This window comes from Variovorax sp. DAIF25 (assembly GCF_050711835.1).
GTDB lineage: Bacteria > Pseudomonadota > Gammaproteobacteria > Burkholderiales > Burkholderiaceae_C > Variovorax.
The window spans coordinates 1-222,569 of record NZ_CP136636.1; the positions used below are offsets into that span (position 1 = coordinate 1).

At 70.2% G+C, this 222,569-nt stretch carries 211 protein-coding genes (1 of these 211 running past the window's edge); 96 read left to right on the plus strand and 115 right to left on the minus strand.

Annotated features, from left to right (window positions below; genetic code table 11):
- The 6 genes from dnaA (at position 1) to R0232_RS00030 (ending at position 8,225) form a co-directional block, all read left to right on the plus strand.
- Positions 1–1,380, plus strand: a complete 1,380-nt coding sequence (gene dnaA / locus R0232_RS00005; protein WP_093343595.1) for a chromosomal replication initiator protein DnaA — start codon at positions 1–3, stop codon at positions 1,378–1,380.
- 121 nt (positions 1,381–1,501) lie between these two features.
- Positions 1,502–2,608 (plus strand): DNA polymerase III subunit beta, encoded by a 1,107-nt coding sequence (gene dnaN, locus R0232_RS00010; RefSeq protein ID WP_093343596.1) that lies wholly within the window; start codon positions 1,502–1,504, stop codon positions 2,606–2,608.
- A 141-nt stretch (positions 2,609–2,749) separates the two neighbouring features.
- Positions 2,750–5,371, plus strand: a complete 2,622-nt coding sequence (gene gyrB, locus R0232_RS00015; protein WP_093343598.1) for a DNA topoisomerase (ATP-hydrolyzing) subunit B — start codon at positions 2,750–2,752, stop codon at positions 5,369–5,371.
- A gap of 348 nt (positions 5,372–5,719) precedes the next feature.
- Positions 5,720–6,241, plus strand: a complete 522-nt coding sequence (locus tag R0232_RS00020) for a hypothetical protein (protein WP_093344147.1) — start codon at positions 5,720–5,722, stop codon at positions 6,239–6,241.
- A gap of 128 nt (positions 6,242–6,369) precedes the next feature.
- Positions 6,370–6,858 carry a hypothetical protein gene (locus R0232_RS00025; protein ID WP_093343599.1) on the plus strand — a complete coding sequence of 163 codons (489 nt, stop codon included), beginning with the start codon at positions 6,370–6,372 and terminating at the stop codon, positions 6,856–6,858.
- Between the two features lie 119 nt (positions 6,859–6,977).
- The gene (locus R0232_RS00030; RefSeq protein ID WP_431510869.1) at positions 6,978–8,225 is read left to right on the plus strand and encodes a metallophosphoesterase; all 1,248 of its coding nucleotides are present in this window, start codon (positions 6,978–6,980) and stop codon (positions 8,223–8,225) included.
- A gap of 7 nt (positions 8,226–8,232) precedes the next feature.
- On the opposite strand, the gene R0232_RS00035 is transcribed toward R0232_RS00030, so the two are convergent.
- The gene (locus R0232_RS00035; protein ID WP_208511716.1) at positions 8,233–8,754 is read right to left on the minus strand and encodes a polyhydroxyalkanoate granule-associated phasin; all 522 of its coding nucleotides are present in this window, start codon (positions 8,752–8,754) and stop codon (positions 8,233–8,235) included.
- A gap of 226 nt (positions 8,755–8,980) precedes the next feature.
- On the opposite strand from R0232_RS00035, the gene R0232_RS00040 reads away from it, so the two are divergent.
- Positions 8,981–9,556, plus strand: a complete 576-nt coding sequence (locus tag R0232_RS00040; RefSeq protein ID WP_431510870.1) for an acyloxyacyl hydrolase — start codon at positions 8,981–8,983, stop codon at positions 9,554–9,556.
- Here the strand turns inward: R0232_RS00040 and R0232_RS00045 are convergent.
- The 3 genes from R0232_RS00045 to R0232_RS00055 are packed head-to-tail and all read right to left on the minus strand — an operon-like array spanning position 9,547 to position 12,553.
- Entirely contained in the window at positions 9,547–10,542 is a 996-nt protein-coding gene (locus R0232_RS00045; RefSeq protein WP_431510871.1) for a lysylphosphatidylglycerol synthase domain-containing protein, read from the minus strand. The two genes, R0232_RS00040 and R0232_RS00045, sit on opposite strands and share 10 nt — an antisense overlap.
- Positions 10,539–11,810 (minus strand): cardiolipin synthase ClsB, encoded by a 1,272-nt coding sequence (gene clsB / locus R0232_RS00050; RefSeq protein WP_093343605.1) that lies wholly within the window; start codon positions 11,808–11,810, stop codon positions 10,539–10,541. The genes R0232_RS00045 and clsB overlap by 4 nt, the downstream gene beginning before the upstream one ends.
- A 14-nt stretch (positions 11,811–11,824) precedes the next feature.
- A complete protein-coding gene (locus tag R0232_RS00055) occupies positions 11,825–12,553 on the minus strand; it encodes an endonuclease/exonuclease/phosphatase family protein (protein ID WP_172705372.1) in 729 nt (242 codons plus the stop codon).
- A 377-nt stretch (positions 12,554–12,930) separates the two neighbouring features.
- Here R0232_RS00055 and R0232_RS00060 point away from each other — a divergent pair, with 377 nt between their 5' ends.
- Positions 12,931–13,368 (plus strand): serine/threonine protein kinase, encoded by a 438-nt coding sequence (locus tag R0232_RS00060; protein WP_296797906.1) that lies wholly within the window; start codon positions 12,931–12,933, stop codon positions 13,366–13,368.
- Positions 13,369–13,468: 100 nt separating this feature from the next.
- Here the strand turns inward: R0232_RS00060 and R0232_RS00065 are convergent, their stop codons facing one another.
- The 5 genes from R0232_RS00065 to R0232_RS00085 form a co-directional block, all read right to left on the minus strand.
- Positions 13,469–14,041, minus strand: coding sequence for a Spy/CpxP family protein refolding chaperone (locus R0232_RS00065; protein WP_431510872.1), 573 nt, complete (start codon positions 14,039–14,041; stop codon positions 13,469–13,471).
- 150 nt (positions 14,042–14,191) lie between these two features.
- Positions 14,192–15,265 (minus strand): flavodoxin family protein, encoded by a 1,074-nt coding sequence (locus R0232_RS00070; RefSeq protein ID WP_208511713.1) that lies wholly within the window; start codon positions 15,263–15,265, stop codon positions 14,192–14,194.
- A 92-nt stretch (positions 15,266–15,357) separates the two neighbouring features.
- Positions 15,358–16,257, minus strand: a complete 900-nt coding sequence (locus R0232_RS00075) for a pirin family protein (protein WP_057591842.1) — start codon at positions 16,255–16,257, stop codon at positions 15,358–15,360.
- A gap of 52 nt (positions 16,258–16,309) precedes the next feature.
- On the minus strand, positions 16,310–16,873 hold the full coding sequence (locus tag R0232_RS00080) for a hypothetical protein (protein WP_296788355.1): 564 nt from the start codon (positions 16,871–16,873) through the stop codon (positions 16,310–16,312).
- Complete coding sequence (locus R0232_RS00085; RefSeq protein ID WP_431510873.1) at positions 16,870–18,339, minus strand: carotenoid oxygenase family protein; 1,470 nt, start codon at positions 18,337–18,339, stop codon at positions 16,870–16,872. Before R0232_RS00085 ends, R0232_RS00080 begins: the two co-directional genes overlap by 4 nt.
- A gap of 131 nt (positions 18,340–18,470) precedes the next feature.
- Here R0232_RS00085 and R0232_RS00090 point away from each other — a divergent pair, with 131 nt between their 5' ends.
- The gene (locus R0232_RS00090; RefSeq protein ID WP_431510874.1) at positions 18,471–19,193 is read left to right on the plus strand and encodes a TetR/AcrR family transcriptional regulator; all 723 of its coding nucleotides are present in this window, start codon (positions 18,471–18,473) and stop codon (positions 19,191–19,193) included.
- Between the two features lie 11 nt (positions 19,194–19,204).
- Here the strand turns inward: R0232_RS00090 and R0232_RS00095 are convergent, their stop codons facing one another.
- From R0232_RS00095 to R0232_RS00115, 5 genes are read right to left on the minus strand one after another with little or no spacing between them, the layout of a single operon-like run.
- On the minus strand, positions 19,205–19,951 hold the full coding sequence (locus R0232_RS00095; protein WP_431510875.1) for a GNAT family N-acetyltransferase: 747 nt from the start codon (positions 19,949–19,951) through the stop codon (positions 19,205–19,207).
- Positions 19,948–21,237: a biosynthetic peptidoglycan transglycosylase gene (locus R0232_RS00100; protein WP_431510876.1), complete on the minus strand. Its 1,290-nt coding sequence runs from the start codon at positions 21,235–21,237 to the stop codon at positions 19,948–19,950. Before R0232_RS00100 ends, R0232_RS00095 begins: the two co-directional genes overlap by 4 nt.
- Positions 21,234–21,800: a hypothetical protein gene (locus tag R0232_RS00105; RefSeq protein WP_431512952.1), complete on the minus strand. Its 567-nt coding sequence runs from the start codon at positions 21,798–21,800 to the stop codon at positions 21,234–21,236. Before R0232_RS00105 ends, R0232_RS00100 begins: the two co-directional genes overlap by 4 nt.
- A gap of 4 nt (positions 21,801–21,804) precedes the next feature.
- The gene (xrtQ, locus tag R0232_RS00110; protein ID WP_208511707.1) at positions 21,805–22,740 is read right to left on the minus strand and encodes an exosortase Q; all 936 of its coding nucleotides are present in this window, start codon (positions 22,738–22,740) and stop codon (positions 21,805–21,807) included.
- Positions 22,741–22,757: 17 nt separating this feature from the next.
- A complete protein-coding gene (locus R0232_RS00115; protein ID WP_431510877.1) occupies positions 22,758–24,830 on the minus strand; it encodes a VIT and vWA domain-containing protein in 2,073 nt (690 codons plus the stop codon).
- Positions 24,831–25,017: 187 nt separating this feature from the next.
- On the opposite strand from R0232_RS00115, the gene creD reads away from it, so the two are divergent.
- From creD to R0232_RS00135, 4 genes are all read left to right on the plus strand, one after another.
- A complete protein-coding gene (gene creD / locus R0232_RS00120; RefSeq protein WP_431510878.1) occupies positions 25,018–26,466 on the plus strand; it encodes a cell envelope integrity protein CreD in 1,449 nt (482 codons plus the stop codon).
- The gene (locus R0232_RS00125; RefSeq protein WP_431510879.1) at positions 26,463–27,779 is read left to right on the plus strand and encodes a glycoside hydrolase family 3 N-terminal domain-containing protein; all 1,317 of its coding nucleotides are present in this window, start codon (positions 26,463–26,465) and stop codon (positions 27,777–27,779) included. The genes creD and R0232_RS00125 overlap by 4 nt, the downstream gene beginning before the upstream one ends.
- Positions 27,780–27,792: 13 nt before the next feature.
- A complete protein-coding gene (locus tag R0232_RS00130; protein ID WP_431510880.1) occupies positions 27,793–30,177 on the plus strand; it encodes a penicillin-binding protein 1A in 2,385 nt (794 codons plus the stop codon).
- Between the two features lie 80 nt (positions 30,178–30,257).
- Positions 30,258–30,869 (plus strand): hypothetical protein, encoded by a 612-nt coding sequence (locus R0232_RS00135; protein WP_398495205.1) that lies wholly within the window; start codon positions 30,258–30,260, stop codon positions 30,867–30,869.
- A 4-nt stretch (positions 30,870–30,873) separates the two neighbouring features.
- Here R0232_RS00135 and creC read toward each other — a convergent pair whose 3' ends face one another.
- Together creC and R0232_RS00145 are read right to left on the minus strand one after the other, a co-directional pair.
- Complete coding sequence (creC, locus tag R0232_RS00140) at positions 30,874–32,310, minus strand: two-component system sensor histidine kinase CreC (RefSeq protein ID WP_431510881.1); 1,437 nt, start codon at positions 32,308–32,310, stop codon at positions 30,874–30,876.
- Positions 32,307–33,119, minus strand: a complete 813-nt coding sequence (locus tag R0232_RS00145; RefSeq protein WP_431510882.1) for a response regulator — start codon at positions 33,117–33,119, stop codon at positions 32,307–32,309. The genes creC and R0232_RS00145 overlap by 4 nt, the downstream gene beginning before the upstream one ends.
- A 560-nt stretch (positions 33,120–33,679) precedes the next feature.
- Here R0232_RS00145 and R0232_RS00150 point away from each other — a divergent pair.
- Positions 33,680–34,654 (plus strand): YcjF family protein, encoded by a 975-nt coding sequence (locus R0232_RS00150; RefSeq protein ID WP_431510883.1) that lies wholly within the window; start codon positions 33,680–33,682, stop codon positions 34,652–34,654.
- A 4-nt stretch (positions 34,655–34,658) separates the two neighbouring features.
- Here R0232_RS00150 and cueR read toward each other — a convergent pair whose 3' ends face one another.
- Positions 34,659–35,078, minus strand: a complete 420-nt coding sequence (gene cueR / locus R0232_RS00155; protein WP_093343632.1) for a Cu(I)-responsive transcriptional regulator — start codon at positions 35,076–35,078, stop codon at positions 34,659–34,661.
- The gene (locus R0232_RS00160; RefSeq protein ID WP_057591827.1) at positions 35,075–35,269 is read right to left on the minus strand and encodes a heavy-metal-associated domain-containing protein; all 195 of its coding nucleotides are present in this window, start codon (positions 35,267–35,269) and stop codon (positions 35,075–35,077) included. Before R0232_RS00160 ends, cueR begins: the two co-directional genes overlap by 4 nt.
- 147 nt (positions 35,270–35,416) lie before the next feature.
- Here R0232_RS00160 and R0232_RS00165 point away from each other — a divergent pair, with 147 nt between their 5' ends.
- Positions 35,417–37,675 (plus strand): heavy metal translocating P-type ATPase, encoded by a 2,259-nt coding sequence (locus R0232_RS00165; RefSeq protein WP_431510884.1) that lies wholly within the window; start codon positions 35,417–35,419, stop codon positions 37,673–37,675.
- A gap of 7 nt (positions 37,676–37,682) precedes the next feature.
- On the opposite strand, the gene R0232_RS00170 is transcribed toward R0232_RS00165, so the two are convergent.
- The 5 genes from R0232_RS00170 to R0232_RS00190 all read right to left on the minus strand — a co-directional run bounded on the left by R0232_RS00170 (position 37,683) and on the right by R0232_RS00190 (position 42,039).
- Positions 37,683–38,165, minus strand: a complete 483-nt coding sequence (locus tag R0232_RS00170; RefSeq protein ID WP_431510885.1) for an N-acetyltransferase family protein — start codon at positions 38,163–38,165, stop codon at positions 37,683–37,685.
- A 59-nt stretch (positions 38,166–38,224) separates the two neighbouring features.
- On the minus strand, positions 38,225–39,361 hold the full coding sequence (locus R0232_RS00175; protein WP_431510886.1) for a sterol desaturase family protein: 1,137 nt from the start codon (positions 39,359–39,361) through the stop codon (positions 38,225–38,227).
- 47 nt (positions 39,362–39,408) lie between these two features.
- A complete protein-coding gene (locus tag R0232_RS00180) occupies positions 39,409–40,719 on the minus strand; it encodes a beta-ketoacyl-[acyl-carrier-protein] synthase family protein (protein WP_431510887.1) in 1,311 nt (436 codons plus the stop codon).
- The gene (locus R0232_RS00185; RefSeq protein ID WP_093343637.1) at positions 40,716–41,006 is read right to left on the minus strand and encodes a phosphopantetheine-binding protein; all 291 of its coding nucleotides are present in this window, start codon (positions 41,004–41,006) and stop codon (positions 40,716–40,718) included. Before R0232_RS00185 ends, R0232_RS00180 begins: the two co-directional genes overlap by 4 nt.
- Positions 41,007–41,166: 160 nt before the next feature.
- Positions 41,167–42,039, minus strand: coding sequence for an alpha/beta hydrolase (locus R0232_RS00190; RefSeq protein ID WP_208513819.1), 873 nt, complete (start codon positions 42,037–42,039; stop codon positions 41,167–41,169).
- 137 nt (positions 42,040–42,176) lie between these two features.
- Here R0232_RS00190 and R0232_RS00195 point away from each other — a divergent pair, with 137 nt between their 5' ends.
- The gene (locus tag R0232_RS00195; protein ID WP_093343640.1) at positions 42,177–42,866 is read left to right on the plus strand and encodes a response regulator transcription factor; all 690 of its coding nucleotides are present in this window, start codon (positions 42,177–42,179) and stop codon (positions 42,864–42,866) included.
- A 49-nt stretch (positions 42,867–42,915) separates the two neighbouring features.
- Entirely contained in the window at positions 42,916–44,292 is a 1,377-nt protein-coding gene (locus tag R0232_RS00200) for a sensor histidine kinase (protein WP_431512953.1), read from the plus strand.
- Here R0232_RS00200 and gloA2 read toward each other — a convergent pair.
- The 5 genes from gloA2 to gstA all read right to left on the minus strand — a co-directional run bounded on the left by gloA2 (position 44,276) and on the right by gstA (position 47,645).
- Positions 44,276–44,698 (minus strand): SMU1112c/YaeR family gloxylase I-like metalloprotein, encoded by a 423-nt coding sequence (gloA2, locus tag R0232_RS00205; RefSeq protein WP_431510888.1) that lies wholly within the window; start codon positions 44,696–44,698, stop codon positions 44,276–44,278. The two genes, R0232_RS00200 and gloA2, sit on opposite strands and share 17 nt — an antisense overlap.
- Positions 44,695–45,168, minus strand: coding sequence for a GNAT family N-acetyltransferase (locus tag R0232_RS00210; RefSeq protein ID WP_431510889.1), 474 nt, complete (start codon positions 45,166–45,168; stop codon positions 44,695–44,697). The genes gloA2 and R0232_RS00210 overlap by 4 nt, the downstream gene beginning before the upstream one ends.
- The gene (locus R0232_RS00215; RefSeq protein WP_093343645.1) at positions 45,165–45,650 is read right to left on the minus strand and encodes a RidA family protein; all 486 of its coding nucleotides are present in this window, start codon (positions 45,648–45,650) and stop codon (positions 45,165–45,167) included. The genes R0232_RS00210 and R0232_RS00215 overlap by 4 nt, the downstream gene beginning before the upstream one ends.
- Before the next feature lie 45 nt (positions 45,651–45,695).
- A complete protein-coding gene (locus R0232_RS00220) occupies positions 45,696–46,799 on the minus strand; it encodes an alkene reductase (protein WP_431510890.1) in 1,104 nt (367 codons plus the stop codon).
- A gap of 237 nt (positions 46,800–47,036) precedes the next feature.
- Positions 47,037–47,645 (minus strand): glutathione transferase GstA, encoded by a 609-nt coding sequence (gene gstA / locus R0232_RS00225; RefSeq protein WP_093343648.1) that lies wholly within the window; start codon positions 47,643–47,645, stop codon positions 47,037–47,039.
- 177 nt (positions 47,646–47,822) lie between these two features.
- Here gstA and R0232_RS00230 point away from each other — a divergent pair, with 177 nt between their 5' ends.
- The 10 genes from R0232_RS00230 (at position 47,823) to R0232_RS00275 (ending at position 56,082) form a co-directional block, all read left to right on the plus strand.
- Complete coding sequence (locus R0232_RS00230) at positions 47,823–48,008, plus strand: DUF1328 domain-containing protein (RefSeq protein ID WP_057591813.1); 186 nt, start codon at positions 47,823–47,825, stop codon at positions 48,006–48,008.
- Complete coding sequence (locus R0232_RS00235; protein ID WP_177239341.1) at positions 48,008–48,157, plus strand: hypothetical protein; 150 nt, start codon at positions 48,008–48,010, stop codon at positions 48,155–48,157. Before R0232_RS00230 ends, R0232_RS00235 begins: the two co-directional genes overlap by 1 nt.
- Positions 48,158–48,185: 28 nt before the next feature.
- Positions 48,186–49,070: a transglutaminase-like domain-containing protein gene (locus R0232_RS00240; RefSeq protein WP_431510891.1), complete on the plus strand. Its 885-nt coding sequence runs from the start codon at positions 48,186–48,188 to the stop codon at positions 49,068–49,070.
- A 170-nt stretch (positions 49,071–49,240) separates the two neighbouring features.
- Positions 49,241–51,193 (plus strand): tRNA uridine-5-carboxymethylaminomethyl(34) synthesis enzyme MnmG, encoded by a 1,953-nt coding sequence (mnmG, locus tag R0232_RS00245; protein ID WP_093343651.1) that lies wholly within the window; start codon positions 49,241–49,243, stop codon positions 51,191–51,193.
- Entirely contained in the window at positions 51,190–51,828 is a 639-nt protein-coding gene (gene rsmG, locus R0232_RS00250; protein WP_431510892.1) for a 16S rRNA (guanine(527)-N(7))-methyltransferase RsmG, read from the plus strand. The genes mnmG and rsmG overlap by 4 nt, the downstream gene beginning before the upstream one ends.
- Before the next feature lie 147 nt (positions 51,829–51,975).
- Positions 51,976–52,590 (plus strand): LysE family transporter, encoded by a 615-nt coding sequence (locus R0232_RS00255; protein WP_208513812.1) that lies wholly within the window; start codon positions 51,976–51,978, stop codon positions 52,588–52,590.
- 9 nt (positions 52,591–52,599) lie between these two features.
- Positions 52,600–53,517, plus strand: coding sequence for a ParA family protein (locus R0232_RS00260; protein WP_093343656.1), 918 nt, complete (start codon positions 52,600–52,602; stop codon positions 53,515–53,517).
- Between the two features lie 42 nt (positions 53,518–53,559).
- Entirely contained in the window at positions 53,560–54,108 is a 549-nt protein-coding gene (locus tag R0232_RS00265) for an RBBP9/YdeN family alpha/beta hydrolase (RefSeq protein ID WP_431510893.1), read from the plus strand.
- On the plus strand, positions 54,108–55,070 hold the full coding sequence (locus R0232_RS00270) for a ParB/RepB/Spo0J family partition protein (RefSeq protein ID WP_296793206.1): 963 nt from the start codon (positions 54,108–54,110) through the stop codon (positions 55,068–55,070). Before R0232_RS00265 ends, R0232_RS00270 begins: the two co-directional genes overlap by 1 nt.
- A gap of 106 nt (positions 55,071–55,176) precedes the next feature.
- Positions 55,177–56,082, plus strand: a complete 906-nt coding sequence (locus R0232_RS00275) for a CsgG/HfaB family protein (RefSeq protein WP_093343661.1) — start codon at positions 55,177–55,179, stop codon at positions 56,080–56,082.
- Positions 56,083–56,181: 99 nt separating this feature from the next.
- Here R0232_RS00275 and R0232_RS00280 read toward each other — a convergent pair whose 3' ends face one another.
- Positions 56,182–57,606: an FAD-binding oxidoreductase gene (locus R0232_RS00280; protein WP_093343662.1), complete on the minus strand. Its 1,425-nt coding sequence runs from the start codon at positions 57,604–57,606 to the stop codon at positions 56,182–56,184.
- Positions 57,607–57,818: 212 nt separating this feature from the next.
- Here R0232_RS00280 and R0232_RS00285 point away from each other — a divergent pair, with 212 nt between their 5' ends.
- Genes R0232_RS00285 through R0232_RS00295 form a run of 3 tightly spaced genes read left to right on the plus strand, consistent with a single transcriptional unit; the run spans position 57,819 to position 59,317 of the window.
- Complete coding sequence (locus tag R0232_RS00285; protein WP_296788655.1) at positions 57,819–58,328, plus strand: DinB family protein; 510 nt, start codon at positions 57,819–57,821, stop codon at positions 58,326–58,328.
- A gap of 13 nt (positions 58,329–58,341) precedes the next feature.
- Complete coding sequence (locus R0232_RS00290; RefSeq protein WP_208513809.1) at positions 58,342–58,923, plus strand: cob(I)yrinic acid a,c-diamide adenosyltransferase; 582 nt, start codon at positions 58,342–58,344, stop codon at positions 58,921–58,923.
- A 31-nt stretch (positions 58,924–58,954) separates the two neighbouring features.
- Positions 58,955–59,317 (plus strand): hypothetical protein, encoded by a 363-nt coding sequence (locus tag R0232_RS00295; protein WP_208513808.1) that lies wholly within the window; start codon positions 58,955–58,957, stop codon positions 59,315–59,317.
- 16 nt (positions 59,318–59,333) lie between these two features.
- On the opposite strand, the gene R0232_RS00300 is transcribed toward R0232_RS00295, so the two are convergent.
- The 3 genes from R0232_RS00300 to R0232_RS00310 form a co-directional block, all read right to left on the minus strand.
- A complete protein-coding gene (locus R0232_RS00300) occupies positions 59,334–59,972 on the minus strand; it encodes a GDSL-type esterase/lipase family protein (RefSeq protein ID WP_431510894.1) in 639 nt (212 codons plus the stop codon).
- A gap of 126 nt (positions 59,973–60,098) precedes the next feature.
- Positions 60,099–60,515 (minus strand): VOC family protein, encoded by a 417-nt coding sequence (locus tag R0232_RS00305; RefSeq protein WP_208513805.1) that lies wholly within the window; start codon positions 60,513–60,515, stop codon positions 60,099–60,101.
- Between the two features lie 106 nt (positions 60,516–60,621).
- A complete protein-coding gene (locus R0232_RS00310) occupies positions 60,622–61,050 on the minus strand; it encodes a winged helix-turn-helix transcriptional regulator (RefSeq protein WP_296788452.1) in 429 nt (142 codons plus the stop codon).
- Between the two features lie 148 nt (positions 61,051–61,198).
- On the opposite strand from R0232_RS00310, the gene R0232_RS00315 reads away from it, so the two are divergent.
- Both R0232_RS00315 and R0232_RS00320 read left to right on the plus strand, forming a co-directional pair.
- Entirely contained in the window at positions 61,199–61,795 is a 597-nt protein-coding gene (locus tag R0232_RS00315) for a dihydrofolate reductase family protein (RefSeq protein WP_431510895.1), read from the plus strand.
- 155 nt (positions 61,796–61,950) lie between these two features.
- A complete protein-coding gene (locus R0232_RS00320) occupies positions 61,951–62,361 on the plus strand; it encodes an RcnB family protein (protein WP_093343671.1) in 411 nt (136 codons plus the stop codon).
- A 92-nt stretch (positions 62,362–62,453) separates the two neighbouring features.
- Here the strand turns inward: R0232_RS00320 and R0232_RS00325 are convergent, their stop codons facing one another.
- A complete protein-coding gene (locus R0232_RS00325; RefSeq protein ID WP_093343673.1) occupies positions 62,454–62,717 on the minus strand; it encodes a hypothetical protein in 264 nt (87 codons plus the stop codon).
- A gap of 176 nt (positions 62,718–62,893) precedes the next feature.
- Positions 62,894–63,838 (minus strand): CysB family HTH-type transcriptional regulator, encoded by a 945-nt coding sequence (locus R0232_RS00330; protein WP_057591795.1) that lies wholly within the window; start codon positions 63,836–63,838, stop codon positions 62,894–62,896.
- 176 nt (positions 63,839–64,014) lie between these two features.
- Here R0232_RS00330 and R0232_RS00335 point away from each other — a divergent pair, with 176 nt between their 5' ends.
- Both R0232_RS00335 and R0232_RS00340 read left to right on the plus strand, forming a co-directional pair.
- Positions 64,015–64,617: a TetR/AcrR family transcriptional regulator gene (locus tag R0232_RS00335; RefSeq protein WP_093343675.1), complete on the plus strand. Its 603-nt coding sequence runs from the start codon at positions 64,015–64,017 to the stop codon at positions 64,615–64,617.
- 204 nt (positions 64,618–64,821) lie between these two features.
- On the plus strand, positions 64,822–65,739 hold the full coding sequence (locus tag R0232_RS00340) for an alpha/beta hydrolase (RefSeq protein WP_093343676.1): 918 nt from the start codon (positions 64,822–64,824) through the stop codon (positions 65,737–65,739).
- Between the two features lie 6 nt (positions 65,740–65,745).
- Here the strand turns inward: R0232_RS00340 and R0232_RS00345 are convergent, their stop codons facing one another.
- Positions 65,746–66,723, minus strand: a complete 978-nt coding sequence (locus tag R0232_RS00345) for a fatty acid desaturase (RefSeq protein WP_431510896.1) — start codon at positions 66,721–66,723, stop codon at positions 65,746–65,748.
- 136 nt (positions 66,724–66,859) lie between these two features.
- Here R0232_RS00345 and R0232_RS00350 point away from each other — a divergent pair, with 136 nt between their 5' ends.
- Complete coding sequence (locus R0232_RS00350; RefSeq protein ID WP_431510897.1) at positions 66,860–67,840, plus strand: Bug family tripartite tricarboxylate transporter substrate binding protein; 981 nt, start codon at positions 66,860–66,862, stop codon at positions 67,838–67,840.
- 1 nt (position 67,841) lies between these two features.
- Positions 67,842–69,449: a rhodanese-like domain-containing protein gene (locus R0232_RS00355; protein ID WP_431510898.1), complete on the plus strand. Its 1,608-nt coding sequence runs from the start codon at positions 67,842–67,844 to the stop codon at positions 69,447–69,449.
- A gap of 1 nt (position 69,450) precedes the next feature.
- Here the strand turns inward: R0232_RS00355 and minE are convergent, their stop codons facing one another.
- The 5 genes from minE to R0232_RS00380 all read right to left on the minus strand — a co-directional run bounded on the left by minE (position 69,451) and on the right by R0232_RS00380 (position 73,294).
- Positions 69,451–69,729: a cell division topological specificity factor MinE gene (gene minE / locus R0232_RS00360; RefSeq protein ID WP_093343682.1), complete on the minus strand. Its 279-nt coding sequence runs from the start codon at positions 69,727–69,729 to the stop codon at positions 69,451–69,453.
- A 3-nt stretch (positions 69,730–69,732) separates the two neighbouring features.
- Positions 69,733–70,548, minus strand: coding sequence for a septum site-determining protein MinD (minD, locus tag R0232_RS00365; RefSeq protein WP_093344160.1), 816 nt, complete (start codon positions 70,546–70,548; stop codon positions 69,733–69,735).
- A 64-nt stretch (positions 70,549–70,612) separates the two neighbouring features.
- Positions 70,613–71,380, minus strand: coding sequence for a septum site-determining protein MinC (gene minC / locus R0232_RS00370; protein ID WP_093343684.1), 768 nt, complete (start codon positions 71,378–71,380; stop codon positions 70,613–70,615).
- Positions 71,381–71,535: 155 nt separating this feature from the next.
- A complete protein-coding gene (locus R0232_RS00375; protein WP_431510899.1) occupies positions 71,536–72,819 on the minus strand; it encodes a solute carrier family 23 protein in 1,284 nt (427 codons plus the stop codon).
- 49 nt (positions 72,820–72,868) lie between these two features.
- Positions 72,869–73,294: a hotdog fold thioesterase gene (locus R0232_RS00380; RefSeq protein WP_093343687.1), complete on the minus strand. Its 426-nt coding sequence runs from the start codon at positions 73,292–73,294 to the stop codon at positions 72,869–72,871.
- Between the two features lie 102 nt (positions 73,295–73,396).
- On the opposite strand from R0232_RS00380, the gene R0232_RS00385 reads away from it, so the two are divergent.
- Positions 73,397–74,716 (plus strand): hypothetical protein, encoded by a 1,320-nt coding sequence (locus R0232_RS00385; RefSeq protein ID WP_431510900.1) that lies wholly within the window; start codon positions 73,397–73,399, stop codon positions 74,714–74,716.
- On the opposite strand, the gene R0232_RS00390 is transcribed toward R0232_RS00385, so the two are convergent.
- The 3 genes from R0232_RS00390 to R0232_RS00400 form a co-directional block, all read right to left on the minus strand.
- Positions 74,713–76,101 (minus strand): tripartite tricarboxylate transporter permease, encoded by a 1,389-nt coding sequence (locus R0232_RS00390; protein ID WP_177239342.1) that lies wholly within the window; start codon positions 76,099–76,101, stop codon positions 74,713–74,715. The genes R0232_RS00385 and R0232_RS00390 overlap by 4 nt on opposite strands.
- Positions 76,098–76,553, minus strand: coding sequence for a hypothetical protein (locus R0232_RS00395; protein ID WP_296788478.1), 456 nt, complete (start codon positions 76,551–76,553; stop codon positions 76,098–76,100). Before R0232_RS00395 ends, R0232_RS00390 begins: the two co-directional genes overlap by 4 nt.
- A gap of 101 nt (positions 76,554–76,654) precedes the next feature.
- Positions 76,655–77,944 carry a hydroxymethylglutaryl-CoA reductase, degradative gene (locus R0232_RS00400; RefSeq protein WP_431510901.1) on the minus strand — a complete coding sequence of 430 codons (1,290 nt, stop codon included), beginning with the start codon at positions 77,942–77,944 and terminating at the stop codon, positions 76,655–76,657.
- Between the two features lie 143 nt (positions 77,945–78,087).
- On the opposite strand from R0232_RS00400, the gene R0232_RS00405 reads away from it, so the two are divergent.
- Complete coding sequence (locus R0232_RS00405; RefSeq protein ID WP_431510902.1) at positions 78,088–79,512, plus strand: PLP-dependent aminotransferase family protein; 1,425 nt, start codon at positions 78,088–78,090, stop codon at positions 79,510–79,512.
- Here the strand turns inward: R0232_RS00405 and R0232_RS00410 are convergent, their stop codons facing one another.
- Together R0232_RS00410 and R0232_RS00415 are read right to left on the minus strand one after the other, a co-directional pair.
- Positions 79,513–81,039, minus strand: a complete 1,527-nt coding sequence (locus R0232_RS00410) for a class I adenylate-forming enzyme family protein (protein ID WP_431510903.1) — start codon at positions 81,037–81,039, stop codon at positions 79,513–79,515.
- 38 nt (positions 81,040–81,077) lie between these two features.
- A complete protein-coding gene (locus R0232_RS00415; protein WP_431510904.1) occupies positions 81,078–81,869 on the minus strand; it encodes a crotonase/enoyl-CoA hydratase family protein in 792 nt (263 codons plus the stop codon).
- A 79-nt stretch (positions 81,870–81,948) separates the two neighbouring features.
- Between R0232_RS00415 and R0232_RS00420 the strand changes: the two genes are divergently transcribed.
- Positions 81,949–82,755: a PaaX family transcriptional regulator gene (locus R0232_RS00420; RefSeq protein WP_431510905.1), complete on the plus strand. Its 807-nt coding sequence runs from the start codon at positions 81,949–81,951 to the stop codon at positions 82,753–82,755.
- Between the two features lie 138 nt (positions 82,756–82,893).
- Here R0232_RS00420 and R0232_RS00425 read toward each other — a convergent pair whose 3' ends face one another.
- From R0232_RS00425 to R0232_RS00440, 4 genes are read right to left on the minus strand one after another with little or no spacing between them, the layout of a single operon-like run.
- Positions 82,894–84,702 carry a feruloyl-CoA synthase gene (locus R0232_RS00425; RefSeq protein ID WP_431510906.1) on the minus strand — a complete coding sequence of 603 codons (1,809 nt, stop codon included), beginning with the start codon at positions 84,700–84,702 and terminating at the stop codon, positions 82,894–82,896.
- Between the two features lies 1 nt (position 84,703).
- Positions 84,704–85,651: a 3-hydroxyacyl-CoA dehydrogenase NAD-binding domain-containing protein gene (locus R0232_RS00430; protein WP_431510907.1), complete on the minus strand. Its 948-nt coding sequence runs from the start codon at positions 85,649–85,651 to the stop codon at positions 84,704–84,706.
- Positions 85,648–86,853: an ABC transporter substrate-binding protein gene (locus tag R0232_RS00435; RefSeq protein WP_431510908.1), complete on the minus strand. Its 1,206-nt coding sequence runs from the start codon at positions 86,851–86,853 to the stop codon at positions 85,648–85,650. Before R0232_RS00435 ends, R0232_RS00430 begins: the two co-directional genes overlap by 4 nt.
- Before the next feature lie 38 nt (positions 86,854–86,891).
- The gene (locus R0232_RS00440; RefSeq protein ID WP_431510909.1) at positions 86,892–87,812 is read right to left on the minus strand and encodes a 3-keto-5-aminohexanoate cleavage protein; all 921 of its coding nucleotides are present in this window, start codon (positions 87,810–87,812) and stop codon (positions 86,892–86,894) included.
- 156 nt (positions 87,813–87,968) lie between these two features.
- Between R0232_RS00440 and R0232_RS00445 the strand changes: the two genes are divergently transcribed.
- Both R0232_RS00445 and R0232_RS00450 read left to right on the plus strand, forming a co-directional pair.
- The gene (locus tag R0232_RS00445) at positions 87,969–88,349 is read left to right on the plus strand and encodes a DUF1090 domain-containing protein (protein ID WP_431510910.1); all 381 of its coding nucleotides are present in this window, start codon (positions 87,969–87,971) and stop codon (positions 88,347–88,349) included.
- Between the two features lie 13 nt (positions 88,350–88,362).
- Positions 88,363–89,073: a Crp/Fnr family transcriptional regulator gene (locus R0232_RS00450; RefSeq protein ID WP_395349509.1), complete on the plus strand. Its 711-nt coding sequence runs from the start codon at positions 88,363–88,365 to the stop codon at positions 89,071–89,073.
- Between the two features lie 12 nt (positions 89,074–89,085).
- Here R0232_RS00450 and R0232_RS00455 read toward each other — a convergent pair whose 3' ends face one another.
- Complete coding sequence (locus R0232_RS00455; protein WP_208507516.1) at positions 89,086–90,888, minus strand: NAD(P)/FAD-dependent oxidoreductase; 1,803 nt, start codon at positions 90,886–90,888, stop codon at positions 89,086–89,088.
- A 206-nt stretch (positions 90,889–91,094) separates the two neighbouring features.
- A complete protein-coding gene (locus R0232_RS00460) occupies positions 91,095–92,198 on the minus strand; it encodes a GlxA family transcriptional regulator (protein WP_431510911.1) in 1,104 nt (367 codons plus the stop codon).
- A gap of 103 nt (positions 92,199–92,301) precedes the next feature.
- Here R0232_RS00460 and R0232_RS00465 point away from each other — a divergent pair, with 103 nt between their 5' ends.
- From R0232_RS00465 to R0232_RS00475, 3 genes are read left to right on the plus strand one after another with little or no spacing between them, the layout of a single operon-like run.
- On the plus strand, positions 92,302–93,282 hold the full coding sequence (locus R0232_RS00465; protein WP_431510912.1) for a tripartite tricarboxylate transporter substrate binding protein: 981 nt from the start codon (positions 92,302–92,304) through the stop codon (positions 93,280–93,282).
- A 22-nt stretch (positions 93,283–93,304) separates the two neighbouring features.
- Positions 93,305–94,150 (plus strand): alpha/beta fold hydrolase, encoded by an 846-nt coding sequence (locus R0232_RS00470; RefSeq protein WP_431510913.1) that lies wholly within the window; start codon positions 93,305–93,307, stop codon positions 94,148–94,150.
- Position 94,151: 1 nt separating this feature from the next.
- Entirely contained in the window at positions 94,152–95,051 is a 900-nt protein-coding gene (locus tag R0232_RS00475; protein WP_431510914.1) for an aminotransferase class IV, read from the plus strand.
- Positions 95,052–95,061: 10 nt separating this feature from the next.
- Here the strand turns inward: R0232_RS00475 and R0232_RS00480 are convergent, their stop codons facing one another.
- Positions 95,062–96,999 (minus strand): sigma-54-dependent Fis family transcriptional regulator, encoded by a 1,938-nt coding sequence (locus R0232_RS00480; RefSeq protein WP_431510915.1) that lies wholly within the window; start codon positions 96,997–96,999, stop codon positions 95,062–95,064.
- A 162-nt stretch (positions 97,000–97,161) separates the two neighbouring features.
- On the opposite strand from R0232_RS00480, the gene R0232_RS00485 reads away from it, so the two are divergent.
- Positions 97,162–97,620, plus strand: a complete 459-nt coding sequence (locus tag R0232_RS00485) for a hypothetical protein (RefSeq protein ID WP_431510916.1) — start codon at positions 97,162–97,164, stop codon at positions 97,618–97,620.
- Positions 97,621–97,629: 9 nt separating this feature from the next.
- On the opposite strand, the gene R0232_RS00490 is transcribed toward R0232_RS00485, so the two are convergent.
- The 11 genes from R0232_RS00490 to R0232_RS00540 all read right to left on the minus strand — a co-directional run bounded on the left by R0232_RS00490 (position 97,630) and on the right by R0232_RS00540 (position 109,959).
- Positions 97,630–99,504, minus strand: coding sequence for a tannase/feruloyl esterase family alpha/beta hydrolase (locus tag R0232_RS00490; RefSeq protein WP_431510917.1), 1,875 nt, complete (start codon positions 99,502–99,504; stop codon positions 97,630–97,632).
- Positions 99,505–99,592: 88 nt separating this feature from the next.
- On the minus strand, positions 99,593–100,492 hold the full coding sequence (locus R0232_RS00495; protein WP_093343721.1) for a helix-turn-helix domain-containing protein: 900 nt from the start codon (positions 100,490–100,492) through the stop codon (positions 99,593–99,595).
- A gap of 12 nt (positions 100,493–100,504) precedes the next feature.
- Positions 100,505–101,206: an ABC transporter ATP-binding protein gene (locus R0232_RS00500; protein ID WP_431510918.1), complete on the minus strand. Its 702-nt coding sequence runs from the start codon at positions 101,204–101,206 to the stop codon at positions 100,505–100,507.
- An 85-nt stretch (positions 101,207–101,291) separates the two neighbouring features.
- Positions 101,292–102,044, minus strand: coding sequence for an ABC transporter ATP-binding protein (locus R0232_RS00505; RefSeq protein WP_093343723.1), 753 nt, complete (start codon positions 102,042–102,044; stop codon positions 101,292–101,294).
- Positions 102,045–102,052: 8 nt separating this feature from the next.
- Complete coding sequence (locus R0232_RS00510) at positions 102,053–103,045, minus strand: branched-chain amino acid ABC transporter permease (RefSeq protein WP_431512954.1); 993 nt, start codon at positions 103,043–103,045, stop codon at positions 102,053–102,055.
- Positions 103,046–103,071: 26 nt separating this feature from the next.
- Complete coding sequence (locus tag R0232_RS00515) at positions 103,072–103,944, minus strand: branched-chain amino acid ABC transporter permease (RefSeq protein ID WP_093343724.1); 873 nt, start codon at positions 103,942–103,944, stop codon at positions 103,072–103,074.
- 147 nt (positions 103,945–104,091) lie between these two features.
- On the minus strand, positions 104,092–105,267 hold the full coding sequence (locus tag R0232_RS00520; protein ID WP_093343725.1) for an ABC transporter substrate-binding protein: 1,176 nt from the start codon (positions 105,265–105,267) through the stop codon (positions 104,092–104,094).
- A complete protein-coding gene (locus tag R0232_RS00525) occupies positions 105,264–106,067 on the minus strand; it encodes an alpha/beta fold hydrolase (RefSeq protein WP_431510919.1) in 804 nt (267 codons plus the stop codon). Before R0232_RS00525 ends, R0232_RS00520 begins: the two co-directional genes overlap by 4 nt.
- A 136-nt stretch (positions 106,068–106,203) precedes the next feature.
- Complete coding sequence (locus R0232_RS00530; RefSeq protein WP_431510920.1) at positions 106,204–107,751, minus strand: benzoate-CoA ligase family protein; 1,548 nt, start codon at positions 107,749–107,751, stop codon at positions 106,204–106,206.
- Between the two features lie 59 nt (positions 107,752–107,810).
- Positions 107,811–109,361, minus strand: coding sequence for a 3,4-dehydroadipyl-CoA semialdehyde dehydrogenase (locus R0232_RS00535; protein ID WP_431510921.1), 1,551 nt, complete (start codon positions 109,359–109,361; stop codon positions 107,811–107,813).
- Positions 109,362–109,485: 124 nt separating this feature from the next.
- Positions 109,486–109,959 carry a DUF4863 family protein gene (locus R0232_RS00540; protein WP_431510922.1) on the minus strand — a complete coding sequence of 158 codons (474 nt, stop codon included), beginning with the start codon at positions 109,957–109,959 and terminating at the stop codon, positions 109,486–109,488.
- 199 nt (positions 109,960–110,158) lie between these two features.
- Here R0232_RS00540 and R0232_RS00545 point away from each other — a divergent pair, with 199 nt between their 5' ends.
- Positions 110,159–111,088 (plus strand): helix-turn-helix transcriptional regulator, encoded by a 930-nt coding sequence (locus R0232_RS00545; protein ID WP_093343733.1) that lies wholly within the window; start codon positions 110,159–110,161, stop codon positions 111,086–111,088.
- A gap of 31 nt (positions 111,089–111,119) precedes the next feature.
- Here R0232_RS00545 and R0232_RS00550 read toward each other — a convergent pair whose 3' ends face one another.
- The 3 genes from R0232_RS00550 to R0232_RS00560 all read right to left on the minus strand — a co-directional run bounded on the left by R0232_RS00550 (position 111,120) and on the right by R0232_RS00560 (position 115,209).
- A complete protein-coding gene (locus R0232_RS00550; RefSeq protein ID WP_431510923.1) occupies positions 111,120–113,600 on the minus strand; it encodes a TonB-dependent siderophore receptor in 2,481 nt (826 codons plus the stop codon).
- Between the two features lie 80 nt (positions 113,601–113,680).
- Positions 113,681–114,688 (minus strand): FecR family protein, encoded by a 1,008-nt coding sequence (locus R0232_RS00555; protein WP_431510924.1) that lies wholly within the window; start codon positions 114,686–114,688, stop codon positions 113,681–113,683.
- Entirely contained in the window at positions 114,685–115,209 is a 525-nt protein-coding gene (locus R0232_RS00560) for a sigma-70 family RNA polymerase sigma factor (protein ID WP_208513019.1), read from the minus strand. The genes R0232_RS00555 and R0232_RS00560 overlap by 4 nt, the downstream gene beginning before the upstream one ends.
- Before the next feature lie 236 nt (positions 115,210–115,445).
- Here R0232_RS00560 and boxC point away from each other — a divergent pair, with 236 nt between their 5' ends.
- The 5 genes from boxC (at position 115,446) to R0232_RS00585 (ending at position 122,145) form a co-directional block, all read left to right on the plus strand.
- The gene (gene boxC, locus R0232_RS00565; RefSeq protein WP_431510925.1) at positions 115,446–117,122 is read left to right on the plus strand and encodes a 2,3-epoxybenzoyl-CoA dihydrolase; all 1,677 of its coding nucleotides are present in this window, start codon (positions 115,446–115,448) and stop codon (positions 117,120–117,122) included.
- 32 nt (positions 117,123–117,154) lie between these two features.
- Positions 117,155–118,582 (plus strand): benzoyl-CoA 2,3-epoxidase subunit BoxB, encoded by a 1,428-nt coding sequence (gene boxB, locus R0232_RS00570; protein ID WP_093343739.1) that lies wholly within the window; start codon positions 117,155–117,157, stop codon positions 118,580–118,582.
- A 50-nt stretch (positions 118,583–118,632) separates the two neighbouring features.
- Positions 118,633–119,913 carry a benzoyl-CoA 2,3-epoxidase subunit BoxA gene (boxA, locus tag R0232_RS00575; RefSeq protein ID WP_208507567.1) on the plus strand — a complete coding sequence of 427 codons (1,281 nt, stop codon included), beginning with the start codon at positions 118,633–118,635 and terminating at the stop codon, positions 119,911–119,913.
- 31 nt (positions 119,914–119,944) lie between these two features.
- Entirely contained in the window at positions 119,945–120,418 is a 474-nt protein-coding gene (locus R0232_RS00580; RefSeq protein ID WP_296788547.1) for a MaoC family dehydratase, read from the plus strand.
- Positions 120,419–120,651: 233 nt separating this feature from the next.
- Complete coding sequence (locus R0232_RS00585) at positions 120,652–122,145, plus strand: hypothetical protein (protein WP_431510926.1); 1,494 nt, start codon at positions 120,652–120,654, stop codon at positions 122,143–122,145.
- A gap of 86 nt (positions 122,146–122,231) precedes the next feature.
- Here R0232_RS00585 and R0232_RS00590 read toward each other — a convergent pair whose 3' ends face one another.
- The 3 genes from R0232_RS00590 to R0232_RS00600 all read right to left on the minus strand — a co-directional run bounded on the left by R0232_RS00590 (position 122,232) and on the right by R0232_RS00600 (position 125,459).
- Positions 122,232–122,882, minus strand: a complete 651-nt coding sequence (locus R0232_RS00590; RefSeq protein ID WP_431510927.1) for an adhesin — start codon at positions 122,880–122,882, stop codon at positions 122,232–122,234.
- Between the two features lie 197 nt (positions 122,883–123,079).
- Entirely contained in the window at positions 123,080–124,093 is a 1,014-nt protein-coding gene (locus R0232_RS00595) for an alpha/beta hydrolase family protein (RefSeq protein ID WP_431510928.1), read from the minus strand.
- Positions 124,094–124,241: 148 nt separating this feature from the next.
- Entirely contained in the window at positions 124,242–125,459 is a 1,218-nt protein-coding gene (locus tag R0232_RS00600; RefSeq protein WP_431510929.1) for a helix-turn-helix domain-containing protein, read from the minus strand.
- 68 nt (positions 125,460–125,527) lie between these two features.
- Between R0232_RS00600 and R0232_RS00605 the strand changes: the two genes are divergently transcribed.
- The 3 genes from R0232_RS00605 to R0232_RS00615 all read left to right on the plus strand — a co-directional run bounded on the left by R0232_RS00605 (position 125,528) and on the right by R0232_RS00615 (position 127,689).
- A complete protein-coding gene (locus tag R0232_RS00605) occupies positions 125,528–126,202 on the plus strand; it encodes a 4'-phosphopantetheinyl transferase family protein (RefSeq protein ID WP_431510930.1) in 675 nt (224 codons plus the stop codon).
- A 91-nt stretch (positions 126,203–126,293) separates the two neighbouring features.
- Positions 126,294–126,752, plus strand: a complete 459-nt coding sequence (locus R0232_RS00610; RefSeq protein ID WP_431510931.1) for an Rrf2 family transcriptional regulator — start codon at positions 126,294–126,296, stop codon at positions 126,750–126,752.
- Positions 126,745–127,689, plus strand: coding sequence for an NAD(P)/FAD-dependent oxidoreductase (locus R0232_RS00615; RefSeq protein ID WP_431510932.1), 945 nt, complete (start codon positions 126,745–126,747; stop codon positions 127,687–127,689). Before R0232_RS00610 ends, R0232_RS00615 begins: the two co-directional genes overlap by 8 nt.
- A 24-nt stretch (positions 127,690–127,713) precedes the next feature.
- On the opposite strand, the gene fahA is transcribed toward R0232_RS00615, so the two are convergent.
- From fahA to R0232_RS00650, 7 genes are read right to left on the minus strand one after another with little or no spacing between them, the layout of a single operon-like run.
- On the minus strand, positions 127,714–129,048 hold the full coding sequence (gene fahA / locus R0232_RS00620) for a fumarylacetoacetase (RefSeq protein ID WP_431510933.1): 1,335 nt from the start codon (positions 129,046–129,048) through the stop codon (positions 127,714–127,716).
- A 13-nt stretch (positions 129,049–129,061) separates the two neighbouring features.
- Positions 129,062–129,868 carry a cyclase family protein gene (locus tag R0232_RS00625; protein WP_431510934.1) on the minus strand — a complete coding sequence of 269 codons (807 nt, stop codon included), beginning with the start codon at positions 129,866–129,868 and terminating at the stop codon, positions 129,062–129,064.
- A 56-nt stretch (positions 129,869–129,924) separates the two neighbouring features.
- Positions 129,925–130,710 carry an ABC transporter permease gene (locus R0232_RS00630; protein WP_431510935.1) on the minus strand — a complete coding sequence of 262 codons (786 nt, stop codon included), beginning with the start codon at positions 130,708–130,710 and terminating at the stop codon, positions 129,925–129,927.
- The gene (locus tag R0232_RS00635) at positions 130,707–131,477 is read right to left on the minus strand and encodes an ABC transporter permease (RefSeq protein WP_057592343.1); all 771 of its coding nucleotides are present in this window, start codon (positions 131,475–131,477) and stop codon (positions 130,707–130,709) included. The genes R0232_RS00630 and R0232_RS00635 overlap by 4 nt, the downstream gene beginning before the upstream one ends.
- Positions 131,470–132,327, minus strand: a complete 858-nt coding sequence (locus R0232_RS00640; RefSeq protein ID WP_431510936.1) for an ABC transporter ATP-binding protein — start codon at positions 132,325–132,327, stop codon at positions 131,470–131,472. The genes R0232_RS00635 and R0232_RS00640 overlap by 8 nt, the downstream gene beginning before the upstream one ends.
- Entirely contained in the window at positions 132,324–133,268 is a 945-nt protein-coding gene (locus R0232_RS00645; RefSeq protein WP_208507563.1) for an ABC transporter substrate-binding protein, read from the minus strand. Before R0232_RS00645 ends, R0232_RS00640 begins: the two co-directional genes overlap by 4 nt.
- A complete protein-coding gene (locus R0232_RS00650) occupies positions 133,265–134,017 on the minus strand; it encodes a TetR family transcriptional regulator (protein ID WP_422099545.1) in 753 nt (250 codons plus the stop codon). Before R0232_RS00650 ends, R0232_RS00645 begins: the two co-directional genes overlap by 4 nt.
- Positions 134,018–134,117: 100 nt before the next feature.
- On the opposite strand from R0232_RS00650, the gene R0232_RS00655 reads away from it, so the two are divergent.
- Together R0232_RS00655 and R0232_RS00660 are read left to right on the plus strand one after the other, a co-directional pair.
- Positions 134,118–136,112 carry an acetoacetate--CoA ligase gene (locus R0232_RS00655; RefSeq protein WP_431510937.1) on the plus strand — a complete coding sequence of 665 codons (1,995 nt, stop codon included), beginning with the start codon at positions 134,118–134,120 and terminating at the stop codon, positions 136,110–136,112.
- A gap of 7 nt (positions 136,113–136,119) precedes the next feature.
- Positions 136,120–136,581 (plus strand): YbaY family lipoprotein, encoded by a 462-nt coding sequence (locus tag R0232_RS00660; protein ID WP_431510938.1) that lies wholly within the window; start codon positions 136,120–136,122, stop codon positions 136,579–136,581.
- A gap of 3 nt (positions 136,582–136,584) precedes the next feature.
- Here R0232_RS00660 and R0232_RS00665 read toward each other — a convergent pair whose 3' ends face one another.
- From R0232_RS00665 to R0232_RS00680, 4 genes are all read right to left on the minus strand, one after another.
- A complete protein-coding gene (locus R0232_RS00665; RefSeq protein WP_431510939.1) occupies positions 136,585–138,552 on the minus strand; it encodes an adenylate/guanylate cyclase domain-containing protein in 1,968 nt (655 codons plus the stop codon).
- 180 nt (positions 138,553–138,732) lie between these two features.
- Positions 138,733–139,443, minus strand: a complete 711-nt coding sequence (locus R0232_RS00670; protein WP_431510940.1) for a 2OG-Fe(II) oxygenase — start codon at positions 139,441–139,443, stop codon at positions 138,733–138,735.
- A gap of 66 nt (positions 139,444–139,509) precedes the next feature.
- Positions 139,510–140,442, minus strand: a complete 933-nt coding sequence (locus tag R0232_RS00675) for an AraC family transcriptional regulator (RefSeq protein WP_431510941.1) — start codon at positions 140,440–140,442, stop codon at positions 139,510–139,512.
- Positions 140,443–140,447: 5 nt separating this feature from the next.
- Entirely contained in the window at positions 140,448–141,350 is a 903-nt protein-coding gene (locus R0232_RS00680) for a LysR substrate-binding domain-containing protein (RefSeq protein ID WP_431510942.1), read from the minus strand.
- A 176-nt stretch (positions 141,351–141,526) separates the two neighbouring features.
- On the opposite strand from R0232_RS00680, the gene R0232_RS00685 reads away from it, so the two are divergent.
- The 3 genes from R0232_RS00685 (at position 141,527) to R0232_RS00695 (ending at position 144,551) form a co-directional block, all read left to right on the plus strand.
- Entirely contained in the window at positions 141,527–142,726 is a 1,200-nt protein-coding gene (locus R0232_RS00685; protein WP_057592354.1) for an acyl-CoA dehydrogenase, read from the plus strand.
- Positions 142,727–142,864: 138 nt separating this feature from the next.
- The gene (locus R0232_RS00690) at positions 142,865–144,097 is read left to right on the plus strand and encodes a CaiB/BaiF CoA transferase family protein (protein WP_431510943.1); all 1,233 of its coding nucleotides are present in this window, start codon (positions 142,865–142,867) and stop codon (positions 144,095–144,097) included.
- 13 nt (positions 144,098–144,110) lie between these two features.
- Positions 144,111–144,551 carry a VOC family protein gene (locus R0232_RS00695; protein ID WP_431510944.1) on the plus strand — a complete coding sequence of 147 codons (441 nt, stop codon included), beginning with the start codon at positions 144,111–144,113 and terminating at the stop codon, positions 144,549–144,551.
- Here the strand turns inward: R0232_RS00695 and R0232_RS00700 are convergent.
- Positions 144,548–145,003: a CopD family protein gene (locus R0232_RS00700; protein WP_093343774.1), complete on the minus strand. Its 456-nt coding sequence runs from the start codon at positions 145,001–145,003 to the stop codon at positions 144,548–144,550. The genes R0232_RS00695 and R0232_RS00700 overlap by 4 nt on opposite strands.
- 56 nt (positions 145,004–145,059) lie before the next feature.
- The gene (locus R0232_RS00705) at positions 145,060–146,028 is read right to left on the minus strand and encodes a LysR family transcriptional regulator (RefSeq protein WP_431510945.1); all 969 of its coding nucleotides are present in this window, start codon (positions 146,026–146,028) and stop codon (positions 145,060–145,062) included.
- Between the two features lie 139 nt (positions 146,029–146,167).
- Between R0232_RS00705 and R0232_RS00710 the strand changes: the two genes are divergently transcribed.
- Genes R0232_RS00710 through R0232_RS00720 form a run of 3 tightly spaced genes read left to right on the plus strand, consistent with a single transcriptional unit; the run spans position 146,168 to position 150,079 of the window.
- Entirely contained in the window at positions 146,168–147,505 is a 1,338-nt protein-coding gene (locus tag R0232_RS00710; protein ID WP_431510946.1) for a DUF3100 domain-containing protein, read from the plus strand.
- A 20-nt stretch (positions 147,506–147,525) separates the two neighbouring features.
- A complete protein-coding gene (locus R0232_RS00715) occupies positions 147,526–148,695 on the plus strand; it encodes a M20 aminoacylase family protein (protein ID WP_203203598.1) in 1,170 nt (389 codons plus the stop codon).
- 4 nt (positions 148,696–148,699) lie between these two features.
- Entirely contained in the window at positions 148,700–150,079 is a 1,380-nt protein-coding gene (locus tag R0232_RS00720; protein WP_431512955.1) for an L-serine ammonia-lyase, read from the plus strand.
- Between the two features lie 17 nt (positions 150,080–150,096).
- On the opposite strand, the gene R0232_RS00725 is transcribed toward R0232_RS00720, so the two are convergent.
- Complete coding sequence (locus tag R0232_RS00725; protein WP_431510947.1) at positions 150,097–150,696, minus strand: VOC family protein; 600 nt, start codon at positions 150,694–150,696, stop codon at positions 150,097–150,099.
- Entirely contained in the window at positions 150,693–151,568 is an 876-nt protein-coding gene (locus R0232_RS00730; protein ID WP_431510948.1) for a fumarylacetoacetate hydrolase family protein, read from the minus strand. The genes R0232_RS00725 and R0232_RS00730 overlap by 4 nt, the downstream gene beginning before the upstream one ends.
- Positions 151,569–151,673: 105 nt before the next feature.
- Between R0232_RS00730 and R0232_RS00735 the strand changes: the two genes are divergently transcribed.
- The 4 genes from R0232_RS00735 to R0232_RS00750 all read left to right on the plus strand — a co-directional run bounded on the left by R0232_RS00735 (position 151,674) and on the right by R0232_RS00750 (position 154,571).
- Entirely contained in the window at positions 151,674–152,591 is a 918-nt protein-coding gene (locus R0232_RS00735; RefSeq protein WP_431510949.1) for a LysR substrate-binding domain-containing protein, read from the plus strand.
- A gap of 60 nt (positions 152,592–152,651) precedes the next feature.
- Entirely contained in the window at positions 152,652–153,491 is an 840-nt protein-coding gene (locus R0232_RS00740; protein WP_296788621.1) for an isocitrate lyase/PEP mutase family protein, read from the plus strand.
- Between the two features lie 5 nt (positions 153,492–153,496).
- Positions 153,497–154,084: a uracil-DNA glycosylase family protein gene (locus R0232_RS00745; protein ID WP_431510950.1), complete on the plus strand. Its 588-nt coding sequence runs from the start codon at positions 153,497–153,499 to the stop codon at positions 154,082–154,084.
- A gap of 85 nt (positions 154,085–154,169) precedes the next feature.
- On the plus strand, positions 154,170–154,571 hold the full coding sequence (locus R0232_RS00750; RefSeq protein ID WP_208511139.1) for a RidA family protein: 402 nt from the start codon (positions 154,170–154,172) through the stop codon (positions 154,569–154,571).
- 7 nt (positions 154,572–154,578) lie between these two features.
- Here R0232_RS00750 and R0232_RS00755 read toward each other — a convergent pair whose 3' ends face one another.
- Both R0232_RS00755 and R0232_RS00760 read right to left on the minus strand, forming a co-directional pair.
- On the minus strand, positions 154,579–156,288 hold the full coding sequence (locus R0232_RS00755; RefSeq protein WP_431510951.1) for a hypothetical protein: 1,710 nt from the start codon (positions 156,286–156,288) through the stop codon (positions 154,579–154,581).
- Between the two features lie 54 nt (positions 156,289–156,342).
- Complete coding sequence (locus R0232_RS00760; RefSeq protein ID WP_057598545.1) at positions 156,343–156,564, minus strand: DUF1127 domain-containing protein; 222 nt, start codon at positions 156,562–156,564, stop codon at positions 156,343–156,345.
- A gap of 110 nt (positions 156,565–156,674) precedes the next feature.
- On the opposite strand from R0232_RS00760, the gene R0232_RS00765 reads away from it, so the two are divergent.
- Positions 156,675–157,565 (plus strand): LysR family transcriptional regulator, encoded by an 891-nt coding sequence (locus R0232_RS00765; protein ID WP_431510952.1) that lies wholly within the window; start codon positions 156,675–156,677, stop codon positions 157,563–157,565.
- 6 nt (positions 157,566–157,571) lie between these two features.
- Here R0232_RS00765 and R0232_RS00770 read toward each other — a convergent pair whose 3' ends face one another.
- From R0232_RS00770 to R0232_RS00830, 13 genes are all read right to left on the minus strand, one after another.
- Positions 157,572–158,189, minus strand: a complete 618-nt coding sequence (locus R0232_RS00770) for an ANTAR domain-containing response regulator (protein ID WP_431512956.1) — start codon at positions 158,187–158,189, stop codon at positions 157,572–157,574.
- 335 nt (positions 158,190–158,524) lie between these two features.
- Entirely contained in the window at positions 158,525–159,679 is a 1,155-nt protein-coding gene (locus R0232_RS00775; protein ID WP_203203608.1) for an ABC transporter substrate-binding protein, read from the minus strand.
- Positions 159,680–159,775: 96 nt separating this feature from the next.
- Positions 159,776–161,428, minus strand: a complete 1,653-nt coding sequence (locus R0232_RS00780; protein WP_431510953.1) for a nitric oxide reductase activation protein NorD — start codon at positions 161,426–161,428, stop codon at positions 159,776–159,778.
- Complete coding sequence (locus R0232_RS00785; RefSeq protein WP_093343794.1) at positions 161,425–162,243, minus strand: CbbQ/NirQ/NorQ/GpvN family protein; 819 nt, start codon at positions 162,241–162,243, stop codon at positions 161,425–161,427. The genes R0232_RS00780 and R0232_RS00785 overlap by 4 nt, the downstream gene beginning before the upstream one ends.
- Positions 162,240–163,250, minus strand: a complete 1,011-nt coding sequence (locus R0232_RS00790) for an alpha/beta fold hydrolase (RefSeq protein ID WP_208511018.1) — start codon at positions 163,248–163,250, stop codon at positions 162,240–162,242. Before R0232_RS00790 ends, R0232_RS00785 begins: the two co-directional genes overlap by 4 nt.
- Before the next feature lie 11 nt (positions 163,251–163,261).
- The gene (locus tag R0232_RS00795) at positions 163,262–164,299 is read right to left on the minus strand and encodes an aliphatic amidase (RefSeq protein ID WP_208511019.1); all 1,038 of its coding nucleotides are present in this window, start codon (positions 164,297–164,299) and stop codon (positions 163,262–163,264) included.
- A 39-nt stretch (positions 164,300–164,338) separates the two neighbouring features.
- Positions 164,339–165,028, minus strand: coding sequence for an urea ABC transporter ATP-binding subunit UrtE (gene urtE / locus R0232_RS00800; protein ID WP_203203610.1), 690 nt, complete (start codon positions 165,026–165,028; stop codon positions 164,339–164,341).
- A 13-nt stretch (positions 165,029–165,041) separates the two neighbouring features.
- Positions 165,042–165,824: an urea ABC transporter ATP-binding protein UrtD gene (urtD, locus tag R0232_RS00805; protein WP_431512957.1), complete on the minus strand. Its 783-nt coding sequence runs from the start codon at positions 165,822–165,824 to the stop codon at positions 165,042–165,044.
- Positions 165,825–165,838: 14 nt separating this feature from the next.
- A complete protein-coding gene (gene urtC / locus R0232_RS00810) occupies positions 165,839–166,888 on the minus strand; it encodes an urea ABC transporter permease subunit UrtC (protein WP_203203612.1) in 1,050 nt (349 codons plus the stop codon).
- A gap of 10 nt (positions 166,889–166,898) precedes the next feature.
- Positions 166,899–167,801: an urea ABC transporter permease subunit UrtB gene (gene urtB / locus R0232_RS00815; RefSeq protein WP_093343802.1), complete on the minus strand. Its 903-nt coding sequence runs from the start codon at positions 167,799–167,801 to the stop codon at positions 166,899–166,901.
- 5 nt (positions 167,802–167,806) lie between these two features.
- Positions 167,807–169,000: an urea ABC transporter substrate-binding protein gene (urtA, locus tag R0232_RS00820; RefSeq protein WP_431510954.1), complete on the minus strand. Its 1,194-nt coding sequence runs from the start codon at positions 168,998–169,000 to the stop codon at positions 167,807–167,809.
- 411 nt (positions 169,001–169,411) lie between these two features.
- Positions 169,412–169,912 (minus strand): hypothetical protein, encoded by a 501-nt coding sequence (locus R0232_RS00825; protein WP_208511024.1) that lies wholly within the window; start codon positions 169,910–169,912, stop codon positions 169,412–169,414.
- Complete coding sequence (locus R0232_RS00830; protein WP_431510955.1) at positions 169,909–170,838, minus strand: LysR family transcriptional regulator; 930 nt, start codon at positions 170,836–170,838, stop codon at positions 169,909–169,911. The genes R0232_RS00825 and R0232_RS00830 overlap by 4 nt, the downstream gene beginning before the upstream one ends.
- Before the next feature lie 96 nt (positions 170,839–170,934).
- Between R0232_RS00830 and R0232_RS00835 the strand changes: the two genes are divergently transcribed.
- Positions 170,935–171,921 carry an NAD-dependent epimerase/dehydratase family protein gene (locus tag R0232_RS00835; protein ID WP_431510956.1) on the plus strand — a complete coding sequence of 329 codons (987 nt, stop codon included), beginning with the start codon at positions 170,935–170,937 and terminating at the stop codon, positions 171,919–171,921.
- A 95-nt stretch (positions 171,922–172,016) separates the two neighbouring features.
- Positions 172,017–173,216: an AGE family epimerase/isomerase gene (locus tag R0232_RS00840; protein WP_431510957.1), complete on the plus strand. Its 1,200-nt coding sequence runs from the start codon at positions 172,017–172,019 to the stop codon at positions 173,214–173,216.
- A gap of 6 nt (positions 173,217–173,222) precedes the next feature.
- On the opposite strand, the gene R0232_RS00845 is transcribed toward R0232_RS00840, so the two are convergent.
- Complete coding sequence (locus R0232_RS00845; RefSeq protein ID WP_208511028.1) at positions 173,223–174,164, minus strand: glutaminase; 942 nt, start codon at positions 174,162–174,164, stop codon at positions 173,223–173,225.
- Between the two features lie 13 nt (positions 174,165–174,177).
- Entirely contained in the window at positions 174,178–175,080 is a 903-nt protein-coding gene (locus tag R0232_RS00850; RefSeq protein ID WP_431510958.1) for a DMT family transporter, read from the minus strand.
- Positions 175,081–175,250: 170 nt separating this feature from the next.
- Between R0232_RS00850 and R0232_RS00855 the strand changes: the two genes are divergently transcribed.
- Positions 175,251–175,577: a DMT family transporter gene (locus R0232_RS00855; RefSeq protein ID WP_431510959.1), complete on the plus strand. Its 327-nt coding sequence runs from the start codon at positions 175,251–175,253 to the stop codon at positions 175,575–175,577.
- A 19-nt stretch (positions 175,578–175,596) separates the two neighbouring features.
- On the opposite strand, the gene R0232_RS00860 is transcribed toward R0232_RS00855, so the two are convergent.
- Genes R0232_RS00860 through R0232_RS00870 form a run of 3 tightly spaced genes read right to left on the minus strand, consistent with a single transcriptional unit; the run spans position 175,597 to position 177,563 of the window.
- The gene (locus R0232_RS00860) at positions 175,597–176,103 is read right to left on the minus strand and encodes a BON domain-containing protein (protein ID WP_208511031.1); all 507 of its coding nucleotides are present in this window, start codon (positions 176,101–176,103) and stop codon (positions 175,597–175,599) included.
- On the minus strand, positions 176,100–176,609 hold the full coding sequence (locus R0232_RS00865; protein ID WP_431510960.1) for a flavin reductase family protein: 510 nt from the start codon (positions 176,607–176,609) through the stop codon (positions 176,100–176,102). Before R0232_RS00865 ends, R0232_RS00860 begins: the two co-directional genes overlap by 4 nt.
- 30 nt (positions 176,610–176,639) lie before the next feature.
- Complete coding sequence (locus tag R0232_RS00870) at positions 176,640–177,563, minus strand: LysR family transcriptional regulator (protein ID WP_431510961.1); 924 nt, start codon at positions 177,561–177,563, stop codon at positions 176,640–176,642.
- A gap of 114 nt (positions 177,564–177,677) precedes the next feature.
- Here R0232_RS00870 and R0232_RS00875 point away from each other — a divergent pair, with 114 nt between their 5' ends.
- Entirely contained in the window at positions 177,678–179,669 is a 1,992-nt protein-coding gene (locus tag R0232_RS00875) for an alkyl/aryl-sulfatase (RefSeq protein ID WP_431510962.1), read from the plus strand.
- Between the two features lie 7 nt (positions 179,670–179,676).
- On the opposite strand, the gene R0232_RS00880 is transcribed toward R0232_RS00875, so the two are convergent.
- Positions 179,677–181,878, minus strand: a complete 2,202-nt coding sequence (locus R0232_RS00880) for a DUF6351 family protein (RefSeq protein WP_431510963.1) — start codon at positions 181,876–181,878, stop codon at positions 179,677–179,679.
- Positions 181,879–182,065: 187 nt separating this feature from the next.
- On the opposite strand from R0232_RS00880, the gene R0232_RS00885 reads away from it, so the two are divergent.
- Entirely contained in the window at positions 182,066–182,956 is an 891-nt protein-coding gene (locus R0232_RS00885; protein WP_177239346.1) for a helix-turn-helix domain-containing protein, read from the plus strand.
- A gap of 18 nt (positions 182,957–182,974) precedes the next feature.
- Here the strand turns inward: R0232_RS00885 and R0232_RS00890 are convergent, their stop codons facing one another.
- Complete coding sequence (locus R0232_RS00890; RefSeq protein WP_431510964.1) at positions 182,975–184,003, minus strand: SDR family oxidoreductase; 1,029 nt, start codon at positions 184,001–184,003, stop codon at positions 182,975–182,977.
- A 64-nt stretch (positions 184,004–184,067) separates the two neighbouring features.
- Between R0232_RS00890 and R0232_RS00895 the strand changes: the two genes are divergently transcribed.
- Entirely contained in the window at positions 184,068–185,081 is a 1,014-nt protein-coding gene (locus tag R0232_RS00895) for an AraC family transcriptional regulator (protein WP_208510995.1), read from the plus strand.
- On the opposite strand, the gene R0232_RS00900 is transcribed toward R0232_RS00895, so the two are convergent.
- Entirely contained in the window at positions 185,078–186,307 is a 1,230-nt protein-coding gene (locus R0232_RS00900) for a nucleoside recognition domain-containing protein (protein ID WP_431510965.1), read from the minus strand. The genes R0232_RS00895 and R0232_RS00900 overlap by 4 nt on opposite strands.
- A 108-nt stretch (positions 186,308–186,415) precedes the next feature.
- Between R0232_RS00900 and R0232_RS00905 the strand changes: the two genes are divergently transcribed.
- The 4 genes from R0232_RS00905 to R0232_RS00920 all read left to right on the plus strand — a co-directional run bounded on the left by R0232_RS00905 (position 186,416) and on the right by R0232_RS00920 (position 191,608).
- Positions 186,416–188,002 carry a phospholipase D family protein gene (locus R0232_RS00905; RefSeq protein ID WP_431510966.1) on the plus strand — a complete coding sequence of 529 codons (1,587 nt, stop codon included), beginning with the start codon at positions 186,416–186,418 and terminating at the stop codon, positions 188,000–188,002.
- A gap of 126 nt (positions 188,003–188,128) precedes the next feature.
- Positions 188,129–189,292, plus strand: a complete 1,164-nt coding sequence (locus tag R0232_RS00910) for an ABC transporter substrate-binding protein (RefSeq protein WP_431510967.1) — start codon at positions 188,129–188,131, stop codon at positions 189,290–189,292.
- Positions 189,293–189,426: 134 nt separating this feature from the next.
- Positions 189,427–190,911 carry a sensor domain-containing diguanylate cyclase gene (locus R0232_RS00915; protein WP_431510968.1) on the plus strand — a complete coding sequence of 495 codons (1,485 nt, stop codon included), beginning with the start codon at positions 189,427–189,429 and terminating at the stop codon, positions 190,909–190,911.
- A gap of 82 nt (positions 190,912–190,993) precedes the next feature.
- Positions 190,994–191,608, plus strand: coding sequence for a TetR/AcrR family transcriptional regulator (locus R0232_RS00920; RefSeq protein ID WP_431510969.1), 615 nt, complete (start codon positions 190,994–190,996; stop codon positions 191,606–191,608).
- Between the two features lie 13 nt (positions 191,609–191,621).
- Here the strand turns inward: R0232_RS00920 and R0232_RS00925 are convergent, their stop codons facing one another.
- A complete protein-coding gene (locus R0232_RS00925; protein WP_093343829.1) occupies positions 191,622–192,026 on the minus strand; it encodes a phage holin family protein in 405 nt (134 codons plus the stop codon).
- A gap of 83 nt (positions 192,027–192,109) precedes the next feature.
- Positions 192,110–192,916: a metallophosphoesterase gene (locus R0232_RS00930; RefSeq protein ID WP_431510970.1), complete on the minus strand. Its 807-nt coding sequence runs from the start codon at positions 192,914–192,916 to the stop codon at positions 192,110–192,112.
- Between the two features lie 126 nt (positions 192,917–193,042).
- On the opposite strand from R0232_RS00930, the gene R0232_RS00935 reads away from it, so the two are divergent.
- Positions 193,043–193,216, plus strand: a complete 174-nt coding sequence (locus R0232_RS00935) for a hypothetical protein (RefSeq protein WP_177239347.1) — start codon at positions 193,043–193,045, stop codon at positions 193,214–193,216.
- 28 nt (positions 193,217–193,244) lie between these two features.
- Here the strand turns inward: R0232_RS00935 and R0232_RS00940 are convergent, their stop codons facing one another.
- Positions 193,245–194,225 carry a LysR family transcriptional regulator gene (locus R0232_RS00940; RefSeq protein WP_093343834.1) on the minus strand — a complete coding sequence of 327 codons (981 nt, stop codon included), beginning with the start codon at positions 194,223–194,225 and terminating at the stop codon, positions 193,245–193,247.
- A gap of 102 nt (positions 194,226–194,327) precedes the next feature.
- Between R0232_RS00940 and R0232_RS00945 the strand changes: the two genes are divergently transcribed.
- Positions 194,328–194,873, plus strand: a complete 546-nt coding sequence (locus R0232_RS00945; protein ID WP_093344175.1) for a hypothetical protein — start codon at positions 194,328–194,330, stop codon at positions 194,871–194,873.
- An 85-nt stretch (positions 194,874–194,958) separates the two neighbouring features.
- Here R0232_RS00945 and R0232_RS00950 read toward each other — a convergent pair whose 3' ends face one another.
- The 3 genes from R0232_RS00950 to R0232_RS00960 all read right to left on the minus strand — a co-directional run bounded on the left by R0232_RS00950 (position 194,959) and on the right by R0232_RS00960 (position 198,442).
- Entirely contained in the window at positions 194,959–196,809 is a 1,851-nt protein-coding gene (locus R0232_RS00950; RefSeq protein ID WP_208511002.1) for a phosphoenolpyruvate carboxykinase (GTP), read from the minus strand.
- Between the two features lie 151 nt (positions 196,810–196,960).
- Positions 196,961–197,113, minus strand: a complete 153-nt coding sequence (locus tag R0232_RS00955; protein WP_177239348.1) for a hypothetical protein — start codon at positions 197,111–197,113, stop codon at positions 196,961–196,963.
- Between the two features lie 129 nt (positions 197,114–197,242).
- Positions 197,243–198,442 carry a threonine ammonia-lyase gene (locus R0232_RS00960; RefSeq protein ID WP_177239349.1) on the minus strand — a complete coding sequence of 400 codons (1,200 nt, stop codon included), beginning with the start codon at positions 198,440–198,442 and terminating at the stop codon, positions 197,243–197,245.
- A gap of 114 nt (positions 198,443–198,556) precedes the next feature.
- Between R0232_RS00960 and R0232_RS00965 the strand changes: the two genes are divergently transcribed.
- The 3 genes from R0232_RS00965 to R0232_RS00975 all read left to right on the plus strand — a co-directional run bounded on the left by R0232_RS00965 (position 198,557) and on the right by R0232_RS00975 (position 204,033).
- The gene (locus R0232_RS00965; protein WP_208511003.1) at positions 198,557–200,881 is read left to right on the plus strand and encodes an ATP-binding protein; all 2,325 of its coding nucleotides are present in this window, start codon (positions 198,557–198,559) and stop codon (positions 200,879–200,881) included.
- Positions 200,882–201,012: 131 nt separating this feature from the next.
- Positions 201,013–202,584, plus strand: coding sequence for a S41 family peptidase (locus R0232_RS00970; protein WP_431510971.1), 1,572 nt, complete (start codon positions 201,013–201,015; stop codon positions 202,582–202,584).
- A gap of 258 nt (positions 202,585–202,842) precedes the next feature.
- Complete coding sequence (locus tag R0232_RS00975; protein ID WP_431510972.1) at positions 202,843–204,033, plus strand: nucleoside hydrolase; 1,191 nt, start codon at positions 202,843–202,845, stop codon at positions 204,031–204,033.
- A 27-nt stretch (positions 204,034–204,060) separates the two neighbouring features.
- Here R0232_RS00975 and recQ read toward each other — a convergent pair whose 3' ends face one another.
- Positions 204,061–205,935, minus strand: a complete 1,875-nt coding sequence (recQ, locus tag R0232_RS00980) for a DNA helicase RecQ (protein ID WP_431510973.1) — start codon at positions 205,933–205,935, stop codon at positions 204,061–204,063.
- A 373-nt stretch (positions 205,936–206,308) separates the two neighbouring features.
- Between recQ and R0232_RS00985 the strand changes: the two genes are divergently transcribed.
- From R0232_RS00985 to R0232_RS01050, 14 genes are all read left to right on the plus strand, one after another.
- Positions 206,309–207,271 carry an ABC transporter substrate-binding protein gene (locus R0232_RS00985; protein WP_431510974.1) on the plus strand — a complete coding sequence of 321 codons (963 nt, stop codon included), beginning with the start codon at positions 206,309–206,311 and terminating at the stop codon, positions 207,269–207,271.
- Positions 207,272–207,314: 43 nt separating this feature from the next.
- Positions 207,315–208,190 carry an ABC transporter permease gene (locus R0232_RS00990; RefSeq protein ID WP_431510975.1) on the plus strand — a complete coding sequence of 292 codons (876 nt, stop codon included), beginning with the start codon at positions 207,315–207,317 and terminating at the stop codon, positions 208,188–208,190.
- A gap of 5 nt (positions 208,191–208,195) precedes the next feature.
- Positions 208,196–208,984, plus strand: coding sequence for an ABC transporter ATP-binding protein (locus tag R0232_RS00995; RefSeq protein WP_208511007.1), 789 nt, complete (start codon positions 208,196–208,198; stop codon positions 208,982–208,984).
- A 4-nt stretch (positions 208,985–208,988) separates the two neighbouring features.
- On the plus strand, positions 208,989–209,768 hold the full coding sequence (gene hutC / locus R0232_RS01000; protein WP_208511005.1) for a histidine utilization repressor: 780 nt from the start codon (positions 208,989–208,991) through the stop codon (positions 209,766–209,768).
- Between the two features lie 64 nt (positions 209,769–209,832).
- On the plus strand, positions 209,833–211,398 hold the full coding sequence (hutH, locus tag R0232_RS01005; RefSeq protein WP_413761855.1) for a histidine ammonia-lyase: 1,566 nt from the start codon (positions 209,833–209,835) through the stop codon (positions 211,396–211,398).
- A gap of 53 nt (positions 211,399–211,451) precedes the next feature.
- Positions 211,452–213,185 carry a urocanate hydratase gene (gene hutU, locus R0232_RS01010; RefSeq protein ID WP_431510976.1) on the plus strand — a complete coding sequence of 578 codons (1,734 nt, stop codon included), beginning with the start codon at positions 211,452–211,454 and terminating at the stop codon, positions 213,183–213,185.
- Positions 213,186–213,187: 2 nt separating this feature from the next.
- Entirely contained in the window at positions 213,188–213,769 is a 582-nt protein-coding gene (locus R0232_RS01015; RefSeq protein WP_431510977.1) for a HutD/Ves family protein, read from the plus strand.
- A 183-nt stretch (positions 213,770–213,952) separates the two neighbouring features.
- Positions 213,953–215,197: an imidazolonepropionase gene (gene hutI, locus R0232_RS01020; protein WP_431510978.1), complete on the plus strand. Its 1,245-nt coding sequence runs from the start codon at positions 213,953–213,955 to the stop codon at positions 215,195–215,197.
- Complete coding sequence (locus R0232_RS01025; RefSeq protein WP_431510979.1) at positions 215,194–216,576, plus strand: formimidoylglutamate deiminase; 1,383 nt, start codon at positions 215,194–215,196, stop codon at positions 216,574–216,576. The genes hutI and R0232_RS01025 overlap by 4 nt, the downstream gene beginning before the upstream one ends.
- 12 nt (positions 216,577–216,588) lie before the next feature.
- Positions 216,589–217,404, plus strand: a complete 816-nt coding sequence (hutG, locus tag R0232_RS01030; protein WP_431510980.1) for an N-formylglutamate deformylase — start codon at positions 216,589–216,591, stop codon at positions 217,402–217,404.
- Between the two features lie 7 nt (positions 217,405–217,411).
- Complete coding sequence (locus R0232_RS01035) at positions 217,412–218,800, plus strand: FAD-binding oxidoreductase (RefSeq protein ID WP_431510981.1); 1,389 nt, start codon at positions 217,412–217,414, stop codon at positions 218,798–218,800.
- The gene (locus R0232_RS01040; RefSeq protein ID WP_431510982.1) at positions 218,797–219,936 is read left to right on the plus strand and encodes a histidinol-phosphate transaminase; all 1,140 of its coding nucleotides are present in this window, start codon (positions 218,797–218,799) and stop codon (positions 219,934–219,936) included. The genes R0232_RS01035 and R0232_RS01040 overlap by 4 nt, the downstream gene beginning before the upstream one ends.
- A complete protein-coding gene (locus R0232_RS01045) occupies positions 219,933–221,138 on the plus strand; it encodes an MFS transporter (protein WP_431510983.1) in 1,206 nt (401 codons plus the stop codon). The genes R0232_RS01040 and R0232_RS01045 overlap by 4 nt, the downstream gene beginning before the upstream one ends.
- Positions 221,139–221,195: 57 nt before the next feature.
- On the plus strand, positions 221,196–222,245 hold the full coding sequence (locus R0232_RS01050) for a homocysteine S-methyltransferase family protein (RefSeq protein ID WP_057593432.1): 1,050 nt from the start codon (positions 221,196–221,198) through the stop codon (positions 222,243–222,245).
- Positions 222,246–222,268: 23 nt separating this feature from the next.
- On the opposite strand, the gene R0232_RS01055 is transcribed toward R0232_RS01050, so the two are convergent.
- Positions 222,269–222,569, minus strand: partial view of a LysR family transcriptional regulator gene (locus tag R0232_RS01055; RefSeq protein WP_398500058.1) — the end only. It continues 623 nt past the right edge of the window; only the last 301 of its 924 coding nucleotides appear in the window; its start codon lies beyond the right edge, outside the window; it ends in the stop codon at positions 222,269–222,271.

Here is a 222,569-nt window from a genome sequence, read left to right on the forward strand (position 1 = left end):
ATGTCGACTGACGGCGTCGGCGAAAGCCTCTGGCAGGCCTGCGTCGACCAGCTCGCGCAGGAGCTGTCCGAGCAACAGTTCAACACCTGGATCAAGCCCCTCACCGCCGAGGTCGCCGACGACCTCTCGCGCATGACGGTGTTCGTCGCCAACCGCTTCAAGCTCGACTGGATCCGGGCCCAGTACGCCGGCAAGATCGCCGGCATGGCCGAGAAGATCTATGGCCAGCCGGTGGTCGTCGAGTTAGCGCTTGCTCCTCGGGAAATCCCCGTACGTGCTGCACCTGTCGCGGTCATGACCGAAACCGACGTGCCGCGCGACGTGGCCGGCCCGGGCGAGGAACCGCCGGCCGCCGGCTTCAAGAACCGCCTCAATTCTGGCCTCACCTTCGACACCCTCGTCGAGGGCACGGCCAACCGCATGGCGCGCGCCGCGGCGATGCACGTGGCCGGCATGCCGGGCCATCTGTACAACCCGCTTTTCATCTACGGCGGCGTGGGGCTGGGCAAGACCCACCTGATGCACGCGGTGGGCAACCGGCTGCTGGCCGACCGGGTCGATTCCAAAGTTCTCTACATCCACGCCGAGCAGTTCGTCTCGGATGTGGTCAAGGCCTATCAGCGCAAGACCTTCGACGAGTTCAAGGAGCGCTACCACTCGCTCGATCTGCTGCTGATCGACGACGTGCAGTTCTTCGCCAACAAGGACCGCACGCAGGAAGAATTCTTCAACGCCTTCGAAGCCCTGCTGGCCAAGAAGTCGCACATCGTGATGACCAGCGACACCTATCCCAAGGGTCTCGCGGACATCCACGAGCGGCTGGTCTCGCGCTTCGATTCGGGCCTCACGGTGGCGATCGAGCCGCCCGAGCTCGAGATGCGCGTGGCGATCCTGATCAACAAGGCCCGCGTCGAGGGCGCCGAGATGCCCGAGGAAGTCGCCTTCTTCGTGGCCAAGAACGTGCGCTCCAACGTGCGCGAGCTCGAGGGCGCGCTGCGCAAGATCCTGGCCTATTCGCGCTTCAACCAGAAGGAGATCTCGATCGCCCTGGCGCGCGAGGCGCTGCGCGACCTGCTGTCGATCCAGAACCGGCAGATCTCGGTGGAAAACATCCAGAAGACGGTGGCCGACTACTACAAGATCAAGGTCGCCGACATGTACAGCAAGAAGCGCCCGGCCTCGATCGCGCGGCCGCGGCAGATCGCGATGTACCTGGCCAAGGAGCTGACGCAGAAGAGCCTGCCCGAGATCGGCGAGCTGTTCGGCGGACGCGACCACACGACCGTGCTGCACGCGGTGCGCAAGATTTCGGGCGAGCGCCAGCAGCTCACCGAGCTCAACCAGCAGCTTCACGTGCTCGAGCAGACGCTCAAGGGTTGAAACTGAAAACCAAAGTCAACCAGGCCGGACGCCGCGACAGCGGAGAATGGCGGTCTGTGCGGGGCGGTGGGGCCCTGATCGACCAAGCTGATTCAAAGAGATAAGAGAAGAGGTAGAAGACATGATCGTCCTGAAGGCAACACAAGACAAAGTCCTCGCCGCGCTGCAGTCGGTGGCGGGCATCGTGGAACGGCGACATACCCTGCCGATCCTCGCCAACGTGCTGATCCGCAAGACCGGTGGCCAGATCCAGCTGACCACCAGCGACCTCGAGATCCAGATCCGCACCACCGCCGAGCTCGGCGGCGACGAAGGCAACTTCACCACCACCATCGGCGCGCGCAAGCTGATCGACATCCTGCGCACCATGCCGTCCGACCAGACCGTGAGCCTCGAGTCGAGCGCGAGCAAGCTGGTGCTCAAGGGCGGCAAGAGCCGCTTCACGCTGCAGTCGCTGCCCGCGGAAGACTTCCCGCTGGTGCAGGAAGCCGCCAACTTCGGCCCGGTGTTCAGCGTGCCGCAGAAGACGCTGAAGGACCTGCTCTCGCAGGTCTCGTTCGCGATGGCCGTGCACGACATCCGCTACTACCTCAACGGCATCCTGTTCGTCGCCGAGGGCAAGCAGCTGAGCCTGGTCGCCACCGACGGCCACCGCCTCGCGTTCTCCTCCGCCACGCTCGACGTGGAAGTGCCGCGCCAGGAAGTGATCCTGCCGCGCAAGACCGTGCTCGAGATGCAGCGCCTGCTGTCCGACGCCGAAGGCGCGATCGAGATGCAGTTCGCCAACAACCAGGCCAAGTTCAGCTTCGGCGGCATGGAGTTCGTCACCAAGCTGGTCGAGGGCAAGTTCCCCGACTACAACCGCGTGATCCCGAAGAACCACAAGAACTCGGTCACGCTGGGCCGCGCGCCGCTCCTGGCCAGCCTGCAGCGCACCGCGATCCTGACCAGCGAGAAGTTCAAGGGCGTGCGCCTGAACATCGAGCCGGGCACCTTGCGCATCGCCTCGAACAACGCCGAACAGGAAGAAGCGCAGGACGAGCTCGACATCGACTACGGCGGCGACGCCATCGAGATCGGCTTCAACGTCACCTACCTGATCGACGCGCTGGCCAACATGGGCCAGGACATGGTGAAGCTGGACCTGGCCGATTCCAACAGCTCCGCGCTGTTGACCATCCCCGACAACGCGTCCTTCAAGTACGTCGTGATGCCGATGCGGATCTAGTCACCCCGCATCGTCGCAGCGCCCTGGCGCACACAGCCCGCGGTTCGCCCCCGCGGGTTTGCGCTTTCAAGAGGCCTGAAAAACCGGGTGCCCGCGAGTCCGTGGACCCCGTGAATCCGTGAGAGATAGAGGAATATCCGAATGAGCGCAGAAGAGAACAAGCCGGAAGTGCCGCACACCGAACCGGTCTACACACCCGAGATCGACAACGCGGTGCCGATCGAAGTCACGCCCGACACCTCCTATGGCGAAGGCTCGATCACGATCCTCGAAGGCCTCGAGGCCGTTCGCAAGCGCCCCGGCATGTACATCGGCGACACCTCCGACGGCACCGGCCTGCACCACCTGGTGTTCGAGGTCGTCGACAACTCCATCGACGAAGCGCTCGCCGGCCACTGCGACGACATCGTCGTCACCATCCATTCCGACAACTCGATCTCGGTGACCGACAACGGCCGCGGCATCCCGACCGGCGTGAAGATGGACGACAAGCACGAGCCCAAGCGCTCGGCCGCCGAGATCGCGCTGACCGAGCTGCACGCGGGCGGCAAGTTCAACCAGAACAGCTACAAGGTCTCGGGCGGCCTGCACGGCGTGGGCGTGAGTTGCGTGAACGCGCTGAGCGTGATGCTGCGCCTGGTGGTGCGGCGCGAAGGCAAGATCCACGAGCTCGAGTTCAGCCGCGGCTTCGTGCAGAACCGCCTGCTCGAAACCGTGAACGGCTTCGAGGTCTCGCCGATGAAGATCATCGGCGACACCGACAAGCGCGGCACCGAGGTCCACTTCCTGCCCGACACGGAAATCTTCAAGGAGAACAACGATTTCCACTACGAAATCCTCTCCAAGCGCCTGCGCGAGCTGAGCTTCCTGAACAACGGCGTGCGCATCCGCCTGAAGGACGAGCGCAGCGGCAAGGAAGACGACTTCTCGGGCGCCGGCGGCGTGCGCGGCTTCGTCGAGTTCATCAACAAGGGCAAGACCGTCCTGCACCCGAACTCGTTCTACGCCGAGGGCGAGAAGCCGGCCGACACCTACGGCGGCATCCCCGGCACGCACATCGGCGTCGAGGTCGCGATGCAGTGGAACAGCGGCTACAACGAGCAGGTGCTCTGCTTCACCAACAACATCCCGCAGCGCGACGGCGGCACCCACCTCACGGGCCTGCGCGCCGCGATGACCCGCGTCATCAACAAGTACATCGAAGAGAACGAGTTCGCCAAGAAGGCCAAGGTCGAGGTCACCGGCGACGACATGCGCGAAGGCCTGTGCTGCGTGCTGAGCGTGAAGGTGCCCGAGCCCAAGTTCTCGAGCCAGACCAAGGACAAGCTGGTGTCCAGCGAAGTGCGCGCGCCGGTGGAGGACATCGTCGGCCGCCTGCTGACCGACTACCTGCAGGAACGCCCGAACGACGCCAAGATCATCTGCGGCAAGATCGTCGAGGCCGCCCGAGCCCGCGAAGCCGCGCGCAAGGCGCGCGAGATGACGCGCCGCAAGGGCGTGCTCGACGGCATGGGCCTGCCGGGCAAGCTGGCCGACTGCCAGGAGAAGGACCCGGCGCTGTGCGAGGTCTACCTGGTGGAGGGCGACTCCGCCGGCGGTTCCGCCAAGCAGGGCCGCGACCGGAAGTTCCAGGCCATCCTGCCGCTGCGCGGCAAGATCCTGAACGTCGAGAAGGCGCGCTACGAGAAGTTGCTGACCAGCAACGAAATCCTCACGATGATCACCGCCCTGGGCACCGGCATCGGCCGTGCCGGCGCGACCACCGCGGGCGGCGGCGCCGACGACTTCAACGTCGCCAAGCTGCGCTACCACCGCATCATCATCATGACCGACGCCGACGTGGACGGCGCCCACATCCGCACGCTGCTGCTGACCTTCTTCTACCGCCAGATGCCCGAGCTGGTCGAGCGCGGCCACATCTACATCGCGCAGCCGCCGCTGTACAAGGTCAAGGTCGGCAAGGAAGAGCAGTACCTGAAGGACGGCAATGCGCTCGACGCCTTCCTGCTCAAGGTCGCGCTGAAGGACGCCAGCATCGAGACCGGCGGTGCCACCTCCCACACGCTCAGCGGCGACACGCTGGCCGAGCTGGCGCGCAAGCACCAGGTGGCCGAGGCCGTGATCCACCGGCTGCGCAACTTCATGGACGCCGAGGCCCTGCGCGCCATCGCCGACGGCGTGGCGCTCGACCTCGACACCACGCCCGCGGCCGAGGCCTCGGCCGTGGCGCTGCAGGCCAAGCTGCGCGAGCTCAACACCACCGGCGTGCCGGCCGAGGTCAGCAACGAGTTCGACGCCCGCACCGACAAGCCGCTGCTGCGCATCAGCCGCCGCCACCACGGCAACATCAAGAGCAGCGTGATCACGCAGGACTTCGTGCACGGCGCCGACTACGCCGCGCTGTCCGGCGCCGCCGACACCTTCCGCAACCTGCTGAGTCCCGAGGGCGCCGTGGTGCGCCGCGGCGAGGGCGAACGCGCCAAGGAAGAGAAGGTGTTCGATTTCCGCCAGGCCATGCTGTGGCTCATCGGCGAGGCCGAGCGCGCCACCGCGCGCCAGCGCTACAAGGGCCTGGGCGAGATGAACCCCGAGCAGCTGTGGGAAACCACCATGGACCCGACCGTGCGGCGCCTGCTGCGCGTGCAGATCGACGACGCGATCGAGGCCGACCGCGTGTTCACGATGCTGATGGGCGACGAGGTCGAGCCGCGCCGCGAGTTCATCGAGCAGAACGCGCTGCGGGCGGCGAACATCGACGTCTGAGTCGATTTCCGCCCTCACCGTCACGCCGCCGTGGTTCGCACCCGGCGGCGTTTTTCATGGGGGCGCCTGATCGCCGCGCCCGGCCCCTTCGCACCATTCCCATGCCGCCTCGCGGCGGAGTGCGCGCACGCAACGCAGGCCGCTCGCGGCGGGACCCAAGGGTTTGTCTGAGGGTAGATCGCCACACAGGCTGTAAACGCTTGTCACAAGCCCGTCACCAGCTATTAAAACAATAGCGTTCAAAGCCTCGGCGAGGATCGTTCCTCGTAAACGCTATATCTAGCCCGAGTCTTGCTAAGCAAAATCCTCGACGAATTCCGCGTCACCCTGATCGAGGACATCGAAGCAATGAAATCCATGCGTTTCCGCCGGTCCCTGGCCGTCCTTGCAACGTGCGGCACGGCCGCCATCCTCGGCGCGACCCTTCCGGCCCACGCTGCCCCGAATCCGCCCATCCAGACCGCCCAGGGCGTCGAATACATGTGCGGCGGCACCAACAAGGACGAAGCTGCATTCATGCAGATGGTCGCGCCGCGCTGGGCCGCCACGATCGAGCTGGGCATCAACGGCAGCCCCGCGCAGCGCGCGAGCTTCCCGGCCCGCGCCAAGGTCGAGGTGCGCGAGCGCTACACCGGCCGAGCGATCATGGAAGCGCTGTCGCAGGGCCCGTACATGCTCGCGCGGCTCGACCCGGGCGCCTACGACGTCAACGTCACGCTCGGCGGCCTCACGCTGACGCAGCCGCTGGTGGTGTTCGCGGGCATCCCGTCGAAGGCGACCTTCATGTGGCCGTCGAACTTCGACATGGCCTCGGTGCTGCCGCCGCAGCCCGAAACGCAGGCGATGGCGCAGACCAGCGCCGCGCGCTGAGGCGCCAAGCCGCTTCCACGGCGCAGCGGCCACCCGCCGCGCCGTTTCGTTAAGTCCTGTCTAAGCCGTGCGCCGCACAGTGGCGCCGTGGTTTTCCGCCACGAGAGCATGGAAAGAAAGGACTGATCATGACCCCCCGGATTTCACCGCGCGCGCGGCCGCTGGCCGCCGCCCTGCTGTGCGGCGCCCTCGCGTTCGGCGCGCTCGCCACCTCCGCGCAAGCCGCGTTCAACCCGCCGATCCGCATGTCGCACGGCATCGAATACATGAGCGGCGGCATCGGCAGCGACGAGGCGAAGCTGATGGAAACGGTCCTGCCGCGCTGGCCGGCGAGCTTCGAATTCGCGATCAAGGACCACCAGGGCGCGGACTTCGCGGCCGACGTGCACGTGACGGTGCGCGATGGCCGCGGCGTGGCGCTGCTCGACAACGTGGTGGCGGGCGGACCGTTCATGGTGGCGCGCCTCGAGCCCGGCAGCTACCAGGTCGAGGCCACGCTGCGCGGCCAGACGCTCAAGCAGCCGCTGCAGGTGGTGTTCGGCACGCCCACCAAGGCCACCTTCCTCTGGCCGGCGGGCACCGACATGGCCGCCGCCGGCACGCGCGCGGTGCAGTAAGCGCACGAAGGCACGGCGGCACGGACGCCGGGTGCAGGCGCTCACGTCGCCGCCCACACCCCGGCACCCGTCATCCCGGCATGCTGCGCTACTGAAAAAATAGCGTGGCGGCGACTTGAATGCACGGCATGCGCCTTGCAGATGACGTGTCCCGGGCAGTGCCCGAACCCATTGCCCCGATGCCGATCCGTCCCCTGAGCGTGTTGACCGCGCTCCTGCATGCCTACATCGCCCTGCGTCTGCTGCCCGCGGCCGCGGGGCTCACGCCGGCCTGGCCGATCGGCCTGCTGGCGCTGGTGGTGTCGGCGCTGACCATTCCGCTGCCCTTCCTGTCGCGGCATGCGCCGCGCAAGAAGCCGCTGCACGCCGTACTGCAATGGACCGGCCTGCTGAGCATGGGCTGGTTCTCGTCGCTGTTCGTGCTGACGCTGGTGCGCGACGCCGGCCTGCTGCTGACCTGGGTCGCGCAGCGCGTGGCCGGCCTCGCGGTGCCGTGGGACACGCTGCAGCCCTGGAGCGCGCTGGCCGTGTTCGGGCTGGCCACCCTGGTCTCGCTGATCGGCTTCGTCAATGCGCGCCGCACCGCGGACGTGAAGCATGTCGACGTGCCGATCCGCGGCTTGCCGGCCGCGCTCAAGGGCTTCACGATCGTGCAGCTCAGCGACATCCACGTCGGCCCGACCATCCGCAACAGCTACATCCAGCGCATCGTCGACGCGGTGAACCGGCTCGGCGCCGACGCGATCGCGATCACCGGCGACCTGGTCGACGGCACCGTGCCCGAGCTGCGCGAGCACATCGCGCCGCTGGCCGGGCTGCGCGCGCGCCATGGCACCTTCGTGGTGACCGGCAACCACGAGTACTACGCGGGCGCCCATGCCTGGATCGACGAACTGCGCCGCCTCGGCCTGCAGGTGCTGCTCAACGAGCACGTGGTGCTGCAGACGCGCAACGTGCGCGGCGCGCAGAACGACGAGGAAACCTTCGAGAGCCAGCTGGTGCTGGCCGGCGTGACCGACTACACGGCGGGCCACTTCGATGCCTCGCACGAGAGCGATCCGCAGCGTGCGCTCGACGACGCACCGCCGCTGGTGCACACGCGCGTGCTGCTCGCGCACCAGCCGCGCAGCGCACCGAAGGCGGCCGCGGCCGGCTTCCAACTGCAGCTCTCGGGCCACACGCACGGCGGCCAGTTCTTCCCGTGGAACCTGTTCGTGCCGATGCAGCAGCCCTTCACCGCGGGCCTGCACCGGCTGCAGGACATGTGGATCTACGTGAGCCGCGGCACCGGCTACTGGGGCCCGCCCAAGCGCTTCGGCGCCCCGTCCGAGATCACGCTGCTGACGCTGATGCCGGCGCGCGGCTGAGCGAGGCTCAGCTTGCGGCCTGCTGCGCGCCGAGCCGCCGCGCGTTGGCGGTGGCCACCGCGTGGATCGGCTTCAATCCCTCGCTCGCGATGCGCGCCGTGCTGTTCGGCCAGCGCTGGGCCGCGTTCGCGGCGCGCGAAGCCGCGCGGATCAGCGCATCGCCATGCTCGGCCACCTGTGCCGGCGTGACGCTGCCGGCCAGCGAAAGGAAGGCCGCGGCGCCATGCAGGCATTGCTGGCAGATCCGGCTCGCGAGGCCGATCTGGCTGCTGTGCCATTGCCGCGCCATCGCGAAACCCGAGGCATGCGCGGCCTCGAGCTTCTCGTCGCCCATGCGCCGGAATTCGACCAGGTCGTCGGCACTCGGCGCGAGCCCCGCCTGCGCGATGCGCTCGGTGCGCAGGCGGATCACGGTGCCTGACGACAGCAGCATCTCCTGCGTCTTGAGCGCGAGCTCGGTCCATTCGCGCAGCGGCCACAGCGGCCATGACGAAACGCTGAAGGAGGGAAGGGAAGAAGTGGACGACATCGTGAGAGCGGCGTAATGCCTGCGAGGGAGATCGGCCCACTATAGGCCTGCCGCGTGGCGAATGCTGCAGTGCAACAAGAACCTGAGCGCATTCCGTGGCGTTTCGCACGTGTTGTTGGCGAAGTCCTACCCCTCGACGTGGAAATCGCGTATCGGCACGACACGAAACTGAACGCAAAGTGAATATGACCTTCAGTTTTCATCATTCGCTTTGGCGATCCGGATCATGAGATTCAACGCTTCCACCCCGCTCCGTGCCGCCGCGCTGGCCGGACTGCTGGGCTTGCTGGGCAGCAGCGCCCACGCCTTCGAGGACAGCCAGCGCGGCTTCTACGTGGAAGGCGGACGCGCGCCCCACGGCCAGATGGGCAGCACCAATGCCTTCACCGTCGGGATGACGCTGCCGTGGTCACCGCGACGGCCGGTGCAGGAAGGCGCGCTCACCACCTATTGGGACGTCTTCCTCAGCGACTGGCACGCGCCCGCGCTCGACGACGGCCGGCGCGACTACGTGCAGATCGGCGCCATCTACACCTGGCGCTGGCGCTTCGCGCACGGCGACTCGCCCTGGTACGTCGAAGGCGGCGTGGGCGGCAGCGTGATGGACCATGTCTATCGGACCCCAGACCGCAGCTTCAGCACCGCGTTCCAGTTCACCGAGGTGCTCGGCGTGGGCCGCAGCTTCGGCGACCACGGGGAACACCACCTGTCGCTGCGCGTGCAGCACTTCTCCAACGGCGGCATCAAGAAGCCCAACCCCGGCGAGAACTTCGTGCGGGTGCGCTACACCTATCACTTCTGATGCGCGATGCGGGCCCGGCGCCCGCGCCGCGCGCGCAGCTCGGTCGCGAAGTAGGCCAGCGTGGCGACCACCAGCGGCAGCAGGTAGTAGAGGCCGCGGTAGGCGAGCAGCGCGGCCAGCAACTGCGCCTCTGCCACTTGGTGCGCGAGCAGCGCGACGAACACCGCTTCCAGCACGCCGAGCCCCGCCGGCACGTGCGTGATCACGCCGGCCACCGCGGCCACCAGCAGCACGGCCAGCACCTGCGGATAGGCGACCTGGCCCTGCAGCAGCAGCCAGATCACGCCGCCGATCAGCGACCAGTTGGCGCACGACAGCAGGAACTGCAGCAGCGCCATGCGCAGGGTCGGCGTGCGCAACTCGTGCCCGCGCACATGCCAGCGCTTCCCATGCGCGAAGGCGCAAACCAGCAGATAGACCGCGGCCAGCACCAGCAGCGCCGCGCCCAGCAGCCGCAACTCCTCGCCATCGACCTTCCACGCGGGCGGCAGGCCCAGCGGCCAGAAGAAGAACGCGGCGCCGGCCACCACCAGGTAGCCGATCCAGTTGGTGAGCATGCTGAAGCCCAGCACGCGCGTGATGGTGTCGTTGCGCAGCCCCAGCCGCGAATAGAGCCGGTAGCGGAAGGCCACGCCGCCGACCAGCGAGCCGAGGTTGAGGTTGAAGGCATAGCTGATGAAGGTCACGCCCATCACCGTGCCGGCGCGCAGCGGATGGCCCGTGAGGTGGCGACCCAGCAGGTCGTAGGTGCTGTAGAGCGCGAAGCTGCAGGCCGCGAGCAGGCCCGCGCCGAGCAGCGTGAGGGGTGGCAGCGCGGCGATCGCATCGCCGACCTCGTGCCAGTCGATGGACCGCGCCTGGTTCACGAGCAACCAGGCCACGAGCCCGAAGAAGCCCCACACCAGCGTTCGCCTGGCCCAGGGCCACGCGCGGCGCCAGCCGCTGGCGGGCAACGCATGCAGGCGGCCGCCAGCCGCCGTCGTCATGCGGCCTCCGTCGACGCGGGCGCGCCCTCGACGCCGTCGCCGTGATTCTTGCGTCGCCGGTCGCCGAGGTCGGTGACCTCCACCGGCTTCAGCCGCGGCACGTGACGCGGCAGCCAGCCCAGCAGCGAGGGATACCAGCGCATCAAGTGGAAGATGAAGAAGCTGCGCACCAGCCGCCAGCCGCTCCATTCGCTCGCGAGGTCGGCCGTGTCGATCTGCTTGCAGCTGTGCTGCATCAGGTGATCGAGGCGCTCGTGCAGCAGCGTGTTGAAGGCCGCGTCACGCACCACCACGTTGGCCTCGAGGTTGAGCGAGAGGCTCAGCGGATCGAGGTTGCTCGAGCCCACGGTGCTCCAGCGGTCGTCCATCAGCGCGACCTTGCCGTGCAGCGGCCGCTCGCAGTATTCGTAGATGCGCACGCCCGCATGCAGCAGGTGGTGGTAGAGCATGCTCGCGGCCGTCTTCACGATCGGCATGTCGGGCTCGCCCTGCAGGATCAGCCGCACGTCGACACCGCGCCGCGCCGCGCGCCGCAGTTCCTTGATGAGCCGGTAGCCCGGGAAGAAGTAGGCGTTGGCGATCACGATGCGCTCGCGCGCGCTGCGGATCGCGGCGCGGTAATGGCGCTCGATGTCGTTGGTGTGGTGGCGGTTGTCGCGCGTGACGAACATCACCTCGGCCTCGCCGGCCACCGTGTCGCCCACGGGCGGCGCCTGCCTGAGCCGGCGCCGGAACCAGCCCGGCCCCTTGCCGCCGACCGCGATCGCGCGCAACGCGAAGTGGTGGATCTGCGCCACGATCGGCCCGGCGAGTTCGACCGCGTAGTCCTGCTTGGCCTTCGGGCCGAAGTCCATCAGGTGGTCGGCCGAATAGTTGATGCCGCCGACGAAGGCGCGCTCGCCATCGATCACCACGATCTTGCGGTGCATGCGGCGGAACACGTTGAGCCGCTGGCCCAGGAAGCGATGGCCCGGGTCGAACACGCGCACCTTCACGCCGGCGCTGCTCAGCTCCTCGAGAAACTCGCGCGAGAGGTCGGGCGAACCGAAGCCGTCGATCATCAGGTCGACCTTCACGCCGCGCCGAGCGGCTTCGCACATGGCGGCGTGCAAGTCGAGGCCCACCTTGTCCTCGAACAGGATGAAGGTCTCGATGACCACTTCGCGCCGTGCCGCGCGGATCGCCTCGAACACGCGCGGGAAGAACTGCTCGCCGTTCTCGAGCAGTTCGATGCGGTTGCCCGCGACCCAGTGGTTGCCGTTGCTCATGGATGGATGCGCTTTCAGAGATCGATCTCGGCCACCAGCGGCGCGTGGTCGGACAGGTGCGACCAGGGCCGGCGCGGCAGCACCACCGGCGCGTGCACGCCGGCATTGCGCACGTAGATGCGATCCAGCGGCAGCACCGGGAAACGCGAAGGGAAGGTCTTGGCCGCGTGGCCGTGCGCATGCACGAACACCTCGCGCAGCGACGCGCCCTCGGCCAGGGTCGCATGCGCGCGGCCGCGCCAGTCGTTGAAGTCGCCAGCCACGATCAGCGGCGCGTCGGCCGGCACCTCGTCGCGCACGATGTGGCACAGCAGCTCGAGCTGCTGCTGCCGGTGCGCTTCGGCCAGGCCGAGGTGGGCGCAGATCGCATGCACGTCGACCGTGCGACCCGGCAGGCGCAGCACGCAGTGCAAGAGCCCGCGCTTCTCGGGCCCGGCCACCGACACGTCGTGGTTGCGGTGATGCACGATCGGAAACTTCGACAGCAGCGCATTGCCATGGTGGCCCTTGGGATAGACCGCGTTGCGCCCGTAGGCGAACTGCGGCCACATGGTGTCGGCCAGGAATTCGTAGTGCGGCGCCTCGGGCCAGTTGCTCACGCGGCGCGAATGGCGCGAGTGGGTGCCAAGCACCTCCTGCAGGAACACCACGTCGGCGCCCACGGTGCGCACCGCATCGCGCAGCTCGGGCAGGATGAACTTGCGGTTCAGCGCGGTGAAGCCCTTGTGGGTGTTCACCGTCATGACCTTCAGCGACACGGGCGCGGCCGCGAGTCCGGCCGCGGTGACGGGACCGGGCGGATTCGCGCCCACGGCGCGGGCGGTTTCCGCGTTTGCGACGGATTCGTTCGTGAAGATCGGTGTGGAGGACATCGGATTTCGGGTTGTACGTGCTCGATCCGTGCCCGCCTGTAGGAACGCGCCACCTTCTCGTGGCGCCTCCAGCCCTCCGACGCGAGAGGCTCGCGGCGCCTTCGCGCGCGGCCGGCCGGCTCCTACAGGCAGCCCTGACGCACCCCCACAAGGCCCGAACGGAGCGGCTCCTACGGTGAATTCAGGACGTCGGGAAAGGCGTCCGCGATTTCTTCACACCATCTATCGAGACGCAAAGGAAACCGATCATGAAACACGCACAGCAACGACTTCTTCGAGCGACCCTGCTGGCCGGCCTGATGGGCGCGGGCGGCTTCGCGATGGCGCAGACCTCCTCGATGCCCGCGGCACCCGATCCGGCGCTGGGCGGCCAGGCCAGCACGCAATCGCCGACCGGCGTGGCCAATCCCACGCAGCAGCCCGACGGCAATGCGCCGGTGTCGCTCGAGACCGTGCGCGCCGAGGCCCGTGCGCACAACCGCAACAACACCAACAACCTGGTGCCCAAGGGCGAGGCCAGTACCGTGATGAACGGCCAGCCGAACATGGTGACGGCACCGACCGGCGAGCAGTCGCGCTGGCAGGTGAGCCAGCAGGCGCGCAAGGTGAAGCCGCAATTCGGCCAGCCGGGCGAACGTCCGGAGGTGCCGACCAACCCGACCGAGAAGACCGGCACGCCGAAGTAATCGGATCGGTCGGATCGACCAGAACAAAGGCCCGCAACGCTTCGCGCGTTGCGGGCCTTCGTCATGGGCCACCCTCGGCGACAGCGCCGAGGGCCGGGGCTCAACCCTTGTCCGGTTGGGCGTCGGGGCCGCCATGGTGGCCGCCGCGATGGAAGCGGTGGCCGCCGAAGTGCAGGGTCTCGGCGTCGAAGGTCTTCTGCTGCTCGGGCGTCAGCGCGGCATAGAAGGACTTCGTGGCGTCGGCGCGCTTGGCGAACATCGCGCTGCGTTCGGCCTGGCGGGCCTGCATGCGTTCGATGCGCTGCGGCGTGGTCAGCTTGGCGAAGTCGGCGCGGGTCATGCGCTGGCCATCGGGACGCGGACCGGAGAACTGCGTCGCGCCGGTGTAGCTGGACCAGGCGCTTTCCTGCGAGGCATTGAGCTTCAGCTTGTCCTTGAGGGCCGCGAGACGCTTGGCGCGATGTTCCTGCATGCGTTCGAAACGCTTAGCCGGATCCATGCGCTTGTGGTCCGCGTGGGCCTTGCGCTGCGGGGCCGCGCCATCCGCCTGCGCCACGGCAGCGGCGGGTGCCGCGGTCGTGGGCGCCGGCGTCTGGGCGAAAGCGCCCGACGATGCGAGGGCGGCCGAGCCCAGCAGGCCGGCCCAGAGGATGCGTTGGCGGAGAGAGATCATGAGAGTGCTTCCTTTCGAAGAACCGCCGCCGATGGGCAGCTGGTGAGACGAAGTGTGGAAGCCTTCTGTAAGCCGTCCGTGAGCCCCGCGTGAGCCTGCGTAAAGAATGGTGAATGGCGGCGCGGGCCGCCGTGAATTTTTGCGCGCGAGCTACTTGGGACGCGGCCTCTTCAGGCCCCGGTCAGGCGATTTGAGCTTGCCGGTGCGCAGCTGCCGCACCGCCTGCGCCACCGCGCGCGCGACGTTTCGCACCTCTTCCTGCAGGTCGGCGTCGGCATCGAGCGTGTCGTGGCTGGTGGCATAGGGCTCGTAGTAGCCAATGTAGCGATCGAGCTGCGCCGCGCTCCCCGCGTCGATCAGCCCCATCCAGTCGAGCCAGTCGCAGAGGTTGCGCCGCACGCTCTCGATGCCGGCCACGTCGCCATGCACCACCACGCCATAGGCACGGCCATCGAGATGCTTGGGATAGCCCCAGCCCTCGAGCTCGAGCGCCTTGGCCTCCTCGGCCTTCTTGCCGTGCGTGCTGGTGGGATCGGGGTTGCCGCCGTCGGCGCACACCAGCCGGTCGATCATCAGCTTGAGCGGGCTCGTGGCCTGGTACCAGTGGGCGGGCGTGAGCACGATCACGCCATGCGCCGCGGTCCAGCGCTCGTAGATCTCGTTCATCCAGTCGCCGGTCTGGCGCAGCGAATGGTTGGGATAGCAGCTGCAGGGCCAATGGCACAGCGGCATCGCGGTCGAGACGCAGCCCTTGCACGGATGGATCTCGCGGCCGTAGTCGGAGGTCAGCAGGCTCAGGTCGAGCACATCGGTCTTCACGCCGCTGCCCTCGAGCACCTCGCGCGCGAGCTGCGTCAGCCGCCAGGTCTTGGAGATCTCGCCGGGGCAGGTGCCGTCGTTGCGCGGCGAACCATTGACCAGCAGCACGCGCGAATGGCTCTGCGGATCGGCCCACTTGGCGTGCGCCGCGTCGATGCGCGCCTTGGCCTCGAGCCAGTCGACCGAGAGTTCGTAGTCGGGATCGGCATAGCCGGGCCCGGCCTTGCGCGTGACGGGTGCCTTGCGGCCTTCGTGGTAGGCCTCCCAGGCGATCAGCTCGATGCGCCGCAGCGATTCGGACTCGGCCTGGAAGGCCGGGTCCTGGAAGTCCTGCATGAAGCGTTCATGGAACTCGGCGCGCTGCAGCGTGGCGGGCGCCTGTCCTTTTCGGATCGTGGGGGGCATGCAGGCAACGTAGAAGCCTCGCCCGGCCCCGTGCGCCGACCTCCATGCCGACACGCGGTAGGCGCAGGCCGCACCGCCGCGTCGGCGCAGGCTCAGCCGAAGCGGCCCTGGCGGAAGTCGTCGACCGCCTGCTTGATCTGCTCGGGCGTGTTCATCACGAACGGGCCGTACTGCACGATGGGTTCGTTCAACGGGTGGCCCGCGATCAGCAGCGCGCGCGCCGGGCTGTGGTTGGTCGAGCCGGCGCGCAGCAGCACGCCGTCGCTGCCGGCCTCGTTCGCGAGGATGGCCATGCGCCGCGTCGGCACCTCGCTGCCCGCGATCCACAGCGATTCGCGGAACACGTAGACCAGCGCGTTGTGCGACGGCGGCAGCGGCTGCGCGAACTCGGCGCCCGGCGGCAGCGTGATGTCGAGGTACAGCGGCTCGGTGCGCTCGCGCCGCACGGCGCCCTCGATGCCGTGGCTCGCGCCCGCGATCACGCGCACGTGCACGCCTTCGGCGGTGGTGAACTCGGGGATCTCGGCACTCTGGATGTCGCGGTACCAGGGCTCGCGCAGCTTCTCGTCGGCCGGCAGGTTGAGCCAGAGCTGGAAGCCTTCCATCAGGCCTTCCTGCTGCTCCGGCAGCTCGCTGTGCACCAGGCCGCGGCCCGCGGTCATCCATTGCACGCCGCCGTTCTCGAGCAGGCCCTCGTGGCCCGCGCTGTCGCGGTGCCGCATGCGGCCGGCGATCATGTAGGTGACCGTCTCGAAGCCGCGGTGCGGATGGTTCGGAAAGCCGCCGACGTAGTCGCCGGGGTTGTCGCTGCCGAAGGCATCGAGCATGAGGTAGGGATCGAGCCGCTTCTGCAGCGGCTGCCCGAGCACGCGCGTGAGCTTCACGCCGTCGCCATCGCTGGCCGACACACCGGCCACGATGTGGTCGATGCCGCGCGGCGCGGCCACGGGCTCGGTGGGATGGTGGAGATGATGGTGGTTCGTGTGGGTCATCCGGCCATGGTGGCACCAATGGCCCGACCGCGCCACCCGTGGGGGCGGGCGCTCAGCCCCCGGCCGCGGCCTCGAAGCGCGCGCGCATGTGCTCGGGGTACCACTGCGTGAAGCGGATCGCGCCGACGATGGCCGCGACCGTGACCGCGATGCCCACCCACAGCGGCAGCGAAGGCAGGTAGACCATCGCCACATCGGCCAGCACCATCAGCGCGAAGGCCACGGCCCAGGCGGCGGTGATGACCATGTTGACCAGCTTGAAGCCCGGCAGCACCCAGACCTCGGGCGGCGTCTGCTCCTTCGCATACTGCAGGGTGAAGGGCTGGCCGATGGCCATCGAGGCCAGCACCACCAGCAGCAGCCCCGCGTCGACGCGCAGCCGCACGCCGAGCAGCGACCACTCGGTGTGGGTGGCGAGCGCGAACACGGCGAGGCCACCGAACAGCAGCACGGTGCCGATCTCGAGCACCTTGACCGTGCGCTTCGGCGTGAGCCAGTCGCGCAACAGCAGCACGGCCGACAGCGCCGCCGCGGCCGAGAGCGCGGGCACCACGCCGAGCAGGCGGTCGAACAGCGCGAAGACGATGAAGGGCGCGAAGGCCAGCAGCATGCTCATGACGACGCTCCGAAGCGAACGGTGGGTTGCGCATCGGCCCGCGCGGCGGCGCCGGGCACGCTGCCCTCAGCATCGAACCAGTTGCCATGGAAGCCCACGGGCACGCGGTGCGGCAGCGCGGCGGTGCACAGCGGGCCGTTGGCCACGGCACGCGCATCGAAGACGGCGAGCTCGCTGGTGTTGGTGGCGCCACGCCAGATGGTGGCGAGCAGCCAGCCATCGCCTTCCTCGGCCTGCGCCGAGCGCGGCACGAACACGGCCTCCGACATCGTGTCGGGCGCCGGCAGCTTGTAGATGCCGCGCTCGCCGTTGGCATGGTCGACGTGCGCGAGGCCCGCGAAATTGCGCCGCGCCTCGGTGGAAGCCTCGTCGTCGCGCAGCACGTACCAGCCATGGCGGTAGGGCAGGCCGGCGAAGCGGTCATCGATGCGCGGGAATTCGCCGGGGCGCGGATCGAGCACGGTGCGCGTGAATTCGCGCGCCGGGTTCGCGAGCTCGAACTGCCAGCGCACCAGGCGCGCGGGCGGATCGCCCGCGCCGATCGGCGAGCCGTCGGGACGCGGGAACAGCGGCGGCGTGTCGAACTGCATCACGTCGGCGTACAGGCTGCCGTCGGCCTCCCAGGCATTCATCACGTGGAACACGTAGCAGGCCGGGCCGCGCCACCAGACGATGTCGGCGCTGCTGCCGCCGCGCGGCATCAGGCCGACGCGGGTGCCGAACTCGGGCTCCCAGGCATAGGGCGGGCGGCCCTGCTGCGCGCGCTCGAGGCTGGCGGTGATCGGCATGATCGGGAACATCACGTGGCCCTCGGTCACCATGAAGTCGTGGACCATGCTGGCATAGGGCGCCTCGAAGGTCTCGAAGCGCGTGACGCGGCCGTCGGCCGCGATGCTGCCGAAGCTCATGCCCGCCGACAGCGGCGCGGGCGTGCCGTAGCCGAAGAACAGCAGCTCGCCGGTGCGCGGATCGGTCTTGGGATGGGCCGTGAAGCTGCCGTGCAGGCGGCCGTCGAGGTCGGTGGCGCCGAGCGTGTCGAGCCCGGGCAGCGTCATCGCGATCGGCAGGTGCGCTTCCTCGAGCGCGAGCATGCGGCCGGCATGGCCGATCACGTTGGTGTTGCCGGTGCCGTCGTCCTCGCGCTTCGGTGCCTCGCCCTCGGTGCTCTGGAAGCCGACGCGGCGCCGTTCCTGCCCTTCGACCGTGGCCTGCCAGCGCTGGGTGCGCACCCAGCGGTTGCGGTAGTGCACCGCGCCGTCGGTGATGTGGAAGGCATGCAGCATGCCGTCGCCGGCGAACCAGTGGGCGCGCGGATCGGGCGCCACCGGGTTCGGGCCGTTGCGCACCAGCGTGCCGCGCAGGCCGGCGGGCAGCGTGCCCTTCAGCGGCAGCGGACCGACGTCGGTCTCGAAGTCGATCGGGCCCATGTTGGAAGGCGGGGCGCTGCGGGTGACGGCATCGTTCATCGGGGTTCCTTCGGATCGTCGGCCGGGGCCGGTGTATGGGTGGAAAAGCGGGGAGGGCTTATCTTTCCAGTGGAAATATCGTCGAGCCATCCGATGAAGTCAAGAGATTTTTCCAGTGGTAAGATTTTTGGATGCCTGTTGCCTCCCGTCCGCGCCGCCCCCGTTCCACGGAGCCGGCCACCGCCGAATCTTCGCCGGCCGCGTTGGCCGAGCCCGCCGCGCCGGCACGTCGCTATCACCACGGCGCCTTGCCCGATGCCTTGCTGGCCGCGGCCGAGACCGTGCTGCAGCGCGACGGCATCGCCGGGCTCGGCCTGCGCGCGATCGCGCGCGAAGCGGGCGTCTCGCACACCGCCCCCAAGCACCACTTCGGCGACACCACCGGCCTGTTGAGCTCGCTCGCCGCCGTGGGGTTCCATCGCCTGGCCGACGCGATGCGCACCTCGGCGCCCGAGGGTGCCGATGCCGGCGCGCGGCGCAACGCGATCGGCCGCGCCTACGTGCATTTCGCGCACGGGAACCCGGCGCTGTTCGGGCTGATGTTCCGCACCGAGAAGATCGACATGCTGCACCCCGTGCTGGGCGCCGCGGCCGCCGAGGCGATGCGCGTGATGGCCTCGATCATCGGCGGCGCGCCGCGGCTGCCCGACAGCCCGCCCACCTCGCTGAGCAATGCCGAAGCCATGCAGATGACCTCGGCCTGGGGCTATGTGCACGGGCTCGCGGTGCTGCTGATCGATCACCGACTGCACGGCATCCTCAAGCTCGCGCCGGGCTTCGACGATCCGCTGGCGCTGGTCGATGCGGCACTGGACGAGGTGCGCTTCGGGCTGGAGCTCGAGCCGCGAGGCTGAGTCCGCCGTTTTCAGGCCGAAGGCTGCCAGTACCGGTACTGCCAGCGCGTCTCGAAACCGGCGCGTCGGTACAGCGCCAGCGCGGGATCGTTCTGCGCCTCGACCTGCAGGAACACCTTTTCGAACCCCCGCTCGAGCGCCACCTGCGCCAGCCCCGCGAGCACGCGCCCGGCCAGGCCGCGGCCACGCTGGGCGGCGTCGGTGCGCATGCCGTGCACGCTGGCCCAGCCATGGCCGAAAGCCATCGCGCCCGCGGCGACGGTGCGGCCGCCTTCGCGCACGCTCGCATAGAGCGAGCCCTGGGCACGCGCCAGCACGCGCACGCGGTGGGCGCCATCGACTGGATCGAAACCCTCGCCGAGGAACAGCGCCGCCCAGGCCTCGTCGGGCGCGGTATCGACCTCTGCCGGCAGCGCGCCGGCCGGTGCCACGGCCTGCATCCGGCGCAAGGTGGCGGTCTGCACCAGCGTGGGCTTGGCGCCGCGATAGCGCCGGGCTTCGAGTTCGGCGCGCAGGCCGTCGAAGCATTCCAGATCGGCCAGCCGCAGCATGGGCGGGAGCCCCTGCGCGGCGTAGCCTTGCTCGATCCGCTCGAGCGTGCCCTGGGCCGCCGGCGCATGGCGCAGCGGCACGGCCGAGCGGGCACGCGAGACCGTGCCGTGGTCGAAGGGCAGCAGCCAGCCCTCGATGGCGCCGACGGCATCGGGCGACACGGCCGCGATTGTGGCGCGCTCGATCGCTTCGACCTCGGCGCTCATGGGTTCGGCTCCGGCGGCGCGAACTTCGCGCTGGCCACGCTCTTGAGCAGCGACTCGCGCTGGTTGCGGCTGATGCCGCGCACACCCTCGGCCACCCACTTCACGCGATCGGGATCGATGGCCCCGTCGCGCCGCCACTGCTCGAGCACCGCCTGCGGCTTGTGCAGCATGGCCGCGAGCCAGACCGCCTGCGCGGGTTCGAGACTGCGCGCGCTGCGCTTGAAATAGCGCTTGGCCGCGGCTTCCGCGCCGCAGAGGTTGCCGCCCCATGGCGCGTTGTCGAGGTAGAGCTGCAGGATGCGCGCCTTGCCCAGCGTCTGCTCCATCTCGACCGCGTAGAGCAGCTCGCGCAGCTTGCGTTCGGCCGTGCGCTCGCTGCCGGTCGCCAGCAGCTTCGCGAGCTGCTGCGTGAGCGTGCTGCCGCCGCGCTTCTGCGCGCCTTCCTTCTGGTTGTTGTCGATGGAGGCCAGGATCTCGGTCAGGTCGTAGCCGGTGTGGGTGAAGAAGCGCTGGTCCTCCGCCGCGATGACCGCGCGCGCGAGCCAGCTGTCGTTGGTCAGCCTGGCCGAGGGGCCGCAGCTGGTGCGCGCGCCCAGCATGGCCTCGGTGCCCAGGCCCTCGACCGTGAACTGGCTGACGCTGGGCAGCACCGAGAAGGTGGCTTCGGGCAGCACGACATGGCCGCGCAGCGCCAGCGTGCCGCCGATGCGCGCGCGCTGCAGCTCGGGCAGGCCGGGCACCAGCACCGCGTACCAGCGCGCGATCGGCGCGTCCTGGATGTCGACGCTGAGCTGCAGGTTCTTCGGCGCGAGGCGGCCTTCCCACTTGCCCTGCAGCGTGGCGGCGGGATCGCCCACGGGCGATCCCTGCGGCGTGGCGCCGAGCGTGCCGTTGAGCGTGTTGCCGTCGCGGCGCACCGTGGCCACCAGCCGCTGCACGCGGATCGGCTGCGCGCCCAGCGCCGGCAACTCTACGCTGCACGGCGCGCAGTGCAGTTCGAGCAGGCCGTCGGCCGCCTTCCAGGCGAAGCGCACGGTGCCGTGGCCGGTGTCGAGCGAGCGGCCGTCGAGCCATGGCGCGAACCAGGGCGAGGTGGCGATGCGCACCGCGGTCGGCACGCCGGTCTCGAAGGCGAGCGGACCGGCCTTCACCGTGGTGCGCCATTCGCCGGGCGCGGGGGCCAGCGCGAGCTTGACGATCAGGAAGATCGCCACGCCGGCCGTGATCACCAGGGCCAGCAGGCCGAAGAGGAGAAATCGCAGGGTCTTTTTCAGCAATGGGTTCACATCGGTCTCGCCACGGTGACGGCTTGCCACGGTCCGTTCGACCGGCCGCTGGCTGCCGCCCAGTACCAGGCTGAAGTGTCGGTGAAAGCGGCGCCATCGGCGTCGACGATGCGCTCGCAGACGCGGAACTTTTGCCCGCCGTGCCGTTGCGCAACAAAACAGCGCCACAAATGCGACTCGCCGGCCTGCACCTGGTGCTCCAGCCGCTCCTGCGCGATGCGGTAGCCGAGCGCGCGGTAGCAGTCGGCGGCCGGATGCAGCATGCGCGTGGGCTCGCGCACCTCGCGCATCACCAGGGTCTGGCGGCCGTCGGTCATGCGGCCGATGGCGCCCGGAAAGCGGTCGGCGAAGCGCTGCTCGACCTCGCTGAGCGCGAGCGGACGCAGCGCGGCACCGTCCCATTCGCGTGGCCACTCGATCGTGCTCGCCACCGGCGCGGCCACGACCGGCGTGCGCAGCGCGGCGGCGCCCGACCACAGGATGCACAGCAGCATCGCGATGGCGAACAGCGTCTTGTGACCCATGCGGTTGATGAAGTGATTGGCGAACAGACGCTCGAACATGTGCTCAATGGGCAGTGTCGACACGGCGGCCTCCCTGGGTGGTGATCAGGCCCGGAACGGGCCGCATGACGAAATCGAGGCCCGCGCCGCTTCGCTCGCGCGCCATCAGCCGCGCGATGGCGCCGCACACCAGCGCCAGCACGACCAGGCCCAGCGCGTTGTGCGCCCACGGCGCCAGCGGATGGCCGGCGCCTTCGCAAGCGATCAGCACGCTGTTGCGCACGATGTTGCCGGCCAGCACCGCGAGGCCGACCAGCGGCAGCCGGGCCAGGAAGCCGCGGTCGGCGCGCCGCGCCCACAGCGCGACGGCGCAGGCCGTGAAGTAGCCGAGCCAGACCATCTGCACGCCCGAACACGGCGCATCGACGATCACCATCCGGCCGTCGATCAGCAGGGTGCTGCCTTCGCGCGCCACCTCGAAGCCCGGTGCCAACAACCAGCGGCTGGCCTCGGCCGTCACCACGCGCAGCGGATAGCCGGCATAGAACTGCAGCGAGGACAGCAGCGGCAGCGCCAGCACTGCGAGCCCCGCGACCGGCACGGCCGCCACGCGGCGCGGCAGGAAGGCCATGAGGCCCGCCGCCAGCGACAGCACCGCCAACAGTCCGGCCGCGAGCGGCGGCAGCGCGGGCAGGCTGCCGAGGCCGGTGCGCAGCACGGTCGCCGCGAGCGTGCCGGCGCCGGCCAGCGCGAGCCAGCCCAGCCGCGGCGCGGCGCGCAGTTCGCCACGGCACTGCCAGGCCAGCGCCGCCAGCGCGACCAGCGCCAGCAGCCCGAGCGGATCGTCCGATCCGTCGACCATGCGCCGCAGCATCCAGCCCCAGGTCGGCGCCAGCGCGGCGAACTGCAGGGCCAGCCAGGCGGCGGCCGGGAATCGGTCGATGCGGATGCCCCAATCCACGATGCGTGGATGGCGGTGGGCAAGAGTTGCCAGGGACATGAGGTCGTGCTCCCGCATCAGGCCGTGAAACGGCGTGCATCGTGGCGGCGCGCGCGGCGGCGCAGCATCGCCAGCACCGACAGCACGACCGCGATGGCGCCCAGCGTCTCGGGCTCGGGCGTGCTCGGCACCTCGGCGCCGAGCGCGCCGCCGTCCACGGCGGTATCGCTGACGCCCTGCGGCATCGGCAACGGCTGGTTCACGCTGGCGCTGTCCTGCGGCGCGGCATTGCGCACCACCTTGTCGACCGCGATGAAGCTGGTGTATTGGGTCAGCAGGCTGTACTTGAGGCCGAGCTCGGTGATGCGGTCCTTGAAGGCCGCGCTGCCTTCGAGCGCTTCCTGGTCGCTCAGGCTCTGGATGCGATGGCGCGCCCACAGCGTGCGCAGCGCGGCCGTGTCCTGGCGCGTGCGCGCATCGATGCGCACTTCCTGGCGATACGGGCCTTCGGCGCCCTGGCCCTCGACGATCACGCGCCCGCGCGCCTCGCCGCGCCACTTGCCGAACACGATCACCGGCCGTTCGCCCAGCACGTCGGGCAGCGCCTGCGGCTCCACGTCGTAGACATCCAGTCCGCCGAAGGTGGCCTTCACGCTGGTCAGCACCGGCGACTCGACCATGCGGCGGAAGCGCGCGGCCTGCTCGGGCGCCTGCGCCGGGTCGGTGATGATGAAGGGCTCGCCCATGCCGGCGCGCGCGATGCCTTCCATCAGGCTGCGGTTGACCGAGGAGCCGATGCCGAAGGCGAACACGTTGGCCTTCGACAGGTTGTTGCGCACCAGCTCGAAGGCCTCGCGCTCGACCGTCACGTAGCCGTCGGTCACCACCACCACGGTGCGCGAGACCTTCTCGTCCTTCGGCTCGGCATACACGCGCTTGAGTGCCGGGATCAGCTCGGTGCTGCCGCCACCCTCGAAGTTCTTGATGGTGGCCAGTGCCTGTTCGATGTTGGCGCGGGTCGCGGGCACCGAGGCCGGCGACAGCATCTTGTTGCTGCCCGAGAACAGCAGCACGTTGAAGGTGTCGCTGGGGCGCAGGCCGCCGATCAGGCGTTCGAGCACCGTCTTCGCGGTGTCGAGCGGAAAGCCGTGCATCGAACCCGAGATGTCGACCACGAAGATGTAGTCGCGCGGCGAGATGGCGCTGGCGGCCACGGCCTTGGGCGGCTCAACCATCGCGAGGAAGAAGTTCTCGGCATTCTCGCCCTGGCCCTTGTAGAGCATCAGGCCCGATTCGATCTTCTCGCCCGCGAGGCGGTAGTCGAGCACGAAGTCGCGGTTGTCGGCCGGGCGGCCGTCGGCGGCCAGCTCGATCTCGGCATGGCGGTCCTCGTCGCTCTTCTTCACGGCGATGGCGTGCGTCATCGAGCGGATCTCCTTCAGGCCCATCGGCGTGTCGATGCTGGCCTTGAGCCGGAAGGTGGTGCCGGCCGGCACGCCCGCGCGCAGCGTCGGCTGGCCGACCCAGGGCGCCTGTGCGTTCGAGGACTGCGGGCTGTTGTAGCGCGGGCCCACCACGGTGGGGAACACGAACGCGTAGTTGCCCGACTGCGGCACCAGCAGCTCGCTGTAACGCAATTCCACCTTCACGTCGTCGCCCGGCAGGATGTTGGCGACGTTCATCTGGAACACGTTCGGCAGATGCTGCTCGAGCAGCGCGGCGGTCTTGCCTTCGCGCTTGGCGGTGTCGTATTCGATCTTCGCCTGCTGCTTCTCGCGGATCTGCGCGGTGATCAGGCGGTCGGCCAGGCGCACGTTGAGGCCGCTCACGGCCGCCTGGGTCGAACCCGGGAACACGTACTTGGCCTCGATGGGCCGCTGGCCCTCGTTGCGGTAGGTCTGGGTCACCGTCACGTCGGCGATCACGCCCGAGATCTTCACCGAGACCTCGGTGCCCTTGAGCGGCAGCCGGTCGATCGAGGGATCGTCGCTCTTCACGAAGAAATACGGGCTCTCGGTCTTCAGGCGCGGCGCGGTCGCTTCCTGCGCATGCACGGGATTCAGGCTCAGCGCGACGAAGCCCGCGACCGCGAGGCTCAGCGTCGCCAGCCAGAGCCAGCGGCCGGGTCGATGGGTGGAGGGGGTGTGCATGTCGGGTCCTCTTCTCTGTGTATCGGATGGCCTGCACTGTCGCCAGCCTGCGAGAAGGCATTGGGAAGGCTTCTTGAAGTCCGCCGCGCTGTGTGAAGTCCGCGTGAAGTCGCCGCGCCGCCACGCTTCACACGGGCTTCGGATCGCACGGCGAGCATCCGGTCCGTCGTCAACGAGGAGAGAAAACATGCTTCAACTGCTGAAGGATTCGATGCTGGCCAAGGTGGGCGGGCTGCTGCTGCTGGTGCTGCTGCTGTGCATTCCGCTGGCCGAGATCGACCGCATCAACAACGAGCGCGGCGACAGCCAGCGCGAGGCCGCCGCCGAACTGGCCGCCACCTACGCGGGCCCGCAGACCGTGGTGGGCCCGCTGCTGCTGGTGCCCTACGTCGAACGCTGGATGGAACCGCTGCGCGACGCGCAGGGCAAGGTGATCGGCCAGGAGGCGCGCAGCAAGGAGATGGCGCACGTGGTGTTCCCCGACAAGCTGCACATCGAGGGTTCGATGACGCCGCAGCAGCGCTACCGCGGCATCTTCAAGATCCCGTTCTACACGCTCGACGCCACGCTGTCGGGCGGCTTCGCGGCCTTCGACCCCGAGGCGGTCGCGCACAGCGAGCCCGATTCGAAGATCGAATTCAAGGCCCCGCTGGTGGCCTTCAACGTGAGCGACCTGCGCGGCCTCGACGGTTCGCCCGCGCTGACGGTGAACGGCGCCGAACTGCGGCTGCGCCAGCGCGTGCCCGGCCTGCCCGACGACTCCTGGTTCGCCAACGGCATCCACGCGCCGCTCGGCGGCGCGGCCCTGGCCGCCTGGCAGTCGCGCGCGGCGCTGCCCTTCGAGATGAAGCTCTCGCTGGTCGGCCAGGACACCCTGTCGATGGTGCCGATCGCGGAAGAAACCAGCGCGCACCTGAAGTCGCCCTGGGCCCATCCGAGCTTCGGCGGCCGCTTCCTCGCGGCCAAGCGCGAGGTCACGCCGCAGGGCTTCGATGCGCACTGGCGCGTGTCCTCGCTCGTGAGCTCGGCGCGCGAACAGGTGCGTGTCGACCTGGCGGGCCGCGCCGACGCGACGGCGGCCTCGGCCAACGGCAATGTGCGCGCCGGCCCGCAGCCCTTCAACCCGCAGAGCTTCGATGTCTCGCTCGCGCAGCCGATCAACGTCTATTCGATGAGCACCCGCGCGGGCAAGTACGGCGCGCTCTTCATCGGCCTGGTGCTGATGGCCGCCTTCATGTTCGAGCTGTTCCGCAAGCTGCGGCTGCACCCGGTGCAGTACGGCCTGGTGGGCCTGTCGATCGCGATCTTCTTCCTGCTGCTGCTGGCACTGTCGGAGAAGCTGGCCTTCTGGCTCGCCTATGCGGGCGCGGCCGGCGCGAGCGTGCTGCTGCTGGGCATCTACTTCGCCGCGGTGCTCGGCAGCTGGAAGCGCGGCGCCGGTTTCGCGGCCTTCGTCGCGGTGCTCTACGGTGCGCTCTACGGGCTGCTGGCCTCCGAGAGCAACGCGCTGCTGCTCGGCGCGCTGCTGATCTTCGGCATGCTCTCGGCGCTGATGCTGATGACGCGCAAGGTCGACTGGTATGCACTGTCGCGCCGGCCCGAAGCCGCGCCGGCGGCCCTCGTCGATCCGGCATGAAAGCGCTGCGCGTCGCGCTCGGTGCCCTGGGCTGGCTGGCACTGGCCGTCCTCTGCTGCTGGGCCTGGCACCTGAAGGATCCGCACCTGCGTTTCCTGCGCGCCTGGGAGGTGCCGCTGCTGCTCGCGCTCGCGGGCGGTGGCGTGGCGATCGTCTGGCGCTTCGCGCGCCGTTCGCTGCGCCCGATGCTGCTCGGGCTGCTGTGCGCGGTGATGCTCTGCAGCGGGGCCGACGAACTCTCGAGCCGCCAGCGCCGCGCGGAAGTACTCGCCGCATCGGACGCGCAGGCACGCAGGCTCGGCGCGCACTTCATCGTCGGCTACGAGAACGCCGAGATGCCGATGCTGCGCGAGCTCGCGCGCCACGGCGCGATCGGCGGCATCTTCGTGACCGGCCGCAACGTCAGGGGCCGCAGCGCGACGCAACTGCGCGAGGAGATCTCGAGCCTGCAGGACTTGCGCATGGCGGCCGGCCTGCCGCCGCTGATCGTCGCCACCGACCAGGAAGGCGGCACCGTGTCGCGGCTCTCGCCGCTGATCGAACGCCAGCCTTCGCTGGCCACCCTGATCGATGCCGACGTGCCCGAGAACGAACTCGCGCAGCGCGCCCGCGCCTATGGCGAGCAACAGGGCAGGGCGCTCGCCGCGCTGGGCATCACGCTCAACTTCAGTCCCGTGGTCGACCTGCGCACCGGCCGCGCGCCGGGCCGCTGGGACCTGCACACCCGCATCGACGAACGCGCGATCTCGGCCGACCCGGTCCTGGTCGCCGAAGTGGCGCGGGCCTACGAACAGGGCCTCGAAACAGTTGGCGTGCAAGGCACGCTCAAGCACTTTCCGGGACTGGCCGGCGTGGCCGAGGACACGCACCATGCGGCCGGCTTCCTGCGCACGCCCGCGGCCCGACTTGCAACACATGACTGGAAACCGTTTCAAGAGGTGTCGGCTTCGACACAAGCGGCTGTCATGCTCGCCCATGTGATCGTTCCAGAACTCGACCCCGACCATCCGGCATCGTTCTCGCGCAAAATCGTGCAGTCCGTGATTCGCGACGCGTGGGGCCACGACGGCCTGCTCGTCACCGACGATCTCACGATGGGTGCAGCCTACGACCGGGGCCTGTGCAACGCCACGGTGCGTGCGCTGAATGCCGGCGTGGACCTGCTGCTGGTCGCCTACGACCACGACAAGTACTTCGACGCGATGCACTGCGCGCGGCAGGCCGAGAGCCGCGGCGCCATCGACGCCGCCATGCTGGCCGCGAGCGCATCGCGGCTGGCCCGGAACCCGCGCCTGCGCGGACTCTCTCAATAGCAGGACCTCCCTCATGTTCAATCCCTTCAAGCCCCGCTCACCCGACGCCCCCGAACCACCGCGCTGGCAGCGCATCGCCGTCTGGAGCGCCATCGTCGCGGGCTCGGGCGTGCTGGTGCTCGCGGTCGCGGGCGCCGTCGCCATCGCCCTGATCTCGCCGCGCCTGCCCGACAGCTCCGAACTCGCCGATTACCGGCCCAAGCAACCGCTGCGCGTGTTTTCGTCCGACGGCGAGCTGCTCGGCGAATTCGGCGAGGAGCGCCGCAACCTCACGCCCTTCGCGGCGATCCCCAAGGTCATGAAGGACGCGGTGCTCGCCGTCGAAGACGCGCGCTTCTACGACCACGGCGGCGTCGACTACAAGGGCTTCCTGCGCGCGGCGGTGGCCAGCCTCAAGGGCGGACGCAAGCAGGGCGCCTCCACCATCACGATGCAGGTGGCGCGCAACGTCTACCTGAGCTCCGAGCGCACGCTGAGCCGCAAGGCCTACGAGATCCTGCTGTCGCTGCGGCTCGAGCAGCAGCTGACCAAGGACCAGATCCTCGAGATCTACATGAACCAGATCTACCTCGGCAACCGTGCCTACGGTTTCGCCGCGGCATCGGATGCCTACTTCGGCAAGCCGCTGGCCAACATCACGATCGCCGAGGCCGCGATGCTCGCGGGCCTGCCCAAGGCACCGGGCACCAACAACCCGGTGGCCAATCCGCGCCGTGCCCGCGCGCGCCAGCTCTACGTGATCGACCGCATGCAGGAGACCGGCTTCATCACCGCCGAGCAGGCGGCCGAGGCCAAGAAGGAGGAACTGCACCTGCGCGATGCCGCCGACCCGAACCGGCTGCACGCCGAGTTCGTGGCCGAGACAGTGCGCCAGATGATGCATTCGCAGTACGGCGACAGCATCTACACCAGCGGCATGAAGGTCTACACCTCGCTGGTGGCGGCCGACCAGTCGGCGGCCTACCGCTCGCTGCGCCGCGGCATCATGGACTACGAGCGCCGCCAGCCCTACCGCGGCCCCGAAAAGTTCGTCGACCTGCCCGACGATCCGAAGGAGGTCGACGAAGCGGTCGACGACGCGCTGGCCGAGCATCCCGACAACGGCGACGTGATCGCGGCCGTGGTGCTCGATGCCTCGCCCAAGCAGGTCAGCGCGGTGCGCGCGAACGGCGAGGCGATCGAGATCACGGGCGAAGGCCTGCGCCCCGCGCAGTCGGGCCTGGCGGCCAAGGCGCAGCCCAACATCAAGATCCGCCGCGGCGCGGTGATCCGCGTGGCGCGCACGGCCAAGAACAGCTGGGAGATCACGCAGCTGCCCGAGGTCGAGGGCGCCTTCATCGGCATGGACCCGCGCACCGGCGCGATCAAGGCGCTGGTCGGCGGCTTCGACTACAGCAAGAACAAGTTCAACCACGTGACGCAGGCCTGGCGCCAGCCCGGTTCGAGCTTCAAGCCCTTCATCTACTCGGCCGCGCTCGAGAAGGGCTTCACGCCCGCCACCGTGGTGAACGACGCGCCGCTGTACTTCGAGCCCGGTGCCAACGGCGGCCAGCCCTGGGAACCGAAGAACTTCGACGGCGGTTTCGAAGGCCCGATGCCTCTGCGCACCGCGCTGATGAAATCGAAGAACCTGGTGACGATCCGCGTGCTGCAGTCGATCGGCACCGACTATGCGCAGGACTGGATCACGCGCTTCGGCTTCGACAAGGACAAGCATCCGGCCAACCTGCCGATGGCGCTCGGCGCGGGCTCGGTCACGCCGCTGCAGATGGCCGCCGGCTATTCGGTGTTCGCCAACGGCGGCTACCGCGTCAACCCCTACCTCGTGACGCGCGTGACCGATGCCAAGGACAAGGTGCTGATGGAAACCGAGCCGCCGGCGCTCGACGAAAGCAACCGCGCGATCCCCGCGCGCAACGCCTACCTGATGGACTCGCTGCTGCAGAGCGTGGTGCGCAACGGCACCGGCTTCAAGGCCTACCAGGCGCTCAAGCGCGACGACCTGTTCGGCAAGACCGGCACCACCAACGACTCCTTCGACACCTGGTTCGCGGGCTTCCAGCCCACCATGGTCGGCGTGACCTGGATCGGCTACGACACGCCGCGCCAGCTCGGCGTGCGCGGCGAGACCGGCGGCAGCCTGAGCCTGCCGATCTGGACCGGCTACATGCAGACCGCGCTGCGCGGCGTGCCGGTGGCGCAGCTGCCCGAGCCGCCCGGCCTGGTGCACGTGGACGGCGAACTCTACTTCGACGATTACGCGCCGGGCCGCGGCGTCGCGAGCCTGGGCCTCGAGCCCGAGGCCGCGCCGCAGCCGGTCGAGGTGCTGACTGGCGTGCCGATCGGCGCGCCGCCACCGCCCGAGGAACGCAACCGCATCCTGGACTTCTTCCGCTAGGGCCGCGGGCGGCAGGGGCCGCGCCGGGGTCTCTACACTCGGCGCACTCCCTTTCTTCCCGTCCGCCCGTTCCCAAGTCCATGGAAATCCTCACCCTGGTGGCGCTGATCGCCATCGGCGCCTACCTCCTCAAGTCCCACGACCAGCGCCGGCGCATCGCGCTGCTGGCGCGCCACCTGGGCAACTACCAGATCGAGAAGCTGATGGAGAACCTCACCGAGGGCTACCTGCGCTGCCTCGGCGAGGACGATCCCGAGCGGCGCCAGCAGGTCTGGGGCGTGCTCGACGCGACCGAGGCGCGGCTCGCGGCCCAGTTCGCCAATTTCGCGGCCGAGTTCGCGCGCGTGGATGCTGCGCAGACGCGCGTGAGCACCTCGCCGCTGGCGACGCTGCCCTATGCGCACCTGCTGTTTCCGCGCGAGACCTTCGACCTGCGCGCGGCCTTCGCGATCCATGCGCGCGGCATCAACGAGGTGATGCACAACCGCGCCGGCCGCAGTCCCAAGGACAAGGCCTACACGCTGTCGGCCGAGCTGTTCCTGATGCAGCACACCTGCCACTGGTTCTGCAAATCGAAGATGGTGGCCTCGGCGCGCATGCTGGCGCGCCACAAGACCCCGTACGAGCAGCTGATCGCCTCGGTCAGCGAAGGCACGCGGCGCGACTACCTCGCGCTGATCGGGCGCCAGTAGCAGCTCAGGGCGACAGCAGCGGCAGCGTGAGCGTGGCCACCGCGCCGCCGCGCGTCGCATTGCCGAGCTCGATGCGGCCGTGGTGCAGCGCGGCGATCTCCTTGACGAAGGCCAGGCCCAGCCCGGTACTCTTCTTCTGGCTGTGCGGCCGCGCCAGCGAATAGAACTTCTGGAAGACCTTCTCCTGCGCGTAGTCGGGAATGCCCGGTCCGCGGTCGCGCACGCTCACGCGTGCCAGCCGCGAGGTGGTCTCGAGTGTCATGCGCACCTCGCTGCCGGTCGGCGAGAAATCGATCGCGTTGTCGAGCAGGTTGCTGACGGCGCGCCGCAGCAGGAAGGGATCGCCCTCGACCGAGGCCTCGGCCCGGATGTCCACGTGCACGCGGATGTTGCGTTGCGCCGCGGCGCTCCGGGCGCTGATCGCGATGTCGTCGATCAGCGAGGCCAGCGCCACCGGCTGCGTGCGCTCGAGCGCACGCCGGGTCTCGAGCGCGGTCAGCTCCATCATGCGGTCGACGATCTCCTGGATGCGCTGGGTCTCGCGCGCGATGTTGGCGAGGAAACGCTCGCGCTCCTCGTGCGGCATCGAGGGTTCCTGCAGCAGCTCGGCCGCACCGCGGATCGCCGACAGCGGGCTCTTCACCTCGTGGGTGAAGGTCTGCACGTAGTCGGCGACGTAGTTGCGGCCGGTCAGCGTGTCGCGCATCTCGCTGAAGCCGCTGCGCACCGCGTCGACCGCGCGCCGCGCCATGCGCCGCAGGCTGAGGCTGCGCTGCGCGCGCACCCAGCCCCAGTAGTCGCGGATCAGCCCGAAGGGCCGCACCAGCCAGACCGAGACGATCACCGCGAGCAGCAGCAGCGCCAGCGCCGAGCCCACGCCGACCCAGATCGTGCGCGCCCGCGCGTCCTCCACGAACTGGCCGAAGCTCTGCACCGGCTTGCCCACGCTGACCATGCCGACGATCTCGTTGTTCCAGCGGATCGGCGCGCCCACGTACATCACCGAGGTGCGCGGATCGACGTCGACGTCGCGCGAGGTGCGCGCGCCGTAGAGACCGGCCAGCGTGCGGCTCACGTCGCTCCATTTCGAATAGTCGGCGCCCAGGTGCCGGCCGAGCGAATCGAACATCACGCGGCCGCTGCGGTCGGTCACGTAGACGCGCAGCTCGACCCGGCTCTTGTGCAGGTTGTAGATCTGGGCCGAGAACTCGCGCGCATAGAGCGTGCGGAACAGCGGCTCGAGCCGCGCCGTGTTGATGGCCCCCGCGATCACGTCCTGCTCGACCAGGCTGGCCACCAGTTGCGAGGTCTCGACCAGCGATTCCTCGGCCGACTCGCGGTAGCGCGGATCGATGTCGGAGACGACGCGGTACAGCAGGAAGGCGATGCCGGCCGTGTAGATCAGCAGGATACCGATGAAGATGCGCGTGCGCCGGGTCACGAGATCCTGGCGGGCAGTTCTTCGTTGAGTGCGTAGCCGGTGCCGCGCAGCGTGCGGATCGGCTCGACCTCGGGCGCGATCGCCTTGAGCTTGGCGCGCAGGGTCTTGATGTGGGCATCGACGGTGCGGTCGAAACTTTCGCTCGCGTCGTCCCAGACGAGTTCGAGCAATTCGTCGCGCGTGAACACGCGCCCCGGGCGCTGCACCAGCAGGCGCAGCAGACCGTATTCGTAGCGCGAGAGTTCGAGCAGCCGGCCGTAGTAGCGGATCTGCATGCGCTCCTGGTCGAGCACGAAGGGCTGGCTGGGCGCTGGAGGGGTCTGAGGCGCCGCAGGCGCCGCCTGGGGCGCGCCGGCATGGGGGACCCCCTGTTCGGAGGTTCCGGGGCTTCCTGGCGTTCCTGAGGGCCCTGGCGCGCCCCGCGCGCTGCGCCGAAGAATGGTGCGCACGCGCGCCACCAGTTCGCGCGGCGAGAACGGCTTGGCGACGTAGTCGTCGGCGCCGAGCTCCAGCCCCACCACGCGGTCGATCTCGTCGCTGCGCGCCGTGAGGAACAGCATCGGCACCTCCGGTCCGCCCATGGCCTGGTTCAGCGTGCGCAGCCGCTTGAACAGCTCGAAGCCGTTCATGTCGGGCAATCCCACATCCAGTATCGCCAGCGCTGGCGCCTCCTGCGCGAACTGCGCCAGCGCGTCTTCCGCGGTGGCGCACCAGACCGGCGTGAAGCCGTCGCTCTTGAGCACGTACTGGAGGGTGTCGGCGATGCCCGATTCGTCCTCGGCGATCAGGATCCGCGGTTTGAAGCTCATCCAGCGATGGTAGCGAGCGCCACGGGGCGGGCGCCAGCCACGCCGACGGCGTTGCAACGAGGCGCGGCCTTCGGACTTTTTTTCGGGCGCGACCTTTGGTCTCTCTCTATTTCTTATTCTTCTTATTCAAATTAGTAGTAGTAGATAAGGGTCCACCCCTTCTGTGGACAGGCCGCTTTTTTCGTTATGTGACAAGCACTTGTCATACAGCGGTCACTGTGCGCAGCCGTGCTTTTGTGCTGTCGCGTCCAAAGGGACAACCTGGCGCATCCGTCCGGCGCTGTGGATAACCACCTGCTTGTGCCAGAACTCTCCCCAGAGTTGTCCTTTGACAGCCCTCCGGAAATCTGCGAAAGGCGTTTTTCGGGTGAGGAAATTCATTGCCTATTTTTTAAGCGGTCTGTAGATTCCCCATAAAAATCAATAACTTGCCGTGCCCCTACAAAGTAGTTCTGTGGTTATCCACAGAGTTGCACCCGCTTTGTGGGGAGAACGCGCGGCGGAACCTTCCCCCGGTCTTCCGACCGAACTTCGTCCTTCACCTTGTGGAAATTCCAGCCGTGACACCTTCCGAAACCCAGGCCATCGTGACCCTCAGCCTGCTGGCCGCCTTCGTCGACGGCGAAAAGCACGAACGCGAGCGCGCGGAGATCAAGCGCATCGCCGAAGGGCTGTCGCAGACCGACGGCCTGAACCTGCCGACGCTCTACCAGGACGTGCTGATGAAGCGCGTCTCGCTGCCGTCGGTGGCGGCGCAGCTGCAGAGCACCGAGGCGAAGCAGCTCGCCTACGAGATGGCGGTGTGCGTGTGCGATGCCGACGGCGCGCAGTCGCAGGCCGAGCGGATGTTCCTGACCGACGCGCGCACCTCGCTCGGGCTCGATGCCTCGGCGACGCAGTTCTCGAACCAGGCCGAGGAGATCGCGGCGGCCGGGGCGGTGGCCGGTGCCTCCGCGGGCGCCGTGGTGGCCGCGGCGCCGGTGCCGGCCGTCGCGGCGGGCGCGTCGCCGCTGTCGCCCGACAGCGCCGAGCTCGACAAGTCGATCCTCAATGCCGCTATCCTCAACGGCGCGCTCGAGCTGCTGCCCGAGACGCTGTCGACCATGGCGATCATTCCGCTGCAGATGAAGCTGGTCTACCGCATCGGCAAGGCGCACGGCTACGAGCTCGACAGCGGCCACGTCAAGGATTTCATCGCCACCGTGGGCGTGGGCCTGACCTCGCAGTACCTCGAGCAGGCCGGGCGCAAGCTGTTGGGCGGGCTGCTCGGCAAGGTGGGCGGGGGCCTGCTGCGCGGCGTCGGCAAGCAGGCCGTGAGTTCGGGCATGAGCTTTGCCACCACCTATGCGCTGGGCCATGTCGCCAAGCGCTACTACGCGGGCGGCCGCACGCTGTCGACGCAGATGCTCAAGGACGCCTTCTCGGGCGTGGTGCAGGAAGGCCAGGGCCTGCAGTCGCGCTACCTGCCGGCGATCCAGGAGAAGGCCCGCACGCTCGATGCGGGCAAGGTGCTGTCGCTGGTCCGGGGCGCCTGAACCGTCAGGCGGTCTTCGACAGGTCGTCGAGGATCGGGCACTCGGGCCGCGCATCCCCGTGGCAGCAGTGCACCAGGTGGGCCAGGGTGCTGCGCATCGATTGCATGTCGGCGATGCGCTGCTCCAGTTCCTCGAGGTGCTTCTGCGCGATGCGCTTCACGCTCGAACTCGTGCGCCGGCGGTTGTGCCACAGGCCCACGAGCTCGGCGATCTCTTCCATCGAGAAGCCGAGGTCGCGCGAGCGCTTGATGAAGCGCAGCGTGTGGATGTCGGCATCGCCGTACTGGCGGTAGCCGCTGTCGGTGCGCGCCACCGCGCTCAGCAGGCCCAGGCCCTCGTAGTGGCGCACCATGCGCGCGGACACGCCCGACAGCCGGGCGGCCTCGCCGATCGCCACGGGGCCGTGCGTGACCGGCACCGTCATTGAACCCGGTAGCCGGCGTTCTCGATCGCCGCCACCAGATCCTGGCGCGGCTGCTGGCTCAGCACGTCGACATGGCCGGTCTCGAGATCGACCGTGACCTGGGCCTCGGGGTCGACCGTCTGCACCGCGTTCTGCACGGCGTTCACGCAATGTCCGCAGCTCATGCCCGCGACCTGGAATTTCTGGCTCATCGTTTCTGCTCCTTCGTGGATGGAAAGGTGGGCGTTGGCCCGTTCGGAAACCGAAGTCTGAACCTTGCCACGATGTCAACGTCCAGTCCAGGGACTCTTTTTGCCGCGCTTGACCTTGCCATGGTGTGAAGCTTTAGCCTTCGCACCATGGAAAACGTACAAGAACGGCCGTTGCCGAATCTCACGCTGGACCTCTCGGTCGGCGGCATGACCTGCGCGTCCTGCGTGATGCGCGTGGAGCGCGCGCTCAAGGGCGTGCCCGGCGTCCAGGACGTCAGCGTGAACCTCGCGACCGAATCGGCGCGCGTGGTGGCGCAGGCGCAGGGTGGCGAGGACATCGATGCCCGGCTGCGCCGCGCGGTGCGCTCCGCCGGCTACGAGCCGCGCGCCGCGGCCGATGCGCAGGAGGAAGCCGCGGCGCTGTCGCCCTGGCACGGCTTCGGCCCGGTGGCGGTCGGCCTCGCGCTGTCGGCGCCGCTGATGCTGCCGATGGTCGGCGAGTTCTTCGGCCGCGACTGGATGCTCGACCCCTGGCTGCAGCTGCTGCTCGCGACGCCGGTGCAGTTCTGGCTCGGCGCGCGCTTCTACCGCGCGGGCTGGCATGCGGCGCGCGCGCTGACCGGCAACATGGACCTGCTGGTCGCGCTCGGCACCAGCGCGGCCTACGGGCTCTCGCTGTGGCTCTGGTGGCGCTCGGCCACCGGCGAGCACGCGGGCCACGGGATGATGCCGCACCTGTACTTCGAGGCCTCGTCGGTGGTCATCACGCTGGTGCTGCTGGGCAAGTGGCTCGAGGCGCGCGCCAAGCGCCAGGCGACCTCGGCGATCCGCGCGCTGCAGCAGTTGCGGCCCGAGGTGGCGCACCTGGTCGGCCAGCGCGGCGAGAGCGACGTGCCGCTGGCCGAGGTGATGGTGGGCGACCGCCTCGCGGTGCGCCCCGGCGAACGCGTGCCGGCCGATGCGCGCGTGGTGGAGGGCGAATCGGAGGTCAACGAGTCGATGCTGACCGGCGAGCCGCTGCCCGTGCCCAAGGGACCTGGCGACCTGCTGACCGGCGGTGCCGTCAACGGCGACGGCCGGCTGGTGGTCGAGGTGCGCGCGGTCGGTGCCGAGAGCGTGCTCGCGCGCATCATCCGGCTGGTCGAGGATGCGCAGGCCGCGAAGGCGCCGATCCAGCGGCTGGTCGACAAGGTGGCGGCCATCTTCGTGCCGGTGGTGCTGGTGATCGCGCTGCTCACCTTCGGCGGCTGGATGCTGCTCGGCGGCGCCGACATCGAGACCGCGCTGATCCACGCGGTGGCCGTGCTGGTCATCGCCTGCCCCTGCGCGCTGGGCCTGGCCACGCCGGTGGCGGTGATGGCGGGCACGGGCGTGGCGGCACGGCGCGGCATCCTCATCAAGGACGCGCGTTCGCTCGAACTCGCGCACCGCGTCGACACGGTGGCCTTCGACAAGACCGGCACGCTGACGCTGGGCCGGCCGGTGCTGACCGCGCTCGTGCCTGTCGCTCGGACCGTCGATGCCGATGCGCTGCTGGCCGTGGCCGCGAGCCTGCAGAGCGGCAGCGAACATCCGCTGGCGCGCGCCGTGCTCGTGGCCGCCGCCGACAAGAAACTGGCGGTGCCGGCGCTGCGTTCGATGCAGGCCATGCCGGGCCGCGGCGTGCGCGGCGAGGTCGAGGGCGAATTCGCCGGGGCCTGGGCGCTCGCGAGCCTGCGCTGGTGCCGCGAACTCGATGCCGATGTCGATGCCGCCGAGGTCGACCGGCTGCAGGCGCAGGGTGCCACGGTGTCGGCACTGCTGCGCTTCGATGCCGGCGGCGCGGCCGAGGCACTGGCCCTGCTGGCCTTTGCCGACGAGCCCAAGCCGCAGGCGGCCGAGACCGTCGCCGCGCTGCGTGCGCGCGGCCTGCGCGTGGTGATGATCTCGGGCGACAACCTGCGCGCCGCGCGCGCCATGGCAGCGCGGCTGGGTATCGCGCCCGAGGACGTGCGCGCCGAGGTGCTGCCGGCCGACAAGGCGCAGCAGGTGAGCGCGTTGCGCCGCGACGGCCACGTGGTCGCGATGGTGGGCGATGGCGCCAACGACGCGCCCGCGCTCGCGGCCGCCGACGTGGGCATCGCGATGGCGCCGGCCGATGGCGGCACCGACGTGGCGATGGAGGCCGCGGGCATCACGCTGATGCGCGGCGATCTCGCGCTGGTGGCGCAGGCGCTCGACCTCTCGGGACGCACCGTGGCGAAGATCCGGCAGAACCTGTTCTGGGCCTTCGCCTACAACGTGGCGGGGATTCCGTTGGCGGCCTTCGGACTGCTGAGCCCGGTGGTGGCCGGGGCGGCGATGGCGCTGTCGAGCGTGAGCGTGATGGCCAATGCCTTGCTGCTGCGGCGCTGGAAGGGTTCCTGAATTCGGCTCAATCGAGCAGCAGCGCCATCAGGTGATCGTCGATGTAGTCGGCTTCACCGGCGCGCTTGTAGAACTTGCGCAGCGTGCCCTCGCGCACGAAGCCCAGCTTCTCGTAGAAGCGCAGCGCGGGCGCGTTGTCGCTCTCGGCATAGAGCTCGATGCGCTTGACGCCGGCCGCGCGCAGTTGCTCGATGGCATCGCTCACCATGGCCAGCGCCACGCCGCGGCCATGGAAGGCCGGGTCCACCGCGAGCGTGCCGAGACAGGCGACGTGCGCCACGCGGCCCGGATAGCGCGTGGCGCGGTAGAAGCCGGCCATGCGGCCCTCGACCTCCCAGATATGGAAGCAGCCGCTGTGCACCAGTTCCTCGTGGATCGGCCGGAAGTCCGCGAGCGGCATCGGGTCGTAGCCGAGGAAGCGCACCACCTTCTCGTGCATGTAGAGGGCATGGACGGCAGCGAGGTCGCGGGAAGTGGCAAGTCGGCGCACGGTGGCTCCATGTTCGAGGTCGGTCAGGGGTCCGCAGGATAGCAATCCCGCGTGGCCGCTCAACCGGCCGCGAACAGGAGGGCACCGGCCAGCGCCAGCAGCAGCACCTGCGCGGGCCAGGCCCAGCGCAAGCGCAACCGCGCATCGAGCACCGCGCCCACGGCCCAGAAGCCCGCGATCGTCAGCGCCAGCAGTTCGAGCCCGGTGCGAAAAGCCATGTCGTCCGCGCGCCAGAGGAAGGCCAGCGTCATGCCGACCCAGCCCGCGAAATGCAGCGTGGCCGCGATCGCGCGTGCGCGGTCGACCGGTGGATCGTCGAGGGCGGCGGCCGCCTCGAGCGAGAAGTCGGGTTCGGGAAAGCGCGCCGCCACGTCGGCCGGCCGCCAGCCCGGCGATCGCCAGAACACGCCGAGCTTGTCGCGCCAGCGCCGCGTGTGCCAGGCATCGCGCGCGAGCGGCGCATAGGGGCCGAGCACGGCGCGCAGCGGATCGAAGCCCGCGAGCGGCTTGCGCGTGCCGTAGACGCAGCGCTCGCTCTCCTCGGCGAAGGTGCCGAACAGGCGGTCCCACACCACCAGCATGCCGCCGTAGTTGCGGTCGAGGTAGCCGTCGTTGACGGCATGGTGCACGCGATGGTTCGAGGGGGAGGAGAACACGCGGTCGAACCAGCCGAGCTTGCCGATGTGCTCGGTGTGGATCCAGAACTGGTAGACCAGCACGATCAGCCCCGCGAGGCCGAACTGTTCGGGCGGCACGCCCACCACGGCCATCGGCAGGTAGAAGGCCCAGCCGAGGAAGGCGACCATGCTCTCCTGTCGCAGCGCGGTCGAGAAATTGAAGCGCCGGCTCTGGTGGTGCACCGCATGCGCGGCCCAGAACAACGCCGACTCGTGGCCCGCGCGATGCAGCCAGTAGTCGCAGAAGTCGAACAGCAGGACCGCGGCGATCCAGCCGAACGCGCTGTCCCAGAAGCCCGCGTCGGTGCAGAGCGCGACGTGCGGATAGACCAGCGCGTAGAGGCCGATCTGGAACAGCTGCGTGCAGACCGCGAGCGCCTGGCTCAAGAGGCCCTGGCTCAGGCTCGCGACCGTGTCGGCGAAGCGGTAGGTGTTGCGCTGCTTGAGCCAGCCCCAGGCGAATTCGCAGGCCATCAGCAGCACGAACACCGGCACGACGAGAACCACCAGCCGATGCACTGCCTGCCTTGAGCCTTCCTGCGCGCGAAAAAAACTTCAGCGAAGTTTCAGCGAGATGGTGCGTCGATGCGTCCCGCGACCAGCACGGCATTGGTGCCGCCGAAGGCGAAGGAGTTCGACATCGCCCAGCGCATGCCGGGCACGGCGCGCGCCTCGCCGCGCACGAAGGCCAGGTCGAAGGCCGCGTCGGGCTCGCGCAGGTTGGCGATCGGCGGCACGGCCTCGTGCGCCAGTGCGCGCAAGGTCGCGATCAGTTCGATCGCACCGCCACCGCCGAGCACATGGCCGTGGATCGCCTTGGTGGCGCACACCGGCATCGCGCTGCCGAACAGCTCGCGCACCGAGGCGGCCTCGGCGGCATCGCCGGCCATGGTCGCGGTGCCGTGGGCATTCACGTGGCCGATCTGGGCGGCATCGATGCCCGCGTCGCGCAGTGCCGCGCGCATCGCGCGCACCTGGCCCGCGCTGTCGGGGTTGGTGATGTGCGTGCCATCGCAGTTGGTGGCGTAGCCGGCCAGCACGTAGGACGCACCGTCGCCCGTGTCGCCTGTGTCGGCCGTGCCGCGCGAACGCGCATGCGCTTCCGATTCGAGCACCAGCGCCGCGGCGCCTTCGCCGAGCGCGAAGCCCGCGCGGTCGCCCGAGAAGGGGCGGCAGGCGGTCTCGGGTGCATCGGCCGGTGGCGCGGCCATCACGCGCATCGCCTGCCAGCTCGCCATCACGCCGGGCGTGAGCATGGCGTCATGGCCGCCGACGATGGCGACGTCGATCCAGCCGCCGCGGATGGCGCGCATGGCTTCGCCGATCGCCACCGCCGACGAGGCGCAGGCGCAGGCATAGGCGATCGCCGCGCCGTGCGCGCCGAAGTGCAGCGCGAGCTCGGCCACCGCCGCATTGGGCATCACGGTGAGCACGGTCGTCGGCCGCATGCGGCGCTGCTCGCCATAGAGCGCCTGCGTGGTGTTGTCGAAGCTGCCCGCGCCCGCGAGGCCGCTGCCCCAGAAGATGCCGAGCCGTTCGGGGTCGACGCTGTCGCGCGCCAGTCCGGCCTGCGCCGCTGCATCCTGCGCGGCCGCGAGTGCCATCGCGGTGCCGCGGTCGAGCGGCAGGCGCGAGGTGCTGCGCACGCCGTTCGAATCGAAGTCGCAGGCGGCCACCGCGATCTCGACGCTGTCCATGCCGGGGATCGCGAGCGTGTGCGAACGCACGGCCGAGCGGCCATGGAACAGCGCATCGTCGAAGGCCTCGAGCGTGCGGCCGATCGGCGTGACGAAGCCGATGCCGCTGACGCGCACCGGCGGCGCCGCGATGCGCTGCGCCGAAGCCGCGATCACCGCGTGTTCTACACCGCTGCTCATGCGTGCGCCGCCTCAGGCGCGTTCGCGGTGTTCGCCGTCGCGGCGCTCTCCGCATCGATCACTTCGCACAGGCGCTGCAGCGTGATGCCTGCTTCGCGCGGATCGAGACGGTCCTCGGGAATGCGCAGATGGAAGGCGTCCTCGACCGCGAAGACGAACTCCATCAGCGCGAGCGAGTCGAGGCCCAGGTCGGTGAGCGCGGTCTGCGGTGCGACCAGGTTCGCTTCGACGTGGAAGTCGTTCTCGAGGATGCGCGCGATGCTGTTGAAGGTGGGCGAAGTGGACATGGGGCTTGTTCCTTTCAGGCGAAGCGTGATGCACGATCGTCGTGCGGAAGTGCCATCGGTCGGCGCTGCGAATGCAGGGAAGGCGCGCGTCGCCGCGTCACCTTGCGTTTTTCATTGTGGGGCGGGATCGATGGCATCGCGATGGCGAACGCATTCCTTTTCAGGAAGCCTTCAGAGAGGAAATGGGGGCATCGGCGCCCGTGCCATGCGCGACTTCGTCGGCGAACGCGACGGTCTCGCGCACCACCTGCTGGCGGTCGTTGTCGATGGTGATCATGTGGTAGCTGTTGCTCACCACGACGCTGCGGAACGACCGGCAGCGCAGGCCGCGCGCGAGGATCTCGAGGTTGGCCACGCTGGCCACCTCGTCCTGCTGCGCATGCAGCGCGAGCACGCGGTCGCACTGCACGCGATGCAGGTTGGCGCGCACGTGGCGGATCAGCCGATGGTGTTCGCGCAGGTGGCCCACGCCGATCACCGAGCTGCCGGCGCGCGAGATCTTGCGGTGCCGCAGCTCGCGCTCGATCCAGGCGCGCACGCGTTCGTTCTTCACGCCGTAGGGCGGGCGTTCGCGGTACTGCCAGAAGCGGCCCAGCGGCGTGTAGTAGGCCAGCGGCAGCAGCATCTGCGTGCGCGGAATGGCCCAGCCGTCGAAGCGCAGCGTGGTCGACATCAGCACCAGCGCATCGACCGCGTCGCCGCAGCGGATGGCGGCGCCGAGCGCGAGCGAGGAGCCGGCCGAGATGCCCACGAGCAGCACGCGCTCGTGCGTCTCGCGCAGGGCCGTGACCTGGGCCTCGATGCTGTCGAGCCACTGCTGGAAGGGCGCGGCCTGCTGCATCGGCGCATTGGCGTCGAAGGAGTAGCCGGGGATCGACATCGGGTGCACCGCATAGCCGCCGTCGCGCAGCGCGGACTGCACGGTCAGCAGTTCGTCAGGTGTGCTGCACAAACCATGCAGCAGCACGACCGCGGTGCGTTGCACGGCGGGGTGCACGAAGCTCAGCAGGCTGGAAGGTTCGCGTGCGCTCATGACGATGCGGCCCCGATGAAAAGGAACCGTGCGGCGATGGGCTGTCGTATGCTCATGCCGTGTTTATCGCGTGTCGTACTGACCGCCTGCTGACCCTCCCGCGAGCAAGAATAGGCACCTCAACCCACTCGAAAATCATGCGAATCCTGCTAGTCGAAGACGATGCCGTGCTGCGCGACGTGATGCTTCGCAGCCTCGCGGACGCCGGTCACCGCGTCGATGTTTCCACCAACGTCGAGGACGCCGACCACCTCTGGCGCGTGCAGCCCTTCGATGCGGTGCTGCTCGATCTGAACCTGCCCGCCACCGCGAGCGCGACCAGCGGTCTCGCGAGCGGACTCACCGCGTTGCGACAGGCGCGTGCGCGCGGCGATCGCACACCGGTGCTCGTGCTGACCGCGCGCGGCCGCACCGAGGAACGCATCGCGGGCCTCGATGCCGGTGCCGACGACTACCTCGGCAAGCCCTTCGACCTGGCCGAGGTCGAGGCGCGCTTGCGCGCGCTGGTGCGGCGCGCGAAGGGCACCGAAGACATCGTGCTGCTGGGCCAGTTGAAGCTCGACCGCAAGGCTCGGCGCTTCTCCACCGCGAGCGGTCCGCTCGACCTGCCGGCGCGCGAGTTCGAGGTGCTGTGGGAACTCATGAGCCCGCCGGGCCGCACGGTGAGCAAGCGTGCGCTGTCCGACAAGCTCTCGAGCTTCGACGAATCGCTGGGCGACAACGCGCTCGAGGCCTTCATCTCGCGGCTGCGCAAGAAGCTGGTCGGTTCGGGCGCGAGCATCCGCACGCTGCGCGGCATCGGCTACCTGCTCGAAGCCGAAGTCTGAGCGCGCCGCGACCGTGAGCGAAAGCGAGAGCGAAGCAGCGCACGCGCGCATCGCGCCCAGGCCGCCGCGCGCGGTGTCCACGCTCACGCGGCGCGTGCTGCGCAACGTGCTGGTGCCGCTCGCGCTGAGCTGGATGGTGGGCGCGGTGATCGCGCTGGTCATCGCCAACTACTTCTCCGAACAGGCCTTCGATCGCGGCATGCTCGACGACGCCTATGCGCTGTCGGCCAACGTGCAGGCGGGCGAGCGCGGCATCGAGCTGCTGCTCACGCCACGCGAGGTGGCGACGGTGCTGTTCGACCAGATCGACAAGGTCAATTTCTCGGTGCAGCGGCTCGACGGCACCTTGATCTCGGGTGCCGACGACCTGCAGGCGCCACTGCCCGTGGGCGGCGCGCGCTATCGCTTCTCCGACGTCACCTACCAGGGCAAGCCGATGCGCGCGGTGGTGCTCGAGCACGATGCCGAGCCCGGTGTCGCGATGCCCTATCGCGTGGTCATCGCGCAGACCACGCTGAGCCGCACGGCGCTCGTGCGGCAGCTGCTGGGCTATGCGCTGGCGCCGCAGGTGCTGTTGCTGATGTTGCTCGCCGTATGGCTCTGGCATGGGATCCGCAGCGATCTGCGGCCGCTCGGCGACCTGCAGCAGGCGCTCGATCGGCGCGACGTGCGCGACCTCTCGCCGGTGACGGTGGTGCAGACTTCGCGCGAGCTGCAGCGGCTCGGCGAAGCGGTCAATGCGCTGTTCGAGCGGCTGGGCCACAGCGTGCGCGGACAGCGCGAATTCGTGGGCAACGTGGCGCACGAGTTGCGCACGCCGCTCGCGGGCATCCGTGCACTGGCCGACTACGGTCTCGCGCAGCAGAAGCCCTCGGTGTGGCGCGAGCAGCTCGAGCAGGTGGCCAAGAGCCAGGAGCGCGCGAGCCACCTGATCGACCAGCTGCTCGCGCTCGCGCTGGCCGACGAGGCCAGCACCAGCCTCGAGACCGAACCGGTGCGGCTCGATGCGCTGGCCGAGCAGACGGTGCTGCGGCACCTCGCGCGCGCCGATGCGCGTGGCGTGGACCTGGGCGCGCGCGGCCTCGACGACAGCGTGACGGTGCAGGCCAACGAGGCGCTGGTCGAGGGCATCCTCGACAACCTGATCGACAACGCGTTGCGTTATGGCGGGCGCACCATCACGGTCGAGGTCAGCGGCGAAGTGCTCAGCGTGATCGACGACGGCCCCGGCATTCCGCTCGATGCGCAGCGCCTGTTGATGCAGCGTTGGGCACAGGGCCCGGCGGGGCAGAAGCTGGGGCAGGGCTCGGGGCTGGGCCTGTCGATCGTGGCGCGCTATGCCGAGCTGCTGGGGGCCGAGCTGCGGCTCGAGGCGGCCGAGCCGACGGGCTTGAAGGTCAGCGTCGATTTCACGCGCAAGGGCTAGGAGTCTGCGCGGCCTCGTAGAGCTCGAGCGGCAGCCCGTCGGGATCGGCGAAGAAGGTGAAGCGCCGGCCCGTGTATTCATCGACGCGGATCGGTTCGACGGCAATGCCCTGCGCCTCGAGCGCATCCGCCGCGGCGCGCACGTCGGGCACCTCGAAAGCCAGGTGGCGCAGCCCGCGCGCCTCGGGGCGCGAGACGCGCGGCGGCGGATCGGGAAAGGAGAACAGCTCGATCTGCGAGCCGTCGGGCAGCGCGAGATCGAGCTTGTACGAGTTGCGCTCGGCACGCAGGTGCTCGGCAACGATGCGCAGGCCCAGCACCTCGCTGTAGAAGCGCTTCGACACCGCGTAGTCGGAACAGATGATCGCGGCATGGTGGATGCGCGCGAGCTTGGGCGTGGCGTTCATCGCAGCGCCTTGCGCAGGAAGACGCGCGTGCGGTTCTCGAGCACCAGGCGCCGGTATTCGACATAGCCGATGCGTTCGTAGAGCGCGCGGTTCTCGCTCATCTTCTCGTTGGTGAACAGGTAGATCGAATCGAAGCCCTGGCGCAGCGCCTCGCGCTCGGCGAGCTCGAGCAGGGCGCGGCCCGCGCCACTGCCCTGGTGCCTCGGTTGCACCGCGATCACGTCGATCAGGAAGCCTTCGTCGGTGATGTCGAGCACGAGCGCGGCCGCGATCTCCGTGGCATCCACGACATCGGCGGCGACCCACACCTGTTGCAACTCGATGGCGCTTGCGTAGTCCTTGCTCATCGGCAGCGGCACGATCGGCAGGCGCGGCAGGTAGACGCTGAAGGCGGCGATCGCGCAGTCGCGGATCGCGTTCGCATCGGCCGCTTCGGCGCGGCGCAGGCTCCAGCGCGGCGCTTCGCTCATTCGGCGATCTCCACCTCGGCCTCGATCTCCACCGGGATGTTGAACGGCAGCTCGGCCATGCCGACCGCGCTGCGCGCATGCGCGCCGACCTCGGGCCCGAAGAGCTCGAGCACGAGGTCGGAGAAGCCGTTGATGACCGAGGGCTGGCGGTCGAAGCCCGGGGCCGAGGCGACCATGCCGAACACGCGCGTCCAGGCCGTGATGCGGTCGAGGTCGCCGAGCGCGCGCTGCAGGCTGCCGAGCATCGCGAGCGCGGTGAGGCGCGCGGCTGCGTAGCCCTGTTCCACGTCGAGCTCGCGCCCGAGCTTGCCCAGCGGCGCGGCGATGCTGCCGTCGGCATTCAGCGGGCCATGGCCCGAGACGAAGGCGCGCCGCCCGACGATGCGCACGAAGCGAAAGGGCAGCACCACGCCCGGTGGCGGCTGGACGGCGGGCGGAAGGACGAGGCCGCGCGCGGCCAGCTGGTTCTCGATCTGCGACATGGCGCAACGGTACCCGAAAGCACCGCGCGCCGGTCGTCCGCGGGCTCAGGCCAGCGCGGGGTAGTCGGTGTAGCCCTTGGCGCCGCCGCCGTACAGGGTGGCCTTGTCGAGCTCGTTGAGCGGCGCGTGCTCGCGCAGGCGGCGCACCAGGTCGGGGTTCGAGATGAAGGGCTTGCCGAAGGCGACGAGGTCGTCGCCTTCCTTCACGGCTTCCTCGGCGAGCGGGCGGTCGTAGCCGTTGTTGACCATCCAGGCGGCCTTGCCGCCGGCGTTGCGGTAGGCGGCCTTGAGCGCCTCGTAGTCGAAGGGCCGGTCGGCGATCTCGCGCGGGCCGCCGGTGGCGCCTTCGATGATGTGGACGTAGGCCAGGTCGAGCTTCGCCAGTTCCTTCACCACGTAGGTGAACAGTGGCTGCGGGTTGCTGTCGTGCACGTCGTTGGCCGGAGTGACCGGCGACAGGCGGATGCCGGTGCGGCGCGCGCCCACGGCATCGGCCACGGCGCGCGTGATCTCGAGCAGGAAGCGCGCGCGGTTCTCGATGCTGCCGCCGTAGTCGTCGCTGCGCTGGTTGCTGCCGTCCTTGAGGAACTGGTCGAGCAGGTAGCCGTTGGCGCCGTGGATCTCGACGCCGTCGAAGCCCGCGGTCTCGACCGCGTTGCGCGCGGCGGTGGCGAAGCCGTGGACGATGCCGGGGATCTCCGCGGCGTCGAGCGCGCGCGGTTCGGAGGTCTCGGTGAAGGTCGGCACGCCGTCATGGATCAGCACGGTCTTGGTCTTGGCGGTGATGGCCGAGGGCGCGACCGGTTGGCCGTTGTCGGGCTGCAGGCTGGTGTGCGAGACGCGGCCCACGTGCCACAGCTGCACCACGATCTTGCCGCCCTCGGCATGCACGGCGTCGGTCACCTTCTTCCAGCCGTCGAGCTGCTCGGTGCCGTAGAGGCCGGGCACGTCGGCGTAGCCCTGGCCCTGCTGGCTGATGGCGGTGGCCTCGGTGATCAGCAGGCCGGCGCTCGCGCGCTGCGCGTAGTAGGTGGGCGCGAGCGCCGTCGGGATGGCGTTGGGCGAGCGGTTGCGCGTGAGCGGCGCCATCACGATGCGGTTGGCGAGCTTCAGGTCGCCGGCTTGGACGGGGTCGAAAAGGGTGGACATGGCCGAGGCTCTTTGGGAAGTGGAATGGAAAAAGAAGGTGTGAACAGCGAACGCAAGCGCAAGGGTAGGGGCGGGGCCTCAACCCTGCTGCCACGGGGTTGTAGTCTTGGTGCTAGGCGATGCGGCGGTGCAAATGCAATCGGGTGGCATTGCTCGGGTGGCCCGCCAAAAGCAAACGGCCGGCGAGGTGCCGGCCGTTGATGGCGAAGCGCGATGGTGCGCCTCGGTGGTGCTGGATTACTTCAGCAGGCCTTCGGCCTTCATCGCTTCCTGCACCGCAGGACGCTCGCTCACGCGCGCGCGCCAGGCCTGGATGTTTGCGAAGCCCGCGAGGTCCACGCCGGTGGGCTTGGCCCAGTTGGTCACGGTGAACAGGTAGCCGTCGGCCACGCTGAACTGGTCGCCCATCAGGTACTGCTTGTTCGCGAGTTCGCCGTCGAGCCAGGTGAAGCGCGAAGTGAGCTTGTCGCGGCTGATGGTCTTGGCTTCCTCGGGCATGGCCGGGTTGAACAGCGGGCTGAAGCCCTTGTGGATCTCGGTGCCGATGAAGGTCAGCCACTCCTGCAGGCGGTAGCGCTGCAGGGTGCCGGCGGCGGGCGCGAGGTTCTTGGTGGGCACGAGGTCGGCGATGTATTGCAGGATCGCGGGGCCTTCGCGCAGGCGCGTGCCGTCGTCGAGTTCGAGCATCGGCACGTAACCCAGCGGGTTGATGCCGTAGTAGTCGGTGCCGTCCTGCAGCTTGTGGCTCTTGGTGCTGGCGAGCACCGGTTCGAAGGCGAGGCCGGCTTCGTGCATCGCGATGTGCGGCGAGAGCGAGCAGGCGCCCGGCGAGTAGTACAGCTTCATGCGAAAAACTCCAATCGATCGTTGAAATGGTTCTTTGGAACGCACCGGATGCTAGCGGGTTTGGGCGGCGCGGGTTTGTCCTACGGGTGCTTGGGCTCGGTGACTATCGGGGCGTAGCGCACCCTTTTTTATTCTTCGGGCACCGAGGGCTGCGACCCGCGGCAAAGGAGTCACTCGATGTTGAAGTACGCCATCATCTTTGCGGTCATCTCCCTGGTGGCCGGCCTGCTGGGTTTCGGCGGCATCGCGGCGGGCGCCGCGGGCATTGCCAAGGTGCTGTTCGGCCTGTTCCTCATTCTGGCCGTGATCTTCATCGTGCTCGCCGCGCTGGGCGTGGGCGCGGTGAAGAAGGCGCTCGACTGATGCACCGGCACCGGTCGGTGCGCTGGCCGCGTACGCGCTCGCTGCGCCTGCTGCTGCAGAGCCCCGCGCATTGCGTCCTGCGGGTGCTGCTGGTGACGCAGACGCACTGGCAGTTGCCCGAGCACCGTTCGCGCCGAAGGCGCGCCTGAGCCACGCGAAGAAGGGAAGGGGAGCCCCATGCACATCTCGCACATCGAGGCGCAGCTGGACTACGAAGTCGGCGCGCCTGCTCATCTGCTGCTGAACATCGAGGCGGCCCGCGCGGGCGCGCAGGCGGTGATCCGCGAGACCCTCACGATCGAGCCGGCGGCCGAGGTGCAGGTGTTCTGCGACGAGGCCAGCGGCAACCGCTTCCTGCGCTTCGACGTGGCACCGGGGCCGCTGAAGATCGCCTACACCGCGACCGTGCAGCGCACCCAGGTCGACGTGCCGCACGACCTGCCCGAAGTGCCGGTCAACGAAGTGCCCGACGAGGTGCTGCACTACATGATGCCGACGCGCTACTGCGAGTCGGACCTGATGGCGCGCTGCGCCTTCCAGCTCTTCGGCGACCTGCCGCCGGGCATCGGCCGCGTGCAGGCGATCGTCGACTGGATCCACGACAGCATCACCTACGAGTCGGGCAGCACCGACTCGACCACCACGGCACGCGAGGTCTTCGTGCAGCGTGCTGGCGTGTGCCGCGACTTCGCGCACCTGGGCATCACCTTCTGCCGCGCGCTCAACATCCCGGCGCGGCTGGTCGTGGGCTACGTGGCCTTCGAGGAACCGCCGCAGGATTTCCATGCCGTGTTCGAGGCCTGGCTCGGCGGGCGCTGGGTGCTGTTCGACGCCACGCGCATGGCGCCGGTCGACCGTCTCGTGCGCGTGGGCACCGGGCGCGATGCGAAGGACGTGGCCTTCTGCACCATCTTCGGCAGCGTGAGCATGCGCGACAAGCAGATCGTGGTGACCGAGCTGCAGGACCAGAGCGTGGCGCCGCCCGTGGAACCGCCGGCCAGCGGCGCGCTCGTGGGCATCGAGAAGCCGGTGCCGGTGGTGGAGCTGGCCACGTCGGCTTGACCCATGATAGTTTGCTACAAAAAATATAGCAAACTATCGAGGCCCTGAAGGGTTTGGCGGACTTTTAGAGTCTCGCAACCAGCTTGCCCCCACAGTGGGCGTGAGCAGGGTGGGCCGATTAAAATCATGGCCCTCCTTTGCGCCGCGCACGCGTCAGTGCGCCCCCTCTCATGCTTTATCCCGAAGAATTCGACGTGATCGTCGTCGGTGGCGGCCATGCCGGCACCGAAGCCGCGCTCGCTGCCGCCCGCATGGGCGCGAAGACGCTGCTGCTGTCCCACAACATCGAGACGCTGGGCCAGATGAGCTGCAACCCCTCGATCGGCGGCATCGGCAAGGGCCATCTGGTGAAGGAGGTCGACGCGCTCGGTGGCGCGATGGCGATCGCCACCGACGAGGCCGGCATCCAGTTCCGCATCCTCAACTCGAGCAAGGGTCCGGCCGTGCGCGCCACGCGTGCCCAGGCCGACCGCGTGCTCTACAAGGCGGCGATCCGCCGCCGGCTCGAGAACCAGCCGAACCTGAGCCTGTTCCAGCAGGCGGTCGACGACCTGATGGTCGAGGGCGACCGCGTGGTAGGCGCGGTCACGCAGGTCGGTATCGCCTTCCGCGCGCGCACCGTGGTGCTGACCGCGGGCACCTTCCTCGATGGCCGCATCCATGTCGGCCTCGACAACTACCAGGCCGGCCGCGCGGGCGACCCGCCGGCCGTGAGCCTGTCGGCGCGCCTCAAGGAACTCAAGCTGCCGCAGGGCCGGCTCAAGACTGGCACGCCGCCGCGGCTCGACGGTCGCAGCATCGACTTCTCGAAGTGCACCGAGCAGCCCGGCGACGGCATGCCCGGCGGGGCAGGGCCGATGCCGGTGTTCAGCTTTCTCGGCAAGGTCGAGATGCATCCGCAGCAGATGCCGTGCTGGATCACGCACACCAACGCGCGCACGCACGAGATCATCCGCTCGGGCTTCGACCGCAGCCCGATGTTCACCGGCAAGATCGACGGCGTCGGTCCGCGCTACTGCCCGAGCGTCGAGGACAAGATCAATCGCTTCGCCGACAAGGACAGCCACCAGATCTTCCTCGAGCCCGAGGGCCTGACCACCAACGAGTACTACCCGAACGGCATCTCGACCAGCCTGCCTTTCGACATCCAGTACCAGCTGGTGCGCTCGATGCCCGGGCTGGAGAACGCCCACATCCTGCGTCCCGGCTACGCGATCGAGTACGACTACTTCGATCCGCGCGAACTCAAGAGCAGCTTCGAATCCCGCGCGATCCAGGGGCTGTTCTTCGCCGGGCAGATCAACGGCACCACGGGCTACGAAGAGGCGGCGGCCCAGGGCCTGTTCGCCGGCATCAACGCCGCGCTGCAATGCCGGGGCGAGGATGCCTGGCTGCCGCGCCGCGACGAAGCCTACCTTGGCGTGCTTGTCGACGACCTGATCACCAAGGGCGTGACCGAGCCCTACCGCATGTTCACGAGCCGCGCCGAGTTCCGGCTGCAGCTGCGCGAGGACAACGCCGACATGCGCCTGACCGAAGCAGGGCGCAAGCTGGGCCTGGTCGACGACGTGCGCTGGGATGCTTTCAGCCGCAAGCGCGACGCTGTTTCACGTGAAACAGAGCGGCTCAAGTCGATCTGGGTGAACCCGCGCAACCTTCCGGCGACCGAGTCGGTGCGCGTGCTCGGCAAGGCGATCGAGCACGAATACAACCTGGCCGACCTGCTGCGCCGGCCCGATGTGAACTACCAGACCCTGATGTCGCTGGACGGCGGCAAGTACGGCGCCGAGGCCCAGCTCAGCGAAACCGAGATCGAGCAGATCGAGATCTCGGCCAAGTATTCGGGCTACATCGAGCGCCAGAACGACGAAGTGGAGCGCGCCGCCCACTTCGAGAGCCTCAAGATGCCGGCCGATTTCGACTACGGCCAGGTCAAGGCCCTGAGTTTCGAGGTGCGCCAGAAGCTCGCGAAGCACAAGCCCGAGACCTTGGGCCTGGCCTCGCGCATCTCGGGCGTGACGCCGGCGGCCATCTCGCTGCTGTTGATTCACCTGCGCAAGGGCGGCCACAAGGCCTTTTCCGCGACCAAGGAAGCAGCCACCGAGCCGCAGTCGGCCGAATGACGGCGACGATCGAACGGCTGCGCGTGGGCGCGGAGGCGTTGGGCGTGGCCTTGTCCGAGCGCCAGGCCGAGCAGCTCACGGCCTATGGCGCGCTGATGCTCAAGTGGAACAAGGTCTACAACCTCACGGCGCTGCGCGATCCCGACAGCGTGCTGACCCACCACTTGCTCGACAGCCTCGCCGTGATTCCGCCGCTGCAACGCGAGTGGGCAGGGCAGGGCAAGCTGCTGGACGTGGGATCGGGGGCCGGATTGCCGGGCGTGGTCATCGCGATCCTGCGGCCCGACCTCGACGTGACCTGCCTCGATGCGGTCGCAAAGAAGATGGCTTTCGTGCAGCAAGTGGCCGGCGAGTTGGTGCTGCCCAACCTGCGCGGGCTTCACGCCCGGGTCGAAAAGCTCGAAGGCCGCTTCGACCTGATCAGCTCGCGCGCCTTCGCGTCGCTGCCCGATTTCTTCTCGGGCTCCTCGCACCTGCTGGCCGAGGGTGGCAAGTGGCTCGCGATGAAGGGCAAGAATCCGGCCGATGAACTCGCCGGACTGCCCGCTGAAGTCGCGGTGTTTCACGTGGAACAACTGACGGTGCCCGGCCTCGACGCCGAGCGTTGCATCGTCTGGGCGCGAAAACAGGCCTGATCCGTGCCCGGCAAGACGGCGCTGCTCGTCGTCTTGCCAAAAGAAACGCGTGGGCCGCGCAAAACCGGCCGTTAGGCCAATCGCCGCGCCACCTGCCTCGCTTAGACTCGACGGCTCCCCTTTCCCTCTTTCCACGAGGCAATTCCCATGTTCGGCATCGCTGACTACGGCGCGTTCGTCGTCGCCATCATCCTGTTCCTCCTGATTCCCGGCCCGGGCAACCTGGCGCTGATCACGTCGACCAGCAAAGGCGGAATTCGCGGCGGCCTGGCGGCGACCCTGGGCGTGATTGCGGGCGACCAAGTGCTGATGTGGGCCGCGGTGGCGGGCGTGTCGGCCGTGCTGGCCACCTATCCGACCGCCTTCAAGGCGGTGCAGTGGCTCGGCGCCGGCTACCTGGCCTGGCTGGGCTTCAAGATGCTGCGCGCCAAGCCCGGTGCCGCGCCCATCCTCAATATCCGCCCGCGCCACTTCATGCGGCAGGCGCTGATGATCACCTTGCTGAACCCCAAGGCGATCGTGTTCTACATGGCCTTCTTCCCGCTGTTCGTCGACCCGGCCCGCCACCAGGGCGTGGTCACCTTCGGCGCGATGGCGGTCACGATCGCAGCGCTGACCTTCCTCTACGGCCTGACCTCCACCTTGCTGACCCACTTCCTGGCCGAGCGCATCCGCGCCAATCCGCGGATCTCGGGCGTGCTCGAGAAGCTGGCCGGTGTCTTCCTGATCGCCTTCGGCGTCAAGCTCGCCGCCTCGAACTGATCCTCCTCCATGGCCAAGATTTTCTGCATCGCCAACCAGAAGGGCGGCGTCGGCAAGACCACCACCACCGTCAACCTCGCCGCCGGCCTGGCCAAGGTGGGCCAGCGCGTGCTGATGATCGACCTCGACCCGCAGGGCAATGCCACCATGGGTTCGGGCATCGACAAGCGCCAGCTCGAGACCACGGTGTACGACGTGTTGCTCGAGTCGGCTTCGGTGGCCGAGGCGCGGGTCAAGGCCGACAAGCTGGCGGAGGGCGGCTACGCCTACGACGTGCTGGGTGCCAACCGCGAGCTGGCCGGTGCCGAGGTCGAGATGGTCGCGCTCGACCGCCGCGAGAAGCGCCTGCGCACCGCGCTGGCCGCGGTCGGTGCCGAGTACGACTTCGTGCTGATCGACTGCCCGCCCAGCCTGAGCCTGCTGACGCTCAACGGCCTGTGCGCGGCGCATGGCGTGATCGTGCCGATGCAGTGCGAGTACTTCGCGCTCGAGGGCCTGACCGACCTGGTCAACACCATCAAGCAGGTGCACGCCAACCTCAACAAGAACCTGCAGATCATCGGCCTGCTGCGCGTGATGTTCGATCCGCGCATCACGCTGCAGCAGCAGGTCAGTGAGCAGCTCAAGGCGCACTTCGGCGACAAGGTGTTCGACACCGTGATCCCGCGCAATGTGCGGTTGGCCGAGGCGCCGAGCTACGGACTGCCGGGCGTGGTCTTCGACCCGGCGGCGCGCGGTAGCCAGGCTTTCATCGCCTTCGCCGAAGAGCTGATCGCGAAGATGCCGCCCGCGAGCGCCTTCGCTTCGGGTGCGGTGGCGCCCAGCACGCCGCCGGCACCGGGCCGTACCTCGCCCGACCTGCCGATTCCCGAGGACGTGCTGGCACCGGTCGGCGAACCCAAGTCCAGCAGCGAAAACAACGTCTGACCCTTATCCAGTCTATATAGTTAGCTATAAAAATAATAGCAAATGAGTGTTGAACCCCGCGTCCTCCTGCTGCCTGGCTGGCAGAACAGCGGCCCCGGCCACTGGCAGACCCTCTGGGAAGAAAAGCACCACGACCACCGCGTGGAACAGCATGAATGGATGCGGCCGCTGCGCGGCGACTGGTCGGCGCGGCTCGAGGAGGAAGTGCTGGCTTCGCCCGGCGACGTGGTCTTCGCCGCCCACAGCCTGGGCTGCATCCTGGTCGCGGCCTGGGCCGCCCATTCGCGCAGCACCGCGCGGGTACGCGGCGCGCTGCTGGTCGCGCCCGGCGACCTCGAGCGCGAGGACGTGCGCCAGATGATCCCGGGCTGGGCGCCGATCGTGCGCCAGCCGCTGCCTTTTCCCGCCGTGCTGATCGCGGCCAACGACGACCCGTACTGCGAGGCCGCCCGCTCGCGCCAGATGGCGAGCGACTGGGGCGCGCGCTTCGTCGACGCGGGCGCGCACGGCCACCTCAATGCCGAATCCGGCCTGGGCGACTGGCCCGAGGGCCGGCAACTCCTGAACGACGTGTCGAAAGAAAAGAACTGATGGCGACCAAGAAACCCAAGGGCCTGGGCCGCGGCCTCGAAGCGCTGCTCGGCCCGACGGCCGCCCCTTCCAGCGACAACGCCGGCGACGGCGGCTCCGGCGAGAACGGCGCGCCGCAGAACCCCAACAGCCTGCGGCTCGACCAGATGGTGGCCGGCGTCTACCAGCCGCGCACCCGCATGGACGAGGGCGCGCTCTACGAGCTGGCCGAGAGCATCAAGGCGCAGGGGATCATGCAGCCGATCCTGGTGCGCCGCCTCGACGAGGAGTCCGCGGCCGCCAAGAACGCCGAGTTCGAAATCATCGCGGGCGAACGCCGCTTCCGTGCCGCCAGGCTGGCCGGCCTCGAGAGCGTGCCGGTGCTGGTGCGCGACGTGCCCAACGAGGCCGCCGCGGCGATGTCGCTGATCGAGAACATCCAGCGCGAGGACCTGAACCCGCTCGAAGAGGCCCAGGGCCTGCAGCGCCTGGTCAGCGAGTTCGGCCTCACGCACGAGGCCGCCGCCCAGGCCGTGGGCCGCTCGCGCAGCGCCGCCAGCAACCTGCTGCGTCTGCTCAACCTGGCCGAGCCCGCGCAGGCGATGCTGATGGCCGGCGACATCGACATGGGCCACGCACGCGCGCTGCTGTCGCTGGATCGCGGCACCCAGATCACGGCGGCCAACCAGATCGCCGCCAAGAAGATGTCGGTGCGCGAGGCCGAGGCGCTGGTGAAGAAGCTCGCGGCCGAATTCAGCCTCACGGCCACGCCGCGGCGCAGCGGCCAGACCGGCGAGAAATCGCGTGACCTCGAGCGGGTCGAGGAAGAACTGGCCGACCTGCTGACCGCCGAGGTCGAGGTGCGGATCAAGAAGCGCAGCAAGCGCGGCGGCAAGATCGAGGAGAGCGGCGAGCTCGCGATCCACTTCGGCTCGATCGATGCGCTCAACGGGCTGATCGAGCGGATCCGCCGAACGGCCTAAGCCGCTTCGCGGCGTCCTCCGACGTCCGCTTGATTGTTCCAGTCATCCATTGCGCGTATCCTCGCCGCAGCTTTTTTCCACCCGATCTCGCCAGAGGGAGCTCTCCATGAAGTTCATCACCACCCGTTTCCCGTTCGCGGCCGTGGCCGTGGGCGCGTTGCTGCTCACGGGCTGCGCCACCACCGACATGCAGATGGGCAGCCAGTCGGCCAAGACCATGGCCACCGGCAGCGCCGCCGGCGGCGCCACCTCGGGCGAGAGCAGCCAGCTCGAGCGCTGCGAATCGCCGCTGGGCACCGTCTCGCTGATCGAGAACGTCAACGCGGGCTGGTACACCATCCTCACGGGCGAATACCGTCTGCCGCCTACTGCAAACCTGTTGCGTTTGCTGGTGCAGCAGTCGAACTGCTTCGTGGTGGTCGAGCGCGGCGCGGCCGGCATGAACGCGATGACGCGCGAGCGCGCGCTGCAGCAGTCGGGCGAGATGCGCGGCGGCAGCAACTTCGGCCGCGGCCAGATGGTCGCGTCGGACTACGGCCTGTCGCCCGAGATCGTGTTCAGCAACAGCGATGCGGGCGGCCTCGGCGGCTCGCTCGGCGGCCTGGTCGGCGGTAACCGCGGCCGTGCGCTGGCCGCGATCGGCGGCAGCATGCAGACCAAGGAAGCCTCGGCGCTGCTGACCCTGATCGACAACCGCTCGGGCGTGCAGGTCGCGGCCTCCGAAGGCAGCGCCTCCAAGACCGACTTCGGTGCCTTCGGCTCCATCGTCGGCCGCAGCGCCGGCGGCGGCCTCGGCGGCTACACCAACACCGCGCAGGGCAAGGTGATCGCGGCGGCCTTCATGGACGCCTTCAACCAGATGGTCCGCTCGCTGCGCAACTACAAGGCGCAGACGGTGCGCGGCCAGGGCCTGGGCGGCGGTGGCCGCCTCGGCGTGGATGGCGGCGCGGCACCGTCGCAGACCTACGTGCCGGCCGAGCAGCCGCAGCAGCCGGCGCGCCGCCGCAAGTAATCGTGAGCAGGGCCTTCGGGCCCCTTGCTTCACCCCATGCAAAAAGCCCGGGGCTTCCTTCGAAGCCGCCGGGCTTTTTGCCGGATGCGCAGCGTGCGCTCAGAGCTGGAAGATCTTGCCCGGGTTCATGATGTTCTTCGGATCGAGCGCGCGCTTGATCGTGCGCATCATGTCGATCGCGCCGGCACCGGCCTCGGTCACCAGGAAGTCCATCTTGTGCAGGCCCACGCCGTGCTCGCCGGTGCAGGTGCCCTCGAGCGCGAGCGCGCGGCTCACCAGCGCGTGGTTGAGTGCCTCGGCCTTCACGCGCTCCTCGGGCACGTTCGGATCGAGCAGGTAGCCGAAGTGGAAGTTGCCGTCGCCCACATGGCCGACCAGGAAGTAGGGGATGCCGCTGGCATCGGCCTCGGCCACCGAGTCGAGCAGGCAGTCGGCCAGGCGCGAGATCGGCACGCAGGTGTCGGTCGAGATCACGCGGCAGCCCGGGCGCGACTGCACCGCGGCGAAGTAGCTGTTGTGCCGCGCGGTCCACAGGCGCGTGCGTTCTTCCGGCGTGCTGGCCCATTCGAAGGCATTGCCGCCGTGGCCGCTCGCGAGTTCCTGCACCGTCTCGGCCTGTTCCTTCACGCCCGCGGGCGAGCCGTGGAACTCCATCAGCAGCATCGGTTCCTCGCGCAGGTTCAGCTTGGCGTAGGCATTCACCATGCGCACCGTGTTCACGTCGATCAGCTCCACGCGCGCGATCGGCACGCCGAGCTGGATGGTCTCGATGGTGGTGCGCACGGCCGCCTCGATGCTCGGGAACGAACAGATCGCGGCCGACACCGCCTCGGGCAGCGGATAGATGCGCAGCGTGATCTCGGTGACCACGCCCAGCGTGCCTTCGCTGCCCACCATCAGGCGCGTGAGGTCGTAGCCGGCCGAGGACTTCTTGGCGCGCGTGCCGGTGCGGATCGTGTCGCCGGCGGCCGTCACCACCTCGAGCGCCAGCACGTTCTCGCGCATCGTGCCGTAGCGCACCGCGTTCGTGCCGCTGGCGCGCGTGGCCGTCATGCCGCCGATGGAGGCATCAGCGCCCGGGTCGATCGGGAAGAACAGGCCGGTGCTCTTGATCTCCTCGTTGAGCTGCTTGCGCGTGACGCCCGGCTGCACCGTGACCGTGAGGTCGTCGGCATTGACCGACAGCACGCGGTTCATGCGCGACACGTCGATGCTGATGCCGCCCTGCACCGCGAGCAGGTGGCCCTCGAGCGAGGAGCCCACGCCGAAGGGGATGACGGGCACGCTGTATTCGCTCGCGAGCTTCACGGCATCGGCCACGTCCTGCGTGCTCTCGGCGAACACCACCGCCGAGGGCGGCGGCGCATCGAACGAGGACTCGTCGCGCCCGTGCTGCGTGCGCACCGCGAGCGCCGTGGAACAGCGCTCGCCGAAGCGGGCCTTGAGCGCATCGATCAGCACTGCCGGCACCTCGCGCAGATGAAGCTCCGGCAGCAGATGCGAGGTCGAGGTCGGGGCGTTCATCGGAGGTCTCCTGGCTGTGGAAGAGGGGGAAAAGAGGGGCGGGGGCGAACGGACCATTCTACGAAGCGGGGCGCGAATCGGCATCGGGCCGATCCCCGTACGGCAGTCGGCCGAGGGGGTTAAGCGGCCAAGCCTCGAACGCCGATGCCGCAAAATCCTCCTCCCGCTTTTCTCCGCGGCCCGCGATGCACGGGCCGCGTGCCGCGATGACCATCGATCCCACGACCCTGCAGGCACTGGCCGCCTTTCCGGCCCAGCTCGAAGCCCACTACGCCGCGATCCCCGCCGCTTCGCGCGACTTCGCGCCGGCCTCGTGGGAGGGCGTGCCGAGCGAGCCCTTCACGCCGCTGCAGCAGGTCTGCCATGTGCGCGACATCGAGGTCGAGGGCTACCACCTGCGCTTTCGCCGCACGCTCGACGAAGAGCGCCCGGTGCTGGCCTCGATCGACAGCGAGGCCGTGAACGCGCAGCGCCCCTACGGAGCGGCCGATGCCGAGCGCGCGCTGGTCGAGTTTCGCGCCGCGCGCGCCCACACGCTGGCGCTGCTGGGCACGCTCGATGCCGCGCAGTTCGCGCGCACCGCGGTGTTCGAAGGCTATGGTCCGCTCACGCTGCGCAGCCTGGTGCACTATCTGTGCAGCCACGACCAGCAGCACCTCGCGGGCCTGCAATGGCTGCGCGGCAAGATCGAGGCGCAGACCGCCTCCACCCCCTCGGCATAGGAACGAACACACCATGGGCAACCGACTCTCGCAGATCGCCACGCGCACCGGCGACGACGGCACCACCGGCCTCGGCGACAACACGCGCGTGCCCAAGGACCACCTGCGCGTGCACGCCATGGGCGACGTCGACGAGCTCAACTCGCACATCGGCCTGCTGCTGTGCGAGCCGCTGCCCGAGGCGGTGCGCGAGCTGCTGGTGGACGTGCAGCACCAGCTGTTCAACCTCGGCGGCGAGCTCTCGATGCCCGGCTATGCGCTGCTCAAGCCCGAGGCCCTGCTGCAGCTCGACAACGCGCTGGCCGACCACAACGCCACGCTGCCGCGGCTGGCCGAATTCATCCTGCCGGCCGGCACCCGCGGCGCGGCGCAGGCCCATGTGTGCCGCACCATCGCGCGCCGCGCGGAACGGGCCGTGGTCGCGCTCGGCGCCACGGCCACGCTCAACGACACGCTGCGCCAGTACCTCAACCGCCTGAGCGACCTGTTGTTCGTGCTCGCGCGCGTGCTCAACCGCGTCGATGGCGGCGACGACGTCTACTGGAAGAGCGAGCGCATGGCGCGCGCCGCGGCCGCGGGCGACGAGCCCGCGTGACGATGAACCCGACGTTTCGAGGAGATCCCCGATGACCCTTCGTCCTCACTTCAATCTCGTGGCCGCCGCGTCGCTCGCCGCGTTGATGCTGCTGCCGGCCGCCGCCGTGCAGGCCCAGAGCGCCGACAACCCGCCGCGCGCGCAGCGCGCCCACACGCTCAAGCCGCCGCCGCGCGACAGCAAGGTGATCGGCGGCGTGCAGCGCGGCACCAACGCCGCGGGCCGCGGCATCGACCGCGCCGACGATGCCACGCGCCGCGGTGTCGACAACGTGTCGCAGCGCGCGAGCCGCCCGGTGCGCAACGTGGGCGAGGCCTTCGGCCGCAAGCTCGCGCCGGGCTCCAGCGGCCGTACCGCGCCGCCGCCGGTCGGACCGCAGGGCAACGCGCCCTGAGGCGCGTCGGGGCCGTTCAGCGCCAGCCGGCCTTCTGCAACTGCTCGGCGATCTGCTGCGCGATCTTCTCGTAGCCCTGCGCATTCGCGTGGATGCGGTCGGAGCGCAGCGCGGGATCGGACAGCACGCCCGCATACACCGCCGGGATCAGCAGCGCCTGCTCGGCGGTCGCGACCTCTTCGTAGAGCGGCGCATCGCTGAGCGCGCCGATGGTCGCGCGCAGCAGTTCGGGCGCGGGCGTGGCGATCAGTGCCACGCGCGTCGTGTGCGTGCGCGCCTGGCGCACGATCGCCGCGATGTTGTCGCGCGTGGTCTGCAGCGGCACGCCGCGCAGCATGTCGTTGCCACCGATGCCCACCAGCACCGCGTCGTAGCTGTCGGCCGCGAGCAGCGCGTCGAGCCGCTTCAGGGCGCCTGCCGAGGTGTCGCCGTTGATGCCTTCGTTGACCACCTGCCAGCCCGTGAGCGTCGCGAGCCTTGCGGGCCAGTCCTCGCCGGGCGGGGCGCCATAGCCGAAGGTGAGGCTGTCGCCCAGCGCGAGCAGCTTGGCATCGGACTTCAGCGCCGGCTCCGAGGCCTTGCGCCGGCCGCAGGCGGCGAGCGTGGAGGCGGCGATGCCGCCGGCGAGGAGCTGCAGCAGGTGGCGTCGGTTCATGCGTGCGTGGAGGAGGAAGGGAAGAGGGGCCGTCGAGGCGGGCGCCAGCTTAGCGGCCGTTTCCGTCGATGGGCGAAAGACCGTACAGGGCTTGCGCCCGCAGCATGCGGCGTTCGCCGCGCCTGCTCAATCGTTCGTCTCGTCGCCCGTGGCGACCGCGCGCTCGCGCAGCTGGAACACATTGCCCTCGGTGTCGTGCCCGTCGCAATAGCGATGGCCGCCGAACGCCCATTCGGCCTCGGCCGGCTTCAATGCGCCGCCGTGCTCGGCGGCCGCGCGCCGCGCATCGCGCAGGCTCTCGACCGGAAAGACGAACTTCAGCGCCGTGTTCTCGCGCCGCACCGGCGGCTGCGACACGTGGACCCGGGCCGCGATGTCGCCATGCATCGCGACCACGAACAGCTGCAGCGCGGGCGATTCGAGGGTGCTGAATCCGCCTTCGGCATGGGCGAGCGACAGGCCGGCGACGCGCGTGTAGAACGTGCTCAGGCGCGTCACGTCCTTGGCGTAGACGACGGCTGCCGCGACGGTGTGTTCGGTCATCGGACCCCTCGGTGTGTGGTTGCTGCGTTCGGGTTTGGCAGGGTGCCGGGCGGCATTCTGCCAGCGCTCCCGCGCGAGTCTGGTGACCGGACGTGACGCGTGTCTTTCAGGCCGCGCGGCCCTCGGCATGCGCGCGCCGCAGCTCCGCCTGCAGCTTCTTCCAGAGCGCGGGTCCGCCCTTGTCGAGCGCGGCGGCATCGGCGGCGCTGTCCTTCGTGGCGGCCGTGTGCTTGCGGCCCCAGATGCCGATCTGCGCCACCACCGGCAGCAGGTCGATGCCCATGGGCGTGAGGCTGTAGAGCGCCTTTTGCCTGTGCGTGGGATCGTCGCTCTTGCGCAGCACGCCCTGCTCGACGAGCTTGCCGAGCCGCTCGGTGAGGATGTTGGTCGAGATGCCTTCGTCGGACTGCAGGAACTCGCGGAAATGGCGCTTGCCCGCGAACATCATGTCGCGCACGATCAGCAGGCTCCAGCGGTCGCCGAAGACTTCCAGCGCGAGGTTGATCGGGCAGAGGGATTTTTCCTGTGATGCCATGGCGCGCGCTCCTACGCTTTTCTTTCGGAACCGCTTGCATTCTTGCATCGGTCGGAAGACACTGCAACCGCCCGCTGGAAACCGATTGCAATTCGCAAGCAGAAAGCAGGGCGCTTCGATCCCTTCCAGATCCACCAGGAGAACGCGCATGAGAAAGCTGATCCTTCAGATGCAGATGTCCGTCGACGGCTACGTGTCGGCGGCCCACGCCCACCTCGACTGGCAGCTCTGGGGCTGGGGCGATCCCTGGCCCTGGGACGAGCGGCTCAAGCAGGACTTCAACACCGTGTTCGACAGCGTGGGCACCATCCTCCTGAGCCGCAAGATCGCGGAGGAGGGTTACCTCGACCACTGGGGCCGCGCCGCGCGGCGCTTTCCGGCCGATCGCCACTACGCCTTCGCCCAGAAGATCGTCAATGCCGACAAGGTGGTGCTCTCGAACAAGCTCGAGGCCTCGCGCTGGGAGCGCACCGCAGTGGTCCATGGCGACCTGGCCGAGGCGGTCGAGACGCTCAAGCGCCAGGAGGGCGGCGACATCCTCTCGATCGGCGGCGTGGGCTTCGCGTCGGCGCTGGTCGAGGCCGGCGTGGTCGACGAGTTCCAGTTCTTCGTCAATCCGGCGGCGGTGGGCGGCGGGCTGTCGGTGTTCAACGACCGCAGCAAGGGCCACCGGCTCGCGCTGCTGCGCTCCGACGCCTACGAATGCGGCATCGTGGTCAACCGCTACGTGCCCGGCCTGCCCTGAAACGGCACCATGGCGCCGTGCGGCTGTAGGAGTGCAGGAGGCGCGGATACCGCCGCTTACCTTGTTTCACTTCGCGCCTACCTGAGCGCCGGCTGACCGACACACAGGCCGCCCACAATGGACTCGTCATCACAACACGCACGAAGGAGTTCCAGATGTTCATCAACAAGACGAAGAGCATGGCCGTGGCCGCCGCGGCACTCGCCATGTGCATGGCAGCGGGCAGCGCCTTCGCGCAGGGCCGCGGCCATGACGGTCATCGCGGCGGCCCTCCGGGCCATGACCGCATGGAGCGCCGCGGCCCGCCGCCCGGCCACTGGGGCAACCAGGACTTCCGCGACGGACGCCAGTTCGATCGCCGCGGCTTCCCGCAGCCGCATGCCGAATGGCGCCGCGGCGGCCGCGTGCCGAGCGAGTACCGCACGCGCAACTACGTGGTCAACGACTACCGCGCCTACCGCCTGCAGCCGCCGCCGCGCGGCTACCAGTGGATGGGCGTGGGCGGCGACTTCGTGCTGGCCGCGATCGCCACGGGCGTGATCTCGCAGATCATCGCTGGCCAATAACGATAAGTGCCCACTGCCGCAGGGCTCCGAGAGGAGCCCGCACGAAAGCCGCCGCAGGCCTCACGCCGCGGCGGCTTTCTCTTGGGGGTGTCTCAGACGAGTGCCGTGGGCGCGAGCTGCGCGCAGACGTTGCGGCCCGTGATCGTGAGCCGCAGCCCGCCGCCGTGCCATTCGAGCCAGTTGAGGTTCACGTAGGCATCGATGTCGCTGTCGTCGATGCGGTCGGCATGGCGTTGCTGCAGCAGTTCCACCGTGGCGGGCAGCCCTCGTCGCAGGCGTTCGCGCCGTTCGCTGGCTTCGGCGGCCTTGAGGGCCTTGGCCTTCGCTGTGGGGTGCTGCTGCGAAATCGATGCCATTGCTGATCCGTTCCGGAAAGCTGGGATGAATGCGAATGTACGCTCCTTGTGTGAAGCAACTGGCAGCTTTTTCATGCTTTCGTATGGAAGTCTCGCCGCTTCGGTCGACATCGTGACCAAAGCCCCGCATCCGCCGTGCGAAGTCCGCGCGCCAAGCCCTTGTCGGGCCACGCTTTTCAGATTTCGTAGTGCGAAGCCCTGGTTTCGTCGGTCAGTGCCTTTTCCACCACAGCGCGCGTGAGGGTCGGCGCGAAGGACTCGATGAAGGCGTAGACGTACTTGCGCAGGTAGTTGCCGCGCCGCACCGCGAGCTTCGTGAGGTTGATGCCGAAGTGGCGCCCCGCGTCGATCGCGCGCAGCTGCGTGTCGCGCTCGGCCTCGTAGGCCACGCCGGCCACGATGCCCACGCCCATGCCGAGCTGCACGTAGGTCTTGATCACGTCGGCATCCATCGCGGCCAGCACGATGTTGGGCGTGAGCCCGCGCTGCGCGAAGGCCTCGTCGATGCGCGAGCGGCCCGTGAAGCCGGTGTCGTAGGTGATCAGCGGATAGCGCGTGAGCGCATCGAGCGTGAGCGGCGCGTCGAGCAGCGGATGGCCCGGCGGCACGATCACTGAATGGGTCCAGCGGTAGCAGGGCAGGGCGACCAGCTGCGGGTAGTCGCCCAGCGCCTCGGTGGCGATGCCCACGTCGGCCTCGCCGTCGATCAGCATCTGCGCGATCTGCTTGGGCGAGCCCTGGTGCAGGTGCAGCTTCACGTTGGGAAACTGGGCGCGGAATTCCTGCACCGCCACCGGCATCGCATAGCGCGCCTGCGAGTGCGTGGCCGTCACCGACAGCAGGCCGCTCTGCTGCGCGACGAACTCCTGCCCGGCATGCCGCAGGTTGCTGCTCTCGAGCAGCATGCGCTCGATGATCGGCAGCACGTGGCCGCCGGGTTCGGTGAGGCCGGTGAGCCGCTTGCCGGCCCGCACGAAGAGCTCGATGCCGAGCTCCTCCTCGAGTTCGCGGATCTGCCGGCTCACGCCAGGCTGCGAGGTGTGGAGGGTATGGGCGACCTCGGTCAGGTTGAAGCCGCAACGAACGGCCTCGCGTACCGAGCGCAGTTGTTGGAAGTTCATCTGGCGCGGAAGGGTCATGTCCCGGAGCGGGACGGACCGGGAATTCTCTGCACAACGGCTTATGCGGGGAACGATGCGTTTGTTGGTTTCACATGAGCAAATCATCTTTGGACCCTCTGGCAAGGCGGCCTTCGCGTTGGTTTGAGATTTCGCACGACTGTGCTAAAGTGCGCCGCATGGACGCCAAGACCCAGAAAAGCGAGCTGACCCGCACCGCCATCGTCGGCGCGGCGATGGATCTCGCGCTGGCCGAGGGCCTGGAGGCGATCACGCTGCAGGCGATCGCGAGCCGGCTGGCCCTGTCCAAGAGCGGCGTGTTCTCGCGCGTGGGATCGCGCGAGGCGCTGCAGAAGGCCGTCATCGAGGAATACGGCCGCCGCTTCCTGGCCGACGTGTTCGTGCCCGCGATGCAGAAGCCCAAGGGCCTGGCGCGGCTGACCGACATCGTCGAGCGCTGGATCGCGCGCACGCGCGATGTCGAGAGCGAGACCGGCTGCCTCTACATGGCCGGTGCCTTCGAGTACGACGACCGCGAGGGCGAGCTGCGCGAGCTGCTGCTCGCCGAGATCACCCGCTGGCGCGCCGCGCTGCGCCGCACCGTGCTGCAGGCGGTGGACAGCGGCGAGCTCAAGGCCGGCACCGATGCCGCGCTGCTGGTCAGCGAGCTCAACGGCCTCGTGATGACCCTGCTGCACGACGCGCGCTTCCTGCGCGATCCGCTGGCCGGCGAGCATGCCGCGCGCAGCTGGCGGCGCATCCTTTCCGACTACCGCGCCTGAGGCAGGTCCCGGGCGCACGCCTTTCGTCTTTGCTTATCTGAATTTCGCACAATCGTGCGATAAAAAAGGAGAAACACCATGCTGATCATTGCCCTCTGCCTGGCCGTCTACGCGCTGGCCCTCGGCGTCGAAACCCTGCGCGAAGCCCTGCGTGCGCTGCCCGGCAGCAACCAGGACTGGGTCTGGTACTGAAGGGCGCACGGCATGACGAGCAGCGCCACGCCTTCGGCCTCCACCCACGCCGCGCGTTCCGGCTACTACGGCGCCAGCCTCCGGCTGCGCGCCGTGCGCTGGACGCTCGGCGCCATCGAGCGCCTCTGGCCCGCGCTCGGCGTGCGCGCGGCCAGCCGCGTGTTCCGCACGCCGCTGCCGCCCAAGTGGCTCTACCGCGGCCAGGGGCCGGGCGCCGAGTGGCGGCGCGAGACCTGGGCCTTCGAGCAGGGCAGCCTCGGCCTCTACCACCTCGCCTCGCAGGCCTCGGCCGTCGACGAGACGCCCGTGGTGCTGCTGATGCACGGCTGGGGCGGCCATGCGGGCCAGATGCTGCCGCTGGCCCAGGCCATCGCCGCGGCGGGGCTGCGGCCGGTGCTGCTCGAGCTGCCGGCGCACGGCCGCAGCGCAGGCTGGGCCAGCAACCTGCCGCAGTTCGCGCGCGCGCTCGAGTACGTCGCGGCGCGGCTCGCGGCCGAGGGCCATGCGCTGCGCGCGGCCATCGCGCACTCGATGGGCGGCAACGCACTGGCCTATGCGGCGGCGCGCGGACTGCCGGCCGACCGGCTGGTGCTGCTGGCGCCGCCCGCCTCGCCGCGCGAATACACGCGCTACTTCGCCCACGTGTTCGGCCTGCGCGAACGCACGCGCGCCGCGATGCAGCGGCGCATCGAATCGCGCGAAGGCATCCTGATGCCGCAGTTCGAGCCGCCCGCCGTGGGCCCGCGCATCGCGCGGCCGACCCTGATCGTGCACGACCGCGACGACCGCGTGAACCGCTTCGCCGACAGCGAGGCCTACCGCGATGCGATCCCGGGTGCGCGGCTCGTCGCCACGCAGGGGCTGGGGCACCGCCGCATCCTCAAGGAGGCCGAGGTGATCGAGCGCGTGCTGGGCTTCGTCGCAGGCTAGGGTCCGTTACCAAGCCGGATGCACCGGCACGAACACCGGCCGGAACAGGTGCCGCCGCACGATCTGCCCATAGCCGCGGTAGTAGAAGTGGCCGTTGGCCGCCAGCACCGCCGCGCGGTGGCGCCGGAAGTACACCGGGATCTCGTACCAGGGCATGGTTGGCGCGCGGTGGTGCACGTGGTGCAGGTTGTTGAAGAGGTAGAGCAGGCCGAACACCGCGTTCGATTCGACGATCGCCACGCGCTCGTGCGGCGTGTCGGCCCAGCGGTGCTCGGTGAAGGTGCGCAGCGAGCCCAGCATCATCCCCGGGTAGACGAAGCACAGCAGGTACTCGCCCAGGCTCATGCCGGCCACGCCGATCACGAAGTACAGCACCGGCGCCACGCTCAGCGCATGCCAGCCCCAGGTCGGCAGTCGCGAGAAGTCGCCGGCCGCGACCCGGCCGGTCTCGAAGCGCACCAGCTTCCACAGCCGCAGGAAGGGCCCCAGCACGACGCGGAAGGCCACCGTCTGGTTCGCCAGGTAGATCCAGCGCCAGAAGCGTCCGTAGCCGGCCCAGGCCGGTGCCGAGTGATAGGCGCTCTCGGTGTCGCGCTCGGGATGCGTGAGGTGGAAGTTGACGTGGTGCGCGCTGTGGCCGCGGTTGTAGAACGGGTACGGCAGCCACAGGTTGAGCGGCGGCCACACCACGGCCCAGCGCAGCCACTGCGGCAACTGGCGCATCGCGTGGATGCTCTCGTGCTGCAGCGAGAAGTGCAGCTGCGCGAGGTAGCCGCCGGCCGCGAACAGCGCCCAGCCCGGCAGCGCCGCATGCCACCAGACCAGCGCGGCCCAGGCCAGGTAGAGCGCGCCCGCGAGCAGCAGGGTGGGCACCTCGTAGTGCCACCACCAGTGGCGGCGGCCACGCGCGGGGAGCGCCGCAACGGCGGGCGCGATGGCCGCGGGTTGCAGCGGCTGGGTGGAGGTGCGGGCGGCGGTGTTCATGAGGAGGCGGTCCGGCCTGCGATGCTAGGAAGCCTGGGCCGCGCCGCATGCGCCCATTCCGCATAAGCAAGGGTGCGAAACTTCGTTCGCGCCGCCGCCCCCGCGCCCTAGGCTCGCTGGCTTTTTGCGTCGTCCCATGAACACCCTCCCCTCGCGCGGCCTCGCCGCCTTGCTGCTCGCCCTGTCGACCGTGCTGCCGGCCCGGGCCGCCGCGCCCGACGACTATCCGCAGCGCACCGTGCGCGTGGTCGTGCCCTACCCGGCGGGCGGCATCGCCGACAAGATCGGCCGCGAGGTCGCCGAGCAGTTGCAGCAGCGCCTGAAGCAGCCCGTGGTGGTCGAGAACCGCAGCGGCGCGGCCGGCAACATCGGCTTCGACTACGTGGCGCGCCAGCCGGCCGACGGCTACACGCTGCTGCTCGCGCCGGCCTCCAACCTCACGGTGCAGCCGGCGCTGTTCAAGCAGCTGAGCTACGACCTCGCGCGCGACTTCACGCCGGTGTCGCTGCTGGTGCAGACGCCGCAGCTGCTGCTGGTCAATCCCAAGGTGCCGGTCAACAACCCGCGCGAGCTCATCGACTATTCGAAGAAGAACCCCGGCAAGGTCAACTACGGCATCAGCGTGGGCGCCTATTCGCACCTCGCGGGCGAACTGCTCAAGTCCCAGACCGGCGCCGACTTCACGCCCATCCCCTACCAGGGCAGCGCGCCCGCCATCAACGACCTGCTCGCGGGCCAGACCCAGTTCATCTTCAACGAGGTCGTGACCGCGATCCCCTTCGTCAAGGCCGGCACGCTCAAGCCGCTGGCCGTGGCCTACCGCAGCCGCGCGCCCTGGCTGCCCGAGGTGCCCACCGCCGCCGAGGCCGGCCTCGGCGACTTCGAGGTCACCTCGTGGTACGGCGTGGTGGTGCGCAGCGGCACGCCCGCGCCGCTGGTGCAGCGGCTGTCGCGCGAGCTGCGCGAGATCGTGCAGTCGGCCGACTTCCGCAAGCGCTACGACGACATCGGCGCCTTCACGGTCGGCAGTTCGCCCGAGGAGTTCGCCCGCTTCATCCAGACCGAGACCGTCAAGTGGACCGCGGTGGTGAAGCAGGCCGGCATCCAGCCGAACTGACATGAGCGCGCACGACCGCCCCACCCTCGACGCCGCGGCGCTGCATGCGCTGCTGCTGGCCGCCGACGGGCCCGAGCTCGCGCTGCTCGACGTGCGCGAGACCCGCCACTACGTCGCGCGGCATCCGAACCTCGCGCGCAATGCGCCGTTGAGCGGCCTCGAGCCGCAGATCGCCACGCTGGTGCCGCGCCGTTCCACGGCGATCGTGCTCTACGACGACCGCGCCGCGCCCGATGGCCCCGCGCACGAGGCCGCGGCCGTGCTCGGGCGCCTGGGCTACACCGATGTGCGCCTGCTGGCCGGCGGCATCGAGGCCTGGGCCGCGCAGGGGCTGCCCGTCATCGACGGTTACGGCACGCTGGTCAAGGCTTTCGGCGACCGCGCGCGGCTGCATTTCGGCACGCCCTCGGTCGGTGTCGAGGCGCTGCGCGAGCGGCTGCGCGACGGCCGGCCCACCACGCTGGTCGATGCGCGGCCGCGCGCCGAATTCGAGTTCCTCTCGCTGCCGGGCGCGCGCAACCATGCGGGCACCGAGCTCGCGCTGCGGCGCTTCGAGACGCCCGCCGCTGCCGACCACCTCTGGGCCATCAACTGCTTCAGCCGCACGCGCGGCATCGTCGGCGCCACCACCCTGCGGCTGCTGGACCGCGCGCGCGATGCGGTTTTCGTCGAGGACGGCGTGATGGACTGGGGCCTGCATGGCGGCCCCGTGGTGCAGAACGCCGCGCCCGCCGACCTGCTGCCGGCCGAGTCGCCCGAGCGGCTGCGCGAACTGGCCGACGGCCTGATCGCGCGCCACCGCCTGCCGCTGGCCGATGCCGCGCAGCTCGCGCGCTGGCAGGCCGACCCGCGGCGCAGCCTCTACCTGTTCGACGTGCGCCCGCAGCCCGACCCGGCCTTCGCGGGCACGGCCGTGCAGCAGGTGCCCGGCGGCCAGCTGCTGATGCACTTCGAGAACCTCGTGGGCACGCGCGGCGCTCGCATCGTGCTGTTCGACGATCCGGCGCACCGGCTGCGCGCCGCCATCACGAGCTTCTGGCTCACGCAGCTCGGCCAGGCCGAGGTGCATGTGTTCGACGGCCCGCTGCCCTTCCAGGGCCTGCCGCCGGCCCCTTCCACCGCGATCGCCGCTGCCCCGCCCGCCATCGAGGCCGAGGCGCTCGAAGGCGCCACGGTGGTCGACGTCGGCCCCAGCCTCGAGTACGAACGCGGCCACCTGCCGGGCGCGCTCTACCTGCTGCCGGCCTCGCTGGCGCCGCTCTCTCCTTTGATCGTGCCGGGCCGCACGCTGGTCTTCACCTCGCCCGACGGCATCGCGGCGAGCCGCGTGGCGCGCGATGCGCAACGCCGCTGGCCCGAGGCCGGCGCGCGCTTCGGCTGGCTCGCGGGCGGCACCCAGGCCTGGAAGGCCTCGGGGCGGCCGCTGTCGACCACGCTCGAGGCGGCGCACCTGCTGACCCCGTTCGACGACGACTGGGGCTCGGTGATGCGCGTGTTCGGGCCGCGGCGCGACCCGGCCTGGGCCGACTACCTGGCGTGGGAGCGCGCCCTGTCGGCGCGCGTGGTCGCGGACCCGACGGTCCGCTTCCGCTTCTTCGCGCCGGACTGACTCAGCGCGCCGGCGTGGGCGCCGGGTCGGGCAGCTCGATCTTGATGTCGAGCACCTCGAGGTTGTCCTGGGTTTCCAGGTGGACCTTGATGTCCTCGGGATTGATGGCCACGTACTTCGAGATCACCGCCACCAGCTCGCGCTGGAGTTCGGGCAGATAGTCGGGCCGCCTCTTGCCGCTGAGGCTGGAACGCTCGTGGGCGAGGATGATCTGCAGGCGTTCCTTGGCAACGCTGGCAGTCTTCTTCTTTTCGCCAAGGAGGAACGAGAGGAACGACATGCCTTATCTGCCTCCGAAAATCCGCTTGAAGAAGCCCGGCTTCTCGGCCTCGACGAAACGCATCGGCCTGTCCTCGCCGAGGAAGCGCGCCACCACGTCGCTGTAGGCCTGGGCCACGTCCGTGTCCTTGTCGTGGATCGCGGGCACGCCCTGGTTGGAGGCGTGCAGCACGCTCTCCGACTCGGGGATCACGCCGATCAGCGGAATGCGCAGGATGTCCTGGATGTCCTCCAGCGACAGCATCTGGCCGCCCGCCACCCGGTTCGGGTTGTAGCGCGTGATCAGCAGGTGTTCCTTGACCGGATCGCCGCCGTCCTTGGCGCGCTTGGTCTTGCTGCTGAGCATGCCCAGGATGCGGTCGGAGTCGCGCACCGACGAGACCTCGGGATTGGTCACCACCAGCGCCTCGTCGGCGAAGTGCATGGCCATCATCGCGCCGGTCTCGATGCCCGCGGGCGAGTCGCAGACGATGTAGTCGAAGTCCATCGCCGCCAGGTCGGTCAGCACCTTCTCCACGCCTTCCTGCGTCAGCGCTTCCTTGTCGCGCGTCTGCGAGGCGGCGAGAACGAACAGGTTCTCGCACTGCTTGTCCTTGATCAGGGCCTGGCTCAGGTTGGCCTCGCCCTGGATCACGTTGATCAGGTCGTACACCACGCGGCGTTCGCAACCCATGATCAGGTCGAGGTTGCGCAGGCCCACGTCGAAGTCGATCACGGCCGTCTTCTTGCCCGCGAGCGCGAGGCCCGAGGAGAAGCTGGCGCTCGTGGTCGTCTTGCCGACGCCGCCCTTGCCCGAGGTCACCACCACTATCTTGGCCATGGCCATTCCTTCTTGTTTCGATTCGGTTGTTGCTGGATCGCTGCCGCGTCGTCCCGCCCTGCCGTCAGGCAATGGGCTCGATCACGATTTTCTTGCCATCGAGCCGGATCTGGGCCGCCTTCGCGAGCACCGAGTCGGGCAGCGGCACTTCCGAGGTCCGGTAGATGCCGGCCACCGCCACCAGCTGGGCTTCGAGGCAGGTCGAGAAGATCCGCGCCTCGGTGTTGCCGCGCGCGCCGGCGATCGCCTTGCCGCGCAGCGGCGCGTACACGTGCACGTTGCCGTCGGCGATGACCTCGGCGCCATGGCTCACCACGGCCGTCACGATCACGTCGCCGCCGCGGGCGTAGACCTGCTGGCCCGAGCGCAGCGGCCGGTCGATCAGGAGCGTGCCGTTGGCCGGCACCGGCACCTCGCGCACGATCTGCGGCGCGGGCGACGGGGTGGCCGGCGGCGGCTCGGCCGGGCGCGGGGCCGGGGCGGCGGGCATGTCGGTCACCACCAGGCCGGCGGCGCGGGCCGCGGCGTGCTGGGCCTCGCTGCCGCCGCGCACCGCGATCGGCTGGGTCTGGTGGCGCGCCAGGAGGCCGCGCAGGGCCTCGAAATCGAGCGCGTCGCCCGCCCCGCCCTCGGCCGAGGCTTCCGGCAGTTGCGAGAGATCGATGACCACCGGTTCCTGTTCGAAGAAATCGGGGGAATCCGCCAGCTGGGCGTCGAGCGCCTCGGCCAGCACGCCCAGATCGGTCGTCTTGAGGATGACTGCGATCAGCGGCAGCGTGGCGCTCTTGAATTCGAATACCGCCCTGGTGCGCGCGGCGGAAACATCGGCCATTGGAAAACGTCTGGAAAACGTCGGTGCGAAAAGCCTGGGAGTCTAACGGGCGCGGGGCGCGCGGCGGTGCGGCGCCGCGGCCCGGACCGCCCCGGAAGCACATTTATTGCACGAGGTTTCACTTTGGGGGCTTGCGCGGGCCCCCCGGGAGCGTCTCAGTTCTTCGTGCGGCCCAGCAGTGCGTAAAGAATGATGGCCCCGAAGGTGGCGGTGCCGATGCCGCCGAGCGCGAAGTCGCCGAACTTCAGCGTGAAGTCGCCGGTGCCGATGATCAGCGTGATCGCCGCCACGATCAGGTTCTTGTTCTGCGAGAAGTCGACCTTGTTGTCGACCCAGATCTTGGCCCCGGCCACCGCGATCAGGCCGAACACCACGATGCTCACGCCGCCCATCACCGGCAGCGGGATGGCCTGGATCAGCGCGCCGAACTTGGGGCTGAAGCCCAGCACCAGCGCGATCACTGCCGCCACCACGAACACCGCGGTCGAATAGATGCGGGTGGCGGCCATCACGCCGATGTTCTCGGCATAGGTGGTCACGCCGGTGCCGCCGGCCGCGCCGCTGACCACGGTGGCGATGCCGTCGCCGATGAAGGCGCGGCCCATGTAGCCGTCGAGGTTGCGCCCGGTCATGGCCGTCACCGCCTTCAGGTGGCCCAGGTTCTCGGCCACCAGGATGATCGCCACCGGCGCGATCAGCAGCATCGCGTTGGCCGTGAACACCGGCGCGGTGAAGGCCGGCAGGCCGAACCAGGCCGCGTTGGCGATGCCGCTGAGGTCCACCGGCTTGCCCAGGCCCATGCCGTTGGTCAGCACGGCATAGACGACGGTGGCCAGGATCAGCCCCACCAGGATCAGCAGCCGCTGCACCATGCCGCGCGTGAACACCGCCACCAGGCCGACGCAGAGGAAGGTCAGGGCCTGCATCCAGGCGTCGAAGTTGCCGGCCGCCATGTTCTTGATCGGCACGTTCGCGAGGTTGAGCCCGATCACCGCCACCACCGCGCCGGTCACCACCGGCGGCATGAAGCGCTCGATCCAGCCCGTGCCCACGGCCTGCACGATGGCGCCGATCACGATGTAGACCACGCCGCAGGCCACGATGCCGCCCAGCGCCACCGCGATGTTGGCGTTGGGCCCCTTGCCGGCGTAGCCGCTGGCCGCGATCACCACGCCGATGAAGGCGAAGCTCGAGCCCAGGTAGCTGGGCACCTTGCCGCCGGTGATCAGGAAGAAGATCAGCGTGCCGATGCCGCTCATCAGGATCGCGATGTTGGGGCTGAAGCCCATCAGGATCGGCGCCAGCACGGTGGCGCCGAACATGGCGATCACGTGCTGCACGCCCATGAAGCCGGTCTGTACCCAGGGCAGGCGTTCGTCGGGCGCGACCACGCGCCCCTCGGTGGCGGCGACTTCGCGCCAGGTGAATGGATTGCTCATGGCTTGTCTCCTCGTGTCGTGGTCCAGGCTTGTAGGGTGCCGGTCGTGCTCAGCCGCGGGGCTGGAGCACCGCCATTGTGATGCGCGAAACGCAGGTCAGCTCGCCCGCCTCGTTGGTCAGGTCGATCTGCCAGACCTGGGTGCTGCGCCCGCGGTGCACCGGGCGGGCGGTGCCGATCACCCAGCCGCTCGAGGCCGATCGGATGTGGTTGGCGTTGATGTCCAGGCCCACGGCGCGCTCGCCGTCGGGCGCCGAGTAGTGGGCGCCGCACGAGCCCAGCGTCTCGGCCAGCACCACCGACACGCCGCCGTGCAGGATGCCGTAGGGCTGGCGCGTGCGGTTGTCGACCGGGCAGCGGGCGCGGATGAAGTCGTCGCCGACCTCGAGGAATTCGATGCCCAGGTGTTCCACGGTGGTGCCGACGTGGCTTTGGGTCAGGGCCTCGACCGAGATGTCTTTCTTCCAGATGCGCATGGCGTGCTCGTCTTTCGTCTTGGTGTGCTTCAAAAAGGGTGGCGGAAACTATAGCGACGGCGGCTGACATCGGCAGTCGCCTAGGCGTGCTAGCTTGCGTGGATGAAACCCCTCTCCCGGCGCGTCCGGTTCTGGCTCGCCGGCTCGGCCCTGGTGCTGCTGGCGGGCGCCCTCGCGCTGTGGGGGGCCGCGCGCTGGCTGCTGCCCAGCGACGCCGAGGTGTCGCAGCGCATCGCCGAGGGCTTCGAGAAGCACTACGGCATCGGCCTCAGGATCGGCGGCGCCCACTGGTCGCTGCTGCCCATGCCGGTGCTGGTGCTGACCGACGTCGCCACCGACCAGCCGCGCCCGGTCACCGTGCACCGCATCGCGCTGCGGTTGCAGCTCGCGCCGCTGTGGAAGCGCGTGGTCGCGGCCGACTCGCTCGAGGTCGAGGGCGCGGTGCTGCCCGGAGAATCGATCCGCGCCTTCCGCGGCCGCGCGCCCGAGACCATCGAGAAAGGCCGGATCGCCCTGCCCGCGCCCTGGACCCTGGCCGAGACGCCGCTCGAGCGGCTGCGCTGGCGCGACGTGCGCTGGATCGACCGGCGCGACATCGAACTGGCCTACGACGGCCAGATCGACTTCGACCCCGGCTGGCGCCCGCGCCATGCGCTGGCCGAGCGCACGCAGGCCTCGCCGCCGGCCCGGCTGCGGCTGGACCGCGAGGGCCGCAACGACCGCTGGCAGACCCGCATCGACGTGGCGGGCGGCAGCTGGAACGGCGTCAGCCGCTTCGAGACGCTGGACAACGGCCGCTTGCGCGTGTCGGCCGAGCTCGCGCCGCGCGACGTCGACATCGAGGCGCTGGTCCAGACCTTCGGCCGCCGCACCTTCGTGGCCGGCAAGCTGCACGGCCAGACCACGCTGACGGCCGAGGCCGACAAGGCCGGCGCCCTGATGCGCGGCCTGCGCACGCGCACCGTGTTCTCGGTCAGCCCGGCCACCCTGACCAAGCTCGACCTCGCCAAGGCCGTGAGCACCGCCGGCATCAGCCGCGGCGGGCGCACCGCGCTCGACGAGCTCAGCGGCACGCTCGACACCGAGGCCACGCCCGACGGCACCGTGCTGCGCTACACCAACCTCAAGGCGCGCTCGGGCGTGCTCACCGCCAGCGGCAACGTGCGGCTGTTCAACCGGCGCATCCAGGGCGATGCCGCGGTCGACCTGATCGACGGCGTGGTCGGCGTGCCGCTCAAGATCGGCGGCACCCTGAGCGATCCCGAGCTCTCGCTGACCGGCGGCGCGCTCGCGGGCGCGGCCGTCGGCAGCGCGGTGCTGCCGGGCGTGGGCACGGCGATCGGCGCGCGCGTGGGGCAGCAGGTGGAGCGGCTGTTCGGACTCGACGAGCCGCCCGGCTCGAAGAAGAAACCCAAGCCCTAGCCGATCGCCTTGAGCACCGCGGGCACCGTCAGCACCGCCGTGTAGTAGCCCATGAACTGCACCCCGGTGTTGAAGCCGATGGCGCGCGACAGCAGCCCGCCGAGCAGGCCCATGGTGAGGATCACGAACAGCCCCAGCAGCTGCCCTTCCCAGACGCTGATCACCACGATCAGGCCGACGAAGGTGGCGATGATCGCCTCGTGGCTGACCTTGCGCGAGACGAACAGCGCCGCGCGGCGCGCGAAGTTCATGGTGAAGGGATAGGCCACCAGCGCCGCGAGGATCACCGCCAGCATGCCGTAGCCCAAAAATTCCCAGTGGCTCAGCAGGTTGTGCAGGTTGTGGGTCTGGCCGGTGGCGGCGTCGATGGTGAACACCGGCGGCGCATTGAACAGCGGCGCCGCCGGGCCCGCGGCCACCGGGCTCAGCGGCAGGCCGATCGCGATCAGCGGGATCAGCGCCTCGGCCACGTAGGTGGCCTCGGTCACGCCATTGCGCGCGGCCAGCGTGGTGGTGAGCCGGTGGTAGGCATGCTTGATGCGCGAGCCGACCAGCTCGCCGAGCACCACCGTCATCGCGACCGGGCTGAACACGAAGGTGGCGCTCGAGATGGTGGCGGTGGCCAGCGTCCATTTCACTTGGCCACGGTCGAGCACCTTGAAGGGGTTCGGGAAGTAGCCGCTCCAGCCCTTCACGTCCGGCGCCAGCGAGAAGGTGCGCACCTTCTCGCGCGCCATGCGCGCCCTGGCCGTCGGCGACAGCACCGAGAACAGGTCGGCCACCAGCGGCCCGATCGCGATGCCCAGGAAGTAGCTGATGCTGAGCTTCACGCCGTACTTGGCGGTCAGCGACTGCAGCGCCACGATCACGATCACGAACGGCACCAGCGTCGCCACCGAGGCCCAGCGCCCGCTCGAGAACCAGGCGATGGCGACGGCCGCCACCACGAAGATCCACGGCGCCGCCTTGGTGATGGCCGCGCCGTAGGGCGCGAGCAGCACCGCGAACAGCACGGCCAGCGGCACCGCGACGAAGGCCGCGATGATCGCGCCCGACACCATCTTGCGCAGCGCGATGTGCGGCACGCCGAGGTTGCGCAGCATGTTGGCGTCCTGCAGCAGCGGCGTGGCCATGGTGTCGCCCGGAATGCCCAGCAGCGCGGTCGGCACCGCGTGCGTCATGTGCTTGGCCACCGCGGCCGCGAGGAAGAAGGTGAACACGCCCTCGGGCGGCACGCCCAGCAGCACCACCAGCAGGGTCAGCGGCGCGAGCGTGGTGGTCTCGTCGGTGCCCGACACCAGGCCGATGGCGGCGAACACCACGGCGCCCACGAGGCCCATGCCGGTGGCGACGAGGATCTGGTTCAGCAATGCGGCGTCGATCACGAGGCGGCTCCTTCGGCGGCGGCGCGCGTGCGCGGGCGGTGGTTGGCGAACAGGTCGTGCAGGCCCAGCTCCTGGAGCTCGCGCAGCGCGGCGGGCGGCAGGTCGCTCATCGCGCCCAGGTCGCCATGCTCGCCGGCCAGTTCGGCCAGCACCTCCTCGCGCCAGCGCGGGTCGGCCGCGCCGCCTTCCACCACCTCGCGCTTGGGCGCGAACAGCAGCGCGCAGATCAGGCCCGCGATCACGCAGCCCGCGAGGCCCGCCAGCATCGCGTAGGCACGTGCCAGCTCGGGCGAACGCACGGCGCCCGCGAGCAGGCGGTTGGCCAGCAGGAAGCCGGCCAGGCTCACGGCGATGCCGATCGCGATCGCGCCCGCGAGATGGCGCAGGTCCGCCGTGTCGCCCCAGATTTCCACCAGGCGCCATCGCGCCTGCGTCGTGCCGTTCGGGTTCATTGCTTGTCTCCGTTCTTGCTGGTGTGACGGCACGCGCCCCGCGTGCCGCCGCGGTATCGGCCGCGGTCCGTGGTGCGGGACCTTCCCGCGATTGCTGAGCTTCAGTGCCTGGCGCGCAGGGCTTCGAGCAGTGCCACCGCGCGGTCGGTGCGCACGTCGTGCTCGGTGGCCATCTGTTTGGCGACGGCATCGATCTCGTCGCCCGTGGCACCGGCCACCAGCGCGATGTTTCGCGCATGCAGCGCCATGTGGCCGCGCTGGATGCCCTCGGTGGCGAGCGCGCGCAGCGCGCCGAGGTTCTGCGCCAGGCCCACGGCCACGGCCACCTCGCCGAGCTCCTGCGCCGACTGCACGCCGAGGATCTTGAGCGCCAGCCGCGCGAGCGGGTGGGTCTTGGTGGCGCCGCCGACCAGCCCCACGGGCATCGGCATCTCGATGGTGCCGACCAGCGCGCCGCTCCTGTCCTTCTCCCAGGTGGTGAGCGAGCCGTAGCGGCCATGGCGGCAGGCATAGGCATGCGCGCCGGCCTCGACTGCGCGCCAGTCGTTGCCGGTGGCGACGATCACCGGGTCGATGCCGTTCATGATCCCCTTGTTGTGCGTGGCCGCGCGGTAGGGGTCGACGGCCGCGAAGGTGTAGGCGTCGAGCACGCCCTCGACGATCTCCTCGCCGCCGCGCTCGGCGGTCTTGAGCACCGCGGGCGTGAGCCGCACGCGGGCGCGCGCCAGCCGCAGGTCGGCCAGGTTCGAGAGGATGCGCAGCCGCACCGTGCCGCCCGTGAGCTGCTCGACCAGCGGCGACACCGCCTCGGCCATGGTGTTGACGGTGTTCGCGCCCATCGCGTCGCGCACGTCGACCACCAGGTGCAGCACCACCATCGCGCCGCGCGGCGTGTCCTCGAACACGTGCACCTCGATGTCGCGGCAGCCGCCGCCCAGGCCGATCAGCACCTTGTCGCGGCTGTTCGCCACCTCGAGGATGCGATCGCGCGCGCGCAGCAGCGCCAGCCGCGCGCCGTGCGGATCGCCCAGGCCCAGCAGCTGGACCTGCGCGCGCATCAGCGGCCCGCTGCTCGAGGCCTCGAAGCCGCCGCCCTCGCGCGCCAGCTTGGCCATGAAGGAGGCGGCGGCCACCACCGAGGGCTCCTCCACCGCCATCGGCACCAGGTACTCGCGGCCGTTGACCGTGAAGTTGCCGGCCACGCCCAGCGGCAGCTCGAAGGTGCCGATCACGTTCTCGACCATGCCGTTGGCGCGCTCGATGCCGAGCGCGCCGGGCGTGGCGAGCAGCGCCTTCTCCTCGGGCGTGAGCGCAGCGGCCTGCGCGATGTGATCGAGGCGCTGCGTGGGTGTCAGGGCTCGGAAATTGGGGAGGCGGGCGTCGGCGACCATCGTTCGTGCTTCGGTTCGTGCAAGGGGTGGATTCGGAAGCGTGCGAATCTAGGCCCGCTGTACCAGCCTCGGCAGGCACAGTTTCGCGGGACAGTCGGGACAGTGCGGCGCGTCCAGTGCCCGCCGTGTCACAGTCGCTGGTCATGAGCGTTCTCTCCAGCCGCGGCCCGCGCGCCGCCCCCATCGCCGATTCGCTCGCCGAGGCCCTCGCGCGCCAGATCGCCAGCGGCGCCTACAAGGCCGGCGACAAGCTGCCCTCGCTGCGCGAGCTCGCGCAACTGCACGGCTATGCCAAGAACACCGTGGTGGCGGCCTTCGAGAACCTGGTCTCGCGCGGCCTGGTCGAGCCGCGCCGGGGCTCGGGCTACTTCGTGCGCGCGCAGCCGAAGCCCGCGGGCGCCAGGCCGCCCGAGGACGATGCCGGCAGCCTGGGCCGCGCGATGGACATCGTGTGGCTGATGCGCGAGCAGCTCAAGACCGAGCCCGACGCGGTGGCCGTGGGCGACGGCTTCCCGCCGGTCGAATGGCTGGCCGACGTGCGGCTGGACAAGTACCACCCGAAGGTGGTGCGCACGGGGCTCGGCGCGCTGTTCCGCTACGGCAGCCGCTTCGGCTACGGCCCGCTGCGCGAGCACCTGGTGCGCAAGCTGGCCGACTTCGGCATCGGCGCCGAGCCGCGGCAGATCGTGCTCACGCACGGCGCCAACGAGGCCATGGACATCGTCATCCGCTACTTCGTGCCGCCCGGCGGCAAGGTGCTGGTCGACGATCCCGGCTACTACCCGCTGTTCGGCAAGCTCAAGCTCGCGGGCGCGCAGATGCTCGCGGTGCCGCGGCTGGCCGACGGGCCCGACCTCGAGGTGCTCGAGCAGCTGCTGGTGGCCGAGCGGCCGCGCCTGTTCTTCACGCAGTCGCTGGCCCACAACCCGACCGGCTCCGACATCTCGCCGGCCAAGGCCTTCCGCGTGCTGCAGCTGGCGCAGAAGCACGACCTGCTGATCGTCGAGAACGATCCGCTGGCCGACTTCAAGCCCACCGCGCTGCCGCGCCTGGCGGCGCTCGACCAGCTCGAGCGCACCATCTACATCGGCAGCTTCTCCAAGTCCTTCTCGGCCGCGCTGCGCGTGGGCTTCGTCGCCTGCGGCGCCGACCTCGCGAGCGACCTCGCCGACCTCAAGGCGCTGATCCACGTGAGCAGCTCCGAGTACGCCGAGCGCACGGTCGATGTGATCCTCAGCGAGGGCCATTACCAGCGGCACCTGAACCGGCTGCAGAACCGCCTGGGCGAGGCCACGCGCGAGGCGCTGCGCTTCTTCGATGCGGTGGGCGCCGAGGTGTTCGCGCGCAGTCCGCAGTCGCTCTATGTCTGGGCCGCGCTGCCGGGCGTGGCCGACTCGCTGGCCTTCGCAAAGGAACTGCTGCCGCGGCGCATCGTGATGGCGCCGGGCCGCATCTTCAGCGTCGATTCGACGCAGGTCTCGCGCTGGTCGCGCTTCAACGTCGGCGCCATGGCCGACCCGCGCTTCGCGAAGGCGATGCGCGCCACGCTCAAGCGCGTGGGCGGCTGATCAGCCCCGGTGGCGCTCGCGCAGCGCGCGCCGATCGAGCTTGCCGACCGCGGTCTTCGGAATCTCCTCGGCGAAGATCACGCGCTGCGGCTTCTTGTACGAGGCGAGCCGCCCGGCCACGTGCGCGATCAGCGCCGCCTCGTCGATGGCCTGCCCCGCGCGCGGCACCACCACCGCCGTGACCACCTCCACCCACTTCTCGTGCGGCAGGCCGATCACCGCGCACTCGCGCACCGCGGGGTGCGTCATCAGCGCATCCTCGACCTCGCGCGGATAGACGTTGTAGCCGCCGCTGATGATCATGTCGGAGGTGCGGTCCTTCAGGTGCAGGAAGCCGCGCGCGTCGAACACGCCGACGTCGCGCGTGCGCACCCAGCCTCCCGCGACGAAGGTCTCGGCATTGAGCGCGGGTGCATCGTGGTAGCCCGCCACGGCCGAGGGCGCGCGCACCGCGATCTCGCCCGGCGTGCCGGCGGGCACCTCGTTGCCGGCCTCGTCGACCAGGCGCATCTCGACCTCGAGCGCGGGCTGGCCGCAGGCGCCCAGCAGTTCGTCGACATGGTCCTCGGGCCGCAGCACCGCGAGGCACAGCGGCACCTCGGTCTGGCCGTAGTACTGCCAGAAGCGGTGCCGGCCCCAGGCCGCCATCGCGCGCTGGATCACGCTGCGCGGCATCGGCGAGGCGCCGTAGATCACGTAGCGCAGCGCGCTCACGTCGGTGGCCGCCAGTTCCGGGTGCTCGAACAGCATCTGCAGCATGGTCGGCACCAGGTTGATCGCCGTGATGCGCTCGGCCTGCAGCGTGCGCAGGAACAGGCCCGGCTCGAAGCCCGGCAGGATCACGGTGCGGCCGCCGCGCAGCCAGAACGGCAGCACGAACACGCCGCTGGCATGGATCAGCGAGGCCGCGTGCAGCATCGCGTCCTCGGGCGTGGCGTTCAGCAGGTTCAGCAGCACGTTGCGGCAGATCGCCGCGTACGAGGCCTGCGTGTGCTGCGCGGCCTTCAGCGTGCCGGTGGTGCCCGAGGTGAAGAGCGTGAGCACCACGTCGTCGGGCGAAGGCTCGAAGTCGGGCGCCGTGGCGGGCAGCGTCGCCGCCCGTGCGAGCAGGTCGGGCGCGCCCTCGAGCGCCGCGCCGATGCCCAGGCAGGCCAGGCCCGAGGCCGCCTCGCGCAGTGCCGCCGCGCGCTCGGCCAGGTCGGGGCCGAACACCAGGTGGGTGCAGCCGGTGTCGGCCAGCATGCGCGCATGCTCGGCCAGCGAGAGCCGCGCATTGAGCGGCACGCGGTTGATGCCGGCCTTCACGCAGGCGAAGTCCAGCGGCACGCTGTGCAGGCCGTTGTTGAGCAGCAGCGCCACGCGCGTGCGCGGCGCCGCGCCGGCCGCGTGCAGCGCATGCGCGAGCCGGCTGCTGAGCTGGTCGACCTCGGTGAAGCTCAGGCTGCGTTCGCCGAACACGATGGCGGTGCGCGGGCCGTGCTGCAGCGCGCCACGGCGGATCAGTTCGAGATAGGTGGGTGGGTGCAAGTCCGTGTCCCCTGTGTGTTCTTCGGGTGGGGGCGCGCTCAGCGCCCGAATTCGCCGTGCCGGCCCGCGCCGCCCGCGAAGCGCGCGGCGCCCGCCTCGCCCTCGGCCGCGACGATCGGCACGCCGCGCGCGCCCTCGCGGCGCAGCGCCTCGGCCAGCGGCAGGTCCCATTGCTCGAAGGCCGAGCGGCGGTCGGCCAGCATGCATTGCTGCGGGAAGGCGGCGATCTGGCGCGCCAGTTCCTGCGCCGCGGCCAGCGCGCCACCGGGCGGCACGACGCGGTTCGCGAGGCCCATGGCCAGCGCCTCGGCCGCGCCCACGGGGCGGCCGGTCAGGATCATGTCGAGCGCGCGGCCCATGCCCACCAGCCGCGGCAGCCGCACCGTGCCGCCGTCGATCAGCGGCACGCCCCAGCGGCGGCAGAACACGCCGAACACCGCGTCCTCGTCGGCCACGCGCAGGTCGGCCAGCAGCGCCAGCTCGAGCCCGCCGGCCACCGCGTAGCCGTTGATCGCGGCGATCAGCGGCTTGGACAGCGCCATGCGCGTCGGCCCCATCGGGCCGCTGCCGCCGCCCTCGGGGTCGAGCTCGTTGCGCCGCGCGGGGTCGCCGACGGCAGTGAGGTCGGCGCCGGCGCAGAAGTGGCCGCCCGCGCCGGTCAGCACCGCCACGCGCAGGGCGTCGTCGGCCTCGAAGCGCTCGAAGGCCGCGCGCAGCTCGGCGGCCACCGCGCCGTCGACCGCGTTGCGCTGGGCGGGCCGGTCGATGGTGACGGTCAGGATGGCGCCATCGGATTCGGCGCGTACACAAGGGGTTTGTTCGGATGCCATGGAGGGGCTCCTTCGGACACAAAATTACGGAATGGATCGGTCCCGGTCATCGTAGGAAACATTTCATCATTTCGCAAACATGGACAAGATATGTAATGTCTCCGTCAGCCTGCCGAGCGCGCCCGACCTGATCCTCGACCTGCTGGTGGCCGACGGCGGCACGCTGAGCTCGCAGGCGCTGTGCCGCGCGGGCGCGCTGCTGGGCATCGGCGAGACCACGATGCGCGTGGGCCTCACGCGGCTCGCGGCCGAGGGCAAGATCGCGCGCGGCGAGCGCGGCAACTACCGGCTCGAGCGCGAGGGCCCGGCGCTGTCGCGCGCGGTCGACGGCTGGCTGCACAAGCAGGCGCAGGCCGTCGGCTGGCGCGGCGACTGGCTGGCCGTGCACGACGCCGGCGTGGCGCGCGCCGACAAGACCGCCTGGCGCCGCCACGGCCTCGCGCTCTCGCTGCGCGGCTTCGCGCCGCTGCGGCCCGGCCTGCAGATCCGGCCCGACAACCTCGCGGGCGGCCTCGAGGCCGAGCGCCGCAAGCTCAAGGAACTGGGGCTCTCGCCGGGCGCGCCGGTGTTCCGGCTCGCCGACCTCGACGAGGCGGCGCAGGCGAGCGCGCGCCGGCTGTGGGACGTGCGCGCGCTGGCCGCGCAATGCCGCCGCCTGCAGGCCGGCCTCGAGCGCAGCGAACAGCGCCTGCGCACGCGGCCGCTCGAAACGGCCGTGCGCGAATCGCTGCTGCTGGGCCGCGCGGTCATCGCGCACCTGATCCGCGATCCGCTGCTGCCGGCCGAGCTGATGCCGCCCGAGCCGCGCGCCGAGCTGCTCGTGGTCACGCGCCGCTACCAGGACACGGCGCGGCAGCTGTGGCGGCAGTGGCTGGCGCTGCCTTGAGGGTCGGGATCGGACAGCCGAACGCAGAAGGAAGACCAAAGCGCGCAGAGGTCGCAGAAGGAGAACCCAAATCTGGTGTTCCTTCTGCGACCTCTGCGAAACCTTCGCGCCCTCTGCGTTCGGCTGTCCGATCCCGTTTCAGCTCAACCGCACCACCTGCGCATCCCCCGCTACGCGCGCATGCAGCCGCTGCACCTCGGCCGCGCGCCGCACCAGCACCGCGCGCTGGTTGATGTAGCCCTTGTCGGTGATCTCGCCCGCATCGAGGCTCGGCGGCTCGCTCAGCACCAGCGCGCAGGCCGGGCACTGCGAGGAGCCCGCGCCCTCCGCGCGCAAGGCGCGCAGCACGCCCGCGATGCGCTCGGCCAGCGCCTCGGGCGCGAGCGCCGCGCCCTGCGGGCTCGCGAACACCAGCATGCCGATCTCGTCGCGGTCGTGGCCCGTGAGCACCACGTCCTGCGCATGCGGTGCCAGCAGCGACACCAGCTTCACGCGCAGCGTGCCGACCGACACCCAGGTGCCGGTCGAGAGCTTGAAGTCCTCGGCCACGCGGCCGTTGAAGATCACGCCGCGCGCTGGATCGGCGGCATCGGCGAGAAAGCCCGCGTCGCCGAGCCGGTAGTAGCCCTCCGCGTCGAAGGCCTGCGCCGTCTCGCGCGGCGCGCCGCGGTAGCCGGGGAACACCGACACGCCCTTCACGCGCATCTCGAGCTTCTCGCCGTTGGGCACGAACTTCAGTTCCAGCCCCGGCAGCGGCGCGCCGATGCAGCCCGCGCCGTCGAGCTTCCAGTGCGCCGAGGTGATCGCGGGCGAGGTCTCGGTGGCGCCCCAGGAGGTGGTGAGCCACAGCGGCCGGTCGGGCCGCACGCGCTGCGCCACCGCCTCGAGCCGCTGCCAGGTCGAGGGCGCGAGCGCCGCGGCCGCGTAGAAGGCCAGGCGCAGGCGCGAGAACACCTCGGTGGCCAGCGCGTCGTCGGCCTCGAGGAAGGGCAGCAGCATGTCGTAGCCGCGCGGCACGTTGAACAGCAGCGTGGGCTTGACCTCGCGCAGGTTGCGCACCGTCTTCTCGATCAGGCCCGGCGCGGGCCGGCCCTCGTCGATGTAGAGCGCGCCGCCGTTCGCCAGCACCATGTTCAGGTCGTGGTTGGCGCCGAAGGTGTGGCTCCAGGGCAGCCAGTCGACCAGCACCGGCTTCTCGTGCGCGAGGAAGCGCCAGGTCTGGGCCATCATCTGCTGGTTGGCGCACAGCATGCGATGGGTGTTGATCACCACCTTGGGCTTGCCGGTCGAGCCCGAGGTCAGCAGGTACTTGGCATGGGTGTCGGGCAGCACCGCCTCGAAGGCCTGCATCACGGCGGGCGTCTCGGCGCTGGCGAGCAGCCGCGCGAAGTCCAGCGCGCCGGGGTGCGCGTCGGCGTTGCGGCTGAACACCGCGACCGCCTCCACGCCGCTGCCCGCGAGCGCGGCGCCGTAGGCCTTCGCATCCGAGGCATAGACCAGCCCCGGCCGCAGCGCGCGCAGCATCTCGTGCAGCCGCGAGGGGTCCTTGGCCATGCGCGAATAGGCACTCGACAGCGAGCAGGCCGCTCGGCCGATGTGCATCGTGGCCAGCATCAGCACCGCGTGGTCGATCGCGTTGTCCGACAGGATCACGACCGGCGCGTCGGCCGGCAGGTCGAGGTCGAGCAGGCCCTGCGCCACTGCGCCGACGGCCTGGCGCAGCGCGCGGTAGTCGAGCCGGCGCCAGTCCTCGCCGCTGTCGTCGCGCTCGGCGAAGGCCAGCGCCTCGGGCGTCTCGCGCGCCCAGCGCTCGATCCATTCGCCGATGCAGCGTGCATAGGGCCTCAGCGCCTGCGGCGAGCGCAGCGCGAAGGAGCCGTCGTCGAAGTCGATGCGCACCGTGCGGGGCGGGGCGATCAGGCTGTCGTCCTGGAGGAAATCGGTCATGTCAATCGAGTGTGCCGGTGTCGGCCTTGGCGCGAATCAGGTTCAACAGCAGGGTGTCGCGCGCGGCTTCGAGCTCGGCCGTGCGGCGCGCGCCCAGCTCCTGCGCCACGCCTTCGCTCACCCGCGCCTGGAGCGCGGGCGTCATCGAGGGCGCGCCCAGGTCCTTCCACCAGTCCTCGATCGGCCCGCCCAGGTGCGCGAGCACGTGCGCGATACCGCCCGCGCCGCCCGACAGGTGCAGGTTCATGAACGGTCCCATCACGGCCCAGCGCAGGCCTGGGCCGTGCGCGATCGCGGTGTCGATGTCGGCCACCGAGGCCACGCCCTGCTCGACCAGGTGGAAGGCCTCGCGCCACAGCGCGGCCTGCAGCCGGTTCGCGATGTGGCCCTTGACCTCGCGCTTCACGTGGATCGGCCGCTTGCCGATGGCCGCGTAGAAGGCCAGGGTGCGCTCGATGGTGTCGCTCGACGTGAGCTCGCCGCCGATCACCTCCACCAGCGGGATCAGGTGCGGCGGGTTGAACGGATGGCCCAGCACCACGCGTTGCGGGTGCGCGCAGCCCGACTGCACGCCGCTGATCGCCAGGCCCGAGGAGCTCGAGGCCAGGATCGCGTCGGGCGGCGCGGCCGCGTCCATGCGGCGGAACAGCTCGATCTTGAAGTCCATGCGCTCGGGGCCGTTCTCCTGCACGAAGTCGGCCACCGCCACCGCGTCCTCCAGGCTGTCGTGGAAGCGCAGCCGGTCGACCGAGGCGCCCGCGGCCAGCCCGAAGCGCTCGAGCGTGGGCCAGTGCTGCGCCACCGCCTGGCGCAGCCTTTCCTCGGCGCCGGGCGAGGGATCGGTCGCGTTGACGTCGAGGCCCTGCGCGAGGAAGTAGGCGGTCCAGCTCGCGCCGATCACGCCGGTGCCGACCACCGCGACGCGCTGCACGCCGTGCGCCGCGCTCATGATTTCCACCGCGCGCAGCGGCTCTCGGCCTTGGTGGTCCAGGCGGCCTCGCCGCGGATCGCTTCCACCACCTTGTAGTAGTCCCAGGGCTCCTTCGATTCCTCGGGCGACTTCACTTGCATCAGGTGCATGTCGTGCACCATCAGGCCGTCGTCGCGCAGCCAGCCGCCCTTGACGAACATGTCGTCGAACTTCGTCCTGCGCAGCTGCGCCATCACCTTGTCGGCATCGTCGCCGCCCGCGGCCTTCACGGCCTGCAGGTACTGCAGCGCGGCCGAGTAGTCGCCCGCATGGAAGGAGGAGGGCATGCGCTTGTGCTTGTCGAAGAAGCGGCGCGCCCAGGTGCGCGCCTCGGGGCTCTGGTTCCAGTACCAGCTGTCGGTCAGGTACATGCCCTGCGAGGCCTTGAGGCCCAGCGCATGCACGTCGTTGATGGTGATGATCATGCCGGCCAGCTTCATGTTCCTGGCGATGCCGAACTCGGCCGCCGACTTGATCGCGTTGACCGTGTCGCCGCCCGCGTTGGCCAGCGCCAGCACCTGCGCCTTCGAGCTCTGCGCCTGCAGCATGAAGGACGAGAAGTCGCTCGCGCCCAGCGGGTGCTTGACCGAGCCCGCCACCGTGCCGCCGTTCGCCAGCACCGTCTTGGTCGCGTCGTTCTGCAGCGCGGCGCCGAAGGCATAGTCGGCCGCCACGAAATACCAGCTCTTGCCGCCGGCCTTGACCACCGCGCTCGCGGTGCCGCGCGCCATCGCCACCGTGTCGTAGGCGTAGTGCACCGTGTAGGGCGAGCAGTACTCGTTGGTGAGGCTCGACGCGCCCGAGCCCACCACGAAGTAGGGCTTCTTCTTGTCCGCCGCCACGCCGGCCATGGCGATGGCCGCGCCCGAGTTGACGCCGCCGATCAGCATGTCGACCTTCTGCACGTCGAACCACTCGCGCGCCTTGGCGGCGGCGATGTCGGGCTTGTTCTGGTGGTCGGCCGTGACCAGCTCGATCTTCTTGCCGCCGATGGCGCCGCCCATGTCGGCGATCGCCATGCGGATCGCCTCGGCGCCGGCCGGGCCGTCGTAGTCGCGGTACAGGCCCGACATGTCGCTGATGAAGCCGATGCGGATCACGTCGTCGGACACCTGGGCCGATGCGCTCGCGGCAAGGACGGTGCCGAGCGCGAGGGCCGGGATGGTGCGGGAAAGGTTCATTCGATCTGTCTCCGTTCGTTGTTGTGGCGGGGGCCGGTTCAGCCGAGCGCGAACTCGGGCCGCGGCGTGCCCACGCGCGGCAGGCCCATGAGCTGGCGTGCCTCGGCGGGCGTCGCCACTTCCATGTCGAGCTCGCGGATCACGCGCACGATGCGCTCGGTGAGCTGCACGTTGGTGGCCAGCTCGCCCTGGCGGAAGTAGAGGTTGTCCTCGAGGCCGACACGCGCATGGCCGCCCAGCAGCAGCGCCGCCACGTTGGCCTCGAGCTGCGAGGTGCCGATGCCGCTGACGCCGAAGATGCTGCCCTTGGGCAGCGTGTCGACCATCATCTGCAGGAAGCGCGGCGAGTAGGGCATCGCGTTCTGGAAGTTGCGGTGCACGTTCATCACCAGGTTGATGAAGTAGGGCTCGTCGTCGTGGCCCTCGCCGATCAGCGTGGTCGCGTCCTGCAGGATGTGCGTGGGGCTGAACACTTCCCACTCGGGCTTGATGCCGCGCGCCTTCATGCCGGCGGCGAGTTCGCGCCCGCGCGTGATCGGCGTGTCCATCAGGATCTGCTTGCCCTCGAAGCTGAGGTTCAGCGTGGTGGCGTCGAGCGTGCACATCTCGGCGCCCGCGTCCATGCCCTTGATGCGTTCCTCCCACGCGATCTCCCAGCGGTCGCCGGCCAACGGCTTGACCATGTCGCCGTGCACGCCGCCGCCGGTGGAGTTGTTGAGCACGATGTCGCAGCCGCCCGCGCGGATGCGGCTGTTGATCTCGCGGTAGACCCCGGCGTCGCAGGTCGCGCCGTCGTCGGGGCGGCGCGCATGGATCGCCGCCACGCTGGCGCCGGCGTTCCAACAGCGCAGCACGTCGGCCGCGATCTCGGCGGGCTGGGTGGGGAGGTGGGGGTTCTGGGACTTGTGCGCCATGCCGCCGGTGGGGGCGATGGTCACGATCACTTTGCGCTTCGACATGGCGGGGTTCCTGGAGTCCTTCGTGGAGCGCGCCATTATTTTTGGCGCGGGCAGCGCACTCAGTCATCGCGACGACATTCGGGGGCAGGGTTTACGCGGCGTGCAGAGGCTACAGTCGCCCCTGTCGTTCGCATTCATCCACAACAAGGAGCGCTCATGAAACTGTCATCGCTGATCCTCGCGGCCGCCGCGGTCCTCGCATCGGGCCAGGCCTTCGCGCAGGGCGGTCCCGAGGCGGGCTGCGCCGCCAAGCGCGAGGCCATCTCGCGCGACATCGAAGCCGCCAGGGCCGAGGGCCAGGACCACCGCGTGCGCGGCCTCGAACGCGCGCTGGCCGAGGTGCGGCGCAACTGCAGCGATGCCAAGCTGGCCGCGCGCCACCAGGAGCGCATCCGTGGCGAGGAGCGCAAGGTCGCGCAGCGCGAACGCGAGCTGGCCGAGGCGCGCCGCAAGGGCGATCGCGACAAGATCGCGCGCCACGAGGACAAGCTGCGCGAGGCGCAGGCCGAGCTGCAGCGCGTCAGGGACCTGCCCTGAGCCTCGAGAGAAGATGCCCGCTGCCCGGCCTGCTCCTCCCCCCGCCTCGCTGACCCTGGCTCAACTGCTGCAGGGCTCGGCCTGGTTTCCGCAGCTCGGCGTGGCCGCCGGCGAGCGCGTGCTCGAGGAGATGCGCGAGGTCGAGGTGGCGACCGGCGCCGCGCTGTGCCGCTGCGGCGACACCCCGCTGCACTGGTACGGCACCATCGACGGCCTGCTCAAGTGGTGCGTGAGCTCGCCCGACGGGCGCTCGGTCACCCTGGGCGGCCTGTCGACCGGCAGCTGGTTCGGCGAAGGCACGCTGCTGCGCGGCGTGCCGCGCACCGCGGACATCATCGCGCTGCGCCCCAGCCGGGTCGCGCTGATGCCGCTGGAGACCTTCGACTGGCTGCGCGCCACGCACCGCAGCTTCGACGACTTCCTGCTGCGCCAGATCAACGAGCGCATGCACTGGTTCCTCGGCAACTTCGCCGCCCACCACCTGCTGGACACCGACAGCCAGGTCGCGCGCGCGCTCGTCGGCCTGTTCCACGAGTGGCTGCATCCGGGCAGCGATCCGCACCTGGAGGTGTCCCAGGAGGAGATCGCCAACCTCTCGGGCCTGTCGCGCCAGCGCTGCAACGCGGCGTTGCGGCGGCTGGCATCGGCCGGACTGCTGCGCATCGAGTACGGCGGCATCACCGTGACCGATCTCGACGGGCTGCGCCGCCGTATCGACGGCTGAGCGCCGCGCGCTTCAGCGCCGGTGGTGCGAGGGCGCGAGCTCGTACACCGGCGTGTCGAGCCCTTCGGCGCGCGCCTTGAGCTGCAGCGCGAGGAACTGCGAGTAGTGGCGCGACTGGTGCAGGTTGCCGCCGTGGATCCAGAGGTTCGGCACCTGCGTCGGCTTCCACATGTTGCGCAGCTCGCCTTCCCACGGGCCCGGGTCCTTCGGCGTGTCGGAGCCCAGGCCCCAGCACTTGCCGACCCGGTCGGCGACCTCGGGCGAGATCAGGTCGGCCAGCCAGCCGTTCATCGAGCCGTAGCCGGTGGCATAGACCAGCAGGTCGGCCGGCAGCTCGCTGCCGTCGGTCAGCGTCACCGAGCGTTCGTTCACGCGCTCGATGTTCACGCCGCTCCTGAGCTTCACGCTGCCGTTGGCCACCAGCTCCGAGGCGCCCACGTCGATGTAGTAGCCCGAGCCGCGCCGCAGGTACTTCATGAACAGGCCCGAGCCGTCGGCGCCGAAGTCGAGCAGGAAGCCCGCCTTCTCCAGCCGCGCATAGAGGTCGGCGTCGCGCTTCTTCATCTCGTCGTAGACCGGGATGTGGAAGGTGTGCATCACCTGGTAGGGCACCGAGGCGAAGATCAGGTCGGCCTTGTGGTGGTCGATGCCGCTCTTCACGGCCTGCTCGGAATACAGGCCGCCGAGCGCCAGTTCCATCAGCGAGTCGGAGGGCGCGATGTGGGTCGACGAGCGCTGGATCATGGTCACGTCGGCGCCGTGCTCCCACAGCGCCGCGCAGATGTCGTGCGCCGAGTTGTTCGAGCCCAGCACCACGCACTTCTTGCCCGCGTAGGCCTCGGGCCCGGGGTGCTTGCTCGAATGGTGCTGGTCGCCCTGGAAGTTCTCGGCGCCCGCGAGCACGGGCACGTTCGGGTAGCCCGACACGCCGAGCGCGAACACCAGCTGCTTCGGCCGCAGCACCACCTCCTTGCCCTCGCGCTCCACGCGCACTTCCCAGCGCTGCGTGGCCTCGTCGAAGCGCGCCTTCTTCGCCGTGGTCGAGCTCCAGTAGTTGAGCTCCATCACCTTGGTGTACATCTCGAGCCAGTCGCCGACCTTGTCCTTGGGCGCGAACACCGGCCAGTCGTCGGGGAAGGGCATGTAGGGCAGGTGGTCGTACCAGACCGGGTCGTGCAGGCACAGCGACTTGTAGCGGTTGCGCCAGGAGTCCCCCGCGCGCGCGTTGCGCTCGATGATGATGGTGGGCACCCCGAGCCGGCGCAGCCGCGCGCCGAGCGCGATCCCGCCCTGGCCGCCGCCCACGATCACCACCTCGGGCTGCTCGGTGTAGCCCAGCGTCCGTGCCTCTTCCTCGCGTTTCTCGAGCCAGCTCTGGCGGCCCTTGTGCACGCCGTGCTCCGCGCCCTTGATGCGGTTCGCGCCGGTCTTCTCCTCGAAGCCCTTGAGCTCGGTCATGGTGGTCAGCAGCGTCCAGGCCTTGCCGCCGCGCAGCCGCAGGTGGCCGCGGCCGCGCGCCACCCGGGTCTCGAAGGTGAACCAGGCCTCCGTCACGCCGTCGGCCTCGCTGGCCTCGCCCTCGAGCGCGAAATTCGAGGGCTGCGTGTCGGCCAGCCGCGCCGCCAGCATCGCGCGGATCGCGCCCGCGCCTTCCTGCGTGCGAATGTTCCAGGTGAAGGCCACGAGGTCGCGCCAGAAGCCCTCGGCCTCGAACAGCGCGACCGTGGCCTCGACGTCGTTGCGCGCGAGCGCGGCGCCGAAGTCGGCCAGCCAGGTGGCGGCAGCCCGCGTGGGGGCGGCGGTGGATGCGGTCATCGAATGTCTCCGTGTATGAATGGATGAGAACGAACGCTGCGCCGCGGACGGTGCAGGCTGCGTTGCGCAGCTTTCGTGCCGCGCGGCGGCGCACGGTGGATCAAGGACTTGGCGGGGGTTTTGGTGCAGGCGCGATGCGTTGTCTCACTGGCTGCGAGACAGGGTGAGACAGCCGTGCGACGGCGGCGGCCGACCGCGCGGCTGCCTTATCGGCGCGCGGTGCGCGGGCGTGGTGGTGGCGTTGCTGGTTTGCCGGTGGCCGCCCTCGGCGCCAGCACGTCGTCATAAGCCTGCAACTGCCACACCGCGCGCGGCGTGCGCACCGTGTAGCGCTCGCGGTACTCCGACGGGCTCATGCCGGCGATGCGCTTGAAGGTGCGGCGGAAGGTCGAGACGTCCGCGTAGCCCGAGGCGTCGGCGATCTCGTGCATCGAGCGCCAGGTGGCCTCGAGCCACATGCGCGCGCGCTTCACGCGCAGCTCGTGCAGGAACTGGATCGGCGAACGCTCGATGTGGCGCGCGAACAGCCGCACCAGCGTGCGTTCGCTGACCGCCGCGGCCGAGGCCATCTCGGCCACCGTCAGCGGCCGGCCCGCGTTGGCCTCGATGAAGGCGATGGCGCGGTGCAGCGGCGCATCGCGCGAGGTGCCCACCACCTGCTCGGGGATGTCGAGCACCAGGTGCTGGCGTTCCGGGTTGGCGAGGAACTTGTCGCGGCAGGCCGCGGCGAGGTCCGACAGGCCGACGCCATCGAGCAGCTTGAGCACCATCGCATGCATCAGGTCGGGCGTGGCCGCCAGCACCATATGCGGGCCGAGCGTCAGCGGCGTCTCGCTGTGGATCGGGGTGTCGGGGAAGTCGTGCGCGAAGCCCGACTGGTAGAGCCACGACAGCGGCACCGGCTGGTGCGCGAGCAGCCCCGCGCGCCCGGCCAGCCATAGGCCGGTGCCGCAGGCACCGATCCAGTCGCCGGCCGCGTGGCGGCTCGCGAGCTGCGCGCAGAGCGCGGCGTTCTGCGCCACCAGCCGGCGCAGGCCCGGGATGGTCACCATCATCAGCGGCGGCACCACCGCGAGCGCGGTGGCGGGCGCGCGGCGCGAGCGCTTCGCCTCCTCGTCCGACTGGAACGCGAGGCGCCGCATCGCATGCGGTCCGCCGTCGGGCCCGAGCAGCCGCCAGGCCACCGGCGCGTCGATGCGTCGTCCCGCGCGCGCACGCGCCAGCGAGTTCGCCTCGCGCAGGATGTCGATGGCGCCGAAGACGCTGCCGGGCAGGCCGCCATGCGGCAGGTAGAGGTCGAAGCGGATCATGGGCTTGGCGGATTGTGTACCCCGAGTGGCGGAAAAGGTCCTGTGCCGCGCGGGACCGCGTTTGTAGCATCCGCTCCCACGTCAACCACAGCCGGAGTTCGAGATGAGCCTCACATGGATCGCGCGCCGCCTGGCCATCGGCCTCGCGGTGCTTCCCCTGGTCGCGGGTGCGCAGGCCTGGCCCGCCAGGCCGGTCAACTGGGTCGTGCCCTATCCCGCGGGCGGGCCGGCCGACGTGATCGCCCGCGCCATCGCGCCGCGCATGGCCCGCGAGCTGGGCCAGCCGGTGCTGGTGGAGAACCTCGGCGGCGTGGGCGGCGCGCTGGCCGCGCAGAAGGTGCTGAACGCGCCGGCCGACGGCTACACGGTGCTGCAGGGCTCGCCCAACGAAGTGATCCTCGCGCCGCTCGCGCGCGCCGCGGTGAAGCTCAAGCTCGAGGACTTCGTGCTGGTCTCGCCGGCCACCAACAACCCGCTGGTGCTGCTGACGCGCAAGGCGCTCGCGGCCGACGACCTCGACGCCTTCGCGGCACTCGCGCGCTCTTCGGCCGCGCAGCCGCTGACCTACGGCAGCGTGGGCGTGGGCTCGATGTTCCATCTCGCGGCCGAGGACCTGGCCGCGCGCATGGATGCCAGGGTCATGCACGTGCCCTACAGCGGCGGCGCGCCGCTGATCCAGGACCTGGGCGGCGCCAACCTCGACTTCGCGCTGATGCCCTTCACCACCGGCTACCTGGGACTGGCCGAGACCGGCCGGCTCAAGATCCTCGCCGTCGCCTCGAAGCAGCGCCTCGCGCAGATGAAGAACGTGCCGACCTTCGCGGAAAGCCGCGTCGCCGCCGACTACGAGGCCGGCGCCTGGGCCGGGCCGATGGTGCGCAAGGGCACGCCCGCGGCCGTGGTCGAGCGCCTGCACAAGGCGCTGCAGGCGAGCCTGGCCGACCCGCAGGTGCGCACGACCCTCGAGGCCTCGGGCTCGCAGGTGTCCGAGCGCATGAGCCTGGCCGAGGCCGCGCGCTTCCTGGCCGCCGAGGCCGAGCGCTACCGCACGCTCGCGCGCCGCATCGGCGTGCGGCCCGAATGAGCGCTGTGCGAGGAGCATCGGCATGAGCTTCGTGCATTCCGGCGGCGTCGACATCTACTACGAGCGCACGGGCCAGGGGCCGGCGCTGTTGTTCTGCCACGGCGCGGGATCGAATGCCGCGACCTGGTGGCAGCAGATTCCCGCGTTCTCGCAGCGCTTCACCTGCATCGCGTTCGACGCGCGCTGCTTCGGTCGTTCGGTCGCGCCGCTCGAGGCCTTCGGGCACGAGGCGCTGGTGGCCGATGCGCTCGCGGTGCTCGATGCCGAGGGCATCGACAGCGCCGCGCTGGTGTGCCAGTCGCTCGGCGGCATGACCGGCGCGCGGCTCGCGTTGCGGCATCCCGAGCGGGTGTGGGCCTTCGCCTGCTGCGACTCGCCGCTGGCGATCGACCATCCCCGGATGCTGGCCAATGTCGCGGCCTTTCTCGGCGAGGTGGCGGCGACCGAGCTCGAGGACCGCGCGCTGAGCCCGGCCTTCGTGCGCGAGCGGCCCGCGATGGCCTGGCTGTACCGGCAGATCAACCAGTTCAATCCCGCGGTGCATGGGGCCGCGGCCGGCGACGGCGGCCCGGGATGGGGCGAGCGCCTCGCAGCGCTGTTCGCGCCGGAGCAGCTGCTCGCGCTCGACGACCTGCGCGGCATCCACTGCCCGACGCTGTTCGTGGTCGGGGCCGAGGACCGCGTGGTCACGCCCGCGGTGGTGCGCGACATCGCTCGCCAGGTCGAGGGCAGCCGCGTGGCCGAGATCGCGGCCGCGGGGCATTCGCCGTACTTCGAACAGGCGCAGAACTTCAATGCCGCGGTGCTGGCCTTTCTCGTCGATGCCTGGGCCGGGGCGCGCCATGGTTTTCCAACTGCAGGAGCTTGAGATGCGATTCGAGAACGCTTCCTTCCTCGGGCGTCGCGCGATGCTCGCCGTGGGCCTGTCGGCCATCGGCGGCGTCAGCGCGGCCGATGTGCCCGCGCCCGCACCGGCCGTGGGCCGCATCGACGGCGAGCCGCCCTCGGTCGGCGACCTGCGCGCGATGGCGCTCGCCAACTACGGGCACTTCAGCACCATGCGCATCCGCCGGCGCAGCGTGCAGGGGCTGGACTTCCAGCTGGCCCGGCTGGACCGCAGCACGCGGCTGCTGTTCGGCAGCGAACTCGAGGGCGAGCGGGTGCGCCGGCTGGTGCGCGAGGCCGTGCCCGACGACGACCGGACCTGGCTGGTGCGCGTCAACGTCTTCCCGCGCGTGGCGGACTTCGCCGACCTCACCCGCTCGATGCCCGCCGGCATGTTCGTCACCCAGTCGCCGCTCGCGGCCGAGGCGCCGCCGCCGCGCGCCGTGCGCTCGGTGCAGCACGAGCGCGTGCTGCCCGAGGTCAAGCATGTCGGCACCTTCGGCCTGTTCCACCACCGCAAGCTCGCGCAGGCGGCGGGTTTCGACGACGCGCTGTTCCTCGACGCGCGGCGCAGCATCTCGGAGGGAAGCACGTGGAACGTTGGCTTCTACGACGGGCGCCGCGTGGTGCTGCCGACCGCGCCCGCGCTGCCCGGCGGCGCCATCCACCTGCTGCGGCTGGGCATGCGCTCGCATGGCATTCCCTTCGTCGAGCGCGACATCCGCATCGACGAGATCAAGGATTTCGAGCTGGCTTTCTGGACCAACGTGCCCGACACGGTGCGACCGCTGCGACGCATCGACGCGACCGAGTTCTCGGTGTCGCATCCGCTGCACGAGCGACTGAAGGCCTGCTACGAATCGAACGAGTGGACCGCGCTGTAGCGGTGTGCGATCAGCCGCGCCGGGGCGCGACGATGCCGAGCCGTTTCATCTGCCGGTACACGGTGGCCCGGCTCAGGCCCAGCGCATCGGCCGCCTGCGCGACGCGCCAGCGGTGCTGGCGCAGCGCCGCGAGCAGGCGCTCCGATTCGGCGGCCGTGTCCTCGGCCGCGTCGACCACGGCCGCCGCGGGCATCGCCACCGCAACACGCTCCGGCAGCCGCAGGTCCTCCATCCTCACTTCACGCCCCGTGCACAACGCCAGCGCGAGCCGCAGCACGTTGCGCAGCTCGCGCAGGTTGCCGGGCCAGCGGTGCGTCATCAGCGCCTCGATCGCTTCGGCCGACAGTCGTGCATTCGAATCCATCGCCGCGGCCTCCTCGGCGAACAGACGGTCGATCAGGTGGCGGCGGTCGCGGCGCTCGCGCAGCGGCGGCAGCTTCAGCACGGCGCCGCACAGGCGGTAGTAGAGGTCCTCGCGGAAGCGGCCTGCCGCGACGAGTTCACTCAGGCCCCGATGCGTGGCGGCCACCACCGCGAGGTCCACGCGCTGCGGCGCGTCGCCGCCCAGCGGCAGCACCTCGCCTTCCGACAGCACGCGCAGCAGCCGCGTCTGCAGGGCCATCGGCATGTCGCCGATCTCGTCGAGGAACAGCGTGCCGCGGTCGGCCTGCGCGATCAGGCCCTTCATGCCCTTGCTGCGGCCGCCGGTGAAGGTGCCGGGCAGGTAGCCGAACAGCTCGCTCTCGATCAGCGAATCGGGAATGGCCGCGCAGTTCACGGCCACGAAGGGCAGGGCCGCGCGGCGGCTCGCGCCGTGCAGCGCGCGCGCCAGCACCTCCTTGCCGCTGCCGGTCTCGCCCTCGATCAGCACGTGGATGCCGCGGTCGACCAGCCGGCGCGCCTGCGCGAGCAGCGACTGCATCGCGGGATCGTCGCCTGCGATGCCCTCGAGCGGCGGCAGTCGGTCGGCGCCATGGGAGGTCTTGCGCTCGGCGGGCGCCACCGGCGCGGCGGTGCGGCGCGCCACGCGCGGCGCGAGCAGCGAGGCGTGGTACTCGCCGCCGTCCGGCAGCAGCACGGTGTGGGCGAAGGGCATGGCCGATGCGCTCGCGCCCAGGCGCCAGATCGCATCGAGCGGCATGCGCAGCAGCTCGGCCACGCCGGTGCCGACCGGATGGACCGCGAACAGCCGCCGCGCGCTGCTGTTCGCGCCGACCACCGTGCCCGCCTCGTCGAGCGCGAGCATCAGCTCGCCGGCCACGTCGACCAGGCCGAAGGCGCTGCCCAGCCGCAGCACCCAGTGGCCGCGGAAGTGGCGCAGGAAATCGGCGTCCTCGATCATGCGCGCGTAGATCGCGACCAGGTGCCGCACCAGGTGCTGGCTCTCCTTGGCCTCGGGCGAATGCAGCGCCGACACGTCGAGCACCGCCGTGAGCCGCCCGCCATGGTCGAACAGCGGCGCGGTGGTGCAGGTCAGCGCGATGTGGGTGGCGTCGAAGTGCTCGGTCTGGTGGCAGGTCATCGGTGCCTGCTCGACCAGGCAGGTGCCCACGCCGCAGGTGCCCGCGTGCGCCTCGTTCCAGTCGGCGCCGAGGTAGAGGCCGGCCTTGCGCAGCTGGTCGTCCCAGGCCGGGTTGCCGATGTAGTCGACCGTGATGCCCTCGGCATCGGTCAGCAGCACCATGTAGCCGAGGTCGGCCACGCGGCGGTAGATGTCCTCCATGCCCGCGCGCGCGGTGCACAGGAAGTGCTCGAGCTGCTGCTGGTGCGCGCGCACCTCGTGCGCCGGCAGGATGCGCGCGGGCGTGGGCCGCGAGGGATCGAGGCCATGGTCGCGCACGCAGCGCGCCCACGACTTGTGGACCAGGCTGGTCGCCGGATCGGCCAGCGCGGTGCCGGTGGCGATCGAATAGACGTTGTCGATGTGGCGCGATTGCAGGGAAGGCATGCTCGACCTCGCGATGGCGGGCGGCCGCCGGAAGATCGGAGCGCGGCCGCGCAGCCGGACATCATTCGGCTGTCGCGCTGTCGCAGCACAGAGGTGAAACCCGGTGCGCCACCGGACTTTCACCGGGACGCGCTACGCTTCGTCTCCACCGGAGACCGATGCATGCACACCTTCCAGCTCTTCGCCGACTACTTTCAGTTCTACATCCAGGACGAATCCGCCGAAGGCGATCTTTCCGATGCATGGAGCGACGAGGCCGTGGAACGCATGCTCGCGACCGCGCCCGGCGTGGTCGGCATCGGCACGGTACGCAACATGAACGTGCCGGTCACGCTCGAGATCCTCGAGGCCGCGCCGCCGCTCGATGCCGATGCCTGGGAGCACATCGTCGAGTGCACGCTCGCGACGGCGAGCGGGCGCCTCGCGATCGCGGGTTGCACCGACTACTTTCCGGACGCCGCACGCATAGCGATCGCGCCGGGCACCTACCGCGTGCGCGCCTGCTACGCGGGGCTCGCGACGCTGTCCGAGGACGGGCTCGAGGGCGAGGACCGCTACCACCTCGCGCTGTGGCCGGCGCCGGCCATCGAGCCCACGGTCGTCAAGCAGCGCGCGGCTTGAGCGCACGGCTCAGCGGCAGGCGAAGCTCTCCGCCTTCGACGTGTCCCCGCCCAGGTACGCGATCTTCTTCGGATAGGTGCACAGCGGCCGCGCGAGCGACTTGTCGCCGTTGCGCAGCACGAGGTTCTCGGGCGGGATGCCCTTCTCGACCCAGTCGGTGAGCGCGGTGAACAGCTGGTTCGGCGCGGGCAGCGGCGGGTTGGCCGCGGGGCTGGTGCCGGGCAGGCCGTCGACCGAGCCCACGCCCATGCAATGGCCCATCGCGGGGATCTCGAGGTAGCGGTAGAACTTCTGCAGCGCATCGATGCCGCCCATCGCGCCGGCCGCGCGCTCGTAGTAGTGGGCGGTGCCCGAGTTCGGGATCACCTGGTCGGCCAGGCCGTGGTAGGTCAGCATCTTCGCGCCGCGGTCGCGGAAGCGCGCGAGGTCGGGGTCGTCGGCGTTGATGTTCGCGAACGCACCCTGCAGCGCCTTGCCGCGGTCGCTGGCGTTGGCGAGCTGCGCGTAGCCCAGGCCCTTCCAGCGGTCGGCGCCGTTGCCGGTGGCGTTGATGAAATCGGGCGTGGCGATCGTCGGGTCCTGCAGGTTCAGCGCGACCTGGTGCACGGCGATGGGGAAGGGCGCGGGCACGCCGCCGGCCGAGCCGGCCAGGCCCGAGAGCGCGGTGCCGCGCGTGGGGCCGTACCAGAGCTGGTTCGACGCCAGCGTGGGGCCGTAGCCGATGTCGCCCGCGGCCGCGGGGGCGCTGCCGTCGCGGGTCTGGCCGTACCAGATCTTGTTGACGGCCTGCGCCTGCGCGGTGCTCAGGCAGGCCGCGGTGGCATTGCTGCCGCCGCTCGCGGTGCACAGCACGGCCTTGTCCTGCACCGGGTCGTAGCGGCAGGCGGCCGGGTCGCTGATGAAGCCCTCGTGCTTGCCGGTGAGCTGGCTGTCGCAGGCGCTGACGGCGGCCGAGGACACCAGCGTGGCCTGCTCGGGCGTGAGCGGCGTGCCGCCGAGGTCGCGCTGCATCACGACCTGCGGATAGAGCTCGGCCGTGATGAAGGTGCTCCAGTTGATGGCGCTGTTGCCGGCGAGGATGCCGTCGAAGTCGTCGGAATTGACCTGTGCCTGCATGTGGCCCTGGCGCCCGCCGGTCGAGCAGCCATCCCAGTACGAGTACTTCGGTGCATCGCCGTAGAAACCGGCCGCGAGCGCCTTGGCCTTGACCGCCATCTCGTGGATGCCGCGGCTCGCGAAGTCGGTCCACAGCGCGGTGTTGACGGTGCCGTCGGGGTTCATCGCGAAGGCGCCGTCGGTGCCGGCCACGGGGCTCGACGAGGCATGGCCGGTGTCGGTGATGGCGCTGACCGAGCCCTCGGTGCCGGCCACGCGCGAAGGCGAATCGATGCCGCCGGCGTTGCCGATGCGGTCGAGCGCGCTGATCGAGGGTTCGCCCGCGAAGCCGCCGCCGCCGAGCACGCGCACGCGCTGGTTCCACGCGGCCTTGGCGGGCAGCCAGACCTCGATGCCGATGCCCGGCGAGGTCGAGGGCGCGCCGGCGGGACCGGCGTGGCCCGGCCCCACGTTGAGCTTGACCATGCACAGGTCGCTGGCCGCGAGCGTGCCGGTGGCCTTGCCGTCGAGGTTGAGGTCATCGCCCTTCCTGAACTGCTTCACCAGCCGCACGGTGGTGTTCGCATCGGGCTTGAACGCGGTCTTGAGGCTGTCGTCGCATGTCAGCGCGACCGGTGCGGCAGGTGGCGGCGCGGCCGGCACGATCGGCAGCACGGTGCCCGACGAGCCGCTGCCGCCGCAGGCCGAGAGCGCGGCGGCCGCGGCGAGGCACAGCAGGGCGATGGAGGGTGGAACGGAACGGGTGTGGGATCTGTTGTGGTGGCGCATCTTCTGTCTCCTGTGTTGGCAGACATCGAATGTGCCGAGCGTGCCTCGCACGGTCTATCGACATGCGATCAGCGCTTGCAGGATTCCCTCAACCGGCCCTCGGACTTACCCGCGATGCACGCGTGCGCGCGGGCGTGCTGCCCACGAGCTGGCGAAACACCTGCGTGAAATGCGCCTGGCTCGAGAAGCCCACCGCATGCGCGATCTCGGCCAGCGCGAGCGGGCCGTCGAGCAGCGCGAGCGCCTGCCGCACGCGCTGCTCCATCACGTAGCGGTAGGGCGTGGCGCCGGTGCTGGCGCGGAACAGCCGCGTGAAGTGCACCGCGCTCATCTGCAGCTCGGCCGCGAGCGTGTCGATGCCGAAGTCCTCGGCCAGGTGCGCCATCACCCAGTCGTAGACGCGGCGCAGGTCGGCCTGCGAGAGCCGGCCGCGCGGACGCTGCGTGCTGCGCGCGCAACCGTAGCGGCCCTGCAGGTAGCTCGCGAGCGCCATCGACAGCCCCTGCGCATGCAGCCGGCCCGAGCTGCAGCCGCGCTCGATCTCGTCGCGCATGGCGGTGGCCAGCAGCTGCAAGGTGGCGTCGGTGGTCGAGAGCTGGGTCTGCAGGTGCAGCTCGCCATCGCTCTCGGGCATGAGGCTGCGCAGCGCCTCGGGGCGGATCTCGATCGCGATCATCTCCTCGAGGCAGCCGGTCCAGCTCGCGCGGTCGACCTCGTAGCCCCGCTCGAAGATGCTCATGCTGCCCGCGCGCGTCTCGATGCGGTGCGAACGCCGGCCCTGCGTCATCACGCCGCTCAGATGGCCGCGCACGCACAGCCCGATCAGCGGATGCGGGTTGTAGCAGGCCGGGTTCTCGCCGTCGCCGATCATCGCGCGCACCTCGAAGGCGAAGCCCTGCCACGGCGTGGCGCCCGCGTTCAGCAGCAGCCGGCCGTCCATGCGCAACGGCTTGCCCGTGGTGTCGAGCAGGCTGATCTCGCGCGTCATGACGGTGGGCCTTCAGACCCCGAGCAGCGCCTCCAGCGCCTGCGGCTGCGCGAGCAGCGCGCCCGAGGCGCCCTGGCGCACGATCTGGCCCTTCTCCATCACCACCGCGAGCTCGGTGTGGGCGAGCACCTTGCGGTAGTCGCGGTCCACGATCAGGGTGGCGATGCCGGTCTGGCGGATCTGCTCGATCACGCGCCAGATCTCGGCCACGATCAGCGGCGCCAGGCCCTCGGTCGCTTCGTCGAGGATCAGCAGGCGCGGGTTGGTCATCAGCGCGCGGCCGATCGACAGCATCTGCTGCTCGCCGCCCGAGAGCTGCTGGCCGCCGTGCGACAGCCGCTCGGCCAGCCGCGGGAAGGTGGCCATCACGCGCTCGAAGGTCCAGGCGCGCTGGCCGTCGATGCCCGCGCGCTCGCTCATCACGAGGTTCTCGCGCACCGAGAGGTTGGGGAAGATGCCGCGGCCCTCGGGCACGTAGCCGATGCCCAGGCGCGCCATCTTCTCGGGCGGCAGGCCCGTGACCGTGCGGCCGTCGACCTGTACCTCGCCCGAGGCGGGGCGCACGTAGCCCATGATCGTGCGGATCAGCGTGGTCTTGCCCATGCCGTTGCGCCCCAGCAGGCCGACCGAGGTCGCGGCCGGGAGCTCGGCATGCACGCCGCGCAGGATGTGGCTGTTGCCGTAGTAGGTGTTGAGGTCCTTGACGTTGAGCATCAGAGGCCTCCCGCCGGGCCGCCCCAAGGCAGGCCTGCGCCCCCCCGGGGGGCAGCGATGACACGAAGTGCAGAGCGTGGGGGCATCAGTGTTCCTCTCCCAGGTAGGCGGTGCGGACTTCGGGGTTCTCGCGGATCGCGTCGGGGCTGCCGGTGGCGATCACCGTGCCGTTGACCATCACCGTGATGCGGTCGGCCACGCGGAACACCGCGTCCATGTCGTGCTCCACCAGCAGGATGGCGTGCGTGGCCTTGAGCTGCGCGAGCAGGTTCAGCATGCGGTCGGTCTCCTCCGCGCCCATGCCGGCCAGCGGTTCGTCGAGCAGCAGCACGCGCGGATGCGTGGCCAGGCACATCGCCACCTCGAGCTGGCGCTGCGCGCCGTGGCTCAGCGTGCCGGCGATGCGGTGCGCCTCGGCGGCGAGGCCCGCGGCCTCGAGCGCCGCGTCGGCCGAGGCCGAGCTCGCGGCGCAGCCGCGCGACGGCTGCCAGATCGCCCAGGGCCGCGGCGTGGCCGCCTGCGCCGCGAGGCGGCAGTTCTCGTGCACGCTGAACTCCGGGAAGATGGTGGTGCGCTGGTAGCTGCGGCCCACGCCCGCGAGCGCGCGGCGGAACTGCGCGCGCGTCGTGATGTCCTCGCCATCGAGGCGGATGCGGCCGGCCGAGGCCTCGATCTCGCCCGAGAGCATGTTGATCAGGGTCGACTTGCCCGCGCCGTTGGTGCCGATCACCGCATGCACCTCGCCCACGTGCAGGTCGAGCGTGACCGCGTTCACCGCGACCAGGCCGCCGAAGCGGCGGGTGAGGCCCTCGACGGACAGCAGCACCGAATCGTTCATGCGTGCGTTCATGCCCCGCTCCTCGGCGACAGCCGCTGCACCAGCCCGATCAGGCCCTTGGGCAGCAGCGCCACGAACACGATGATGGTCAGCCCCAGCGTGAGCTGCCAGTGGTCGGCCAGCGGGCCGAGCAGTGCGTGGGTCGAGAAGATCTCCTTGAGCAGCGTGAAGGCGATGGCACCGATCACCGCGCCGCGCAGGTGGCCCAGGCCGCCGAGGATCACCATCAGCAGCACCTCGCCCGAGTTGTGCCAGGCCATCAGCTCGGGATTGACCACGCCGTCGCGCGAGGCCAGCAGGAAGCCCGCGAGGCCGGCCAGCGCACCGGCCAGCACGAAGGCCGCGAGCTTGTAGGCGTAGGTGGGGAAGCCCGCCGCGCGCATGCGCTGCTCGTTGACGCGGATGCCCGCGAGCGCCGCGCCGAAGCGCGAGCGGCGCAGCAGCGCGAGCAGCGCGTAGGTGAACACCAGCGCCGCCAGCACCACGTAGAACAGCACCGTGCGGTTCTCGAGGTCGAGCGCGCCGAGGGCCGGGCGCACGTAGAGGTAGATGCCGTCGCTGCCGCCGCCGACCTTGGTGTCGTGGAACACGAAGAAGGCCATCTGCGCGAAGGCCAGCGTCACCATGATGAAGTAGACGCCGCGCGTGCGCAGGCTCAGCGCGCCGACGAACAGCGCGTAGAGCCCGGCCGCGCCCATGGCCGCGGGCAGCAGCAGCGCGAAGTTGCCGCCCTCGGCGCCCGAGGCCAGCACCGTGACGTAGGCGCCGATGCCGTAGAAGGCCGCGTGGCCCAGGCTCACGAGGCCGGTCATGCCGACCAGCAGCTCGAGGCTCAGCGCGAAGATCGACAGGATCATCACCTTGACGATGAAGTCCGAGGCGTAGTTGCCCAGCAGCGGGCCGGCGATGCCGATGGCCAGCGCGCAAGCCAGCGGCAGCGCCGCGCCGCCGAACGAGCCGCCGTTCCGGGCGAGTGAAGAAGAGGGCGTGGAGGCAATCATGCGCGTGGAGGTCCTGGGGATCGAACTCATGGACGCCGTCCCATCAGCCCCTCGGGCTTCCAGATCAGCACGATCGCCATCAGCAGGTAGATGCCGATGCCGCTCAAGTCGGCGAAGAACACCTTGCCGAAGGTGTCGACGAAGCCCACCAGCAGCGAGGCGACGAGCGCGCCGGTGATCGAGCCGATGCCGCCGATCACCACCAGCACGAAGCAGATGATGAGCACGCTCGCGCCCATGTTCGGATAGACCGAGGACATCGGCGCGGCGATCATGCCGGCCAGCGCCGCGAGCGCCACGCCGGCGGCGAAGACGATGCGGTAGAGCCGCTTCACGTCGATGCCCAGGCCGCGCACCATGTCGCGGTTGCTCGCGCCGGCGCGGATCATCATGCCCAGGCGCGTGCGGTTGACCACCCAGTACAGCGCCAGCGCCAGCACGATGCAGGCGGCCGAGGCGAACAGGCGATACCAGGGATAGCTCATCACGCTGCCCAGCGCGAAGCTGCCGTCGAGCCAGGCCGGCACCTTCACGCCGTGCACGTCGTTGCCCACCAGGATCGAGCGCAGTTCCTCGAACACCAGGATCAGGCCGTAGGTCATGAGCACCTGCTGCAGGTGGTCGCGCTGGTAGAGGTAGCTGAAGAAGGCCCACTCGAGCAGGTAGCCGAAGATGGCGGCGAGCACCACGCCGGCCACCAGCATCAGCAGGAACTGGTCGCCGAACAGCGGCGCCAGCGAGAACGCCATGTAGGCGCCGATCATGTAGAAGCTGCCGTGCGCGAGGTTGATCACGCCCATGATCCCGAAGATCAGCGTCAGGCCCGAGGCCACGAGAAAGAGCAGCAGTCCGTACTGAACCGAGTTCAGGCACTGGACGAGGAAGGTGCCGAAGTCCACGTTAGGTCATCCGGGTTGGGCTGGGGGAGCGGGCGCGAAGCGCCGCGATGTTCGGGAGACACCGCGGATCCGGCCTGGCCGGTCCGCGGGTGTCGCCCCCTCGAGGGGGCGTCGAGCTGCACGAAGCGAGCGAGGGACGGGGGTGGGTTACATCCTGCAGCCGCGCGCGGGGTCGGCCAGACCCTTGATCGCCGTGCTCACCAGCTTGTTCTCCTTGCCTTCCACCTTGCGCAGATAGATGTCCTGCACCGGGTTGTGCGACTTGCTGACCGTGAAGGTGCCGCGCGGGCTGTCGATCTTCGCCTTCTCGACCGCGGCCGCGAAGTCGGCCTTCTTCGTGATGTCGCCCTTGGTGGCGGCCAGGCCCACGCCCAGCATCTGCGCGGCGTCGTAGCCCTGCACCGCGTACACGTCGGGCTGCAGCTTGAAGGTCTTGGCGTAGGCGGTGCGGAAGGCGGTGTCGCGCGGCGTGTTCAGGCCGTCGGCGTAGTGCAGCGTGGTGAGCATGCCCTGCGCCGATTCGCCCTGCGCCTCGAGCGTGCCGTCGGTCAGGAAGCCCGGGCCGTACAGCGGGATGGTCTTGTTCAGGCCCGCGGCCTGGTAGTCCTTGACGAACTTGACCGCGCCGCCGCCCGCGAAGAAGGCATACACCGCATCGGGCTTGGCCGCCGCGATCTCGGTCAGCAGGGCCTGGAACTCCACGTTCGGGAACGGCAGCGTGAGCTGCTTGTCGACCTTGCCGCCGGCCTTCTCGAAGCCTTCCTTGAAGCCGTTGACCGACTCCTCGCCGGCCGCGTACTTCCAGGTGATGGTCATGACCTTCTTCTTGCCCTGCTGCTTGGCCGCCACTTCGCCCATGGCGTAGGCCGGCTGCCAGTTGCTGAACGAGCTGCGGAAGATGTTGGGCGCGCACATCGGGCCGGTCACGGCGTCGGCGCCGGCATTGGGCACGATCAGCACGGTGCCGCTCTCCTTGGCGGCCTTGGCCATGGCCATCGCCACGCCCGAGTGCACGGTGCCCACGATCACGTCGACGTTGTCGCGCTTGATCAGCTTGTTGACGTTGTCGGTGGCCTTGGCGGGATCGGACTCGTCGTCGACCTTGAAGTACTCGATCTCGCGGCCCGCGAGCTTGCCGCCCTGCTCGTCGACGTAGAGCTTGAAGCCGTTCTCGATCGCCACGCCCAGCGCGGTGAAGGTGCCGCTGTAGGGCAGCATCAGGCCAACCTTGAGCTTGCCCGTGCCCTGGGCCGAGGCGGCCGTGCACAGCGCGGCGAAGGACAGCGCGGTCAGCGCGAGGCGGGTGGTGTGGCGAATGGTCATGAGGTTTGTCTCCTGTTTTTGGTGATGAACGAAGTGGCCGCGACGATGACACGATCCGGCTGATCGCGATGCGGGGAATGCCCGCATTCGGGGATCTCGAGCAGCTCGCAACCGGGCACGCGCGCGGCGATGCCGCGGATCTGCGCGAGGCTGCCGTACTCGTCGCCGAGGCCCTGCACGGCGAGCACGGGGCAGCGGATCGCGTCGAGCTCGGCCTCGATGTTCCAGTCGCGGAACGGCGGATGCAGCCAGATGCGGTTCCAGCCCCAGAAGGCCGAGTCGGCGCTGTCGTGGTAGCGGCCGAGCTTCTGCGGCAGGTCGGTGCCGAGGTAGGCGGTGCGCGCGAGCTCGATGTTCGCCACCGTCACGTCTTCCACGAAGATGTGCGGCGCGAGCACGACCAGGCCCGCGACGCGCTCGGGGAAGCGCGCGGCGTAGAGCAGCGAGATCGAGCCGCCATCGCTGTGGCCGAACAGCCAGGGCTGCTCGCCGTCGAGCGCGAGCGCGGCGAACAGCGCGGGCAGCACCTCGTGCGCCTGGCGGTGCATGAAGTCGACGTCCCAGATCTCATCGTCGGCGCGCGGCGTCGAGCGGCCGTAGCCGGGGCGCGAGAACACCAGGCCGCGCACGCCGGCGGCTTCGCACAGGCGCGCGGGGAAGTCCTTCCACATCGCGACCGAGCCCAGCCCCTCGTGCAGGAACACGACGAGCGGCGCGTCGGCGCGCTCGGGCGCGATCCACTGGCACTCGATGCGCACCGCGCGCCCGCGCCAGTCGATGGTGGCGAAGTCGGCGTTCATGGCTGTTGCTCCTTCCCCCTTTGGGGGAAGGTCGGGATGGGGGCGCGCGGCGATCGCACAGGCCTTGCGCATGCGAGGGCCGATGCCCCCACCCCGACCCTCCCCCGGAGGGGGAGGGAGCAAGATGGAGCGTGCCTCATGCCTGCTTCTCTCTCTCGCGCAGCCGGAAGCGCTGGATCTTGCCGGTGGCGGTCTTCGGCAGCTCGGCCACGAACTCGAGAAAGCGCGGGTACTTGTAGGGCGCGAGGCGCTCCTTCACGAAGGCCTTGAGCTCGTCCTCGGTGGTGGCGCCGCCGTCCTTGAGCACCACGAAGGCCTTGGTCTTCGTGAGGCCCTCGCCGTCCTCCTTGCCGATCACGGCGGCCTCGAGCACGGCCGGATGCTGCATCAGCGTGGCCTCGACCTCGAAGGGCGAGACGTAGATGCCGCTGACCTTGAGCATGTCGTCGCTGCGACCCGCATAGGTGAAGTAGCCGTCGGCATCGCGCGTGTACTTGTCGCCGCTCTTGGTCCAGCCGCCCTGGAAGGTCTCGCGCGACTTCTCGCGGTTGGTCCAGTACATCAGCGCCGAGCTCGGGCCGCGGATGTAGAGGTCGCCGACCTCGCCATCGGGCACGGCGCGGCCGTCCTCGCCGCGCAGCTCGACTTCATAGCCCTCGACCGGCTTGCCCGTGGTGCCGTAGCGCACGTCGTCGGGCCGGTTCGAGATGAAGATGTGCAGCATCTCGGTGGAACCGATGCCGTCGATGATGTCGCAACCGAAGTGCGTCTTGAAGCGCTGTGCGATCTCGCCGGGCAGGGCTTCGCCGGCCGACGAGCACATGCGCAGCGCCACCGCCTCGCGTGCCGGCAGCTTCGGCGAGGCGAGCATGCCCGCGAAGCCGGTGGGGGCGCCGAAGAAGACCGTGGGCTTGTGCTCCACCCAGCGGCGGAACGTTGCATCGGGCGTGGGGCGCTCGGCCATCAACACCACGGTGGCGCCCACCGACAGCGGGAAGGTCAGCGCATTGCCCAGGCCGTAGGCGAAGTACATCTTGGCGGCCGAGAAGCAGACGTCGTCCTCGGTCAGGCCCAGCACCGGCTTGCCGTAGAGCTCGGCGGTCCACCAGAGGTTGGCCTGCGTGTGCACCGTGCCCTTGGGCTTGCCGGTGGAACCCGAGGAGTAGAGCCAGAAGCCCGGATCGTCGGAGGCCGTGAGCGCGGGCGCGGCCAGCGGCTCGGCGGCGGCGAGCGCGGCCTCGAAGTCCTGCGCGCCCTCGGGCAGCGCGCCCGCCGGTTGCGACACCAGCAGCGTGTGCAGCTCGTGGCCGCCGCGCGCCATCGCTTCCTGCAGCACCGGCAGCAGCGCGCCCGACACCAGCGCGGCCTGCGCGCGGCTGTGGTCGAGCATGTAGGCGTAGTCCTCGGGCGTGAGCAGCGTGTTGACGGCCACCGGCACGATGCCGGCATAGAGGCAGCCGAGGAAGCTCACGGGCCAGTCGTTGCCGTCGAGCATCAGCAGCAGCACGCGTTCCTCGCGGCGCAGGCCCGCGGCCTTGAGCGCCGCGGCCAGGCGGCGCGCGCGCTCCTCGAGCTGGCCGTAGCTCAGCGTGCCGCGGTCGTCGACGTAGGCGGTGCGCGCGGCGCGCTCGCGGTTGAGCGCGAACAGGTGCTCGGCGAAGTTGAAGCGGGGTGGCAGGCTCATCGTGTGTCTCCTTGGGGCCTCTGTGGGGGCGCTGCGTCGGTATCTAGATAGAGGGGCGGCTACAGCCCCAGGGCGGCGAGCACGCCGTTGCCCGCCTGCACCGCGCTGCGGCGGTGGTAGAAGTCCAGCGCGCGCAGACCGCCGAGTTCGGCGCCGCCGCCCGCGCGGCCCGGGCCGCCGTGCAGCGACATCGGCATCACGTTGCCGTGGCCGGTCTGGGCCTGCGCCACCTCGGGCGTGATCACGTGCACGCGGCCATGGCTGGCCGCGAGTTCGACCGCCGCCTGCGCGAGCGCCGTCTCGTCGGCGCCGTAGAGCGAGGTCACGAGCGAGCCCTGGCCGCGGTGGGCGAGGGCGAATGCATGGGCCGTGTCGCGGTAGGGCAGCAGCGTGGCGACCGGGCCGAAGACCTCGATGTCGTGCACCTGCTGCGCCGCGTCGGCATCGCGCGCGCCCAGCAGCACCGGGCCGATGCAGGCGGCCACGGCGGGGTCGGCGTCGACCAGCGGGCGGTCGCGGCCGTCGTACAGCACCTGGGTCTGCGCGGCGAGCGCATCGAGGCCCTCACGCACCGCGGCCAGCTGCGCGCGGCTCACCAGCGAGCCCATGCGCACGCCCTCGTTGCGCGGGTTGCCCACGCTCACGCCCGCGAGCTTGGCGCCGATCGCCTCGGCGGCGGCGTCGTAGAGCTCGGCCGGCACGAGGATGCGGCGGATCGCGGTGCACTTCTGGCCCGCCTTCACCGTCATCTCGCGCACCACCTCGCGCACCAGCAGGTTGAAGGCCTCGCTGCCGGGCGCGGCGCCGGGCAGCAGCAGCGCGCTGTTGAGGCTGTCGGCCTCGATGTTCACGCGCACCGAGCGCCGCGCCACGGCGTCGTGCGAGCGGATCAGCGCGGCGGTGTCGGCCGAGCCGGTGAACGAGACCACGTCGAAGGGCTGGAGCTGGTCCATCAGGCCGGCCGAGCTGCCGCAGATCACCGACAGCGCGCCCGCGGGCAGCACACCCGCGTCGACCACGTCCTTGACCATGCGCTGCGTGAGCCAGGCGGTGGCGGTGGCCGGCTTCACGATCACCGGCACGCCCGAGAGCAGCGCGGGCGCGGCCTTCTCCCACAGGCCCCACGAGGGGAAGTTGAAGGCGTTGATGAACAGCGCCACGCCATGCGTGGGCACCTGCAGGTGCTGCGACTGGAACAGCGGCTCCTTGCCGAGCCTGGCGGCCTCGCCGTCGCGCAAAGCGCGCACGTCGCCGAGTGCATCGCCCCACTTGGCGTACTGGCCCAGCGTGAAGATCGCGCCGTCGATGTCGACGGCCGAGTCGTTCTTCACCGTGCCCGAGTTCGCGGTGGCGATCTCGTAATAGGCATCGCGGTTGGCCTGCAGCACCTTGACGATGGCGGCCAGCAAGCCGGCGCGCTGGCGGTAGGTGAGGGCGCGCAGGGCCTGGCCGCCCTGTTCGCGGGCGAACGAGAAGGCCCCGGGCAGGTCGAGCCCGGTGGCGTCGACGCGCGCGAGCTCGGTGCCGAGCACCGGGTCGAAGAGGGGCGTGCCGGCGCCCGAGCCGCTTTGCCAGCGGCCGGCGATGTGATTGGGAAGAAGCTCGGTCATTCGATGGGCTCTCGATGTGTGCAGATTCGGGGAACACCGCGGAACCGGCTTTGCCGGGCCGCTGGTGTTGCCCCCGGCGAGGGGGTTGGCGGCCACACGGAGTGGGCAAGCCTGGGGGAGTGCCTCATACGGTGAACTTGATCTGCCCTTCGGGCAGCAGATAGAGAACGAGCGCGCGGCCTTGCGCGACGGTCGGGCGATGCGCGCTGCCGGGGCCGTAGACGCACCAGCCCGCGGGCCGTCCGTCGAAGCTGGCGGCGGGGCTGTCGTCCAGCGGCATGATCAGGTCGATCTCGCCCTGGGGATGGGTGTGGTGCGGGCCGGCGATGTCCTGCATGTCGACCACGTCGACCGAGAAGCGGTGCAGCGCGTCCTCGGCCTTGAAGACGCGGCCGTACTTGATGCCGCCGCCTTCGCGCTCGCAGAGCCAGCCTTCGGCCACGCCCTGGCGGCAGGCGGCGCTGAGCTGCGCGAAGGTGGGGCTGCCGGCGCCGTGGTGGGTGTTGAGCCAGCGGTCGAGGTCGGCGTCCAGCGGCCGGCCGGCGAGCTCGGCGGTCAGGCCGGCCACGAGCGCATGGAAGCTTTGCTTGGAAGTCATCGCGGTACCTGTCGTGGAATCGTGGGGTGGGTCGGACCTGCGAACTCCCCGCTTGCGAGGCCGGAGAATGTGCAGTATCTTGCCTGTAGACGAACAATAAGCACCTGAACAATGAGTGTCAAGCAATATAGTGCATGTATGGTGTTTACCCTATGAACCCGACCGGCGCGAGAATGCACAGGAGAACACGAGGAAGCGCATGAATCCACAGGAAGCGGCGGTGCTGGGCGCACCCCCCGAAAGCGCCGAGCCCGCGGGGGAGGCCAAGAACCCCCTGCTGGCGGCATTGGGCGAGCGCGTGCGCAGCCTGCGGGCGCGGCGCGGGCTCACGCGCAAGGCGGTGGCGCTGGCGGCCGAGGTGTCGGAGCGCCATCTCGCCAACCTCGAATACGGCATCGGCAATGCCTCGATCCTGGTGCTGCAGCAGGTGGCGCAGGCGCTGCAGTGCTCGCTGGCCGAACTGGTCGGCGACGTCACCACCAGCTCGCCCGAGTGGCTGATGATCCGCGAGCTGCTCGAGCACCGCGGCGAGGCCGACCTGCGGCGCGCGCGCATCGCGCTGGGCGAGCTGCTGGGCACGGCCGCGGTCGATCCGGCGCGGCATCGGCGCATCGCGCTGGTGGGGCTGCGCGGCGCGGGCAAGTCCTCGCTCGGCCAGCTGCTGGCCGACGACCTCGAGATGCCCTTCATCGAGCTCAGCCGCGAGATCGAGAAGTTCGCGGGCTGCAGCGTGCGCGAGATCCACGACCTCTACGGCACCAATGCCTACCGCCGCTACGAGCGCCGCGCGCTCGAGGAAGCGATCCAGATCTACGGCGAGGTGGTGATCGCCACGCCGGGCGGCATCGTCTCCGATCCGGCCACCTTCAACGAGCTGCTGGCCCACTGCACCACGGTGTGGCTGCAGGCCGCGCCCGAGGAGCACATGGGCCGCGTGGCCGCGCAGGGCGACATGCGCCCGATGGCCGCCAGCAAGGAAGCCATGGACGACCTGCGCCGCATCCTCGACGGGCGCGCGGCCTTCTATTCGAAGGCCGACCTGCGCGTCGACACCAGCGGCAAGACGCTGCAGCAGGCCTTCGAAGCGCTGCGCACCGCGGTCGGCGCGGTGGTGCGCGAAGCGGCCTGAGCGCGCGGGCGCCGGGCGCCCGCGCCGCGGCTCAGAACTTGTAGACCACGCCGAGGTTCACGCTGCGCGGCTCGCCCCAGGTGTAGGTGCCGTACCAGCTGAAGACCGTCAGGTACTTCTTGTCGAGCGCGTTGTTCACGCGCAGCGTGGCCGACAGGCGCGGGCTGAATTCGTAGCGCGCCATCAGGTCGAACAGCCAGTAGGCGTCGGTCGTGAAGGTGGTGGTGCCGAGCACGGGGTTCGCCGCATCGCCCCACGACTTGCCGAGCCAGCGCGCGCCGCCGCCGAAGGTCCAGCCCTGCAGCGCGCCGCCCAGGCGGTAGGTGGTGTAGAGGCTGAACTGGTCTTCGGGCTCGAGCGTCGACACCTTCTTGCGGTCCTGCTTCGCCACCTTGTGGGTGAAGCCCGCATGCAGCTGCCAGCCCGGCGCCAGCTCGCCCGAGACCTCCGCCTCCACGCCCTTGGCGACCACGCCCTGGATCGCGCGGTAGGCCTGTCCGCCCGAAGGCGTGAGCCCGCCGGTGGCCTCGGGGTAGTTGTTCTGCTTGAGGTGGAAGTAGGCCAGGCTGGCGTTGAGCTTGCCGTCGAGGAAGCTGCCCTTCAGGCCCACTTCGTGGTTCTTGCCGTCCTGCGGATCGAGCGTGCGGCCGTTCACGTCCTGGTTGGACTGCGGCATGAAGATGGTGGTGTAGCTGCCGTAGGCCGAGATCTGCGGCGTCAGGTCGAACACCAGGCCCGCATAGGGCGCCACCTCGCCGGACTTGTCGATGTCCTTGTTCCTGTAGTTCGACACCCGGGCGCCCGCGATCAGCTTGAGCCGGTCGCCGAGGTTGAGCCGCGTGGCGGCGTACAGGCCGCGCTCGCGCGTGACCTCGTTGTCGCTGTAGCTGGGCGCGCCCGAGATCGGGAACGGCACCTGGCCGGTCCAGCCGTAGTAGTCCGGCACGGTGACCTGGTAGCCGGGGAAGTTGTAGCCGTCGTTCTTCCAGCGCCGCCGCGCGATGCTCGCGCCCACCACCAGCTCGTGCTCGCGGCCGAGCAGCGTGAAGGGGCCGCTGGCGTAGGCGTCCAGCGCGTCGCTGGTGGTCCGGCCCACGTACTTGCCGAGCCACATCGAGGTGCCCGAGCCGTCGAGCGGGTTCGGATGGCCGCCGGCCGCGGCGCCGAGCAGCGCGTCGTAGCCGTTGATCTGGTGGTTGTACTGGACCTTGGCGACCCAGCCGTTGTCGAACTGGTGCTCGAGCGTGGAGAAGCCGGTGCGCGTGTACTGGCCCCAGCGGCTCCAGCGCGCGCCGTTGTTGAAGGAGCGCGGCATGTTGTTGAAGCCGCCGAGGCTGTTGAAGATGGGAATGCCGCCCCAGGTCGAGCCTCGGGGATCGTTGTCCTGGTAGTCGGCGCCCACGGTCAGCAGCGTGCCGGGCGTGAGGTCGGCCTCGAGCACGCCGTAGAAGACCTTGCTGCGGCGCTGGTAGTGGTCGAGGTGCGAATGGCGGTCCTGCAGCGCCGCCACCACGCGGCCGCGCACGCTGCCGCTCTGGTTGAGGGCGCCGCTGAGGTCGGCCTCGGTGCGGTAGTTGTCCCACGAGCCGGCGCTCGCGCTGAGCTGGCCCTGGAATTCGCGCGTCGGCTTCTTGCGCACCAGGTTGATGGTGGCGCCGGGCTCGCCGCTGCCGGTGAGCAGGCCGGTGGCGCCCTTGAGCACCTCGACGCGGTCGTAGATCGAGGTGTCGGTGAGCGTGTTGCCGGCCGAGTAGGCCGAGTCGCGCCGCATCGGGATGCCGTCGTACTGGAAGTTCTGGATCGCGAAGCCGCGCGCGTAGTACTCGGTGCGCTCGCTGTCGTAGGTGACGATGCTCACGCCCGGCGTGGCGCGGATCACGTCGTCGATCGAGTGCATGCCGAAGTCGTCCATCTGCTGGCGCGTGACCACGCTGACCGTCTGCGGCGTCTCGCGCGGCGTCAGCACCAGCCGGGTGGCGGTGGCGATGGCGCCGGGCGTGTACGAGCGCGAGCCCTCGGTGATCTCGCCGAGCTGGTTGGCCGTGACCGTGACCTCGCCGAGCGTCTGGCCGGCCGTCGGGTCCGGCCGCGGCCGCGCCGGGGCCGTGGCCACCGGCGCGGTGCCGGCGGCCGGCACCAGCAGGTAGCCGGCCGGGGTGCGGCCCAGCGCCTGGCCGCTGCCCGCGAGCAGCGCCGCGAAGCCGTCCTCCACGCCGTAGCGGCCCTTCAAGCCGGGCGAGCGCAGGTCGCGCAGCTTGCCGGCGTCGAGCGCGATCGCCACGCCGGCCTGCTGGGCGAACTGGTTCAGCGCCGTGGCCAGCGGGCCGGCCGGGATGTCGTAGACGGCGTTCGCGCCGCGCGCCGGCGTGGGGCTCGCGGCCTGGGCCAGGGCCAGCGGGCCGGCGGTGGACAGCGCCATCGCGCAGGCCAGGCGCAGGGCCAGGCGCAATCGGTTGTGTGTGAAAGGGGCCGCGGCGGCGGGCGGTGCGGGAGGGCGGGATTGGGCGTGCATGGTCGGTTCCTGTTTTCGGCGGGTTCTCATCGGCAATGACGGACGAGTCGCGAAAAGCGGAACCGGGGCGCGTTCTTTTTTCAGGAAGGGTCGCTCGTGTCGACCAGCACCAAATAAGAGGTGAGGGTGCGCACCCGCAGCTGCGGGAAGCTGTCGACCAGCAGTTGCAGCGCGCGCGGTGTGTCGTCCAGCGGCAGCACGGCCGAGACGCGGATGCCCTGCGTGCGCGCGCGGTCGTAGACGATGCCGCCCGGGTGGTAGCGGTCGAGTTCGTCGAGCACCTCGGGCAGCGGCCGGTCGTCGGCGACCAGCCGGTGCTGCGTCCAGGCGTTGTCGATGCCGCGCGCGTCGACCGGCTCGGCCGGCCCGATGCCGGCCCCGGTGATCCGCACCCGCTGGCCCGGATCGACCACGCGCGCCTCGGCGCCGGCCTGCACCGTGGTGCGCGACTCCAGCATGGTCAGCACCGTGGCCTGCGCGTCGCGCCGCACGATGAAGCGCGTGCCGAGCGCGCGGATGCTGCCCTGCGGCGTGCGGACCACGAAGGGCCGCGCCGCGTCGGGCGCGACCTCGACGCGGATCGCGCCGCGCACCAGCTCGATGCCGCGCTGCCCGGCGTCGTAGTGCAGGTTGACGGCGCTGCCGGTGTCCAGGCTGATGCGGCTGCCATCGGGCAGCACCTGCACGCGCGTGTCGCCGGTGGCGGTACGCAGGTCGGCCAGCAGGTAGGTCGGCGGGCAGGCCCGCAGCAGCAGCCAGCCGGGCAGGCCCAGCGCGAGCACCAGGGCCAGCGTCGCACCCGCCCGGCGGCGCCGGGGTCGGGTCTCGGCGGCCGAGGCCGTGAGCGCGGCGCGCGCCGGCCGCGCATGGCCGCCCGAGCGTTCGCGCACCGCCTGCAGCTGGCCGAGCAATCGCTCCATGCCGGCCGCCGTGGCGGCGTGTTCCGGGTCGGCCCGCTTCCAGGCCTCGAAGCCCCGGCGCGCGCGCTCGCGCTCGGCGGGATCGTCGGCCGTCAGGCGCACGATCCACTCGGCCGCCTGCATCGCGGTCGCATCGACAGCCGGCTCGCCGGCGGACGCGCGGCTCACTGGTCGAACTCCGCGCGGCAATGCAGCAGCGCCAGCGCGAGGTACTTGCGCACCATGCGGTCCGACACGCCCAGGCTTTGCGCGACGGCCGCGTGCGTCAGGCCGTCGAGGTAGTGCAGCAGGAAGGCTTCGCGCGGCTTGGGCGGCAGGCCGTCGAGCGCGGCGGCGATCTGGGCCAGCGCCTGCATCGCCATCAGCGTCTCCTTCGGCGAGGGATGGGCGCAGCCCTCCATCGCGAGCGCCAGTTCGGCCAGGTAGGCCTGCTCGATGCGCTGGCGCCGCGCGCGGTCGATCAGCAGCCGTCCGGCCGTGGTGCTCAGGAAGGCGCGCGGCTTCTCGATGCTGCCCAGCATGCGCAGCGTTTCGCGCGAGGCCAGCACGCGCACGAAGGTGTCCTGCGCCACGTCGGCGGCACTGTGCGCGCAGCCCAGCTTGCGGCGCAGCCAGGCGGTCAGCCAGCCGTGGTGCGCACGGTAGAAGTCGCCCAACTGGGGCTGCAGGCGGGTGTCGGGGAACGGCATTCGGACATCGGGCCGCGTGCGCGGCGCACGCAGGAGGGAGGCGGCAGCAAAACTGAGCGAATAAGAACCATTCCCATCTTCTCCCGGAAATGCGCCCGCCGTGCCGCCCGGGCTGCAAAAAAGCGTCACAGGCATTGACTTGCCGGTTGATATGCATAATGATGCATGCACTGAGCGAAGAAAACTGCACTATTCTTCGTGTAACCCACCCGCCCCAGACCCAGGAGAACTTCACGATGAGCGCCGATACCTCCCTGCAGCCGCCCCCGCGCGTTGACTACCGCATCGAGCCTTCCCAGTACCGCCACTGGTCGATCGGCTTCGACGGCGAGATCGCGCGCCTCACGCTCGACATCGCCGAGGACGGCGGCATCCGCCCCGGCTACAAGCTCAAGCTCAACAGCTACGACCTCGGCGTCGACATCGAGCTCAACGACGCGCTCAACCGCATCCGCTTCGAGCACCCCGAGGTGCGCAGCGTGATCGTGACCAGCGGCAAGGACCGCATCTTCTGTTCGGGCGCCAACATCTTCATGCTCGGCATCTCGAGCCACGCCTGGAAGGTGAACTTCTGCAAGTTCACCAACGAGACCCGCAACGGCATGGAAGACTCGTCGAAGCACTCGGGCCTGAAGTTCCTCGCGGCCGTGAACGGCGCCTGCGCCGGCGGCGGCTACGAACTGGCGCTGGCCTGCGACGAGATCCTGCTGGTCGACGACCGCTCCTCCTCCGTCTCGCTGCCCGAAGTGCCGCTGCTCGGCGTGCTGCCCGGCACCGGCGGCCTGACCCGCGTGACCGACAAGCGCCACGTGCGCCACGACCTGGCCGACATCTTCTGCACCAGCGTCGAAGGCGTGCGCGGCCAGCGTGCCGTCGAATGGCGTCTGGTCGACGCGGTCGCCAAGCCCGCGCAGTTCGCCGCCGCCGTGCAGGAACGCGCCTCGCAGCTCGCGGCCGGCAGCGACCGTCCCGCCGGCGCCAAGGGCGTGGCACTCACGCGCCTCGAGCGCACCGACAGCGCCGACGGCATCGCCTACTCGCACGTGAACGTGCAGATCGACCGCAGCAAGCGCACCGCGGCGATCACCGTGAAGGCGCCGAGCGGCGCGCAGCCGGCCGACATCGCCGCCATCGAAGCCGCGGGCGCCGCCTGGTGGCCGCTGGCCGTGTGCCGCGAGCTCGACGACGCGATCCTCAACCTGCGCACCAACGAACTCGACATCGGCACCTGGCTGCTGAAGACCGAGGGCGACGCCCAGGCCGTGCTGGCCTCGGACGCCGTGATGCTCGCGAACAAGGACCACTGGCTGGTGCGCGAGACCATCGGCGCGCTGCGCCGCACGCTGGCGCGCTTCGACGTCTCCTCGCGCAGCCTGTTCGCGCTGGTCGATGCCGGTTCCTGCTTCGCCGGCACGCTGGCCGAGCTGGCCTTCGCGGCCGACCGCACCTACATGCTCGCGCTGCCCGACGACACCGAGCGCGCGCCCAGGCTGGTGCTCAACGAATTCAACTTCGGCTTCTTCCCGATGGTCAACGACCAGAGCCGCCTGCAGCGCCGCTTCTACGAAGAGGCCGCGCCGCTCGAGGCCGCGCGCGGCGCCGCCGGCAAGCCGCTCGATGCCGACGAGGCGCTCAAGCTCGGCCTGGTCACCGCCGCGCCCGACGACATCGACTGGGACGACGAGATCCGCATCGCGATCGAGGAACGTGCCGCCATGTCGCCCGATTCGCTGACCGGCCTCGAGGCCAACCTGCGCTTCGCGAGCAAGGAGAACATGATCACGCGCGTGTTCGGCCGCCTCTCGGCCTGGCAGAACTGGATCTTCAACCGCCCCAACGCCGTCGGCGAGAAGGGGGCGCTCAAGGTCTACGGTACCGGCGAGAAGGCCGGCTTCGACCTGAACCGCGTTTGAACCTGCAGCCCGCACAACCCAAAGGAACAACGATGAGCACGATCAACTACAGCGAGAAGATCCCCAACAACGTCAACCTCGGCGAAGACCGCACGCTGCAGCGCGCGCTCGAAGGCTGGCAGCCCAACTTCATCAACTGGTGGGACGACGTCGGCCCCGAGGGCTCGACCAACCACGAGGTCTACCTGCGCACCGCCGTGAGCGTCGACCCCCAAGGCTGGGCCCAGTTCGGCCACGTGAAGATGCGCGACTACCGCTGGGGCATCTTCCTGAACCCGGGCGACGCCAACCGCGAGATCCACTTCGGCGACCACAAGGGCGAGAAGGCCTGGCAGGACGTGCCCGGCGAACACCGCGCCAACCTGCGCCGCATCATCGTCACGCAGGGCGACACCGAGCCCGCGTCGGTCGAGCAGCAGCGCCACCTGGGCCTGACCGCGCCGTCGATGTACGACCTGCGCAACCTGTTCCAGATCAACGTCGAGGAAGGCCGCCACCTGTGGGCCATGGTCTACCTGCTGCAGAAGCACTTCGGCCGCGACGGCCGCGAAGAGGCCGATGCACTGCTGCAGCGCACCTCGGGCGACGAGAACAACCCGCGCATCCTCGGGGCCTTCAACGAACGCACGCCCGACTGGCTCGCGTTCTTCATGTTCACCTACTTCACCGACCGCGACGGCAAGTTCCAGCTCTCCGCGCTGGCCGAGAGCGCCTTCGATCCGCTGGCGCGCACCACCAAGTTCATGCTGACCGAAGAGGCGCACCACATGTTCGTGGGCGAGAGCGGCGTGTCGCGCGTGATCGCGCGCACCGCGCAGGTCATGAACGAACTGAAGACCGACGACGCGCAGAAGGTGCGCGCGGCCGGTGCCATCGACCTCGGCACCATCCAGCGCTACCTGAACTTCCACTACAGCGTGACCATCGACCTGTTCGGCGCCGACCAGTCGAGCAACGCCGCCATCTTCTACAGCTCGGGCCTCAAGGGCCGCTACGAGGAAGGCAAGCGCACCGACGACCACGTGCTCAAGGGCCAGACCTACAAGGTGCTCGAGGTGAAGGACGGCCAGCTCGTCGAGAAGGACGTGCCGATGCTCAACGCGCTCAACGAAGTGCTGCGCGACGACTTCATCAAGGACTCGGTGGCCGGCGTCGGCCGCTGGAACAAGGTGCTCGAGAAGGCCGGCATTCCGACCCGCCTGGTCGTGCCGCACAAGGCCTTCAACCGCCAGATCGGCGCGCTCGCCGGCATCAAGATGTCGCCCGAGGGCCGCGTGGTGAACGACATGGAATGGGCCGCCAAGCGCGACGAATGGCTGCCGAGCACCGAAGACTTCGCTTTCGTGGCATCGTTGATGGGCCGCGTCATCGAGCCGGGCAAGTTCGCGGGCTGGATCGCGCCGCCGGTGATGGGCATCAACCGCCAGCCGGTGGACTTCGAATACGTCCGCTTCGGCTGAGCGCCTGGATATGAATCCCTCGTCCCCACGGCGAGGGGATGGAGAACAACATGGACATGGCCGTTGAAGCCGGGGTCATCAAGCAGCACCTGATCGACCCCGAGATCTGCATCCGCTGCAACACCTGCGAGGCCACCTGCCCCGTCAACGCGATCACGCACGACGACAACAACTACGTCGTACGCGCCGACGTCTGCAATGGCTGCATGGCCTGCATCTCGCCGTGCCCCACGGGCTCGATCGACAACTGGCGCACCATGCCGCTGGTGCGCGCCTACTCGATCGAGGAGCAGCTCGGCTGGGAATCGCTGCCGGCCGAACTCACGCCCGAGGAGCTCGAGGCCGCGGGCGTGACGGCCGACGCGGCCGATGCCGCCGAGGTGGCCGAACCGGCACCGGCGCAGGCGAGCGCGGAAGCGGCCGAGCCGGTCTTCCACTCGGCCCAGTACGGCGCCACCGTGCCGCCCTGGTCGGCCGCGCATGCCTACACCAACCTGTTCCCGCCGAAGACCCCGACCACCGCCACCGTGGTGGGCAACTTCAACTGCACCGAGGCCGGCTTCGACAGCGAGACCCACCACATCGTGCTGGACTTCGGCGCCATCCCGTTCCCGGTGCTCGAGGGCCAGTCGATCGGCATCGTGCCGCCCGGCGTCGATGCCATCGGCAAGCGCCACCACGCGCGCCAGTACTCGGTGGCCAGCCCGCGCAACGGCGAGCGGCCCGGCTACAACAACGTCTCGCTCACCGTGAAGCGCGTGACCGAGGACCACCAGGGCAACCCGGTGCGCGGCCTGGCCTCGAACTACGTCTGCGACCTCAAGGTCGGCGACACCGTGCAGGTGGTCGGTCCCTTCGGCGCCTCGTTCCTGATGCCGAACCATCCGAAGTCGCACATCGTGATGATCTGCACCGGCACCGGCAGCGCGCCGATGCGCGCCATGACCGAGTGGCGGCGCCGGCTGCGCAAGAGCGGCAAGTTCGAGGGCGGCAAGCTCATGCTGTTCTTCGGCGCGCGCACCCAGCAGGAGCTGCCGTACTTCGGCCCGCTGCAGTCGCTGCCCAAGGATTTCATCGACATCAACCTCGCGTTCTCGCGCACGCCGGGAAGCCCCAAGCGCTACGTGCAGGACCTGATGCGCGAGCGCGCGGCCGACCTCGCCGCGCTGCTGAAGGACGGCGCCAGCCACTTCTACGTCTGCGGCCTCAAGAGCATGGAGGAGGGCGTGGTGCTCGCGCTGCGCGACGTGGCGCGGGACGCGGGCCTGGACTGGGACACCGTGGGCGCCGCGCTCAAGCGCGAAGGCCGGCTGCATCTCGAGACCTACTGATCTTCATCCTGGAGCCGGATACGCTGCGCCGATGAAGTTCGCCGATTTCCACGCCGGCCAGGTCATCGAGGCCGGCCCCTACCTGCTCAGCGAGGAGGAGCTGGTCGGCTTCGCCCGCAGCTACGACCCGCAGTGGTTCCACACCGACGCCGAGGCCTCGCGCGAGAGCCCCTTCGGCGGCCTGATCGCGAGCGGCTGGCACACCTGCGCCATCGCGATGCGCCTGGTGGTCGAGGCCGCGCTCGCGGGCTCCGAATCCTTTGCCTCGCCGGGCCTCGAGCACGTGCGCTGGCCGAACCCCGTGCGCCCCGGCGACGCGCTGCGGCTGGTAGCCGACGTGATCGAGGTGCGCCGTTCCGAGAGCAAGCCCACGCTGGGCATCCTGCGCTGGCGCTGGCGGCTGTTCAATCAGCGGGAGCTGATGGTGCTCGATGTGGAGGTGACGAGCCTGTTCAGGCTGCGGGACGCGGAGAGCGACTTGGCGCTGCGCCATCAAGTCCCCTGAATCCACTCGGATTCAGCGCTTTTCGCTAAACATTTTTGAGTAACGCTGGATGAACTCGGCAGAGCCGTGGGCCGCTCGGGGAACACCCTGGCAGGGTCGGCGGTGATGCGGCGAGGAAAGAAAAGGGCATCGGCCAGGTGAGTTCCCGGCGGTGCCCTGTTTTTCTGGCCATCGGATCAAGACAGAAGTTGCTCGAAATGGAAGTTTCTATGAGGAAGTCATACGGGAGGCTGTTGCTGGCCGCGGTCGTTGCGCTGGGCCTGCAGGCATGCGGCGGTGGGGGAGGCGGCGGTGGTGGTGGCGTGGGTGCGTTGGGGCTGGGCGGGCTGCCGACCGTGCCCTCCGATGCCGTGACCATGACTGTGTCGGTCAATGGCAAGGTCGTGACGCCGACTCCGCCCGCGAGCGGGAAGGCCTATCCGGAAGTCCGGATCAAGGCGGGCGACCGGGTCGAGTTCTCGACGAACCTGCCGGTCCGATGGACGCCCGATGACGACCATGGTTTCGACGAAGCCATTGCCGAAAGCGACTACTACAACTCGGATGGCGGTTCGCGCTCCGCCGATCGCGGCTTCCTCAAGTTCCGCAACCTGAGCATCACCGGTACCAAGTGGTCGGCCCAGGTCGTCAACATCGATCCGAGGAGCGAGCAAGGCTGGCCCATCATCGGATGGCTGGCCAGCATTCCGTCGGGCGGCTCTTTCACGAACTCGCAGTTCGCGGCTGTCTACCTTCAGGCTTCCGCGGGTGATCCGCGCAACGGAACCTACGAGTTCTTCAGCGCCGGTGGCATCCAGAAGAAGCTTCGGCTGGATTTCGATGCCAAGGTCTACGAACTGGTTGGCAAGGACACCCGCAAGCTCACGGGATCGTTTGCGGCCGATGACAAGGAGCCCGGCACTTTCGTCTTCGACGACAAGGGCAACGCGGTCGCCAACATCGCCCGCTTCCGCCTGGCGGCCAGCAACCCGGCAGCCTCCGCTTCGGCCGATCTGATCGTCGGCGCTCTGAAGCCCGAAGATGGCGCCGCCGCGCAACCCTTCATCGCGATGACCCGCCGGGCGTCGCCGTTGAACGCCGCAGAACTGACGGGAACCTACAACCGGTTCAGCCTCGAGCGTGCGTACGGCGTGGGGCCGACTTCCTCGATCAACCAGTTCCGCATTTCCGGAGACGGTAGCCAGCTCGAACTGTGTACCGAGCACTATGTCTTCGAAGTGCTTGCTTGCCCACCGTCTGGTCTCAAGACCTATACGGTCGCGGCGACGACCCCGGTCGGCTTCTGGCGTGCCACCAACATCGCGGATTCGAAGGATAGCGAGGACTTCATCGCGCTGAGGGTCAACGGCGAAGTCGTCGTACTCTCGGCCGGCAAGCTGGCCGCCGATCCGGCGAAGACTGTCTTCAGGGCCGGGCTGCCAGTCCGCTCGCAATGGCGCGATGTCGTCGCCTACGGTGCATCGACCAATGGCGGCTGGAGCAAGCTCACCGCGAGTGCGAACGCCACCAACCTGAACCGCGACACCCTCAAGTCCGATGGATCGCGCAGCAAGCTCGATTTCTCCATCCAGAACCTCGGCAGTCGCGCCGATCTGAAGGATGTCGAACCCAAGACGCCAGCGTCCGAGAATTACATCGGCATCCAGAGCACCAACCTGTCCTTGCTGATCGGTACCCCCACGCCAGCCACCACGGGCCTGTTGCAGATTCATCTGAACGAGCAGTGATCCGCCGCTGACGCGAAAAGAAGGCCCGCGACCTCGAGAGGCGCGGGCCTTTTCTCCTTCATGGACGCAGGCGGGTGCCTGCGGACTTACTTGCCCAGCTTCACGCCACCGCTGCCACCGGCCTGACCGGCCGCGCCGGCCCCGGTGCCGATCGGCTTCAGCGCGCCGCCCGCGGAACCGGCCGCACCGGTCACGCCGTTCACCGCGCCGCCGACGGTGTTGGTCGCACCGCCGAGCGCACCGGTCGCGCCATTGGCCGTGCCCGCCACGCCGCCGACTGCATTGGTGGCACCGTTCACGGCCCCCGTGGCGCCGCCGACCGTGTTGCCGACATTGCCCACCGCGCCGGTCGCGCCGCCGAGCACGCCGCCCACGGCATTGCCGAGGCCGCCGCCGTTCGCGTTGCCCGAGGCATTGCCGCTCGCACCAGCGTTGCCGCCAGCGTTAGCGCCATGGCCGTCCGCCTGGCCTGAAGCGGCAGCACCCCCGCCGGCGTTCGTTCCGGCATTCACGCCGTTGCTGCCGGCATTGGCGCGCGTCTGCGCCGCGGCATCGCCACGCGCGCCGGCCTGTGCGCCGCCCGCGTTGCCGCCGCCCGAGGCGCCGACCCCGGCATTCACGCCCACGCCGACGCCCACGTTCGGGGTGGAGACCTGTGCGCCGGCCTGAATGCCCGCGGTGGCCAGCAGGCCCGCGAGCAGGGCGCCGAAGACGATGCGATGGTGTTGTTGTTTCATGGCTGGGATTCCTTCCTTTTTCGAGTGATACGGGGATCGCTGAAAACACAGAGCCGGCAGGGTGCCGGCTCGGAATGAAACATAGGGAAGGGCGGGGTGGGGGCCGTGAGCGCCGGGGCCGCGCCTGGCTGTGGGAGCTGTCCGTCGGCGGAATCGGGGGCTCGTGCGTTAGCGCGTTCGACGCGGAAATGACGGTCTCAAGGCAGGAGATGGCGGCTGAAGAAGGCCGTTGTTCCGGTTTCGGCCGCACGCACCGCCGTCCGGTCGAAGCCTGGCGGGTCGTTCAACAGGTCGCCGATCAGCCCATCGAGCGCCGGCGGCTGCGGCGACAGCAGCGAACCGTGGCTGCCGGGCGCCAGATCGGCCAGCAGTTCGCAGCGCGGCCGGCAGGCCGCCAGCACGGCGTCGCCGTGAAAGCGCGGGATCAGCCAGCGGTCCTGCCGGGCACCGATCAGTGCCAGCGGGATGCGCGGCGTCACGAGCGAATCCAGGTCGAAATCGGCCGCGCCCGGCACGCCGGCCACCGCGGCCGCGATGCGCGGGTCGTGGTCCTCGCGCATCCGCGTGTCGGCCGCGAAGCGGTGGCGGATCACCGTGCGCGCGCCCCAGCGCTTGAGGCCGTCGAGTGGGCCGCCGGTGAGCCGCGTGATCAGCCCGACGCAGAACTGGAAATCCTCGTCCAGGTGGGTGTCGCAATGGCGCGCGAACGCCGCCGGCGACCAGCGGCCGCCCGCGAGGCTCAGTGCCGTGTGCCCGCCGGCCGAGATGCCGTAGAGGCCGACCCGGTCGAGCCGCAGCAGCGGCGCGAAGCGCGGGTCGCGGCCCACCGCGTCGATCGCGCGCGAGACCTCGGCCGGCCGCTGCGTCCAGCTGTCGGGGCCGGGGTCGCTGCCGTCGCGCGCGTTGTCGGCGCGGTGCTCGGGCATCGCGACCACGAAGCCGGCCGCGACCAGGCTGCGCGCCTGGTCCACGTGCACCCACGGCGCCCCGCCCGAGCCGTGCGACACCACGACCAGCCGGCCATTGCCGCGCACGGGCGCCGCGCCGGGGGCGGCGTCGAAGGCGAAGGGGCCGCGCTGCACGCGCTGCGGCGGCGACTCGGCGGGATAGAACAGCGTGACGGGGCCGTCGGTGGGGGTGGCGGGAAGCTGGTCCAGGCCCAGCGTGGCGGCCTGGGCCAGGCCGGTGAAGAAGGTGAGCAGCGCCAGCATGCCGGCGGTGAGACTGGCGATCCAGCCAAGCGATGAGCAACGGTGAAGCAAGAAAACTCCTGGTGATGGAACGAAGCCGGCACGATGCCGGCGCCGCCCGGGCCGCGTCTCGCCGAAAACCGCGACGGCGGCTTCGGGCCCGGCGATTTCAGGAATCGGCCAGCTTCTGCCGCCGGAATTCGGTCGGCGTGAGCCCGGTGGCGGCCTTGAAGGCGCGGTTGAACGGGCCGATCGACTGGAAGCCGGCCTCGAGCGCGATGCTCAGAACCGGCCGCTCGCGCTTCGCCGGATCGGCCAGCGCCGCCAGCGCCTCCTGCAGGCGGAAGCCATTGATGTAGGCGTTGAAGTTGCGGTGGCCGAGCCGCTGGTTGATGAGCCGGCGTAGCCGGTACTCGGGCACCGCGAGCCGCGCGGCGAGCTGGGCGATGCCCAGGTCCTCGTCGCGGTAGGCGCGTTCGGCCGTCATGAGGCGGTGCAGGGCGTCGGCGAGGCGATCCTCGGCCGGGTCGACCTCGGGCGTGGGCTCGGGCGATGCCGCCGGGGCCGGGTCGGCCGGCGCGGATTCGGTGCGCTCGACACCGGCCTCGGACCGCGGCACCGCCTCGGAAACCGTGGCCGGTTCGGCACCGGCCACCGGAACGAGGACCGCCGCGGGCTCCATCGCAGGCCATGCCGGCACGGGCGTCGCGGCCGGGAACAGGTCCGACCCCGCCAGCCGCACCATCCGCCAGGCGACCACCGCCACGATCGCCAGCAGCAGCGCGACGTCCAGCGTCGCCATCGTTCCGCTGAGCTGCCAGCGCGGCGACTGCCAGCGCGCGCCGATCATGGCGATGCTGTAGAGCGCGCCGGCCCCCACGATGAAGGCGCGCAGCCGGCGCCGCCGCTCCACCAGGTCGGCACGCCAGCGCGCGGCCGCCGCGGCCATGGCCAGCAGCGCGAACACCAGCGGCGCCGCGCGCTGCAGGCCCAGTGCGAGGGGCGCGATCGCCAGGCCGCTTCCGACCAGCACGGCGCAGTTGGCGCCCGCGAGCAGCGCCACCGCGGCCCAGGCCACGGCATGCCGCGGCCGCGGCGCGAAGTCGTCGTCGAACAGGGCCCGCGCGAACACCCAGAACAGCACCGCATTGCCCGCCGCCGCCGCCACCAGCGGTGCCAGCCACAGCCGCGGCGCCCAGGCCTCGAAGGACGGCGTCGAGCCCGCCACCTGCAGCGCGAGGCCCAGCGCCAGGGCCACCCCGACGCGCGCCGCCGGCAGCCGCGGCCGGTCGCGGCCGAGCACCAGCGCCAGCAGGAGCAGCAGGGCGGTCAGCACGCCGCGCAGGGCGGCATCGAGCAGCAGGAGGGCGGGATCGGAAGGAGGCATGCGGGCGCGGCGATGAAGGCGCAGGCGCCGCGGGCCGGACGATAGCAGCGCGTGCAAGACAATGCCGCATGCGCATCCTTCCCTTGGCCGATGCCGCCCTGCCGGCCGGCATCGAGCTGTTCCGCCTCGAACTGGACCTGGCCGCCGAACCCACCGCGTTGCGCGCCGCGCTCTCGAGCGAGGAGGACGCGCGCCTGCAGCGCTTCGTGCAGCGCGCCGATCGCGTGCGCTTCGCCGCCGCGCGTTCCGCGCTGCGCGGCCTGCTGGCCGAGCGCATGGGCCGCGATCCGCTCGGGCTGCGCTTCGAGGCGGGCCCGCAGGGCAAGCCCTTCGTGCACGGGGCGCCGCGCTTCAACGTCGCGCATTCGGGCACGCAGGCGCTGATCGCGCTGGCCGACCCCGCCCGGGGGCTCGAGGTCGGCGTGGACATCGAGCACCGCAGCGAGGACGTCGACATCGAGGGCCTGGGCGAACTCGTGTTCACGCCCGCCGAGCGCGCCGCGCTGCGCGTGGCCGACGACCGGCTCGCGGCCTTCTACCTGCGCTGGACCGGCAAGGAGGCGGTGCTCAAGGCGATCGGTGTCGGCATCACCGAGCACCTGCAGTCGCTCGACATCGCGGCCGGCACCGGCGCGGCGATCGACATCGTCATGCGCGTGCCGGCCTGGCAGGCGGTGCGCGCGATCCGGCTCGACGCGCCCGCGGGCTATGTCGCGGCGCTCGCCTGGCATCCGGCGTCCTGAGTCGAGGGTCGACGCAACCCAACCGTTTCCCGCGAAGGGGCATTGGCCCGGCTCCGTCGCGCTTTTCATTTCAAGCAACTCATAATGTTGCATGAAACGAGGCAGCAAGCTTTCCGCCATCCTGCACGTGCTGTTGCACATGGCCGAGATGGACGAACCCGCGACCTCCGAGTCGCTCGCGCAGGCGATGCACACCAATCCGGTGGTGGTGCGCCGCCTCATGGCCGGGCTGCGGCAGGCCGGCTTCGTGAGCTCGGCCAAGGGCCATGGCGGTGGCTGGGTGCTGTCGTGCCCGCTGTCGAAGGTGACGCTGGCCGACATCCACGCGGCCGTGGGCGCGCCCGCGCTGCTGGCCTTCGGCAACCGCACCGAGAGCCCGGGCTGCATCGTCGAGCAGGCGGTCAACACCGCCCTCGACGGCGCCTGCCGCGAGGCCGAGGCGCTGCTGCTCGCGCGCCTGGGCCGCATCACGCTGGCCGATCTCTCGAAGGATTTCCACCGCCGTATGCACGAAGGCGGCTTCACTGCCAAGGACATTGCCCATGCCTGATTCCACGAGTTCTCCCATCCCCTACGACGCATTGATCGTCGGCGGCAGCTTCGCGGGCCTCTCGGCCGCGATGCAGCTCGCGCGCGCACGCCGGCGCATCTGCGTGGTCGACGCGGGCCAGCCGCGCAATCGCTTCGCCGAGGCCTCGCACGGCTTCTTCGGCCACGACGGCGCGGCGCCGTTGGCACTGCGCGACCAGGCGCGTGCGCAGCTGCTGGCCTATCCCTCGGTCGATTTCGTCGCGGACGCGGCAGAGACGGCGCGCGTGCTGCCGGCCGAAGAGGGCGACACCCGCTTCGCCGTCACGCTGGCTTCGGGCCAGACCCTGGTGACGCGCCGGCTGCTGCTGGCCACGGGCGTGCACGACCTGCTGCCCGAGGGCATCGAGGGCCTCTCGCCGCGCTGGGGTTTCAGCGTGCTGCACTGCCCCTACTGCCATGGCTACGAGTTCATCGACCGCCGCCTCGGCGTGCTCGGCAGCGGCGAGCTGTCGGTGCACCAGGCGATGCTGGTGGCCGACTGGGGCCCGCTGACGCTGTTCACGCACGGCATGCCGCCGCTCGATGCCAAGACGCGCGCGCAGCTCGATGCGCGCGGCATCGCGATCGACACGGGCCGCGTGGTCGCGCTCGAGGGCCCCGCGAACGCGCTCGCGGCGGTGCGCTTCGACGACGGGCGCCGCCTGCCGATCGACGCGCTGTTCGTGGCGCCGGCCCAGCGCCAGGGCAGCACGCTGGCCGCGCAACTCGGTTGCGCCTTCGACGAGGGACCGCTGGGCCTCGTGGTGCGCACCGATCCGATGATGAAGACGAGCTCGGTGCCCGGCGTGTTCGCGGCCGGCGATGCGGCGCTCGCGATGCAGAACGCCACGCTGGCCTCGGCCGATGGCGTGCGGGCCGGGGCCTCGCTGCACCGCTCGCTGATCTTCGCCGACTGACGGCGGAAAAAGGGACCGCGACCCTCAGCCGCGCGCCGGCAGCACCGTGCCGCGGCTCTCGCCGAAGCCGATGCGCGCATGGCCGGGCTTCTCGCACCAGCCGCGCAGCAGCACGGCGTCGCCGTCCTCGATGAAGCTGCGCTGCTCGCCGCTGTCGCCCAGCGGCACGGGCGCCTGGCCGCCGCGCGCGAGCTCGATGATGGCGCCGGCCTCGCCCTCGCCGGGGCCCGAGATGGTGCCGCTGCCGAACAGGTCGCCGGGGTTGAGCTGGCAGCCGCCCACCGTGTGGTGCGCCACCATCTGCGCCACGCTCCAGTACTGGTGGCGGAAGCTGGTGGACGACAGGCGCGACGGGCCGCGCTGCTCGGCGCGGGCCTTCTCGCTCTCGAGCCAGACCTCGAGCCGGATGTCGATCGCGCCGCTCTCGCGGTTGGCCGCGTCCTCGAGATAGGCCAGCGGCTGCGGATCGGTGGCCGCGCGCGTCCAGGGCTGGCGGTAGGGCGCGAGCGCTTCCATGGTCACGATCCACGGCGAGATCGTGGTCGCGAAGTTCTTCGCGAGGAAGGGACCGAGCGGCGCCATCTCCCAGAACTGGATGTCGCGCGCCGACCAGTCGTTGAGCAGGCAGATGCCGAAGATGTGTTGCTCCGCGTGCTCGAGCGCAATGGCCTCGCCGTGCGCGTTGCCGGTGCCGATCCAGACGCCGAGCTCGAGCTCGTAATCGAGCCGCGCGCAGGCCTGGTAGGTGGGCGCCTTCGCGCCCGGCGCCATCGCCTGGCCCATGGGGCGGCGGAACTGCTGGCCGCTCACGCCGATGGTCGACACGCGCCCGTGGTAGGCGATCGGGATCCAGCGGAAGTTCGAGGTCACGTCGCCGCCGGGGTTCAAGAGGCGCGTGATGTTGAGCGCATGGTCGATCGAGGTGTAGAAGTCGGTGTAGTCGCCGATGCGCGCGGGGATCGCGTACTCGGCCTCGGCCTGCGGCACCAGGCAGGCGCGCACGGCCTGCACCGCCGCGACCGGCGCATCGTTCTTCAGCAGCGCGAACAGCGCATGGCGCAGCGCCCGCCAGGCGGCCGGGCCGAGCGCGAAGAAGTCGTTGAGCGCGGGCTGCGCGGCCGCCGTGGCCGCCTCGAGCGCGAGGCCGTCGAGTTGTCGCGCATGCACCAGCGCGGCCAGGTCGAGCACCTGGTCGCCGATCGCGACGCCGCCGCGAAAGGCCTCGCTGCCGCCGGCACGGCGGAACACCGCATGCGGCAGGTTCTGGATCGGGAAGTCGCTGCCGATCGTGGCCGTGGGGTTGGCCGATTCGACCCAGCTGCGGGCGTGGACGTCGTGCGTGTGATTGAGCGCGTGCATGAAAGAGGATTCCTTAGACCGAAGCCATCAATGCGTCGTCGAAGATCGCGACCGCGCGCGTCCAGCCGGCCGAGGCGCCGCGGATCTTGTGCGGAAAGCAGCTGATGAAGAAGCCCGTGGGCGGCAGCGCCTCGAGGTTGTGCAGCTTCTCGATGTGGCAGTAGCCGATGTCGCGGCCGGCCTTGTGGCCTTCCCAGATCAGCGAGGCGTCGTGCGTCTCGCCGTACTTCTTCGCCGTGTGGACGAAGGGCGCGTCCCAGCTCCAGGCATCGGTGCCCGTGAGGCGCACGCCGCGCTCGAGCAGGTACATCGTCGCCTCGTAGCCCATGCCGGCGCCGGCCGAGACGTAGTCGGGGTTGCCGTAGCGCGAGCCGGCGCGCGTGTTGATCACCACGATCTCCAGCGGCTTGAGCGTGTGGCCGATGCGCTTGAGCTCGGCCTCGACGTCGGCCGCGCGCACCACGTAGCCGTCGGCGAAGTGGCGGAAATCGAGCTTCACGCCGGGCTGGAAGCACCAGTCGAGCGGCACGTCGTGGATCGCGATCGCGGGCTTCTTCTCGCCGAGCGCCTTGTCCATGGTCGAGTGGAAGTGGTAGGGCGCGTCGAGGTGCGTGCCGTTGTGGGTCGACAGATGCACCATCTCCACCGCCCAGCCTTCGCCGTCGGGCAGGTCTTCCTTCTTGAGGCCGGGGAAGAAGGGTTCGATCTGCTCGTAGGTGTTGTCGTGCGTGAAGTACTGGATCTTCGGCGCGAAGGCCGGTGGGTCGGAGAGCACGTCGTTCTCCAGGAAGATCGAGAGGTCGACCAGTTTGCGTGGCATGGGTGGGCTCCTTGTGGGGTGTTCGTTCGAGCGGAGGGAAAAGAGAAAAGGGGGAATCAGGGTCGCTGCCAGCGCAGCAGGCGCCGTTCGGCCTGGGCCAGCAGCGCATTGCTCGCGAAGCCGATGAGCCCGAGCAGCACGATGCCGGCGAACAGCTCGCTGGCGCGGAAGGCGCGCGCGGCCAGCAGGATGGCCTGGCCCAGGCCGCTTTGCGAGGCGATCATCTCGCCCACCACCGCGACGATCAGCGCGATGGTCAGCGCGAGCCGCATGCCGGCCAGGATGTCGGGCATCGCATTGGGCAGGCCCATCTTCCAGACATAGGCCGCGCGCGACATCTGCAGGCAGCGCGCCACCTCGGCCAGGCGCGGCTCCACGGCCGCGAAGCCGTGCACCGTGGCCAGCAGCACCGGCCACATCGCGCCGAAGGCGACCACGAACAGCACCATGCCGGGGTTGAGCCCGAAGATCGAGATCGCCAGCGGCAGCAGCGCCGAGGCCGGCAGCGGGCGCACGAACTCCAGCGTGGGCTGGACCCAGGCACGCACCGCGGGCGAGACGCCGATGGCCGCGCCCAGCAACACGCCGGCCAGCGAGGCGAGCAGCCAGCCCTGCACCATGCGGCCCACCGTCGCACCGGTGAAGGCGAGCAGTTCGCCGCCGCCTTCGCCCGACAGGTTCAGTCCTTCGCGCAGGCTCGCGAAGGTGGCTTGCGGCGTCGGCAGGAACACGCGGCTGACCCAGCCCGCGTTGCTCGCGATCCACCACAGCGCGACCAGCGCCAGCAGCACGCCCAGCGCGCCGAGCCGTTCCAGGCCCTGGCGTTCGTCGTGGCCGTTCATGGCGCGGCTCCCATGCGGCGCGAGACGCCGCGCTGCAGCCACAGCATGGCCGCGTTGATCGCGAAGCCCACCACGCCGATCCAGCCCAGCCAGGCCAGCATCAGCGCGGGGTCGAAGCTCTGCTGCGCGATCATCATCGCGTAGCCCATGCCGTTGGGATTGGCCGCGATCTCCACCGTCACGGCCACCACCAGCGCCACCGCCACGCCGAGCCGCAGCGCGACGAACAGGCGCGGCACGATGGCCGGCAGCACGATCTTGAAGGCCCGCTCGCGCGCCGACAGGCCCAGCACGCGGCTGACCTCGAGCAGTCGCGGCTCGACCTGCTGCACCGCCGCCTGCACCAGCACCAGCAGCGGCCAGAAGGTGGCGAAGGCGACGATCGCGAGCTCCATGCGCACGCCGAAGCCGAAGCCCAGCATCGCGAGCGGGATCAGCGCGACCGAGGGCACGGGGCGCAGCACCTCGATGGTGACCGAGCCGAGCCGGGCCGCGCGGCGCGACAGCCCGAGCACCAGCCCCAGCGCGATGCCGAGCACCGCGCCCAGCAACAGGCCCAGCGCGGCGGTGCCGAGCGTGAAGCCGGTGGCCTGCCACAGCGAGCCGTCGAGCGCGGCGCCGGCGAAGGCCCTGGCCGCGGCGCTCGGCGGCGCCAGCGCATCGCTGCCCAGCGCCGCCGCGCGGCGCGCGTACCACTCGAAGGCACCGATCAGCAGCGCCGGAAACACCCAGGGCCGCAGCCCGCGCACGAGCCGGTTCTCAGTCATGGCCGTGCTCGATGAAGGCGAACAGCTCGCGCCGCAGCCGCAGGTAGTCGGGATGCTCCTTGGTCGTGAGCTGGTCGCGCGGGCGCGGGATCTTCACGTCGATCATGCGCGCGAGGCTGGGCCGCCCGGGACCGGGGTTGGCCTGCAGCGCGATCACGCGGTCGCCGAGGTAGATCGCCTCCTCGAGGTCATGCGTGACGAACAGCACCGTGAGGCCGTCCTCGCGCACCAGCCGCGCGAGCTCGTCCTGCAGGCTCTGGCGCGTCAGCGCGTCGAGCGCGCCGAAGGGCTCGTCCATCATCATCAGCTCGGGCTTCTGCGCGAGGCAGCGCGCGATCTGCGCGCGCTGCTGCATGCCGCCCGAGAGCTGCACCGGGAACTTGTGAGCATGCTTCGCGAGCCCGACCTTGGCGAGCACGTCGGCGATGCGCGGCGCGCGCTCGGCCGCGGGCACGCCGCCGGCCTCGAGCGCGAGGCTCACGTTGCCCTCGACCGTGCGCCAGGGCAGCAGCGCGCGGCCGTAGTCCTGGAACACGAAAGCCACTTCGCGCGAGGGCTCGAGCATCTTCACGCCGTTGCGCCGCACCTCGCCCGCGCTGGCCGCGACCAGCCCGCTGGCCGCGCGCAGCAGCGTGGTCTTGCCGCAGCCGCTCGGGCCGACGATGCAGACGAACTCGCCGCGCGCCACGTCGAAGGAGGTGGGCGAGAGGATCTCGCGGCCACCGAGGCGGATGGTCACGCCGTCGAAGCGCAGGAAGGGCGCGGCGTGCCGCGCGGGGCCGTTGCCCGGCAGCGCGGCGCCCGACGACAGCGCGCTGCGCGCCAGGTTGGGAAGGGGCGTCGCGATCATGGCGCCAACAGCTTCGCCACGTCGATGTCCGAGCGCAGCATGCCCTGGTCCTTCATCAGCCCGCTCCAGTAGGCGAGCTGCTTCTCGCTCACCACCGGGCCCGGCGGCGAGACCTGGATCTTCGCGAGCACGTCGGCCGGCAGCCGGGTGTACTTGCCGATCGAGGCGCGCACCTTCGCATCGTTCCTCGGCTGCTGCATGAAGGCCGCGGCCTCGACCAGCGCCTCGCGGAAGGCACGTGCCGCGCCCGGGTTCTTCGCCACCCATTCGCGCTTGGCCGCGTGCACGATGGTCTGGTTGTTGTCGGGCAGGAAGGTCGAGTAGTACGAGGCCACGTAGCCCGCGCCGCTCTCGGTGATGCGGGTCATGAACGGATCGGTCGACACGACGGCATCGACCGAGCCGCCGCGCAGCAGGTCGGCATGCTGCGGGAAGGCGGCCTCGACGAAATTGACCTTGCGGTGGTCGACGCCGCTGTCCTTGAGCCAGGCGCGGAAGGTCACGTGCAGGAAAGCGCCCAGGCCCGGCACGCCGATCTTCTTGCCCACGCAGTCCTGCGCGCTCTTGATGCCGCTGCCCGCGCGCGCCACCAGGCCCGTGCTCGTGAGGGTCTTCGAGGTGAGGCCGCCGCCGGCCACCAGCACCAGGTCGAGGCCGCCGTCGACCGCCTGCAGGAACACCGAGGGCGTGGGGCCGCCGATCTGCAGCGAGTCGGACTGCAGCGCCGCGGGAATGGTGGAGTTGAGCGGGATGAACTTGAGCTCGACCTCGAGGTTGCGCTTCTTGAAGAAGCCCTCGTCGGCCGCCACGAACACCGAGCCGAAATCGGTCACGGCCGTGTAGCCGAACACGATCTTCGGCTGGGGCTGGGCGCGCGCGGGCAGTGCAGCGGCCGTCGATGCCGCGGCCAGGGCCGACAGCAGGGTGCGTCTCTTCATCATGGTTTTTCTCTCCTGAGGGGTGCTTTCTTCTGGGGTGACTTGGCGCTCTTCGGCCGTGGCAGCGCATGGCGCAGGCCGCCGACGATGAAGTTCACGAGCATCGGCGCCATGGCCGGATCGCCGGGCGTGTTCTCGCCGCGCGACAGGCGCGCGATGCGGCTGCTGTTCAGGTGGTTCATGAGCGCGCCGAGCGCGAATTGGTAGCCCCAGGCGACCTCGCCGCGCGTGGCATGCGGCAGCACGACATGCAGCGCATCGATGAAGGCCTCGGCCAGCGGATCGAAGTAGGCGCGCAGCACGCGGTCGGCCTCTTCGGTGGTGTTGGCGAGTTCGCGCGCCACCAGCAGCGCGTAGTACTCGCCCTCGGAGCTCGCGCGCAGCGCCAGCACCGGCGCGATGAAGGCCTCGATGATGCGCGGCAGCGTGCGCGCGTCGTCGGGGTCGAGGTTCACCGCCGCCAGCCCCGCGAGCCGCGCCTCGATCGAGTGGGCCCAGTGCTCGAAGATGGCATGGAACAGCTCGTGCTTCTGGCCGTGGTAGTAGCCCACCAGCGCCAGCGGCACGCCGGCCTCCTCGGCGATCTGGCGGATCGTCACCGCGTGGTAGCCGTGCTGCGCGAACAGCTTCTCGGCCGCCAGCAGGATCGCCTGCTTGCGATCGGGCCGCGCCGTCTCGATGGCGACAGCGGCGGCGGACGATGCGCTCGGTCGCGCGGTGCGGCGCTTGGCGGTGGGGGTGCGGGTGCTCATGGGGGCGTATTGAACGCTTGTACAAAAATGTTGAACACACGTACAAACCCTGAGGTCAACCCCCATTGAGCGCACTCCGTCACGGCGCTACGCTCGGTCCATGCCCGCTCCCAACATTCCCCAGATCCGCCTCTATCAAGACTGGCTGCGCGAGACGCGCGGCCTCGCCTTCGACAACTACGACGCCTTGTGGCGCTGGTCCGTCACCGAGCTCGATGCCTTCTGGCAGAGCATCTGGGACTACGCCCGCATCGAGTCGCCCACGCCGCACACGGCCGTGCTCGCCGAGTCGCGCATGCCGGGCGCGCGCTGGTTCCCCGGCGCCCAGGTCAACTATGCCCGCGAGGTGTTGCGCCATGTCGACGCGGCCCACGCGGCCGGCATGCCCGCGATCGTCAGCGACAACGAGCGCGGCGAGGTGCGCGAGCTGTCGTGGCCCGAGATGCGGCGCCAGGTCGCGTCGGTCGCGCTCACGCTGAAGTCGCTCGGCGTGAAGCGCGGCGACCGCGTCGCGGCCTACATGCCCAACGTGCCCGAGACCATGGTGGCCTTCCTGGCCTGCTCGAGCATCGGTGCGATCTGGAGCGTGTGCGCGCCCGACATGGGCACGGCCGCCGTGGCCGACCGCTTCCGCCAGATCGAGCCCACCCTGCTGATCGCGGTCGACGGCGTGCACTACGGCGGCAAGCCGCTCGACCGCAGCGCCGTGCTGCAGGAACTGCGCGACCAGCTGCCGAGCGTGCGCCGGCTGCTGCTCGTGCCTTCGCCCCACGCCGCGGGCCAGGTGGCGCACGACGTCGACTGGGCCCGGGCCACCGCGCGCGACGACGCCGAAGTCGCGGCCTTCGAACCCGAATCGCTGCCCTTCGACCATCCGATCTGGATCGTCTACTCGAGCGGCACCACCGGCCTGCCCAAGCCCATCGTGCACGGCCAGGGCGGCATCATCCTCACCATGCATGCCTGCGGCCTGCACAACGACGTGGGCGCGAGCTACGGCGCCAACAACTTCGGCGAGCGCTACCACTGGTACAGCTCCACCGGCTGGGTCATGTGGAACTCGCAGCTCTCGGGCATGGCCTTCGGCGCCACCATCTGCATCTACGACGGCAACCCGGCCGGCAGCAAGGAGAAGCCCGACTGGGGCGTGCTGTGGCGCTTCGTCGCGCGGCACGAGGTCACCTTCTTCGGCGCGGGCGCGGCCTACTTCAGCAACTGCATGAAGGCCGGGCTGGTCGCGAAGGACTGCGGCGACCTCTCGCGCGTGCGCGCGCTCGGCAGCACCGGTTCGCCGCTGCCCGAGGAGGTGCAGCGCTGGGGCACGCAGCAGCTGCTCGACGCGGGCTCGAAGGACGTGTGGTGGTGCAACATCTCGGGCGGCACCGATTTCTGCGGCGCCTTCGTCGGCGGCCACCGCGAGCTGCCCGAGGTGCCGGGCCAGATGCAGTGCCGCGAGCTCGGCCATGCGGTCGAGGCCTGGAACGAGCAGGGCCAGCCGGTGATCGGCGAGGTCGGCGAGCTGGTCTGCACCCAGCCCATCCCGTCGATGCCGCTCTACTTCTGGGGCGACGAGGGCAATGCGCGCTACGTCTCGAGCTACTTCGACACCTACCCCGGCGTCTGGCGCCACGGCGACTGGATCCGGATCGGCAACGACGGCGGCTGCATCATCTACGGCCGCAGCGATGCCACCATCAACCGCCAGGGCCTGCGCATGGGCACCAGCGAGATCTACAGCGCGGTCGAGGGACTGCCCGAGGTGCTCGACTCGATGGTGGTCGACCTCGAGTACCTGGGCCGCGAGAGCTACATGCCGTTGTTCGTGGTGCTGCGCCCCGGCGTCGCGCTCGACGATGCGGTGCGCGCGCGGCTCAACCATGCGATCAAGACCTCGCTGTCGCCGCGCTTCGTGCCCAACGACATCTTCCAGGTGGCCGAGATCCCGCGCACGCTCTCGGGCAAGAAGCAGGAGCTGCCGATCAAGAAGCTGCTGCTGGGCCAGCCGATCGAGAAGGTGGTGAACCGCGAGGCGATGGCCAACCCCGGCAGCCTCGACTGGTACGTGGCCTTCGCGGCGCAGCGCGCGTCCGTATGATGGCGCGATGCTTTCCAGACGCAACGTATTCCTTCTCGCGATCGCCACCGGTGTGGCCGGCGCCGCGCTCCTGAGTGCCTGCGCGGCCTCCTCCCCGTCGGCGCCCGCCGCCTCGGCTGCGCCGCTCGTCGTGAGCGGCACCGTGAGCTACCGCGAGCGCATCGCGCTCGATCCCGCCGCCGAGGTGCGCGTGCAGCTGCTCGACGTCTCGCGCATGGACGCGCCCTCGGTCGTGCTGGCCGAGCAGCGCATCCGCGCCGATGGCCGCCAGCCGCCGTTCGCCTACACGCTGCAGGTCGACGCGGCGCGCATCGATCCGCGCATGCGCTACGCCGTGGCGGCGCGCATCGTGCGCGGCGAGCAGCTGCTGTTCATCAACGACATGCAGTACAGCGTGCTCACGCAGGGCCAGGGCACGCGCGCGGACCTGGTGCTGGTGCGCGTCACGCCCGCGCCGCCGCCGCGCTGAGCTTCAGGCCAGCAGTTCGTAGAGCACCATCTTCGTCTGCCGGCCGCGCAGCTCCACCTGCTCCTCGACGCGGCGCGTCGCCAGCCGGCCCTTGATCCCGGCATGGGTCACTTCCGACACCAGCAGCTGCGTGCCGAGCTGCTTGTTGATGCCCTCGATGCGGCTCGCCACGTTGATCACGTCGCCGAAGGCCGTGTACGACAGCCGGTCGTTCGAGCCCAGCACGCCCGCGATCACCATGCCGGTGTGGATGCCCACGCGGGTGCGGAACTCGGGCAGCGCCTGGCTGTGCCACTGGCGGTTGAGCGCGCGCATCTCGGCCTGCAGCTCGAGCGCCGCGAGGCAGGCCTTGTACTCGGCATCGGGCAGGTCGGCGGGCGCGCCCCACAGCACCATGATCCCGTCGCCGATGAACTTGTCGATCACGCCGCCATGGCGCGCGAACACGCGCGCCGCGAGGTTGAAGTAGTCCGTGAGCTGGCCCACCAGCACGGCCGGCGGCATCGACTCGGAGATGCTCGTGAAGCCCTCCACGTCCGTGAACATCACCGTCACGCGGCGCGGCGAGCCGTTGGGCGCGAGCGCATGGCCCTGCGCGATGAGCTGGTTGATCACGTCCACCGGCACGAACTTGCTGAAGGCCTTGAGGCTGCGCGCCGACTCGTCGAGCGCCTGGTCCAGGTGCTGGATCTCGAGCACCCGGCTCGGCTCGCGCGGCAGGCTGTCGAGCTCGAGCATGCCGATGCGGCGCGCGATGCGCGACAGGTTCTCGACCGGCGCCGTCACCAGCTTCGACAGCCGCAGCGAGATTGCGAGCGCCACCGCGAGGAAGCCCAGCACCAGCAGCATCGACCACAGCACCGCGCGGCGCAGGTCGCCGAGCAGCGCGTCCTCGGGCACCCAGCTCACCAGTTCCCAACCGGTGATCTCGATGCGCGAGGTCTGCGCCAGGTAGCGTCGCCCTTCGTGGCGGAACGAGAACGCGGTATCGGCCGCGTGGCCCGCGGTGCCGTCGTCCACCATGTGCTGGTGCAGTTCGCCGAGCACGCCCGTGGGTGCCTCGAGCTGGTGGCGCACGCCCGGCATGTCGCTGCGCGCGAGCACGCGGTGGTCGGCCGACAGCAGCGCGCTGCCGCCGAAGCCGCTGCTGCTGAACTGGCGCACGAAGTCCGAGAGCCGGCCCAGCGACACGTCGCCGGCCACCACCAGCGCCTGCGGATTGCCGTCGGCATAGCGGCGCCGGCTCGGCAGCGCGTAGGTCACGCCGAGTTCCTGCGCGGCCGCGAAGACGTAGGGCTGCGTCCACACCGGTCCCTTGGCCGCGCGGGCCCCGATATACCAGCTGCGCGTGCGCGGGTCGTAGTCGCTCTGGAAGGCCTCGAGGCGGATCGTCTGGTAGCGCTGCTGCGGCTCGGCATCGACCTCGAGCGGGCGCTTGTACTGCCAGGTCTCGGTGGTGGTGCCGCGCTCGGGTGCGATGTGGCGGATCGCCGGCGCGGGATAGCGCAGCGCCATCAGCATCTGGCCCTCGTCGTTCGCGACGTAGAGGCTGTCGAGCTCGGGCGACTGCTGCAGCATGGTCCAGAGCATCTCGGCCGTCCATTCGCCCTGTTCGCCCGCGGGCCGCAGGCTCGGCGTGCCGGCGACCGCGCCGACCACCGACTCGGCCTTCGAGAGGAAGGCGTTCACCTTGTCCTCGGTGCGGTCGTGGTTCGACTTGTGGGCCGACACCCCGATGCGCGAGACCAGACGCTGCGAACCCCAGTAGCCGAGCGAGACCAGCAGCAGCGACTGCGTGAGCGCGACCACGCTCACGATGGTGCCCACGTCGACCCGGAAGTGACGGGTGCGGCGCCGCGAAGGCGCCGGGTTCGAGGCGAAGCCGAAGGCCCATGGCCGTGTGACAGACGCGGCCACTTCGGAAGACGGCCGCGCGGCCGGGTCCGGCGCGCCGGACGGATATCTGTTCATACTGCTCCCTGTCTGCCCAAGCGCATCCGCGGCCGGAGGGCCACGGATCGGCAGCCGGCGGTCTCGCTGTCCGATCAGTGCGTCGGAAATGCTGGCGAGTGCCGGATGCGGGGCGGATTCTCGCTCCACTGCCTCGAAGTGGGCGAAAGCTGTGCCGGGACAGTCGGAGATTCGGCGTGCCTACTGCGCGTCGTGAAAGATCAGGCCCAGCGTCTGGCGCCGGCCCGAGCGCACGCGGCTCACGCCATGGCGCATCGTCACGCGGTAGCTGCCGCGCGTGCCCGCCACGGGCCGCTGGTTGACCGCGAAGATCACGGCCTCGCCCTGCGCGAGCGGCACCACCTCGGCGCGCGACTGCATGCGCGGGCGCTGCTCGGTCAGCACGAACTCGCCGCCCGTGAAGTCCTCGCCGGGCCGGCTCAGGAGCACCGTGAGCTGCAGCGGGAACTGCAGTTCGCCGTACAGGTCCTGGTGCAGGCAGTTGTAGTCGCTCTCGTCGTAACGCAGCAGCAGCGGCGTCGGCCGCTGCTGGCCGGCCGCGTGGCAGCGCGCGAGGTAGTCCGCGTGCGCGGCGGGATAGTCCGCCGGCAGCCCCATCGCCCCGGCCCAGGCGTTGGCCAGCGGCGCGAGCCGTTCGTAGAGCGCGGCGCGCCATGCCGCGACTGGCTCGGGCAGCGGATAGGCGAGGTACTGGTACTCGCCCTGGCCGAAGCCATGGCGCTGCATCACCACGCGGCTGCGGAAATGTTGTGGTTCGTCGTACATCGCGGCCAGCGCCGCGCACTGGCGCGGACCGAGCAGGCGGCCGGTGGTGGCGCAGCCGCGCGCGGCGAGGTCGGCTTCGATGCGGGGCCAGTCGAGCGCATCGATCACGGAAGCGGGAGAAGGCATGGGGCGAGTGTGGCGCGGCCGGCGGGCGCGGGCTCGCCGTTTTCGGACGCGGCTTTCAGGCCGCGCTCAGAGCGGCGCGATCGGAATGCAGATGTCGCACTCGAAGGCATGCGTGTTGTCGTCGTAGGCGTAGCTCGCCGCGTAGTGCTCGAAGGCCGGCCGGTTGTCGAACTGGAAGCCGCTGCCCGGCAGCCAGTCGCGCAAGAGGCGGGTCCAGGCCGTGTTGATCTCGGCCGGCAGGCCGTGGAAGCGAAGCGCCGCATAGCGCCCGCCCGGCAGCACGGTCTTCTGGAAGCCGGCGTCGGGCACGAAGTCTTCGGGCACCTCCACGCAGGCGTCGTAGCGCGACTGCTCGGGCGGCGTGATGCTCGGGTCGTCGTGGCTGATGCCGTAGCGCGCGCCCGACCACAGCCGGTGCCGGGTGATCCAGGGCGCCACCTGCTCGCCCCAGAACGCGCCCACGGGCGCGCCGAAGGGGCCGACGTAGCGCAGGTAGGCGATGGTGACGGGCGGGCGGATGATCAGTTCGACGTTCATGGAGGGCTCCGGGGAAGCGGCGCCGTCGGGATCGCGGCGCGGACCGGGCCCATTCTTCGTGAAGCCGTGCCGTTCGATCTGATCGGGATTGCTGTTCGCCTCGGGCAGCAGCGACCAGTCGTGGGCCGCGCGCCAGCTGCTGGGCGCGCTGCCGAAGCGGGCGCGGAAGGCGCGCGAGAAGGCCTCGCCCGAGCCGAAGCCGACCGACACCGCGGCCTCGAGCACCGACAGCCGCGGCTGCGTCGCGAGCCGCAGCGCGGCGACCTCGAGCCGGCGCCGGCGCACGTAGTCGCCCAGCGTCTCGCCGGCCCAGGCCGCGAACAGGCGGTGGAAATGGAAGGCCGAGAAATGCGCGACGTCGGCCAGCTCCGCGAGGTCGAGCGGCTGCTCGAGGTGGTCGTCGATGTGCGTCACCACCTTGTGCATGCGCCACTCGTACTCGGACCGGCTGTCGCGCGGCATGGGCTTCAACCCTCGCGGGCCTGCGCGAGCAGCCAGTCGCTGAAGAACTTCAGCAGCGGCCGCTGGTCGGCGCGCTCGGGCGTCACGAGGTAGTAGGCGCGCTCGCCCGCGAGCGGCCGCGGGCAGGCCACCACCAGCTCGCCGCGCGCGAGCTCGTCGGCCACCAGCATGGTCGGCATCAGCGCCACGCCCAGGCCCTGCGAGGCGGCCGCGGCCAGGATCGAGAACAGCTCGTAGCGCGGGCCGCCGCGCGCATTGGGGGCGTCGACCTGCTGCGCATCGAACCACTGGCGCCAGCCGTCGGGCCGCGTGCTCTGCTGCAGCAGCGGCATGTGCGCGATGGCCGTGGGCGAGACCGGCTTGCCGCGCGGCAGCAGCGCGGGGCTGCAGACCGGCACCACGTCCTCCTGCATCAGCGGCAGCGCGTGCGTGCCGGCCCAGTTCTGCACCTGCGCCACCGTGCCCGCGTAGAGCGCGGCGTCGAACTCCGCGTCGGCGAACAGGAAGGGCCGGGTGCGCGTCTCGATATGCACCACCACGTCGGGCTGCAGCGCCGCGAAGCCCTTGAGCCGCGGCATCAGCCAGCGCGTGGCGAAGGTGGGCACGGCCGCCAGCGACAGCGAGCCGCCCTCGCCCTGGTGCGCCATCGCGTCGAGCGTGTCGCGCTCCATCGCCTCGAGCCGCTTGGCGGTCTGCCGCGCATAGGCCGCGCCGCTCGCGGTCAGCGCCACGCCATGGCGCGTGCGGCGGAACAGCACCACGCCGAGGAAGGCCTCGAGGGTGCCGATCTGGCGCGACACCGCGCTCTGGGTGAGCGCGAGTTCCTGCGCGGCGCGCGTGTAGCTCTCGTGGCGCGCGGCCGCGTCGAAGCACACGAGGGTCTGCAGGGGCGGGATCTTGCGGCGCATGTATGCCGCGAGTGTATGACTGGCGCAGGGCTTTCATCAATGAAAGCACGGCTTCGGCAGTACCCAAGACATTCTGGATCCGCATATCTGGGTGAGGATTCATCGTTTGCGCCGCGCCCCCTGCCTCGCTAGGATCGCCCGATCCCCCTCTTTTCCCCTTTTCCGGAGACAGCCGCATGGCCGCCAAAGCTTCCTTCCACTGGGACGACCCCTTCCTGCTCGACCAGCAGCTCACCGACGACGAGCGCATGATCCGCGACGCGGCCAATGCCTACTGCCAGGAGCGCCTGGCACCGCGCGTGCTCGAGGGCTTCCGCACCGGCGAGACCGACCCGGCGATCTTCCGCGAAATGGGTTCGCTGGGCCTGCTGGGCCCGACGATCCCCGAGCAGTACGGCGGTCCCGGCCTCAACTACGTGGCCTACGGCCTGATCGCGCGCGAGGTCGAGCGCGTCGATTCGGGCTACCGCTCGATGGCCAGCGTGCAGAGCTCGCTGGTGATGGTGCCGATCTTCGAATTCGGCACCGAAGGCCAGAAGCAGAAGTTCCTGCCCAAGCTCGCCACCGGCGAATGGATCGGCTGCTTCGGCCTGACCGAGCCCGACCACGGCTCCGACCCCGGCAGCATGGCCACGCGCGCCAAGAAGGTGCCGGGCGGCTACGCGCTCACCGGCAGCAAGATGTGGATCAGCAACTCGCCGATCGCCGACGTGTTCGTGGTCTGGGCCAAGGAAGTCAGCGAGAGCGGCGCCGTCGGCCCGATCCGCGGCTTCGTGCTCGAGAAGGGCATGAAGGGCCTGAGCGCCCCGGCGATCCACGGCAAGGTCGGCCTGCGCGCCAGCATCACCGGCGAGATCGTGATGGACAACGTGTTCTGCCCCGAGGAGAACGCCTTCCCCGAGGTGCAGGGCCTCAAGGGTCCGTTCACCTGCCTCAACAGCGCCCGCTACGGCATCTCGTGGGGCGCGCTCGGCGCCGCCGAGGACTGCTGGCACCGCGCGCGCCAGTACACGCTGGACCGCAAGCAGTTCGGCCGCCCGCTGGCCGCCAACCAGCTGATCCAGAAGAAGCTGGCCGACATGCAGACCGAGATCTCGCTGGGCCTGCTGGGCAGCCTGCGCCTGGGCCGCATGAAGGACGAAGGCACGGCCGCGGTCGAGATCACCTCGATCATGAAGCGCAACAACTGCGGCAAGGCCCTCGACATCGCCCGCCTGGCGCGCGACATGATGGGCGGCAACGGCATCAGCGACGAGTTCGGCGTGGCGCGCCACCTCGTGAACCTCGAGGTCGTGAACACCTACGAAGGCACGCACGACATCCATGCGCTGATCCTGGGCCGTGCCATCACGGGCATCGCCGCGTTCGCCAACTGAAAACGGACAGCCGAACGCGGAAGGAATACCAAAGAGACGCAGAAGTCGCGGAAAAAACCGAAGACATTTTTCGGGTTTCCTTTCTGCGACCTCTGCGCAACCTTCGCGACTTCTGCGTTCTGCCCCCGCATCCCTGACATGACCCAAGCAGCCCTCGACGGCATCAAGGTTCTCGATCTGTCCCGCGTGCTCGCGGGCCCGTGGTGCACGCAGATCCTCGCGGACCTGGGCGCCGATGTCGTCAAGATCGAGCGTCCCGGCGTCGGCGACGACACCCGCACCTGGGGCCCGCCCTTCGTGAAGGACGCGAACGGCAACGACAGCGACCAGGCCAGCTACTTCACCGCCTGCAACCGCAACAAGCGCTCGGTCACCATCGACATGGCCACGCCCGACGGCCAGGCGCTGCTCAGGCAGATGGCGGCGCAGGCCGACGTGGTGGTGGAGAACTTCAAGACCGGCGGCCTGAAGCAATACGGCCTCGACCAGGAGACGCTGCGCCGCGCCAACCCGCGGCTCATCTACTGCAGCGTCACCGGCTTCGGCAACGACGGCCCCTACGCCGAGCGCGCGGGCTACGACCTGATGATCCAGGCCATGACCGGCATGATGAGCATCACCGGCCGCCCCGACGGCGAGCCCGGCGGCGGCCCGCTGCGCGTGGGCGTCGCGCTCACCGACATCTTCACCGGCGTCTACGCGAGCACCGCGATCCTCGCCGCGCTGCAGGTGCGGCACCGCACCGGCGAAGGCCAGCACATCGACATGGCGCTGCTCGACGTGGGCATGGCGATCCTCGCCAACCAGGCCAGCGCCTTCCTCAACACCGGCAAGGCGCCGGCGCGGCAGGGCAACACCCATCCGAGCCTCGCGCCCTACCAGGACTTCCCGACGCTGGACGGCGCGATGCTGCTGGCGATCGGCAACAACGGCCAGTTCGCGCGCTTCTGCGAGGCCGCGGGCCAGCCCGGCTGGGCCAGCGACGCGCGCTTCGCGAGCAACACGCTGCGCGTGAAGCACCGCGGCGTGCTGATCCCGATGATGGAAGAGCTCACGCGCACGCGCACCACGGCCGACTGGGTCGCGCTGCTCGAGGACAAGGCCGTGCCCTGCGGTCCGATCAACGACATCGCGCAGGCCTTCGACGATGCGCAGGTCAAGGCGCGCGGCCTGGCGGTCACGCTGCCGCGCGACGCGGGCGACGGCATCGCGGCCATCACCGGCGTGGCGAGCCCGCTGCGCCTGTCGGCCACGCCGCCGGTGCTGCGCCGCGCGCCGCCCGCGCTGGGCCAGCACACGCGCGAGGTGCTCGCCGAACTGGGCATCGACGCGGCGCGCTTCGAGGCATTGCGCGCCTCGGGCGTGGTCTGACACACTGGCGGGCATGACCCGCCCGCACGATCCTTCCGATGCCGCGCCGTTCGCGCTGCGGCGCATCGATCACCTGGTGCTGCGCGTGCGCGATGCCGAGCGCGCCATCGCCTTCTATGTCGGCGTGCTCGGCTGCACGGTCGACAAGCGGCGCGACGACCTCGGCCTGGTGCACCTGCGCGCGGGCGCGAGCCTGATCGACCTCGTCACGCACGACGGCAAGCTGGGCCGCGCGGGTGGCGCGCTGGCCGGCCGCGAGGGCCGCAACCTCGACCACCTGTGCCTGCGCATCGAGCCCTTCGACGAGGCCGCGATCCGCGAGCGCATGGCGCGCCATGGCGTCGAGGTCGACGGCGAGGTGCAGAACAACTACGGGGCCGAGGGCACGGGGCCCTCGATCTACCTGCGCGATCCCGACGGCAACGGCGTCGAGCTCAAGGGCCCGGCCGCCTAGCCGCGCCCGAGCACCGCCACCGCGAACACCGCCACGCCCAGCACCAGGTTCAGGCTCACGAGCTTGCGCACCAGGTCGAGCCGGCCCGCGGCCACCGGCCAGGCGCCGTCGTCGACCGCGCGCCGCATCGCGCGGAACACCGAGGCGCGGATGTAGACGTAGATCGCGGCCATCACGATCGCGAGGCCCATCATCGCCTCGACGCGCCAGTGCACGCCGCGGAAGCCGCCCGTGGCCAGGATCATCGCCACGCCCGTCACGAACAGCAGCGTGACCGAGGCATCGACCCCGACGAAGAAGCGCCGCAAGGTCGCGGCCATCATGCGCAGGCGCAGCGGCGGCTCGAGCGTGGCGACGGCGGCCGGGCGCACCGCGAAGTGCATGAGGGCCATGCCGCCGACCCAGAAGGCGGCGCACAGCAGGTGGACGAAGAGCGGGAGCAGGTAGGACATGGGGGGCGATCAGACCACCGATGCCCGCCGCGCGCAACGATCTCCCCGCGCCTTCCTCAAGCGGCGGCCGCGCGCGTGCGTGGTGCCGGCCTGCGGGCCTTGGGCGGCTCGGTGTCGGCGTAGTGCTTCATGTCGCGCACCACGCAGCGCAGCAGCTCGGCCGCGGCCGGCGACAGCAGGCGCCCGTGGCGCGACACGATGTGCGAGCGGCCCTGCGACAGCAGCGGGTTCTTCATCGGCAGCTCGATCAGCTCGGGATGGTCGGCATTCGGCGTCAGCGAGATCCGCGTGCCCAGCGTGTAGCCGAGCCCGGCCGAGACGAAATGGCCGAGCGCGCTGAACGAGGTGGTGGTCAGCAGCGAGGGCAGCCGCACGCCCTCGCTGATCTCGGCCGCCTCGATGTGCTGGCGCACGCCGAAGTTGCGGTGCAGGGTGGCGCCCGGGTAGGGCAGCAGGTCGGCGAGCTTGAGCGGGCGGCCCAGCTGCGCGAGCGGGTGCGAGCGCAGCACCAGCGCCTGGATCGGCTGCGGATGCGACTGGTGCGAGGTCAGCCGCTCGTCGCGCGGCGGCTGGAACAGCATGCCGATGTGGGCGCGCTCCTCGACCACGCGGCGCACGATCTCGTCGGTGCTGGCCACGTCGAGGTCGACGGTGATCCCCGGATGCGTGGTCATGAACTCGCGCAGGCTGTGGCGCATCAGCCAGTCCACATAGCCCTCGCCGACCACGATGTCGATGTGGCCGCGCTCGATCTTGCGGATGCTGTCCATCTGCGCCATCAGGTGCTGCTTCTGGCTGTTCTGGCGGCGCACGTAGCCGGCCAGCATCTCGCCCGCGTCGGTGGGCACCACGCCGCGACCATGCCGCTCGAGCAGCGGCACGCCGCACTCCTGCTCGAGGATGCCGATCGCGCGGCTGACGGCCGAGGGGTCCATGTCGAGCACGTCGGCCGCGCCGCGCACCGAGCCGCTGTCGAGCACCTGCATGAAGTAGCGCACGCGGCGCGTGTCGAGCCTGTCGTCCATCGCCCGGTCTCCTGAGTGTTGCATTCAATGCATCGAATATCCCGATTTGCGGTCATTGATGCAATAGGCCTACATGGAGAAACTCGCCGCCATCCGCCAGCAAAGGCTTCACCCACGGCTCCAGACCGACGCCCCACCCATGACCTCCGCCGCCTCCGTTCCCGTCACGGCCGCGCCCTCCGGCGCTTCCGGAAAACTCAAGCTCGCGGCCGTCACGCTGGCCATCGTGGCCGCGGCCGAGCTGGTCGGCCCGGTGCAGTTCAGCGTCGGCCCGGGCAAGGTGGCGCTGCTGCCGATGCTGTGGGCGCTGCTGATCGCCGCGGTCTGGGGCATCGCGCACCGCCGCGTGCCGGGCGTGGCGCGCGTCGCCACCGCCGAGCAGTCCTTCGCGGGCGGCCTGCTCAACGCGGGCCTGCTGCTGTTCGTGGTGAAGCTGGGCCTCACGGTCGGCGCCGCGCTGCCGCAGGTCAAGCAGGCCGGCTGGGCGCTGCTGTTCCAGGAGTTCGGCCATGCGCTCGGCACCCTGGCGCTGGGCCTGCCGCTGGCACTGCTGCTGGGCATCAAGCGCGAGGCCGTGGGCGCCACCTTCTCGGTGGGGCGCGAGGGCAACCTCGTGATCATCGGCGAGAAGTACGGCATGGCCTCGCCCGAGGGCCGCGGCGTGCTGGCCGAATACATCACCGGCACGGTACTGGGCGCGCTGTTCATCGCGGTGCTGGCGGGCTTCATCGCCAGCCTGCACGTCTTCGATCCGCGCTCGCTGGCCATGGGCGCCGGCGTGGGCTCGGGCAGCCTGATGGCGGCCGCGCTGGGCGCCATCGCCGCGCAGCAGCCGGCCGAGATGCTGCCGCAGCTCACGGCCATCGCCGCCGCCTCGAACCTGCTGACCACCGTCGCGGGCTTCTACTTCACGCTGTTCCTCTCGCTGCCGCTGTGCTCGTGGCTCTACGGCAAGCTCGAGCCGGTGCTGGGCCGCTTCTCGAAGCGCGGCGCGCCCGATGCGGGCACCGGCGCCATGTCGCAGGTCAGCGTGGCGCACGGCGGCGCGCTGCCGCTGCGCGACACGCTGATCGCCTGGGCCGTGGTGGGCGGCGGCGTGCTGATCGGCAATTCGCTGACCTACAAGGTGCCGCCGCTGGTCTCGCTCGAGGGCATGCTGGCCGTGGTGGCGATCGCGCTGGCGGTCGAGGGTCTCAAGCGCCTGGTGCCGCGGCTGCCGATGGTGCTGGTGCTGTCGGTGGTGGCCACGGTGGTGGGCATCCCGGGCCTGCTGCCGTTCTCCGACGCGCTGATCGCGCTCACCGCCAAGCTCAACTTCCTGGCCTTCACCACGCCGGTGCTGGCGCTGGCCGGCTTCTCGGTCGCGAAGGACCTGCCGGTGTTCCGCCAGCTCGGCTGGCGCATCGTGGTGGTGTCGCTGACCGCCACGGCCGGTACCTTCCTCGGCGCTACCCTGATCGCCGAATTCTTCCACTGACCCCCCGAGAGAACCCCACCATGTACCGCGACCCCGAAATCGCCGAAGACACCCGCGCGCGCATGCAGGCCTGGCGCCGCGACATCCACGCCAATCCCGAGACCGCGTTCGAGGAGCACCGCACCGCCAACGTGGTCGCCAACGCGCTGATGCTGATGGGCCTGCCGGTGCACCGCGGCCTGGCCGGCACCGGCGTGGTCGGCACGCTTTCGAATGGCGAGGGCCCCAGCATCGCGCTGCGCGCCGACCTCGACGCGCTCAACATGCAGGAGCTGGGCACGCAGGCCCATGCCTCGAAGTGCGTGGGCAAGATGCACGCCTGCGGCCACGACGGCCACACCGCGATGCTGCTGGGCGCGGCCGAGCACCTGTCGCGCCACAAGCCCTTCAAGGGCACGGTGCACTTCGTGTTCCAGCCGGCCGAGGAGAACGAGGGCGGCGGCCGCGTGATGGTCGAGGAAGGCCTGTTCGACCGGTTTCCCGCCGATGCCGTCTACGGCATGCACAACTTCCCGAGCCTGCCGCGCGGCCGCTTCGCGATCCGCAAGGGCACCATGACCGCCTACCTCGACACCTTCGAGATCGTGGTCACCGGCAAGGGCAGCCATGGCGCCATGCCCGAGACCGGCATCGACTCGGTGGTGGTCGCCGCGCAGCTCATCAATGCGCTGCAGACCATCGTGAGCCGCCGCACCGGCGCCACCGACTCGGCCGTGGTCAGCGTCACGCAGATCCATGGCGGCGACACCTGGAACGTGATCCCCGAGACCGTGGTGCTGCGCGGCACCGTGCGCACGCTCGACGCCGCGATCCAGGACAAGACCCAGGCCGCGATGCAGCAGATCTGCGAGGGCGTGGCCGCCACCCACGGCGCGAAGGTCGCGCTCGACTACCGCCGCGGCTATCCGGGCGTGGTCAACACGCCGGCCGAGACCGATGCGGCGATCGCCGCGGCCGCCAGCCTGGTCGAGCGCGAACAGGTGCTGACCGACATCCCGCCGGCCATGGGCTCGGAGGACTTTGCCTTCATGCTGCAGAAGCGTCCGGGCGCCTACATCGGCATCGGCGCGGGCGAGGGCCCGAACGATCCGAACGTGCACAACCCCTACTACGACTTCAACGACAACATCCTGCCGCTGGGCGCGGCCTACTGGGTGGCACTGGTCAAGCAGCAGCTTCCGGCCGCATGATGCGCTGATGCTGTCCGCCTTCGACATCTTCAAGATCGGCATCGGGCCCTCGAGCTCGCACACCGTGGGCCCGATGCGCGCGGCGCTGTTGTTCGCGCGCTCGCTCGAGCAGCGGGGCCTGCTCGAGCGCGTCGCGCGATTGCGCGTCGACCTGTTCGGCTCGCTCGGCGCCACCGGCCATGGCCATGCGACCGACCAGGGCGTGATCCTCGGCCTGTTCGGCGACGCGCCCGACACGGTGCGGCCCGAGACCGTGCAGCCGCGGCTCGAGGCGCTGCGCCGCGGCGGCACGCTGATGCTGCTGGGCACCACGCCGATCGCCTTCGACCGCGTGCGCGACATCGTGTTTCGCGGCGAGGAGTCGCTGCCCGAGCATCCCAACGCGATGCGCTTCACCGCCTTCGCCACCGACGACGCGGTGCTCGCCGAGGGCCGCTATTTCTCGGTCGGCGGCGGCTTCGTCGTCGAGGGCGGCCAGGCCGTGGCGCAGACTGCGGCGGTGGCGATGCCGCATCCCTTCGCTACCGGCGACGAACTGATGGCGCAATGCGAGGCCAACGGCCTCTCGGTGGCCGCGCTGGTGCTGCGCAACGAATGCGCCTGGCGGCCCGAGGCCGAGGTGCGCGCGGGCCTGCTGCGCATCTGGGGCGTGATGCAGCAGTGCGTGCAGCGCGGCTTCGGCATCGACAACCCGCTGGCCGCCCAAGCGCTGCCCGGCCCGCTGCGCATGCGCCGGCGCGCGGGCGAGCTGCACCGCGAGCTGCTGGCGCAGGCCGGCGCGGCCGATCCGCTCGCGGCCATGGACTGGGTCAATGCCTTCGCGATGGCCGTGAACGAGGAGAACGCGGCCGGCGGCCGCGTGGTGACCGCGCCCACCAACGGCGCGGCCGGCGTGGTGCCGGCCGTGATGCACTACTACCAGCGCTTCGTGCCGAATGCGAGCGACGCGGGCATCGTCGACTTCCTGCTCACGGCCGCGGCGATCGGCATGCTCTACAAGACCAACGCCTCGATCTCGGGCGCCGAGGTCGGCTGCCAGGGCGAGGTCGGCGTGGCCTGCTCGATGGCGGCCGGCGCGCTGGCCGCGGTGCTCGGCGGCACGCCGGCGCAGGTCGAGAACGCGGCCGAGATCGGCATGGAGCACAACCTCGGCCTGACCTGCGACCCGGTCGGCGGCATGGTGCAGATCCCCTGCGTGGAACGCAATGCGATGGGCGCGGTGAAGGCCATCAACGCGGCGCGCATGGCGCTGCGCGGCGACGGCAGCCACTACGTCTCGCTCGATGCCGTGATCCGCACCATGAAGCAGACCGGCGAGGACATGAAGTCGACCTACAAGGAGACCTCGCTCGGCGGGCTCGCGGTCAACGTGGTCGAGTGCTGAGCCCGCCTCACACCTTGTCAGGGCACGAACATGTCCCACGGCCCCTTGCCTACTGGCAGGCCGGGCCGCGCGGTCAGCGAGGCCAGCGGCTCGCCGGCCTCGAAGCGCGCGGCCAGGTCCGCGGGGTCGAACATCACGCCCATGAAGTTCTCGGCATAGGCGCCGCCCGCGAAGAAGGCATCGACCTCGGCGGCGGTCTCGAACACGTCGTGCTGCAGCTCGAGCCGATGGCCGTCGGGGTCGCGGTAGTACATCGAGATCGTCGGCCCGTGGTTGATGCACCAGTAGGGCACGATGCCGAGCGCGGCCAGCCGCCGGTGGTTGGCGAGCAGCGCGGCCAGCGAGCCGTAGGTGAAGGCGATGTGCTCGAGCCCGGTGTTCGCATCGGCCTCGCGGCCCAGGTCGGGGCGCGCGATCAGGCCGATGCGGTGGTGCTCGTCGTCGTAGCTCAGGAAGCACAGCATCTCGTTCTCGAAGGCCACGCGCGCCTGCAGCACCGCGAGGTACCAGGCGCGCGAACGCGCGAGCTCGGCCACGCGCAGCACCACGTGGGCGAGCTTCACGGGCCGCAATGCGGAAGAGGCGAGGTCGGGCAGCGCGCGTTGGGGTTCGTTCATCGGGCGGTCTCCAGGGGTTCTTCCACCACGCGGTTCTCGATGTGGCCGATGCCCTCGATCTCCACGCGCACCACGTCGCCCGGCACCAGGTAGCGCGGCGGGTCCATCAGGCCTCCGACGCCCGCGGGGCTGCCGGTGCTCAGCACGTCGCCGGGCTCGAGCGTGAAGGCGGTGCTCAGCTCGACCAGCATGGCCTCGATGCGATGGATCATCCGGGCGGTGTTGCCGTCCTGGCGCAGCTCGCCGTTGACCCAGGTGCGCAGCCGCAGCGCATGCGGGTCGGCGATCTCGTCGCGCGTCACCAGCCAGGGGCCGAAGGGGCCGTGGGTGTCGAAGGACTTGCCCAGGGTGTGCGTGGGCGCGCGCAGCTGCCAGTCGCGCACGCTCATGTCGTTGATCACGACGTAGCCCGCGACCATGGCCATCGCCTCCTCGGCGCGCACATGGCGGCAGCGCCAGCCGATGACCACGCCGAGCTCGCCCTCGTAGTCGAACTGCGCCGACACGCGCGGCCGGTGCACGTCGTCGAAGGGGCCGGCCACGCACGACACCTGCTTGTTGAACCACACCTGTCCCGGCGGCCGCACGAGGCCGAGCTTCGCGGCCTCCTCGAGGTGAGAGGCGTAGTTGCCGCCGAGGCCGAGGAACTTGCGCGGCTCGGGCACCGGCGCCAAGAGCTTCACGTCGGCCAGCGGCAGCCGCGGTGCCGTCTCGATGGCCGCGCGCAGCCAGGCCAGGCCCTCGTCACCGCGCGCCAGCAGCTCGCGCACGCCGGCCGGCGCGCCGGGCAGGGCGCTGGCGTCGAGCACTTCGTCGTTTCGGACCACGCCGAAGCGAAGGGCACCGCGGTGATGGAAGCTGGCGATTTTCATGGGCGTGGACATTGACCGATAAGAGGCGATCGATGATGCTGATGGAACGAAATGACAACAATCCGCCGAAAAAGAACGGATCGTTCTGCCAGCGGAACAGGAGACATGGACGATTTCAACGACCTCGCGCTGTTCGCGCACGTGGTGCAGCAGCAGGGCTTCAGCGCCGCGAGCCGGCACCTGGGCATTCCCAAGTCGCGCCTGAGCCGCCGTGTCGCGCAGCTCGAGGAACGGCTGGGCGTGCGGCTGTTGCAGCGCAGCTCGCGCCGGCTGCTGCTGACCCATGTCGGCGAGCAGTTCTACGAGCGCTGCCAGGCCACGGTGGCCGCGGGCGAGGAGGCCTTCGACGTGGTGCGCCAGGCGGTCGCGCGGCCGCAGGGGCCGCTGCGCGTGAGCGCGCCCTTCACGCTCGCGCAGTTCTGGCTCACGCCGCTGATCCCCGATTTCATGCGCGCCTTTCCCGAGGTGCGGCTCTCGCTGGAAGTGAGCCACCGGCGCGTCGATCCGCTGCAGGAGAACGTCGACGTGGTGCTGCGCGTGCGGCGCCCGCCGTTCGAGGATTCGAGCCTGGTCGCGCGGCCGCTGGGCCGCACGGTCGACGTGCTGCTCGCGAGCCCGGCGCTGCTCGAGCGCCTGGGCACGCCCGCGAGCCTCGACGACCTGGCCGCGTGGCCGATGCTCTCGCTGCCCGACAGCGGCGAGCGCCACCTGTGGCGGCTGGAGCGCGGCAAGCAGGTGCACGAGCTGGACTTCGTGCCGCGCCTGGTCACCGACGACATGTTCGCGCTCCGGCACGTGGCGCTGCAGGGCCTGGGCGTGGCGCTGCTGCCCGAGATCCTGTGCCGCGACGAGCTGCGCGAGGGCCGCCTGGTGCGCCTGTTTCCCGACTGGGCCTGCACCGCGAGCGAGATCCAGGCGGCCTTCGCCACGCGCCGCGGCATGCTGCCGGCGGTGCGCGCCTTCATCGACCACCTGCTGGCCCATCCGCCCGGCGCGCCGCAGCCGGGCGCTGGCTTATCCTGAACGGCTTCGCGCCTTTCGCCGCCCTTGCATCGAATTTCATCGAAAGAAGGAACAGACCCCATGACCCCCACGAACCCCACCGTCGCCGAGAAACGCGCGGCCTTCCGCGCGCTGCATGCCCAGGGCTGCTTCGTCATCCCCAACCCCTGGGACACCGGCAGCGCGCGCTACCTCGAAGGCCTGGGCTACAAGGCGCTCGCCACCACCAGCTCGGGCTTCGCCTGGTCGCACGGCCAGGCCGACGGCGCCATCGCGCGCGACGCGGTGCTCGCGCACCTGCGCGAACTGGTGGCCGCGACCTCGCTGCCGGTCAATGCCGATTTCGAGAACGGCTTCGGCGCCGATCCGCAGGCCGTGGCCCAGAGCGTGCGGCTCGCTGTCGAGACCGGCGTGGCCGGCCTGTCGATCGAGGACTCGACCGGCCATGCCGATGCGCCGCTGTTCCCCATCGAGGTCGCGGTCGAGCGCATGCGCGCCGCGCGCGGCGCCATCGATGCGGCGGGCGGCGACACGCTGCTGATCGGCCGCGCCGAGAACTTCTTCGCCGGCCGGCCCGACCTCGACGACGCGATCGCGCGCCTCAAGGCCTATGCCGAAGCCGGCGCCGACTGCCTCTACGCGCCCGGCATCAAGACGCGCGAGCAGATCGCGGCCGTGGTCGCGGCGGTCGCGCCCAAGCCGGTGAACCTGCTGGTCGGCGCGACCAGCGAACTCACGATGAAGGACATCGAGGCGCTCGGCGTGCGCCGCGTCAGCGTGGGCGGCGCGATGGCGCGCGCGGCCTGGGGCGGCTTCATCCGCGCCGCGCGCACGCTGGCCGACGAGGGCCGCTTCGACGGCTTCGCCGACGCCGCGCCCGGGGCCGAGCTCAACGCCTTCTTCAAGCCCTTCGGCCGCTGAAGCGCGTGGAGCCGCTGCTCGCCGAGATCCGCGCCTGCCGCGTCTGCGAGGCACATCTGCCGCTGGGCCCGCGCCCGGTGGTGCAGGCCGGCGCGCAGGCGCGGCTGCTGATCGTCGGCCAGGCCCCGAGCATGACGGTGCACCGCACGGGCGTGCCCTGGGACGACCGCAGCGGCGACCAGCTGCGGCGCTGGCTCGGCGTGGAGCGCGAACTGTTCTACGACGCCTCGCGCATCGCGCTCGTGCCCATGGGCTTCTGCTACCCGGGCCGCGGTACCAGCGGCGACCTGCCGCCGCGCAAGGAGTGCGCGCCGCTGTGGCACGAGCGGCTGCTGGCGCAGATGCCGCGCGTCGAGCTCACGCTGCTGATCGGCCAGTACGCGCAGCGCCGCCACCTGGGCAGCCGGGCGCGCGACGGCGTGACCGAGACCGTGCGTGCCTTCGCGGAATTCGCGCCGCGCGTCATCCCGCTGCCGCATCCCTCGCCGCGCAACACCGGCTGGCAGCAGCGCCATCCGTGGTTCGAGAGCGAGGTGCTGCCGGTGCTGCGCGAGCGCGTGCGGCTGGCATTGGGCATGGGCACGGGCGGCTGAACGCTTCGTCGCGCGACGAAGCGTGCGGGGGACGAAGGCCGCACCATCGCGGCCATCGTCATCCACCGCAACAGAAGGACCCCCCATGCCCGCGCGCGAAGTCATCCGTGTCGAACCCCTCTCCACCTGGCTCGATCGCTGGAAGGCACCGGCCTCCATCGTCACGCGCCATGGCGACACCGTCTATGTCTCGGGCCTGCCGCCCTTCGATCCCGAGACCGGGCAGGTGGCGGTCGGCGCCTCGGTCGAGCGGCAGGCCGAGCTGGTGCTCGAACAGCTGAAGCTGTGCCTGGAAACGGCGGGCTCGTCGCTCGCGAATGCGCTCAAGTGCAACGTGTACTGCACCTCGGCGGAGAAGTTCGCCGCGGTCAACGCGGTCTATGCGCGCTACTTCCCCGAGTCGCCGCCCGCACGCATCTTCGTCTGCGTGCCGGCCTGGTTCGGGCCCTTCGACATCGAGATCGACTGCATCGCGGCGCGCGGCTGAGGCCGCTTCAGCGCGCGGCCTTCCTCGGCCGCGCCGCCGGCCTCCGCGGCGGCTTCGCCTCGAGCACCAGCTCGGCCGGCAGGCCGTCGTTCCACGACTCGGCGAAGTAGGCGCGGTCGCTGGGCACCAGCTGCGGCAGCGCCTCGCGCAAGGTGGCGAGAGAGCGCTCGGCCGCCTTCAGGTCGCCCGCATGGGCCGCGTACCACGCATGCTCGAACAGCAGGCTGCAATGCTGCAGGCCCGGGTAGCGGCGCCGACCGGCCTGGTGGTCGGCCAGCCGCGCCTGCGCCACCTCGACCCAGCGCGCGGGCCAGTGCGTGGCGTCGAAGGCATCGGCGAGCGGACCGGCCAGCGCCGAGATCGCGGCCGGGTCGAGCGGCGCCTGGGCGCGGAACTGCGCGAGCGTGGGCCGGGGCTCGGCGCCGCAGTGGCCGCGCGCGATGCGCATCAGGTAGATCGCGTTCCAGGCCGAGCGGCCCTGGCCGTCGGCCTGGCCGCAGAGCCATTCGCTGAAGGCGATCCACTGCACGGCATGGCGCGTGGTGTCGGACGCTGCCGGGGCATCGCCGCGCCGCTTCGGGCCGCCCGCCGGCGCCGAGGGGAGCGCGGGCAGCGCGAGGCCCACGCGGTCGAACAGCCACACCGCCATGCCGAGGTTGGCCGCCACGTGCTGGGCGGCGTCGAAGGAGTGCGACTCGAAGGCCGCGGTCAGCGCATCGCCGAAGCGGCGCAGCGATTCCTCGGCGAGCAGGCGGGCGGCCGGCGCGTCCTCGGCCGCGAGCGCCAGCGCGCGCGAGCGGCAACCGAGCGCCCACAGGTTGCACCATTCGAAGCGCACGTCGGGATGGTGGCGCAGCACCACGCTGCGCGCCGGGTCGTCGGCCATGCCGCCGAGCAGCGACTGCGCCAGCGGCAGGTCGCGCGCGGTGTAGGCGCACCAGGCCGAGACGATGCATTCCATCGCGCCGAGGTAGTCGTTGCCCGCCACGTGGTGCGCCAGGCGCTGCTTCTTGAGCACCTCGAGCTGGCGGCGCGCCTGTTCGTTGTCGCCGAGGCGGCGCCACAGCATGGCCTCGTTGAGCGTGACCAGCGCGCGCTGGAAGCCGCTGGCCGCGAGCGTGCCCGCGAGCCGTATCGATTCGAGCGCGCTCGGCTGGCCCGCGCCGTCGCCAGCACCGGCGGCCACCGGCGTCATCAGCCGGCCCTGGCGCGCGGCCCGCTGCGCGGACACGAGCTGCTTCCAGAAGGCCGCGTCCTGCAGGTGCACCGCCTCGGGCGGCGCCGAGGCGCCGCCCGCCGCGCCCGTGCGTGCGCGCAGGCCGAGGAACGAGCCGATCTCGGCCGCGCTCGCGGCGCGCCCCTCGACCTCGCAGCGCACGCGCCGCGCCTCGGCCGGCGGCAGCCAGAACGGGCCCTGGCTGCGCCGCTCGGCGTTGAGGAAGCGCGGCTCGCGCGTGCTGTCCTCGCCCCAGCCGACCTCGATGCCCCAGGCCTTGAAGTCGCGGAAGGCACGGCTCACGACCATGCGCAGGGTGCTCGCGTCCGACACTTCGCCGCGCAGGTCGGCCAGCCGCACCATCGGGGTCTGGCTGTCGTGCGCATGGCGCATGCGCACCAGCAGCCACAGCGACTGGAAGGCCGCGCGCCGGCCGTCGACCGACTGCGGGGAAGTGAGCTCGACGACGAGCGGGGATGAAGCGGAAGCGGGACTTGGCACGCCCCGCATTGGACCTCAAATCGAGGCCGCGGCAAGGGCCGGGGCGCGCTTCCTTCAGCTTGCGCGGTGGCCGTGCTCGCAGTGCGAGGGCGCGGGCTGCATCAGCCCCGGCAGTTCGCTGCGGCCGACGCCGAGGTCGCGCAGGTCGTGCTCGCTCATGCCGGCGAGCTGGCACGCGTCGGCACGGGCCCGGCGGCGATTCGCCGCGTGCCGGCGCCAGCCGCGCAGGGCATGCAGAAGGCGTTGGCGAAAGCTCGGGGACGATGCGGTCTTCACGATGGGCTCCTGGGGATTGCGGTGTCGGTGCGCTCATCTTCGGCGTCGCCGTGCTATTGTGGAAGTTGAGATTTCTGAGCCTTCTCATCAGCTTTCCTGATTCGACGCCCATGCGCCACCTCAACCTCGACCAGCTGCGCACCCTGATCGCGATCGCCGACCTCGGCAGCTTCTCGGCCGCGGCGCAGGCGCTGCATCTGGCGCAGCCCACGGTCAGCCTGCATGTCTCCGAACTCGAGTCGCGGCTCGATGCCAAGCTGGTGGTGCGCGGCGCGCGCGGCATCACGCCCACGGCGGCCGGCGCGGCGCTGGTGGAGCGCGGGCGCAAGCTGCTGCGTGACACCGACGATGCGCTCGACGCGGTCAAGCGACAGGCCGAGGGCCGCAGCGGCCGCGTGCGGCTGGGCACGTCGACCGGGGTGGTGGTCGACCTGCTGCCGCAGGTGCTCGAGGCGCTGGGCGCGCAGGACGCGGGCATCGACGTCGAGGTGGCGATCCTCGGCTCGGGCGAGGCGCTGGCGCGGCTGGCCGCGGGCACGCTCGACATCGGCCTGGTGGCGCTGCCGCAGCCGCCGCTGCGCGACCTGGTGTTCACGCCCTGGCGCACGCAGCCGATGATGGCCTTCGTGCCGCAGCGCACGAAGGCGCCCAGGCGCGTCACGCCGGCCTGGCTGGCCGAGCAGCCGTTGATCTTCAACGACGCGACCACCCACATGTACCGGCTCACGATGGAGTGGTTCGCGGCCGGGGGCTTCGCGCCGCGCGCGCGCATCGAGCTCAACTACGACGCGGCCATCCGCAGCCTGGTGGCGGCCGGCTATGGCGCCGCGCTGCTGCCGCTGCAGCCGACGACCGACGCGGCGCTCGGCGAGCGCATGCAGATCCTGCCGATCGTGCCGAAGCTCACGCGCCGCCTGGGCATCGCGCACCGGCCGCGCGCGCTGCTCGACGGGGCCACGCTGCGGGTGCTCGAGGTGCTGGCGGGGTTCCGCCAGACCTGAGAGGCTCTACGAAGCCTCGGGCTTGCGCGCGCCGAGCGAGAGGATCTCGTTGGCGTTGACGATGGCGGCCGCGATCTCTTCCATGGTGGTGCGCTTGCTCATCGCCTGCTCGCGGATCAGGTCGTAGGCCTGGCCCTCCGACACGCCGTGCGTCTTCATGAGAATCGCCTTGGCCTCCGCGAGCTGGCGCACGCCCAGCAGCTTGGCCTCGGTCTTGCGCAGGCGCCGCGCGAGCGAGCGGTTCTGCTTGTGCGCCTCGCGCGCCACCACCAGCGCCGACAACAATCCGAAGGAGCGCACCGGCGAGGGCAGCACGGCCTTGGCGCCGATCTCGAGCACGGCCTCGACGATGGTCGGGTTCTCGTAGGTCACGACGGCGATGATGGCGGGCGCGTCCTCGCTCTTGGTCCACTCGAAGCGCAGGTTGATGAAGTCGGGCTGCACCGCCATGAAAGCCACGTCGATGCCCTCGGGCAGCGCCTGCACCGGTGGCCAGAAGGCCTGCACCTGGCAGCCGATGCGCTGCAGCTGCTGGGTCAGCTGTCGGCCGTCGCTGTCGTCGGGGTGGATGACTGCGACCTTCAGCAGGCGCAGTTCCTTCAACTGCGGTGGCGTCACTCGCAGGGTGTGTCTCTTGGGGGGGCTTTCCACTTTCAGGCCTCTTGTTGTTGGTCTTGAGGCTTTTGTTCGGGGCGCGTGCACAGGACAGCGGGTACTTCCCTCCGCGAATGTCCCCCGCCTTCGGCTCCTCCTTTATTTCGCTGCGGGAAGCACCCACTGCCCTGTGCACGGGAGGCGCTGCGGTGGTGCCGGCCGATCGAGTGCTGCGCGTCTGGCGCACGCCGGCGGGGTACTCCCCGCAGCGAAATAAAGGAGGAGGCCGCAGGCCGGGGGACATTCGCGGAGGGGAGTACCCCGTCGGCGTGAGCCCCCCCACAACGGTAGAAAGCACGTTCCACCTAAACCTCCAGCGTATCGAGCCGCGCAGTCCAGTCCCCGAGCGAATGCGTCACCAGATACGGATCGGGATACACGGCACGCGTAGCCTGCCGAACGATGGTGAACTGCCCCTGCGCATCCACGCGCCCGATGCGCGGATAGAGACAGGTGTGGTGGTTCGTGGGATCGATCTTCACCCGCCCCTGCGGCGCATCGAACTCGGCCCCCAGGATGTGCGGCAGGATCTCCGCGATCCCGTCGCTGCCCGCCTGTGCGAAGGCATTGGCGTAGATGTGCATCTGGAAGTAGGCCGCTTCCCAGCACAGGTTGGGTACGCAGCCGTCGCCGAAGCGCGCGCGCAGTTGCGCCAGGCAGCGCTGGTTGGCCGGCGAGTCGATCGACTGGAAGTAGGGTGCCGCCGTGAAGTGCCCCGTCGCCACCCCGCGCCCCATCTGCGAGATCTCGGCTTCGGAGGTCGTGAGGCTCGCGATCGGCATGCGCTTTGGGTCGAAGCCGGCCTCGGCATAGGCACGGTACAGGCTCGCGGTGGAGTCGCCCACCACCGTCGAGAAGATGAAGTCGGGCTGCTTGTCGCGGATGTCGGCCATGATGGCCCGGTAGTCCTTCTCGGTCGCGTCGAGCGCCGCGTAGTGCTCGCCGAGCTTCTCGCTGCCGGGGCGCTGCATCACCAGCTCGCCCATGATCCGGTTCGACTCGTAGGGGTAGATGTAGTCGGAGCCGATCAGGTAGACCCGCGCGCCGAAGTTCGTCGTCATGAACTCCGCGAGTTGCACGCTGTTCTGGTTGGGCGCCGCGCCCGTGTAGATCACGTTGCCCGAGTACTCGAAGCCTTCGTAGAGCGTCGGGTAGAACAGCAGCTTGTTCCACTTCTCGATCACCGGGATCACCGCCTTGCGGCTGCTCGACATGTAGCAACCGAAGATCACGTTGACCCGGTCCTGCACGATCAGCTTCTCGGCCAGCTGCGCATAGCGCGCCGGGTTCGACTGCGGGTCGTGGCGCACCGCCACCAGCTCGCGGCCGTCGATGCCGCCGGCCGCGTTGATCTCCTCGATGCCGAGCAGCGCGCCCTGCAGCTGCGACAGGCCGATGGTCGAGGTGACGCCGGTTTCCGAATAGAGGATGCCGACGCGGATGGGATCCTTGTCAGCCATGGGCGGTCGTCCGTGATGGGTGAGGGGCCGTCATGTCTTTTCTGTCTCGTGTGGGATTCGTTCGGGGCTCCACCCTATCGCAGTTCGATGCTTTCGTCAGTGGGCCGCGGCCAGCCGCGCGCTCATGCGCGCGAGCCGCGCGGGCAGGCTGCGCGCATCGTCGGCGATGCAATAGTTGCGCCAGCCGAAGATGCGCCGCACATAGGCGTCGGCCGCGGCATCGACCGCGATGCAGGCGGTGCGCACGCCCGCGCCGCGCGCCTCGGCCACCGCTTCGCGCGCATCCTCGACGAGGTACTTGGGATCGTGCACGTCGATGTCGGCCGGCGCGCCGTCGGTCACCAGCAGGATCGCGCGCTGGCCCGCGGGCTCGTCCTCGAGCAGCGCCGCCGCATGCCGCAGCGCGGCGCCCATGCGCGTCGAGTAGCGCCCGCGCACCGCGCCGATCGTCGCGCGCGCGGGCGGCGAGAGCGGCTGGCCGAACTCGAGCAGCCGGTAGTAGTAGACCTCGGCACGCGTGTTCGACGAGAAGCCGTGCACCGCGAGCCGGTCCGCGCCGCGCAGCCGCGCGGCGGCGAGCATCAGCGCGGCCTGCTTCTCGATCTCGAGCAGCGACAGGCCATGCGGGCCCGCATCGTTGGCCGAGGCCGACAGGTCGAGCAGCACCAGCACGCTCGACGGTCGCGGCGCCTTGCCGGGGCGCATGAACAAGCGTGCATCGGGGCGCAGCCGCCGGCGCCGGTCGACCAGCACCTCGATCGCCGCATTGAGGTCGATGTCGTCGCCCTCCCATTGGCGCCGCAGCCGGTGCCGGCGGTCGAGGTGGCGCGCGCGCGGCAGTGCCAGCGGCGGCAGGCTCTCGGCGCGCAGGGCGGCCTGTGCCTGCGCCGACAGCAGGCCCTGCCACCCGGGAAGCTTCTCGATCACCGTGCACCAGTCGGGGCGCAGGCGTTCGAGGCGGCGGTCCCATTCGGGATAGGTGTAGCGGCCCAGCTCCATGTCGCCGAATTCGGGTGGCGCGCCGGCAGCGGCATCGCCCGTTTCGGAGGGTGGCGGCATGCGCGCGCCCGACTGCTGCAGCGCGATCGCCTCGTCGGGCGGTGGCGGCGTCGCATCGGCGCCGAAGTCCCAGAGCCAGCTGTTGTCGTCGCGCCAGGGCGCGGGCACCGCGTAGCCCTGGGGCTCGAAGCGCACGCGCATCTGGCCCAGGTCGTTGGCCAGGATCGAGGCGATCGCGCGGAAGGCCTCGTAGTCCGCCAGGCCCGCGCGCGCCGCGGTGTCCTCGAACAGCCGGCGCGCCTTCTCGACCCAGTGGCTGCCGTCCTGCAGCTCGGGCCGCAGCAGCAGCCGGTCCATGCGCAGCAGCAGCGCCTCGAAGCGCAGGTCGAGCGGATCGGGCGCGGGCGGCAACGCGGCGGCGAACCAGCGGTGCAGGCCGGGGAAGTCGCGCACCAGCAGCCGCTCGACGCGCGCGTCTTCGATCGCCGACACCAGCGCGATGCCCATCGGCCGCAGCGTGTTCGCGCGGCGCGCGGGCGTCGAATGCCGCAGGTGCGCCACCGCATGCGCGACCATCGCGCGGCGCAGCGCCGGCGGACTGTGCTCGGGGACCAGCAGCTGCCCGGCCGCGAGCACCGCGCGCGTGCCCGGCTTCGCGCCGGCCACCAGCGGCTGCACCTCGACCGCCAGGCCGGCCAGCCCGCGCGCGAGCAGCCCCAGCGCGGCGAAGCTGCCGGTGTCGCGCGTCATCCGAACTGGGCCTCGACGAAGCCCTGCAGCGCGCTCGCCATGTCGGGGTCGTCGGTCAGCGCGCGCGTCATCGTCATCTCGCAGCTCTCGCGCGGCGTCACGCCGTCGCGGATCAGCACGCCCGCGTAGATCAGCATGCGCGTCGACACGCCCTCGTCGAGCCCGCGGTGCTTGAGTTCGCGCGAGCAGTGCGCGACGGCCACCAGCTTCGCGGCCAGCGCGGTGTCGATGCCGGCCTCGTGCGCCACGATCTCGGCCTCGAGCGCGCCGTCGGGATAGTCGAACTCCAGCGCCGCGAAGCGCTGGCGCGTCGAGGGCTTGAGGTCCTTGGCGCTGCTCTGGTAGCCGGGGTTGTACGACACCACGAGCTGGAAGTCGGGGTGCGCGCGCACCAGCTCGCCCTTCTTGTCGAGCGGCAGGATGCGGCGCGCGTCGGTCAGCGGATGGATCACCACCGTCGTGTCCTGCCGCGCCTCCACCACCTCGTCGAGGTAGCAGATGCCGCCATGGCGCACCGCCAGCGTCAGCGGCCCGTCGTGCCAGGCCGTGCCGTCGGCGTCGAGCAGATAGCGCCCGACCAGGTCGGAGGCCGTCATGTCCTCGTTGCAGGCCAGCGTCACCAGCGGCCGGCCCAGCGACCACGCCATGTGCTCGACGAAGCGCGTCTTGCCGCAGCCGGTCGGCCCCTTGAGGATCAGCGGCATGCGGTGGCGCCAGGCCTGCCGGTACAGCGCCACCTCGTTGCCCGCGGGCCGGTAGAAGGGCTCGGACTCGATGCGCCAGGCCGCGAGCGGATCGTGCACGGGTGCGTTCATGGCGTGGCGAGCAGTTCCCGCAGGGCATCGTCGATGAAGCGGGTGTCCACCGGGCTGCTGCCGCCGCCCGCGAAGTGGCCCCACACGCCCGGGATCGGCCGGTACTCGGCGTTCGGCATCTGCGCCACCTCCCATTCGTTGTCGGCGGCCGGAAAGTACAGGTCGCGCTCGGCCGGCATCACGATCGCGCGGGCGCGGATCGCGCCCAGCGCCTTCTTGAAGTCGCCGCCGAACACCGGGTTGGCGCTGATGTCGCCGTGCTGCCACGACCACAGCATCGCGAGCAGGTTGTTCGCATCCTTCTTCAGGAAGAAGCCCTCCCAGTAGCCGACCAGGAAGTCCTCGAGCGAGCTGAAGCCCAGTTCGCGCCACAGCTCCTGCCGGTAGAAGGGCTGCGACAGGCCCCAGCCCGCATAGACGCGTCCCACCGCGCGCAGCCCGCGCGTCGGCGGCGTCGTGTACCAGCCGCCGTTCCAGGCCGCGTCGCTGGTGAGCGCCGCCTTCACGCCCTCGAGGAACACGATGTTGTGCGGCGCCGTCCTGGCCGAGCCACAGAAGGGCGCGATGCGCTCGACCATCTCGGGGTAGAGGCAGCCCCACTGGTTGGTCTGCTGCGCGCCCATCGACCAGCCCACCACCAGCGCGATGCGCTCGATGCCGAACTGCTCGGTCACCAGCCGGTGCTGCAGCCTCACGTTGTCGTAGAGCGTCACGTGCGGGAAGCGCGCCAGGTCGTAGGGTGGTGGCGTATTGCTCGGCGAGGACGACAGGCCGTTGCCCAGCATGTTGGGCACGATGATGAAGTACTTCGCCGGGTCGAGCGCCATGCCCTCGCCGATCAGCCACTCGTTGTCGTGGTGCTGGCCCGAGTACCAGGTCGGGTAGACGACGACGTTGCTCTTGTCGGCATTCAGCGTGCCGTAGGTCTTGTAGGCGAGCTTCGCGCCGCGCAGGGTGGCGCCCCGCTGCAGCACGACGTCGCCGAGCTCGAAGATCTGGTGATCCATGGGGCGGCGCTTCAGCGGTGCTTGGCCGGCTCGTTCGGAATCCCCTCGATCGGGCACTCGGGCGTGCCCACGGTGCTGCGCGTGAACGACTCCACCCTCTCGCGCGTGCCCTCGGGGTCGTTGATCCACTGCGTGTAGAAGTTGTAGGGGCAGGCCGCCACGCCCTTGTCGCCGTCGCCCGAGTTGATGGTGCCGGTGTAGCCGCGGTGCACCAGCTTGAACAGGTGGTTCTGCGACTGGCCGTTGCGCCGCGCGTCGCGGATCAGGCTCATCGAGAGCTCGGCGTAGTTGATGCCCATCTCCTCCTCGCCGCATTCGCCGAGCGTGCGGCCGTCGAAGCCGATCAGCGCCGAGTGGCCGAAGTACGAGTACACGCCGTCGAAGCCGGCCGCGTTGGCCACCGCCACGTAGGTGTTGTTCATGAAGGCCATGGCCTTCGACACCAGGATCTGCTGTTCCTTGGCCGGGTACATGTAGCCCTGGCAGCGGATGATGAGCTCGGCGCCGCGCATCGCGCAGTCGCGCCAGATCTCGGGATAGTTGCCGTCGTCGCAGATGATCAGGCTCATCTTCATGCCCTTGGGGCCTTCGCTGACGTAGGTGCAGTCGCCCGGGTACCAGCCCTCGATCGGCACCCACGGCATGATCTTCCTGTACTTCTGGACGATCTCGCCCTGGTTGTTCATGAGGATCAGCGTGTTGTAGGGCGCCTTGTTCGGATGCTCCTCGTGGCGCTCGCCGGTCAGCGAGAACACGCCCCAGACGTTGGCGCGCCGGCAGGCGTCGGCGAAGATCGCGGTCTCCTCGCCGGGCACCGAAGCGGCCGTGTCGTACATCTCCTTGGCGTCGTACATGATCCCGTGCGTGGAGTACTCGGGAAAGATCACCAGGTCCATGCCCGGCAGGCCTTTCTTCATGCCGACCAGCATCTCGCCGATCTTGCGCGCGTTGTCGAGCACCTCGGCCTTGGTGTGAAGGCGGGGCATCTTGTAGTTGACGACCGCGACGCCGACGCAATCGTTGCTGCTCGAAATATCACCATGTCTCATGACGCTGCTCCTGAAGGGGTGGTTGGGAAGGGAAGGGGTTCAGACAGTGAGGAAGGACCGGACCTTGTCCTGGTCGAGCGTGGCGCGTGCCTCGTCGTGCACCAGGCGGCCGCGATCGATCACGAGGAAGCGGTCGGCCAGCGCGAGCGCGAAGCTCAGCACCTGCTCCGACACCACGATCGCGAAGCCGCGCTCGGCGCGCAGCACGTTCAGCGTCTGCGCGATCTCCTTGATGATCGAAGGCTGGATGCCCTCGGTGGGCTCGTCGAGGATCAGCACCCTGGGCTCGGAGATCAGCGCGCGTGCGATCGCCAGCATCTGCTGCTGGCCGCCCGAGAGGTTGCCGGCCTTGCGCTGCTTCATGTCCTGCAGCACCGGGAAGAAGCGATAGAGGTAGTCGGGCACCGTGCGGTGGCCCGAGCGCGCGGCGCCCGAGAGGATGTTCTGTTCCACCGTGAGGTGCGGGAACACCATGCGCCCCTGCGGCACGAAGGCCAGGCCGTGCGCCACGCGCTGGTGGCTCGGCAGCCGGGTGAGCTCGGTGCCGTTCAGGCGGATGCTGCCGCCGCGCGCGGGCAAGAGGCCGATCAGCGACTTCAGCAGCGTGGTCTTGCCCATGCCGTTGCGGCCCATGACGGCGACCGCCTCGTCGGGCGCGACGCGCAGCGAGACATCGTGGATCACGTGCGACTCGCCGTAGGCGACATCGAGTGCGGAGACTTCGAGCATGCGGTGGGCTCCTTCAATGGCCGAGGTAGACGTCGATCACGCGCGGGTCGGCCTGCACCTCGGCGGCCGTGCCCTCGCTGAGCAGCCGGCCCTGGTGCAGCACGGTCACGCGGTGCGCGATGCGCTTGACGAAATCCATGTCGTGCTCGATCACCACCACCGACTTGCCCACCGAGATGCGGCGCAGCAGGTCGCCGGTCTGCTCGCGCTCGCGCGGGCTCATGCCGGCCACGGGCTCGTCGAGCAGCAGCAGCTCGGGCTCCTGCATCAGCAGCATCCCGATCTCGAGCCACTGCTTCTGGCCGTGGCTCAGCTGGCCCGCGCGGCGGTCGAGGCGCTCGACCAGGAACACCTCGGTGGCCATCGCCTCGATGCGTTCGCGCAGCGCGCGGGTGCGGCGGAAGCTCAGCGACTGCCACAGGCCGTGCATGCGCGGCAGCGAGATCTCGAAGTTCTCGAGCACCGTGAGGTCCTCGTAGACCGAGGGCGTCTGGAACTTGCGGCCCACGCCGGCGCGCACGATCTCGTGCTCGTTCATGCGGCCCAGGTCCTGGCCGTTGAACAGCACCCGGCCCGCACTGGGTCGGGTCTTGCCGCAGACGATGTCGAGCAGCGTGGTCTTGCCCGCGCCGTTCGGGCCGATGATCACGCGCAGCTCGTTGCGCTCGACCGAGAGGCTCAGGCCGTCGACCGCCTTGAAGCCGTCGAAGGAGACCGTGAGGTCCTCGACGCGCAGGATCTGCTCGTTCGAGGGCGGCACGGCCGAGGCCGCCTGCGGCAGGCCGCCGTTGGGCATCGCCAGCGTCGCGTTCATGGCGCGGCCTCCGCGCCGCGGCGGCGCAGCAGCTTCTCGCCCAGGCCCGCCAGGCCGTTCGGCATCGCCCACACCACGAGGATGAAGACCGCGCCGAGGAAGTAGAGCCAGCCCTCGGGGAAGGTCTCCGACAGGTAGGACTTGAGGAAGCCGATCAGGAGCGCGCCGATCACCGCGCCCGGAATCGAGAGCCGCCCGCCCACCGCCGCGTAGATCACCATCTCGACCGAGGCCACCACGCCGATCACGCCGGGCGCGATCAGCCCCACCTGCAGGCTGTAGAAGGCGCCGCCGATGGCCGACAGCAGGGCCGCCACCGCGAACACGAAGGCCTTCATGTGCGCCGTGTTGTAGCCGCTGAAGCGCACGCGGTCCTCGCGGTCGCGGATGGCGATCAGGATCTTGCCGAAGCGGCTGCGCACGATCAGCAGCGCGCCCATCATCGCGAGCGCGACGGCCGCCACCTCGATGAAGTACATGGTCCGCTTGGCCGCGTCGCCCGCGATGTCCCACCCCAGCAGGGTGCGGAAGTCGGTGATGCCGTTGGCGCCGCCGGTATCGCCCTGCTGGCCGATCACCACCACGGTGAGCGTGAGCGCCAGCGACAGCGTGACGATCGCGAAGTACACCCCGCTCACGCGCCGCTTGAAGATCGCGTACGAGAACACGTAGGCGAGCAGAGCGGGGATCGCGAGGATGCCGACCAGGGTCCAGCCCAGCGAGTGGAAGGGGATCCACCACGAGGGCAGCTGCTCGACGCTGCTCCAGACCATGAAGTCCGGCAGCTCGGGCGCCGAGGCCTCGAGCTTGAGGAACATCGCCATCATGTAGCCGCCGAGGCCGAAGAACAGGCCCTGGCCCAGGCTCAGCACGCCGCCGTAGCCCCAGGTCAGCACCACGCCGATCGCGACGAAGGCGAAGGCCAGGTACTTGCTCACGAGGTTGAGGCGGAACGGGTCGAGCGTGGCCGGCAGCACCACGGCCAGCAGCAGCAGCACGGCCGCCAGCCCGACGAGGTCGCCGCGGCGTTGGGGAGAAAGCTTCATGCCCATGCGCTCAGCTCCTCGAGCGGGTCGCGAACAGCCCGTTGGGCCGCACGTAGAGCACCGCGATCACCAGCAGCAGGATCGTGGCCTTGGCCATCGAGCCGCTCATCAGGTACTCGAGCCAGGTCTGCGACTGCGCGATGGCGAAGCCCGAGAGCGCGGTGCCGATCAGGCTCTGCACGCCGCCGAACACCACCACGATGAAGGAGTCGACGATGTAGAGCTGGCCGGTGCCGGGGTTGGTCGAGCCGATCATCGTGAACACCGCGCCCGCGATGCCCGCCAGGCCCGCGCCCAGCGCGAAGGTCAGCGCATCGACGCGCTGCGTGTCGATGCCGACCGCGCCCGCGATCGCGCGGTTCTGCGTCACCGCGCGCACCTTCAGGCCCCAGGAGGTGCGGTAGAGCAGCAGGTAGACGCCGATGGCGACGATGGCCGTGAGCCCCACGATGAACAGGCGCGTGAGCGGCAGCTGGATGCCCGGCGTCGGCTCCCACGCGCCGGCGAGCCAGGAGGCCAGCGGCACGCTGACTTCCTGCGCGCCGAACAGCGAGCGGTAGGCCTGCTGCAGCATGAGGCTCAGGCCCCAGGTCGCGAGCAGGGTGTCGAGCGGCCGGTCGTAGAAGAAGCGGATGAAGCCGCGCTCCAGCACATAGCCGAACGCGAAGGTCACGGCGAACGCGAACGGAATCGCGGCGAACAGGTAGAGGTCCATGAAGCCCGGCGCGTAGTGCTCGAAGAAGCGCGACGCCAGGTAGGTCATGTAGGCACCGAGCGCCATCAGCTCGCCGTGCGCCATGTTGATGACGCCCATCAGGCCGAACACGATGGCCAGCCCGATCGCCATCAACAGCAGGATGGTGAACAGGCTCACGCCGTTGAACACCTGCATCACCGCGATGTCGAAGTTCATCGCGCTCAGACCTTCGGGAACGGGTTGGGCTCGACCAGTTGCGGCGATTCCCAGACGATGTCGAACTGCCCGTCGGGCCGCGCGCGGCCCACGCGCACCTTCTTCCACACGTGGTGGTTGGTGGCGTGCACGCGCACCGTGCCCTCGGGCGCCTCGATCTCCACGCCCGCGGCGGCGGCCGTGACCTTGTCGACCTCGAAGGACTTGGCCTTCTCCACCGCCAGCTTCCAGAGGTAGACGCTGTTGTAGGCCACCTCCATCGGGTCGCCGATCACGCGGTCCTGGCCGTACTTGGCCTTGAAGGCCTTCACGAACTTCTCGTTGGCCGGCGACTTGATGCTCTGGAAGTAGCCCATGCAGGCGTAGTAGCCCGCGGCGTTGTCCTTGCCGATGCCCTCGATCTCGTTCTCCGACACCACGGTCGACAGCAGCACCTGCTTCGTGCCGTCGAGGCCGGCCGCGCGCAGCTGCTTGTAGAAGGCCACGTTCGAACCGCCGACCACCGTGCTGTAGATGCAGTCGGGCCTGGCGGCCTTGATCTTGTTGATGATCGAGGAGAACTCGGTGTGGCCCAGCGGCGCGTATTCCTCGCCGAGCACCTTGCCGCCGGCCTTGGCGATCGCGGGCTTGGCGATCTTGTTGCAGGTGCGCGGATAGATGTAGTCCGAGCCCACGAGGAAGAAGTTCTTGCCCTTCTCGCGCGCCATCCATTCGACCGCCGCGATCACCGACTGCGTGGCTTCCTGCGAGGGATAGAACACGCGCTTGTCCTGCTCCTGGCCCTCGTAGTAGGTGGGGTAGAACAGCAGGCCCTTGGCCTGGGCGAGCACCGGCAGCAGCGCCTTGCGCGAGGCCGAGGTGTAGCAGCCGATGATGGCCGCCACCTTGTCGCGCTCGAGCAGCTTGCGCGCCTTCTCGGCGAACACCGGGTTCTCGCTCGCGCCGTCTTCCACCACGGCCTCGATCTTCTTGCCGAGCACGCCGCCGGCGGCGTTGATCTCCTCGATCGCGAGCTTCTCGGCGTCGACCAGCGAGGCCTCGGCGATCGCGATCGTGCCCGAGAGCGAATGCAGCAGCCCGAGCTTCACCGTGCCGCCGTCCTGCGCGAAGGCCAGCGGCGCCATGCCGCCCGCGGCGCCCAGCACGATCATCGAGCCGCCGGTCTTCACGATCTGGCGGCGGTTGAAAGCGTTCGTCATGTCAAATTCCTTTGTGGTTGTGCGAGTCGTCAGGAAGATCCGACCTTCGGAACCGCGCTCGGGGTGTCTCCTCCCGCCACGCGGCCCTGCAAACGAGCGCTTCGTCGCCAGTGCCTTTGCTTCGGGCAAAGCTCCGCCAGCGGATGCATGCATCCGTTTCGACGAAAGCCCTGTTGCGACCGAAAAAACAAAAAGGCCCGAACCGGTGTTCAAACCGATTCGGGCCTTGTTGCCCGACACCTCGCTGGCAGCATTGGCAGCGGGCGTCGCATGACTGGTAACGATTGCTCGTTGCGGCGGATTCTTCTCAACCCGCGCCGGTCTGCAAATACGTTGTTGTGCGGATTGGCGGGCCGGCGGGGACTGTGCTATTTGCGCGCACAGGCGCGCCTGCGGTCGCCTTGCGCGGGGTCAGCGCGGCCTGGCGAAGTCCGCGTCGATCCAGGCCGAGGCGCTGGTGGCGCTGAGCTTGAACGAGGCCGGCACGTTCACGCGCGCGAGCTCGCTGTCGTCGGCCTCGTCGAAGGCGCTCAGCGTGGCCGAGGGGTTGTCCTCGTCGGGCACGATGGCCAGCGTGACGCGGATGCGCCGCTCGCCGGCGCTCACGGTCACGCTGCGGTTGAGCGTGGCGTGCAGCTGCTGCTCGTGGCGGCGGATCACCTCGGCCGCGGTCTTCACCAGCGTGGAGAAGGCGGGGCCGTCGAGCGGCTTCGGGTTCTTCTTGTCGCGGCCCATGGTCCAGGGGCCGACCAGCGCGGGCTCGGGGTCGCCATGGCGCGTCATCTCGACGGCCCAGCCGTCGTCTTCCTCGTTCTTGATGATGCGGGCGGTCCAGCGCTCGTCGCGCCAGAGGCGGTCCTGTTGCAGCGGGAGAATGTCGTCGGATTCGGTGGTCGGGGTCGTGTCGGTCATTCGGAGGCGGAGGTTCTTGCGCGTGCCATTGTCCCCTGGCCGGCGATGTAGGCCTGCAGCCCCTCGGCCAGCGCGTCGAAGGCCACGCGGCAGCGCGGGCTCGCGCGCAGGTCCTCGTGCATCGTGACCCAGGTCTCGAGCTTCAGCGACAGCGCGCGCGGCAGCAGCCGCACCAGCGCCGGGCCGCGCCGCGCCAGCGCGACCTGGCACACGCCGATGCCGGCGCCGGCGCGGATCAGCGCCATCTGCGCGAGGTCGCTGTCGGTGCGCAGCGAGAAGGCGTCGCGCGTGAAGCCCTTGAAGGACTTGATCGCGTCGCGCACGAAGGCCGTGGGCTGGTCGTAGCCGATCAGCGTGTGGCGCATCAGCTCCTCGGCCGTGCGCGGCGTGCCGTGGCGCGCGAGGTAGTCGGGATGGGCATGGAAGCCCAGTTCGATGTCGCCGATGCGGCGCGCCACCAGCTGCTCCTGGCGCGGGCGCACCATGCGCACCGCGATGTCGGCCTCGCGCCGCAGCAGGTCCTGCACGCGGTTGGTCGACACCAGCTCGACCTTGAGCGCCGGATGGGCCTCGCGCAGCTTCGCCACGATCGGCGGCAGCACCTCCACCGCGACCACCTCGCTGGTCGACACCCGCACCACGCCGCGCACGCCTTCGCCCTGGCCGCTGGCCGCGCGCTGCAGCGAGGCGGCCGTGCTCTCCATGGCCTCGGCATGCGTGCGCAGCGCCAGCGCCACCTCGGTGGGCAGCAGCCCGACCTGCGAGCGCGTGAAGAGCACCACCTCGAGCGCCTCCTCGAGCGCCGCGACGTGGCGTCCGACGGTGGGTTGCGTGATGCCGAGCGCGCGCGCCGCGCCCGAGAGGGAGCCCTCGCGCAGCACGCCGAGGAAGGAGCGGTAGAGCTCCCAGCTGATGGTCCAGGTCATGCATAAATGTATGGCCGATGGCTCATGTTCGGCAATTCCATTTGAACCCCGGCCTGCCCAGAATTCATCCATCGATCACTGTTCTGGAGATGTTTCATGGCAAGCAACGACACGGTTCTGGTTCTGGGCGCGACGGGCGGCGTCGGCGGCGAGATGGCGCGACAGCTGCGCGACGCGGGGTGGCGGGTGCGCGCGATGAAGCGCGGCGCGGCGTCGCAGCGGCGCGACGGCATCGACTGGGTGGGCGGCGACGCGATGGAGGCGCGCGACGTGCGCGAGGCCGCGCGCGGCTGCGCGGTCATCGTGCATGCGGTCAACCCGCCCGGCTACCGCCGCTGGTCGGAGCTGGTGCTGCCGATGCTCGACCACACGATCGCCGCCGCCAAGGCCGAGGGCGCGACCATCGTGCTGCCCGGCAACGTCTACAACTACGGCGCCGATGCCTTCCCGCTGCTGGCCGAGGATGCGCCCCAGCATCCGGCCACGCGCAAGGGCGCGATCCGGGTCGAGATGGAGCGCCGCCTCGAGCTGGCCAGCCGCGAGGGCGCGCGCGTGCTGATCGTGCGCGCCGGCGACTTCTTCGGCCCCAAGGCCGGCAACAACTGGTTCTCGCAGGGCCTGGTGAAGGCGGGGCAGCCCGTCAGGGGCGTGAGCTATCCCGGCGATGCCGGCGTCGGCCACCTGTGGTCGTACCTGCCCGACGTGGCCCGCACCATGGTCGAGCTGCTGGCGCGGCGCGACCGGCTCGAGCCCTTCGCCAGCTTTCACATGACCGGCCACTGGGACGCCGACGGCACGCGCATGGCCGATGCCATCCGCCGCGTGGTGGCGCGCCGCACCGGCACGCAGGTGCGCGTGTCGGCCTTCCCGTGGTGGCCGCTGCTGCTGGCCTCGCCTTTCGTCGCCACCTTCCGCGAGCTGCGCGAGATGCGCTACCTGTGGCGCACGCCCGTGGCCATGGACAACGCGAAGCTGGTGGCGCTGCTCGGCCGCGAGCCGCACACGCCGCTCGACGAGGCGGTCGAGACCGCGCTCGAAGGCATGGGCTGCCTGCAGGCAGCGTCGCGCGCGGCGCTGGCCTGAGCGCTGCGCGAGGGCATCGTTTTCTCGACGATCGGGCCGGGATGCTGATAGCCTGAGGTGCCGCGCTCAGCCACCGCAACCCAGCCCTTCTCGCCATGCCCGACTTCCGCTCGCCCGAATTCCTGATCGGCCACGTGCAGCACACGCTCGCGTTCTACGACGGCCGCAGCCTCGACCCGCACGGCGGCTTCTTCCACTTCTTCAAGGACGACGGCACGGTCTACGACCGCCGCACGCGCCACCTGGTGAGCAGCACGCGCTTCGTCTTCAACAACGCCACCGCCTGGCGCCGCTTCGGCCGGCCCGAGCACCTGGCGGCGACGCGCCACGGCCTCGCGTTCCTGCACCACGCCCATGCGCATCCGCAGGGCGGTTACCTGTGGGAACTCGACTGGCACGAGGGCCGCGCGCAGGTGCGCGACGGCACCCACTATTGCTATGGTCTGGCCTTCGTGCTGCTCGCGCATGCGCATGCCGCGATGGCCGGCGTGGACGAGGCACGCGCGGGCATCGAATCGACCTGGCAGCTGCTCGAGCGGCATTTCTGGGAGCCGCGCCACCAGCTCTATGCGAACGAAGCCACTGCCGACTGGGCGGTGTCTCCCTACCGCGGCCAGAACGCCAACATGCATGCCTGCGAGGCGATGATGGCGGCCTTCGAAGCCACGGGCGACGCGAAGTACCTCGACCGCGCGGCGACGCTGGCGCAGGCGATCGCGCTGCGCCAGGCCGACCTGACCGGGGGCAGGGTCTGGGAGCACTTCCACGAGGACTGGTCGGTCGATGCCGACCACAACCGCGGCAACCGCGCCGACATCTTCAAGCCCTGGGGCTTCCAGACCGGCCACCTGACCGAGTGGGCCAAGCTGCTGCTGCAGCTCGAGGGCCTGCTCGCCGGCCGGGGCGTGGAGACCGGCTGGATGCTGCCGCGCGCGCAGTCGCTGTTCGAGGCGGCGATGCGCCACGGCTGGGACGCCGAGTTCGGCGGCCTGGTCTACGGCTTCGATCCCGAGGGCGCGCTCTACGACGGCGACAAGTACTTCTGGGTGCAGGCAGAGAGCTTCGCCGCCGCCGCGCTGCTCGCGGTGCGCACCGGCGAGCCGCGCTACTGGGACTGGTACGACCGGATCTGGGACTACGCCTGGCGGCACATGGTCGACCACGAGCATGGCGCCTGGTTTCGCATCCTGTCGCGCGACAACCGCAAGCTCGGCGACGAGAAGAGCCCGGCCGGCAAGACCGACTACCACACGATGGGCGCCTGCCACGACGTGCTGCGCGCGCTCGGCGCCTGAAGCAACTCAGAACACCGACAGCCCGGTGCGCGCCACGAACATCTCGAGCGCCTTCATGCCCAGCAGCGAGTTGCCGGTGGCATCGAGCGCGGGCGACCACACGCTGAGCGTGAGCCGGTCGGGCACCACGGCCACGATGCCGCCGCCCACGCCGCTCTTGCAGGGCAGGCCGATCGAGAAGGCCACGTCGCCCGCGGCGTCGTAGGTGCCGCAGGTGAGCATCAGCGCGTTGATGCGCCGGGTCTGGCGCTCGCTGGTGATCGCGGCCTCGCCGTCGATCGGGTGCGCGCCGTCGCGGCACAGGTAGCCGGCGGCGCGCGCGAGCTGGCGGCAGCTCATGCGCAGTGCGCACTGGTGGAAGTAGGTGTCGAGCACCTCGGTCACGTCGTTGTCGAGCTTGCCGAAGCTCTTCATGAAGTTGGCCAGCGCCACGTTGCGAAAGCCGGTCTCGGCCTCCGAGCGCGCGACCTCCTCGTCGAAGCCCACGGGCTCGCCCGCCAGGCTGGCCATGAGCGCGAGGATGCGCGCCTTGGCGCTGCCGCCCTCGGCGCGCGCATGGCTCACGAGCCGGTCGGCGACCGCGATCGCGCCGGCATTGATGAAGGGGTTGCGCGGCTTGCCCTGCTCGTTCTCGAGCTGCACCAGCGAGTTGAACGGATTGCCCGAGGGCTCGCGGCCGATGCGCTCCCACAGCGCGTCGCCCACGGCCTGCATGGCGAGCGTGAGCGTGAACAGCTTGGACACGCTCTGGATCGAGAACGGCGTGTCGGCATCGCCGGCCGCGGCCTCCTCGCCGTCGCAGGTGCGCAGCGCGATGCCGAACTGCCGCGCGTCGACGCGCGCGAGCGCCGGGATGTAGCTGGCCACCGTGCCGGCCTGGCCCAGCAGCGGTTGCATCGCGGCCGCGATCTCGTCGAGCACGGGCTGGAATCGGGTGGATGTCGCCATGTCGCTCGTTCCTTCAGGCGCGGCGCGCGCCGCCGCGGTTGACCAGCACGATGCCCATCGCCACGCCGGCCAGCGCCACCACCAGCTGCGGCGTGAGCGGCTCGGACAGCAGCAGCACGCCGAACACCAGCGCGAACAGCGGCGTGAGGAAGGTGAAGGAGGACATCTGCGTGGCCGGGTAGTGGCGCAGCATCCACATCCACGCGAGGTAGCTCGCGAAGGCGCCGATCACGGTCTGCAGCGCGATCGAGCTCCAGGCCCAGGCCGAGTAGTGCGTGCCCCAGGTCTCGCCGAGCAAGAGCGAGATCACGGGGCAGACCGCGGCCGTCACGGCGACTTGGTAGAACAGCGTCTTCTCGGCGCTCGCGGTGGCGAGCCGGGTGGCGCGCAGGGTCAGGGTGGTCAGGCCCCACAGCATGCCGGCGGCGAGCGCCAGCGCATCGCCACGCAGTTGCGACGAGGAGGTGTGGCCGAAGCCTTCGCTGAAGGCCAGCACCACGGCCGCGAAGGCGATCGCGAGCCCGGCCCACTGCAGGCCGCGCAGCCGCTCGGCCGGCACCCAGCGCGGCAGGAACAGCGAGACCCAGAACGGCGCCGTGTAGAGGAACACCGTGAGCCGCGAGGCGCTGGTGAGCTGCAGTCCCAGGTAGATGCCCGCGAACTCGCCCGCGAACAGCAGCCCCGCGAGCAGGCCGCCGGGCAGCGTGCCGTCGCGCTCGAACAGCGGCACCTTGCGCCAGGCGCACCACAGCCCCAGCAGCACGACCGCGCCGGCCATGCGCATCGAGGCCTGCCACATCGGCGGCACCTCGGCCACGGTGGTCTTGATGAGGATCTGCTGCAGGCCCCAGAAGGCGCAGCAGACGACGAGCAGGCCGATGGCGAGCGCGTCGAGGTGGGTTTTTCTCTGGATCATCTGTTGTTCGTTCTTCGCAAGGCGGCCCGCCCGCATCGCGCGGCGGCGCCGACGATCCTAGCGCGCGGGCGCTTCCCCGCTACCATCCAGGTTTCGTTCCCGGGTACCGCCCCTCCCGTTCCTGGTTCCGCGTCCGGTATAGATGCGGGGCCCGGGAGGCATGCATGGGCATGCGGAATTTTTCGTGGCTGCTGCTCGCGGCCAGCATCGCGGCGGAGGTCGTCGGAACCATCGCGCTGCGTCACGCCGACGGCTTCACGCGCGCACTGCCATCGGCCGTGGTGGCGGCGGCCTATGCGCTCGCGATCTGGCTCATGGCGCTGGCGGTGCGGCAGCTCGAGGTCGGCTTGGCCTATGCGGTCTGGGCCGGCGCCGGCACCGCGCTGATCGCCGTCTGCGGCGTCTTGCTGTTCGGCGAAGCGGTCACGCTCGCGCGCTGCCTCGGCGTGGCGATGATCGTGCTCGGCGTGGTGGTGCTCCACCTCGACCCGCGCTGAGGCGACCCGCGCCGAGGCTTCAGCGCCCCGCGACCGGGTACGGCGGCTTGCCGCGCGTGCCCACCATCAGGTCGGGCACCACCGCCTCGACGTCGGGCAGCGCGCGCGCCGCGCGTTCGAGCTGGCGCGCCAATGCGGGCGAGGGCACGCAGCCCTGCAGGTAGACCCAGCGCCGCTGCACCATGACCCACACGCTGCCCCGGCGCAGGCCCGGCACCGCCTCGAGCGCGGCACGCACCTTGGGCGCGAGCGGCTTGTCGTAGCGGTAGGCGTTGCTGTCGCTGCATTTGCCTGCGAGCCAGCAGCTGGTGCCGCGCTCGAGCCGCGAATGGATCTGGATGCGGCGCTCCTCGGCCGTGTAGAACGGGCCTTCGGGTTCGGGGCAGCCCGGCAGTCCGGCCGAGACGCGGAAGAAGGGATCGTCGAACCAGTTCTGCTTGGCAGGCGAGGCGGCGTCCTGCGCGCTCGCCGCATGCGGCGCGGCAACGGCGCACAGCAGGGCGAGCACCGGCGCCGCGTGCTTCACAAGGGATGTTCCGTGTAGAAGCGGCCGCCGTGGAACAACAGCGGCGAGGCGCCGGCGTCGTGGCTGCAGCGCTCCACCTCGCCGACGAAGATCACGTGGTCGCCCTCGTCGTAGCGGCTGCGGTTGAAGCACTCGAAGCTCGCCGCGGCGCCCGCGAGCACCGGCGCGCCGCCCAGGCCCTCGGTGAAGTCCACGTCGGCCCAGCGGTCGATGTCCTTGGTGGCGAAGCGCTCGGCCAGCGTCTTCTGGCTGGCCGCGAGGATGTTCACCGTGTAGTGCGAGCCGGCCCGCAGCGCGGCCATCGAGGCGGCGCTGCGCGACAGGCTCCAGAGCACCAGCGGCGGCGACAGCGAGACCGAATTGAAGGAGTTGGCGGTGAGCCCGACCAGCGTGCCGTTGGCCGCGCGTGCCGTGACGATGGTCACGCCGGTGGCGAACATGCCGAGCGCCGCGCGGAATTCAGCGGACGAGAAGGTGGGCGGCTGGGCGCGGCGCAAGGTGGTCACGAAGGAGCGGGAACGGTGGAGGGCAGGGGGCTATTCTGGCGCACCCGTCTTTCCCGCCCCCGGCGCGGCCGACATCACCTCGGTCACGAAGCGGGTGTAGGCCGCCGCGGCCGGCGAGGGCGTGCGGCCCGCGAGCGTGACCAGGCCGTAGTGGGTGCGCATGCCTTCGAGGCCCGCGATGGGCAGCGGCACCAGCGGCTGGGTCTCGTGGCGGAAGGCCGGCGCATCGGGCGCCAGCACCACGGCGCGCGCCGTGAGCGCGAGATGGCGCAGGGTGCCGGTGTCGTCGCAGACCAGGTTGAACACGCCGCGGCCGGCGCGCTTCGCCTGGCGCTCGAACTGCGCGGCCACGCGCGCGGGCAGCCTGGGGCCGGCGACCGGGTAGTCCATCGCCTGCTCGAGCGTGACCGAGGCCAGCCTGCGCAGCGGATGGCGCGGCTGCACGAAGAACGAGACCGGCACGTCGGGCAGCCGCATGGTCTCGAGGCCGCCCTGGCGCGCGAGGTCGCGCGTGTCGGCGATGAACAGGTCGATCTCGCGCCGGTGCAGCCGCTCGGCCAGGGTGGCGGTGTCGGCCACCTCGGTGCGCACCGAGAGCTGCGGATGCCGCTGCACCAGTAAGGTGAGCGCCGCGCGCCCGAGCATGCCGGCCGCGAACGGCCCCAGGCCCACCTGCAGGCTGCCGGCGGCCAGGCCCTCGAGCTGCAGCACGTCCTCCTTGAGCTGGCGCGCGTCGATGAGCAGTTCGCGGGCGCGCGCCAGCACCAGCTCGCCGGCCTGCGTGAAGCGCACCGTGCCGTAGGCGCGGTCGATCAGCCGGACCTGCAGGCCCTCCTCGAGTGCCTCGATGCTGCGCGAGAGCGCGGGCTGCGAGAGGTGCGAGGCCTGGGCCGCGCGGCTGAAGCTGCCCTGCTCGGCCAGGGCGACGAGGTGCTGGAGCTGGCGCAGCTGCATGGCGATCTTGTGTTTTTCTTCAAATCGATCGACGTATTTTGCATTTGCCAATGGTTTGGGGGCTGCCCAGAATCGCGCCACTTTCCAGCTTCCAGCTTCGCGCCAGGCCGCACCATGCATCTCCTCCACGTCCTTCCACGCGCGCATCGCGCCACCGCCGCCTGCGCCGCGCTGACCTGCGCCATGGCCTTCGCGCAGCCGGCAACGCCCCTCGCGCCCAAGCCGCCGGAGCCCGCCACGCTGGCCGCCAACGCCGAGTTCGCGAAGACGCTGCCCTTCGCCGACCGGCGCGATTTCGAGGACGCGATGCGCGGCTTCATCGGCACCGTGCCCGACGCGCTGGTGCCCGGCGCCGGCGAGCGCCCGGCATGGAGCATGAAGCCCTACGGCTTCCTGCAGGCCGACGCGCCGGCCGACAGCGTCAACCCGAGCCTGTGGCGCCAGGCGCAGCTCAATGCGATCCACGGGCTGTTCCGCGTGACCGACCGGGTCTACCAGGTGCGCGGCTTCGACATCGCGAACATGACCATCGTCGAAGGCGACAGCACGCTGATCGTGATCGACCCGCTGCTCGCCGCCGAGACCGCGCGCGCCGCGCTCGCGCTGTACTACCTGCACCGGCCGCGCAAGCCGGTCGGCACCGTGGTCTACACGCACGGCCACGCCGACCACTTCGGCGGCGTCAAGGGCGTGGTCGACGAGGCCGACGTGGCGGCCGGCAAGGTGCAGGTGATCGCGCCCTCGGGCTTCATGGAGACCGCGGTGGCCGAGAACATCCTCGCGGGCAATGCGATGAGCCGGCGCTCGCAGTACCAGTTCGGCTCGCTGCTGCCGCCCGGCGTGCGCGGCCAGGTCGACACCGGGCTGGGCAAGGCGCTGGCGCGCGGCACCGTCACGCTGATCGCGCCCACCGCCACCGTCGACAAGCCGACCGAGGAGCGCACCATCGACGGCGTGCAGTTCGTGTTCCAGCTCGTGCCGGGCTCGGAGGCGCCGTCCGAGATGCTGATGTACCTGCCGCAGTTCCGCGTGCTCGACATGGCCGAGGACGTGACGCACACCATGCACAACCTCTACACCATCCGTGGCGCCGAGGTGCGCGACGGCAGCCTGTGGTCGAAGTACATCGACCAGGCGCGCGTGGCCTTCGGCGACAGGACCGACGTGCTGATCGCGCAACACCACTGGCCCACCACGGGGCGCGAGCGCATCGTCGAGCTGCTGAAGAAGCAGCGCGACATGTACAAGTTCATCAACGACCAGTCGCTGCGGCTGCTCAACCACGGCTACACCGCGGCCGACATCGCCGAGACCCTGCGCATGCCCGCGAGCCTCGAACAGGAATGGTCGGCGCGCGGCTACTACGGCACCCTGCGGCACAACGCGAAGGCGGTCTACCAGAAGTACCTGGGCTGGTACGACGCCAATCCCGCCAACCTGAATCCGCTGCCGCCCGTGGCCCAGGCCCGCAAGACGATCGAGTACATGGGCGGCGCCGAGGCGGTGATCGCGCGCGCCCGCGGCGATTTCTCCAGGGGCGAGTACCGCTGGGTCGCGAGCGCGATGAGCCAGGTGGTCTATGCCGATCCCTCGAACCGCGCGGCGCGCGAGCTCGGCGCGGACGCGCTCGAGCAGCTGGGCTACCAGTCGGAGGCCGGCACCTGGCGCAGCGCCTACCTGGTGGGCGCGATGGAGCTGCGCAACGGCGTGCCGAAGATCCCGTCGGGCGGCACCGCCAACGCCGACACGCTCAAGGCCGTGAGCAACGACCTGTTCTTCGACTACCTCGGCGTGCGCCTCGATGCCGCGAAGGCCGAGGGCAAGCGGCTGGTCATCAACTGGAACTTCACGGATTCGAAGCAGCAGTTCGTGCTGACGCTCGAGAACTCGGCCCTGACCCACATCGCCGGGCGGCAGCCGGATGCCGACGCCACGGTGACGCTGAGCCGCGCCACGCTCGACGCCGTGACGCTGAAGCAGACCAGCTTTCCGGCCGCGGTGCTGGCCGGCAAGGTGCGCATCGAGGGCGATCGCGCGAAGCTGGCCGAGCTGATGGCGATGCTCGACAGCTTCGAGCCGATGTTCCCGGTGGTGGAGCCGCGATGAACCCGGCTCAGGGCAGGTCGGGCAGCGGCATGCCGCCGACGACGACCTGGCCCAGCGTGTCCAGGTAGGTCTGCCAGAAGCGCGTGGGCTGCTGGCCCTTGCCGGGCCGGCCGAAGTCGCACACGCCGGTGGGGAAGGCGGCCTTCAGGCGCGACCATTGCGCGTCCGAGAACACCACCGTGCCGTAGCTCGCGCGGTCGAGCGGCGCGAGCTGGCACTCGAGCACGTCGCCCGTGATGGCCTCGCCGGCCGCCATGCGCGTCGAGCCGTCGGCCAGGCCGGTGCATTCGAGCATCGAGAGCCCCGTGCCGTCGGCGCTGCCGCAGCGGTCGTTGGCGCTGGCGGGGCGATGGGCGATCACCTTCCGCGCGAGCGGCGTGGCGCCGCCGTCCCGCTCGATCGCGCCGAGCCAGGCATCCATCGTGTCGTAGGCCTCGCGCTGGCTGCCGGCCTGGTACCAGATCGCCTGGTTGGCGTGGCCGCCGTTGGCGCGGTCGAGCCGCGCGCGCAGGGTCCACGAGCGGTGCTGGTGATGGATGCCGCTGATGTCGAGCGTGCGGATGTCGATGATCGCGACCTGGCCCAGGCCGTTGGCCTGGTTGAACGAGCCCGAGCGGTACGAGGCCTCGATCGCGCCCGGGTCGGCCGCCACGCGCGGCGCCTGCAGCGCGTAGTCGATGGTGTGCGAGCCGATGTTCGCGTTGAGGTCCACGAACTGCTCGGCGCTGATGCGGCCCGCCTTCAGCGCGAGCAGGCCGTACTGCAGGCCCACGTTCGAGTAGGGCCGGTTGGCGAAGCCGTCGGGCCGCTTGCCGAAGATCGAGATCGCCGAGTCGGCCGAGGTGCAGCGCGCGCCGCCCGGGTTGAAGGTGGCGTCGTAGCGCGCGCCCGGGGGCGCGTCGCAGCCGCCGAGCGCGGTGGGCGAGGTGCCGGGAAGGTTCGCGATGTTGGTCGCGTAGGGGTTCAGGTTGTTGTTGAACTTGTAGAAGTCGATCCACTCGGTGCACACGGCGGTGTTCAGGTGGCCCGAGGCGGCGGCCTGCTGGTCGGGCGTCCACGCGGTGGCGGTGCGGCCGAAGTAGTTGCGCAGCAGCGCGCAGTCCTCGACCTCGTTGCCGGTCGATCCCGCGTCGGGGAAGGAGGCGCCGACGATGATCCCCTGGTAGAGGCCCGGGTAGGCGTTGGCCATCCACTGCTGGGCGATCGCGCCGCCCGAGCTGCCGTAGCCGAAGGTGTAGCGCAGCTCGCCGTAGGCCTCGACGATGCGCTCCTTGGCCATCATCGTGGCCTCGGCCTGCACGGCGATGTTGCAGTTGTGGCCCGAGTCGTTGAGCGATACGGCCAGCACCGCGAAGCCGCGCGAGAGCGCATCGCGGTCGAGCACGCGCTGCGAGGACAGGGCGTTGGACTGGCCGTAGCCGTTGCCGCAGCCCGAGCCATGCTGGATCAGCAGCTTGCGGTTCCACGCGGCCTGCGGCTGCCATGGCGCCCAGGGCTTCGCGGGATCGAACAGCACCGCCACGTCGTAGTAGTCGCGGTCCTGCACGCCGGTCTCGATGCGCACCACGAAGGGCACGGTGCGGCCCTGGTCGGTGGTGGTGGTGGCGATGTCGGCCGGCGGCCGGGCCGGGTCGTAGGGCTGGAAGCCCGCGACGGCCGGATCGCTCGACAGGTACTTGAAGCCGTAGCTCACGGGGCGGTTGCAGTCGGCGTCCTGCGCACCGGCATCGCAGGCCCAGGGCTGGATCTGCGGGCCGTAGAGGATGCGCCCGCCGTTGGCGTGGTTGGTGATCACTAGCGACGACAGCGCCGTGTCGCCGGCGCGCGCGCTCAGCAGGTGGCGGCCCTCGCTCATGCCGGTGAGCAGCCCCATGAAGCGCTCGCCGGGCCGCATCGCGAACGCGGACGACACGTCGGTGCCGTCGAGCTCGATGCGCAGCGCGCTCGCCGCGATGCCCGCGGCCGGCACGATCTCGATCAGCGCGTCGCCGCCGCTGACGAGGTCCGCGCGGTTCGACAGCACCTTGATGTCGGCCGCCTTGGTCGTCGTTGCGGGCGGCTGCGCGGGGTTGCCCGTGCTCGCGGGTGGAAGGCCCGCGAAGCGCGCGCCGCCATCGCCGCCGCCGCAGCCCGCGAGCAGCGCGCCGCCGCCGATACACCACGCCGCCAGCAGCACGCCGCCGCGGCCGCTCCATGTCTTCTCGCTCATCGTGTCTCCAGGTATTGATTGGCGGCGCGATGCTAGGCAGCGCGCGCGGCCATGGCTTCCACGAAACGGCGCGGCTTTTCAGAATCTTGCAATTGCTTGCGGGCGCTGCGGGCAAACCTGCATGCCCGCGGCGGGCCGCGCGTCGGACACTCGTGCCTTCCTTCCCCGACAGAAAGACAAGACGCCCGTGCAGACCTTCGCCGAGCGATTCGACACCACGACCGCGTCCCGCACGAAGTTCGAACCCGAGGCGGTCCTGCTGCAGGACCAGGGCCTCTGGCCCGGGCTGCGGCTCGAGGAGTGGCGCGGCTCGGGCGGCGAGATGCCCGAGACCGTGCTGTTCCAGCACGGCGTGATGCTCCATCACGAGGCACTGACCTCCGCGCGCATCCACTGGTCGGGGCATCGGCCGGTGACGGGCGACTTCGCGCCGGGCAGCTTCGGCATCTTTCCCGCCGGGCTGTCGTACAGCGGGCATGCGCGCGGCCGCTGGCGCGGCGTGGTGCTGGGTCTGACGCCGGGCCTGGTGCAGGCCGTCTCGAGCTCGCCGGGCGCGAGGACGGTCGAGCTGGTGCCGGGCAACGGCATCCGCGACGGCTTCGTCTGGCAGGCCAGCCTCGCGCTCGCCGCCGACATCCGCGAGGGCTATCCGGGCGGCGCGATCTACGGGGAAAGCATCGCGGTGGCGCTGGCGGCCTACCTGCGGCGGCACCATGCGGCCGATCCGCGGCTGCAGGTCGAGCGCATCGAGGCCGGCGACGCGCTGCGCCGGCGCGTGCAGCAGTTCATCCTCGACCAGTTGCAGGAGAAGCTCACGCTCGCCGAGATGGCGGCCTTCGTGCAACTCGATGTCTATTCGTTCGCGCGCTGGTTCAAGCGCGCCTTCGGCATGCCGCCGCACCGCTACCTGATGGCCGCGCGGATCGCGCGCGCGCGGACGCTGCTGCTGCGCACCGAGCTGAGCCTGGTCGAGATCGCGCTGCAGTGCGGCTTCAGCAGCCAGAGCCACCTGTCGAGCGCGTTCCGGCGCTTCGCCGGCATCGCGCCCGGCAGCTACCGGGCGCGCGGGAGGGAATGAGGCGGCGGCGTGCGCCGCTCACGCCTTCAGCAGCTGGAGCCGCACCAGGCTCTCGGCCGTGGCGACGATCGCCTCCTCGGCCGAGCGCGGATTCCATCCGAGCAGCCGCCGGGCCTTCTCGCTGGTGGCGTTCATGTTCACGCCGAGCATCGGCACGACGGCCTTCATGCGCGAATCGGTCTTCGCGCCGAGCCGCACCAGCCAGTTGGGCAGGGCCCGGGTCGACACCTTCTGTGCCGCCGCGCCCATGCGCTCGCGCAGGATGCCCGCCACGTCGGCCAGCCACAGGCTCTCGCCCGCGATCGCGAGGAAGCGCTCGCCCTTGCCGGCCGGATGCGTCATCGCGAGCAGGTGCAGGTCCGCCACATCGCGCACGTCGACGAAGCCCGAGTTGATCCTGGGCGAGCCCGGCTGGCCGTCCATCATTCCCTTGATGATCTGGATCGAGTGCGAGAAGTCGGCACCGAGCGCGGGGCCCAGCACCGCGGTCGGGTTGACGGCCGCGAGCTCGAGACCGCGGCCTTCCTTCTCGACGAAGGCCCACGCGGCGCGTTCGGACAGCGTCTTCGACCGCTGATAGGGCGCGACATCGCCCGCGAGGTTGCTCCAGTCCTCTTCATTGAAGGGCCGGCCCATCGGCCCATGGCCGACGCCGACCGCGCCGAAGGCCGAGGTGAGGACCACGCGCTTGACGCCCGCATCGCGCGCGGCGCGCAGCACGCGAAGGTTGCCGTCGACGGCCGGCCGGACCCAGTCCTCGTCGGTGGCATAGCTGCCCGATGGCGTGGGCGAGGCGCCGTGGATCACGTAGGTGCATCCCTTCGCGGCCTCGGCCCAGCCGGCGTCCGCGCCCAGGTCCGCGACCACGAAGCCCAGCCGCTCGCCCGGCTCGGCGCCGCCCGTCCTGAGGTGCTCGCGGACTTCCGCTTCCCGTGCGAGCGTGCGCACCGTCGTGCGGACGCGAAATCCCTGGGCCAGCAGCGCGAGGACGCAGTGCTGCGCGATGAAGCCGGTGCCGCCGGTGACCAATACCAAAGCCTGTTCCATGTCCGTTCCTTGTTCGTCCGTGATGCGAGATGGGGAACGATATTTCGAGGGGGTCGGACTGTGAATGCTTGGGAGTACGCTTTGCTTGCGCGATAGTACGAAGATGAGCGCCGATCCCTTCTCCGACATCCTCAAGCTGACCCATGCGCAGAGCCTGGTGACCGGCGGCTTCACGGCCGGCGGCACCTGGGCCCTCCGTTTTCCGGCGCCCGACAAGATCAAGTTCTTCGCCGTCGTGAAGGGCCACTGCTGGGTCCGCATCGAAGGGGAGCCCGAACCCGCGCGCTTCGAGACCGGCGACGTGGGGCTGCTGTCGGCGCATCGCTGGTCGATCCTGTCCAGCGATCCCGAGGCCGAGCCCGTCGATGCCATGGGCCTGTTCTCGGGCGCGGGCCGCTCCTCGGCGCAGCTCGGCGACGGCAGCGAGTTCGCGCACATCGGCGGCCACGTGCTGCTCGATCCGGTCAGCGGGCCCTTGCTGCTGAATGCGCTGCCGCCGTGGATCCATGTCCGCGCGTCGGCGCCGCAGGCCCCGGTGTTCCGCTGGCTGCTCGATCACCTGATGGAGGAGCGCACGCAGGCACAGCCGGGTGCGCAACTCGCCGCGGCCCAGCTCGCGCAGCTGCTGTTCATCCAGATCCTGCGCGCGCACCTGGGAACCTCGGGGCCGCTGGTCGCGGGCTGGCTGCGCGCCCTGAGCGAGCCGCGCATCGCGCCGGCCCTGCGGGCGATGCACGACGATCCGGCGCGCGCCTGGCACCTGGAGGAGCTGGCCAGCGCCTGCGCCATGTCGCGCACCACCTTCGCCTCGCACTTCAAGGCCGTGGCCGGCATCGCGCCGCTGGGCTACCTGACCGAGTGGCGCATGCGCCTGGCCGAGCGCGCCCTCGGCGAGGACGACACGCCGGTCGCGCTCGTGGCGCAGAGCCTGGGCTACAGCTCCGAGAGCGCCTTCAGCAATGCGTTCAAGCGCGTCACCGGGAGTTCGCCGACGGCCTACCGGCAGGCGCTGCGCGCGGGGGCGGGCCGTGCGGCGGTGGAACTGCCGGGCCGCGAGGCGGTGCCGCAGGAGTCCTAACCGAAGAACCAGTAGCAGACCGCGATCGCCGCGACCACGCCGGCCAGCTCGGCCAGCAGCGCGCAGGCCACCGTGTGCCGCGCGCGCTGGATGCCGACCGCGCCGAAGTACACGGCCAGCACGTAGAAGGTGGTCTCGGTGCTGCCCTGGATGGTGGCGGCCGCGAGCGCGGGGAAGCTGTCGACGCCCTGGCTCTTCATGGTCTCGATCAGCATCGCGCGCGCCGCGCTGCCCGAGAAGGGCTTGACCAGCGCGGTCGGCAGGGCGTCGACGAAGCGCGCGTCGAAGCCGCCCGCATGGACCAGCCAGCGCACGCCCTCGAGCGCGAGGTCGAGCGCGCCCGAGGCGCGCAGCACGCCGATCGCGCACAGCATCGCGACCAGGTAGGGCAGCAGGTTCTTCGCGATGTCGAAGCCTTCCTTGGCGCCCTCGATGAAGCATTCGTAGACCTTCACGCGCTTCAGCGCGCCGGCCAGCAGGAAGGCGACGAGCACGCCGAACAGCGTGAGGTTGCCCAAGAGCGAGGAGAGCGAGGCGATGGCCGCGGCCGAGAGCGTGCCCAGCAGCGCCATGAAGCCGCCGAGCAGCAGCGCGCCGGGCAACAGGTAGGCCAGCACCACCGGGTCCCACAGCTTGAGCCGCTGCACCGCGGCCACCGACAGCAGCCCGACCAGTGTCGAGGCACTGGTGGCCAGCAGGATCGGCAGGAACACCAGCGTGGGATCGGCCGCGCCCTGCTGCGCGCGGTACATGAAGATGGTGACCGGCAGCAGCGTGAGCGAGGAGGCGTTGAGCACCAGGAACAGGATCTGCGCGTTGGTGGCCGTGACCGGGTCGGGGTTGAGCCGCTGCAGCTCGCGCATCGCCTTCAGGCCGATCGGCGTGGCGGCGTTGTCCAGGCCGAGCGCGTTGGCCGCGAAGTTCATGGTGATCAGGCCCAGCGCTGGATGGCCGGCCGGCACGCCGGGCATGAGCCGGCGGAACAGCGGGCCGAGCATGCGCGCGAGCCAGGCCACGAGGCCGGCCGCTTCGGCGATGCGCAGGAAGCCCAGCCACAGCGTGAGGGTGCCGAACAGCAGCACCATGACCTCGACCGCGAGCTTGGCCATCGCGAACAGGCTCTCGACCAGCGCCGCGAAGACGGCCGGGTCGCCGCCGAGCAGCCAGCGGCCGAAGGCGGCCAGCGCCGCCACCAGGAAGAAACCCAGCCACAAGCCGTTGAGCACTCTTTTCTGACCCCTTTTCTTAGCCTTCTCTTACCCCTGCATGCGCCGGTGTCGCCGCGCCGATCATAGGGGTGACGTTCGTCACCGCAGCGAGCTACATTTCGAGCCATGCCCGCCACCTCGCTCCGCCGCCTTGCCGCGCTCGCCCTGTGCGCCGCGGCCGCATGGATTTCGGGTTGCGCGAGCCTGCCGCCACCGCCGCCCGACAAGCCGCCGACGCTGGCCTTCACCGACGTGACGCAGACCGAGCTGGGCCAGCTCGCCTACAAGGACGCGCCGGGCGGCAGCGAAACCCCGCTGTCGGGCTTCCGGCTGCTGCCCGAGGCGGCCTTCGCCTTCGACGCGCGCATCTCGCTGGCGCGCCACGCCGAGAAGTCGCTCGACGTCCAGTACTACCTGATCGAGAACGACGACGTCGGCCTGCTGTTCCTCAAGGAGCTGCGCGAGGCGGCCGCGCGCGGCGTGCGCGTGCGCCTGCTGGTCGACGACCTCTACACCGGCGGCGCCGACGAGGTCTTCAGCACCTTCTCGGCCTTCCCGAACGTGGAGGTGCGGCTGTTCAACCCGCTGCCCTCGCGCTCGAGCTCGCTGGCCACGCGGCTGGCGCTGTCGATCACCGACTTCGGCCGCATCAACCACCGCATGCACAACAAGCTGCTGATCGCCGACAACAGCTTCGCGGTCTCGGGCGGGCGCAACATCGCCAACGAGTACTTCATGCGCAGCACCGCGGCGAACTTCATCGACATGGACGTGATCTCGTGCGGCCCGGTGGTGCGCCAGATGTCGGACGGCTTCGACCGCTACTGGAACAGCCCGCACGTGCGCCCGATCGAGAACATCGCGCCGCTGGCGATGACGCCCGAGGCGGCGCAGCGCCGCTTCGACGAGATCGCGCGCACCGCGGTGCCCGACGTGCCGATCCGCCCGCGCGACATCCTCGACAAGTCGCCGGTGGGCGAGCAACTGCTGACCGGCAAGCTCGACCGCTACTGGGCGCCGTTCACGCTGTTCGTGGACGACCCCGAGAAGATCACGCGCAAGCCCGAGCAGGCCTACCGCGGCAGCGTGACCGAGGGCGCGCTCGGCGTCATCGACTCGGCGCAGCACGACGTGAAGATCGCCTCGCCCTACTTCATCCCGGGCGCGCGCGGGATGGCGCAGATGAAGAAGAACATCGCCTCGGGCGCGCGCATCACGGTGATCACCAACTCGCTGGGCGCCACCGACGAGCCGCTGGCCTACGCGGGCTACGAGCGCTACCGCGCCGACATGCTGAAGATCGGCGTCAACATCTTCGAGATCGCGCCGCTGCTCACCGGGCGCTCGGGGCAGTTCGGCGACTTCGGCAAGACCATCAGCCGGCTGCACGCCAAGCTCGCGATCGTGGACGACGAGCGCTTCTTCGTCGGCTCGATGAACCTCGACCACCGCTCGGCCGCGGTCAACACCGAGATGGGGCTGGTGATCGACAGCCCCGACATGGTCAACGACTACGACCGGCTGATGCGCACCACCGCGCGCGTCAACATCGGCTATCGCCTGCGGCTGGGGCCCGACGGCCGCCGCGTGCAGTGGCTCGAGTACGACGACGCGGGCGGCGACATCGTCCACGAGGACGAGCCCGGCGAGTTCATCTGGCTGCGCTTCAAGAACTGGCTGCTGCTGCCGATCGTGGGCGAAGAGCTGCTCTGACGCGCCGCGGCGGACAGGGCGGCCGGCCTGTCATTCCGGTGCGAACGGCGTGAGTTACATTCCTGGCAAAAGTGTGAAGTTTTGTCACCAAGACATCGCCAGGATGTCGCCAGGGAGCCCCGAACCATGACCGTCGCGACGCCGCGCGTGCCGCCATCCCCCGTCCTGCCCACCGGCCGCCGCCAAGCCCTCGGCCGTCTCGCGGCCACTGCCTTCGCCGCGGGCCTGGGCCTGCCGGCCTTCGCGCAGAACCGGCCGCTGCGCATCGGCGCCACCTTCGACAGCAGCAGCGTGGAGAAGGTCAACGGCCAGGGGCTGTTCCAGGGCTCCTCGGCCTTCTTCGCGGCGATGAACCGCGCGGGCGGCTTCAACGGCACCAAGGTCGAGCTCGTGATGGCCGACGACCAGTTCAAGCCCGAGCTGGCCAAGGCCAATGCGCTGGCCTTCGAGAAGGACGCCTCGGTGCTCGCGCTGCTGCATCCGCTGGGCACGCGCCCGTCCTCGGAGGTGATGGACGCGGTGCCGGGCATGGCGGTGGTGGGGCCGCTGACCGGCACCGTCGCGCTGCGCAGGAAGAACGCGCCCAACACCTTCTGGGTGCGCGTCAACTACGCGCAGGAGATCGATAAGCTGGTGAGCACGGCCCGGGTGCTGGGCCAGGACCGCATCGGCCTCGTGCACTCCGACGACCCGCTGGGCCAGTCGCTGCTGGCGGCCTTCAAGGCCTCGCTCGCGAAGGCGAAGCTCGAGCCGGCCGTGGTCGCGACCACGCCCAACACCACCAGCATGGAGGTCGGCCCGGCCGCCACGGCCATCGCCCAGGCGAAGCCGCAGGTGGTGATCGTCGGCCTCGCGGGCACGGCGCCGGTGTTCCTCAAGGCGCTGCGCGAGGCGGGCGGCAACAGCTCGGCCTACGGGCTGTCGATCACGGCGAGTTCGCTCGGCGCGCTCGGCGAGCTGTCGCGCGGGCTGGGCTTCACGATCGTGGTGCCTTCGCCGAACGCGACCAAGTTCGAGATCGTGCGCCGCTACCAGGCCGACATGGTCGCCAACGGCACGCGCGAGTTCTCGCTCGCGAGCCTCGAGGGCTACGTGAATGCCGCCGTGCTGGCCGAGGGCATGCGCCGCGCCGGGCCGTCGCTGAATCGTGCCTCGGTGCTGCAGGGGCTCGAGCGCATCGAGGGCTTCGACCTCGGCGGCCTGAAGCTGAACTACGGCCGTGCGAACCGCGAAGGCGGGAATTTCGTGGACGTGGCGGTGATCGGAAGCCGCGGCCAGATGCTGAGCTGAGCCGGGCCGGTAGTGGCGGGCGGCAGGCAGAATCCCCGGTCGCGGGATGCGCCATGGTGTCTTGGCAGGGTAATAATTAGGTTTTAGTCCGCGCTGCCCCGCTTGTCCCGCCTCTTCTTTCGAAAGCTTCACGGATGGACCTGACCGACGCGACCGATGCCGCTCCCGTCGACGACCTCGACGCCACCTTCGACCTGGCGCCGGTCTCGCTCTGGATCGAGGACTACAGCGCGCTGCGGCGCATGCTCGACGGCTGGCGCGCGCAGGGCGTGACCGACCTCGTCGCCTTCCTGGCCGAGGACCCGCAGCGGGTGCGCGACTGCATGGCCTCGCTGAAGGTGCTGCGCGTGAACCGCCACACGCTCGAGCTGTTCGCGGCCGAGAGCCAGGCGCAGTTGCTCGGGTCGCTCGACAGCGTGTTCCGCGGCGACATGTCGGCCACCGTGGTGCACGAGCTCGACCAGCTCTGGCGCGGCCAGATGCGCTTCGAGAGCGAGACCGTGAACTACGCGCTCGACGGCCGCCGGCTCGACGTGCGGGTGCGCGCGCGCGTGTTGCCGGGCCACGAGGAGCACTGGGACCGCGTGCTGGTCGCGCTCGACGACGTGACCGAGCGCGTGGCGGCCCAGCGCCGGCAGGCCGAGAGCGAGCGCTATGCGCGCAGCCTGTTCGACCACTCGCCGGTGTCGCTGTGGGTGGAGGACTTCAGCGCGGTGCGCGGCCTGCTCGACAACCTGCGCGCGCGCGGCATCACCGACTTCGCCACCTTCCTCAAGGTGCATCCCGAGTTCGTGACCCGCTGCATGCAGGAGATCCGCGTCATCGACGTGAACCACGAGACCCTGCGCATGTTCGGCGCGCCCGACCTGCGCACCCTGCTGGGCAGCCTGTCGCGCATCTTCCGCGACGAGATGCGCGAGTCCTTCGCCGAGCAGCTCAACGACCTGTGGAACCACAAGACGCTGCAGCAGCGCGAGGTGATCAACTATTCGCTCTCGGGCGAGCTGCTCAACATCCACATGCAGTTCGCGGTGCAGGAAGACCGGCTCGACAGCTGGGACCTGGTGCTGGTCTCGCTGGTCGACATCACGGCGCGCAAGAAGGCCGAGGCCTACCTCGAGTACCTGGGCAAGCACGACGTGCTCACGCAGCTGTGCAACCGCACCTTCTACACCGAGGAGCTCAACCGCCTGGCGCGCAAGGGGCCGTGGCCGGTGTCGATCGTGGCGATCGACCTCAACGGCCTGAAGCAGCTCAACGACCAGGAAGGCCACGCCGCCGGCGACACCATGCTGCGCCGCATGGGCGAGGTGCTCGACAAGGCGGTCGACACGCCGTCCTGGCCCGCGCGCATCGGCGGCGACGAGTTCGCGGTGCTGATGCCGCAGACCGACGAGCGCGGCGCCGAGGCGATGCGCGAGCGCATCCTCGCGCTGCTGGAGCTCAACAACCAGTTCCATGCCGGCCAGAGCGGCCATGCGCTGAGCCTGGCGATCGGGCTGGCGACCTGCCACGCGGGCGATTCGCTCGAGGCCGCGCTGCAGCGCGCCGACCGCGCGATGTACGCGGACAAGGCACAGCACTACAAGGACAGCGCGCACGAGCGCCGCGGCGCCTGAGCCCCGGGGCGGAACTTCAGACTGCTTGGTAATTCGGCACGCGCGCCGTATGCCGGATGACGCGCGAGACTAGAATTTCGGCATGACCGTTCCGACCGCCAAGCCTTCCTTCAAGGCGCAGATGCTGGCTGCGCGGGAAGAGGCCATCGTGCAGACCGCCAACCGGCTGCTGGCGCAGAAGGGTTTCGAGTCGATGACGGTCGACGAGGTCGCGGCCGCGGTGGGCATCGCCAAGGCCAGCCTCTACAAGCATTTCCCGAGCAAGGAAGACCTGGCGGCCGCCGCGATGGTGCGGCTGATGCAGCGCACGCTCGACATGCTCGCGGCGCTGCCGGCCGAGGAGCCGCCGATCGGCAAGCTGCGCACCACGGTGCGCTGGGCGCTCGAGCTGCAGCTCGCGGGCGAGATGCCCACGCTGCCGCACCAGAACTCCAGCCTGCGCGCGACCCTGCTGGGCAACCGCGGCTACATCGACCGGCTGGTGACCATCAGCGACACCCTCGGCGGCTGGATCCAGGCGGCCCAGGCCGACGGCTCGATGAATCCCAAGCTGCCCGCGATCGGCGTGCTCTACACGCTCTATGCGCGCGGCTGCGATCCGGTGCTGGGTTTTCTCCAGGGCGGCGGGCAGCACAGCGACGCGCAGATCGTCGAACTCGTGCTCTCGACCTGCTTCGACGGGCTGGCCGCGCGCTGAAGCGCGGTGCTGGCTAGAGCCAGTTGCCGGTGCCTTGCGGCATCTGGATCGTGGTGGCCGGATCGCTGCCGCCGACGAAGGCGCCGATCAGGATGCTGAGGATCGAGACGAACAGGCTCGCGAACAGCGCGGTCCAGAAGCCCGAGACCCGGAAGCCGCGCACCAGCGCCGCCACCAGCAGGATCATCAGCGCGTTGATCACCAGCAGGAACAGGCCGAAGGTCACCAGCGTGAGCGGCAGGGTCAGCACGATCAGCAGCGGCTTCACGACCGCGTTCGCCAAGCCCAGCAGCAGCGCCGAGATGATCAGCGCGCCGGTGCTCTCGAAGCTCAGCCCCTTGAAGATGCGGCTGGCGACCCAGAGCGAAAGCGCGGTGATGGCCCAGTGGATGAGGAAGGGTGCGAGGTTGTCGAGCATGCGCGGGCGGCGAGAGGCCGAAGGGCGGTGGTTGGAGGAGTGCGGGCCATCATATCGGCGGCATCACGGCGGCTTTGTCGGACTCAGCGGATCTCGATCAGCAGCTCGGGCCGGAAGCCCTCCTGCTCGCCCTTGCTGCGGTAGCCCAGCGGATTGGCGACCACGCGGCAGCCGTCCTTCACGTAGTCGAAGGCGCAGTGCAGGTGGCCGTGCAGCCAGAGGCTGGCCTGCGGCAGCAGCTCGTCGAGCGAATTGCAGAAGCCCGCGGTGCCGGGCGTGAGCCCGTAGCGCGGGTCGGCGCTGGCCAGCGAAGGCGCGAAATGGGTGATCGCGACCGTGGTGCCGTCGAAAGGCCGGGCCAGTGCCTCGCGCAGCCAGGCTTGGCATGTGAGCCCTTGCTCTCGCAGTTCGGCCGACAGGAAGGGCACGCCATTGCGCCGCGAGGACATCTTCTCGAGATAGAAATCGGCCGCGCGCATCGCCTTGCCGCGCTTCTTGAGCGCCTCGGCGAGGCCGTCGGTGGGCGTCACCAGGGCGTCGAAATCGGCCCACAGCGTGGTGCCGATGAAGCGGATGCCCTCGATCACCAGCGTTTCGCGCTCGAGCCAGAGGATGCCGAGCTCCTCGCACAGTGCACGCAGCCGAACGTGGGTCTCGTCGAAATCGAGGTTGTCGTACTCGTGGTTGCCCGGCACGTAGATCACGGGCGTCGGCCAGCCCTTCTTGGGCGAGAAGCGGCCGAGGCCGAAGTCGGGCTCCTCCAGGCGCGAGCCCTCCTGGTAGGAGCCCACGTCGCCCGCGAGCACCAGCAGGTCGGCGCCCGGCACGGGCTCGGCGTGGAAGCGCGGGTGGGATTCGAGATGCAGGTCCGAGAGCAGCTGCAGTTTCATCAGGGTTTCTATCTAGGTGGATCAGCCTATGCGTATCACGCATAGATATGGTATTTTTTAACTAGGGTTAACCCCTAATCTATAGGGCATCAACCACTGCAGCGCAGCCAAGAGCCGCGCACCATCATGTTCAGCCTCATTGCCCAAGTGGCACGTTTCTTCCGTTCCTCCGCCAATTCTGCGCCGGCCAGCCACGCCGCGGCGCTGATGGAAAGCGCCGATGTGCGCGCGGGCCTCGACGCCCACCACGCGCAGGAACTGCGCGGCGCGGCAGCCGCCTGGCTGCGCGTCGTTCGCTGACCCGCGAGCGATTCCACCGCCGGGCGTTTCAGCCCGGCACCTGCTGCCCGAGTATCGAGCCCGCGAAAGCGGCCGCCGCCGAGCGCAGCAGCGATTGCCGCAGCCATTCGTGCGAATGGGCGTGCTGGGCGCGCCGGTGCCAGATGGCATCCACGTGCACCGGCGGCTGGTCGAAGGGCAGGTCGCGCAGCACGAGCTGGTCGCCGATGCCCGTGACCGTCACGAAATGGCGCGGCAGCACGGTCAGCAGATCGGTGGTCGCGACCACTTGGCCAGCCGTGAAGAACTGGTTCACCGTGACCACGATGCGCCGCTCGCGCCCGAGCGCGCCCAGCGTCTGGTCGATGAAGCCATAGGGCCGGCCCGAGAAACTCACCAGCAGGTGCCGCGCGGCGCAGTAGTCGTCGAGCGTGAGCGGCCGTTCGGCCAGCGGATGGCCGCGGCGCATCACGCACACGTACTGGCCCAGGTACAGCCGCTGGGTCTCGAAGGGCACGCCCACGCCCGACTGGCCGCGCGCCGCGAGGCTCGCGATCACGGCCGGGAAATAGCCGATCGCCATGTCGACCTCCTCGTGCTCGAGCATGCGGCGCGGGTCGCGCGTGGTCAGCGGCAGCACCCGCATCGAAATGCCCGGCGCCTCGGTCTCGGCGATCCGCACCAGGCCCGGCATCAGCTCGGCCGCGGTGGCATCGGCCATCGCCAGCAGGAAGGTGGTGTCGGCGGTGCCGGCATCGAACTCGCCTGGCGCCAGCGTGTGCTGCAGCTGGCGCAGCGCGTCGCGCACCGTGGGCCACAGTGCCAGCGCGCGCGGCGTGGGCTCCACGCCGGCACCGGCGCGGCGCACCAGCTCGTCGCCCAGCACCTCGCGCAGTCGCCGCAGCGCATTGCTCACCGCCGGCTGCGTGATCGACAGGTTGCGCGCGGCGCGCGTGAGGTTGCGCTCCGCCATCACCTCGTCGAAGACGCGAAGCAGGTTGAGGTCGAGTGTGCGGAAATTGACGTCCATCAGTCTTGTGAATGATAAACATCAGAAAGATAAAGTGGAAACTTACTAGGGCAAACCCTAATATCGAGGCATCGGAAATAGAAACACGCCTTGGAGGGCACCATGACCAGCTTCATTCACGTCGACCAACCCACCGTCCACCCCGGCGTCCAACGCGCCGAAGTCCTGTTCGGACACCTGAAGGCCGCACGCGGCGGCAACAGCGCCCGTCCGCTGATCCTGCTGCTGATCGTCGCCATCGTCTCGGCGGTGCTCGTGGTGGCCGACACCATCGTCGCCCACTGGGACGAAGGCGCGCTGCTCGCGGCCTGGGCCCTGGTCTGCGCCGGTGCCTTCGCGGTCATCGCCCTGTTCGCCGGCTCGCTGGCCAACGGTGCCAACAAGCTGGGCGCGCTCTGGCTCGCCGCCGCACAGCGCCGCGCTTCGGCCCGTGCCGACGCCCGCTTCCTCGACACCGCGCAAAGCGACCCGCGCGTGATGGCCGAACTGCAAGCCGCCGTCTGGCGCCAGCAGTCCGAAGGCACGGCGAGCGTGGCCGACGTGGCCAGGATCGACGCGCTGGCCGGTGCCGCCGCCCGTACGCAAGCGGCCCGCATGCCCACGCTGTACGAAGCGATGCGCCGCATGAACAGCTCGCGCTACTACTGATCGGAGCGGGCGATCGCGCCCACGAAAAAGCCGCCCTCGGGCGGCTTTTTTGCGTCTGGAACGCCCCTCGCGGGGCGCTTTGGCATCAGGCCGCGAGGCGCTGCTCGATCGCCGCCTTGGTCGCGGGCAGTTCCTTCGGCAGGTGATGGGCCAGTTGCTCGAACAGCTCGTCGTGCAGCTTGAGTTCGGCCTGCCAGGCGGCCTTGTCGATGCTGGTGACGGTGGCGAACTGCTCGGCGCTGAAATCCAGGCCGGTCCAGTTGAGGTCCTCGTAGCGCGGGCTCACGCCGGTGATGTGGTCGACGCCGTCGGCCTTGCCTTCGATGCGGTCGATCATCCACTTGAGCACGCGCATGTTCTCGCCGTAGCCGGGCCAGACGAACTTGCCGTCGGCGCCCTTGCGGAACCAGTTGGTGGTGTAGATGCGCGGTAGCGTGGCGCCCGAGGCCTGCAGCTTCTTGCCCAGGTCGAGCCAGTGCTGGAAGTAGTCGCTCATGTTGTAGCCCATGAACGGCAGCATCGCGAACGGATCGCGGCGCACCACGCCCTGCTGGCCGGCGGCCGCGGCGGTGGTTTCCGAGCCCATGGTCGCGGCCATGTAGACACCCTCGACCCAGTTGCGGGCCTCGGTCACCAGCGGCACGGTGGTCGAGCGGCGGCCGCCGAAGATGAAGGCGTCGATCTTCACGCCCTTCGGATCGTCCCAGGCGTCGTCGAGCGCGGGGTTGTTGGTGGCGGCCACGGTGAAGCGCGCGTTCGGATGGGCGGCCTTGGCGCCGGTTTCCTTGGCGATCTGCGGCGTCCAGTCCTTGCCCTGCCAGTCGATGCAGTGCGCGGGCGCGTCGCCCATGCCTTCCCACCAGACGTCGCCGTCGTCGGTCAGCGCCACGTTCGTGAAGATCACGTCGCGGTCGAGGCTGGCCATGCAGTTCGGGTTGGTCAGGTCGTTGGTGCCCGGGGCCACGCCGAAGTAGCCGGCCTCGGGGTTGATGGCGCGCAGGGTGCCGTCGGCCTGGGGCTTGATCCAGGCGATGTCGTCGCCGATGGTCGTGACCTTCCAGCCGTCGAAGCCGGCCGGCGGGATCAGCATCGCGAAGTTGGTCTTGCCGCAGGCGCTCGGGAAGGCGGCGGCCACATGGTGCTTCTTGCCCGCGGGGCTGGTCACGCCCAGGATCAGCATGTGCTCGGCGAGCCAGCCTTCGTCGCGGCCCATGTTCGAGGCGATGCGCAGCGCGAAGCACTTCTTGCCCAGCAGCGCGTTGCCGCCGTAGCCCGAACCGAAGCTCCAGATCTCGCGCGTCTCGGGGTAGTGGACGATGTACTTGGTCTTGTTGCAGGGCCAGGCGACGTCCTTCTGGCCGGCCTCGAGCGGCGCGCCCACGGTGTGCACGCAGGGCACGAACTCGCCGTCGGCGCCCAGCACCTCGTACACGGCCTTGCCCATGCGGGTCATGATCTTCATGTTGACCGCGACGTAGGGGCTGTCCGACAGTTCGATGCCGATGTGCGCGATCGGCGAGCCCAGCGGGCCCATGCTGAAGGGTACGACGTACATCGTGCGGCCCTTCATGCAGCCGTCAAAAAGAGGCTGCAGAGTGGCACGCATCTCGGCCGGGGCCATCCAATTGTTGGTGGGGCCGGCGTCTTCCTTGTTGGCGGAGCAGATGTAGGTGCGGTCCTCGACGCGCGCCACGTCGCTCGGGTCGGAGGAGGCGAGGAACGAGTTCGGGCGCTTGGCGGGGTTGAGCTTCTGGAAGGTGCCGGCGTCCACCAGCTGCTGGCAGAGACGGTCGTACTCTTCGTTGCTGCCGTCGCACCAGTAGATGGATTCGGGTTTGCACAGCGCGGCCATCTCGGCCACCCAGGCAATCAGCTTGGCGTTCTTGACGTAGGCGGGCGCCTGAATGCCAAGGCCCTTCGTCGTGGGTGCGTTCATCGGAAATCTCCTAAGTTGAAAAATCGTCTTTCCGAACGGTGCGCCACGCCGCGGGGGGCGTGGAGGTCCGTTTGAGAAAACGTTTCGGCTCGGGAGAGGAGGATGCGTCAGCGCGGGCCGCACGACCCGCGGACGAAAGCGCAAATGCCTGTCAGGCCAGGAAGACGGCGATCGATGCCAGCAGCAGCATCAGCACGCCGCCGGCGATCGGCAGCACGAGCGGCATCAGGTGAACGATCGACTCGACCGTGTCTTGCTCGGCGGCGGCGCCATGTGCGGGCTCGACAGGAGTGGGGTGGGACATCGGAAATACCTCTGATACTTTGAATGACACGAACTGATGGCATTTTACCGGTGGGGTGCATGCCCGCGGTCTAGGGGGTTGCCAGACCCCTGGAACCAGACGTAACCGGACGAGCCGGCCCGGCCTGGCTCAGTGCTGCTCCTGCGCCTCGAAGCCCGCCGTGGCCAGCGCTTCCAGCACGCTGGCCAGGTGTTCGCGGCCGCGGGTCTGCAGCACCAGCTCGATGTCGACGTTCTGCGCCGCCAGCATGGTGAAGGCGCGCTGGTGGTGGACCTCGTCGACGTTAGCGCCCGCTTCGGCCACGGTGGCCGTGATCTGGGCCAGCGAGCCCGGCACGTCGCGCGCGCTGACGCGCACCCGCGCGAGCCGGCCGGCGCGCACCATGCCGCGCTCGATGATGGCCGCGAGCAGCAGCGGATCGATGTTGCCGCCCGACAGCACCAGGCCCACGCGCTTGCCCTTGAAGCGTTCGGGGTGCCGGATCAGCGCGGCCAGCCCGGCGGCGCCCGCGCCTTCGACCAGCGTCTTCTCGATTTCGAGCAGCATCAGCACGCCCTGCTCGATGTCGCCTTCGTCCACCAGCACCAGGTCGTCGACATGGCGCGCGATGATCTCGCGCGTCAGCACGCCCGGCGTGCCGACGGCGATGCCCTCGGCGATGGTGCTCTTGCCCTGCGGATGCTGCGTGCCCTGGACCGCGTTGACCATGGCCGGGAAGCGCGTGGTCTGCACGCCCACGATCTCGATGCCGGGCTTGAGCGCGCGCGCGGCCACGGCCATGCCCGCGATCAGGCCGCCGCCGCCGACCGACACCACCAGGGTGTCGAGCTCGGGCTCGGCCGCGAGCATCTCGAGCGCCACCGTGCCCTGGCCGGCGATGATGGCCTCGTCGTCGTAGGGATGCACGAAGGCCAGGCCCTCGCGCTGGGCCAGTTCGACCGCGTGGGCGCGCGCCGCGTCGAGCGTGTCGCCGTACAGCACCACCTCGGCGCCGAAGCCGCGCGTGCGCTCGATCTTCACGCCGGGCGTGAAGCGCGGCATCACGATCAGCGCGCGCAGTCCGAGCCGCTGCGCGTGATAGGCCACACCCTGTGCATGGTTGCCGGCCGACATCGCGATCACGCCGCGGGTGCCGCTCTCCGACAGGTCGACCAGCTTGTTGCAGGCGCCGCGCTCCTTGAACGAGGAGGTGAACTGCAGGTTCTCGAACTTGAGGAACACCTGCGCGCCCACGATCTCCGACAGCGTGCGCGATTCCACGCAGGGCGTGTCGAGCACCTGTCCCGCGAGGCGTGCCGCGGCGCGGCGTATTTCTTCGATTTCGACCATGGCGCGCATTGTGGACGGAATCGGACACCAGGGTTTTTACCCTTTCGGCGTCTTCCCGAAGCCAAAAGTCTGCGTTATGGTCTGGCCGGTAATTCCCTCTCTGGAGGTCGTCCGATGGTCAAGCGTGCGGGTGTCGATGTGGTGGCTGCTGCGGTTCGCGGGCAGGCATTGCCGTCGCCCGGTCTCAAGGAAGCACCGGTGCTCGAGCTCATGTGCTCGCACTTCGTGCTCACGCTCGCCGCCAAGCAGGGGCCGCGCTTCAACGTGCGGCGCGACATCAACGGCCTGCTCTCGCTGACCGGCCGCCACCTGGTGTGGCCGGCCGCGGTGCTGCAGCGGCTGCGCGAATTCCTCGGCCGCCGCTGCACCGGCAACGAAGCCTGGAAGGGCATCGAGAACCTCGACGGCCGTACGCTGCTCGAGCGCCACGGCGTCTGGCGCGGCCCGTACGAGGAAGGCACGCTGTTCTTCTACCTCGACGAGTACGCGAAGGACCAGCCCAAGGACCTGCTCTCGGTGCTGGCCGTCACGCGCGACTGGCTCACGCATGCGCTGCGCAAGCAGTCCACGCTGGTCGAGAAGAACATCGATGCGCTCGCGGGCCTGCTGCAGCTCAACAAGGCCGAGCGCGCGCTGCTGCTGTACGGCACGCTCGCGCGCTACCAGCGCGACCTGCGCTCGCTGCTGGTCGAGTTCAAGGTCAACAACGCGCCCGAGGCCTATGCCGCGATCGCCGACATCGCGGGCGTCAACGCGAGCGAGGTCGGCGAGGCGCTGCGTGCCGGCTCGCGGCTCGAGCGCATCGGGCTGGTCGAGAACCTGATCTCCGAACACAACATCACCGACCTCGCCGACCTGATGAAGGTCAGCGAGAAGCTGCCGCCGGTGCTGATGCGCGAGTACCGCGACCACAACGAGCTGATGGCCGTGTTCACGCGGCCCTCGGCCAAGAGCGCACTGCTGCCGAACGACTTCTCCTTCGTCGACGAGGAGGTGCGCGTGCTCGTCACGCTGCTGCGCGCGGCGGTCGCGCGCAAGGAGCTGGGCGTGAACGTGCTGCTCTACGGCCCGCCCGGCACCGGCAAGACCGAGCTCGCCAAGGTGGTGGCGCAGGCCGCGGGGCTCGAGCTGTTCGAGGTCGAGTACGCCGACCGCGACGGCAATTCGCTGTCGGGCCGCGACCGCTACCGCTCGCTGCAGATCGCGCAGGTGTTCCTCAAGGGCAGCGCCCAGGCCGCGCTGCTGTTCGACGAGGTCGAGGACGTGTTCCCGCCGATCAGCACCGAAGCCGCGCAGTACATGGCGCGCGCCGAACAGATTCCCGCGCCGGCCAACGGCAGCGTCAGCGGCAAGGCCTGGGTCAACCAGATCCTCGAGGCCAACCCGGTGCCCACGCTGTGGGTCACCAACCGCATCGAGCAGATCGATCCCGCGTTCCGCCGCCGCTTCGCCTACCACCTCGAGCTCAAGTCGCCGCCGCCGGGCGCGCGCGAGCAACTGGTCAAGAAGACGCTCGAGGGCGTGACGGTGTCCGAGGCCTTCACCGCCAAGCTGGCCGAACGCAAGGGCCTGACGCCGGCGCAGATCCGTACCGCGGTGCGTTTCGCGGGCCTGGCCCGGACCGACGGCGCCTCGGTCGAGGCGCTGATCGAACGCCAGCTGCGCAACGCCGACCTCGCGCTGGGCACCAGCGACACCGGCCGCGGCGAGCGCCGCACCGTGACCACCTACGACCTCGACATGCTCAACGTCGAGACCCGTTTCGAGATCCCGCGCATCGTCGAGGCGCTGAAGGCGCGCGGCCACGGCACGCTGTGCTTCTACGGCGCGCCCGGCACCGGCAAGACCGCGCTCGCCGAGCACATCGCCAAGGCCATCGCGCGGCCGCTGATCGTGCGCCAGGCCAGCGACCTCATGAGCAAGTACGTCGGCGAGACCGAGCAGAACATGGCCGCCATGTTCCGCGAGGCCGAGAGCGAGAAGGCCGTGCTGCTGCTCGACGAGGCCGACAGCTTCCTGCAGGACCGCCGCGGCGCCCAGCGCACCTACGAGGTCACCGAGGTCAACGAGATGCTGCAGGGCATGGAGCGCTTCAACGGCATCTTCGTGTGCACCACCAACCTGCTCGAGCGGCTCGACCAGGCGGCGCTGCGGCGCTTCACCTTCAAGATCAAGTTCATGCCGCTGACCGCGGCGCAGCGCGAGCGCATGTTCGTGACCGAGGCGCTCGCGGGCGACGCGTCGCTGCTCACGGGCGAGGTCCGCGCGCGGCTGGCGCAGCTTTCGCAGCTGTGTCCCGGCGATTTCGCGGCGGTGAAACGGCAGACCGATATCCTGGCGACCGAGTTCTCGGCGGCCGAATTCCTCGACCAGCTCGAGGCCGAGCACCGCATCAAGCCCGAAGTGCGCGAATCGCGCGGCATCGGCTTCGTGCAGTAGCGGCCCCGCGCCGCCGCCGGGGCGCAGCAAGAAAAAAGGCGGAAGGGAAGCCGCCAACAGGCCGGGAGACACGCTCTTCCGGGTTCCAGACGTCCGCCCGCGTTCGCGGGCCCGCATGAGGGAGATGTTCGATGAGGTTTCGCAACGCAGGCCGCGCGCGGCAACACGCCGGGGCTTCGACCCCCTGGGCCCTGGCCGGTGCCCTGGCCTTCGCGGGGCTGCTCGCCGGTTGCGGCGGTGGGGGCGGCGGCGGAGGCGGTGGCCTGCCGTTCATTCCGGGCCCGGGCGGCGGCACGCCCGGCGACGACGACGCGATCGTCGCCTCCTCGAGCGTGGCCGGCCAGTGCGCGGCGCCGCGCGGCGGCATCAACCCGGCCACCGGCATCGGCTACCCCGACCGCGCCGGTTCGCTGGCGATCGAGAAGCGCTGGGTGCGCGCCTGGATCGACGAAACCTACCTCTGGTACAACGAAGTGCCGACCACGCTGAAGGCGGCCGACTACGCGACGCCGGTGGCCTACTTCAACGTGCTGAAGACCCCGCTCACCACGTCCTCGGGCCGGGCCAAGGACCGCTTCCACTACATCTACGACACCGAGGTCTACCGCCAGCTGTCCGAGGCCGGGGTCTCGGCCGGCTACGGCATCGAGTTCGCATTCGTGCGCAACTCGCGTCCGCGCGACCTGCGCGTGGCCTTCACCGAACCGAACTCGCCGGCCGCCAACGCCGGCATCGCGCGCGGCGCCAAGATCCTCGAGGTCGACGGCATCAGCGTGGTCAACAGCACCAACACCACCGCCATCAACAACGCGCTCTCGCCCGACGACCTCGGCGAGTCGCACAGCTTCAAGCTCGAGGAGGCCGGCGGCGCCACGCGCACCGTCACGCTGACCTCGGCGCGGATCACGCGCACGCCGGTGCAGAACGTGAAGACCGTCGACACGCCGAGCGGGCGCGTCGGCTACCTGCTGTTCAACGACCACATCACGACCTCCGAGGCGCAACTGATCTCGGCCATGAACAAGTTCCAGGCCGACGGCGTGCAGGACCTGGTGCTCGACATGCGCTACAACGGCGGCGGTCAGCTCAACATCGCGAGCCGGCTCGCCTACATGGTGGCCTCGCCGGCCGCGACCGCGGGCAAGACCTTCGAGCGGCTGGCTTTCAACAACAAGAGTCCGTTCGGCTTCCAGCCGCCGCTGCCTTTCCTCGGCACCTCGCGCAACAGCCAGCCGCTGCCGCAGCTCGGCCTGTCGCAGGTCACGGTGCTCACCAGCCCCGACACCTGCTCGGCCAGCGAGTCGGTCATCAACGGCCTGCGCGGCGTGGACGTCCGGGTCAACCTCGTGGGCGGCGCCACCTGCGGCAAGCCCTATGGCTTCTATCCGCAGGACAACTGCGGCACCACCTACTTCGCGATCCAGTTCCAGGGCGTGAACAACAAGGGCTTTGGCGACTACGGCGACGGCTTCACGCCCAACTGCACGGTGGCCGACGACTTCGCGCATGCGCTGGGCGACCCGAGCGAGGCCCGCTTCTCGGCCGCGCTCGCGCTGCGCAGCACCGGTAGCTGCCCGGTGCCGGTCGCGGCCGCGGCGCGCGCCGCACCGGGGCTCGAGAAGGCGGAGGCGGCGCCGGACGCGGGTCCGACGCTGCTGCTGCGCTCGCCGCTGCGCGAGAACCGGTTGATCGAGACCGACTGATCCACCGGCCGGCGCCGCTTCGCCGGCGCTTTCCTGCCGAACCGACAACGGGCCCGACGGGCCCGTTTTCACGTGTCCGAGCGCGCCCGCCGCGCGCCATCCGCCTCGCGGAAAACCCCTAGGCCACAGGCCTTGCCAGTGCCGTGCCCTCGCGCCCAGAATTTGGCAAACGTTTGCGCAAACGTTTTCTTTCGAGCGTCCGTTCGACGGCTTCCCCCTGAAAAGACACCACTATTCCAAGGAGAGAGAGAAATGCAGATGCCCAGAAGACGATGGATCGTGTCGGCCCTGTCGGCCGCGGTGCTCACCGCCTGCGGCGGCGGTGGCAGCAACGGCTTCGCGTTCGTGCCGACCGGCAGCGCGCCGCCGCCGCCCCCACCGCCGCCTCCGCCGCCACCCCCTCCGCCGGCGCGCAAGATCATCATCGACAGCGACTACAACACGATGAGCGACGATGGCCAGCTCGGCGCCATGGCCGCGCAGCTGCAGGCCGAGGGCAAGGTCGACGTGCTGGGCATCAGCGTGGTGTCGGGCAACAAGTGGCTGCGCCAGGGCGTGGCCGAGGCGCTGAAGTCGGTCGAGCGGCTCGGCGTGGGCGATCGCATCGGTGTCTACGTGGGCGAGAACTACGCGCTGAACCACACCAAGGCGGACATCGACGCCGAGATGAAGGCCGGTGCCGGCGGCGACGGCTACCTGGGCGCCTGGAGCTCGCCCGAGCCCAAGAGCGACGCCGACCTGGTGCCGATCCCCGACGGCTTCGCCACCCACACCAAGGTGCAGGCCAAGGGCGCGGTCGACTTCCTGATCGATGCCATCAAGGCGAACCCGAAGGAGGTCAGCATCCTCGCGATCGGCCCGCTCACGAACATCGCGCTGGCCGCCAAGCGCGCGCCCGAGATCGTGCCGCTGATCAAGGAGATCATCTACATGGGCGGCGCGGTCCACGTGGCCGGCAACACGACGAAGACGGCCGAGTTCAACTGGTGGTTCGATCCCGATGCGGCGCAGTACGTGGTGCGGCTGCCGATCCCGCAGGTGGTGCTGCCGCTGGACGTGACCGACACCGTGCTGATGACCAAGGCCATCTACGACAAGATCGCGCACCCGGCCACGCCCACGCCGGTCACCGAGGTCTTCCGCAAGGAGTGGTTCGCGGATTCGTTCGAGACCAAGCCGGGCTACACCTCGAACATCTGGGACACGCTGACCATCGCCTACCTGCTCGACCCGAGCTACGCGACCGAGGTCAGCGAGGAGTACGTCGACGTGATCGCCAAGCCCGGCGATCCCGAGAACGGCCGCTCGGTCGGCTATGCCACGCCGCCCGCGGGCGTGCCGCTGCAGAAGATGAAGGTGGTGAAGAAGTTCGACAACGCGCGCTTCTACGACCTCTACGTCGACCTGCTCACGCGGCCGGTGCCGGTGAAGCTGCCGGTCGCGAACTGAGGCCGTAGCGCGCGGTGGGTGGGCCGGCTAGAAGGCCGAGCACACCCGCAGCACCTCGCTGCCGTAGGCCTCGAGCTTCTTCGTGCCGATGCCGCTGATGCCCTTCAGGTCCTCGAGCGTGGCCGGTGCCCGCTCGGCGATCGCGGCCAGCGTGGCGTCGTGGAAGATCACGTAGGCCGGCAGGTTGTGCTCGCGCGCCACCTCGGCGCGCCAGGCCTTGAGCGCGTCGAAGCGCGACTGGCCCTGCGCGTCGAGCGTGGCCGCGGCCGGCGAGGGCGCGCCGCGCGCAGTCTTCTCGCGCCGTGCCTTGCCGCCGCGCGCCGTCGGCGAGGAGATCGACTCGCGCAGCGACACCGTGGTCTCGCCGCGCAGCACCGCGCGCGAGCCCTCGGTGAGCTTGAGCGTGTTGTAGGCCTCGGCGTCGACCGCCACCGCGCCGATCGCGATCAGCTGGCGCAGCACGCCGCGCAGCTGCACCTCGCTGAACTCCGCGCCGAGCCCGAAGGTGCTGATGCGCTCGTGGCCGAACTGCTTGACCTTCTCGGTCTCCTTGCCGCGCAGGATGTCCATCACGTGGCCGGCGCCGAAGCTGATGCCGCTTTGCTGCTGCACGCGGTAGACGGTGGACAGCAGCTTGCGCGCCGCGTCGGTGCCGTCCCAGACCTGCGGCGGCGCGATGCAGTTGTCGCAGTTGCCGCAGGGCGTGCTCTGCTCGCCGAAGTAGCCCAGCAGGCGCACGCGCCGGCAGTCGCTGGCCTCGGCCAGCGAGAGCAGCGCGTCGAGCTTGCCGCGCATCACCTGCTTGAATTCCTCGCCGGCCGGGCTCTCGTCGATCATGCGGCGCTGGTTCACCACGTCCTGCAGGCCGTAGGCCATCCAGGCCTGGGCCGGCTCGCCGTCGCGGCCCGCGCGGCCGGTCTCCTGGTAGTAGCCCTCGATGTTCTTGGGCATGTCGAGGTGGGCGACGAAGCGCACGTCGGGCTTGTCGATGCCCATGCCGAAGGCGATGGTGGCGCACATCACGATGCCTTCCTCGCGCAGGAAGCGGTCCTGGTGCGCCTGGCGCACCGAGGCGTCGAGCCCCGCGTGGTAGGGCAGGGCGTTGATGCCCGCGTCGCGCAGCGCCACCGCCACGTCCTCCACGCGCTTGCGCGACTGGCAATAGACCACGCCGGCATCGCCCTCGTGCTCGCGCTCGATGAAGCGCAGCAGCTGCGTGGTGGCTTCCTTCTTCTCGACGATGGTGTAGCGGATGTTCGGCCGGTCGAAGCTCGAGACGAACTGTTGCGCCTGCTCGAGCTGCAGCCGCTCGACGATGTCGGCGCGCGTGAGCGCGTCGGCGGTGGCGGTCAGCGCGATGCGCGGCACGCCCGGGTAGCGCTCGTGCAGCACGGTCAGCGCGCGGTACTCGGGACGGAAGTCGTGGCCCCACTGGCTCACGCAATGCGCCTCGTCGATCGCGAACATCGACAGCTTGCCGCGCGCGGCCAGCGCATCCATCAGCTCGAGGAAGCGCGGCGTGGTCACGCGCTCGGGGGCGGCGTACAGCAGCGTGACCTCGGCGCGCGCCATGCGGCGCTCGACGTCCTGTGTCTGCTGCCAGTCGAGCGTGGAATTGAGGAAGGCGGCGTCCACGCCGGCCTCGTGCAGCGCGCCGACCTGATCGTGCATCAGCGCGATCAGCGGCGACACCACCACCGCGATGCCGCGCCCGGCGCGCTGGCGCGCGATCGCGGGGATCTGGTAGCACAGCGACTTGCCGCCGCCGGTGGGCATCAGCACCAGGGCGTCGCCGCCGCCGGTCACGTGATCGACGATCGGGGCCTGCGGGCCGCGGAAGGCGGCGTAGCCGAAGACCTCGTGCAGGATCTGCGCGGGGTCGGCGGAAGGTGAATTGGACAAGGCGGCGGGCTGGGTGGCGACGGAAGGGGTCGATTGTCGCCGCAGCGCAGCACGCGCGCCGCCGCGGTCGCGGGGCCGGGCGCGACCGCCCGTCGGCCTGGGTGCCAAGCCTGGCTGGCACGCCGTTTGCAAGCGGTCGGCATTCGCTTGAAACGCCTGTATAGACAGCATACTGGTGCATGTGTCGGGCGGTCCGCACCAATACAAGGTGCGCTCCGTGCCGGCTTGCACCGTTCTCGCCGCGGCTTTTTCGGGTTATCCTGTATATACAGGGGTGTTCAGGCGAATGACACTGCGGCCGCGCACCACGGAAAGCTCCGACGGGCGCTGCCAGCCGATTCAATTGACGCTTCACACGAACAGGAGGGCCTCGATGGCCAAGACAGTCGCAAAGATCGCCACGCTGCTGGCAGCCGGTGCATGTATCGCGGGCGCGGCCGGAGGCGCCGCCGCCCAGACCAAGATCACGCTCGGCATGTCGGGCTGGACCGGCTTCGCGCCGCTGTCGCTGGCCGACAAGGCCGGCATCTTCAAGAAGAACGGGCTCGACGTGGAGCTCAAGATGATTCCGCAGAAGGACCGCCACCTCGCGCTGGCCGCGGGCGCGATCCAGTGCGCCGCCACCACCATCGAGACGCACGTGGCCTGGAACGCCAACGGCGTGCCGATCGTGCAGATCTTCCAGATGGACAAGTCCTACGGCGCCGACGGCATCGCGGTGCGCAACGACGTCAAGAGCTTCTCCGACCTCAAGGGCAAGACCGTCGGCGTGAGCGCGCCCGGCACCGCGCCTTACTTCGGCCTGGCCTGGATGCTGTCGAAGAACGGCATGAGCATCAAGGACGTGAAGACCGTCTCGCTCGAGCCCCAACCGGCCGCGCAGGCCTTCGTCGCGGGCCAGAACGATGCCGCCATGACCTACGAGCCCTACCTGTCGACCGTGCGCGCCAACCCGCAGGCCGGCAAGATCCTCGCGACCACGCTCGACTACCCGATGGTGATGGACACCGTGGGCTGCGCGCCGACCTGGCTCAAGGCCAACGCCAAGGCCGCGCAGGCGCTGACCGACTCGTACTTCGAGGCGCTCGAGATGATCAAGTCCGACCCGGCCAAGTCCAACGAGCTGATGGGCAGCGCGGTCAAGCAGAGCGGCGAGCAGTTCGCCAAGTCCTCGGCCTACCTGCGCTGGCAGGACAAGGCGGCGAACCAGAAGTTCTTCAGCGCCGAGCTGACCCAGTTCATGAAGGAGTCGGTGCCGATCCTGCTGGAGGCCGGCGTGATTCGCAAGGCGCCCGAGGACCTGACCGCGACCTTCGACGCGAGCTTCATCAAGTAAGCCACCTCAACGCATAACGACGAAGCGCCACGCATCGCCCGCCATGGAAGCGACGACCGTCATCCCCTCCGCGCCAGCCGCTCCCGCGGCGGCCTCCGTTCCCCCCGCCGCCGTGCGCGTGGCTGCCGCGCGGCGCCGCCGCGCGATGGCCCCGCTCGAACCCGTGAGCCCGCGTGCGCGCTGGATGCTCGGCGTCGGCTTCTTCGTGCTGTTCTTCGCCGTCTGGGCCTTCTTCACGCTCGGCGGCTTCGTCTCGCCGACCTTCCTGGCCAGCCCGGTCACGATGCTGCGCGAAGGCTGGCTGCTGTTCACCGAGTACAACTTCATCCAGGACATCGGCATGACGGTGTGGCGCGTGGTCGGCGGCTTCGTGCTGGCCTCGGTCATCGCGGTGCCGCTGGGCATCGCGATGGGCGCCTACAAGCCGATCGAGGCCTTCCTCGAGCCCTTCGTCTCGTTCTGCCGCTACCTGCCGGCCTCGGCCTTCATTCCGCTTCTGATCCTCTGGGCCGGCATCGGCGAGAGCCAGAAGCTGCTGGTGATCTTCATCGGCTCGGTGTTCCAGGTGATCCTGATGGTGGCCGTGACCGTGGGCAGCGCGCGCAAGGACCTGGTGGAGGCCGCCTACACGCTGGGCGCCAGCAGCCGGGGCATCGTGCGCCGCGTGCTGATCCCGGGCGCCGCGCCGGGCATCGCCGAGACCCTGCGCCTGGTGCTGGGCTGGGCCTGGACCTACGTCATCGTGGCCGAGCTCATCGGTTCCTCCTCGGGCATCGGCCACATGATCACCGACAGCCAGGCGCTCCTGAACACCGGCCAGATCATCTTCGGGATCATCGTCATCGGCGTGATCGGCCTCGTGTCCGACTTCGCCTTCAAGGCGGTCAACCGCCGTCTCTTCGCCTGGAGCACGCTGTGAGCACCATCGTCAAGCCGGCCCAGTTGTCGATCCATGGCGTCTCGCGCACCTTCACCGGCACGCGCGGCCAGCGCACGCAGGCGCTGCTGCCGGTCGACTTCGAGGTGCGCGAGAACGACTTCGTCACCATCCTCGGCCCCTCGGGCTGCGGCAAGTCCACCCTGCTGCGCATCGTCGCGGGGCTCGACTTCCCGACCACCGGCGAGGTGCTGCTCGACGGCCAGCCGATCGAGGGCCCGGGCGCCGACCGCGGCGTGGTGTTCCAGAGCTACACCCTGTTCCCCTGGCTCACGATCGCGCAGAACATCCGCTTCGGCCTGCGCGAGCGCGGCATGAGCGAGGCCGAGCAGAAGGAGCGCAGCGAGTTCTTCATCGCCAAGGTCGGCCTGCGCGGTTTCGAGCACCACTATCCCAAGCAGCTCTCGGGCGGCATGCAGCAGCGCACCGCGATCGCGCGCGCGCTGGCCAACGACCCCAAGATGCTGCTGCTCGACGAGCCCTTCGGCGCGCTCGACAACCAGACCCGCGTGCTGATGCAGGAACTGCTGCTGGGCATCTGGGAGTCGGCGCAGAAGACGGTGCTGTTCGTCACGCACGACATCGACGAGGCCATCTTCATGGCCAACCGCGTGGCCGTGTTCAGCGCCCGGCCCGGCCGCATCAAGACCGAGATCGCGGTCGACTTCCCGCATCCGCGCCACTACACGATCAAGACCTCGCCCGAGTTCATGGAGATCAAGGCCCGGTTGACCGAGGAGATCCGCGCCGAATCGATGGCGGCGGCGGAGCATTGAGACCATGAAGCGCGACCTGCCGTCCTCCGCACCCAGCCCCGCCGGCGCGCCCGCGGCCGCGCCGTCGCTCGCGCTCTACGCGCAGGTCAAGGACCACATCTCGCGCAAGATCCAGGACGGCACCTGGCCGCCCGGCCACCGGCTGCCGTCCGAGCACGAGCTGGTGGCGCAGTTCGCCATCTCGCGCATGACCGCCAACCGCGCGCTGCGCGAACTCTCGGAGCAGGGCCGCATCGTGCGCGTGGCCGGCGTGGGCAGTTTCGTGGCCGAGAACAAGCCGCAGTCCACGCTGCTGCAGATCGCCAACATCGCGAGCGAGATCCGCCAGCGCGGCCACGACTACCACTGCGAGTTCATCGCGCTCGAGCGCATCGCCGCCTCGCCCGACATCGCCGTGTGGCTCGACCTGCGGCCCGGCGAGTCGGTGTTCCACACCGTCTGCCTGCACCTGGAGAACGGCACGCCGGTGCAGATCGAGGACCGCTACGTCAATCCGCGCGCCGTGCCCGAGTTCCTCGACCAGGACTTCTCGGTCGTCTCGCCCGGCGAGTACCTGGTGCGCAACGTGCCCTTCGACCAGATCGAGCACGTGGTCGACGCGGTGCTGCCCACCGCCGAACAGGCCGAGCGCCTGGACATGCCGCCGGCCGACCCCTGCCTGCTGCTGACCCGCCGCACCTGGACCCGCGACCTGCCCGTGACGCTGGTGCGCTGCCTGCACCCGGCCTCGCGCTACCGGCTCGGCAGCCGCTTCCGCGTCGACGGCAACCAGGCCTTCGGCTGAATCCACGTACGCCATTCCGGCCTTCGATTTTTTTCGCACCTACTTGTATATACAGGATCGCACCATGAAGCTTGCTCCCAACGCCGCCACCGAACCGCTCGTGCTCTCGCCCGGCGAGGTCGACCTGCCCGCGCTGCGCCGCATCCATGCGGGCGGCGCGCGGCTCGAGCTCGCCGGCGCCGCGCGCGCCGGCCTGCTGGCCGCCCAGGCCACCGTGCGCCGCATCGTCGAGGCCGGCGAGGTGGTCTACGGCATCAACACCGGCTTCGGCAAGCTCGCGCAGACCATCATTCCGCCCGAGCGCCTGGCCGAGCTGCAGCGCAACCTCGTGCTCTCGCACAGCGTCGGCACCGGCGTGCCGCTGCCCGACGGCGTGGTGCGGCTGGTGCTCGCCACCAAGGCCGTGAGCCTGGCGCGCGGCCATTCGGGCGTGCGGCCCGAGATCGTCGATGCGCTGCTCGCGCTGTTCAACGCGGGCCTGCTGCCGCGCATCCCGAGCAAGGGCTCGGTCGGCGCCTCGGGCGACCTCGCGCCGCTGGCCCACATGGCCTGCGTGCTGATCGGCGAGGGCGAGGTCGGCACGCCCGAGGGCGAGACCATCGGCGGCACCGAAGCCATGCGCCGCATCGGCCTCGCGCCCTTCGTGCTCGGCCCCAAGGAAGGCCTGGCGCTGCTCAACGGCACGCAGGTGTCGACCGCGCTCGCGCTGGCGGGCCTGTTCGGCGCCGAGGACGTGTTCGCCGCCGGCCTGATGGCGGGCGCGCTCTCGCTCGAGGCGATCCAGGGCTCGATCAAGCCCTTCGACGAGCGCATCCATGCCGCGCGCGGCCAGCCGGGCCAGATCGCGGTGGCGGGCGCGGTGCGCGCGCTGCTCGAGGGCAGTGACATCGTGCCCTCGCACGCCGACTGCGGCCGGGTGCAGGACCCGTACTCGATCCGCTGCGTGCCCCAGGTCATGGGCGCCTGCCTCGACAACCTCGCGCATGCGGCGCGGGTGCTGCGCATCGAGGCCAACGCGGCGTCGGACAACCCGCTGGTCTTCAGCGACACCGGCGACGTGATCTCGGGCGGCAACTTCCACGCCGAGCCCGTGGCCTTCGCGGCCGACATCATCGCGCTGGCGGTGAGCGAGATCGGCGCCATCTCCGAGCGCCGGCTCGCGCTGCTGCTCGACTCGGGCCTCTCGGGCCTGCCGCCCTTCCTGGTGCGCGATGGCGGCGTCAACTCCGGTTTCATGATCGCGCAGGTCACGGCCGCGGCGCTGGCCTCCGAGAACAAGTCGCTGGCCCATCCGGCCAGCGTCGACAGCCTGCCGACCTCGGCCAACCAGGAAGACCACGTGTCGATGGCCACCTTCGCGGGCCGCCGCCTGGCCGAGATGGTCGACAACACCGCGGTGGTGGTCGGCATCGAGGCCATGGGCGCCTGCCAGGGCATCGAGCTCAAGCGCAACGCCGACAGCCCGCGCAGCTCCGCGCTGGTCGAGGCCGAGTTCGCCGCCATCCGCGAGCGCGTGGCCTTCATCGAGCAGGACCGCTTCATGGCGCCCGACGTGGAAGCCATGCGCCTGTGGGCCCGCCGCGGCGACTGGGCCGCGCCGCTGGCCGCCGTGCTGCCGAGCCGCGCTTGAACCTCCCCCCGATTCCTCGTCCGACCTTCCTTGCCAACGAAAGGACTCCCGCCATGAACGCACCCGACAAATTCATCGCCGCCAACGCTGCCACCGGTGCCGATCCGCGCCACGACCCCACGCGCGTGATCCGCGCCCCGCGCGGCAGCCAGCTGAACTGCAAGAGCTGGCTCACCGAGGCGCCGTTCCGCATGCTGCAGAACAACCTCGACCCCGAGGTGGCCGAGCGGCCGCAGGACCTCGTGGTCTACGGCGGCATCGGCCGCGCCGCGCGCAACTGGGAATGCTTCGACCAGATCCTCGCCTCGCTGAAGGAGCTCGAGGACGACGAGACCCTGCTGATCCAGTCGGGCAAGCCGGTGGGCGTGTTCAAGACGCACGAGAACGCGCCGCGCGTGCTGCTCGCCAACTCGAACCTGGTGCCGCAGTGGGCCAACTGGGAGCACTTCAACGAGCTCGACCGCAAGGGCCTCTTCATGTACGGCCAGATGACGGCCGGCAGCTGGATCTACATCGGCAGCCAGGGCATCGTGCAGGGCACCTTCGAGACCTTCGTCGAGGCCGGCCGCCAGCATTACAACAACAGCCTCGCGGGCAAGTGGATCCTCACGGCCGGCCTCGGCGGCATGGGTGGCGCGCAGCCGCTCGCGGCCACGCTCGCGGGCGCGGTCTCGCTCAACATCGAGTGCCAGCAGTCGAGCATCGACTTCCGCCTGCGCACCCGCTACGTCGACAAGCAGGCGCGCGACATCGACCATGCGTTCGAACTGATCAAGCAGCACTGCGACGCCAAGGAAGCGGTGTCGATCGCGCTGCTGGGCAACGCGGCCGAGATCCTGCCCGAGCTGGTGAAACGCGCGAAGGCCGGCGGTCTCAAGCCCGACCTCGTGACCGACCAGACCTCGGCGCACGACCTGATCAACGGCTACCTGCCCGCGGGCTGGAGCGTGGCGCAATGGCAGGCCGCGATGAAGGACGAGTCGCAGCATGCCGCGCTCAAGAAGGCGGCCGCGCAGTCGTGCGCGGTGCACGTGCAGGCCATGCTCGACTTCCAGGCCATGGGCATCCCGACCGTGGACTACGGCAACAACATCCGCCAGGTGGCCTTCGACGAGGGCGTGAAGAACGCCTTCGACTTCCCCGGCTTCGTGCCGGCCTACATCCGGCCGCTGTTCTGCGAGGGCAAGGGCCCGTTCCGCTGGGTCGCGCTCTCGGGCGATCCCGAGGACATCTACAAGACCGACGCCAAGATCAAGGAGCTGTTCCCCGAGAACACCCACACGCACCGCTGGCTCGACATGGCGCGCGAGCGCATCAGCTTCCAGGGCCTGCCCGCGCGCATCTGCTGGCTCGGCTTGGGCGAGCGCCACAGGGCCGGCCTGGCCTTCAACGAGATGGTGAAGTCGGGCGAGCTCAAGGGCCCGATCGTGATCGGCCGCGACCACCTCGACACCGGCTCGGTCGCCAGCCCCAACCGCGAGACCGAGGCCATGAAGGACGGCACCGATGCCGTGAGCGACTGGCCGCTGCTCAACGCGCTGCTCAACACCGCGGGCGGCGCCACCTGGGTCAGCCTGCACCACGGCGGCGGCGTGGGCATGGGCTACTCGCAGCATTCGGGCGTGGTGATCGTCTGCGACGGCACCGATGCGGCCGCCAAGCGCATCGAGCGCGTGCTGTTCAACGACCCCGCCACCGGCGTGATGCGCCATGCCGACGCGGGCTACGACATCGCCGTGGCCACCGCGAAGAAGCAGGGCCTGAAGCTGCCGATGATCAAGGGCTGAGCATGGCCGGCGGCACGCAGCGCTTCTCGCGCGCCACCTTGCCCGTGATGCCGTGGAAGAACGGCGGCGGCACCACGCAGGAGATCGCCTGCTGGCCGGCCGGCGCCGGGCTCGAGGACTTCGGCTGGCGCGTGAGCATCGCCAGCATCGCGCAGGCCGGGCCGTTCTCGCGCTTCGCGGGCATCGACCGCAGCATCATGCTGCTCGAGGGCGACGGCGTGCGGCTGCGCTCGGCCGACGGCACCATCGACCATCCGCTCGACGCGCCGCACCGGCCCTTCGCCTTCAGCGGCGACATCGCGCTCGATTGCACGCTGCTGGGCGGCGCCTCGAGCGATTTCAACGTGATGACCCGTCGCGGCGCCTGGCGCGCCGAAGTGCGCGTGCTCGACGGCGCCACCGCGCTAGCGGCCGCGCCGCACGGCGTGCTGCTCGCGCTGCGCGGCGGCTGGCGGCTCGATGCCGGCGGCGCGCCGTGCCGCGAGGGCGAGGGCCTGTGCTGGTCCGATGCGCCGCGCGCCTGGCAGATCGAGCCCGAGGACGCGACGGCACGCCTCGTGGCCGTGCGCATCGTTCCCGCTTGAATCATGAAATACCAACAGCCGGACGCAGAGGACGCGAAGAATCCGCGAAGGTCGCGAAAAAGAAAGTCGAAATTTTCATGAATTCCTTTCGCGTCCTTCGCGCAACCTTCGCGTCCTCTGCGTCCAGAAGTCCGCTTTCCTGCAACGTGACTGGCTCGCGGCGCATTGCATCGGATCACTGACATGACCCTCTCCCATCCTTCCGCCGACGGCCTCTGGACCGGCCTGCGCCTCGCGCCGGGCGCCGCACCCGGCATCGAATCGGACGATGCTGCCCTCGTCGTCGCCGAGGGCACGATCCGCTGGGTCGGCGCGCGCGCCGCGCTGCCGGCCGAGTACGCGGCACTGCCCGTGCACGACGGCGGCGGCGCGCTGGCCACGCCGGGCCTGGTCGACTGCCACACCCACCTGGTCTACGGCGGCCAGCGCGCCAACGAGTTCGCGATGCGGCTCGCGGGCGCGAGCTACGAGGAGGTGGCGAAGGCCGGCGGCGGCATCGTCTCCTCGGTGCGCGCCACGCGCGAGGCCGACGAAGACGCGCTGTTCGCCCAGGCCGCGCCGCGGCTCGAGGCATTGCTGGCCGACGGCGTCTGCGCGATCGAGATCAAGTCGGGCTACGGCCTCGCGCTCGCGCACGAGCGCAAGCAGCTGCGCGTGGCGCGGCGGCTCGGCGAGCACTACGGCGTGACGGTGCGCACCACCTTCCTCGGCGCCCATGCGCTGCCGCCCGAGTACGCGGGCCGCAGCGGCGAGTACATCGAGCTCGTCTGCCGCGAGATGCTGCCGGCGCTCGCGGCCGAGGGGTTGGTCGACGCGGTCGACGTGTTCTGCGAGCGCATCGCCTTCTCGCTCGCCGAAACCGAGCGCGTGTTCCAGGCCGCCCGGGCGCTGGGCCTGCCGGTCAAGCTGCATGCCGAGCAGCTCTCGGACATGGGCGGCGCCGCGCTGGCCGCGCGCTACGGCGCGCTGTCCTGCGACCACATCGAGCACCTGTCGGCCGAGGGCATCGAGGCGATGCGCGCGGCCGGCACCGTGGCCGTGCTGCTGCCCGGCGCCTACTACACGTTGCGCGACACCCACCTGCCGCCGATCGAGGCGCTGCGCGCCGCGGGCGTGCCGATGGCGGTCTCGACCGACCACAACCCCGGCACCTCGCCCGCGCTGAGCCTGCTGCTGATGGTCAACATGGCCTGCACGCTGTTCCGCCTCACCGTGCCCGAGGCGCTGGCCGGCGTCACCGTGCATGCGGCGCGCGCGCTCGGCCTGGCGGCCACGCACGGCGCGATCGCCGTGGGCCGGCCCGCGAACTTCGTGCTCTGGTCGGTGCGCGACGCGGCCGAACTCGCCTACTGGTTCGGCCAGCGGCCCGTGCGCACCGTGGTGCGGCAGGGCCATATCGCCGTCAAAGCCGTGGGAGCCTCGGCATGACCCGCGCGCTGTTCGCGGCCGATGCGCTGCTGCCCACCGGCTGGGCGAAGAACGTGCTGCTGGCATGGAACGAGGCCGGCCAGCTCGTCGAGGCAAGGGCCGGCGCCGACAAGCCCGCCGATGCCGAGACGGCCAACGGCCCCGTGATCCCCGGCATGCCCAACCTGCATTCGCACGCCTTCCAGCGCGCCTTCGCGGGCCTGACCGAGCACCGCGCCGAACAGCAGGACAGCTTCTGGAGCTGGCGCACGCTGATGTATCGCTTCGCCGCGCGCCTCGGCCCGCGGCAGATGGAGGACATCGCGACCTGGCTCTATGCCGAGATGCTCGAGGCCGGCTACACCAGCGTCTGCGAGTTCCAGTACGTGCACCACGACGCCGACGGCAAGCCCTATGCCGACGACGCCACGCTGAGCCTGGCGCTGCTGCGCGCCGCGCACAAGACCGGCATCGGCTTCACCCTGCTGCCGGTGCTCTACCAGACCAGCGGCTTCGGCGGCCTGCCGCCCAACGAGGGGCAGCGGCGCTTCATCCGTTCCACCGACTCGATGCTGCGGCTGCTCGAGGCGCTGAAGCCCGCCTGCGACGCGCAGGGCGCGCGGCTCGGCCTCGCGCCGCACTCGCTGCGCGCGGTGCCGCCCGAGGCGCTGCGCGAGGCGCTCGCGGGGCTCGATGCGATCGAGGCCGGCGCGCCGGTCCACATCCACATCGCCGAGCAGACCAAGGAGGTCGACGACTGCATCGCCTGGAGCGGCCAGCGCCCGGTGGCGTGGCTGCTCGACCATGCGCCGGTCGACGCGCGCTGGTGCCTGGTGCATGCGACGCACATGGACGCCGACGAGTACCGGCGCGGTGCCCGCAGCGGCGCGGTCGCCGGCCTCTGCCCGACCACCGAGGCCAACCTCGGCGACGGCCTGTTCGACTTCGCGGCCTGGCGCCAGCACGGCGGCGCCTGGGGCCTGGGCTCCGACAGCCACGCCTGCGTCGATGCGGCCGAGGAGCTGCTGATGCTCGAGTACGGCCAGCGCCTGCGCACGCGCCAGCGCAACGTGGGCGCGACCGCGGCGCAGCCGCACGTGGCGATCGCGTTGACCCTGCAGGCGGTGCAGGGCGGCGCGCAGGCCGCGGGCCGCGCCATCGGCGGCCTCGCGGCGGGCCAGCAGGCCGACTTCGTGGTGCTCGATGCGCAACGGCTCGCGCTGCAGGGGCTGTCGGCGCCCGACATGCTGTCGGCGCACGTCTTCGCGAGCCACCGCACCAGCGCCATCGACGCCGTGTGGGTGGCGGGCCGCGCGCGCGTCGCCGCCGGGCGCCATGCGCTGCATGCCGAGGCCGCGTCCGCCTTCGTGGCCGCGCGCACCCAACTGCTTCAAGACTGAGGAACCCACGCCATGAGCTTCACCACCACCGAACCGGCCTTCCGCTTCCGCCAGGGCACGCGCCCGCTGCTGATCTCGATGCCGCACGTGGGCACCCACGTGCCGGGCGCGCTGCTCGCGCGCTTCACCGAGGAGGCGCGCCACGTGCCCGACACCGACTGGCACCTCGAGCAGCTCTACGACTTCGCCGACGAGCTCGGCGCTTCGGTGCTGGTGGCCACGCACTCGCGCTACGTGATCGACCTCAACCGTCCGCCCGACGGCGCCAGCCTCTACCCGGGCCAGAGCGTCACCGGCCTGTGCCCGGTCGACACCTTCGACGACACGCCGCTGTATGCCGCGGGCGACCTGCCCGGCGAGGCCGAGATCGCCGCGCGCCGCGAGGCGATCTGGCAGCCCTACCACGCGCAGCTCGCGGCCGAGCTGGCCCGGCTCCAGGCCGCGCACGGCACCATCGCGCTGTGGGACGCGCACTCGATCCGCTCGGTGCTGCCGCGCTTCTTCGAGGGCAAGCTGCCCGACCTCAACCTCGGCACCGCCGACGGCAAGAGCTGCGACCCCGCGCTCGCCGCCACCTTGCTGGGCATCGCGACATCGAATCCCGGCTACACCGGCGTGCTCAACGGCCGCTTCAAGGGCGGCCACATCACGCGCCAGTACGGCAATCCCGCGGCCCGAGTGCACGCGGTCCAGCTCGAGATGACGCAATCGAGCTACATGCAGGAGGCACTGCCCTTCGCCTACCTGCCCCAGGTGGCGGCCGGCGTGCAGCCGCAGGTGCGCCGCATGCTCGAGGCGGTGCTCGACTTCGTCGAAGGCCGCGGGTGAGCCGGCAATGAGCCAGGAGGCCTTTCTCGCCGCGCTCGGCGAGGCGCTGGGCGCCGGCCAGGTGCTGCGCGGCGAGGCCATCGCCGAGCGCCACCGCAGCGACTGGAGCGGCGTGGCGCCGGTGCTGCCGCTGGCGCTGGTGCGCCCGCGCGACACGCGCGAGGTCTCGGCCGTGCTGCGCCTCTGCAGCGAGCATCGCGTGCCCGTGGTGCCGCAGGGCGGGCTCACCGGGCTGGCCGGCGCGGCGGTGCCGCGCGCGGATTCGATCGCGCTCTCGCTCGAGCGCATGAATGCCATCGAGTCGCTCGATGCCGCCGCCGGCACGCTGACCGTGCAGGCCGGCGCCACCCTGCAGTCGGTGCAGGAGGCGGCCGCCGCGCAGGGCCTGCTGTTCGGCGTGGACTTCGGCGCGCGCGGCTCGTGCCAGATCGGCGGCGCGCTGTCGACCAACGCGGGCGGCAACGGCGTGCTGCAGTTCGGGATGATGCGCGAGCAGGCGCTGGGCCTGGAGGTGGTGCTGGCCGACGGCCGCGTGCTGCCGATGCTGCGGCCCATGCTCAAGAACAACACCGGCTACGACCTCAAGCAGTTCTTCATCGGCGCCGAGGGCACGCTGGGCGTGATCACGCGCGCGCTGCTGCGGCTGCATCCGGCGCCGCGCGCCAAGGTCACGGCGCTGGTCGCGCTGCCGGACTTCGAGGCCGCGCTGGTGCTGCTGCGCCGGCTCGGCGCGCGCTTTCCGGGCGCGCTGGCGGCCTTCGAGCTGATGTGGCGCGACTTCGTGCAGACCTCGCTGCGCTGGCAGCAGCTGCGCGAGCCCTTCGACGCGGTGCATCCGCTGGTGGCGCTGGTCGACGTGGCCGGCGAGGACGAGGCCGCGCTGCGCGAGGCGCTCGAGGCGGCGCTGGCCGGTGCGATGGAGGAGGGCGCGGCGGTCGATGCCGCCATCGCCCAGTCGCAATCGCAGGCGCGCGCCTTCTGGAAGATCCGCGAGGCCACGGCCGAGCTGCCGGTGCACATGCATCCGCCGATCAACCTCGACGTGAGCCTGCCGATGGCCAGCATCGGCCGCTTCGCCGACGACTGCCGCGCGGCGCTCGATGCGCGCTGGCCCGGGCACCATTCGCTGTTCTTCGGCCACGTGGGCGACAGCAACCTGCACGTGACCACCGACGGCCAGGCCATCGGCGGCGAGGCCGAGGCCTTCGAGCGCATGGTCTACGCGCAGGTCGAGGCTCGCGGCGGCAGCATCTCGGCCGAGCACGGCATCGGCCTGCACAAGAAGCCCTACCTGGGCGCGAGCCGCAGCCCCGACGAACTGGCCGCGATGCGCGCCATCAAGCAGGCGCTCGATCCCCTCCACCTGCTCAACCCCGGCAAGGTATTCGACCTGTGAACACGACCGCCATCCATGCCCTCGCGCGGCCCGAAGTCGCGCCGCTGCCGGCCTACAACGCCGGCCTGTCCTCGGAGGCCGTGCGCGCGCGCTACGGCGTCGACGAGATCGCGCGGCTCGCGAGCAACGAGAACCCCTATGGCGCGAGCCCGGCGGTGGCGCGCGCGCTGGTCGACCTGGCGGCGCGCGCGGGCACCTACCCCGATGCCCACTGCACCGCGCTGCGCGCCGCGATCGCCGAACGCACTGGCGCGCAGCCATCGGAACTGGTGATCGGCAACGGCTCGGAGGACATCCTCCAGATGCTGTGCCAGGCCTTCCTGGGCCCCGGCGACCGCGTGCTCACGCAGCGCCCGGCCTTCGGCCTGCACGAGATCTATCCGCGCATGATGGGCGCGCAGGTCGAGCTGCTCGCGCTCACGCCCGAACTGGGCTTCGACATCGAGGCCTGGTGCGCGGCGCTCGCGCGCGGCCCCAAGCTGGTGATGCTGGCCAATCCCTCGAACCCGGTCGGCTGCATGTTCGACACGCGGGACTTCGAGCGCCTGCTGGCCGCCGTGCCCGCGGGCACGCTGCTGGTGGTCGACGAGGCCTACTACGAATACGCGCGGCTCGCGAGCGGCTACCCTGACGTGCTCGCGCGGCTGCGCGGCGACGCGGTGGCCTTCCCGTGGATCGTGCTGCGCACCTTCTCCAAGGCCTGGGGCCTGGCCGGCCTGCGCGTGGGCTACGGCATCGCTTCCGACGCGGCGCTGGTGCAGCTGCTCGACCGCGTGCGCACGCCGTTCAACGTGAACCTCGCGGCGCAGGCCGCGGCGCTCGCGGCCTGGGGCGACGAGGCCTGCATGCAGGCGGCCGTGGAACAGACGGCGCGGCTGCGCGACGCGCTGGCCGCGCAGCTGCGCGCGCGCCACTGGCCGGGGCTGCGCATCGCGCCCTCGGCGGCCAACTTCCTGTTCATCGACCTGGGCCGGCCGAACGGGCCGGTCAACGAGGCGCTGCTGGCGCGCGGCATCATCGTCAAGCCGTGGAAGGAGCCGGGCTTCGAGCGCTTCATCCGCGTCTCGGTCGGCGCGCCGCATGAACTCGAGCGTTTCGTCGCGGCGATGGACGCGATCATGTCGAAGGCGCCATGAGGCTCTTTCGCGGCTGGGGCGTCGTCGCGGCGGCCCATGTGCTGCTGGCGCTGGTGTTCGGCGCCGCCTATTCCTTCGGCGCCTTCTTCGCCGGCATCCAGGCCAGCTTCGGCGCCGGCCGCTTCCCGGTCGCCTCGCTGTTCTCGGCCACGGCGCTGCTCTACTACATCGTCGGCGCCTTCTCGGGCGCGCTGGCCGACCGCTTCCCGCTGCGCGCGGTGGTCGGCACCGGCATCGTGCTGCTCGCGGCCGGCTTCGCGCTGGCCAGCCTGGCGCCGTCGCTGGCCGTGCTGTTCGCGCTGTTCGGCCTGTTCGTCGGCTTCGGCGTCGGGCTGGTCTACGTGCCGGCGGTGGCCGCGGTGCAGCGCTGGTTCGTGCGCCGGCGCAGCCGGGCCTCGGGGCTGGCGCTGGCCGGCACCGGGCTCGGCACCTTCGTCGGCCCGGTGACGGCCGGCGCGCTGCAGCAGCACCTGTCGTGGCAGGCCACGATGCAGCTGTTCGCGCTCGGCATCCTGCTGCTCGGCGGCGTGGCGGCCTGCGCGATCCGGGCCCGGCCGCAGGAGCTCGGCCTGCTGCCCGACGGCGATCGAGTCTCCGTGTTGGCGGGCGCGCCGGTCGAGACCGGCCTGCGCTGGCGCGAGGCGGTGCGCGGCGCCTGCTTCTGGTGGTACTTCGCGGCCATCGGCTGGGGCTCGATCGGGCTGTTCGTCGCGCTGGTCCACGTGGCGCCGGCGGCGCAGGGGCTGGGCATCGGCGCGGCCGACGCCACCTTGCTGATCGGACTGATCGGCGTGGGCAACGTCGGCGGCCGGCTGGTGCTCGGCGGGCTCGGCGACCGGCTCGGTGCGCGCCGGCTGCTCTCGCTGCTCACGCTGGCGCTGGCCGCGCTGCACCTGCTGTGGTGGGCGGCCGGCGGCTTCGCTTCGCTGGCGCTGTTCGCACTGCTGTTCGGCGCGGCCAACGGCGGCTGCATCGCGCTCTACCCGGCGCTGGCGGCGCGCTGGTATGGCACGCGCGCGCTGGGCGCCATCCTCGGCACGCTCTACATCGCGGTCGGCGTGGCCGCCTCGATCGGCGCCAGCGCGGCCGGCCTGCTGTTCGACCTGCGCGGCAGCTACGACCTGGCCATCCTCGCCAGCGGCCTGCTGGCGCTGCTGTCGGTCGGTTGCCTGGCGCGCGCGGCGCGGCACGCGCCGGTCTGAAGTCCCGAAGACCGCTTTGGCGGTGCGGCGCGGGCGCGTTTTCTACAATCCGGACCCATGAAGCCGATCGTCTACACCCGTGCCCAGCAACTGCCCGAGATCCTCGGGCGCCGCATCGCCATCCTCGATGGCGCCATGGGCACCATGATCCAGCGCTTCAAGCTCACCGAGGCCCAGTACCGCGGCGAGCGCTTCAAGGACTTCGAGCGCGACGTGAAGGGCAACAACGAGCTGCTGTCGCTGACCCGGCCCGACGTCATCTCCGACATCCACGAGGGCTACCTCGCGGCCGGCGCCGACCTGATCGAGACCAACACCTTCGGCGCGACCACCATCGCGCAGGAGGACTACAAGATGGCGCACCTGGCGCGCGAGATGAACCTCGAGTCCGCGAAGCTGGCGCGCGCGGCCTGCGACAAGTACTCCACGCCCGACAAGCCGCGCTTCGTGGCCGGCGCCCTCGGCCCGACGCCCAAGACCGCGAGCATCAGCCCCGACGTCAACGATCCGGGCGCGCGCAATGTCGATTTCGAGGCCCTGCGCGCCGCCTACTACGAGCAGACCGAGGCGCTGGTCGAGGGCGGCGCCGACGTGATCCTGGTCGAGACCATCTTCGACACGCTCAACGCCAAGGCCGCGCTGTTCGCGGTCGACGAGTATTTCGAGAACAGCGGCGAGCGCCTGCCGCTGATCATCAGCGGCACCGTGACCGACGCCTCGGGCCGCATCCTCAGCGGCCAGACCGTGACCGCCTTCTGGCACAGCGTGCGCCATGCGCGGCCGCTGGCCATCGGCCTGAACTGCGCGCTGGGCGCGGCGCTGATGCGCCCCTACATCCAGGAACTGGCGCGCGTGGCCGACGACACCTTCATCAGCTGCTACCCCAACGCCGGCCTGCCCAACCCGATGAGCGACACCGGCTTCGACGAGACGCCCGACGTGACCTCGCGCCTGCTGCACGAGTTCGCGGCCGAGGGGCTGGTCAACATCGTCGGCGGCTGCTGCGGCACCACGCCCGACCACATCGCGGCGATCGGGCGCGCGGTGTCGCCGGTGGCGGGGCGGCTGCTGAACAATGCGGCCGGGTTCTACAAGGAAGCGGCCTGAGCCCAGGCCCGTAGCCTCGCGTCTCAGGACGCGATAGGCACCGACACCCCGGCAGCCTGCCGCTCGCGCGAAATCAGCGCCACGAAGCGCTGCGCCCCCAGCCCCAGCGGCCGTTCGCGCGACCACACCACGTCCACCCACAGGTTCAGGCCGTTGCTGAGGTTCTCGAGCGGGATCTCGACCAGCGCGCCCGCCGCCACGTGCGGCCGCACGAAATTGCGCGGCAGCCAGCCCCAGCCGACGCCGGCGGTGATCAGGCTCAGGGCGGCCAGCGCGTTGTCGGTGCGCCAGAGGTGGCGCGCGAACACGCTGCGCGGGTCCATG

Bases quoted from the DNA above. Each gene is read 5' to 3' on its own strand.
- dnaA (WP_093343595.1), top strand. From the start codon at position 1: ATGTCGACTGACGGCGTCGGCGAAAGCCTCTGGCAGGCCTGCGTCGAC.
- dnaN (WP_093343596.1), top strand. From the start codon at position 1,502: ATGATCGTCCTGAAGGCAACACAAGACAAAGTCCTCGCCGCGCTGCAG.
- gyrB (WP_093343598.1), top strand. From the start codon at position 2,750: ATGAGCGCAGAAGAGAACAAGCCGGAAGTGCCGCACACCGAACCGGTC.
- R0232_RS00020 (WP_093344147.1), top strand. From the start codon at position 5,720: ATGAAATCCATGCGTTTCCGCCGGTCCCTGGCCGTCCTTGCAACGTGC.
- R0232_RS00025 (WP_093343599.1), top strand. From the start codon at position 6,370: ATGACCCCCCGGATTTCACCGCGCGCGCGGCCGCTGGCCGCCGCCCTG.
- R0232_RS00030 (WP_431510869.1), top strand. From the start codon at position 6,978: ATGCACGGCATGCGCCTTGCAGATGACGTGTCCCGGGCAGTGCCCGAA.
- R0232_RS00035 (WP_208511716.1), bottom strand. From the start codon at position 8,754: ATGTCGTCCACTTCTTCCCTTCCCTCCTTCAGCGTTTCGTCATGGCCG.
- R0232_RS00040 (WP_431510870.1), top strand. From the start codon at position 8,981: ATGAGATTCAACGCTTCCACCCCGCTCCGTGCCGCCGCGCTGGCCGGA.
- R0232_RS00045 (WP_431510871.1), bottom strand. From the start codon at position 10,542: ATGACGACGGCGGCTGGCGGCCGCCTGCATGCGTTGCCCGCCAGCGGC.
- clsB (WP_093343605.1), bottom strand. From the start codon at position 11,810: ATGAGCAACGGCAACCACTGGGTCGCGGGCAACCGCATCGAACTGCTC.
- R0232_RS00055 (WP_172705372.1), bottom strand. From the start codon at position 12,553: ATGACGGTGAACACCCACAAGGGCTTCACCGCGCTGAACCGCAAGTTC.
- R0232_RS00060 (WP_296797906.1), top strand. From the start codon at position 12,931: ATGAAACACGCACAGCAACGACTTCTTCGAGCGACCCTGCTGGCCGGC.
- R0232_RS00065 (WP_431510872.1), bottom strand. From the start codon at position 14,041: ATGATCTCTCTCCGCCAACGCATCCTCTGGGCCGGCCTGCTGGGCTCG.
- R0232_RS00070 (WP_208511713.1), bottom strand. From the start codon at position 15,265: ATGCCCCCCACGATCCGAAAAGGACAGGCGCCCGCCACGCTGCAGCGC.
- R0232_RS00075 (WP_057591842.1), bottom strand. From the start codon at position 16,257: ATGACCCACACGAACCACCATCATCTCCACCATCCCACCGAGCCCGTG.
- R0232_RS00080 (WP_296788355.1), bottom strand. From the start codon at position 16,873: ATGAGCATGCTGCTGGCCTTCGCGCCCTTCATCGTCTTCGCGCTGTTC.
- R0232_RS00085 (WP_431510873.1), bottom strand. From the start codon at position 18,339: ATGAACGATGCCGTCACCCGCAGCGCCCCGCCTTCCAACATGGGCCCG.
- R0232_RS00090 (WP_431510874.1), top strand. From the start codon at position 18,471: ATGCCTGTTGCCTCCCGTCCGCGCCGCCCCCGTTCCACGGAGCCGGCC.
- R0232_RS00095 (WP_431510875.1), bottom strand. From the start codon at position 19,951: ATGAGCGCCGAGGTCGAAGCGATCGAGCGCGCCACAATCGCGGCCGTG.
- R0232_RS00105 (WP_431512952.1), bottom strand. From the start codon at position 21,800: ATGTTCGAGCGTCTGTTCGCCAATCACTTCATCAACCGCATGGGTCAC.
- xrtQ (WP_208511707.1), bottom strand. From the start codon at position 22,740: ATGTCCCTGGCAACTCTTGCCCACCGCCATCCACGCATCGTGGATTGG.
- R0232_RS00115 (WP_431510877.1), bottom strand. From the start codon at position 24,830: ATGCACACCCCCTCCACCCATCGACCCGGCCGCTGGCTCTGGCTGGCG.
- creD (WP_431510878.1), top strand. From the start codon at position 25,018: ATGCTTCAACTGCTGAAGGATTCGATGCTGGCCAAGGTGGGCGGGCTG.
- R0232_RS00125 (WP_431510879.1), top strand. From the start codon at position 26,463: ATGAAAGCGCTGCGCGTCGCGCTCGGTGCCCTGGGCTGGCTGGCACTG.
- R0232_RS00130 (WP_431510880.1), top strand. From the start codon at position 27,793: ATGTTCAATCCCTTCAAGCCCCGCTCACCCGACGCCCCCGAACCACCG.
- R0232_RS00135 (WP_398495205.1), top strand. From the start codon at position 30,258: ATGGAAATCCTCACCCTGGTGGCGCTGATCGCCATCGGCGCCTACCTC.
- R0232_RS00145 (WP_431510882.1), bottom strand. From the start codon at position 33,119: ATGAGCTTCAAACCGCGGATCCTGATCGCCGAGGACGAATCGGGCATC.
- cueR (WP_093343632.1), bottom strand. From the start codon at position 35,078: ATGACGGTGCCGGTCACGCACGGCCCCGTGGCGATCGGCGAGGCCGCC.
- R0232_RS00160 (WP_057591827.1), bottom strand. From the start codon at position 35,269: ATGAGCCAGAAATTCCAGGTCGCGGGCATGAGCTGCGGACATTGCGTG.
- R0232_RS00165 (WP_431510884.1), top strand. From the start codon at position 35,417: ATGGAAAACGTACAAGAACGGCCGTTGCCGAATCTCACGCTGGACCTC.
- R0232_RS00180 (WP_431510887.1), bottom strand. From the start codon at position 40,719: ATGAGCAGCGGTGTAGAACACGCGGTGATCGCGGCTTCGGCGCAGCGC.
- R0232_RS00185 (WP_093343637.1), bottom strand. From the start codon at position 41,006: ATGTCCACTTCGCCCACCTTCAACAGCATCGCGCGCATCCTCGAGAAC.
- R0232_RS00190 (WP_208513819.1), bottom strand. From the start codon at position 42,039: ATGAGCGCACGCGAACCTTCCAGCCTGCTGAGCTTCGTGCACCCCGCC.
- R0232_RS00195 (WP_093343640.1), top strand. From the start codon at position 42,177: ATGCGAATCCTGCTAGTCGAAGACGATGCCGTGCTGCGCGACGTGATG.
- gloA2 (WP_431510888.1), bottom strand. From the start codon at position 44,698: ATGAACGCCACGCCCAAGCTCGCGCGCATCCACCATGCCGCGATCATC.
- R0232_RS00210 (WP_431510889.1), bottom strand. From the start codon at position 45,168: ATGAGCGAAGCGCCGCGCTGGAGCCTGCGCCGCGCCGAAGCGGCCGAT.
- R0232_RS00215 (WP_093343645.1), bottom strand. From the start codon at position 45,650: ATGTCGCAGATCGAGAACCAGCTGGCCGCGCGCGGCCTCGTCCTTCCG.
- R0232_RS00220 (WP_431510890.1), bottom strand. From the start codon at position 46,799: ATGTCCACCCTTTTCGACCCCGTCCAAGCCGGCGACCTGAAGCTCGCC.
- gstA (WP_093343648.1), bottom strand. From the start codon at position 47,645: ATGAAGCTGTACTACTCGCCGGGCGCCTGCTCGCTCTCGCCGCACATC.
- R0232_RS00230 (WP_057591813.1), top strand. From the start codon at position 47,823: ATGTTGAAGTACGCCATCATCTTTGCGGTCATCTCCCTGGTGGCCGGC.
- R0232_RS00235 (WP_177239341.1), top strand. From the start codon at position 48,008: ATGCACCGGCACCGGTCGGTGCGCTGGCCGCGTACGCGCTCGCTGCGC.
- R0232_RS00240 (WP_431510891.1), top strand. From the start codon at position 48,186: ATGCACATCTCGCACATCGAGGCGCAGCTGGACTACGAAGTCGGCGCG.
- mnmG (WP_093343651.1), top strand. From the start codon at position 49,241: ATGCTTTATCCCGAAGAATTCGACGTGATCGTCGTCGGTGGCGGCCAT.
- rsmG (WP_431510892.1), top strand. From the start codon at position 51,190: ATGACGGCGACGATCGAACGGCTGCGCGTGGGCGCGGAGGCGTTGGGC.
- R0232_RS00255 (WP_208513812.1), top strand. From the start codon at position 51,976: ATGTTCGGCATCGCTGACTACGGCGCGTTCGTCGTCGCCATCATCCTG.
- R0232_RS00260 (WP_093343656.1), top strand. From the start codon at position 52,600: ATGGCCAAGATTTTCTGCATCGCCAACCAGAAGGGCGGCGTCGGCAAG.
- R0232_RS00265 (WP_431510893.1), top strand. From the start codon at position 53,560: ATGAGTGTTGAACCCCGCGTCCTCCTGCTGCCTGGCTGGCAGAACAGC.
- R0232_RS00270 (WP_296793206.1), top strand. From the start codon at position 54,108: ATGGCGACCAAGAAACCCAAGGGCCTGGGCCGCGGCCTCGAAGCGCTG.
- R0232_RS00275 (WP_093343661.1), top strand. From the start codon at position 55,177: ATGAAGTTCATCACCACCCGTTTCCCGTTCGCGGCCGTGGCCGTGGGC.
- R0232_RS00280 (WP_093343662.1), bottom strand. From the start codon at position 57,606: ATGAACGCCCCGACCTCGACCTCGCATCTGCTGCCGGAGCTTCATCTG.
- R0232_RS00290 (WP_208513809.1), top strand. From the start codon at position 58,342: ATGGGCAACCGACTCTCGCAGATCGCCACGCGCACCGGCGACGACGGC.
- R0232_RS00295 (WP_208513808.1), top strand. From the start codon at position 58,955: ATGACCCTTCGTCCTCACTTCAATCTCGTGGCCGCCGCGTCGCTCGCC.
- R0232_RS00300 (WP_431510894.1), bottom strand. From the start codon at position 59,972: ATGAACCGACGCCACCTGCTGCAGCTCCTCGCCGGCGGCATCGCCGCC.
- R0232_RS00305 (WP_208513805.1), bottom strand. From the start codon at position 60,515: ATGACCGAACACACCGTCGCGGCAGCCGTCGTCTACGCCAAGGACGTG.
- R0232_RS00310 (WP_296788452.1), bottom strand. From the start codon at position 61,050: ATGGCATCACAGGAAAAATCCCTCTGCCCGATCAACCTCGCGCTGGAA.
- R0232_RS00315 (WP_431510895.1), top strand. From the start codon at position 61,199: ATGAGAAAGCTGATCCTTCAGATGCAGATGTCCGTCGACGGCTACGTG.
- R0232_RS00320 (WP_093343671.1), top strand. From the start codon at position 61,951: ATGTTCATCAACAAGACGAAGAGCATGGCCGTGGCCGCCGCGGCACTC.
- R0232_RS00325 (WP_093343673.1), bottom strand. From the start codon at position 62,717: ATGGCATCGATTTCGCAGCAGCACCCCACAGCGAAGGCCAAGGCCCTC.
- R0232_RS00330 (WP_057591795.1), bottom strand. From the start codon at position 63,838: ATGAACTTCCAACAACTGCGCTCGGTACGCGAGGCCGTTCGTTGCGGC.
- R0232_RS00335 (WP_093343675.1), top strand. From the start codon at position 64,015: ATGGACGCCAAGACCCAGAAAAGCGAGCTGACCCGCACCGCCATCGTC.
- R0232_RS00340 (WP_093343676.1), top strand. From the start codon at position 64,822: ATGACGAGCAGCGCCACGCCTTCGGCCTCCACCCACGCCGCGCGTTCC.
- R0232_RS00345 (WP_431510896.1), bottom strand. From the start codon at position 66,723: ATGAACACCGCCGCCCGCACCTCCACCCAGCCGCTGCAACCCGCGGCC.
- R0232_RS00350 (WP_431510897.1), top strand. From the start codon at position 66,860: ATGAACACCCTCCCCTCGCGCGGCCTCGCCGCCTTGCTGCTCGCCCTG.
- R0232_RS00355 (WP_431510898.1), top strand. From the start codon at position 67,842: ATGAGCGCGCACGACCGCCCCACCCTCGACGCCGCGGCGCTGCATGCG.
- minE (WP_093343682.1), bottom strand. From the start codon at position 69,729: ATGTCGTTCCTCTCGTTCCTCCTTGGCGAAAAGAAGAAGACTGCCAGC.
- minD (WP_093344160.1), bottom strand. From the start codon at position 70,548: ATGGCCAAGATAGTGGTGGTGACCTCGGGCAAGGGCGGCGTCGGCAAG.
- minC (WP_093343684.1), bottom strand. From the start codon at position 71,380: ATGGCCGATGTTTCCGCCGCGCGCACCAGGGCGGTATTCGAATTCAAG.
- R0232_RS00375 (WP_431510899.1), bottom strand. From the start codon at position 72,819: ATGAGCAATCCATTCACCTGGCGCGAAGTCGCCGCCACCGAGGGGCGC.
- R0232_RS00380 (WP_093343687.1), bottom strand. From the start codon at position 73,294: ATGCGCATCTGGAAGAAAGACATCTCGGTCGAGGCCCTGACCCAAAGC.
- R0232_RS00385 (WP_431510900.1), top strand. From the start codon at position 73,397: ATGAAACCCCTCTCCCGGCGCGTCCGGTTCTGGCTCGCCGGCTCGGCC.
- R0232_RS00395 (WP_296788478.1), bottom strand. From the start codon at position 76,553: ATGAACCCGAACGGCACGACGCAGGCGCGATGGCGCCTGGTGGAAATC.
- R0232_RS00400 (WP_431510901.1), bottom strand. From the start codon at position 77,944: ATGGTCGCCGACGCCCGCCTCCCCAATTTCCGAGCCCTGACACCCACG.
- R0232_RS00405 (WP_431510902.1), top strand. From the start codon at position 78,088: ATGAGCGTTCTCTCCAGCCGCGGCCCGCGCGCCGCCCCCATCGCCGAT.
- R0232_RS00415 (WP_431510904.1), bottom strand. From the start codon at position 81,869: ATGGCATCCGAACAAACCCCTTGTGTACGCGCCGAATCCGATGGCGCC.
- R0232_RS00420 (WP_431510905.1), top strand. From the start codon at position 81,949: ATGGACAAGATATGTAATGTCTCCGTCAGCCTGCCGAGCGCGCCCGAC.
- R0232_RS00425 (WP_431510906.1), bottom strand. From the start codon at position 84,702: ATGACCGATTTCCTCCAGGACGACAGCCTGATCGCCCCGCCCCGCACG.
- R0232_RS00430 (WP_431510907.1), bottom strand. From the start codon at position 85,651: ATGAGCGCGGCGCACGGCGTGCAGCGCGTCGCGGTGGTCGGCACCGGC.
- R0232_RS00435 (WP_431510908.1), bottom strand. From the start codon at position 86,853: ATGAACCTTTCCCGCACCATCCCGGCCCTCGCGCTCGGCACCGTCCTT.
- R0232_RS00440 (WP_431510909.1), bottom strand. From the start codon at position 87,812: ATGTCGAAGCGCAAAGTGATCGTGACCATCGCCCCCACCGGCGGCATG.
- R0232_RS00445 (WP_431510910.1), top strand. From the start codon at position 87,969: ATGAAACTGTCATCGCTGATCCTCGCGGCCGCCGCGGTCCTCGCATCG.
- R0232_RS00450 (WP_395349509.1), top strand. From the start codon at position 88,363: ATGCCCGCTGCCCGGCCTGCTCCTCCCCCCGCCTCGCTGACCCTGGCT.
- R0232_RS00455 (WP_208507516.1), bottom strand. From the start codon at position 90,888: ATGACCGCATCCACCGCCGCCCCCACGCGGGCTGCCGCCACCTGGCTG.
- R0232_RS00460 (WP_431510911.1), bottom strand. From the start codon at position 92,198: ATGATCCGCTTCGACCTCTACCTGCCGCATGGCGGCCTGCCCGGCAGC.
- R0232_RS00465 (WP_431510912.1), top strand. From the start codon at position 92,302: ATGAGCCTCACATGGATCGCGCGCCGCCTGGCCATCGGCCTCGCGGTG.
- R0232_RS00470 (WP_431510913.1), top strand. From the start codon at position 93,305: ATGAGCTTCGTGCATTCCGGCGGCGTCGACATCTACTACGAGCGCACG.
- R0232_RS00475 (WP_431510914.1), top strand. From the start codon at position 94,152: ATGCGATTCGAGAACGCTTCCTTCCTCGGGCGTCGCGCGATGCTCGCC.
- R0232_RS00480 (WP_431510915.1), bottom strand. From the start codon at position 96,999: ATGCCTTCCCTGCAATCGCGCCACATCGACAACGTCTATTCGATCGCC.
- R0232_RS00485 (WP_431510916.1), top strand. From the start codon at position 97,162: ATGCACACCTTCCAGCTCTTCGCCGACTACTTTCAGTTCTACATCCAG.
- R0232_RS00490 (WP_431510917.1), bottom strand. From the start codon at position 99,504: ATGCGCCACCACAACAGATCCCACACCCGTTCCGTTCCACCCTCCATC.
- R0232_RS00495 (WP_093343721.1), bottom strand. From the start codon at position 100,492: ATGACGCGCGAGATCAGCCTGCTCGACACCACGGGCAAGCCGTTGCGC.
- R0232_RS00500 (WP_431510918.1), bottom strand. From the start codon at position 101,206: ATGCTCAACGTCAAGGACCTCAACACCTACTACGGCAACAGCCACATC.
- R0232_RS00505 (WP_093343723.1), bottom strand. From the start codon at position 102,044: ATGAACGATTCGGTGCTGCTGTCCGTCGAGGGCCTCACCCGCCGCTTC.
- R0232_RS00510 (WP_431512954.1), bottom strand. From the start codon at position 103,045: ATGATTGCCTCCACGCCCTCTTCTTCACTCGCCCGGAACGGCGGCTCG.
- R0232_RS00520 (WP_093343725.1), bottom strand. From the start codon at position 105,267: ATGACCATTCGCCACACCACCCGCCTCGCGCTGACCGCGCTGTCCTTC.
- R0232_RS00525 (WP_431510919.1), bottom strand. From the start codon at position 106,067: ATGAACGCCGACTTCGCCACCATCGACTGGCGCGGGCGCGCGGTGCGC.
- R0232_RS00530 (WP_431510920.1), bottom strand. From the start codon at position 107,751: ATGAGCCTGCCACCCCGCTTCAACTTCGCCGAGCACCTGTTCGCGCTC.
- R0232_RS00535 (WP_431510921.1), bottom strand. From the start codon at position 109,361: ATGACCGAGCTTCTTCCCAATCACATCGCCGGCCGCTGGCAAAGCGGC.
- R0232_RS00540 (WP_431510922.1), bottom strand. From the start codon at position 109,959: ATGACTTCCAAGCAAAGCTTCCATGCGCTCGTGGCCGGCCTGACCGCC.
- R0232_RS00545 (WP_093343733.1), top strand. From the start codon at position 110,159: ATGAATCCACAGGAAGCGGCGGTGCTGGGCGCACCCCCCGAAAGCGCC.
- R0232_RS00550 (WP_431510923.1), bottom strand. From the start codon at position 113,600: ATGCACGCCCAATCCCGCCCTCCCGCACCGCCCGCCGCCGCGGCCCCT.
- R0232_RS00560 (WP_208513019.1), bottom strand. From the start codon at position 115,209: ATGCCGTTCCCCGACACCCGCCTGCAGCCCCAGTTGGGCGACTTCTAC.
- boxC (WP_431510925.1), top strand. From the start codon at position 115,446: ATGAGCGCCGATACCTCCCTGCAGCCGCCCCCGCGCGTTGACTACCGC.
- boxB (WP_093343739.1), top strand. From the start codon at position 117,155: ATGAGCACGATCAACTACAGCGAGAAGATCCCCAACAACGTCAACCTC.
- boxA (WP_208507567.1), top strand. From the start codon at position 118,633: ATGGACATGGCCGTTGAAGCCGGGGTCATCAAGCAGCACCTGATCGAC.
- R0232_RS00580 (WP_296788547.1), top strand. From the start codon at position 119,945: ATGAAGTTCGCCGATTTCCACGCCGGCCAGGTCATCGAGGCCGGCCCC.
- R0232_RS00590 (WP_431510927.1), bottom strand. From the start codon at position 122,882: ATGAAACAACAACACCATCGCATCGTCTTCGGCGCCCTGCTCGCGGGC.
- R0232_RS00595 (WP_431510928.1), bottom strand. From the start codon at position 124,093: ATGCTGGCGCTGCTCACCTTCTTCACCGGCCTGGCCCAGGCCGCCACG.
- R0232_RS00600 (WP_431510929.1), bottom strand. From the start codon at position 125,459: ATGCCTCCTTCCGATCCCGCCCTCCTGCTGCTCGATGCCGCCCTGCGC.
- R0232_RS00605 (WP_431510930.1), top strand. From the start codon at position 125,528: ATGCGCATCCTTCCCTTGGCCGATGCCGCCCTGCCGGCCGGCATCGAG.
- R0232_RS00610 (WP_431510931.1), top strand. From the start codon at position 126,294: ATGAAACGAGGCAGCAAGCTTTCCGCCATCCTGCACGTGCTGTTGCAC.
- R0232_RS00615 (WP_431510932.1), top strand. From the start codon at position 126,745: ATGCCTGATTCCACGAGTTCTCCCATCCCCTACGACGCATTGATCGTC.
- fahA (WP_431510933.1), bottom strand. From the start codon at position 129,048: ATGCACGCGCTCAATCACACGCACGACGTCCACGCCCGCAGCTGGGTC.
- R0232_RS00625 (WP_431510934.1), bottom strand. From the start codon at position 129,868: ATGCCACGCAAACTGGTCGACCTCTCGATCTTCCTGGAGAACGACGTG.
- R0232_RS00630 (WP_431510935.1), bottom strand. From the start codon at position 130,710: ATGAACGGCCACGACGAACGCCAGGGCCTGGAACGGCTCGGCGCGCTG.
- R0232_RS00635 (WP_057592343.1), bottom strand. From the start codon at position 131,477: ATGACTGAGAACCGGCTCGTGCGCGGGCTGCGGCCCTGGGTGTTTCCG.
- R0232_RS00640 (WP_431510936.1), bottom strand. From the start codon at position 132,327: ATGATCGCGACGCCCCTTCCCAACCTGGCGCGCAGCGCGCTGTCGTCG.
- R0232_RS00645 (WP_208507563.1), bottom strand. From the start codon at position 133,268: ATGATGAAGAGACGCACCCTGCTGTCGGCCCTGGCCGCGGCATCGACG.
- R0232_RS00650 (WP_422099545.1), bottom strand. From the start codon at position 134,017: ATGAGCACCCGCACCCCCACCGCCAAGCGCCGCACCGCGCGACCGAGC.
- R0232_RS00655 (WP_431510937.1), top strand. From the start codon at position 134,118: ATGCCCGCTCCCAACATTCCCCAGATCCGCCTCTATCAAGACTGGCTG.
- R0232_RS00660 (WP_431510938.1), top strand. From the start codon at position 136,120: ATGCTTTCCAGACGCAACGTATTCCTTCTCGCGATCGCCACCGGTGTG.
- R0232_RS00665 (WP_431510939.1), bottom strand. From the start codon at position 138,552: ATGAACAGATATCCGTCCGGCGCGCCGGACCCGGCCGCGCGGCCGTCT.
- R0232_RS00670 (WP_431510940.1), bottom strand. From the start codon at position 139,443: ATGCCTTCTCCCGCTTCCGTGATCGATGCGCTCGACTGGCCCCGCATC.
- R0232_RS00675 (WP_431510941.1), bottom strand. From the start codon at position 140,442: ATGCCGCGCGACAGCCGGTCCGAGTACGAGTGGCGCATGCACAAGGTG.
- R0232_RS00680 (WP_431510942.1), bottom strand. From the start codon at position 141,350: ATGCGCCGCAAGATCCCGCCCCTGCAGACCCTCGTGTGCTTCGACGCG.
- R0232_RS00685 (WP_057592354.1), top strand. From the start codon at position 141,527: ATGGCCGCCAAAGCTTCCTTCCACTGGGACGACCCCTTCCTGCTCGAC.
- R0232_RS00690 (WP_431510943.1), top strand. From the start codon at position 142,865: ATGACCCAAGCAGCCCTCGACGGCATCAAGGTTCTCGATCTGTCCCGC.
- R0232_RS00695 (WP_431510944.1), top strand. From the start codon at position 144,111: ATGACCCGCCCGCACGATCCTTCCGATGCCGCGCCGTTCGCGCTGCGG.
- R0232_RS00700 (WP_093343774.1), bottom strand. From the start codon at position 145,003: ATGTCCTACCTGCTCCCGCTCTTCGTCCACCTGCTGTGCGCCGCCTTC.
- R0232_RS00705 (WP_431510945.1), bottom strand. From the start codon at position 146,028: ATGGACGACAGGCTCGACACGCGCCGCGTGCGCTACTTCATGCAGGTG.
- R0232_RS00710 (WP_431510946.1), top strand. From the start codon at position 146,168: ATGACCTCCGCCGCCTCCGTTCCCGTCACGGCCGCGCCCTCCGGCGCT.
- R0232_RS00715 (WP_203203598.1), top strand. From the start codon at position 147,526: ATGTACCGCGACCCCGAAATCGCCGAAGACACCCGCGCGCGCATGCAG.
- R0232_RS00725 (WP_431510947.1), bottom strand. From the start codon at position 150,696: ATGAACGAACCCCAACGCGCGCTGCCCGACCTCGCCTCTTCCGCATTG.
- R0232_RS00730 (WP_431510948.1), bottom strand. From the start codon at position 151,568: ATGAAAATCGCCAGCTTCCATCACCGCGGTGCCCTTCGCTTCGGCGTG.
- R0232_RS00735 (WP_431510949.1), top strand. From the start codon at position 151,674: ATGGACGATTTCAACGACCTCGCGCTGTTCGCGCACGTGGTGCAGCAG.
- R0232_RS00740 (WP_296788621.1), top strand. From the start codon at position 152,652: ATGACCCCCACGAACCCCACCGTCGCCGAGAAACGCGCGGCCTTCCGC.
- R0232_RS00750 (WP_208511139.1), top strand. From the start codon at position 154,170: ATGCCCGCGCGCGAAGTCATCCGTGTCGAACCCCTCTCCACCTGGCTC.
- R0232_RS00765 (WP_431510952.1), top strand. From the start codon at position 156,675: ATGCGCCACCTCAACCTCGACCAGCTGCGCACCCTGATCGCGATCGCC.
- R0232_RS00775 (WP_203203608.1), bottom strand. From the start codon at position 159,679: ATGGCTGACAAGGATCCCATCCGCGTCGGCATCCTCTATTCGGAAACC.
- R0232_RS00780 (WP_431510953.1), bottom strand. From the start codon at position 161,428: ATGACGCGCGACACCGGCAGCTTCGCCGCGCTGGGGCTGCTCGCGCGC.
- R0232_RS00785 (WP_093343794.1), bottom strand. From the start codon at position 162,243: ATGAACGCACCCGTGCACGATCCGCTCGCGGCCTGGCGCATCGAGTCC.
- R0232_RS00790 (WP_208511018.1), bottom strand. From the start codon at position 163,250: ATGGATCACCAGATCTTCGAGCTCGGCGACGTCGTGCTGCAGCGGGGC.
- R0232_RS00795 (WP_208511019.1), bottom strand. From the start codon at position 164,299: ATGAGACATGGTGATATTTCGAGCAGCAACGATTGCGTCGGCGTCGCG.
- urtE (WP_203203610.1), bottom strand. From the start codon at position 165,028: ATGCTCGAAGTCTCCGCACTCGATGTCGCCTACGGCGAGTCGCACGTG.
- urtD (WP_431512957.1), bottom strand. From the start codon at position 165,824: ATGCCCAACGGCGGCCTGCCGCAGGCGGCCTCGGCCGTGCCGCCCTCG.
- urtC (WP_203203612.1), bottom strand. From the start codon at position 166,888: ATGAAGCTTTCTCCCCAACGCCGCGGCGACCTCGTCGGGCTGGCGGCC.
- urtB (WP_093343802.1), bottom strand. From the start codon at position 167,801: ATGAACTTCGACATCGCGGTGATGCAGGTGTTCAACGGCGTGAGCCTG.
- urtA (WP_431510954.1), bottom strand. From the start codon at position 169,000: ATGACGAACGCTTTCAACCGCCGCCAGATCGTGAAGACCGGCGGCTCG.
- R0232_RS00825 (WP_208511024.1), bottom strand. From the start codon at position 169,912: ATGACCGACACGACCCCGACCACCGAATCCGACGACATTCTCCCGCTG.
- R0232_RS00830 (WP_431510955.1), bottom strand. From the start codon at position 170,838: ATGACCTGGACCATCAGCTGGGAGCTCTACCGCTCCTTCCTCGGCGTG.
- R0232_RS00835 (WP_431510956.1), top strand. From the start codon at position 170,935: ATGGCAAGCAACGACACGGTTCTGGTTCTGGGCGCGACGGGCGGCGTC.
- R0232_RS00840 (WP_431510957.1), top strand. From the start codon at position 172,017: ATGCCCGACTTCCGCTCGCCCGAATTCCTGATCGGCCACGTGCAGCAC.
- R0232_RS00845 (WP_208511028.1), bottom strand. From the start codon at position 174,164: ATGGCGACATCCACCCGATTCCAGCCCGTGCTCGACGAGATCGCGGCC.
- R0232_RS00850 (WP_431510958.1), bottom strand. From the start codon at position 175,080: ATGATCCAGAGAAAAACCCACCTCGACGCGCTCGCCATCGGCCTGCTC.
- R0232_RS00855 (WP_431510959.1), top strand. From the start codon at position 175,251: ATGCGGAATTTTTCGTGGCTGCTGCTCGCGGCCAGCATCGCGGCGGAG.
- R0232_RS00870 (WP_431510961.1), bottom strand. From the start codon at position 177,563: ATGCAGCTGCGCCAGCTCCAGCACCTCGTCGCCCTGGCCGAGCAGGGC.
- R0232_RS00875 (WP_431510962.1), top strand. From the start codon at position 177,678: ATGCATCTCCTCCACGTCCTTCCACGCGCGCATCGCGCCACCGCCGCC.
- R0232_RS00880 (WP_431510963.1), bottom strand. From the start codon at position 181,878: ATGAGCGAGAAGACATGGAGCGGCCGCGGCGGCGTGCTGCTGGCGGCG.
- R0232_RS00890 (WP_431510964.1), bottom strand. From the start codon at position 184,003: ATGGAACAGGCTTTGGTATTGGTCACCGGCGGCACCGGCTTCATCGCG.
- R0232_RS00895 (WP_208510995.1), top strand. From the start codon at position 184,068: ATGCTTGGGAGTACGCTTTGCTTGCGCGATAGTACGAAGATGAGCGCC.
- R0232_RS00905 (WP_431510966.1), top strand. From the start codon at position 186,416: ATGCCCGCCACCTCGCTCCGCCGCCTTGCCGCGCTCGCCCTGTGCGCC.
- R0232_RS00910 (WP_431510967.1), top strand. From the start codon at position 188,129: ATGACCGTCGCGACGCCGCGCGTGCCGCCATCCCCCGTCCTGCCCACC.
- R0232_RS00915 (WP_431510968.1), top strand. From the start codon at position 189,427: ATGGACCTGACCGACGCGACCGATGCCGCTCCCGTCGACGACCTCGAC.
- R0232_RS00920 (WP_431510969.1), top strand. From the start codon at position 190,994: ATGACCGTTCCGACCGCCAAGCCTTCCTTCAAGGCGCAGATGCTGGCT.
- R0232_RS00925 (WP_093343829.1), bottom strand. From the start codon at position 192,026: ATGCTCGACAACCTCGCACCCTTCCTCATCCACTGGGCCATCACCGCG.
- R0232_RS00930 (WP_431510970.1), bottom strand. From the start codon at position 192,916: ATGAAACTGCAGCTGCTCTCGGACCTGCATCTCGAATCCCACCCGCGC.
- R0232_RS00935 (WP_177239347.1), top strand. From the start codon at position 193,043: ATGTTCAGCCTCATTGCCCAAGTGGCACGTTTCTTCCGTTCCTCCGCC.
- R0232_RS00940 (WP_093343834.1), bottom strand. From the start codon at position 194,225: ATGGACGTCAATTTCCGCACACTCGACCTCAACCTGCTTCGCGTCTTC.
- R0232_RS00945 (WP_093344175.1), top strand. From the start codon at position 194,328: ATGACCAGCTTCATTCACGTCGACCAACCCACCGTCCACCCCGGCGTC.
- R0232_RS00950 (WP_208511002.1), bottom strand. From the start codon at position 196,809: ATGAACGCACCCACGACGAAGGGCCTTGGCATTCAGGCGCCCGCCTAC.
- R0232_RS00955 (WP_177239348.1), bottom strand. From the start codon at position 197,113: ATGTCCCACCCCACTCCTGTCGAGCCCGCACATGGCGCCGCCGCCGAG.
- R0232_RS00960 (WP_177239349.1), bottom strand. From the start codon at position 198,442: ATGGTCGAAATCGAAGAAATACGCCGCGCCGCGGCACGCCTCGCGGGA.
- R0232_RS00965 (WP_208511003.1), top strand. From the start codon at position 198,557: ATGGTCAAGCGTGCGGGTGTCGATGTGGTGGCTGCTGCGGTTCGCGGG.
- R0232_RS00970 (WP_431510971.1), top strand. From the start codon at position 201,013: ATGAGGTTTCGCAACGCAGGCCGCGCGCGGCAACACGCCGGGGCTTCG.
- R0232_RS00975 (WP_431510972.1), top strand. From the start codon at position 202,843: ATGCCCAGAAGACGATGGATCGTGTCGGCCCTGTCGGCCGCGGTGCTC.
- R0232_RS00985 (WP_431510974.1), top strand. From the start codon at position 206,309: ATGGCCAAGACAGTCGCAAAGATCGCCACGCTGCTGGCAGCCGGTGCA.
- R0232_RS00990 (WP_431510975.1), top strand. From the start codon at position 207,315: ATGGAAGCGACGACCGTCATCCCCTCCGCGCCAGCCGCTCCCGCGGCG.
- hutC (WP_208511005.1), top strand. From the start codon at position 208,989: ATGAAGCGCGACCTGCCGTCCTCCGCACCCAGCCCCGCCGGCGCGCCC.
- hutH (WP_413761855.1), top strand. From the start codon at position 209,833: ATGAAGCTTGCTCCCAACGCCGCCACCGAACCGCTCGTGCTCTCGCCC.
- hutU (WP_431510976.1), top strand. From the start codon at position 211,452: ATGAACGCACCCGACAAATTCATCGCCGCCAACGCTGCCACCGGTGCC.
- R0232_RS01015 (WP_431510977.1), top strand. From the start codon at position 213,188: ATGGCCGGCGGCACGCAGCGCTTCTCGCGCGCCACCTTGCCCGTGATG.
- hutI (WP_431510978.1), top strand. From the start codon at position 213,953: ATGACCCTCTCCCATCCTTCCGCCGACGGCCTCTGGACCGGCCTGCGC.
- R0232_RS01025 (WP_431510979.1), top strand. From the start codon at position 215,194: ATGACCCGCGCGCTGTTCGCGGCCGATGCGCTGCTGCCCACCGGCTGG.
- hutG (WP_431510980.1), top strand. From the start codon at position 216,589: ATGAGCTTCACCACCACCGAACCGGCCTTCCGCTTCCGCCAGGGCACG.
- R0232_RS01035 (WP_431510981.1), top strand. From the start codon at position 217,412: ATGAGCCAGGAGGCCTTTCTCGCCGCGCTCGGCGAGGCGCTGGGCGCC.
- R0232_RS01045 (WP_431510983.1), top strand. From the start codon at position 219,933: ATGAGGCTCTTTCGCGGCTGGGGCGTCGTCGCGGCGGCCCATGTGCTG.
- R0232_RS01050 (WP_057593432.1), top strand. From the start codon at position 221,196: ATGAAGCCGATCGTCTACACCCGTGCCCAGCAACTGCCCGAGATCCTC.